We start from the raw sequence: 230686 nt of genomic DNA, 5'->3' as shown, positions 1-230686 counted from the left end.
GTTCGTGAATACGGTGTCAAAGCACTGGACGCCTGCAGCCCGGGCGGCCATGATCATGTGCTGTCTGGCCCCCATAAGTTCCACGCCCGTGCCGGTGATCACTGTCTGCAGATCCTTTGTGTAATCGCCGCCGGACAGGGCAATTCCGATCAGGCGGTCGGAAGCCTCGCAGATCTCCAGGGCATTCAGCACACCCCTGCAGGATTCCAGAGCGGCCATCAGAAGGGTGCTGCCCTCCGGCCGTCCAAATTCTCTCTCTGCCGCCAGCACATGCTCCTCCACTGCCCGGACGTCCTCTGCCCGCTCTGTCTTGGCAATCCGGATCGTGTCAGCCCCTCCGGCCACGCAGACGCGGATATCTTCCTTCCAGTGGGGAGTGTCCAGTCCATTAATGCGGACGACCCGCTCCACACCGCGGTAGTCGATCTCCTTCAGGGCGTGAAACAGGGAATACCTGGCCGCGTCCTTCTGGTTTTCCGCCACTGCGTCCTCCAGATCCAGCATAATGGAATCAGGGCCGTAAATGTACGGATCCTTGATAAGTCCCGGCTTCTGGCAGTTTAAAAACATCATGGAACGCCTCAGGCGTTTTTTATTCGGATGACTCATTACCGGATCACACCTCCCCATGGAAGATTTTCCGAAATACCGTTTGCCCGGTATACGGCGCACTCTACCCTGGCCTTGAGGGTACAGTCTAAGGCCCCCTTATCTACTACCGTCACGCGGGCGTTTGTCACCTCCAGCCGTTCCAGGGTTTCCAGAACCACCGCCCTGATCTGCTTTCCAAACTGATGAATCACGCTGCTCTCAATGGTCAGCTCAATTCCTTCCGTTCCCGGTTCTACTGTAATCTGCGCGTCGCTGGACTCCAGGGTTCCGGCAACTGCTGCTCTCTCAATTTTCATGGCATTTCCTCCTTTGCAGAGCCAATCTGTACAGTTTTCGCTGTATCTGATACTGCTATGGTATCACCGGCCTTCCCTAAGGGCAAATACATAAAGGCCTATGAAGCACATAGGGAAAATCCTATCCGCGCCCGCACAAAAGCAGCCGGAAAAAGGTTGTACTTCTCTGAAAGTTTCATTATAATAGGGGAGATTGATCTTAACGGGCGGGTATTTCCCGCATCTTTCACTTTCAGGAGATTTTATGAAAACAGACCATACAAGCGCGGAGAAAACACTCCGCTTTTATGAAGTTACCGTCGAGGATATGATGAATGCCAGAGAGCGGAGAGCCGCCGTCCAGGAAAGGCTCATCGGCCTGTACGGCCTCCCGGTAGTGAGCTTTACCCTGAACATACCGGGGCCTGTAAAGGTGTTTCGCGGGGTTCCCAGCTTTTTTGAGCGAGGTGTGCAGGCTGTGAAGCAGGCCCTCTCTGACGCCGGGATCTCCATCCTGTCACAGGAGAGCATAGAGGAACACACAGGACTTGAGCTGATCTTCTGCGCAGACGGGACACCGGAGGAGCTAAAGCGCATTACCTCGGCCGTGGAGGAGGCAGAGCCGGCCGGAAGGCTTTATGACATCGACATCATCCGGACAGACCGAAGCAAGGTTTCCAGGGAGGACATCGGACTTCCCGGGCGCCGCTGCCTCCTCTGCTCAGAGCCGGCCCAGGCCTGCGCCAGAAGCCGCCGCCACTCGCTAGAAGAGCTGACGGCCTGCGTCAGACGGCTCATTCTCGAGGACAGCTTTCTGAACTGCATTCTCCAGTCTGCCAGGATGGCCCTCATTGACGAGGTTTCAGCCACTCCCAAGCCAGGTCTTGTGGATCTCCGTGACAACGGCTCCCACAGGGACATGTGTTTTCAGACCTTTCTTGACAGCACAGAGGCCGTCGTCCCCTATATCCGGGAAATGGCTTCTGAGGGACTGCACTGTGAGGATCCCTCCCTCCTGTTTGGGCGCATCCGCAGAACAGGGCTGCAGGCAGAGAAAGCCATGTTCCGGGCTACAGGCGGAGTCAATACCCACAAGGGAATGATCTTCTCCATGGGACTTCTGGCGGCTGCAGCCGGATATCAGTACGGCAGGCAGCTCTCAGAGAGGATTTCCGGGCAGCTTCCTCCATCTGCTTCAGGAGAGTGGGACCTTTCTGTCCCGGACCTTCTCTCCCTGGCAGGAGAGCTCTGCAGAGAGGAGACAGAAAGAGACTTTGAGGCGCTGAATAAGAGGGCAGAAAGCAGAGGGGAAGACCGCCTTTGTCTCTCCCACGGGGAACGGCTCTATCTGAAATACGGCTGCCGGGGTATCCGGGGAGAGGCAGCTGACGGCTTTCCTTCTCTCAGTCAGATTGCCTGCCCCGCTCTTACAGGTGCGGCCGCATATGCAGAGCTTCTGCGTCCCTTTCCAAAGCCTTCCCTCTCCCTTTCGGACAGAGTCTCACAGCCGGACCGCGGCTCTCTTTCTGACAGCGGACTGGACGGGAAGTGGAATCTTGTAAGACTCCAGACCCTTCTTCACCTGATGGCCCGGGCAGAAGACACCAACGTGCTTCACCGGGGAGGCCCTGAGGCCGCCGCCTACGTTCGTGAGGAGGCTGCCGCCCTCCTGTCCGGCGGCGGTGTGTTTGCAGAGGACGGGCTTTGCAGACTGGCACAGCTGAACCGTGATTTTATCTCCAGGAACATCAGCCCCGGAGGGTGTGCGGATCTGCTGGCCCTCGCCGTCTTCCTCCTTCGCCTTTCGGATCCCGGGGAGGACAGCTTCCAGGCTCTAAAAAGTGATCCGGCACAGTAAAACAGCTATAAACGAAACGGAAAGGAGACTCTTTTATGGCATTTGACGGAATTGTCATCGCATCTTTGGTGCATGAGTTTAACCGCACCATTGCCGGCGGAAAGATCGCCAAGATTGCCCAGCCGGAAAAGGACGAACTTTTATTTACCATAAAAAATAACAGAGAAAACTACAGACTGCTTCTGTCTGTCAACGCAAGCCTTCCTCTGGCATACCTGACGGACGGGAATAAGAACAGCCCTCTCACAGCCCCGAATTTCTGCATGCTTTTGAGAAAGCACATCGGAAACGGGCGTATTGTCTCTGTGACCCAGCCGGGACTTGAGAGGGTCATTGAATTTGAAATTGAACATCTGGACGAGATGGGAGATCTCTGCCGCAAGAGGCTCATGGTAGAGCTGATGGGAAAACACAGCAACATCATTTTCTGCACCATGGACGGGGTCATTATCGACAGCATTAAGCATATCTCTGCCCAGGTAAGCTCCGTGCGGGAGGTTCTGCCGGGCAGAGAATATTTTATTCCCCAGACCACCGACAAGCTCAATCCCCTGGCCGTGGACGAGGAGGAGATCCGGGCCGCCCTCTCAGAGTTTGCCGGTCCTGTGGGAAAGGCCGTTTACTGCCGCCTGACAGGAATCAGCCCTGTAATGGCAGAGGAATTCTGTCATCTGGCAAGCATTGACTCCTCCGTCCCCGCCGCTGACCTGTCTGAGGCAGAGCAGATCCATCTGAGCCATACCATTGCGCTTGCCATGGATTCGGTGAGGGAGGGACAGTTCTCCCCCTGCATTCTCTTTAAGGGAGACGAGCCTTCCGAATTCTCTGCCCTGCCCTTTACAGCTCTGGCGCCGGGATTTTCCCTCAGAGAGTATCCTTCCATGAGCCAGGTGCTTGAAACCTACTACGCTTCCAGGAGCACCATCACCAGAATCCGCCAGAAATCCTCTGATCTCAGGCGCATCGTCCAGACCGCCCTGGAGCGAAACTACAAAAAGTACGATCTTCAGCAAAAGCAGCTGAAGGATACGGAAAAGCGGGATAAATTCCGCATTTACGGGGAACTCTTAAACACCTACGGCTATGAGCTGTCCGGCGGGGAAAAGGAGCTGTCCTGTCTCAACTACTACACAAATGAGACCATAAGGATCCCTCTGGATGAGACGAAAACGGCTCAGGAGAACGCCAGAAAATATTTTGAGAAGTACAATAAGCAGAAGCGCACCTTTGAGGCCCTGACGGAGCTCATACAGGAGACGAAGCGGGAGATCGACCATCTGGAATCCATCAGCGCCTCCCTGGACATCGCTCTGAAGGAGGAGGATCTGACGCAGATCAAGATGGAGCTGACCGAATACGGCTTCATTAAAAAACACGGCCCCAACATGAAAAAGCAGAAAATCACAAGCCGTCCCTTCCACTACCTCTCCTCCGACGGCTTCCACATCTATGTGGGAAAGAACAATTACCAGAATGAAGAGCTGACCTTTAAGTTCGCCACGGGAAACGACTGGTGGTTCCACGCAAAGGGGATCCCCGGTTCCCATGTCATCGTAAAGAGCGAGGGCAGAGAGCTCCCTGACCGGGTATTTGAGGAGGCCGGGGCTCTGGCAGCCTTCTACTCCAAGGGACGGGAAAATGAGAAAGTGGAGATCGACTACATTCAGAAAAAAAATATCAAAAAGGTGGCCGGAGCCGCCCCAGGCTTTGTCATCTACCACACCAACTATTCCCTGATCGCCGAGCCGAGCAACCATTTCACAGAGCTTTAATCAATGGGAAAGCCGGGCGCGGCTGTAAAGCAGGTGCTTTCCTGTCAGGCAAAAAACAGAGCAGACGAAGTTCCTTCCCGAAACCTCGTCTGCTCTTTTGCTGTTTATGGCTCTGTTTCTTCCCTTCTGCCACAGGGCTTCCTCTGCTTCCACAGGAAACGAACCAAATAGAGGGCGAGAAGCAGAATCCAGGAAATTCCCTCTGCATAGGCAATCACCATATTTCCCCAGACGGAAACGCACAGGTAAGAGATGAGAATTCTCGAAGCCAGGGCTGCTATGCCTGCAATACTTGAATACAGTACATCCCCGCAGCCTTCCAGAAATCCCCGGAAAGCCATGGCAAAGCCGTAGACAGTGTAGAAGCCTGCAATACTCCTGAAAAAGGACGCCCCGATGGCCGTGGACTCCTCTGTCACACCGAACAGGGCAATCAGAGGCCCTCCCGCAGAAAGGATCAGAAAAGTCAGGCAGATGGACACGCAGAGCATCATGACGGAGCCTGCAAAAAGCACCTTCTTTGCGCGGGCTCTGTTTCCGGCCCCCATATTCTGGGCTGTCACAGTGGAAATACCGGAGCCGAGATTGATGATGGGAAGCAGAAGGATGGAATCTACCCGGTAGGCAGTTGTGATGGCAGCCACCGTCTGGGTGCCGAAGCTGTTCATAAAATTCTGCAGCAGCAGGTTTCCGCAGGAGTTGACACTGGACTGGATTGCCGGCGGCAGTCCCAGCTGGAATCCCTGCACAAGAATCTTTTTATCCACCAGCTTCTCTTCCCTGGAAAAGCGCAGAATCTCATATTTCCTGCCGGCATAGCACACAATGAACACAGTCATCAGAGCCTGTGAGATAACCGTGGCAGCGGCAGCTCCCGGCGCTCCCATCCTGAGTCCTCCCACAAAGGCCAGATCTAAGATCACATTGGCCGCCGCTGACACCAGCACAGACAAAAACGGTGCCCGGCTGTCGCCAAGGCCTCTCAGGACGGCAGAATACACGTTGTAGATGGTGATAAAAGGAATTCCCGTGAGAATAATCCGAAGATACCCCTCTGAAATATCGAAAATATCCTCCGGCGTGTGGAGCAGCCGGAGAATCCCGTCTGAGAGCCAAAGCCCTGCGGCGGCAGTCAGAAGAAAGAGAACCCCCAGGACAATGGAGAAGGTGGAGAGAATCCTCCTCAGGGACTCCCGCTCCCCTCTCCCGTACTTCTGGGCCGCCAGAATGGAAAGTCCCAGCGTCAGTCCGGTGATCACCATAACAAACAGATTTGTGATGGTTCCCGTGGCTCCCACTGCGGCCAGCGCCAGCTCCCCCTCAATATTTCCCACAATGAAGGCATCCGCCCAGTTGTAGAGCTGCTGCAGCACTCCGCTCAAAATCAGCGGAAGACTGAAGCCTGCCAGCGTAAACACAATATTTCCCTTCGTCAGATCTCGTTCCATCTGCTTCCTCCCAAATGTAAGCGGCGCCCTTCCTGCGGCTGTCGTTTCTTTCTTATGCTGTTTCTTCCTTATGCTGTATCTTTCTCATGCCGTTCCTTTTCTTTGCGCCGCGGCTGTATATGGAATTTTAGCACAGAGGGACGGAAACGGTCAAGCAGTCAGCAGTCCCTGCAGGAGGGGAGCCCCGGGGCCCGCAAAAAATCGGTACAGAGGGGCATGATTTTTTTACAGAATGTGGTATGATGAAAGAAAAAGAAAAACAGAAACGCAATCATATTGAACGCAGAAAGAGGCTTCCCCTCCGAACGTCTTGCCTAGTAAATGACTTCCTATCCGTCGTCAGGCTGGCAGTCTCATACAAAAGTGAAATACTGAAATTTGAAGGAGAAAATTATGAGAAAAATTCCGTTAAAATATGTGTGTATCATCTCCTGGATTTCCTGGGCGCTGGGAATTATACTGATTCTTTTGGGCTGCTGGCTGAAACTGCTTTGGCTGGTTATCGCTGCCATCTTTGAATTACTGGCTGCCATTGTTTTTATCGCCGTTTTCAACCGCTGTCCCCATTGCGGCTGCTTTTTAGGACACTCCGGCGGCTGCTCATTCTGCCCCCATTGCGGCGGGCCGCTGAGAGGGCAGCATTGAGATGAGAAGGCAGCATTGAGATATAAATAGATTAATATCCGAAAATGCCGGCAGGCAGGACAGCTTACCCAGCCATAAGCCCTATCAGAAAAGCTGCCGCCGTAAGCGCCGCCAGAAATATCACATTCCACTTGGTAAATACCTTCAGAAACTCTCCCTTCTGCTGCGCAAATTCTCTCGTATAAAACTTGTATGTAATCAGACTTGCCAGGGAAGCAATCAGCGTCCCGAGCCCTCCCAGATTCACTGCAGTGAGCAGAGGCACAATCTGCTCCGTAAACCCGGAGAGCAAAATAGCCGCAGGCACGTTGCTGATAATCTGGCTGGCCAGAATGCCTGTGAGGAGCTCCCTGCCCTGGATCATGGACATCAGAAGGGAGCTCACCTGGTCAATGCGCTTTACGTTTCCGATGAATACGAAGAAGCAGAGAAAGGTCAGAAGGAGCATATAGTCGATCTCCTTCAAAATTTTCCGGTCGCACAGGTACACGGCCGCGGCCACGACACCAAGAACCGGCAGGTAGGGAAGCACCCGAAAGACTACAAGGAAGCAGAGAATCAGAAGTCCCAGATACAGCCCCAGCCGGCGAAAGAAGATCTTTACCGGAAGATTCAGGGCCCCCATGCTCACCTCCACCCGGATTCTCTCCTTCTTTTCAAAAAAGAGAACGGCGCAGAGCAGGGCTGCCGCCAGAACCGTGTAGGGGAGCACCGCCCCCAGAAACTCGCTCATGGAGATGCCGGAGATGGAGTACAGGTACAGATTCTGCGGGTTTCCCACCGGCGTGGCCATGCTTCCCAGATTGGCCGCGATGGTTTCCAGTACCGTGATCTTTAACAGGTTTTTCTCCTTTCCCGTCATCCGGAACACCAGAATGGTGAAGGGTACGAAGGTGATAAGCGCCACATCGTTTGTGATGATCATGCTGGAAAAGAAGCACAGAAACACCAGCACAGAGGAAAGCCTCCTCACGTTCCCTGCCCCGGCCAGGAGCTTCTGGCCAAGGAGGGTGAAGACTCCGATGGACTGGAAGCCTCCCACCACCGCCATCAGACAGAACAGGAGAGCCAGAGTCCTGTAGTCCGGGTAGGACAGGTACACCGCGTCCGGCGGTACGAAGGCCATGGATGCCAGGGCCAGGACAGCCGCGCAGCAGAGAACCGTTTCTTTTTTGAAAAATTCAAGACACGCTTTCATATATTTTCCTCATTTTCTGAATTTCCCTTGTTTAAGTTTAGTTATTTTTTTGGGGGCCTTATTTTTTGAAATATCTGATTCAGGCAAAGTTCAGCCTGGATTCAGCCAGTTTTACGCCGAAAAGGACTGCCGAAGCTTCACTCCGGACAGTCCTCCTAATGTTTGTATCGAATTGTAATGTCTTATCTCAGCTCTGTCTTTCCGCCCATGTACGGTCTTAAAACCTCCGGGATTCTCACAGAACCGTCAGCCTGCAGATTGTTCTCCAGGAATGCAATCAGCATACGCGGCGGAGCCACTACCGTATTATTCAGAGTGTGGGCAAAGTATTTGCCGTTCTCTCCGTTTACACGGATCTTTAACCTGCGCGCCTGAGCGTCTCCCAGGTTGGAGCAGCTTCCCACCTCAAAGTATTTCTTCTGTCTTGGGGACCATGCCTCCACATCCACGGATTTCACCTTCAGATCAGCCAGATCGCCGGAGCAGCACTCCAGTGTCCGCACTGGAATATCCAGAGAGCGGAACAGATCGACAGTATTCTGCCACAGCCTGTCAAACCACATCTTGCTGTCCTCCGGCTTGCAGACAACGATCATCTCCTGCTTTTCAAACTGATGGATTCTGTATACGCCTCTCTCCTCGATTCCGTGAGCGCCCTTCTCCTTTCTGAAGCATGGGGAATAGCTTGTCAGCGTCTTTGGAAGCTCTTCCTCCTTCAGAACCGTGTCGATAAACTTTCCGATCATGGAGTGCTCGCTGGTTCCGATCAGGTAGAGATCCTCTCCCTCGATCTTATACATCATGGCATCCATCTCTGCAAAGCTCATAACGCCTGTCACCACATTGCTGCGGATCATGAAAGGCGGAACGCAGTAGGTGAAGCCTCTGTCGATCATGAAATCCCTTGCGTAGGAGATCACGGCAGAGTGGAGTCTTGCAATATCCCCCATCAGGTAGTAAAAGCCGTTTCCGGCAACCTTTCTGGCGCTGTCCAGATCGATTCCGTTAAAGCGCTCCATAATCTCTGTATGGTATGGAATCTCAAAATCCGGCACAACCGGCTCGCCGTACTTCTGAACCTCCACATTCTCGCTGTCATCCTTTCCGATCGGAACAGACGGATCGATAATGTTCGGGATCGTCATCATGATCTTTGTGATTCTCTCGGAGAGCTCCTTCTCCTTCTCCTCAAGCTCAGCCAGACGTGCCGCGTCCTCGCCCACCTTCTTTTTGAGCTCCTCGGCCTCCTCTTTCTTTCCCTGAGCCATCATGGCTCCGATCTGTTTTGCAATCTTGTTCTTTCCTGCGCGCAGATCGTCTGCCTCCTTCTTGGCAGCGCGGTTTTCCGCATCCAGGGCAATCACCTCGTCCACTAACGGCAGCTTGCTGTCCTGAAATTTATTCCTGATGTTCTGCTTTACAATCTCAGGATTTTCTCTGACAAATCTTAAATCTAACATATTTTCCTCCTGCGGCGGTTCTGAGAAGCCGCCTCTGTTTTCATAGAACTGTCCTCGATTATACTACAGTTTTCTTTTTATGAAAAGACTATTTTCCCCTTTTCCCTGCTTTTTGACAGCGGTTCAGCCTCCCGCCGGGCAGCTACCCTTTCGTCCGCTGCCCTGCCATGCGCAGTAGGGACGGCAGACACTCCTCAATACACAGGCCCTCTTTCTCGGGAATCTGAAGCTCCTCTGACCGCTCCACACACTTTCGTGTAAAGGAGGCGGCCTTCTTCACACATTCCGTAAGAGGGAAACCTCTGACCATCAGGGCAGCTGTCACGGCGGAGAACACATCCCCGGTTCCATGCCTGCGGCTCTCCACATACTTGGAGCTTAAGAATACCGGCTCCCGGCCTTTCTCGAGAACCACGTTCAGAATGGAATGCCCCTTCTCAACGCCGGTCAGCACCACGGCTCCGGGCCCCATAAACAGGAGTTTGTAAGCCAGGTCGGAGAGCTCCCGTCTGCTCCACCCCTTCTCCCTCCAGGGAGTTTCTGTGAGAATGCAGGCTTCCGTCAGATTCGGCGTAATCACATCTGCATACTGGATAAGTTCCCGCATCTCCTCACAGAGTTCCGGCGTACAGGTGCAATAAAGGCTCCCATTGTCCCCCAGCACCGGATCCACAAGAAGCTTCGTTCCCTCCTGTTTAAAGTGGCTGATAAAATCTGCCACAATCTGCACCTGCCTGACAGAGCCCAAAAATCCTGTGGCAATGCTGTCGAAGGCAAAGCCCTGCTTCTTCCACTCATCCATATACGGCACCATCCGCTCTGTATAATCATCAAAATAACAGCTCTGATATCCGGTGTGATTGGACAAAATGGAAGTGACCACCGGGCAGCACTGGATTCCCAGAGCGCTGATCACAGGAATAGCCGCTGTAAGGGAACAGCGGCCATATCCTGCCATAGAATTAATCATTGCAATTTTTTTCTGTCCTGTCTCGTTCATCTCGTACTCCTTATGAAAGCCTTAAGAGAAGGCCTGAGGTTCTGAGCACCGGGCGGGCAGCCATATAGATGAAAACAGAAGCCACAGCGGAAACAACCGCATTGATGGATGTGGAGGCCACATTCCAGACGAGAGCCAGCTCTGCGGCCGGCTTTCCGATAATCAGCAGCTTATAGTAATAGCCAAACAGCGGATCCGCAATCACATTAAAAATCAGGCCTGCCGCTGATGCCAGAATAACGTATTTCAATATATGCCTGCGATCGGTGCTGGCAGTTATTTTTCCTATCCGGTGCGCCACAAAGCCTGTGATGAGGCCGATGCAGAGCTTCAGGATAAAGGTCTTCGGCGCATACACCACGTAGACCGGGTCAAAGAGATCTCCAATGGTCATGCCGATAGCTCCTCCCAGCCCTCCGTAGAATCCGCCGATGAGAAGCGCTCCCAGCACGCAGACCGCATTTCCCAGATGGATGGATGTGGCGTCGCCTCCCGGAAGCGTCAGACGAATCTGGCCAAAGGTGAACACCACATAGGAGAGGGCTGCCATGAGCCCCGTCATCGCAATTTTGTAGGCTGTGTCATTTTTTCTGTTCATAATTTCTGTCCCTCCTGTCAGCCGGCTCCCCGGCTGTTCCCGTTTCCGGAACAGCTGCCGGGCTCCGGCATTCCTTTCACTGATAATCTGTATCTTATCACAGGTCTGTACCTATTCAAACATGCAGTTTTCAGTTTTTATAAGAGGTCAGTTTTTGCAGAAATTCGGTCAGCCGGAACGCTCCCTCATGATGGTCAGAAGCTTTTTAATCATGGCTCTCCACACAGATCAGGATCCCCTTCCGGAAGAAGAGAGTTCCCTCCTCTTCTGCCAGCTCATTGCTGATGCACAGGCTTGTGCCGATCCGGATATCCCGGTCGGAGAGAGGATACTTAAAGCCCTTAAGGGTGATTCCCTCCACCGACTCAGTCAGAGGGAGAAAGGAAATATATTTGCCGTAAATCCTGTCCCTGAAAAACGGTGTGCAGCCGGGGCCTGCCAGATAGATTCTGTTCCTTTCGTCGTAGATTTCCGCTCTGATTCCATCCACAAAGGTCTGGAAAAGAAGCTGAATATTTCCCAGGGCGTGATCCATCCTCCCGCCCAGGGCGCCCAGAATGTCTATCCTGGTAAATCCCTTCCGCTTTGCCATCCAGAGAGCCAGCTCCGTATCCGTTTCGTCCTTTTCCGGCCGGTGAATCTCAAGCTCCACCTCCGGCTGCTGCCGGTAGCTCTCAAACAGACGGCGATCCACGGTGTCCAGATCCCCTACAATCTCATCCGGCGTAATGCCCAGAGCCGAGGCTCTCTCGAGGCCTGCGTCCACCGCGATCACACAGCCGTATCTGCGTGCAGCGATAAACTGTCTGGCAAACGCCAGATCCATGCTGCCTCCGGTGAGGATGAGACATGTTTCATCCAAGGCGCTGTCTTTTGCCTGAGCCCCGCTTTCCCTTTCCGGAAAGTCCTGCATCCCAGACTCCGGCGCTGCCAGGCTTTTCTTCTTAGTATTCTCTGAATCTGCCACGCGTATTCCTTCTCTCTTCCCGCTGTCCTTCACTCGTTCGATGTCTTTCACTCTTCCTCTGTCTTTCATTCTCCTGCTCTTTTTGCAGCCGCTTGGGCACAGCTTACCAAATCTTTCGGATCAGTCGTACTCCCTGAAAATTTCCAGAAATGCCCTGGTGTTTGCAGCCGCATCTCCCTTAAAAACTGCGGAGCCTGCCACAATCACATTGGCGCCCGCCTCAATCACCTGGCGCACATTGTCAAGGCCCACGCCGCCGTCCACCTGAATATCCAGGTCAAGTCCCCTCTCATCGCTCATTCTGCGGAGCTCTCTCACCTTTTCCAGAGTATAGGGGATGAATTTCTGACCTCCGAATCCCGGGTTTACCGACATAATAAGCGCCATGTCGATCTCTCCCAGAATGCAGGAGAGGGTGGACACAGGGGTAGCCGGGTTCAGAGCCACAGCGGCCTTCAGGCCCAGCTCCTTAATCTGGTTCACTGTCCGATCCAGGTGACAGCAGGCCTCCTGGTGCACACAGATCAGATCGGCCCCCGCCTTTTTCATATCCTCCACATAGCGGCCCGGCTCCTCCACCATCATGTGGACGTCGAACACTCTCTCTGTCAGCGGGCGAAGTCTCTGGATCACAGGCATTCCGAAGGAAATGCTGGGCACAAAGGCCCCATCCATCACATCCAGATGAATATACTGGGCTCCGGCCTCATCTACAGTCTGAATCTGCTCCCCCAGATGTGAAAAATCCGCTCCCAAAATTGACGGTGCTAATCGTATCATAGTCTAATATCTCCTTTTATCCTTCAGCTCCTTATACAAAAGCAGGTAATTGTCATAGCGGCTGCGGCTGATCCGTCCGGCCTTCACTGCCTCCTTCACTCCGCACACCCGCTCTCCCACGTGGACGCAGCCCAGAAAACGGCAGCCATCCTCCTCTGCGGCAAATTCCGGGAAATATTCCTTCAGCTCCTCCGGCTTTATGTCCTCAATATACATGGAGCTGAACCCCGGCGTGTCCATCATGTACGTGTTTTCCTCCACGAAAAACAGCTCGCAGTGACGGGTAGTGTGTTTTCCCCTCTTGATCTTTTCGCTGACCACGCCTGTCTCCATGCAGGCATCAGGCTGAATGAAATTCGTCAGGGAGGATTTTCCCACCCCCGACGGCCCTGCCAGAACCGTTGTCTTGTGGCGGATCAGCTCATGGATCTCCTTCAGCCCGGCCTCTTCGTAGGTGCTGATAAAGTGGATCTCATACCCGGCCGGGCCATAAATAGCCCGCAGTTTCTCCATCTCCTCCTCCGAGGAGAGATCAATTTTATTAAAGCAGATAACAGCCGGTATCTGCTGGCGCTCCATCATCACAAGAAAGCGGTCCAGCAGATTGAGGTTTGGCATAGGCTCCGTGATCGCAAAGACCACAAGCGCCTGATCCACATTGGAGACTGCGGGGCGGATCAGGGAATTTTTCCGTTCCAGGACTGAGACAATATTTCCCGTTGCCTCCCTGTCATCGAGAATCTCAAACTCCACATTATCTCCGACTAGCGGCTTGATCTTCCTGTTTCGGAACACACCCTTTGCCTTGCATTCATAGACTCTCCCCTGTCCGTCATGGACATAGTAAAAGCCGGCAATTCCCTTGATTATCTTTCCTGTCATCCCTATGCGTCTACCTCCATAAATTCCAGAGGATAAGTCTTCAGCACTCTGTCGTTTGTCACATCGCGGATCTGAAGCTCTCCTGTGAGAACTCCGTCCTCTCCTGTAAGCTGATAATGTACCGGAAGCGTGACGTCTCCCTTCATCTCCCTGGCGTCCATAACTGTCGTCGTTCTCTTCTGTCCATTTACCGTCTGCACCATAACAATCTCAACCGTGATTGTGGTGGAAGCGCCTCCCGGGCCGAAATTGTCCTTAAGGGGATAATCGTCATTGACAATGGCCACATACTTTGTCCCCTTGCCTATACTTACAACATAGCTGACTGCGCTTCCCTCAGGCACCTCCTCATCCTTCAGCGGAATCTGGCTGATGATCTTTCCCCTGGAAACCGTATCACTCTTCTGTGTGAGAATCTGCTCCTTTGGCGCTACTGTAAGGCCTGCCGCTTCCAGAAGCTGTGCCGCCTCCTCCTCTGTTTTTCCGGTCAGATCAGGCACCGGCACCATAGTAACAGCAGGGCCTGAGCTTACATACAGACGGATCTCGCTTCCGGGAGAGGCACTCGTCGGCTCGTACCGGATCACCTGATCCTTTATGATGGTGTCGCTGTTTTCAGACTGAAGCGATACCTTAAGGCCTTTGGCTTCAAGAAGGTTTTTGGCATTTGTTCCATCCAGAGCCTCAAGTCCCAGGGCAGTCAGATCGATCTGTGACGCATCTGTCTCTTCCTCTGTGGAGGACTCCATTCCGCCCTCACCTACGACAACTCTGATTGTGGACTGCTTATCCACCACAGTGCCCTCTTCTGTCTTCTGCTCCACCACGAGCCCTTTCTTCTCCTCTTCCGACGCAGTATAGCTGTAGCTCAGCTTCAGATGGTTCTCCTTCGCCTTCTCCTCCGCCTCATCCTCTGTCATTCCAACGAAGTCCGGAACCCTTGTTTCCGTGTCCTTAAGCCCTGAATCGCTTTCGCCGGACTCCACCGCCGGAAGCGTCAGCTCTGTGTGGGAACCGGAATTAAAAATCCCACCAAGCTTTGCAAAGATCACAACCAGCACTGCCACGATGATGATGGCCACTGCCACGCCGACCGTGGTGAGCAGTTTTTCAATCTGGGGGTTTACATCTGCGCTTTTTCCTCCTCTGCCGCCCTTTTTGCCTCCCAAAGTCCGGCTGGAGCCGGAACCGCCGTAGCCTGAGCTGCGGCCCCTGTCATAGCCGTAGTCCTCCTCATAGTCATAGTCCAGGCTCCGTCCGTCCTCCGCGGCATCCTGGCGTCCGTAGCCGCCGGAGCGCCCCCGCTCGTAATCTCTGTCATACTCCTTATCATAGCCGCTGTGTTTCAGTTCTCGGCCGCTTTCCGGCTCCTTCCTTCTGTCATAGCCGTGCTCCCTGTCGCCTCTTCTCTCATGCTGCCCGCCGGAACCCGGCACATCCCGGAGACTGTTGCTCTGGCCGCTCATGACAATGGGGCCGGTACTGCGCCTGGGCGCGCTCTTAATCTGGCTCAGCTCATCCCCGGAGATCACCATCGTAGGCGAGGAGGTATCCACCTCCGGCTCCTGAGCCACGAAGTCGTCATCCGGATCCACAAGGGCATGGCGCAGATCGGAGATCAGCTCATAGACATCTGCATACCGCTTTTCCGGCTTCTTCTGAGTGCATTTCATGATAATGCGCTCCAGGCTTACCGGTACCTCGGGATTCAGCCTGGAAGGCGGGGTGATGGGCTGTTCCAGATGGGCCAGCGCTATGCTCACCGTATTGTCTCCGTCGAAGGGAACGGTTCCCGTCACCATCTCATACATGGTAATTCCAAGAGAGTAAATATCCGTTCTGGAATCGCTGAAGCCTCCTCTCGCCTGCTCCGGCGAGATATAGTGCACAGAGCCCACAGCCGTCGCCCCGATGGTCTGGGTGGTGACAGCCCTGGCAATGCCGAAATCTGCCACCTTTACCTTCCCGTCCCTGGAGATAATCATATTCTGAGGCTTGATGTCCCGGTGGACAATATGCTGATCGTGGGCGGCTGCAATTCCCTGAGCCACCTGGAGCGCAATCCCGATGGCCTCCTTGGAGCCGAGCCTTCCCTTTTTCGTAATATAGCTTTTTAAGGTGATCCCCTCAATCAGCTCCATGACAATGTAATGGATGCTTCCCTCGTCCACAACGTCATAGACACTCACAATATTTGGATGGGAGAGTCCTGCCGCCGCCTGGGCTTCCATCTTGAACTTCTTCACAAAGCCTGCGTCGGAACTGAATTCTTCTTTTAAAACCTTGATGGCCACCAGCCTGTTGAGCTTGTGGCACTTCGCCCGGTAGACCTCTGACATTCCGCCGGATCCAATCTGTTCAAGAATCTCATATCGATCCTGAAGGTACATTCCCGGTCTAAGCATCATAATCCGTCCACCTCACTTATCTGGGGATCGATCAGGACCACTGCAATGTTGTCCTTTCCCCCGTTCTGATTGGCTAACGCAATAAGCGCTCTGGCCTTGCTCTCAAGAGGGCCGGGAAGGAGCACCAGACGGAAAATGGCAGAATTGTCCACCATGTTGGAAAGCCCGTCAGAGCACAGGAGAATATAATCTCCCGCCTTCAGGCTCACCTCAAAAAAGTCCACATCCACATGGTCTGCAATTCCCACTGCCCTCGTGATAATGTTTTTCTGTTCTCTGTACGCGGCGCTTCCCCGGTTCATCTGCCCCAGGGAAACCATCTCCTCCACATAGGAGTGATCCCGTGTTACCTGGCGGATCCCCTCTCTCTCAATCAGGTAGAGACGGCTGTCTCCCACGTTGGCCACATAGAGGGTAGCCCCCTCTATGGTAGCTGCCACCAGAGTAGTTCCCATTCCGCTTAAGCTCTGGTCTGCCGCAGCTGCCTCATAGATTTTCCGGTTGGCCTCGGCAATGCCGTTATTTAAAGCCGCCACCGCCGTCTGGTCGCCGCAGTTTCCTATGTAATCCGTCAGGCTGTCAATGAGAAGCCTGGATGCGCGGTCGCCGGCCCTGTGGCCGCCCATGCCGTCTGCAACGATAAACAAATTTGAAAGAGGTCCAATCGGTTCCGTTGTGGCAAAGCGCGAATCCTGATTCACTGACCGCACCCGCCCGATGTCCGTCAAAGCGCAGGCTTTCATCTTCCTTACGTCCTTTCCTTCTCAATATAACTTTTGCGAAGCTGCCCGCAGGCCCCGTCAATGTCGCGGCCCATCTCTCGGCGCACGGTCACATTGATGCCCCGCCTTTCCAGATAATTCTTAAAGTCCTCTATGGCCTTCCGGTCAGACTGCTTATAATCTCTCTCCTTGATCGGGTTTACCGGAATCAGGTTTACGTGGCCGTGCTGGTCTTTTATTAGCTCTGCCAGAGCCCTGGCCTCTTCCAGGTTGTCGTTGACACCCTTTACAAGGCTGTACTCGAAGGTCAGTCTTCTGCCGGTCTTCTCAAAATAGTAATGACAGGCATCCAGCACATCCCGGAGGGCATAGCTCTTTGCCACAGGCATCAGGGTCTTTCGCACCTCGTCGTTCGGCGCGTGAAGAGACAGGGCCAGAGTCACCTGCAGCCCCTCCTCGGCAAACTGGCGGATGCGCGGCACAATGCCGCAGGTGGAAACCGTCACATTTCTCTGGCTGATATTCAGACCATTCTCATCAGTCAGAAGATGGATGAAGCGAATCAGATTGTCGTAATTGTCCATAGGCTCTCCTGAGCCCATCACTACCACATTGGAAACCCGCTCTCCCGTATCCCTCTGTATCCTGTAGATCTGTTCCAGCATCTCGGAAGGCTTCAGATTTCTCTCCAGGCCGTCAAGGGTTGACGCACAGAAGCGGCAGCCCATCCGGCAGCCCACCTGAGAGGAAATACAGACAGAGTTCCCATGCTTATAGCGCATCAGCACGCTCTCGATCACGTTTCCGTCAGAGAGCTCAAACAGGTATTTTCTGGTTCCGTCCACAGCCGAGATACGCACATCCACCGGCGTCAGTGAGGCGTAAAAGCACTGCCTTCCAAGCGTCTCCCTCAGTCCCTTGGAGAGGTTCGTCATCTCGTCAAAGGAGGCTGCCAGCTTGACATGCATCCACTGGTAGAGCTGCTTTGCCCGAAAGGGCTTCTCTCCCATCTCCTTCAGATACGCTTCCAGCTCCGGAAGCGTCATGGACTTGATATCTGTCTCTGAAACCGTTCTGCCTTCGGACTCCTGTTTTTCGTTTTTTTGTCCTTCTGTCAGAAATCCTTCTGCTAAAATTTCCTTCCTGTTCTCACTCATCTTTTCTACCTGTCCTCTGTCCGTCTAAATGCGGCAGGCCTTAAGTCCTGCCGTTTACCTGCCCTCTTCCTTCCGCCTGAATACGGAGATAAAAAAGCCGTCTCCCGGGTAAAACCCAGGAAGAAGCTGCACATATCCCTCTTTTCTCGTATCGCGGCAGAGGGTTTTTGCCAGCTCCTCCCCGATCCGCTCCGTCAGATCCACCGGCTCAAAGGGCAGATTTTCCAGTATCCAGGCCGCATTTTCCTCATTTTCCGCCCGGTCAATGGTACAGGTGCTGTAGACCATCGTCCCCCCCGGCTTGACATAGCGCCAGACAACCGACAGGATCTCCCTCTGAAGCCCGGCCAGGGCAAGGGTCTGCTCCCTGGTCATATTGTAGCGGATGTCCGGCTTGCGGCCCATAATTCCAAGTCCGGAGCAGGGCAGATCCGCAATAAGCAGATCCGCTGTCTCCTCAGAATCTCTGTCAAATTCCAGGGCATCCTGAACCCTGGCCTCTATGTTGAAAAGTCCGGAGCGGCGGATATTATCCTCCACCAACGCAATCTTTGACTCACTCAGGTCCCGGACCTCCACCATCCCTGTACCGTTCAAAAGCTCCGCGATATGAAGGCTTTTCCCTCCCGGAGCTCCGCAGACGTCAATGACATGGCTGCCCTCCTTAACCCCTGCCGCGTCCCCGGCCAGGGAGGAGCTGAGATCCTGCACCTGCAGAAAGCCGTCTGCAAAGGCGTCCAGCCCTTCCAGATAATCCACATTTTTTAAGAATACCACCTGATCTGAGTAGCCGCTCTCAATGACCTCCACCCCCTGTTCCCTCAAAGATTCCAAAATTTCCTCCCTGGGGGCCTGGTTCAGATTCATCCTCACTGTGAGAGGTCTCTCTCTCAGGAAGCTCTCCGCCATCACCTGAACAGCCTTCCTGCCGTATTCCGGCTCCCACTGGCCGAGAATCCACTGGGGCAGACAGTATCTGACGCTGTCGTCAGGCCAGCTTATCTCCTCTTTCTTCCGGGCAATATTCCTGAGAACTCCGTTTACAAAGCCCTTAAGACCTGAGAAGCCTCTTTTTACTGTCAGCTTCACCGCCTCATTGCAGGCCGCCGAATCCGGAACCCGGTCCATGTAGCAGATCTGGTACACCCCCATCCTGAGGATCGTGCGCACGGTCGGTTTCATCTTACGCAGAGGGGTGCTTGAAAATGACTCAATGATAAAGTCTATCTGCATCAGCCGCTCCAGCGTCCCGTCTACCACTCTCTTGATAAAGGAGCGCTCCTGCTTTTCCAGATACTGATATTTTTTCAGGGCATTCAGGAGAACCACGTGGCTGTACTGTTTCTTTTCCAGCACCTCCATGAGAATGTCGGCGGCAATCTCTCTTGCATCCGGCATTCTCTGCGGGCTCCCGGCCTTCTTCCCTTCTCTCTGCTTTCCGTTTTCCGGCTTTCTGCTTCCCGGTCTAGTCATTATTTCTTCTTCCTCCAAACAGTATGATAAGGCGCAGAAGCTGGAGAATCGAACCTGCCGCTGCCGCAACATAGGTCAGGGCAGCCGCTCCCAGAACGCGTCTTGTCCCGTCCACCTCATTTCCGGAAAGAATCCCTGTGGAGTCCAGCAGCCTGACTGCCCTGGAGGATGCGTTGAACTCAACCGGAAGGGTGACAAGCTGAAACAGAACTGCCAGCGAAAACAGGATAATTCCCAGCTGGACGATGGGGGAACCAAAGCCTCCGATAAGGATTCCAATCAAAATCAGCGGCCAGGAAATCTGTGAGCCGAAATTGGCAATCGGCACCAGCGCGCTTCTGAAATTTAAGGGGGCGTAGCCGACTGCATGCTGAATGGCATGACCGCACTCATGGGCTGCGACTCCGATAGCTGCCACTGAGGTGGAGCTGTAGACGTCATCTGACAGATTCACCGTTTTGGTCCGGGGATCATAGTGATCCGACAGGCTTCCCGGCACGCGGCGGACTGTCACATCGTAAATCCCCTGGCTGTTTAAAAGCCTCTGGGCCGCCTCCGCTCCCGTCATCCCTGTCATGGAGCGCACCTTCGAATACCTGGCAAAGGTGCTTTTGACCTTGGCCGAAGCCGCCAGCGAGAGGATTACGCCAATTAAAACCAGTATCATTGTCGGATCAAAAAACGGGTAATACCCATAACCATAGTACATAGATGAAAGACTCCTTTTCTCAACTAAATCATTTACTGCCGCCTGCGGCCCTGCTTTCCCAGCTTTCTACTCATTTTCCCCTATGGCTCAAAATTTATCCCTGACAGAGGATCTCCCCTTCTTCTAAGGAAAATCCCCGAAGGAAGGACGCCGCGTCCATGCGCTTCTTGCCCTCGAGCTGAAGCTCCTTTACTGCCAGAGCGCCATCTCCCGTCCTGACGAGAAAACGCTCCTTTTCCACCTTTATAATCTCTCCGGGAACTCCCTCAAATGTCCCTTCCAGCACATCAGCGGCCCACAGCTTCATGGTTTTTCCCTTGTAGCCTGTATAAGCGCTGGGCCACGGATTCAGCCCGCGGATCAGGCGCTCAATCTTTGCCGCGCTCTGCGTCCAGTCAATATTGCCCAGGGACTTGTCAAGCATGCCTGCGTAGGTCGCCCCCTCCTCAGGCTGCTTCGTGCGGACAGCCGTTCCGTTTTCCAGGGCTTCGAGAGTTTTTAAGATCAGCGGCCCTCCTGCCCTGGAGAGCTTTTCAAACAGGCTTCCTCCCGTCTCATCCTCCGCCAGGGGAATCACTGTCCGGTCCAGCATATCGCCTGTGTCAAGGCCTACATCCATCATCATGGTGGTAATGCCGCTCTCCTTTTCGCCGTCAATCACCGCCCACTGAATCGGGGCCGCTCCTCTGTATTTGGGGAGCAGAGATGCGTGGATATTGACACAGCCATATTTCGGAAGCTCCAGGATCTCCTTTGGCAGAATCTGCCCGAAGGCAGCCACCACGATGGCGTCCGGGTTTATCTCTCTGAGCGTCTTTAAAAATTCTTCGTCTTTCTTTATCCTCGCCGGCTGGTAGACCGGAATCCCGTAGGAGAGAGCCTTCTCCTTCACGGGAGTCATCAGGACTGCCTTTCCTCTGCCCTTTGGCTTGTCGGGCTGTGTCACCACAGCCGCCACCTCATGCCCCGCCTCTACCAGTGCCGTAAGGGGGGGAACTGCAAAGTCCGGCGTTCCCATATATACAAGTTTCATAAGCTTACCAACTCCTTAGCCTTCTGTCAGGTTCAGTCCGGGATTTTCCCCGTCCTGCCTCTGCTTTATTCTTCCTCGAAATCTGCATTTACATCCTCAAGCTCTCCCTCTACCTTGTCCACATAGAGGACTCCATAGAGGTGATCGCATTCGTGGCAGATGGCTCTTGCAAGCAGTCCCTCTCCCTCCAGCACAAACTCCTCCATCTTTTCATTGAGAGCCTTCACCTTCACATAGTCAGGCCTTGTGACGGTGCCGGATTTTCCCGGAACACTCAGACAGCCCTCAGGCCCTGTCTGGCTTCCTGACGTCTCGAGGATCTCCGGGTTAATCAGCACATACTGATTTCCGTCCTCCACATCAATGACCACAATCTGCTTTCTGACGCCGACCTGCACAGCCGCAAGCCCCACGCCGTTTGCCTCGTACATGGTGTCAAACATATCCTCGATAAGCTCTGCCGTATGGGGGGTCATCTCCTTTACCGGCTTGCACTCTTTTCTGAGGATTTCATCGCCAATGGTTCTGATTTCTCTGATTGCCATATCTAAACTCTCTCCTTTTTCTGCTTTATCTTATCTGAATCTTGTCTGGAACATAGATCCTACCATACATCATACTGCACGGACACGGAGCTGAACCGGGGATTTGATTTCTGCAGGGAATCGATACATTCCCGTATCCCGCCGATTTCGCCGTACACAGGCTCAGACGGCCTCTGTCCGCAAACGTCCATCCCGTCATATCCTCCGGATATGCATCTCTCCGAGGGATGCGCACTCGCCGCAGGAGTGTTCAGGCTCCCTTCGGGCGCCGGCGGCTCGGCGCAGATATAATGCCGCTCTGCGGCCATTATATCATAACTTTGACTCTTAATATATAAAATTTTTCTGTATATATCATTAACTTTGTAAACCGGCGCGTTGACCGGGCCGATCAGCTGGAACGGCACCCGGCGGCGGGAGAGAATCTCTTCGGCCCTGCTTAGAGCTGCCTCTGTGAAGGCTTCAAGGAGCGCCTCGTCCCTGGCTGCAAAGAGAACTGCCGACATCCGGCAGACAGGCGGATAATTCATCATTCTCCTGTAGGCAATCTCCCTGCGGTAGAAGGCCTCGTAATCCTGTCTGGCCGCCGCCTCAATACTGTAGTGGTCCGGACTGTAGGTCTGGATTACCACATTTCCTCCCCGCTCTCCCCGTCCGGCCCTCCCGGCCGCCTGCACCAGAAGCTGAAAGGTGCGCTCGGCGCAGCGGTAGTCCGGCGTGTTCAGGGACAGATCCGCCGCCATGATTCCCACCAGGGTCACATTCCTGAAATCGTGGCCCTTCACAATCATCTGGGTTCCGATCAGAATATCTGCCTCTCCGCCGGCAAAGGCCGAGAGAATCTCTTCATGGCCTCCCTTTTTTGACGTGGTATCTGCATCCATTCTGAGTACCTTTGCCCCCGGAAACAGTCTCTTTGTCATCTCCTCCAGCTTCTGAGTTCCCGTTCCAAAGCCGGCGATATAGGGAGAGCCGCAGGACGGGCATTTCTCAGGCATGGGAACGGAGTAGCCGCAGTAGTGGCAGCAGAGTCTTCCGTTATTGTGAAGGGTCAGCGACACATCGCAGTGAGGACATTTGACGGCCTCCCCGCAGGAGCGGCAGGACACAAAGTTTGAGTAGCCTCTCCGGTTCATAAAAAGCATCATCTGTTCCCCGCGGCCAAGCCTGTCCTCCATCAGCTCTGTCAGCCGCCTGCTGAACATGGTCTTGTTCCCTGCTTTCAGCTCCTCCCGCAGATCCACCGTCTCCACCTGCGGCAGGCGGCTGTTTTCTGCCGCCCGCCTGGTAAGCCTTAAAAGCCCGTACTCTCCCTGAAGAGCCCTCGTAAAGGATTCCACAGAAGGGGTTGCGGAGCCTAACACCACATCTGCTCCGCAAAGGCGGGCGCGCAGTCCGGCCACCTCCCTGGCATGGTAGCGGGGCATGGTTTCACTCTTATAGGCCCCCTCGTGCTCCTCGTCAATGATAATCAGTCCCAGGTTGGAAAAGGGGGTGAAGAGAGCCGAGCGGGGGCCGATCATAATGTCCACCTCTCCCTTCATGGCCCTCTCCCACTGATCATACCGCTCTCCCTGGGACAGTCTGGAATTGATAATGGAGATCCTGCTGCCGAACCTCCGGTAAAACCGCATAACCGTCTGGTAGGTCAGGGCAATCTCCGGTATGAGCACAATGGCCTGCCGCCCCATGGCAAGAACTCTCGACAGCATTTCCATATACACTTCCGTCTTGCCGCTTCCTGTAATTCCATAGAGCAGCCACGTTTTCTCCCGGCCCTCTGACGGTGCCTGACAGTCCCCGTGTCTTTCCCGGTAGGAACCCCAGAATTCCTCCACGGCTCTTTTCTGTTCTTCGTTTAAAGGCAGGATATTGGAGGAAGTCCCTTCTCCCTCTACGGGATTTCTGCTGATTTCCTCCCTCACCACCTCCACCACACCCTTCTCAATCAGAGGCTTCAGGGAGGACGCGGTTATATTTAACTGGTTTTCCAGCACCTGCGCCGGAATCTCCGGCTCCTCCAGAAAGGCCTCATAGAGGCGGATGCGGGCGCGGTAACTCTTTTTTCTGGCCTCGGAGAGGGCTCTTAAAAGCTCTTCCTCCGAAAGCAGGCAGCGAATGGTCCGCTTTTCTCTGGCCTTAATCTTCTGCTTTACCGGAAGCACGGTTTTCAGGGTCTGATTCATGGTGGCGCCGTAGAGGCGCTTCATCTCCCAGGCAAGCTCAATTAGCTGGGATTGGACTGACAATCGGTCAGCCGAAACCCCAGCTATCTCCTTCATCCGCGAAATATCAAATTCCGGTGTGTCCGTCACCTCCACCACAAACCCCCGGCGGATAGAATTTCCCTTTCCGAAAGGGATTTCCACCTGGACGCCGGCCCTGACAAGGGACTTAAGCTGCTCCGGGATGATGTACTGAAAGGTGCGGTCTACCTTTTCATGGGAAATATCGATGATAATGTTTGCGAAGGTGTGCTTCATATGCTCATCAGCCTTCCGTCTGCTGTCTGCCGCCGTCATTCTCCCCGTAAAAGAGAAGAGCCGTCTCTCCCAGTTTCATGCTGTTGGAGCCTTTAAAGAGAACGCAGTCCCCGGCAGATAGCTCCCTCTTTAAGAATTCTGTCATCTTCTCCCTGTCCGTAAAGGCTGCCGTTTGGAGAGAGGGCCTTCTCTCCCTGGCTCCCTCACCGATCTCCCCGGCCAGCTCTCCGAAGGTGACGAGAAGCTCCACCTTCTCCCCGGCCAGAAACTCTCCCACCTCCCGGTGGAACCTTCTCTCGTCGGGTCCAAGCTCCTTCATATCGGCCAGCACAGCCACCCTGCGCCTGGCCTGCCCGAAGGAGGACAGCACGCGAAGGGCCGCCTTCATGGAATCGGGGCTTGCGTTGTAGGTATCGTCGATGACCGTGATCCCCTGCTTTTCCCTGATCTGCTGGCGGTTTTTAAAGCCGGTAAACTCCCTGAGCTTTTCCGCCGCGGCCTCCAGGGGAACTCCGTTATAGTCCGCCACAGCCAGAGCTGCCAGGGCGTTCAGAACATTGTGCTCTCCCATAACAGAGAGGGTGACGGGAATGCGGCGCTCACCGTGAACCATGGTAAAAGACGGGCAGCCCCGCTCCAGCCTGATGTCCACTGCCCGGTAGTCGGCATTCTCTCCCGTTCCGAAATACACGGTTTTATGGCCCTCCCTGGCCCTGCTTATGCCCAGCAGATCATTGTCCCCATTCAGGAAAACAGGGCCGTCTGCCCTCATGCCGTCCTGGATCTTCAGTTTTTCCCTGAGGATGTTTTCCCGGGTGCCGAGGTTTTCAATATGGGTTACCCCCACGTTTGTAATCACAGCCATATCTACCGCGGCAATCTGGGCAATCACCGTCATCTCTCCCGGCTCGCTCATGCCAAGCTCCAGAACTCCGATCTCGTCTGTGTCTGAGATCTGGGAGAGGGTGAGAGGCACTCCCACCTGGCTGTTGTGATTGGCAGGGGTCTTAAACACGTGAAAACCCGCAGAGAGAGCCGCTGCCACCATCTCCCTGGTTGTTGTCTTGCCGACGCTTCCTGTGATTCCCACTAACGGAATCGTCAGGCGGCTCCTGATATAGGCTCCCAGCTCCTGTAGAGCCCTCCTTGTATCATCCACCTGGATAAAGGCTGCCCCGGGCCACCTTTTGGCTGCAGCCTTCACCTCCTCGGATTCCTCGCTGTGTTCTGAAGTAAATACGGCAGCCGCCCCCTGCTCAAGGGCCGCCATAATAAAGCGGTGGCCGTCCTGCTTCTCCCCGATCAGCGGAACGAACAGAGCCTTCTTTCCGGCTGTGCGGGAATCTATGCTTATGTAAGCAAGCTGTGCGTCTGCATCTCCGGAAAGCAGCCGTCCGTGGCTGGCCTTCACCGCATCTCTGACAAATATATTCTGCATCGCTTCTACCATCCTGTATCATAACCTGTAAAGACTCTGCCGGGTTTCCGGGCAGAGCCTCATAAATCCGCCTACAGTCCCAGCTTCTCAACCGTCTCCAGCACTACCTGCCTGTCTAAGAAGGGATAGCGGACACCCCGGATCTCCTGGTAGTCCTCGTGTCCCTTTCCGATAATGGCGATCATATCCCCGTCATGGGCATGGGAGATGGCAAATTCAATGGCCCTTCTCCTGTCCGGGATCTCGATATACGTTCCGCTTGTCATGGAAAGCCCTACCTTAATATCCGTCAGGATGTCATTCACATCCTCATATCTGGAATTGTCCTCTGTGATAATGCAGAAATCTGCCAGATTTCCGCCGATCTCTCCCATGGAATACCGCCTCTCCTTGGCCCGGTTTCCGCCGCATCCGAAGACGCAGACCAGGCGTTTCGGCTTATAATCCCGGAGGGTTTTAAGCAGGCTCTCCATGCTGACTGCGTTGTGGGCGTAGTCCACAATCACCGTCATCTTGGAGGACTTGTAGACGATCTCCATCCTGCCGTCAATCTTTAAATGTTCAAGCCCATGGGCCACCTTCGGCTTCGGAAGATCTAAGAAGCTGCACAGGGCAACGGATGCCAGGGCGTTGGCTGCATTAAAGCGTCCCGGCACGTTCACCTTGACCTCCATCTCATAATTTCCCATCACCTGGAACACAAGGCCCACAAAGTCGCTTCCCGACACATAGCGGATGCCGGAAGCCTCAAAGTCTGCCGGCCGCTCAAGGGAAAAGGTGTGGATTTTGGCCTGGGCTCCCCTTATGATCTCCTCAAAATGCTCGTCATCCTCATTGACAATGGCCGTCTTGCAGTTCTTTAAGAGCTGCTTCTTATAGTGAAGGTACTCCTCAAAATCTGCGTGCTCTCCCGGACCGATATGATCATTGGAGATATTTAAGAACAGGCCGTAGTCGAAGGTCAGGCCGTCCACCCGGTGCATCAGATAGCTCTGTGAGGAGACCTCCATCACCATGTATTCACAGCCGGCCTTCACCATCTCATCGAAATACTGCTCCAGCAGATAGGACTCAGGGGTGGTATTTTTTGTGGCATAGTGTTTGTCTCCGATCACTGCCCCGTTTGTGCCGATCAGACCCACCTTTTTTCCGCAGGCCTCCAGAATGGATTTAATCATGTAGGTAGTGGTAGTTTTTCCCTTTGTGCCCGTCACACCGATGGTGACCATCTTCCCTGCCGGATAGCCAAAGCGGGCGGCTGAGAGGAGAGCCAGGGCATTCCGTCCGTTCTCCACCCGAATAACCGTCACATCCTCCGGAATTTCAGAAACCTCCCTCTCAACCACCAGGATCTTTGTCCCTGCCTTCAGAACATCGGGGATGAAGTCGTGAGAATCCACATTGGTCCCCTTCATGCAGACAAAAACCGTATCCTTTCCGGCCTTCCTGGAATCGTAGACCACATCCTCTGCCGGCACATCCAGCTCTCCCTGAACCAGCTCATATTTCAGTTCCTTTAACCAGTCGCAAAACATCTTTTTTCCTCCCTTTTTATCATACGCGGGAATGCCTCATAAGGCGCACGTGTGAATGATATTCTATAAACCTAGTAGCCCTGCTCCAGGAGCTCCTCGAACTGCTCCATGCTCATCAGAACCTTCCGCGGCTTCGTGCCTTCATCCTCTCCCACTACTCCGGCCTCAGCCAGCTGATCCATGATGCGGGCCGCCCGGTTAAATCCGATCTTTAACATCCTCTGAAGCATTCCGATGGAAGCCTTGTCCTTCTCAATAATAAACCTGGCCGCCTGCTCAAAATAGGCATCTCTGTCATTTGCGCCGTCAGGCCCTGCCCCGGCTGCCGGAGCATTCATCTTCTTTTCCACCTCGGGATCGTACTCTGTAGTCATCCCCTGCTCTGCCAGAAACTCCACAACTCTGGAGACCTCCTGGTCAGATACAAAGGCGCCCTGGACACGCTGAGGCTTCTGGATTCCCTGAGGATAGAAGAGCATATCGCCCTTCCCCAGGAGCTTCTCGGCCCCGTTCATATCGATGATCGTCCTGGAATCCACGCCGGAGGACACAGAAAAGGCAATTCTTGACGGAATGTTTGCCTTGATCAGTCCGGTGATGACATTGACAGACGGTCTCTGGGTAGCGATTACCAGGTGGATTCCGGCTGCCCTTGCAAGCTGGGCCAGACGGCAGATGGCATCCTCCACCTCTCCCGGAGCCACCATCATCAGATCGGCAAGCTCATCCACGATAATGATAATCTGCGGCAGCTTTTTCGGCTTGTTTTCGTCCTCAATATCCTCAATGGATTTGATTTTTTCATTGTAGCCCTTCAGGTCACGGACATTGTACTTTGCAAATTTCTGGTAGCGCTCTGTCATCTCGGCCACTGCCCAGTTGAGGGCGCTGGAGGCCTTCTTCGGGTCTGTGACTACCGGAATCAGAAGGTGGGGGATTCCATTGTATACGCTTAACTCCACCACCTTCGGGTCGATCATGATCAGCTTCACATCCTCCGGATCCGCCTTATAGATCACGCTCATAATCAGCGTATTGATGCAGACGGACTTACCGGAGCCTGTGGCTCCCGCGATCAGGAGGTGAGGCATTTTTGCAATATCGGTCACAACTGTCTGCCCCGCAATGTCTTTTCCCACTGCAAAGGACAGCTTGGAGGACGCCCGCTTGAATTCCTCTGATTCCAGAAGATCTCTTAAAAGCACTGTTTCCGTTTCCTTGTTCGGAACCTCGATTCCCACTGCCGCCTTGCCCGGAATGGGAGCCTCGATTCGGATGTCCGCGGCAGCCAGGTTGAGCTTGATGTCGTCGGACAGGGACACGATCTTGCTGACCTTAACACCCTGTTCCGGGTGCAGCTCATATCTGGTGACAGCCGGCCCGCAGCTGATATTGGTAACTGTAACACCGACGCCGAAGTTTCTCAGGGTCTGCTGCAGCTTGATAGCGGTATCCTTATACACCTGCTCGGAGCGTCCCGCCAGGGGTTTTCCCTTCTTTAAGAGATCAAGCGGAGGAAAGACATACGGCTTTTTCTCCGGCTCTTTCTTTGGCGGCGCCGCAGCTTCCCTGCTCTTTCTGCGATCCATCTGCTCCCGGACACTCAGTTCTTCATCCGGGATGCGGCTGTATTCCGCCCGCTTCTTTTCGATGGTTTTTCGGATCTCCTCTGTGTCTGTCTCTATCACCTTGCCGGATGCCGTAACCACCGGCTCTGCTTCCTCCGGAATGAAAAAGGTAGTGCGCGGCTGTGGCGCGGCCCCGTCAGACTTCTCCTCTTCGTTCTCCCGGCTCAGATGATCCCGGACAGCGAAGAGCGCATCCCTTCCGGCCAGATCCCCGCTGTCAAAGTCTGTCTCCTCTTCTCTGCTGCTTTCCGGTTCTTCGTCTATCGGTTCGTAGCAGACATCCTCCCCGCCGGAATATAGGGTATCGTCCGCAATACTCATCTCAGCGAAGGTTCTGGTGTCTCTGTCTGCATAGATACTCTTTAAAAGCGCTTCCTCTCTGGCCGGAGTGTCCTGATAACGGGCATCCGGGTATGAAGTGACTGTATCATCCTGGAAATTCTCCGCCTCGTTTTCCTGCATCTCCTTAAATAATTCCCTGGCATGAGGAGAATCCTTTCTCCGACTCATCAGAGGCCTTGAACTGGCTTCCTTTCTCTCTCTCTCTCCGGACTCCTCATGGCCGGGGCGCGTTTTCTCTTCTGGTTCAAAGGACGGAATATCCTCTCTCTCTTCCCAGGCCTCCTGTCTTTCGCTGCCTTTTAGCGGCCTGAAGGCGTTTTCCTTCTCTTCCTCCTGTATGTAAGAGTCTGTCTCCCTGTCCGGCTTTCCGTTCTTCTCCGAGAAGGCCTCCACTCCGCCGAAAGCTGCCGGCCTGTCCGCCTGCTGCCCCGGCATGGTAATACTTCCCCGGAAAATATCGGCCGAATCTAAAGGTTCCCGTTCCTCCGGCTCCAGGATGTAATCCTCCGGCTCCTCTTCATAGCCTCGGCCGTATTCAGAGTCATATTCCTCTTCATATTCAGGGCTGTATCTGTCTGCCCGTCCTTCGTACTCCTCTTCCTGATCACCGCCGTAGTCCATATGCTCCGGATAGCCTGTGAGGGTAACGGCATCCAGGTCAATGCCCCGGGCCTTCTCCTCCCTCATGCGCCTGCGCTCTTCCCTGCGCTCCTCCCGTCTTTCCTCATAGAGCTCCAGACGGCGGTCCATATCATCTCTCGCATACCTGTAGGCACGCCCGCTTCCCTTTTTCACAGCTCCCACCAGGGATTTCTCCGTAATGCACACCACGCCGATGGCAAACAGAACCAGCAGAATAAGGTATGCGCCGATGGTTCCCACCGTAGACCCCAGCAGCAGAACAAGGGCGCCTCCCACAAGGCCGCCGCACTTTCCTGAAACTGCATCCTGCTTAAAATAGTCGAGAAGTCCCAGCTCTTTTGCGTAGCCTCCGCCAAAGATCATCTGGGCCAGACCGCAGAGGGCAACTAAGGTCAGCACGGAGGCCGCCAGCTTGATCGCGGCTCTCCTGTTTCCCCTGTTGGAAGCATAAAAACAGCTTCCCACGCACAGAAGGACGGGGAACACATACCCCAGCTTTCCGAATATTCCCAACATGGCCTCCCGGCAGAAATCGCCCACCACGCCGCAAAGGTGAAAATTGCTCAAAAACAGAAGCACCGATACCGCAAATACAGCGATAATCGCCACTTCTGTCACAATAAAACTGTTTTCCTCCGGTTCCTGCTGCGCTCCCTTTCGGCGGCTTGTCCCCCTGGCTCCTGAGTCTGTTTTGGAGGAAGAGCCTCTGGCTCCGCTCCCTCCTGTTTTCTTTCCTGTCTTTCTATCTGTTTTTGCAGAGCTTTCCCGGCCGGACGATCCCGCCCGCCCTCTGCTGTTTTTCGCTCTCGATCTTGGACTTTCTGATGTCTCCTGTCGTTTCCTGCTCGTACCTGCCACTTATCTAAGCCTCCAGATTCTATTTCTTTATCATTTCCCTCTGCTCCAGACTGCAGCATTTTCGGGAAACCGAGCCAATTTGCTGCGGCTCTCTTCTGTGAATGCTCACACGCTTAAATAAGTATACATAAATTTAGGCGAAAATGCAACGCATTAAAATTTTTTCTTTTTTTCAATTAATTCATTCAATTTTGTCAATGCTTCATGGATTCCTCCAACCTCATCGATCAGTCCTTCCTTCACTGCCTCCTCGCCCACCAGGACTGTTCCCAGATCCTTGGTCAGCATCTTCGTGTTCAGCATCAGCCCTTTCAGCTGGTCATAGGCAATCCTTGCATGCTCTGACACAAAGCTCAGAATCCGATCCTGTATCATCTCAAAATAGTCATAGGTCTGAACTGCTCCGATGACCATACCCGTCATCCGAACCGGATGGATCATCATGGTTCCCGTAGGCACAATAAAGGAATAGTCGGAAGCCACAGCCAGGGGCACTCCGATGGAATGGCTGTCCCCGATGACCAGGGACACCGTAGGCCGGCTGAGAGATGCGATCATCTCCGCCAGAGCCAGGCCGCAGCTCACATCCCCTCCCACCGTGTTGATCAGGATCAGCATCCCGTCCACCTGATCGTCATCCTCAATCTCCGCAAGCTTTGGCAGAATATGCTCGTACTTCGTAGTCTTCGTATTGCTGGACAGATTCTCATGTCCCTCGATCTCCCCTATCACAGAGAGCAGGTGAATTCTGTTCTTTCTCCTGTTGTCGCTTAAGAGCACCTGTCCCGTTTCCTGTATCCGCTCCTCCTCTGTTTTCAGCTGTTCGTCCAGGCTGCTCCTCTCCTCTGAATCTGAAACGGACGAATCCTGCGCCCGCATCCTCTCTCTGCCCTCTTTTCTGCTCGGCAGGCAGATAGTTTCCCTCTCGTTTAAGTAGTCCATTTCCATCCCTCCATTTTTGTTTTCTTCAGCTGAATGGAGCTGGCCTGTTTTTCAATTACAGCATCCTTTTTCCTCTCAGCCTTCTAAGCTGAAGCGAGACTTCTGCTGCCTCAGCTTTTCCGGATTATTCTTCCCCGCAGAATTTTTTTTATTCCCAGATGACGTCAGGTATACTGCAGCTTTTCTTATGGGAGGCATAGGAATTTTCATATTCGATCTTTTCAGAAGATTCCGATATAATAGGAAGAAACAGCTTTAAAGAAGGGAGATAACCATGGCAGAATACCAGATCAGCGAAATCCGCCAGACAGACAGCCGTGCTCTGGCTCAGTTCGACTCTCTGCTGCGAAAAGAGGGGATTCGGAGAGATAAAAATCTTGACTACATTGCCGGGCTCTATGATGAGGACTATCACCTGGCAGCCGCAGGAGCCTGCTTCGGCAGCACACTGCGCTGCATGGCGGTGGATTCCGCCTTTCAGGGAGAGGGGCTGTTAAACCAGCTTGTCACCCACCTTGTGGATTTTCAGTACAGAAGGGGGAACATCCGCCTTTTTTTATACACAAAGTACAGCAAAGCCGCCTTTTTTGAGAGCCTTGGCTTTTACGAAATTGCACGGGCCAGAGGGGAGGCCGTGTTTATGGAAAACCGGCGCAGCGGCTTTAAGGGCTATCTGGAGAATCTGGTCAGGGAGACAAAGGAAGCCCTCGCGGATCTTCCGGCACAGACGCAGGCTTTTCAGAAACCTGGAGAGCAGCTGCCCGCCGGAGCCGTTGTCCTGAATGCCAACCCCTTTACGCTGGGGCATCAGTATCTGCTTAAGCAGGCCAGCTCCTCCTGCGGCGTCCTGCATGTGTTTGTAGTGTCAGAGGATGTGTCCCTCTTCCCCTTTTCTGTCCGGTACCGGCTGGTAAAGGAGGGATGCTCCCGCCTGGGCAATGTGATCTTTCATTCCACAGGCAGCTATCTGATCTCAAACGCCACCTTTCCCTCCTATTTTCTGCAGGACGAGGAGAGTGCCATACGTTCCCACGCCAGGCTTGACGCAGAGCTGTTTTCCTCTATCGCCGATGCTCTCTCCATTTCTGTCCGCTTCGTAGGAGATGAACCCCTCAGCCATGTAACCGGAATCTACAACGAGGTTCTTCTGGAAGAATCACGGTGTCAGGAAAAGGCGGGAAAAGGCTGCCGCCTTGTGATCCTGCCCCGCCTGGAAAGCGAAGGGGCTCCTGTGAGCGCATCCCAGGTCAGGAGCCTGATCAAGGAAGGCCGGTTTCAAGAGCTTCAGAGCCTTGTGCCGGAAACCACTCTGCGCTACCTGCTCTCCCCTGAGGCAGCCCCCGTCATCCAGGCTATTCAGAGCGCTGCACAGGTCAGGCATTATTAAGAAACCGTCTGCTGTAACTGAAGAAGCCGGAGCTAAAAAAGCTCCGGCTTCTCTCTTTTCTGCATATTCTCTTTCAGCTTTGCGTCTTTTGCCGCTCTGCTGCCTGTCTTCTCTCTCAGCTTCTTTTCCTTTAGTCTCCAAGCACGTTGACAATCTTTGCAGGCGTGCGGTAATTCCAGTTGGAGATCTTGATTCCGCTGCTCGGGTTGGATGCATGGACTACCTGTCCATTGCCGATATAAAGAGCTACATGGTTGATCGTTCCGCTGCTGTCAGTGTAGAAGATCAGATCGCCCGGTCTCTTTTCCGAGGAAGAGATCGCTCTTCCGCAGCTTGCCTGTGAACCGGAGTGGTGCGGCAGGCTGACACCGAAGTGTGACATAACCGCCATGGTAAATCCGGAACAGTCGGCGCCGTTTGTAAGGCTGGTGCCTCCCCATACATATGGATTTCCCAGGAACTGAGTTGCATAGTTGGCAATCTGTGTTCTCTTTGAGGAAGTAGTGCCTGAACTGGAACCTCCCTTGCTTCCCGAGCTGCCTGTGCCGGAGCTTCCCTTGCCTCCGGAGCTTCCCGAGCTCTCCTCCATAGGAGTGAACTCAATGGCTTCGTTTAATGCATAGCGCACATCCACATATTCGGTCGCCACGTAGGCGGAGGTTGTATCCAGCTCGATTTCCACCCAGCCGTCCTGCTGGCTTAATACATTATACCTCTCACTGTTGGAAATCTGGGTCCAGATGGGGGCGTCCGTCGTCGGCTCTGTTCTGGCATTCAGTCTGTCTGTGGAGACAATGGCCATCAGTTTGGCCTCCTGCAGGGCCTCATCCTTGGCAGCCTGTCCTGTGAGAATGTACTCGGAGCTTACATATCCTGTTACCGGGCCGGATTTAATCTTGTACCATTTTCCGTCCTCCGTGGTCTCCAGGATTTCACCGGCGGATTTGCTTGTCATCTTACCGATGATCTTTCCGTCCTCCTTCGGCTCCTGTCTGATATTCAGATAATTGTTCACATTGGAAATACCAATGTTGTCATACATATTCAGAACCATGGTGCGCAGATCCAGCTTTCTCGCCTCATTGAGGGCATACCGCTGCTGCACATACTCGGAGGAAATATAGCCGGCCGGAATCTTGATCCACCCGTCCTGCTCCTCCTCTATGGTGTAGCGCTCATTTCTCAGCACCTGTTCCAGCACCTGAGCATCCTGATTCGGCTCGCTTCTCACGTTCAGCTTATCTGCCGTGATCACGGCCATCTCGTCTACCAGATCAAAGGCCGCTGTCTTCGCCTCCTCCCCGGTCAGCACATATTCAGAGCTGATGTACCCGGTCAGCCCGCCGGAAGTAACCTGATACCATCCTTCTGTGGAATCATCCAGAATCTCGCAGGCGCTTCCGTCCAGCAGTTTTCCGATAATGTCCGCATTCTGATCCGGGCTCTCCCGCATATTCAGATAGCCGGTTACCTGGACAATTCCCAGATTTTCGTAGGACTCTACGACGGAGGCCTTCTGCTCGTCAATTTTCTTCTGCTCCTCGTCCTCCTCCATCAGCTCGCCCTCTAAAGCTGCGGCCTCTGTTTCATCCGTCCCCGCGCTCTCGAAGACTCCCTCAATGTTCGAACTGTCAGCCGAGCGTCTCGTCCCCAGCTCAATCCTTCCTCCTTTTGCAATCTTGCCTGCCAGCACAATGAGCAGGATCACAATCACACATCCCGCTGCAATCAGAAAGTATTTAAACGGATCTTTTCCGTTTCTTTTCCTCCTGGCTTTCTTCAGCCTGGCAGCGTAGTCATCCGGTTTGTTAATTCCCATTCTTATCGCTCCATTTACTGTAGTCTTGACTATCGAGCCATCTCGCGGCCAATCCTGCGCGAAAGGCCAGAAGCGCTGCTTCTGTTTTTTAATATGTTACGAAATTATTACAATCTCAAAACATCTACAGGGAATTATATCATATCTTGTCGATAAAAGCGACTGTAAAAAAATAAATTTATTATAAACGCCGCTGTCTTTCCGGCATCTTACCGCAAAACAGACGGCACAGGCTCAGTCTCCCCACGGAATCAGTCTCCCAGCATATTCACAATGCGGTACGGAGTTCTGTAATTCCAGGTGGAAATCTTGATTCCGCTCCTCCTGCTGGCTGCGTGGACAATCTGGCCGTTTCCGATGTACATGGCCACGTGGTTGACAGTTCCTCCGCTGTTTGCATAAAAAATCAGGTCTCCGGGCCTCATCTGGGAAGACTTGATGGGCGTGCCCTGTCTTGCCTGCTCCCTTGAGGTTCTCGGAAGCGTAATTCCCGCCACATGGCTGTAGACATACTTTACGAAGCCAGAGCAGTCGGCTCCCGTATGGGGATCGTTTCCGCCCCACACATAGCGGTTTCCCACAAACTGCAGCCCGTAGTTTACCATCTTGTTTCTCAGGGACTGGTTTCCGTCCAGAGGGCTGAACTTGACTGCCTCCGGCAGCGCATAGCGCACATCCACATAGTCAGTGGAAACATAGGCTGTGGAGGTATCCAGCTCGATTCCCACCCAGCCGTCTAACTGCTCTGTGACAGGATATCTCTCGTTGTTGGAAATCTGCGTCCAGATTTTAGAATCCTGAGACGGCTGTTCCCTGACATTCAGGCGGTCTGTGGAGACGATGGCCATCAGCTCCGCCACCTTTAAAGCCTCATCCTTCGCCGCCTGGCCTGTGAGAATGTAGTCGGCGCTCACATAGCCCGTGACGGGGCCGGATTTGATCTTATGCCATTTTCCGTCCTCTGTGGTTTCCAGGATTTCACCGGCTGATTTGCTGGTCATCTTGCCGATGATCTCGCCGTCCTCGCTGGGCTCCTTGCGGATGTTCAGATAGCTGTCCACGCTGGAAATTCCCAGGTGATCATAGAGGTTTAAAACCATGGATTTCATATCCAGCTTTCTGGCCTCATTGAGATCATAGGCAACTGTCGCATAGTCGGCAGAGATATATCCGTTTGAGATCTTAATCCATCCGTCCTCCTGACTTTCCACCAGATACCGCTCATTTTCAAGGGCCTGTCCCACCACATCGGACTCTGTGCTGGGCTCTTTCCTGATATTCAGCGAGTCTGCGGTAATTGTAGCCCGGAGCGCAACCTCCTCCATGGCTTTCTTCTTTGCCTCTTCTCCGGTCAGCACATACTCCGAGCTGATATATCCCTCAATCCCGCCGGAGGAAATATGATACCAGCCCTCTGTGGAATCATCCAGGATCTCGCAGGCTCCGCCGTCCTGGAGCTTGCCGATTACATCGGCGTCTGTGCTGGCCGTCTCTCTGACATTCAGGTAACCGGTTACCTGAACCATACCCAGGTTCTGGTAGGATGCAATCACTGCCTCTTTCAGTGCCTGCTCCTCCACTTTTTTTATCTCCTCCTGCGAGAGAGTCTCCTCTGCAGCATTTCCCCCTGGGTTTACCACCTGACCCTCTCTCTTTCCCAGAAGGCGGCTTCCTGCAAACAGAATTCCCGCCAGGATCACGACAGCCGCAATCCCGATGAGGGCATACTCCCGATACAGTCCCCTGCGTTTTTTATTTTTCTTACTGATGCTGCGGTCCATGCTCTGAAGGATGCCGGCGCTGCTCTCTGAGGACTGACCGCCCAAATCCTCCTCTGCAGGACGTTTGAAAATACGGCGCTCCGGCCGGCCGCCGTTAGGGGCCGTCTCCTCTTCTCCCTCCAGATCCAGATCCTCCAGAACCAGAGTGTCCAGATCCAGCTCGTCTGTGCTGCTTTCCTGCTCATGGATGTCTGCTGCACTGCCGCCGCCTGCTGCATCCCCCAGCTTTCCTGACTCCTCCGGCTTTCCTGACTCCTCCTGGATTGTTTCCTCTAAATTTTCCAAATCCTGTTTATCATTCATTTATATTCTCCGTTCCTGTCTCAAATTGGTCCACGGTTTTTCTTTTCCCTGCACTCACAGGGCAGATTGCTGCGTATGATTATATCATTAATCCGGCCTGTTGCCAACAAAAAAGAGGAGGATTTTTCCCTCCTGCATCCCGGCAGTGATTCTTTTTCCTCAAAAGATTCGGAGCGGACAAAGACAGGTCCGGGAACGTCAAAACAAGGGCGGCCGGAAACCCCCGCATCTTTTCCTCTGCGTGGTTTCCGGCCGCCGCTGCCTGTAAGACCTGCCTTTTGCGCTTTAATCCTTCGAATGTCTTTCATCTGCTGCAGTTTTTCTGCGCCTTCCCATTCCCTATCTGGCCAGCATCATCCTGTCATTTGCGAACTCGCCGCCGCTGGCCTGCTCAAACTTCCTCAACAGGTCCTCTACCTTTAAATGTTTCTTTTCTTCTCCCGCCACATTGTAGATAATCTTTCCCTCATGCATCATAATCAGGCGGTTTCCGATGTGGATGGCATCCTTCATATTGTGGGTTACCATCATGGCAGTCAGCTTCTGACCTGCCACCATCTGCTCTGTCAGCTCCAGCACCTTGGCCGCCGTCTTGGGATCCAGGGCCGCTGTGTGCTCATCCAGAAGAAGGAGCTTTGGCCTCTGAAGCGTAGCCATAAGAAGGGTGAGAGCCTGCCTCTGTCCGCCGGAAAGAAGTCCCACCTTGCTTGTCATCCGGTCCTCAAGTCCCAGACCGAGCTGAGCCAGAAGCTCTCGGTAGAGCTCCTTCTCACGGCTCCTGATCCCCCAGCCAAGGCCTCTCTTCTGCCCTCTGCGGTAGGCCAGAGCCAGATTTTCCTGAATTTCCATGTTGGCCGCCGTCCCTCTCATGGGATCCTGAAACACGCGGCCGATATATTTGGCCCGCCGAAACTCCGGCTCCCTGGAAATATTCACCCCGTCAATCACGATCTTTCCGCAGTCAATGGGATAGACGCCGGCAATCATATTGAGCATAGTAGATTTTCCGGCTCCGTTGCCGCCGATGATTGTACAGAAATCTCCCTCGTCCAGATGGAGATCTATGCCGTTCAAGGCCTTTTTTTCATTGATTGTCCCTTTGTTGAAGGTCTTTCTCACCTTTGTGATGGTCAGCACTCTTCCTCTCCTCCTTCCGTGTAGGCCATTTTCTGCCTGTATCTGGCCATCAGGACGGGGATCGCCAGAGCGACCACCACGATAATGGCTGTGAGGGCTTTCATATTGTCCGAGTCAAAGCCGAGTCTCAGAACGACAGCCCTGATAATCTGGTAGATAACAGAGCCTGCCACCACGGCGATCAGCTTCCAGTAGAACGGCACCAGCCTTCCGAGAAGCACCTCTCCGATAATAATGGCCGCCAGGCCGATGACAATGGCTCCTGTTCCCATCTGGATATCCGCATATCCCTGTCCTTGGCAGACAAGGCCGCCTGAAAGGCCCACCAGGCCATTGCTCACCGTCAGGGCCAGCAGCTTGTAGCGGTTTGTGTTGCCCCCCAGAGCCCGCACCATATCCTCGTTGTTTCCGGTTGCCCTCATGGCGCTTCCCAGCTCTGTACCGAAAAACCAGTAGAGGAACACAATGACTAATACCGTCACTACCAGTCCTGCCAGAATCATGGACTGGCTCTGGCTGATCCCCAGAGTCTCCTTCAGCCAGGAGAACGGCGTTTCTGCCTTTCCCAGGTTCATGTTGCTCTTTCCCATGACCTTCAGGTTTACCGACCAGAGAGAAATCTGAGTGAGGATTCCCGCCAGAATCGCCGGTATCTCAAACACCGTATGCAGAATTCCCGTCACCGCTCCGGCAATCATTCCGGCAATCAGGCAGATAACGAGGGCCGCCACCGGATTCATCCCCTTATCTACCACCATGGCTGCGCAGACGCTCCCTCCCAGAGCGAAGCTGCCGTCTACGGTTAAATCCGCAATGTCCATCAGGCGGAAGGTAATATAAATTCCAAGAACCATGATTCCCCACAGAATGCCCTGTCCCACCGCTCCCTGAAGGGATGAGAGAATACCTGCCATACTACTCTTCCTCCAGCACAGACATATCGATTCCAAGCTCTGCAGCCGTGTCCTCGTTAATCTTCAGCTCACAGTCTGCATTGTCCATGTATTCAATCGGCATGGAAGCAATGTCTGCCCCGTTTGCAAGGATGTCAACTGCCTGCTCGCCTGCCATATAGCCCAGCTCATAGTAATCCACTCCGTAGGTGACAAGGCCGCCCTCATCCACCTGACCGCTCTCTCCGCAGATCGTCGGGATCTTGTTCTCATTGGCAATCATGGCTACCGTCGCATATCCGGAAGCAATAGTATTATCCGTTGGCGTGTAGATAGCATCCACATTTCCTATCATGGACTCCACCACAGTCTGGATCTCATTGGTGCTGGAAACTGTGTAATCCTTGTACTGGATTCCCGCCTCCTCTAAAGCCTCCTTTGCCATCTCTGCCTGAATCTCGGAGTTGGCCTCTGCGCTGCTGTAGAGGATTCCCACTGTCCTGGCATCGGGCAGGAGCTTCTGGAGCAGATCGATCTGGGCCTTTACGGGAGTCAGATCGGAGGTTCCTGTCACGTTGCAGTTTGGCTTTTCGTTGGATTCCACAAGACCCGACTCTGCCGGATCTGTCACTGCGCTGACCACAATCGGGATCTCGTCCGTCATTCCTGCCACAGCCTGTGCCGCAGGAGTCGCAATGGCAAAGATCAGATCGTTTCCGCTGTCCACCAGCATCTGCGCAATCGTCTGGCAGGCAGACTGATCTCCGGAAGCATTCTGCTGATCGAGCTGCACGTTGAGCCCTGAATCCTCAATGGCTGCTACAAAGCCTTCGTTTACTTTGTCAAGGGCCGTATGCTGGGTGAGCTGAAGCACGCCAATCTTGAACTCCTCACCTGAATCAGAGGCTCCTTCCCCTGCCTTGCCCTCAGACGACGCCTCCTGCTTCGTCTCCGGGGCGGCGCTGCCGCTCTCTGTGCCTGAACCTGTATTTCCCGAGCAGCCCGCCATAGAAAGAGCCATCACTCCCGCCATGGCCGCCGCAAGCATTTTTCCTGTTTTTCTCATAACATCTCCTCCATTCCAACTGGCATTCCCAGTTTCTTTTCTCCAGAATTCTTTTTTCGTTTTCAGGTTTACCGCAATCTTACTACACATTTTCCGCCGCGTCAATTTTATTTCTTTAATATCCCACGAAATCAACGCGTTAAAGCACAAAATCAGCATTTTGCATAATTTCAGGTGCCTGTTTTTGTGTAAAATAACAACAGGTTTTATGTACCTGCCCCACCGCCTCAGATTTTGCCCGCCCCTCTGCAGCCGTCCGGGATCTCATATCCTGAAAATCCCCGGTACAAACCATAAAAAATCCCGAAAAGTTCAGACGAAGTTCTTACACCTGATAAGTCTGCCGGGTCAGCTCTGGCAAAAAAGGGAAGAAAGCTTTTGGCAGCTGCTGTTGCTGTGAAGCCAAAAACTTTCTTCCCTCTCCCTGTCTATTCTTTTGCGATGGGAAGCCGCACAATAAAGCTGGTGCCTCTCTTTCCCTCCTCCTGACTGGAGACAACCTTAACAGTACCGTGATAAAAATTCACAATGTGTTTTACAATGGAAAGGCCGAGACCCGTGCCGCCCTGCTTGCGGCTTCTTCCCTTGTCCACCCGGTAGAAACGCTCAAAAATCCGCCCAAGGCTCTCCTTCGGAATTCCCACTCCGTTGTCTGAAACGATCAGAACCATATCCTTCCGCTCTTTTTTCAGGGAAAGCCACACCCTTCCCCCGTCCAGATTGTATTTGACCGCATTGCTGAGCAGGTTTGTAAACAGTTCTTCCATCTGCCTTGCATCGGCACAGATCAGGAAGTCATCTGCATCTGTCTCCACCTGAATCCGCCTCTCTTTGGCCATCCCCTCCACAGAGGAAGCTGCCTCCCTGGCAATTTCCAGGGTACGGATATCTTTAAGCTCCGCCTGCGCTCCCCCCGACTCCAGGCGGGAAATCATGAGAATATCGTCAATCAGACGAGTCATGCGGACTGCCTCTTTCTTGATCCTGCTAAGGAAATCCTTCCGCATTTCCGCATTGTCAGCCATGGGAGTGTCCAGAAGCTCCACATACCCGCGGATGGAGGTGATCGGCGTTTTCAGCTCATGGGACGCATTGCTGAAAAACTCCTGGCGAATCTGCTTTTCCTGTTCCAGGCGGTTGAGATACTCCCGAACATTTGTCGACATACGGGTCGTTGTGTCCGCGATCACATTGATCTCCGGGTATTCGCATTTTTCAAAATGAAAATCCGTGTAATCTCCGTTCACCTTTATCATCTCTCTGGATATTTCCAGAAGGGGCTTGGTGATGGACTGGGAAAACCGATCCGCCTCCAGCACAGAGCCTATGAGGGCAACCGTAAAGCTCAGAAGAATAGCCGGAAGAAGCATGATCGTATACTCCCTCATTCCCGTATAGGGAACTGCCAGTCTGAGAATACAGTCTGAGTAAGAGGACTGAATAGCTACATAGAGCATTTCCTGTCCCAGGGTTTTGGAGCGGCGTCTTGCGTCTCCCACCCCATCCTGCAGGGCTTCCTGAATCTCCTCCCTCTGCATGTGGTTGTCCAGCTCTGATGCATCCCTTACCCCAGTGTCAGCCTCGACCACGCCATCGGGCCGGATGATCGTCAGACGGCTGTTGTTCAGACTGGCGGCCCTCGTAAATTTCTCTGCCTGAGCCTTCAGATCTCCCTCATACTCCAGGGCGCTGTCCATGGTTTCCAGAGTGAATTCCATATCTTCCCTGCTGTTTTTCAGGATTACGCTGCTCGTCACTATGTAGAGAATCACGCTGTTCAGTGCCAGAGCCATTATGAGAAGCTGAATAAATTTTCTGAATATCGCCGTTTTCATTCTGTCTTTCCCCCGATTTTCCCGCACTTCTGCAGTCTGCCGTCAGCTGATCCGGTACCCAACGCCCCGGACCGTCTTTATACTGTGTCCTGCCTCCCCCAGCTTCTGCCTGAGAGTCTTAATATGCATGTCGAGCGTTCTCGTCTCTCCGTCATAATCATAGCCCCAGATTCGATCGAGGAGCTCCTCCCTTGTCACAACTCTGCTGGTATTTTCCATCAGATAGCAGAGAAGCTCGTATTCCTTCAGGGTGAGCTCCACCTCCTGGCCGCGCATCCTGACCTCCCGCTTCTCCAGATCGATGGAAATATCTCCCACAGACAGGTTTTTTTCCTCCTGCTTGTCGTCGCTGAAACGTTTCAGCAGGTTCCTGATACGCGCAGAAAACTCCAGAATTCCAAAGGGCTTTGTCATATAGTCGTCTGCTCCCCCGTCCAGTCCTGCCACCACATCCAGCTCGCTGTCCTTGGCCGTCAGCATCATAACGGGAATTTTCTTTGTCTCTGCAGCAGCCTTGAGTTTTCCCACTGCAGCCATCCCGTCCATTCCCGGCAGCATCCAGTCAAAGACAAAGAGGGAGGGGAGATCCCCCTGGGCCTCCTTCACCGCTTCCAGAGCCTCCTCAGCTGTTTCGAATGAGCGCGTCTGGTATCCAAAGCTCTCCAGCGCCACGCAGATCAGGTTTCTGATATTTTCGTCGTCTTCTGTCACATAAATCAGGTGCTTCATTTTACTGTATCTCCTCTTTCACATAGCCTGCAATATTTCTGGCATGATCGGCAATTCTCTCGTAGTTGCTGATAGCATCGAGGAAGATCACTCCGCTCTCGGTGCTGCATTCCCGGTTGGAAAGACGCTCCATGTGAAGCTCCTTTAACTCTTCCTCAAGGCTGTCCACCGCCTCCTCATACCGTGCGGCCTGGCGTACTTTTGAAAGTTCCTTGTGTTCTCTGGATTCCACAGCCGTCTCGACAGACTGCAGGGCTGCTCCGGAAATCTTCTTTAAATCCTCCTCCCCGCTCTCTGAGAAGGGACTGCCTGTTCTGATGACTGTCTGGGCCAGCTCTGCCAGATTTTCCGCGTGATCGCCGATACGCTCAATATCTCCGATTGTGTAGAACAGATTCTTTACCAGCAGGTGCTGGCTGTCGTTCAGGGAAAGATTGTTGATCTTAACCAGGTAGTCTGTGAGAACCGTATCCAGGTGGTTCAGCTTTTTCTCATTTTCAAAAACCTCGTTGCAGAAGGCCTCGTTCCTGTCTGTCAGGGCTGCCGTGGCAATCTTAAGGTTAGCGATGGCAACCTTTCCCATATTGATAACTTCCTTCTCAGCCGTGTCAATGGCAAAAGACGGAGACTCTAACAGTCTGTCGTCCAGATGGCGCAGAATATCTGTCTCCACATCGTCCTCGGTCCGCTCACTCTTCTTTTCCTTGACAATGGCGCAGGCGGTCTTTACGAGAAGCCCTGCAAACGGGAACAGGATAATCGTGTTGGACACATTGAAAATGGTGTGAAAAATCGAGATCCCCACACTGTCCGCACTGGAAGCCGCAAAGGACGGGTTCAGGAGGAACACAATAAACATGATCGTTCCAAAGAGGATCGTTCCGAATACATTAAACAGCAGATGAATCACTGCCGCCCTTTTTGCCGTACGGCTGGCTCCCACTGAGGAGAGCAGAGCCGTGACACAGGTTCCGATATTCTGGCCCAGGGTAATAAATACGGCTGACTGCCAGTTTACCATCCCGTTCAGCGCCAGAGTCTGAAGGATTCCCACAGATGCGGAGCTGCTCTGGATAATAGCGGTTACCACAAGACCCACGAGAACCCCCAGGAGAGGATTCTGTCCAAGGGTCTGGAAGGCCTGAGAAAAAACAGGCGCATCCCTGTAGGGCTCAATGGATGAGGACATGAAGGAAAGGCCGATAAACAGAAGGGCAAACCCTATCAGGATCTCACCGCCCTCCTTCTTTTTGTGGCTTTTCGTGAACATCACAAGGAAAGCTCCGATGAAAAATAAAAACGGAGCAAAAAATTCCGGTTTCAGCACCTCCCCCCACTCGCTCATGGATACAATCCAGCTGGTGATCGTGGTGCCGATATTGGCACCCATAATAATTCCAGTGGCCTGGAGCAGATTGATGAGCCCTGCATTTACAAATCCCACTACCATAACCGTAGTGGCAGAGCTGCTCTGGATAATGGCGGTCACGATTGCTCCGGCAAGCACTCCAAGCAGCCGGTTATTTGTGAGGACTCCCAGCATGTGCTGCATACGGCTGCCGGCAGTTCTCTGAAGGCCGTCGGCCATGGTTGCCATTCCGTAGAGGAACATCCCAAGGCCTCCGGCAAATTGAAACAGCATCCCCAAATCTGATATGGACATGATTTTTCTCCCCTATTGTAAAACTTTTATTGTAAAATCTATTGTAAAAAGTATGTTCTAACTATATCAGTTCTATGTAAAGTCCGCTCACAGCTTAATGTAAAATTTCTGTAAAAACGCGTCTGGCGTTCCTGTAAAACACCGCCTCGATCTCAGAAGCCGCAAATCCCTGGCGGTGCATCTCATCTGCAATTTTCCAAAAGGCCGCCGGCGAATCCACTTCCAGTTCTCCCGTGATGCCGTCAAAATCTGATCCAAGGCCGATGCACTCAATTCCTCCCACATTCCTGATATATTTCATCTGTGACACCATATCCCTCACAAAGCTCTGCCCGTCCCCTTTTTGCATAGACTGGCTGGCACTTAAAAAGGCCGGACAGAAATTGATTCCCATAACCCCTCCCCGGTCAGCCAGGAGACGTATCATCTCATCTGTCAGATTCCTCACATTGCCAGCCGCCCCCCTGGCATTGGAGTGGCTGGCGATAAAAGGTCTTTTCGTGTGCTCTGCCACCTCAAAAAAGCCCGCATCTCCCAGGTGCGACACATCGATAATCATTCCCAGTCTCTCCATCTCCTCCAGAAAAGCGATGCCCTTTTTAGTCAGCCCCTTTTCTGTCTCCGGCTCCATGATTCCTCTCTCAAAGTCAATCCTGTTGGGCCAGGCCAGATCGTTGGGGTAATTCCAGGTCAGAGTCATCATCCTGGCTCCCCTTTCGTAAAATTCCCGTAAAATCTCTGTCTCTCCCCGGCACACTGCTCCCTCCTCTATAGTCAGAAGGGCGGACATCTTCCCCTGATTCTCGTTTTTTAAAAGATCCTCAGCCGACAGGACCGGAGAAATCACATCCCTGTTTTTTTCCATCTCCCTCCAGAACAGATCACAAACGGCCATACTGTATCTGTAGGGATCCGGCTGGGTTTTCAGATTCGTAAAAATCGCAAAGCACTGAATAAGCGCTTCCCCAGCCCTCATCCTCTCCAAATCCAGATGGCCGCTGTTTTTTCTCAGTGATTCCCCTGTATTTTCCGCCCCAAGATCGTAGAGACGTGTAAGGGTATCACAGTGCATATCAATATATTTCATACGTCCTTCCTCCTGTTCACACTATACACTGATTGTAGCATGAACAGCCGGGAACGGCAACCAGAGACAGGCTGCAAGATCGCCTTTTCTGGTCTGACGGACTTTTCAGCCAAGGGCTCAGCCGATCTCCAGGTAGGCGCGGAGCGCAGGAAGCCTCTTTTTTGCCGTCTCGATCCCTTCTCTGTGAAGGGCCCGCAGCTTTCCGAGATTCTGCTCAAGCCTGGAGACGCGCACCGGCTGCTCCGGCCGGATCACAAAGATTCTCCCAGTTTCCTCCAGCCGGTCAATTTCCTCCTGCATCCGGTTATAGCGCTCCGGTACCTCATAGAGGGAATCCAGAAGTTTTGGCAGAGGCGCAAAATAGCGCTCATAGGCGCGGACAGTCATCCGGCTCAGGGGCTTTTTTCTGTATCCTTTGTTTCTCGTAAGCACGAGAACCACTTTCTCATACCCCAGGTCCATGGCCCTCTGATAGGCGATGGGAAGGGAAATTCCGCCGTCCAGATACTTTCTGTGGTTCACTGTCACCATCCGCGACAGAAGCGGCATGCTGGCGGAAGCCTGCACTGCCTTTATCATCTCCCCGCAACGGCTTTTCTCGAAAAACTCCGGTTTTCCCGTCCTGCATCTGGTGGCAACCGCCTCGAATTTCTGAGGCGAGGCAAAAAATGCCTGGTAATCAAAGGGAATCAGCTGATTAGACAGCTCCCCAAAGACAAAATCAAAGTTAAAGACCAGCCTGTTTTTGAGCAGGCTTCTCATCCCCATGTACCGCTTATCGTGGAGAAACTCCTCATTAATCCGAAGCATCCTTCCCTTCTGTCCGGTAATGTAGTTCATGCCGGCCATTGTCCCGGCAGATACTCCGTTTACATAGGACATCACAATCTTTTCTTCTGTCAGTACGTCCAGGACCCCGGCGGTGAACATGCTGCGCAGGGATCCTCCCTCCAGTACCAGTGCTCCTTCTGTCATTGTCATCTTCCTCTAAGCTCTCCAGTCTTTCATTTCCTCCCATCTGCCCGCCCGGCTCCCAGCAGGCTCTCACCGCCATACTATGAGGCAGGAAGGCATATGGTTCATGGTTTTACATAAGAGGTGCAGCCAGCCTCAGAGCCTTTCCCGCAAACCTCTTGATAAAAGGGTAATTATGGCAGTCAGCCACTGTAATTTCCCTGCATTTTTCCAGAGTACGTTTAAAATCCGTCTCCACCTCAGCCACTACCGGATGCTTGTAGAAGTAGGAAGCACACTCAAAATGAAGGTAAAGGCTTCTGAAGTCCAGATTGATAGTTCCCACCACAGCTTTCTCATCATCGGAGGTGAAAACTTTCGCATGTACAAAACCAGGCGTGTACTCATAGATTCTCACCCCGGCTCTCAGAAGCTCCTCATAATAGGAGCGGGCCAGCAGGTAGGCCGACTTCTTATCTGGTATATGAGGCATAATAATCACGGTTTCCACGCCTCTCTTGGCCGAATACTGCAGGGCATTGATCATCTGGTCATCCAGAATCAGATACGGCGTCATAATGTGCACATACCTCTTGGCATGCCCCAGTATATCCAGGTACACCTGCTCTCCCACATTCTCTTTGTCAAGAGGGCTGTCGCCATAGGGGATGACGAAGCCGGAACGGTCGAGATTCGGCAAAAATTCGTACTCAGGCTTCCTCAGGTAACGATCATAATCTTCTTTCTCCCACTCCGTCACATTCCACATCTGCAGAAACATCATCGTAAATCCTGTCACCGCCTCGCCCTTCAGCATGACGGCCGTATCCTTCCAGTGACCAAACCGCTCCTTCCTGTTGATGTATTCGTCAGCCAGGTTTACGCCTCCCGTAAAAGCCGTATGGCCGTCAATCACACAGATTTTCCGGTGATCCCTGTTGTTCTGATGGGTGGACAGAGCCGGACGGATAGGAGAAAACATCTTGCACTTGATTCCTTTCTCCCGAAGCGTCTTGGGGTAGGCATAGGGAAGCAGCATCAGGCAGCACATGCCGTCGTACATAACCCGGACTTCCACTCCCTCCTTCACCTTCTCCTCCAGGATTTCCAGAAGACTGTTCCACATCTCTCCCCGCTCCACAATAAAATATTCCATAAAGATAAAGTGCTCAGCCTGTTTCAGCTCCCGCTTCATCTCCTCGAACATGTCCTCTCCGAGAGGAAAATACTTGGCAGCCGTGTCGGCATATACGGGAACGCCGGCATACCGGTTCATATACTTCACCAGATTTCCCTGGCTGGAGCTTATCTCATTAAAGCGCAGTGCCGTGGCCTCATCCTGTTTCAGATAGGGAGCTGTCTCGGCTGCCGTCACCTGGAGCCTGAGCCCTATCAGTTTGGTACCCACCTGCAGCTTCACAAACAGATAAAACAGAACTCCGAACACAGGAAACACCAGGATAGGCACTACCCATGACAGCTTGATGGTACTGCTCTCATCTGCGCTGATGATATAGATCAGAACCACTGCGCTCAGAATCACCGAAGCTCCATAGAAATAGAGCGTATAATCTTCCAGCCACGAAATTCCCAAAAGCAGGACAGCCACCTGAATCAGCAGGAACAGAACCACAAAGGTCGTTCTTCCAAACACGATTCTCAGCAGTTTTTTTCTCTTTTTCATCTCTCTTTTCTCCTGTATATCCGCCTTTCCCCTCAGGCCCTTCCTGTGCGGAAATTCAAAGGAACGGGGCGCGCCTTCAAGCCGCTCCCCGTTCTCTCTGCCTTACTTCTCATATCCTCAGCTGAGATTTTCTCCCTGCTCCCCTCCTAGTCCTCAAGAGCCTGGCGAATATCCTCAATAATATCGTCTGCATTTTCAATGCCTACACTGAAGCGGATCATAGCCGGATCCACTCCCGCCTCCACAAGCTGCTCGTCTGTAAGCTGGCGGTGTGTATGGCTGGCCGGATGCAGGACGCAGGTGCGCGCATCAGCCACATGTGTCACAATCGCTGCCAGCTTTAATTTATCCATGAAGACAGATGCTGCCTCTCTTCCTCCCTTTAACCCGAAGGAGATTACGCCGCACGTTCCGCCTGGCATATATTTTTTCGCCAGCTCGTAATACTTGTCTCCTTCAAGCCCCGGATAATTGACCCAGGCCACGTCCTCTCTGGATTTTAAGTATTCAGCCACCTTTAAGGCATTTTCACAGTGGCGCGGCATTCTCAGGTGAAGCGTCTCCAGGCCGATATTCAGCAGGAAGGCATTCATCGGAGCCTGAATGGAACCCAGGTCCCTCATCACCTGTGCGGTAGCCTTTGTAATATATGCGCCCTTTCCGAATTTCTCCGTATAGATAATTCCATGGTAGGAGGCATCCGGGGTGGTAAGGCCCGGGAACTTGTCCTTGTGAGCCTCCCAGTCGAAATTTCCGCTGTCCACGATACAGCCGCCCACGGTCATGGCGTGGCCGTCCATATATTTCGTGGTAGAGTGTGTGACAATATCGGCTCCCCACTCAAAGGGACGGCAGTTGATCGGCGTGGGAAAGGTGTTGTCAATGATCAGCGGAACGCCGTGGCTGTGAGCCGCCTTGGCGAACTTCTCAATGTCCAGCACCACCAGGGCCGGATTGGCGATGGACTCGCCGAAAACGCATTTGGTATTGGGGCGGAAGGCTGCATCCAGCTCCTCCTCAGAGGCATCCGGATCCACCAGTGTTACATCGATGCCCATTTTTTTCATGGTGACAGTAAAGAGGTTTGAAGTGCCCCCGTAAACGGTAGCTGCGCAGATAAAATGGTCCCCTGCCGAGCAGATATTGAATACAGAGTAGAAGTTTGCCGCCTGTCCGGAAGAAGTCAGCATGGCTGCCACGCCGCCCTCCATCTCACAGATCTTGTTTGCCACTGTATCATTCGTCGGGTTGGCAAGCCTGGTGTAAAAGTATCCGTTCTCTTCCAGATCGAAAAGACGTCCCATCTGTTCGCTGGTGGAATACTTAAATGTCGTGCTCTGGTAAATCGGAAGGATTCTTGCCTCTCCGTTCTCCGGCTGCCATCCTCCCTGAATACACGTTGTCTCGATTGAACGCTTTTTGCTCATACTTATGTCTTCCTCCTCTGTCCGGCCCTGAGGCCTTTCTACTTCCTAGCGCAGTCTGAACCCTCACTGCCCGTAGTACCTTATCTTTCTTCCCTTCTGCCCACGGACATCATACTCCGTCTGCGGCGCAGAAGCGGCCGAAATGAATGTTCAAACTTGTTTTAGTCTATCACAAAATGCAGTTGGCGGCAAGAGGGGATTCAAAGGAGATGCCCCGGAGCTTTTACTGCTTTCCCTGCCGCTTCAGCTTATTGTAGAGATCAAAAATCAGAGAACCCGTATTTTCATACTCAGCCGGGTATTCCTCCGGCCCGATCTCCACCCTGCAGGACTGATAGCCGTTGATAATTCTCGTATCGTTCTTTCTGTTTTCTCTGGTCCCAGAGCCGTAATTCAGATGCTGGTGTCCGTGAAACATATATTTTGGGTGGAACTCGTCCAGGATCTCGTGAAAACATTCAAAGCCCCGGTGAGGGAAATCCTCTCCGTCCCCCAGCCCCCTGGCAGGGGCATGGGTCAGGAATACGTCGATCCCGTGGTATTTCTGAATCTGACGCTTCAGCTTCTGGACTCTCTTTTTCTGCTCCTCCTCCGTGTACATGTAAATGCCGTCCGGCTTGTACCGCAGGCTTCCCCCCAGCCCGGCAATGCGAAGCCCCTTATAGTTGAACACCCGCTCCTCCACGCAGATGCAGCCCTCCGGCGGATGTGCGCGGAACCGGTCGTCATGGTTTCCCATAATGTAGACCACAGGGGCATGTCCCATTGTCACAAGAAATTCCAGGTAGGAGGCGCTCAGATCTCCGCAGGAGAGGATCAGGTCCACATCCCGCAGCCTGGAACTGTCATAGTGATCATAAAGCGCCCTGGACTCCTCATCCGCGATAATCAGAACCCTCATTATTTTCGCTCCTTCCTTCTGCCTCCCGGCTGTCCGTCGCATCATTTCCGTCTGTCTCCTCCGGCTCCTCCACCTCTACTCCGAGAGCCTCCAGAAATGCTCTTGCATCATCCTTGAATTCGTCCACTGAAGGGATCCGCCCGACTACATTTTCATTGAGCCAGTCCATCTTGACGATCTGAAAAGCGCTCAGTGGACCGCTTCCCTCTCCTTTCAGCTTTCCCTTTCTGGTGCGTATCTCCCCGTCAAAAGGCGACAGATTCCCCTGCACAATCTCCTTCTCAAACAGATCAATCATTTTTTTCGTCCCGTAGGGGATTCTGGATGAGAGAAGGACGCTCACCACGCCGGCAGACATTCCAAGGAAATAGTTGACAGCCCTGCCGCTGCCTGTGATCTCCTTTGAGTTAAAATTCCCGTCCATCACAGAGTCCACAAGCAGGGAGTAATACCTTCCCCAGTCGATAAACGGCATGGCCAGATTTTCAAATACTTCCTTTTTCCGGTTGTACCGCAAAAGGCCGAACATGCGGCTCTCCTCTGCGGGCAGCTTGAGATCCGGGCCGGATACAATCGAAAATCTGCCCTTTCGGATCTCCCTCTTCCACCCGGTTTTCTTAAGGTTTGACCATTTCAGGTAAACCTTTGCATCAGGCCGGATCATCTGGGCTCCGATAGCAAAGGCATTGATATTCGCCACGGCGCCGTAAACGGGATAGTCTGCCACATAAGCGATCCGGCTGTCCTCAGCCATGGATGCGGCGATCATGCCAAGGATAAACTTGGCCTCATACATTCTCGCATAATAGCTTCTGATGGAGCGGTAGGAAGCGTTGACCGAACAGTTCAGGATCTTAACCTCCGGATGGTTGACCGCAGCCTCCAGAGCCTGGCTGCGCATCTGCGCAGAGGTGGTGAAGATCATGTCGTTTTTCTGGAGCACCGCCTTTGCCAGCGCATCTTTGACCGCCTCTTCGCTGCCGCAGTTGTTAAACACTGAAACGGATATTCGGTTTCCGTACTTTGCCTTCAGAGCCTGCCAGCCCAGCTCATGCCCATAGGCCCAGGCTGAAGTTTCCGGCTCCTTGTCATTGATAAAGGCGACGCGGAACTCTTTCTTCTGCTCTGCGCCGGGGAGCAGATAGCCGAAGAGGCCTCCCCTGTCCCTTTCGCGCTTTCCGTCCCGTTCCACCACCTCCTCATCTTCGATAAGGGCCACCTTTTTTTCCTTCTTTGCAAGCTCCAGCTCCTGCCATACCCTCTCAATCCTGGCCCGGATCTCCCCGTCGCTCTCCTCCAGAAGTCCGCCGTAGCCAAAAATCTGCAGATAGGTTATGAATGCATCGCTCTCCTCGCTCAGTTCCTCTTTTCCCGCCTTTTTCTGATAACAGCTGCAGAACCGGGCAAAGGCAGCGCGAAGCTCCCTCACATGGGCCTCCTTCCAGTTGCTCACCAGATCCTCGTCGAACCAGTCTGCCAGTCTCCGGTAGGACTCCGGCTCTGAAAAGAGAAGATCAAAAATTCCTGTCACGCGGTTAAATTCCGCATACTGATAAAAGGCTTCCGTCTCCTTCTTTCCGTCCCTCCTAGGCAGAATGCGGATAATCTCGGCTGCAATTCCCGCGGCCCCCACATACTTCATGACGCTGGCCCGCTTATTTCCCTCCCGGACATAGAAATGGTTCATATACTCGTAGACTTTAATGGGGTCGCGGATTCCCTCTGAAAGCTGAGCCATATAGAGCTGCTCCCATTTGCTGGAAAACTCTGTCTTTTCCGACAGTATCGGCATAAAATTACATGCAAAGCTCTCCGAGCGGGCTGCCGTCTTTGTGCCCGTCACCCGGGAAAGGGGAATCTCAAACACGCCTATGGGTATTCTTCCCGCTGTCTTCGTGTGGGCGAGCATCTCGTCCAGAGCCGGCAGGTAGGGATACCTTCCCTTTCCGGCTGCCTCCCGAAATGCCTTAAGCCCCGCACGTCTGGCTTTCTTGTATTCCTCTGCTGATGAATGGTTCATTTATTTCTCCCTCCCCCTACTTTTCATCCTCTCTCTGCTCCCGGGTCTTCGGCTCTTTAACATCGCCGCCGTCCGGCACAGGCAAGTCAAGCTTTCCAGGAACAAGCCCCAGCAGTCCCCTGAGTACCCAGGCATTGTACCAGGCACAGAGGGGCAGGGCAATGAGAGGAGGAAGGAAGGCTATCTGCGGAAAATAGACAAAGCAGAGAACTATGATCAGAAATACGCATCCATCACCGATGAGCATCATCACCGTCTTCGGAAGATTTTTAAATCCGGCTATCACTGCGTTTTTAAACGTCGCGGCGAGAGGGTTGTAGAACCTCGCCTGGAGTGGAAACAGATACAAAAACAGCACAACATAGACAAACAGCAGGTAAATATAAAGCGCCCAGCCTGCAAAGAACAGAATTCCGCTCCCAAGCGGCGTGCCGGAGATCTGCCGGAGAAACCATCCGTCATACCAGAGCAGGAATCCGACCGCCCCCATAATCAGGGTCATGACAGCTCCCTGAGCTAGATTCTGTCTGAAGCTGTGAAAAAAATTTTTTATTGTACTGCTGTTGTCGTTTTCCATCATCTTAAAGCACACATAGTGCATGGCGCACAGGGATGCCCCTGCTGTGATAACCGGAATGCAGCAGACAAAGGTCAGAAGCGTCAGAAGAATCAGGTCGCCCACCCTTCCGACCGTCTGCCAGAATCCATTGTCTGTGTCAAAAATACGCTCTATCATCGTTTTTCCCTCATTTTCTTTTCTCTAATCCCTGCAGCTGTCTTTTGCTTTCCCTCATTCAGGCATGTACAGCCGCTGCGGTGCGTTTTTATATGTCTTCTTCCTCAATATTTTCCGCCTTCTCCTTCACATACTCGTGCACCATAAGTCCCAGCCTCAGCAGCATGGCGTCCTCAAAATTTCTGATATTCAGTCCCAGCAGTTTCTGCAGCTTGTCCAGCCGGTAAACCAGAGTATTTCTGTGAATATAGAGATGTCTGGCCGTTTCTGCAATGTTTAAGGAGTCGTCAAAGAACTGGCGGATCGTCATCAGAGCTTCCTCGTCCAGCTCGTCGGGCCCTGCACAGGCAAATACCTCGTCCAGAAACTTCCTGCACAGAGGCATAGGGAGGCTGTAAATCAGCCTCCCCATCCCCAGCCGGTCGTAGGCCACCACATGGCTTTCCCTGCTGAAGATACGCCCGATTCTCATTGCCAGACAGGCCTCTCTGTAGGATTCGGAAAGTCCGCTCAGCTTTTTGGTAGGAGTCCCAAAGGAGAGACAGGCATCCTGCATCCCCTCCGTATTGATCACGTCGACGATATTGCGCCCTATCTCCTCCAGCCCCTCTGTGCTCTCTCCCTCCCGCATCGTTCTTACGTAGACATACTTTCTGTGGGCTGTCTTAAACAGAAAGCCGCCTGCCGTTTCCCCGTAGAGGGGGCGAAGAATCTGAAGAATCACGTCCGAATCCCCGCCGTCCTCTCTGGTTTCTATCAAAAATACCGTTCTTGACACTCTGCCGTCCAGCCGAAACCGTTTTGCCTGATCGTCCACATCGACCGGGAGAAGGTGTCCGAGAACCACACGCTTTATAAAGTTTTCCCTGTCAAATCTGTCTTTCTGGAAGCGGATTAGCCCTGAAATCTGGAGAGCAGCCAGGCGCAGACAGGTGAGAACATCTCCGCTTCCCCGTCCAGCCAGAACAAATTCTGTCTTTCCTCTGTCAGCAACCTTTACCAAGCAGAGCTCTCCAAAACTCTGAAAATCTGCGCCTGAGGCGGCAAACTGTTCCGCCCGTTCAGTATCCTCCCGGCCGGGAGGGCAGGTGAACGCCGTCATCCCACCTCCCGGCCGCAGCAGCATCAGCTCTATCCCTGTTATTTTCTTTATTTCTTCCAGTGTCGTTTGAAATGTGCTGTTTGAATTCAACCTCTTCCTCCTGCCTGTGCCTCTGTTTTTTATCCTGCCTGCTTCTTTTAATCCAGAAGGCTTTCCCTGCATCCGCCTCCCCTGTTTGTCTCTGCATCACCGCAGCTAAACCCGCTGTCAATGCTGTGGGCAATCAGTCTGGCTCTCAGCCTTCTCTTTCTGCATATCGAATCCCCTCCGCAGTCATTCACATCTTCCGGGAGTACAAACCGGATTCCCTTCACCTGAATATCACAGCATTTTTTCCCGTTCTGTGCCGGGATAGTAAAAATTTTCATTCCGCGCTCGCACTCTTCTCCGTTCATGCCGATTTCGGTGAGAATGGCTGCCAGCGCGGTCCTCTTTCCGGGGCATACGTTTCTGACAGTTGCATTCAGCTCTACGATTCTTCCAAGTCCTTCCTGGCAGATTCTCCCCACATCTACTACCTCCACGTCCTGACATCCGTCGATTGTGAAATCCACTGCCTCAGGAAAGTGATCGGGCCTTACCTCCCCGCAGCACTCCACGTGAACACATGGATTCGGGAATGACACTTCATTTCCCTCTGCATCGCAGTATCTGATGCAGTGGTTGACGAATTTCCGGCCTCCTTCCTGGGACACGTCTCTGATATAGAACTCCAGAACCGCCCCCTCACATTTGCGGCAGCCCAGACTGTCAATCTTCCACTGGAGTGTGGTCGTGTTGATCATGGTGGCCGTTCCCTTGGTCGGTGTCAGAATGCTCGTAATGGCAAAGTCGCTGTTTACTTCCTCGTTAATTACAATCTTTGTGGCCCCGTGCCTGCAGCCATTTTTCATAAGGCGCTCAAATGCTGTCTGGGCTTCACCCAGCTCCCGAATCTCGATGATATGGGAATCGGACGGCCCTGAAGCCCACGAGCGGAGTGCTTCCCGGTTTACCCCGTCAGGGGCGGCAATTCCGATACAGTAAACAGTAACTCCCGCCTGTCTGGCCTCAGCAGCTGCGCTGTCAGTCTGACTCCTGAACGGCGTCTGCCCGTCTGTAATCAGGAAAAGCATTTTTTCACCAGGCGTTTTCATATCCAGCAGCTTCACAGCTGCCCGGATCGCCTCTGCCTGGTTGGATTTTCCGCCGGCAGTCAGTCCCTCTGCCGCCCTTGCCGCCTGCTCCACAACAGGAGAAAGCATAGAGTTCACGGTTGCAGTATCAGAGAAGCTCACAAGCCCCACTCTCTTTTCTCCTGCATATCCCTCCGGCTGTGCAGACTCTCTCTCCAGAGTCTCAATAAAGGCCTTGATCCCCTTTTTCGCAGCCTCAAGAGCCGACCCTTCCATTTTCGCGGAACGGTCGATTGCAAATACAATGTCATGAGATTCCTTGCCGATACAGGGACAGGCTGCCAGTGACAGGGTTACCTTAACGGTTCCGCCGCACTCAATTCTTTCCTCACTCACCCTCTTATTTGCATTTATAATTCCCATAAAAATATCCTCCTCATTCATCAAGCTGGTTCGTCCAGCTTTACCTTATACTATGAGAAAAGGGACAAAGAGGTGAATTTTTATGGCAGACGCAAAACCGCAAAAGAGGACACCGCCTCCCCGGCGGCATCCTCCCCCTGCGCTTGCAAGGCGCACGCCTGCGCGCGCCTCTTTCCTGCGCTGTTAATTAAAAATTGCGTTCTCTGTTTCAATGTCAAAGGCATGCAGTTTCTCTGTATCCATATACAGGTTAACGCTGTCGCCCGGTTTTACACGGACAGAAGGATTTACTCTTGCCGTCCAGGTTGCACTGTCCATATCGAAGTACAGGAAGGTTTCAGCTCCCAGCATCTCGTATACGCGGATGGTTGCATGGAGGCAGGCATCCTTGTTTGCACGCTCAATGTCTGTCTCGTCGTGCAGATCCTCCGGACGGATTCCCAGAGTAATCTTCTTGCCGATGTAACCCTTCTCCTTTAAGACAGCCGCTCTCTTTGCGTCCAGGGTAATGCTCTGTCCGCAGAACTCCAGCACTACACTGCCGCCGTTCTCCTTTACATCTGCATCCACCATATTCATCTTCCTGAGCCCTGCGGTTAAGAGACTCCGGAACGATCGGGCTGTGGCACAGCACCGGACCTGCGCCGAGCCTTACCGCTCCGGCATCCTTTTCTGTATATCCAAAGGGATAATCCGTACAGTAGGTAACATCCACCACAATGGCCAGATCCGGCTTCACCCTTCCCGCAGTAAAGTAGGCGCCGTTTTTCGTCGTCTCCTCTCCCGCTGTGGCAACGCAGTAGAGCCCGTTTTTAGCGCCTGCTGCCTTAGCCCGCTTGAATGCTTCCATGATGATGAATACGCCCAGGCGGTCATCCAGCGCACGGCCTGCAAATCTGCCCCCAGAGAGCTTTTCAAAGCCAGCGTCAAAGGTAACGGTATCGCCGGGCCTTACAAGCTCCAGAGCCTCTTTTTTAGAACCGGCTCCTATGTCGATGGCCAGGTCTGTCACCTCCAGCTTTTCCTTTCTGCACAGCTCCCTCGCTCCGTTTACAACGCCTTTCACAATGCCTTTCTCTGTGTGAATCTGGACTCTGTGTCCCGGATAAGTCTGTGGAATCACTCCTCCCCTGTCAATCGCATATAAGTACCCGTTCTCATCCGCTGTCGTGATCACAAGGCCGATTTCATCCAGATGGGCTGTCACGAGAATTCTTTTCTCGGCCTGCGGGTTGAGCACTGCGATCGTGTCGTCGAGAATGTCTGTGATCACCTCGTCTGCACAGCCCTCCATCTCCCGCTTTACCGCCTGGCTTCCCAGACTGATGGCGCCTGAAACAGTCACGGCATCCAGAAGTTCTTTTAAAAATGCTTCGTTTTCCATTACTCCTCCTCCTGATTTCTGTCATCAGCAGATATCTCTTTTGTCTGCCGGCATTTTCCTGATCTGCTCTCCCGTTTCCTTTCATTGTCACAGCCGGACAGCAGATTCTGCCTATCTGATCTTATCTGACCCTTTCGGGAATGTCAATAGACAGCCCAGCATTTCCCCGGATTTCTGCCTGCAAAAGAGACAGGCGAAACGGAAGCTGAAACAGCTCTTACTGCGCCTTACTGTGCCTCTGAACCTTTGCTTTTCGCCTGATATCCTTCTCCCCATATCCACATAGCATCCAGAATCGGTTTCAGGCTGCGGCCCAGCTCAGTCAGGCTGTACTCCACCCGCGGCGGAACTTCTGCATAGACGCGGCGGCTCACCAGCCCTTTTTCCTCCATATCCCTCAGCTGTGCAGTCAGCACTTTCTGGGATACGCTGCCAATGGATCTTTTCAATTCCCCGAACCGCTTTGTTCCGGGCATTAAATCCCGCAGAATGAGAACCTTCCATTTATCTCCGATTAACATGAGCGTCGTTTCTACCGGACAGGCCGGCAGTTCCTTTGCTGCCTGCATTTTACCACTTCCCTTCAATAGTTTCCTTTTGGCAACTACAGCGCAAAAAAACGCTTACAGCACAAATGAAATTATAGAGCTATTATAATCTTCCAGATAAAAAATAGCAATCCTTAAAACACACGCTTCCGCCTGAACAGCGAAGCCGTTTTTGAGGACAGCACGGCCGCCAAAAGATGTACATTCAGGTTCCCTCAAAGCCGCCTTTCCCCAAAAGTGATTTTCTGGCTTTCCGCATCCACGACCGCATCCACTCCAAAGGGGATGATGCAGCGGGGAAGGGCGTGGCCTGCATTGACATTGTACACCACCGGAAGAAGCGGATTGTCTATACATTCAGCCAGAATCCGCTTATACGCTTCATAATATGTCTCGTCCATGGGTTTTCCGACTATCACTCCGCTCACTGCCCCGAACACTCCGGTATCCTTTGATGCAGTGACTGCTCTCTGATACTTCTCCGGCGCCATCTTTTCCTCGCTTGTCTCCAGAAACAGAATTTTTCCCTTCCACTCACTGGCTGCCGGAAACAGACCGTACCGTGTGCAGAGCTTTGGCGAATCTGCATACCTCCCCCCGTCGAACATGTCAAATATGGTATCGAGACATCCGCCGAGAATTTTTCCTGAAAAAACAGCGTTTCCCTGCAGCAGCTCAAATCCTCTGTCGGGATGCTGTTTTAATCGGACTCCCATCTGCTCCTCCCCAAAATCTGTTCTGCTCTCATACCACACCCTGCTGGGACTGATCTCTTTGATTCCTCCCGTTTCAATCAGCTCTTCAAAGTACTGTCTGGTATAGGGGAGCATCTCGGGCTCCAGCTCACAGACATCCGTGAGAAAAGACTGGCCGTAAAAGGTTTTAAGCCCCATTTTGTTCAGCATAAAGTGATTCATAGTGGAATCTGAAAAACCGAGAAAGATCTTATCCCCGACTGCCCTCTTCAGCTCATCATGCTCAAACAGATAAGGGAGGAGCCTGTAGGTGTCATCGCCCCCTATGGCGCACAGAATCATATCGATCGCCGGATCGCGAAACGCCGCAAGCAGATCCTCGGCCCGCTTTTCCGGATGTTCCCTGATATAATCAATTCCTTTTTTTGCATGTTCCATAAACCGGACTTCCAGCCCGTATTGTTCCAGCCGCCTGATTCCAAGCCTCAGCTCATGTCTGACAAAAGCCTCCCCTAGCATTCCGCTGGACAGGCTGACAATTCCAACTGTTTTCACCATCCCGCTCGCCTCCCTGTGCTCCATTTTTCAGGAAATTATATCATCCCTGTCCGAAAACCGCAAATAATTTCCCCTTCCGTCTGTCCCGGAGTTTTAATTTATGGTATAATAGCCGCAGAGCGGTTATTATACCTGCGCCGAGCCGCTGGCGCCCGAAGGGAGCCAAAACACTCCTGCGGCGAGTGCGCATCCCTCGGAGAGATACATATCCGGAGGATATGGTATAATGGCGAGGAAGGCGCATGCCATGCTTGCATGAGCATGCATTTGACGAGCAGCTCCATCGAGACGCTAGTCGAGATGGTATAATAGCCGCAGAGCGGGCATTATACCTGCGCCGAGCCGCTGGCGGCAAATTTCCTGCCTCTGTCCATACAGACACGGCAGACCAGATAAGGAGGAAACCATGACACCGTCAAATGTCTATTTTACCACATTCAGAACCACATTCCACGAAAACCTGCTCCAGAAGCTGGAGCGCCTTGTAAAAAAGGCCGGCATGCTGGATCAGATCGATTTCAGCAACAAGTACGCTGCCATTAAAATCCATTTCGGTGAGCCGGGAAATCTGGCCTATCTTCGCCCGAACTATTCCAGAGTTCTCGTCGATCTGATTAAGAAAAATGGCGGCAAGCCCTTCCTGACAGACTGCAATACCCTCTATGTGGGCGGCCGCAAGAATGCGCTGGATCATCTGGATTCTGCCTATATGAACGGCTACAATCCATTTGCCATCGGCTGCCACGTCCTGATCGCAGACGGACTCAAGGGAACTGATGACATTCTCGTTCCAGTTGACGGGGAGTATGTAAAAGAAGCCAAGATCGGCCGCGCCATTATGGATGCCGATATCTTCATCTCTCTGAACCATTTTAAAGGCCATGAGTCAACAGGGTTCGGAGGAGCTCTCAAAAATATCGGAATGGGCTGCGGCTCCCGGGCCGGAAAAATGGAGATGCACAACGCCACAAGTCCCTTCATCCTTCAGGATCAGTGTATTGGCTGCCATGCCTGCGAGAGGGACTGCGCCCACGGCGCCATCTCCTTCCCGGAAAAGAAGGCTTTCATCGACGAGAGCAAGTGCGTTGGCTGCGGCCGCTGCATCGGCGTCTGTCCGGTAGACGCAGTAGCAAACCACTGTGATGAGTCCAATGATATTCTGAACAAAAAAATCGCCGAGTACACGCTGGCCGTGCTCAAGGGACGCCCCCACTTCCACGTCAGCCTTGTAGTGGACGTATCTCCATACTGCGACTGCCACGCAGAAAATGACGTGCCCATCGTGCCGAATGTGGGCATGTTCGCATCCTTCGATCCGGTTGCCCTGGATATGGCCTGTGCAGATGCAGTCAACAGGCAGCCGGTTATGGCGGGAAGCGTGCTGAGCGAGAGGGAACACTGCCACCACGATCACTTTACAGACGTGCACCCTGAAACCAACTGGATGGTGGCATTAGAGCATGCCGAAAAGCTCGGAATCGGTACGAGAGAGTACAATCTCATTACTATCTGATAACGGTCCGGCAAAAACAGCGGAGTGCCGCGGACATAAAACAGAGACAAAGACGGAGAAAATCAATCTTTCTCTGCAGCACACGGAATGGCCGGTTCCGGCTATTCCGTGTGCCCGGCATTCCCCGCCGGCATTCTCACCTGCTTCCAGGCTCTGTATATCTCATTCTTAAAGGCCCTCTCCTCCCGGATAGCCGGAAGATTTAACAGGCACTTCTTTTTTCTCTCCCTTTTATCTTCCTCTGCCCTGCTTTTGCAGTCCCCGGTGTTTTCTTCTGTTTCCATTCCTTCCCTTCTTAAATATCCGGTTTTCAAATCCCCGGCTGAAAGGCAGAATGTTTCCCGGCTGTCCTCAAACAGCTCCGGGCGCATCAGGTAGACAGCCGCCGTCACGTCCCAGTTGTAAAATCCCTGTATCCCGTAGTCTTCCTCATTATACTGAAACCAGTAATCCGTCTTTTTTCTGATGTATTCTGCCGCGCCCTCTGTCTCCAGAAACAGATTGTCCCGGTAATCCTCTTTTGTAAACAATACTTTCAGACAGTTATTCCCGGTTATGACAGACACCCGCTTCCCTTCCGTCAGAACGAGAAAGGCAGCCTGGGGGTCGCAGGAAAAGTTCAGCTCATCCATCTTCTTTTTCTCAAACAGAAGAGGCTCTGTGATCCCTCCCATCAGCACAATCTCTCCCGCCTTTTCAAAAAATCCGGGATCCCGCTTCCACGCTCCCATCAGATTTGTAAGGGAGCCGGTTGCAAGAACTGATACCTCCCCCGGATAGCGGTTCACCGTCTCGGCCAGGAAATCGGCAGCCTCACTGCCGCTGCAGCCGGCTGTCTCTGCCCCCCTCCTGACCGGAATTCCGGTCAGACCAGTCTCTCTCACCACGGTTCCTATTGTGTCCCATACCACATCCATCCTGCTGTTTCCGTAGGAAGCTGTAATTCCAAGCAGCTCTGCCTCCGGACATCCCAGCAGATAGAGAAGAGCCAGGCCGTCGTCCACATCACATCCTTCAACTCCCATGGTACAGTCACAGTCAAATACAATACGCTTCTTCAATTTCTATCCCTGCCCTGCTTCCTTTTTTTAAACCGAGCCGCTCAAACTCCCGGCTCATCATCTGACTGCGGATCTCCCCCTGAGGCGTGTCAAGGAGAATTTCCGCCGTCTCTCCCATAAAAATAATCTCGCGAATAAGGAAATCCCCCTGCCCTGTCAGCTTAATTGAGAAGGGCCGGACCATTGCCTCGCACTCCCCTTCCCTGCCGGAAGCAGACAAAGGGGCCTTTAAAAAGCCGCAGTCAAAGATTCCTCCCTGCGCAGTTCCCCTCAGATAATTTGCCCGTCCGAAGTATTCTGCCGCTTCCCAGGACGCCGGGCGCCAGAAAAGCTCTTCAGGGGTACCACACTGAAGGACACTCCCTTCTTTCATCAGCACGATTCTGTCTGACATCTGGAGAGCCTCCCTGCTGTCATGGGTAACGAGGATGGTCGTAATTTTCCTTTCCCGGTGGATCCTTCTTACCAGGCTTCCCATCTCGGCTCTCAGCCTCTCGTCCAGACCGGAAAAGGGTTCGTCCAGGAGTAGAACGGACGGCTCCGCTGCCAGCGCCCGCGCCAGAGCTACCCGCTGCATCTGCCCGCCGGAAAGTTCCCTGATCTTTCTCCTCCCATACCCGGTAAGCTGCACCTCATCTAACAGCCTCTCAGCCTCCTTCTTCCGCTGTTCTCTCGAAAGGCCGCGAAGCTCCATGGGAAAGGCGATGTTTTTCTCCACCGTCATGTGTGGAAACAGTCTTAAATCCTGAAATACAATTACCGTTCCCCGCTTTTCAGGGGAGACAGTGAGAAGGGATCTTCCGTCCAGCCGTATTTCCCCTGACGCGGCCTCTATAAGACCGGCGATGCTCTTTAAAAGCGTACTTTTCCCGCAGCCGGACTCGCCCAGCAGAGAAACAAAGGCGCCCCGCTCCGCCCTCAGGCTGAGTCCGCGGAGAATTTCCTCTCCCTGAAGGCTGACCCTGAGCTGTTCCACCGACAGCCCGCTGTCTTCTCTATTCATAAAAACCTCCCTCCATGTCTCCTGCCATCCGTCTGGCAATCCGCTCAAACAGCCCGAACACGAGAAGCGTCACTGCCAGAAACAGCGCGCTGTAGATGGCGGCCATATTCCGGTCCCCGCTCTGCAGATAGGGGACCATGACAACTGAAAAAGTCCTGACCTGACCGCCTCCAATCAGCAGTGTGAGGAAATACTGGCTGAAGGAAACAATGTAAGCCATGCCGGCTGCAGACAGGATCACCGGGGCCATAACCGGCAGAGAGATCCGCCGGAATGCCTGCCAGGGCGATGCCCCGAGAGTCCGCGCCTGCTCTTCCAGGGAACGCCCTGCGGCCTTTGTCCCCTCTGCAATCAGACGCACTGCATAGGGCAGGGAACAGATCAGATGGGAGATGGCCACCCCTGCAGCAGTATTGTTCAGTCCCATTCGGATGAACAGGAGCTGAACACCCATGGCGAACACCGTAGACGGTACCATAAACGGCAGAACTGTCAGAAAGCTCACCAGAGCCTTGCCGCGAAAGCTGTAAAATACAAGGGCTCTGGCCGTCATAGTCCCTATGACAGCTGACAGAAAGGCCACTGATGCCGACAGGAGGACACTGGAGAGCATGAGACGCCCCAGCTCTCCTCCGCGTCCAAAGACCTCCCTCACAGACCGAAGAGAAAATACCTGGGGAACCAGGTCAGGCCAGGCCCACCGCTCTGCAAAAATCCAGACAGGAAGCGTCAGAGCCGGAATCAGTATCACTGCCATTAGAACTGCAGTCAGGCTGTTCGTGACAATTCCCGGCCTCTTTTTCATCTGTGTTTTATCCATCTGCATTTTATTTATCTGGGCTTTATCCATCTGCTCCTCCCCCCTCTCCCGCCTGAAGTCCTTCTCTGTTCCCCCGAGAGCTTCAGCCTTCGCATCTGCCCGTTCATCAGTGCATAATACAGAGCTGCGCTCAGCAGTGAGATAACGATAATAATCCCGTTCAGCGCCATGGCATAGGGGCGGTTTCTCAGATCCGGGTGAAGATACTGCTGATAGGCCAGTACAGGCAGAGCCCTGGGCTTTGTGGCGCCAAGCAGCATAGGCAGCTCATAGGCCCCCAGAGCGAACACAAAGATAATCAGAAATCCGCTCATGATCGTATTCCTGCACAGCGGAAGGGTAATTTTGAAAAAGGCAGTCCGGGGCGCCGCTCCCAGGTTGACGGCAGCCTCTCCAAGACTCCTGTTGATATTTGCCATCAGTGAGATAACAAAATAGATCATAAACGGGAGCTCCTTCCACAGATAGCCCAGAATAATGCCTGCTCCGTTCTGATCATAGATCAGGGCGGGAAACTGCTGCTGGTTTTCTATCCACCCGAAACTGTATAAGATGCGGGCTGCAATGCCGTTTTTCGACAGAAGGCTTATGAGAAACAGCGCCGTCACTGCATGGGGGACAATGATGGGAAGCTCTATCACCCTCATGGAAAGTCCCCTGGTTTTCCCTCCCATCACACAGAGCCCGCAGAAAAATACGCCTCCTGCAGTTGCAAGAAGCGCAGAAAGCCCGGCAGTTTTCAGGCTGAAGAGGACAGACTCCATCAGATCCGGCCTCAGAAAGATCTCCCGGTAATACCGAAGTGTCGGCTCCGTCAACCCAAAAGCTGGAATCACCCCAAAACTCTGGGTGATTCCAGCTATCAGGCCTGCCACAAACAGTATGGCAAGCAGGATCTGCGGAGCCAGCAATAAATATGGTGCCAGCTTGTTTTTCATTACTTTCCTACTACTTCCTCCATCCAGATTTCCTCAATAATGGGAACCAGCTGCGCCGGCATTTCCGGAAGCCGCCTTGACAAGAGCTCATCCTGGGGAATGATCCCCTCTCCCAGCTCTGCCCCGTCAAAGGCTGCCCTCTGCTCCTCTGACAGCTTTTCGTAATCCAGAACCGGAATCACCCTCAGCGTTTCATAGCGATCCGCCTGTATTTCAGGAGAAAGCATCTCGTTAATGGCGACCATGGCCCCGGCCTTATTGCCGGAATTGGCGGCAATGGCCATAAAGTTTGTGTTTCCGATGGTTCCCCCGTCAAACAGAAAGCTCTTTGTCGTCTCTGTGTAGGTGCCGTCCTCAATTTTCAGCGCTGTGCTGTAGGCGTCATAGGTCATGCTCAGGACAACCTCCCCATCGGCAAACATGTTGTCGAGGGTGGTAGAGGAGTCGGGGAAGGTCTGACCCTGATTCCACAGCCAGGGATTCAGCTCCCTCAAATATTCCATCGCCGGCCTGACAGCCTCCCGCACCGTTTCCTTATCTGCCTCCATGGTTAGAAAAGGTTCATAGCCGCAGATTTCATAGATGATGTTTCTGACGAACACGCTGCCCGTAAAGTCGGGAAGGGCCGGATACGTCACCATGCCGGGATATTTCTGGACAAATTCTTTAAACTCCCTGGCATTCCCCGGCAAATCAGGGGTTACCGCCGTGTCGGCAATCAGCACCATCTGCGCTTTCCCGTAGGGGGCTTCATATCCTTCCACAGGGTAAGCAAAATCAAGAGTCACATCCTTGGATGTTTCGTCCACATATTCGCAGAAATTAGGCAGTCTGTCCGTAAAGGGGCCGTACAGCAGATTGTTTTCCCTTGCTGACTGGAAGTTTTCTCCGTTAATCCAGATCATGTCAATGCTTCCGTTTTCCCCGCCTGCCTGGATTTCTCCGGCAAGCTGGCTCAGCACCTGATCAATGTCCATGGGGACACGCTCCATGGTGATGTCGTATTTCTCCTTCATCACAGGGGCAAAGGAATGGTCCAGCCAGTCGTTGAGTTTTTCATCTCCGCCCCATCCATAAAAGGTGACGGTTGTGCCTCTGGCAGCCTCCTTCATTTCTTCAAAGCTCATGTCCTCAAGAGCCGGAAGGCTCTCTTCCCCCGACGCTTTTACTGATGCCTCTGTGCCTGCTTTGCCGCTGTCTGCAAGCTCTGTTTTCCCTGTCCCTGAACAGCCTGTAAGCGCCAGAAGTCCCAGAACAGCAGTCAGAATCCATCCTGCAGCAGTCTTTTTCATTTCCGTTGTTTTTTTCATTTCCGCTGTCTCATCTTATTCTGTCACAAAGGCTGCCTGTACATCGGCATCCTTCGCGCCATTTTCGATAATAAACAGATTATTTGTGTCAAAACCTGCATCCTTCATGACAGAGACAGCTGTCTTGGCGCAGTTATTTCCGCTGTAGCAGAGCAGATAAACTGGTTTTTCCTTGTTCATCTCATTTACTGCCAGCTCATACATCTCTGTCTGAGCCTTGGAATCCTCGATCTCCTTTAATCCAACCTGAAGGGAGCCCTCCAGATGTCCTTTTGCATAGGTATCATCATCGCGGACGTCGAGAATCTGAATATCAGAATTTCCCACAGCCTCCACTGCTTCCTTTCCTGTCACATACTGCCAGTCGATACTTTCCTCTGTGCGGTTTGTGGTAAGCGCGTCCTTCTCCTTAGCCAGAGCCTTAGCGCCTCCCTCTACCGTATAGATCAGAGAAGCGTCAATTCCTGCATCCTCCAGAACTCCTGTGGCTTTCTGAGCGCCCCTCTGTCCGCTGTTGCAGATAATATAAATCTCTTTTCCGTCAGACAGATTCTCCTTAGCGTAGGCAGTCATATTCTCGGCAAGGGATTCATCCTCCAGCGGGAAAATCGGGCACCATTCGGAGCCTGCCACTCTGCCTTCTACATAATTTCCCCATTCCCTGACATCAAGAACATGGGTTTCTCCTGTCTTTGCAGCCTCCACTGCATCAGCCGGAGCGACAAACTGGTATTCGCTGCCCTCTGCTGTCTTTTCCTCTCCTGCCGCCTCTGACTGTGCTTCGCTCTCCGGTGCCTTTAAAGCTGTCTGGGCCGCAGTTTCCGCCGCGGAAACTGCCTGCGTACTCTGGGCATCCTTAGAGCCGCAGCCTGTGGCCAGCATTGCTGCCGCTGCAGATACTAATAAAACCGCTGTTAATTTCTTTCTCATGATACAGTTCCTCCTGAATTTTATCCTCATTGATTATACGGGCTATCCGTTTCACCTTCAAGTCCGTCCCTATTGAAATATCTGATATAGCTATAGACCGTTTCAATAGGTATTTCTTTTTACTCCGCAATAAAGAACTCCTGAGGCTCCTGCTCCGGCGCATCCTCCGGAAGGCCCTTCTCCTTTACAGGGCTTTCAGGTCTTTTATGCCACTCGTACCAGCCTCCATCGTACATATGGATATCCTCCCAGCCCATTGCATAGGCATAAAAATACGTCTCACTTGCACGCCAGCCTGTTCCGCAGTGGAATACCACCGTCTTATCCGGCGTAATTCCCCAGCGCTCCCATCTGTCTTCCATCATCTCGTAATTAAACATCGTATTGTCCACGTTGCGGAAGTCTTCCATGCTGTACGGATCAGAACCGGCATAGCCAAACCTGGAGCCTGCAATATCGCCTGCCTCTCCGATATAGGTGTAGCCGCTTATATTTCCCAGATATTCCTCCCAGCTTCTGATAGAAGCGATCACTGAATTTTCATCATTCACCACCTGAAGCTCCTCCTCATAATCGAAGATGATGTCAGGGTTAGCCGGAACCTCTGTGCCGAAATCTGCCTGTTCCGGCTGATGTGCCTCAGTATCCCAGGCCCGGCCTTCCAGGGCCCAGAGCGTCTTTCCACCGTTTAACAGGCGCACATCCTCCACTCCTGCGTATTTCATAAGCAGTCCGGCTCTTGCAGCAGCTGTCGTCGCTGCCGTTGTTCCGTAGAGCACGACTGTGGTATCTTTTGTGATTCCCAGTCCCTCGAGGATGTTCTGAAGATCCTCGTCAGAGGGGCGGTTCCAGAACTTGAGCTGCTCCTCCATGGGAATTACCTCATAATCGGCAAGAGCTCTCGGGCCGGGAATATGATTGATCTCATCTGCATTCACATTAATTGCTCCCGGGATATGGCCCTTGTCATACTCTCCCTCCTCACTGGCCAGCGATACCTCTACAATCTGGAAGTCTCCTCCGTCAAAGGTTTCCGGCGTTTTTCCGTCTGCCAGATCCTGCACCCACTGAGGATGTACGTACATCTCATAATGCTCCAGGCTCTCTGTTTCGCCTCCGGCCTCCACATAAGCCTCATATCCGCCCTCCAGGACAGACAGATTCTCAAAACCGATTTCCCTGTACTTTTGGACAGTCTCCTCAGATACAGCAGAATTGCTGTACAGAACCGTCTCTTTTGCCGGATCCAGTCCGCGGCGCTCCAGCTCCCTGTCCATAGTTGTCCCTATAGCGGAATCCTTCTCCAGATCAATGGAAAGCCATGATTCAGGGAAGTCCACAGCACCCCTAATATGTCCTCCGGGCCCTTCTTCTGTCGTCCAGCCGATATACTGCTCCTCTGAACGGATGTCAATAATCTGAGCCTCCGTATCTGCCAGTTCCTCAGCTGTAACCGTTCCTGTCTCTGCCTGGGCCTCTTCTTCTCCCAAAGCCCTTTGTGTCTCCTCCTGGGCCTCTTTCGTCTCCTGCGCCTGTGTCTGGGAATCCGGCGCCGGAGCAGAGCATGCTGCCGTCACAAGTGCCGAAGCTGCTGCTGCCATCAATACTCTCCACTTTCTCATCGTTTCCTAACTCCTTTCATTTTTCGTTTTGTTCCTTTTTTCAAAAGTGTTATCTATGAGTAATTTTAACAGGTATCCCGTTAAAAGTCCCGTCGCGTACAAAAGAAGGGTATCTGTCCATCCTGTCCTCAGATAATTCTCATAGCTTCCCGCCATATATTCGCCGAGGCTGAGTCCTCCCAGAAACTGCCTGTTAAACCCGTAATAGAGCAGAAAGGAAAGGGGCTTAAGCAGAAAAGTCCCTCCCAGAACGGTCAGCAGGTACCGGACAATGTGGAATCTTTTTCCGTGCCATAGGATGCCCACTGCCGCCGCTTCCGCCATCTGAAATAAAAGTACATAGGGAATCACGCCGCTTCCCATACCGATGTTGTTGAGCACAGCGCTGGCTGCCGCTGCGTAGCATGCACCTCCCACCGGCCCAAGCCCCATACTCACTAAAACCACCGCAACATTATTGGCATAGATCAGCTTTCCCACAGATGCCACCATCGGCAAAATCGCTGTAACTGCCGTAATCACTGACGCAGCCGCCACAAACACGGCCGCCCGCATAAAGCGGATTCTGTCTCTCTGTTTTGTTGTATTCTTTTCCATGTCCTTACCTCGCTGCCTGTACCAGACGCTCAATCTGTTCCAGAAAGCCATCGTCCAGATACGCCTCCAGTTTTTTTGCCGTAGTTTCATTTACAATGGCCTTTCCCGGCTGTCTGTACTGTACCCAGGCCATTGCGCACCAGGAAATGCCGCGAAGGCAGGTCACCGGAATGTACACCCTCGTCCTCTCCCGGATTCCCTCTGTGTCGAACCGCCCGTTTACCCGGCGGATATACCCGGATACAAAGTCTTCCATCTCACGGCTTTCCAGGATCACATCCGTCTTCCAGAAGGTGGTGGTAGGCGCCAGAAAATGTCCCAGATCCTGGGCCGGATCGCCGTACAGAGGCTTTTCCCAGTCAATCAGATACGTCTCTTCTCCGTCTTCCCCCACAAGGAAGTTTGTCGAATTCAGCTCTGTGTTAATACAGCACCGGACAGGCGGTTCTCCCAAAGCGTCAGCACTCTTCCATCCCAAATCCAGGAGCCTTCTTATCTTCTTCTTTTTATCCTCCGGGGCCAGCGAAGATTCCATGAAAATCCGGGCCATCTCCTCACATTCGTCAAGAATGGCCCTGAGAGGCTGTTTCGGTGCAATCAGCCCATGGTCAGCCGGGATGGCTGTGCTGTGAACATCTGCCAGGCATTCAGCTGCCTGCAGCAGATGTCTTCTGTAATCCAGCGCTTTGCCCGGAAGATATTCCATCACCATCACTCCGTTTGAGAGAACACTCCGGCTTGCGTCTGCATAGAGAGGCTTTGGCGTACGCCCCGAGGAGCTTAAAAGCTCAAGAGCATGGGCCTCATATTCTATCTGGCGCTCCAGATGCATCTGGCTTCCAAAGTTAATGCGGAATACCAGACGTTTTCCCGTAACCGGATGGATAAACCAATAGTTTTTATTGTACTCTCCCTGAGCTAAAGGCCTGTACCGCTCCGTCACCTCCCCAGGAAGTCCCAGAGCGTTCCGATAGTTCGCCCTCTTTACATAGGCAGACAGCTGAGGAGCCAGTGCCTCCTGCAAAGGCCACAGAGGTTCCCCGCAAGGCGGCCTGTACTGTTCCTCTGCCCCAGTTTCCTTTGGTTTCTTTTCTTTTTCCTGTTCTTCTTTCGTCTCTTCCACTGTCGTTTCTTCTAATCTCTTCATCATCTGATTCTTCTGCTGTTCTCTTGTTGTTTTCCTGCTGTTCTCTTGCTGTTTTTTCGCTGTTCTTCTGCTGTCTTTGGTTGTTTTTTTCTGCTGCCCCCGTTTTTTTCTTACCTCACATCCCGGTACAGCCTGGCTATTTCCTCTATGGGCACCTGCTCCCGGTACATTTTTCGCAGACGGTTCATGCTCCACATCACGCGCAGTTTCGGAATCGTTCCCTTGGGAAATCTTCTGTCAGAGGTGTAAATTCGTTTTCCTGCCATCCCCAGGCGGACTCCCTTTTCCTTTAAGGTCAGAGAAAACTGATAGTCTTCCATAATCGGGATCTCCGGGAACATTCCCACCTCAAAAAACAGATCTCTGTCTACAAATATTCCCTGATCCCCAAACATCACCTTTCTGTCCTTTACCCGGTGGTTGGAGATCACGCGGCAGGTAAACATGAAAAAATTCCTGGAATGAAAGGCAATGCCGAAGCATCCTGCCCGGTAATCCCTCATCACCCGCCGTATCTCCTCCAACGGCTTTTCAGGAAGCTCGCTGTCGCAGTGAAGGAAAAACAAAATATCGCCGCTGCTCTTTTTCGCCCCCTCATTCATCTGGGCGGCCCGCCCTTTTTTGGAGCAAAGCACAGTAAATTCCGGCCAGATCATCTCTGCAGTACCGTCTGTGCTCCCACCGTCTACAAAAAGGATTTCACAGCTGTTCCTATACGGCCACAGCTCCTTCTGCAGGCTCTCTATGGTCTTTCTCTCATTGTAAACAGGAACGATAACAGAAATTTTGCTGATCTTTGCAAGATAACGCCCTGTCACACTTTTTTTCAGCCTTTCCTCCCTGCGCATTCTCTCCCTGAAGCCCCGCAAATCATCAGGAGTATCCAAATCGTGCAGCGTTTCCGTGAACCCGGCGCTCAGCCCTGCGCTCCTTAATTCTCTCAGTGTTTCCTCAAGCACCCTGCCGTGGCCGTACTCTCCAAGCCCAAACGCCTCCCTGTGAGGTTTTTTCATCCCCACCAGATAATATCCCCCATCGGCCGTCCTGCCGAATACAAGATCCTTTTCCTGAAGAGTCCAGAATGCCTTTCTTATACAGCTCTCCCCGATCTCCGGCACATCTGTGCCAATCAGTACAGCCGCCTGTGCTCCTCTCTCAAACACATCCTCAAAGGCGTGAAGCATCCTCTCCCCCAGAGTTTTTCCGCGCTGTACAAGATACTCCTTCTTCTTACCCATCAGTTTCTGAAGCCTCAGGACCTCCCCATCCTCCGGCGCATAGCTCACAAAGATTTCAGCATTTCCAGACTCGCACACCCTGACAATATCTCTGAGAAAGCAGGAGTGGAGCATGGCACACTGTTCCGGTGTCAGATGAGGCATCATCCGGGTCTTCGTCTTTCCCCGCACTGGGATTCTCGTGAAAATAATAATTGCCTGTCTCATGCCTGTTCTCTTTTCTGCCTGTCCATATAGATATTGCGGGCCAGCACAATCAGAGCTGACAGGGCAAACAGAATGAACAGCCCTGTGACAAACAGCTTTGCCCCTCCGGTCAGCATTCCCCCTACATAGGAATAGACAAGAGTCGCCGGAAGCTGCCCGATTCCGGTGGCAATAAAAAACGCTCCGAAAGACATGGAGGTAAGCCCCGCTGCATAGCTCACAATGTCAAAGGACATAAAAGGCAGCAGGCGGCAGATGAGAACGGTATTTTTTCCATATTTCTCAAAAAAAGTGTCAATCTGCCTGAGGCCTGTCCGGCTTGTCAGCCTTTCAGCCGCGTCTCTGCCAAGTACCCTGGCAATGACAAAGCAGACGGCCGCTCCCGCCATGGCACTCGTCCAGGAGAGAATAGCTCCCCGCCACCATCCGAAGAGACTGGCATTTGCAAAGGTCAGCAGAAAGGCCGGAAGAGGCGCTGCCACAGACTGAAAAACCATCAGCAGAAAGGATATAAGCGCCGCATATCCCCCGTAGGATGCAACAAACTCCCTGACTGCTGTAAAATCCCCGCTGGCAAACATAAAGAGCACCTCATTCACCCCCTGCTTCACAGAAGGGATCAGAGCCCAGGCTCCAATTATGGCCGCAATTACGGCCAGCAGCAAAATTCGTTTTATCCAGTTGCGTCTCTTTTTCATCACACGTCCTCTTTCCAGTACTTAAATTTCATCCTGTTTGCCAGAGAATGGGCGGTATCTGCCCTCTCTCCGGTTCCGAGTATTTTTACCAGGATATGTTCTGTGTCCCCGTATCCCTTTCTGATCAGGCTTCCCGCGCAGGAGGCACAGTAGACAGCCAGGTGTTTCCCCTCTCCCAGTTTCCCTGCCATCCTGTCTGAAAGTTCCCTTTCGCGGCCGGATGCGCCGCCTCCCAGGCCGCAGCACTGCCCCTGCCCGCAGGAGGCCGGAGGCTTGTCCAGGAAATGGGAAATCTGCCCCAGAAGCTCCCTGTCAGCTCTGTCCGGGCACGGCAGAAAGACAGAAAGTTCTTCCTCTATCTGCCGTCCGAGGCCCAGCTCTCTCAGCTTTTCATAGATCCCTGTCACCTTCACATGGAGACGGCCCTTTAAAAAGTGGAAGCAGTTGGGACAGAGCGTGACGATTTCCTGAATCTTGCTGTCCCTGAACCTGGTATCCAGTTCCCGCAGAATCCGTTCCTCCTCTGCCACAAGCCCCAGCTCCGCCAGAGGCTTTCCGCAGCAGTCAAATACCGTTCCCATTCCGGCCTCCCTTCTGAGAAGTCCTGCGAGATATTTCGTAGTCTGTGGATAGAAGGACGGGAAATTGCATCCGGGGAACAGTACGCTTCCCTCCGTCTGATTCCTGTAATTCTTAAAGAGATACCTCTTTTTTTCAAACAGCAGAAGCCCGGTACCCTTCTCCCTCAGCTTTCCTCCCTGCTGTTCTACCCGCTCTCTGCGCATATCCAGGACAATCTTTCTCCCGTCAATTCCCAGGGGACAGATCTCCGAGCATTTTCCACACAGAAAGCAGCTGTAGGCAAGCTCTCTCAGCCTCTCTGTATCTCCGATATCTATGTTGTATTTTCTCAAAAATTCGCACCTGTCCCTGCACAGATGGCAGTGGATGCAGGCGTCTGCGCCTGTTGTTTCCTGCTGCTTCATGGGCCCTATCTCCTGTCCTATCCTGCTGTCTCTTCCCGACTCTCTCCGTCCACATATCGTTTTTTCAGATAAAAGCCTGCCACAGCTGCGAAAGCCGCCAGTCCGGCCGCTATCCCCAGGCAGAGCGCCCTGTTTTTTCCATCTGCCAGTCCGGCTACTCCCACTGTGTACATTGCCGTTCCGGGAAGCATGAACAGAAAGGACCCGACCGTATAGGGCACAAAGCCCATATCTGTGACTCCATAGGCAAAATTCTGAAGATTGTATGGAAAAACCGGGATCAGCCGCGTGATCATCAGGACAAACATCTGATTTCGTCCATTTTCGTCAAACAGCCACTTTTTCAGATACCTGTTCTTCACAGCCAGAGGCCGGATACTGTCCCTCAGGAAAAAACGTCCCGCCAGAAAGGCAGCGCAGGCCCCTGCCGTGGCGGCTGTTACACAGAGGGCAGTTCCCAGAACCGGGCCGAACAGAAAACCTGCCAGAACCGCAAAGGTAACTCCCGGCAGAGCCAGAAACAGACTGCCGAAAACTGTGAACAGAAGATAGAGCCCTGACGCCAGAAGCAGGTTCTCTTCCACCGCTTTTTCAAGAATCGCTGCCGCCTTCTGGCTCTGAATCAGCTCTGCCCCTCCTGACAGCCGCCCTATAATCAGAGCCGCCCCTATGCAGACAGCAAAAATCCATATCTTTTTTCTGTTCATTGCATTTAAACCTCTAATTTTCATGCCATTTGCAGGATGAGTCCTGCTGCCTTTTCGTTCTGTCTGTCACGGTTTCTCTGCTTTCTTTATTCCTGTCTGCTGCATCGTGTTTTATTCTCGCTTTCTTATATGTACAGATGCACTGTTTTCTTCCGCATCACTATATAACTATATTTCGGATTCCGTCCAAAAGCAAATTCATAACTTCTATAAAAAATGTTCTTTATAAACTTTTTCTATAAATCAGAATATCTGATTTTCATAGAAGGACTGCAGAACTTTTACGGGCTATTTTCCGCAAAAAAGCAGAGGCTCTGCAGCCCGGGAAAACACGTTCTCCCTCTGCAGAGTCTCTGCTGTCTTTTCAGATTTATAACTCTGATTTTCCTGTTATATTATAACAAACTTTATCTTTGCTTATCTTTTGTTATCTCAGGTATCTCCTATTTTTCCCCTTTTACTCTGTATACCTCTTTCACAGTCTTTAAAAACCTCTTTGCAGAGCGGGAGAGCTGACAATTCCTGTTATAGACCACATTAATGTCCCGCCCGGCCCTCTCGCTGGGGATGGGGAAGGCTAAAATTTTTCCGCTTTCCGTCTCCTCTCTCACGGCCAGGCTTGAAATCACGGAAATTCCCAGTCCCTGAATGACTGATTTTTTAATTGTCTCCTGGTTTCCTATGCTGGCTACAACATTCAGTTCCTCCGGCATAATTCCCAGAGAACGGAACTGTTTTTCCGCCTCCTTTCTGGTGCCGGAGCCCTCCTCTCTCAGAATCATATGTTCCTTCCTGATCCAGGAGATATCCTTTGAAGTGTTTTTTATACTCCTGTATTTTTCTGTATTGGGCGTGATAATCACCATCTCGTCCCCGTAAAAAGGAAGATACTTGCAGTGCTTCTTTTCCAGCACAGTTCCCGTAAAGCCTATATCAGCCCTGCGCTCCGCAATCTGCTCTACCACCTGGCTGCTGTCCATCTCCGTAATCTTCAGCTGCTCTCCAGGGTATTTCATGTTAAATCTGGCTAAAAGAGGCGGCAGAAGGTACTGAGCCGGAACCGTAGAAGCAGCGATGGCAACACACTGCTTTTCCTCTCCTCTCCACTGACCAAACTCCTCCTCTATTTTCTTCTCCAGATCAACCATCTGCTTTGCATGAAAAAATAATCTCTGCCCCTCTTCTGTCAGTCCCACTTCCTTCGTATTTCTCACAAACAGCCTCACATCCAGCTCCTTTTCCAGTGACAGGACATGGGCGCTGACGGTGGGCTGAGTAAGGTACAGGCGCCTGGCAGCCTTTGAAAAACTGCCGGACTGCGCAACCTCTACAAATGCTTCCAACTGTTTTAAATTCATCCGTATGTATCCTTTCGCTTTCTCCCCTGCCAGCCATCTCGTAACAATACGGACTTCTGCAGCTATCCAGACGCTGTTTTCAGATGCCCGGCCGCACAAAGCCTTCCATTATTGCTTCTCCGTTTTGCATCTGCCCACGGCTGGTTCACTGCGCTTTTCTCCACGATACTATAAAGACAACCGGATCAGTTTATCGCTCTTTGGTTCAACTGTCCCTATTACAGAAACTGCTGTGTCCATTCCTGCTTTTTCCAGATTCTGAAGGAGCGTTCCCAGATCTTCTCTGGCCACGCTGAACAGAAGACCTCCTGACGTCTGAGGATCGTACAGCAAGTCCAGATAGTACTCCTCCACGGAGCCAGCATCCACCTTCTGCCCAGAGTATCCCCTGTTTTTGTAGGTCCCGGCAGGAACCAGCCCCATCTTAGCATAGTCAATGGCATCTTCAAAATAGGCGATGTCCCGGACTTTCAGCTCGAAGGTCACCTCACTGGCAGAGGCCATCTCTGCGCAGTGTCCTAGAAGGCCAAATCCCGTAATATCCGTACATGCAGAGATTCGGCAGCCATCTGCAGCCCGTTTGGCCTTCTTATTCAGTGAAGCCATAACCGTCTGCGCCTCTCTTACAGCAGAAGCGGAAGCAATATCTGCCTTGATCGCCGTGTTGATAATGCCGCTTCCGATCTGCTTTGTCAGCACCAGTACGTCTCCCGGCCTGCAGCCGTAGTTCTTGAAAATTTTATCCGGATGTACAAAGCCGGACACACACAGGCCGTATTTAGGCTCATCATCCTGTACAGAATGACCTCCCACCAGAACAGCCCCCGCTTCCTTCACCTTGTCCGCGCCTCCGGCAAGGATCTCTCCCAGGATTGCCGGGTCCAGACAGTTTGGAAAGCCTACAATATTCAGCGCTACAGCAGGCTCACCTCCCATGGCCCATACATCGCTCAGGGAATTTGCCGCTGCGATCTGACCGAACATGTAGGGATCGTCCACAATAGGAGTGAAAAAGTCCACGGTCTGTATCATTGCAATTTCATCAGTTATCTTATAAATAGCCGCATCATCGGATGTCTCAATTCCAACCAGCAGGTTATCATCATGAAATTTCGGCAGCTTGCCCAGAACCTGGGCAAGGGTCTCAGGACCTATCTTTGCCGCTCATCCCGATGTCTTGCTGAGTGCAGTAAGTTTTACCTCTGTTTTCATACGACTTCTCCTTTCTTTTCAATATTGGCTGCGAAAGGAGACGCCCGTCTGTCCCTTCGCTTCCTGCGCAAAAAAAGATAGAATACGACTTCTATCGATCGTATTCTATCATTCTTATCGGAAAATTAAAAGATAAAATTTTATAAACCCTTTATATTCTTACAAAAGCTGGCTGATTGGGCCTGCGGCAGATATTTTCTCTCCTGCTCTGCTGTCCCCGAAAACAAGAAAGAATCCTGCAAAGCAGGATTCTCCGCCTGCGGCGGGTCGCGAAAGCGGCATTTTTCCTTTCCGCCGCAGTGCGTTCCCGCGGAGCGTTTTTATTTAACAGGGAACGAAGTTCCCTGTTAAATAAAAAATCAAGGGGCACTCACAAGCGAAACCCCTTGACTTTAACACATTCTCAATTAGTCCTCAACCTTGATGATCTCTTTCTTGTTGTAAGAACCGCAAGCCTTGCAAACTCTGTGAGGCATCATTAAAGCGCCGCACTTGCTGCACTTTACTAAGTTTGGAGCACTCATCTTCCAGTTAGCTCTGCGGCTGTCTCTTCTTGCTTTGGAAGATTTATTCTTTGGACAGATAGACATGGTTTACACCTCCTTAAATTGTTTGTAGATATCCTGGATAACTGCCATCCGTGGATCGAGCGACGTTCTGTCGCAGGTACAAGTCCCATAGTTGAGATTCGTTCCACATCTATTGCAAATCCCCTTACAATCTTCTCTGCAAAGGACTTTCATAGGCAAACCAATCAGGATCTCGCTGAGAACTAACTGGTCTACATCCAGATTATAACCGTTTAAATAAGGTTGTTCATCCAAATCTCCTGCCTGCCCGGCCTCCGGTTTATCCGTCTCCAGTTCCCTGTCAAGCGTGAGCTCACAGACATAGGCCACCGGTTCAAGACATCTGGAACAGGGAATCTCTACTGTCACTTCTGTGCTGCCCTCCAGAAAATACTTTCTGGCCCCTGTGTTTGTAACAGTCAGATCAAATGGACTTTTAGACACAATTCTGTATGTCTCTCTGCCCATACTGACCTCCGTCAGTCCTATCTCAGCGTTATAAACCTTTTTCTTGCCTTCGCAGGTAAAAAGTTCAGATAAATTAATCAGCATATTAATCTCCTAATACGCACTATGCTATTATACATAGACGTCTGTTTTTTGTCAATGGTTATTTTGTATATTATTCCATTTTTTATCCACAAACCCCAGGAGAAAACAGATTTTGAGCAGAGCAGAAAACTCCCTCCCTGTCAGATTTTTACACCTGTCTCCCGGCTTACTGCTTCATCCAACAGACTTTTCTGTACGCAGCACAGCATGAGCAACCAGTGAAGTCTGCTCATGCTGTGCAATTTCTCTATGTTCCGCTCCGTCTGCGCAGGTTTATTTTACGAGAGCCATTGTCTCTCTGGCGATAGCCAGCTCCTCGTTTGTCGGAACCACAAATACTCTCACCTTGGAATCCGGTGTGGAGATTTCTCTCTCAACGCCTCTGCAGTTATTGAGCTCCTCGTCAATGGTTACGCCCAGGTAGGACAGGTTCTTGCAGACATTCTTTCTGCAGTTTGCGTCGTTCTCGCCGATACCTGCTGTGAAAGCGATAGCGTCCACGCCGTTCATAGCTGCCGCATAAGCGCCGATGTACTTGATTACGCGGTAAGCGAAGATGTCGAGCGCTGCCTGAGCCTTGTCGTCGCCTTTCTCAGCTGCCTGCTCAAGGTCGCGTCCGTCGCTGGATAAGCAGGAAATTCCGAGAAGTCCGGACTTCTTGTTGAGGATTGTCATCATCTCGTCGATGGTCTTGTTCTCTTTCTTGGCCACGAACTCGATGATAGCCGGGTCAATGTCTCCGGAACGTGTACCCATTACAAGTCCCTCGAGAGGAGTAAGTCCCATGCTGGTATCAACGGATTCGCCGTTCTTTACAGCAGAAAGGCTTGCGCCGTTTCCTAAATGGCATACGATAATCTTGCAGTCATTGTATGGCTTTCCGATCAGCTCAGCAGTTCTCTTGGATACGAAGCTGTGGCTTGTTCCATGGAAGCCGTATCTTCTTACCTTATACTTCTCATAGTACTCGTATGGAAGGCCGTACAGGTAAGCTGTCTTTGGCATGGTCTGGTGGAAGGCTGTATCGAATACACCTACCATCGGCACATTCGGCATAAGCTCCTGGCATGCGCGGATACCGATAAGGTTTGCCGGGTTGTGAAGAGGTGCCAGATCGCTGCACTCCTCAATGCCCTTGATAGTTTCTTCTGTCAGAAGTGTAGAGGTTGTGAATTTTTCGCCGCCGTGTACGATGCGGTGTCCGACAGCTCCAACTTCATCCAGGCTCTTGATCACTCCTGTCTTTTCATTTGTCAGAGCCTCGATCACATATTTGATTGCCTCTGTGTGGGTCGGCATAGCCTTCTCCGTCTTTTCCTTCTCACCGTCAGCAGGCTGATATGTGAGGATTCCGTCGATTCCGATTCTCTCACAGAGTCCCTTTGCAAGGACATCCTCTGTGGCAGCATTGATTAACTGATACTTTAAGGAAGAGCTTCCGCAGTTGATAACTAAAATATTCATCGTTTATAATCCCTTTCCCATCAGGACGCCCCGGCATCCGGCCGTACGCCTGTTCTCCTTTCAGGCACAGACGGATTCGGGGCTGTCCTCTATAAGTTATATGAAACTATTACATGTGCAACTTTTGATTTCCGATTTTCTGATAGAACCCGCCTGCAGGATTATGACATCTGAGCCTGTACAGCAGTAAGAGCTACTACGCCGACGATATCTTCTGCAGAGCAGCCGCGGGATAAGTCGTTAACCGGTCTTGAGATACCCTGAAGCATCGGGCCGTAAGCCTCTGCCTTGGCAAGTCTCTGAACCAGCTTGTAGCCGATGTTTCCACAGTCCAGATTCGGGAAAATAAGAACATTTGCATGGCCTGCAACGGTGCTTCCCTTTGCCTTGGATTTTGCAACCTCCGGTACCAGAGCTGCATCTAACTGAAGCTCTCCATCCAGATCAAGCTGCGGGTACTTCTCATGAGCGATCTCAACTGCCTTCACTACCTTGTCAACGAGGGCATGCTTTGCGCTTCCCTTTGTGGAGTGGGACAGCATGGCAATAACCGGCTTCTCGCCAACCAGAGCGCGGAAGCTCTTTGCACTGGAGTCAGCGATGGCTGCCAGCTCCTCAGAGTTCGGATCCTGATTCAGTCCGCAGTCAGCAAATAAGAAGGTTCCGTTTGCTCCATACTCGCAGTTCGGAACATCCATGATAAAGAAGCCGGATACAAGCTCTGTGCCAGGAGCTGTCTTTAAGATCTGAAGGGCAGGTCTTAAGGTGTCTGCTGTCGCATGGCATGCACCTGCAACCAGACCGTCTGCATCCTTTTCCTTAACCATCATAACACCGTATGTGATGTAGTCTGTTCTTAAGATCTCCTCAGCCTTCTCTTTTGTCATTCCTTTGTGCTTTCTCAGCTCAAAAAGAGTCTCTGCATAGTGGTCAAACTTTGGATCTGTATCAGGATCAACTACCTTTAATCCGGTTAAATCAACTTCCAGCCATCCGGCACCGTCCATGATCTTCTCTTCCTTACCAACCATGATGAGGTCTGCAGTACCCTCCTCAAGCACCTTTGCAGCGGCAATCAGAGTTCTTTTATCTTTGCTCTCAGGTAAAACAATCGTCTGTTTATCCTGTTTTGCCTTTGCTTTCATTAAATCAATAAATGCCATGGTTATTAAACCCCTTTCATAAAGATAAATGTATTTTCTGTTTTACATTATATAACATGTGTTTATTGTATACAAGAGATAAATGTCGATTTTTCATTAATTATTTTTTTAACAGGTTTGTCTCTTTTTTAACTCTTTACGAACCGCCCTTTCCTATATATAATGTACCATATCCTTCGGCGAAATTCAGAGCCCGGCTTTCCTTTTAAACAGATTCTGTCCCTCCGGCCTGCCGCAGCCCGTGGTACAGAAGTCAGTGCTTTTTCATCGAATCGGCTTGGACGGCGGCAGCCAAGTTTCACAGAAAGGCAGAATTCATCATGCATGTAACAGGACTTATCACAGAATACAATCCCTTTCACAACGGCCACCTTTTCCATATCAGGCGCGCAAGAGAGGTGGCCGGCGCAGATTTCCTCATAGTGCTCATGAGCGGCAGCTTTGTCCAGAGAGGGGCACCTGCCATTTTTGACAAATACAGCCGCGCCAGAGCTGCTCTTCTGTGCGGCGCCGATGTGGTTGCGGAGATGCCTGTCACCTTTTCCACCGCGTCGGCGAGGGAATTTGCCTCCTATGGGATTGCCCTTTTCACCGCTCTGGGCGCCGTAGATTCCATCTGCTTCGGAAGTGAGTGCGGTGAAATCGGCCCGCTTTTTCAGACAGCCAGACTTCTGGTACAGGAACCTGAAGGTTTCAAGGAGGCCCTTGGCAATGCCCTCCGCCAGGGAAAAACCTACCCGGAGGCCAGAGCCGCGGCCCTCTCCTCCTTCCTTCCCGGCAGCGACCTCCTGTCCACTCCCAACAACATCCTGGGAATTGAGTACTGCCAGGCTGTACTGCGGCAGAACAGTCCCCTGTCCTGCCTTACCATCAGGAGAGAAGGAAGCGGCTATCACGACAGCTCCATCTCGGGAACACTGGGCTCCGCCCTGGCCGTGCGAAGCGCCCTGGAAGAACAGGTCCCGGCCCCGCACCTTGCCAGCCTGGTTCCCCCCTGCACCATGGAATCCATCAAAAAAGATGTGCCGGTCTTTCTGAATGACTTTTCCTCTCTATTAAATTACCGCCTTCTGACAGAAAAACAGCCGGAGCAGTATGCAGAGCTGAAGCCGGAGCTGGCATCCAGAATCCGAAAGCTGTCCCCCTCTCCCGTTTCTTTTGACGAGAGAATTAAGGAGCTGAAAAGCCGTCAGTTTACCTATACCGGCATCAGCCGGGCCCTTCTCCACCTTGTCCTGGGTGTGCGAGCAGATGCCGCAGAGGACTTAAAGGCCGCAGGCTACGCCCCCTACGCCAGAATCCTGGGCTTCAGAAAAAGCGCGGCCCCTGTTCTGAAAAAAATCAAGGCAAATTCCGCCATCCCCGTGATCACCAAGCTGGCCGGTGCAGAAAAAAAACTGGACCCCAGAGCCGCATCCATGCTAGCTCTTGAGATCCAGTCCTCTCATCTCTATCAGTCCGTGCGCCTTGAAAAGGCCGCATGGGGCCGTGCAGGCGGCAAAACAGCTGTCTTTCAGAATGAGTATACCCAGCCTGTGGCAGTAATCAGCTGAGAGAATACAGCGCCTGACCTTTTTCTGGCTGTCCAGCGCTCAGGGCAGCCTCATACCTGCTGATTTTGCTGCTGCCTTGAAAAGCGGCCTATATGGCCCCGTCCTCTCTCAGAAGCCGCTGCAGCGTCGGCTCTGCGTGGAGCCCCTGAATCAGTTCCTCAAGTCCCTTCTGTTTTTTCTTTTTTCCCTGGCGCACTGCCCGGATCATAATATTCTTCGGCGTGTGTTCCATATCGATAAACTCTAAAATCTGCGTCCGGTATCCGGCCTCCTCTAAAAGTCCCGCACGAATTCCGTCTGTGAGGAGGGCCGACATTCTCTCCTTCAGAAGTCCATACTGAAGCACAGGAGCCAGAAAATCATTTTTCACCTGCTTATTCAGCTCATGCTGGCAGCAGGGTACAGAGAGAATGACTCTGGCCCCCCAGCGGACAGCCTTGGCCAGGGCGTAGTCCGTGGCCGTATCGCAGGCGTGGAGGGTCACAACCATGTCCACCTGGTCGGTTCCCTCATAATCTGCAATATTGCCGTGCTCGAAGGTGAGATTCTCAAACCCGAATTTCTGCGCCAGGCGGCTGCAGAGGGCAATTACATCCTTCTTCAAATCCAGGCCCACAATGCGCACCGGATACCCCTTTATCTCCTTCAGATAATAGTACATGGCAAAGGTGAGATAAGATTTTCCGCAGCCAAAATCAATGATTCTCGTTTCTCTGGAGGGATCAAGCCCCGGCAGAATATCCTCCACAAATTCCAGGAATCGGTTGATCTGTCGGAATTTGTCGTATCTGGCTTTTACCACCGCTCCCTCCTTTGTCATCACTCCCAGATCCACGAGGAAGGGAACCGGTGTTCCCTCCGGGAGCACATAGTTCTTTTTCCGGTTGTGGAGGGACAGGCGGCTGATGTCCTCCCGGCTCAGCCCGTCTGCGCAGATTCTCGCCGCTTTCTTCTGGCCTGCTGCCCTCTCCTTTCCGTTTTTCTTTATCTTTACAGTCACTGTCCCCTTTTTGCTCACCAGCACGGTCCCGCTGCCTAGCTTTGACTGGATCTCCCCGTTTCTGTAGAGGGTCAGGAGCTGCTCTTTTACATATCCGGCCGCCTCTTCTGCGCCCATATTCTTATGAAAGGCCTGCTTTTCGGTAAATTCCTCTGCCTGGAACTTCAGCTCTCCCTGCAAAAGCAGAGGACGGAGAACGAGCTTTAAAAACCCGTCCTTCGTCCTGGGATTGCTGAGTATAATCCGTTCCAGACTTTCATTGAGGAAAAACAAAAGAGCCTCGTCCAGCTTGTTTTCATTTTCCATCTTTGCCTCCGTTTCTCTGCAGGAAGGCGGCACAGACTGCAGAAGCCCTGCTTTCTTTTCCCGCCTGCAAAAGCTGCCCTTTTCTCCCTCTTAGTTTTTAAAGCTGTGAACAGGGGCAGGAATTCTTCCCGTCCTTTTTACAAAGTCATCACACTTAAAACGGTTGACAGGCATAACCGGCGCATAGCCTAACAGGCCTCCGAATTCTACCGTATCCCCCACGCCTTTCCCGATTACAGGAATAAGTCGGACGGCTGTGGTCTTCTGATTAATCATACCGATAGCCGCCTCATCTGCAATGACTCCTGCAATGGTAGCCGCGGAGGTATCCCCAGGAACTGCAATCATGTCAAGGCCCACGGAGCAGACGCAGGTCATCGCCTCCAGCTTCTCAATCGTCAGAGCCCCTAAGGTAACCGCATCGATCATTCCCTGATCCTCGCTGACCGGAATGAAGGCTCCGCTTAAGCCGCCTACGTAGGAGGAGGCCATAATTCCGCCCTTCTTCACCTGATCATTTAACATGGCCAGAGCCGCTGTCGTTCCCGGAGCTCCTACCCGCTCTAAGCCGATCTCCTCAAGGATCTCAGCCACACTGTCGCCTACGGCCGGTGTCGGAGCCAGGGACAGATCAATGATGCCGAACGGCACCCCAAGGCGCTTTGCCGCCTCCTGGGCCACCAGCTGGCCGACCCGGGTAATCTTAAAGGCTGTCTTTTTAATGGTCTCACACAGAACCTCAAAATTCTCCCCTCTCACCTTCTCAAGGGCAGTCTTGACAACGCCCGGGCCGCTGACTCCCACGTTGATGACAGCATCTGCCTCTGTGACTCCGTGGAAGGCTCCCGCCATAAACGGATTGTCATCCGGCGCATTGCAGAATACCACCAGCTTTGCACAGCCTAAGGAGTCCCTGTCTGCTGTAGCCTTTGCCGTTTCCAGTACCACCTCGCCCATCAGGCGGACTGCATCCATATTCAGACCGCATTTCGTGGAACCTACATTCACTGAGCTGCATACACGCTCCGTAGCTGCAAGGGCCTGGGGAATCGAGCGGATCAGAAGCTCCTCCGCCGTTGTCATGCCCTTGGATACCAGGGCAGAGTAGCCGCCGATAAAGTTGACGCCCACTTTCTGGGCAGCCCGGTCTAAGGTCTTTGCAATACTCACAAAGTCCTCTGTGGTTCTGCAGGCACCTGCTCCCACCAGAGAAATCGGAGTCACTGAGATTCGCTTGTTGACAATGGGAACGCCAAATTCTCTTCCAATCGCATCTCCTGTGGAGACAAGGTCCTTCGCATAGGAAGTAATCTTTCTGTAGATTTTTTCATTAATCTCATCCACTGTGCTTCCGCAGCAGTCCAGAAGGCTGATTCCCATGGTGATCGTGCGGACATCCAGCTTTTCGTGGTCAATCATGTTGTTGGTTTCATTGACCTCCAGCATGTTAATCATCATTGTATTTCTCATAGTTTTCTGTCGCCTCCCTAAATTCGATGCATGCTGGTGAAGATCTCTTCTCTCTGACAGCGGATGGAGGCTCCGATTCTCTGGCCCAGCTCATCCATCTCTCTTGCAATTTCGTCAAAGGACTTGGGGGACTTGGCAATGTCCACAATCATCATCATGTCGAAGATTTCCTTGACGATAGTCTGGGTAATATCGAGAATATTGATGTTGCTCTCTGCCAGGTAGGTACAGATATTTGCTGCCATACCCACATCATTTTTTCCTACTACGCTGATAATAATTCTGCTCATGTTGGTTCTCCTTTTTTTCTCTGATTCTTTACAGCCCTTGCTTTAAGCCTTCCGGTACACAGCACATGCTCCGGACCTCTTTCCCCGCCTCGTTTTTTAAACGGGAAGGCTTTTGTCCTGTCCGCCTTTTTGCTAAACCGTGACGATCTCTGACACTGCATCGCGCCTTGCCACTGTAATAGGAAAGTCGCTGGAATGGTAGGGCGTATCGCTCTCCGTAATCTCCAGCTTCACGGTTTCATAGGCCAGCTCCTCATAATTATTTTCCTTGCTCAGATGGCCGAGAAAAATATGCTTTAAATTGTCGTGAAGGATACAGCTTAAAAGCCTCCCTGCATTGTCGTTGGACAGATGGCCGTAGTCTCCCAGAATTCTTTTTTTCAGATAATAGGGATAGGGGCCCGCCTCCAGCATTTTTATGTCGTGGTTGGACTCCAGAAGGATCGCATCCAGTCCCTGCAGATGGTCAATAGTATACTGGGAGTAATTGCCCATGTCTGTGGCAACCGCCACAGACTTTCTTCCCTCCTGAACCCGGTAGGCCACCGGATTGGCCGCATCGTGGCTGATCTTAAATGGCTTGATGTCCAGATCCCCGATACGAAAATCCACATCGTGGACAACCGGACGAAGGAGCTCTTCCGGGTAATCGCCCAGGCTTTTCATCCCCTTTATCTCCTCCAGGGTTTCCCTGGTGCTGTAGACGGGAACTCCGTATTTTCTTGCCAGGACGCCAAGTCCTTTTACGTGGTCTGAGTGCTCATGGGTGATCAGGACTCCGTCAAGCTCGCTCCCCTTTATACCAATCTCATTTAACCCCTGTTCAATCCTCCTGTTGCTGATCCCCGCATCGACCAACAGGTGCGTGTGGTCGCTCCCTATGTAAATACAGTTGCCGCTGCTCCCGCTGGCTATACTCACCATTCTCATGCTTCTGCTTCCTCTTTCAATATGGTTTCTATCTGTCTTTTCACGTCGGCTACGGTCTTGTTGTTGTCAATCACCCGGTCCGCCATGGCCCGAAACTCGGACTCCGACTTCTGGCTCCTCATAATGTCCAGACATTTTTCTCTGCTGTATCCGCGGCTCTTCATCAGGCGGCTGATACGGTTTTCCTCTGAGGTAAAGATATACCACACCTGGTCAAACAGTCCGTTGTGCTCCTCGTCAAACAGGGCCGCCTCCACAATCACCAGCTCCTTTCGGGAGCACCGGATGCCCTCCTCGATCGCCTGCCAGACCGTAGGATGCACAATGGAATTTACCGTCCCAAGGGCTTCCCCGTCGCCAAACAGCCGCTTTGCCAGAGCCTTTCTGTCAATGCTTCCATCCTCTGAAAGGAAATCCGTTCCAAGGGCCTCCACAATCCGGCGGTAGGCCGGCATTCCCGGCTCCATCACCTGATGGGCGATCTCATCCGCAATCAGAAGCTCTGCCCCGAAATCTCTCTCAAGGATTCCCAGAACCTCACTTTTTCCTGAACCGACTCCGCCTGTAATCCCTATTACCTTCATCTCTTCCTCTTCCCGTCTGCCTCCGCCTGCGGGAGACAGACGCTTTTTTATCGTTCTTTATTTTGATCTTTATTTATTTTGATCGTTCTCTATTTCGTCTCAAACCAGGAATTTCCCGTTTTCATATCTATTTCCAGGGCCACTCTCAGATCCGCCGCATGCTTCATCTCCTCGGAAAGAATCGTCTGCACCCTTTTAAGCTCCTCCTTTTTTGCCTCGATCAGAAGCTCGTCGTGAACCTGAAGCACAATTTTCGATTTCAGGCCCTCTCTCCTGAGTCTGTTGTCCACCCGGTTCATGGCTATCTTGATAATATCGGCAGCCGTTCCCTGAATGGGGGAGTTCATGGCCACCCGCTCGCCGAAGGAGCGCTGCATAAAGTTTTTGGAGGAAAGCTCGGGAACCGGACGCCTGCGTTTGAACATGGTCGTCACATAGCCCTTCTCCTTTCCCTCCTCCACCAGGCGGTCCAGGAATTTCTTCACATCCGGATAGGTTTCAAAATACCGGTTTATATATTCCAGCGCTTCCTTTCTCGTAATGCTCAGATCCTCGCTGAGGCCAAAGGCGCTGATTCCGTAGACAATCCCGAAGTTGACAGCCTTGGCGTTTCTTCTCTGGAGAGGCGTCACCTCCTCAAGGGGCACATGGAATACCTCTGAAGCCGTAATGGCATGGATATCCTCAGCCTTCCTGTATGCCTCAATCAGCCTCTCATCTCCTGACATGTGGGCAAGCACCCGCAGCTCAATCTGGGAATAGTCAGCGTCCACAAACACGCTTCCCTCCTCCGGCACAAAGACGCGGCGGATCTCTCTTCCAAGCTCCATCCGCACCGGAATATTCTGGAGATTCGGCTCTGTGCTGCTTAACCGCCCGGTGGCAGTGATCGTCTGGTTGAAGGTTCCGTGAATCCGCCCGTCCTCCCTGATATAGCCGGCCAGTCCGTCCGCGTAGGTGGATTTGAGCTTGGTCAGCTGGCGGTAGTCCAGGATTTTCTGCACCACAGGATACTCCGGTGCCAGCTTTTCCAGCACGTCGGCGGCTGTGGAATAGCCGGTCTTTGTCTTTTTCCCGTAGGGCAGCTCCATCTTGCCGAACAAAATTTCTCCCAGCTGTTTCGGAGAGTTAATGTTAAAGTGCTCCCCTGTTTCCCCGTAAATCTCCTGTTCCAGCCTCTCAATCTGGACTCTCAGCTTCTCCCCGTAGTCGTGAAGCTCCTCCCGCTTCACACAGATTCCCGCCTGCTCCATGTGAAACAGGCTGAAAATCAACGGCATCTCAATGGTATAGAAGAGCTCCTTCATATCCAGCTCTTCCAGCTTTTTCATCAGCCTCTCCCTGGATTTCCAGGCGGTATAGGCCATATGGCAGATGCACTGCTCCGCCGGGTTTAACGCGGTCCGGATGGAAACCTTCCCCGCTGTTTGTTCCTCTCTGACAGGCTCTGTTTTTTCCTGCTTCTTTCCTTCCGTTAAAGATTCCTCTGACGAATCCATAAAGGAAAACAGGCTCATCTGTCCAGATTCCTCATCTCCCGGGCTGCTCTCTGTCTCGTCAAAGGGGGTTGCCCCCTCCGTCTGTTCAAAGTCTGCAAACCCGGCTGCCCGAAGACCCTTTTTCTCAGCCTCGGCGGTCGTTTCACCGTCCCCCTCTTCCTCAGGTCTCTCTAAAAGAGCCTGTGCAAAGCTCTTCTTTCCCATCAGATCCGCCCGGGACGGAACGGTCAGCTCCAGAAAATCTCTGGCCAGATCGTCGTAATCGTAGGTATCCTTCAGAGGGTTGATCAGGTAGCCTGCCACCCCTGCGTCAAACAGGAGCTGGCCGCAGCCTTCTTCCTCTTTCCCTTCCGGACTCTTCCCGTCAGGTCTGTCACACTCTGTCTGCGCTGCAGGGAGAAAGCCAAGCTGGCTCTTCAGATCGAGAAAGCTCATTCTGACTCCCGAGGCGATCAGTTCATTCAGCTGTCCGGCCAGGTACTCTCCCGTCACATCCCCGCCTGTCTCGAGGCAGTAAATATCTGTCTCCCCAAATGCCAGTCCCAGCGCCTGCACGCTCTGCCCTTCCACAATCAGCTGCGCGCCTGCGTCCTTTGCCTTTCTGGCCTTTGCAAAAACAGCCTCCGCGGCCTCGCGGCCGGTCACAGCCCGAAACTGTTTTTCCACCTGATTTTCCGTTCTGGCGTTTGCGTCGAACCGGAGCAGCAGGGATTTGAATTCCAGCTGGCTCATCAGCTCATAGGCCTGGGGCGTGTACAGCTCCCCGATTTTCGCCTCTTCCATGGAAAACTCCACAGGACAGTCTGTGCAGATGGTAGCCAGCTCTTTGCTCATCTGCGCCATGTCATAGTGCTCCCTGAGAGCCTTCTGGGCTCTCGGCGGCTTAATTTCATCCAGGTGGGCATAGGCATTCTCAATACTGCCGTATGTGGTGATAAGGGCTGTGGCTGTCTTCTCGCCGATGGAGGGGACTCCCGGGATGTTGTCGGACGCATCTCCCATCAGTGCCTTCACATCAATAAACTCCTTCGGAGTCACCTGATACTGTTCCTTCACATCTGCCGGATAAAAATCCTTAATCTCCGTACCGCCTCTGTTCGTTCTCGGCATCCTGATTTTCACATGCTCGTCCGCCAGCTGAAGCAGATCCCGATCTCCTGAAACGATGGAAACCTCGGCTCCCTCTGCCGCACACCTTCCCGCGATGGTTCCCAGCACATCATCTGCCTCATAGCCCGGCACAGAAAGGATCGGGATTCCCATGGCCGAGAGCACCTCCTTGATCACGGGAACCTGCTCTCTCAGCTCCTCCGGCATGGGCTTTCTCGTCCCCTTATAAGCCTCATACATCTTGTGGCGGAAGGTCGGCTCCTTCAAATCAAAGGCCACTGCCAGGCAGTCGGCCTTCTCATCCTCAATTACCCGGAACATAATGTTCAGGAAACCGTACACCGCATTCGTATGGAGCCCTCTGGAATTTGTCAGCTCCGGCACACCGTAAAAGGCCCTGTTCAAAATGCTGTGTCCATCTATCAAAACTACTTTTTCCATGCTTTTCTCTCCCTGATTGAATTTAAGCCTTTCTGTCCCTGATTAAAAGAACCAGATCCGAAACTGCAGAAGCACCATTACCGCCATGGCCATGACACTCAGCGTATTGACCGCATACCTGAAAACGCGGAACATCCACATATGACTGACCTTCATATAGGAATCCTCTATTTTCCGTTCCAGATCTCCCGCAATATCGTAGGTTCCCGAGCCATTGTCAAGCTGCTTAAGGCCCACATCTACCATAAAGTATATTTCCAGCTCCTCCCGGCAGTTGGGGCATTCATCAATATGGTTTAAAAACGCCTCCAACTCATCGCCGGACAGTTCGTCCCTGATATACGGCGTCACCAGACGCTCTGCCTCCTGACAGGTCATATGCCTCCTCCTTTTTCTGCCCTTTTTTACAAATCTGCCGCTTTCCGCTCTGAAAAGCCCTGCAGCCCATAAAAATCTTTTCTTATCATACAATAAGAAGCCCTCTTTTTCAAGGGAACCTTTTTCAGTTTGACAAATATGGGCTGCACCTCTTTCCCGAATTCTGTTTTTCATGGCCTATGTCTCCTTTTTTATCTGATACTCTTTAGCATGAGCACAGAGGAGGGAAAACATTCCACATGCCAGATTCTGCAGTACATTCCTTAAACAAATATTATAAAGCATTGGATTTTCTGGGATATAAGACGTACACTCTGTCAAATCAAACGGCAGTACCGTATAAAAAGAAAAACAGATGGGCGCATAGGTTAAAAAGGGGAACGCAGACAGGTGAAAATAGAAAGAGCGCCTGCCTTCTCAAAAAGAAGACAAACGCTCCTGCCCCTGCCAAGGAGTGCCGGCTGTGGGACTTGAACCCACACGGTGTTGCCACCAAAGGATTTTGAGTCCTCCTCGTCTGCCATTCCGACAAGCCGGCCCGCTCGTAGACATCATCATTTTAGCAAAAAATGTAATTCATTGCAACCGTTTTTTTAATTTTTGCATTAATTTGTATATTTTTATGCTCGTCTTCTCTACTCCATCAGACAGAAAGCAGCCCGGAAGCAAATAGCCATTCCTTCCGGGCTGCGCCGCTCTGATATAGAACAGAATTTAGATTTTTCCTCCCTAATGGTGGAACAGACGGATGCCTGTAAAGGCCATCACCATGCCGTACTTATTGCAGGTATCAATCACATTGTCATCCCGCACAGAGCCGCCCGGCTGGGCAATGTACTTTACGCCGCTCTTGTAAGCTCTCTCAATATTGTCGCCGAAGGGGAAGAAGGCATCGGAGCCCAGGGTCACGCCCTGCATTTTGTCAAGCCATGCACGCTTCTCCTCTCTGGTGAATACCGGAGGCTTTTCCTTAAAGATCTTCTGCCATGCCCCCTCAGCCAGCACATCCATATATTCCTCTCCGATATAGACATCAATGGCATTGTCCCTGTCGGCCCTCTTGATTCCATCTACAAACGAGAGGTTCAGAACCTGGGGAGCCTGACGGAGGAACCAGTTGTCTGCCTTCTGGCCTGCCAGACGGGTACAGTGTACCCTGGACTGCTGCCCTGCCCCGATTCCGATAGCCTGTCCGTCCTTCACATAGCAGACGGAATTGGACTGGGTGTATTTCAGGGTGATCATTGCCACCATCATATCGATTCTGGCACTGTCGGGAAGGTCCTTGTTCTCTGTCACAATGTTTGAGAACATCTCTTTATTGATGTCCAGCTCATTTCTGCCCTGCTCGAAGGTGATGCCGAACACCTGCTTTCTCTCAATCTGCTCCGGCTCATATTCCGGATCGATCTCGATTACATTATAATTTCCGTTTTTCTTGGACTTTAAGATCTCAAGCGCCTCCTCCGTGTAGCCAGGAGCGATAACGCCGTCAGATACCTCACGCTTAATCAGTCTTGCCGTGTCCCCATCGCAGACATCTGACAGGGAGATAAAGTCGCCGAAGGAGGACATACGGTCAGCTCCTCTGGCTCTTGCATAAGCGCAGGCAAGAGGGGAAAGCTCTCCCATATCGTCCACCCAGTAAATCTTTCTCAGGGTCTCATCCATGGGAAGGCCCACTGCCGCTCCTGCTGGGGATACATGTTTGAAGGATGTGGCTGCCGGAAGCCCTGTAGCCTTCTTTAACTCTCTGACCAGCTGCCAGCCGTTAAAGGCATCCAGGAAATTGATATAGCCCGGTCTGCCGCTGAGCACTCTGATAGGAAGCTCGCCGCCGTTCTCCATAAAGATTCTGGATGGCTTCTGGTTCGGATTGCAGCCATACTTTAACTCTAATTCGTTCATATTGTCCGCCTCTTTTCTCTATTCGTTTGCATTTCCGTTCTTATTGATAATTCTGCTTCTCTTCTCGCCTGTGGCAATGTCGATGTAGCGGACAAACAGGGATACCTTGTTGTCCTCATTTAAGCTCTCCCAGAGCATATCGGCAAAGGCGTCCATATCATCCGGGATCTCCACAGGCTTTGGCTCTCCCTCAAAGCTCGGGAGCGGATTTCCGTCGTGCATGTAGGTGTGGATAAACCTTCCCTCTCCCGGAAGAGGATTCTCATAGGCAAAGGTATACCGCAGGCAGGAGTCCGGACATCCATTGTCACTCTTTAAAATAGACATGGCAAAATTGTAGTGTCCGTTCTCAATGTGCATGATTCCAGATATACGGGGAGTGTAATTCGGCCCATCCGGCTCAAACTCCCGGCTCCTTAAGGACTGCTCAAAGGTGAGCTGGCGATCCATTCCCTCATAGATGGTGTCTGTCTGATCCCCGTTTGTGACAATGGTCTTGTTGCCCAGCACACGCACGGGAGCATAAATGATCAGGCTCGGATCCGTCAGCTTGGACGGATCGAATGCCTGGGTGCGGATTCCCTCCCCGTCCTCCACGAACACGCGGTTTCTGCTGTTTTCACTTCTTCCCATAATAAAATAGGCGGCCACTGCCTTTGTGCCGTCAGCGCTTCTTCCAATCACGATTCCCCGTCCCGGATAAGCATTATTTTTGAGTTCTTCAGAAAGTGAGATCTTGTTCACCTTTTCATCCTCCCTTTGCGGTAATTTCTAAAGTTTCTGTCCTTATTATATACCATCCCACTTTTTATTGCCAGTTATAAAATCTGAAGTGTTTTTAGAAGCCTTGCTTATAAAAAGTTAAGAATTATTAATAGAAAATATCTGACATTTCATGACAAAATATTGTATAATGACCGCAGAGAGGTCATTATACCTGCGCCGAGCCGCCGGCGACCAAAGGGAGCCAAAACACCGCTGCGGCGAGTGCACATCCCTCGGAGAGATGCATATCCAAAGGATATGCTGTAATGACCGCCAAAAAGAACCTTGCAGAAATGCGAAACAGGCAGCTTTCCGCCGCCAAAAAGGAGGAACCACTATGCGAAGAAAACATCTTTTCCTTGCAGCCCTTCTGCTCGCTGTTGCAGTCACCGGCTGCAAAAAAAAGGAGACTATTGATCTCTCCAGCCTGCACACCACGGAAGCGGCAGAAATTCAGGAAAATGAAACTGATACACCAACAGAGGGAGGCACCCTTGATCTGACCACCGACAAGGACACAAAGGAGTCTGAATCTTCCGGAAGCAAATATTCTGTCACCACTTCCATGGAAACCTATTCGGAGGGAGGCGTGTCTATCCAGTATCCCGCCCTCTCGAATCTGTCTGACAGCGAACTGGAAAAGAAAATTAACGAAATGCTCCGCACAAACGCCATTGCTGTGGCAAAGGCCAAGGGCCTTCCAAAGGAAGGCAGCACCCTGGATGTAAAGGCTACCGTGGAATCTTCTAACTTAAAGCGCCTTGTGGTGTCCTACAAGGGAACTCTTAAATCCTCAGAGGGCACGGAGCGGATCTTCTATACCAATACTGTGGATCTGGAAAACGGTTCCAGCCTGCAGCTGTCCGACTATGCAGACGCCTATACCATCGCAGGCTATCTGGCCTCCGGGGAATACAGCTTTGCCGAGGCGCCTCAGGGGGATGAGGCCGCCGTCAGGGCCTACATAAACGGAGAGGGAAGAGATACCGACTACTATTATAAAAAGCTCTCATCTGCGGATTTTTCAGACAGCGATGCATATCCTGAATACTGGAGCTTCGAGCGCCAGGGCGTTATCTTTGTGGCCGTACCTGTCAGCCAGGAGCTGGGCAGTTATGCCTTGATTAAGTACAGCCCGGACAACAAATAGGAGGGCAGCTCAGAAAATTCTTCCGGCCATGCATTATAAGCGAATATTATAAAAAGGAGATATCATCCATGGAAAATGTTACAATTTTTGATCACCCTCTGATCCAGCACAAGATTTCCATATTAAGAAACAAAGACACAGGAACGAACGAGTTCCGCTCTCTCATTGAGGAGATTGCCATGCTCATGGGCTACGAGGCTCTCCGGGATCTGCCTCTCGAGGATGTGGAGGTGGAGACACCGATTGAGAAATGCATGACTCCCATGCTGGCCGGCAAGAAGCTGGCCATTGTCCCCATTCTTAGGGCCGGCCTTGGAATGGTAAACGGCATTCTGGCCCTCGTTCCCTCCGCCAAGGTGGGACACATCGGCCTTTACCGCGATGAGGTTACCCACGAGCCTCACGAGTACTACTGTAAGCTTCCAGACCCCATTGACCAGAGAATCATCGTGGTTACCGATCCGATGCTGGCCACGGGAGGCTCTGCGGTGGAGGCTGTGGATTTTATCAAGCAGCACGGCGGAAAGAGCATTAAATTTATGGCCATTATCGCCGCCCCTGAGGGCTTAAAGCGCCTGCACGAAGCCCATCCTGATGTTCAGATCTATGTGGGCCATGTGGATCGCTGCCTGAATGAAAATGCCTACATCTGTCCGGGACTGGGAGATGCAGGCGACCGGATTTTCGGAACAAAATAGAGAAACAGCAAAACAGACAGAAACCAGAAAGAACGGCAGGGGAACGCACCTCTGCCGTTCTTTCTGGTTTCTGTCTGCTTTACTTTCTGCCTGCTTTGCTTTTTGTCTCTTTGCTTACTGCTCCCTCTTTTCTGCCACTTCTCCCTGTCTCTTGTAGATGGATCTGGCATTTACGCAGCCGCGCACGCTGGAGAGCGGGTAAATATTGGACTCTCTGCCGATTACCGTGCCGGGATTTAACACAGAGCCGCAGCCCACCTCTACCTGATCGCCTAACATGGCTCCGACTTTTTTTCTTCCCGTCTCAATCTCTCCGTCCTCAGCATGGATTTTCACCAGAAGCTTATCGGATTTCACATTGGAGGTAATGGAACCGGCGCCCATGTGGGATTTGTAGCCCAGGATGGAGTCTCCCACATAGTTGTAGTGGGGAACCTGCACCTTGTCAAAGAGGATGACATTTTTTAACTCTGTGGAATTTCCCACCACAGCTCCCTCTCCCACCAGAGCGCTTCCCCGCACAAAGGCGCAGTGGCGGATCTCAGCTCCCCTGCATACGATCAGAGGGCCGTTTAAAAAGGCGGTAGGGGCAACCTTGGCCTCTTTATGAATCCAGATATTCTCTCCCCTCTTCTCGAACTCCTCCTCCGGAAGCGTGTTCCCAAGTTCTTTTAAGAATTCTTCCAGCCCTGCCAGAGCCTCCCAGGGATATGTAAAACCTGAAAGGTACCGGGCTGCCATTGTATGGGTCAGATCGTAAAGGTTCTGTATTGTCATCTCAGTTTTTTTCATTGATGGTTCCTCCTGTCTTTGCACTCTTTTTTCTGCTATTTTTCACATTTTTTCCGGCTTTCTCCGCACTGGCGGCTCCCTTTCCAGGGAGCTTTTCAGCACCTTTGTAGCTTGCTGCCGCCAGCTCGAACTGGCGCCTTAAGCCTGCCTGGTTGGCCGTGTGGACTGCCCCATAGGTGCGGCCGGCCACAAAGCGCTCCAGCTTTTCCATGTACTCCTTTTCTGTGATGCTTCCCTCCGCAACATAGGTCAGCCCCTTCTCCCAGCTGGCTGTCAGCTCCGGGTTCAGAAGCTGGCGGATGGAAGCATTGACCACCTCATAGATCAGCTCTCCAAGGAGGGTAGGCGTAATCACCTGTGTTTTCGGATTCAGAGACAGATAGCTGATGCTCATGAGCTTTTTCAGGATCTCCGCCCTGGTGGCGCTGGTTCCGATTCCGCTTCCCTTGATCTGCGCCCTCAGCTCCTCATCCTCAATAAGCTGGCCTGCATTCTCCATGGCCAGAATCATGGAACCGGAGGTATACCGCTTGGGCGGCGAGGTTTCCCCCTCCTTTATGGCCAGCCCGGAAAGGTCCAGAGTCATGCCCTTTTTCAGCTTTTCCAGCATAGCTGCAAAGGCTTCATCTCCGATCACCGTCTCCTCCTGACGGCTGTCGCCTGCTGACTGCTCCCCGCCGCTTTCTCCTGCTGCACCGGCCGTATCTTTTGTGCCCTCTGCATTCTCATTCTTTTTTCTGATGCCGGAAACGTCCGCCACATTCAGATACCCCGGTTCCTTCAGGAGCTTGAAGTTTGCAAAAAAATGCTCCGTTTTCGCGGCAATCTCCAGGCTGTACTTCCGGTACACGGCAGGCGGATAAAAGATGCTCAGAAATCTCCTCACAATCAGCTCATAGACCTTCGCGTTCAGAGACGGCAGATTTCTCACCGCCCCTGTCTGTCCAGTGGGGATAATCGCGTAGTGATCTGTAATCTGTTTGTCATTGACATACCTGGTCTTTGCGATGGTCTTCCAGGCCGTCCCCTGGAGCACCTCAGCCGCAAAGGAGGCACAGGGCGAAAATCCCTTCAGCCCGGAAAGATTCTTCCCGATCTCCTTCGCCACCGCTGTGGAGAGGACTCTGGCGTCTGTTCTCGGATACGTCACCAGCTTCCTCTCATACAGCTCCTGCACAATTTTCAGTGTCTGGTCAGGGCTTATCTTGAACATTTTCGAGCAGTCGTTCTGCAGCTCCGCCAGGTTATAGAGAAGGGGAGGATTCTTAGTCTCCTTCTTCTTTTCCACGGAGAAAACTGTTCCCGTCACAGGCCCCTCTGCAGACAGCCAGGCGATCAGCTCCTCTGCCTTCTCCCTCTCCTTAAAACCGTTTTCCCTGTAGAGAAACGGTGACTGAAAGTACCGTGAGCCCTGGACAGCCCGCCACTCCGCGCTGATCTTCATGGACTCCCGGGTGAAGGTTCCGATCACGCGGTAAAAGGGAGTTTTCACGAAATTTCGAATCTCTCTCTCCCTTCGGACGACCATCCCCAGCACACAGGTCATCACCCGGCCCACAGAGACAACGGTCCACTTGCTTCGCAGGAAGCTGGAGATAGATGGCCCGTATTTCAGCGTCAGGGCTCTGGAAAAATTAATTCCCATCAGGTAATCTTCCTTGGCCCTGAGGTAGGCAGAAGCCGCCAGATTATCGTATTCCTTCAATTCTTTGGCCTCTCGGATTCCTCTCAGGATCTCCTCCTCTGTCTGTGAATCAATCCAGACACGTTTTTCCTTCTTGCCGTGGACGCCCGCCATCTGAGCCACCAGGCGGTAAATATACTCTCCCTCCCGCCCGGAGTCGGTGCAGACATAGATGGTGTCGATGTCGCTCCGATTTAACAGGGTACTGACAGTCTGAAACTGCTTCTTTACCCCGTCGATGACCTGGTACTTAAACTCTGCCGGCAGAAACGGCAGAGTTTTAAGGCTCCACCTCTTGTATTTTATGTCGTACTCCTCCGGGTAGCTCATGGTTACCAGATGGCCGACACACCAGGTCACAACTGCCGTTTCCGATTCGATATATCCGTCTGATCTCCGCCCGGAAATTTTCAGGGCATTGGCAAATTCCTGGGCAACGCTCGGTTTTTCTGCTATGTATAAAGCCTTCGCCATTTCCGTCTTCCTTTCTCTTCCCGCCCTGCATTTCGTTCTGTTCATCCCTTAACGGCGCGGACCTTATTTTTCGTTCAAACAGGCAGGGAATCCCAACACGCCTCCCGCCTTGGGCTCTCCCTGCCTGTCTCCTGCCGCAGCATTCCGGACCTCTTCTTTTCTGAGGCAGACCGGACGCAGCTGCCTTCCCTATTTCACATAAAACTTATAGATCGTCTCTGTCCGTTTCTCCTGGCCCGCTCTGATAACCGGCGACGGGAACTGAGGTTTGTGAATCGCATCCGGGTAGTACTGAGTTTCAAAGCAGTAGCCATGCCGTCTGCCGTACACAGCCCCCTCCTTCCCCGGAAGGCTGGAATCCAGATAGTTTGCCGTGTAGAACTGGACTCCCGGCAGATCCGTCCAGGTTTCCATGGCCCGGCCGCTGGCCTCATCCCAGGCCTTCGCAGCCAGGGAAAGTCCCTCTGCCTCTCTCCTGATCACCCAGTTGTGGTCAAAGCCGCTTCCAAAAACGAGCTGCTCATAATCATTCTCAATATCCCGCCCGATGGCTTTCATCTCTGTAAAATCCATAGGCGTTCCCTTTACCGGAAGAATGGTTCCGAACGGAATGGATACCTGGTCGGCGGGAGTGAAGCTGTCCGCAAAGATACGGACCTTCTGTCCCATGGCCTCCCCCGTATTGTGGCCTGCCAGATTGAAGTAAGCATGGTTCGTCATATTCATGATCGTATCAGCATCGGAAACTCCGCAGTAGCGGATATGGAGCTCGTCATTTCCTGTCAGGATATATGTAACGGAAACCCGGAAATTTCCCGGAAAGCCCTGATCTCCGTCCGGGCTGTTCAGCGTAAAGCAGATGGAGATGTCCTCCCCGTCCTCGGTCACTCTGGCATCCCAGATTCGGTTCCTGTAATAATCATTGCCGCTGTGGAGATTGTTGGGCCCGTTATTGACCGTCAGCTCGTAGGTCTGCCCATTCAGCTCAAACTGGCCTCCCCCTATCCTGTTTGCATTTCTTCCCACGATTTCGCCGAGATGGGCCTCGCTCTTCAGATAACAGTCCACTGAGTCATACCCCAGCACGACGTCGGCAAAATTCCCATCCCTGTCCAGAACCAGCATAGAGTGCCAGATTGCCCCCAGATCGAGGAACCCGGCTGTCACCCCGTTCCTGTTTTTCAGCGTGTAGCGATACACGGTTTTTCCGTCCGGCATAGAGCCGAAGGATTCTTTGATATATGGCATAATACCTCCTCCTGAACCTGTGGTTCCTATTGACTGCAGCAGTCCAGTCTCCTGCCTCACGGCAGCAGACTGAACTGTCACTGCCAGCTCAACTTTATTTTGCCTGAATGTAACCCTGGGCAGTCAGCAGCTCTGCACAGAGTACTGCTCCGCCGGCAGCGCCGCGCAGCGTATTGTGTGAGAGGCCCACAAATTTATAGTCGTACACCGTATCCTCTCTCAGGCGCCCGATGGAGACTCCCATTCCCCTCTCAAAATCCACATCCAGCTTCACCTGAGGACGGTTATCCTCCTCCAGATACTGGATGAACTGCTTCGGAGCGCTGGGAAGCTCAAGCTCCTGGGGAAGCCCGCTGAAGGCTCTCAGCTTCTCAATCAGCTGCTCCTTCGTAGGTTTCTTCCTGAATTTTACGAATACGGCCGCCGTATGTCCGTCGAGTACCGGAACACGGATGCACTGGCAGGTGATCACCGGCTCGCTGGCCTTTACAATCACTCCGTCTTTCAGCTCGCCCAGAATGCGCAGAGGCTCCTGCTCGCTCTTTTCCTCCTCGCCTCCAATGTAGGGAATAATGTTCTCCACCATCTCCGGCCAGTCCTTAAAGGTCTTTCCGGCGCCTGAGATAGCCTGATACGTGGTGGCCACCACCTCGTATGGTTCAAACTCTCTCCATGCAGCCAGAACCGGAGCATAGCTCTGGATGGAACAGTTCGGCTTTACTGCGATAAACCCTCTCTTTGTTCCGAGGCGCTTTTTCTGGAATTCGATCACCTGAAAATGCTCCGGGTTTACCTCCGGGATCACCATAGGCACGTCCGGCGTCCAGCGGTGAGCACTGTTGTTGGAAACGACAGGAGTCTCTGTCTTTGCATAAGCTTCCTCAATGGCGCGGATCTCCTCCTTTGTCATGTCCACAGCGCTGAACACAAAATCCACGCCGGCTGCAACCTTCTCCACCTCATTGACATTCATCACCACCAGTTTTTTTACATTCTCCGGCATGGGAGTCTGCATTTTCCAGCGGTCGCCTACGGCTTCCTCATATGTCTTTCCTGCCGATCTGGGGCTTGCAGCCACCGTCACCACCTCATACCAGGGATGCTCTGCCAGCAGGGAAATAAATCTCTGTCCAACCATTCCCGTTGCACCCAGAACGCCTACTCTCAATTTCTTTTTCATTTCCATAACCGTTTTCTCCTCACTCCCGGAACAAAGTCCGTTCAAAATTCGTACTTCCATATCCTACAACAGATCTTATGAAAAATCAAGTTTTATCCGTTCGTAAAATACATTTGTCTTTGTGGGGCGGACATTTGCTTCTATTTTTCTGTTCCGTATTCCGGGAAAATAGGAATCAGCTTCTGCTCAGCCACAGACACAAGACCCAGATCGGACATTTTTACATCCGGAATTACAGGAAGAGCCAGAGTGACAATCCGAAGCAGAGGATTTTCCATATCCGTAAGTCCCAGGCTCCTCTCCACTTCCTTCATGGCAGCTGCCTCCCTGGAAAGCTCCTGAGCCTCCAGCCTGGTCATAAGTCCTGCCACCTCCAGCCTCAGTGTATGAAGGACCTTTCCGTCCTTCACAGCCGTCATTCCGCCGCCGCATGCGATCAGCTCTCTGGCAGCCGCCAGGGCATCCTCAGGCCTGAAGTAAACAATAGTCAGGTTGTGGGAGTCGTGGGAAACCGTGGATGCCACCGCTCCCTCGCGAAGTCCGAAATTGCGCACAACACCCACTGCCCTGGTTCCCTTTCCGTGCCTGTTAATAACGGCCACAAAGGCTTCATTTTCTCCCAGGACTACCATTCCGTCCTTTACCTCATGCTCCTCCTGTACACATCTGGTAATGCTCAGAGTCTTTCCTGCATATTCCATAACGCTCACAAGAATTTTTCCGTTTTCACAGGGACATTTCAGGCAGAAATCGTCAAGATCCACTTCCCCTGCCTTCATGGAATTCTGCTTTTCTATCTCAAAGCTCTTCTCCTCAACAGGCGCGATCAGTCTGCCGTCCTCTGCCACCAGCTTTCCTCCGAAGAATACGGCCTTGGCCCACATACCCTCCAGATCGTCGAGAAGCACCATATCGGCCGTAAAGCCGGGGGCTACGGCGCCCAGATGGCGGATTCCTGTTTCCCGGGCCGTATTGATGGTTGCACTCTTGATCGCCAGAACCGGATCCATGCCGCAGCTGATGGCTTTTCTGACCACTGCGTTCATATGGCCTACGTGGAGGAGATCATCACTCTCTCTGTCATCGCTGCAGAGGGTCAGTGTGTCAAAGAACCGCTGATCCTTGATTCCGTCCCAGATAGCCTCCACATTTCTCGTGATGGAGCTTTCCCTGGCATCCACATACATGCCGTTTCTGAGCTTCTTTCTGGCCTCCGGCCCGGTTGTAGTTTCATGGCAGGTCCACGGTCCTCCGATCAGATAAGCGGAGAGCTGTCTTCCTGTCACAGACGGGGCATGTCCCTGCAGATACAGTCCGTTTTTCTCAGCGGCCTCAATAATATCCATCATCCGGTCATCCCCGTACATCACTCCGTAAAAGTCCATGACCTCTGCCAGTCCCACCGCTCTCTCGAGACCGGCCAGAGCGTCGATATCCTCTGCAAAAAATTCAGCCCCGGCATTCTCACAGCCCGGCACTGCCGGCACACAGCTTGGGATGTCCACAAGCTGGCGCATGGGAAGATCTCTTCCCGCATCGTGCATGTAGACAACGCCCTCCCTTCCATAGACATTAGCTATCTCATGGGGATCGTGAATAATCGTCGTGGTTCCGTGGGGGATCACCGCCTTGGCAAAGTTGCGGGGCGTCATCATGGAACTCTCAATATGCATGTGAGAGTCGATCAGTCCCGGAATCAGATAACGCCCCTGCCCGTCATACACAGAGGCAGCCTTGTAAGGTCCTGAAAGCTCCTCATCCTCCACATGGGCGATAAATCCATCCTTTACATAGACAACTGCCGGATAAATCTCCCCTGTGAACACATTGACAAGGCGGCAGTTGCAGATCGCCAGATCTGCCTCCTCCATTCCCAGTGCAGTCCTCAGAAGCGCTTTTTTGTCCTTTGGTTCCAGTCGAATCATAGTTCCTCTCCTTTTCTCTTTATTGCCTTCCAGAAGTCTCCATTCAGGCAGTCTGGAAATTTACTGTGTCAAAATGATATAAAATATTCTAACGGTCTGTCTTTTCAGTGTCAAGAAAAGTGTCTGAACCTTTATCAAAAATTCTCTGACAGAGGGTTCTGTATCTGACAGAAAACAGCCAGCAGACCTCCCGGCCTGCTGGCTGTCCTGAATTCTTTCAAACTTTTGCTGTCTAAGCAGTTTCGTTTTGAATCATCAGTGCACAATAGCGTCGATTTCCTCTGCGGAAAGGCCTGCCGCCTCTGTTACCTCGATCTCGCCGGACTGAATCTTTCCAAGGATCTCCTGCACATTGTCCACGTTCTCCTGTCCAATGCTGTTTGTCAGATTATCATTGAATACGATGCCCACTGCGTCCTCAGCCAGTCCGTATGTCACATTCTCGCCAAACGGAACGCTGGACGGATCCTCTGCATATGCCTTGCAGATATTGAAGAGAGCATTGTCCAGTCTCTTCAGGCTGGAAGTGATAACTGCAGACTGAAGGTTGCTTCCCTCGAGAGCCTTGTACTGGTCGCTGTCCACACCGATTGCCATTACGCCGTCCTTCTCGGCAGCAGCCTCGATGACACCGTTTCCTGCACCGCCTGCTACCTGGAAAATAATGTCTGCGCCCTCGGAAATCTGTGCATTTGCCAGATCCTTTGCCTTTGCTGTATCCATGTAGTCACCTACATAGGCAGTCAGAATATTGATGTCTGGATCTACATACTTGGCACCCTCTGCGTATCCTACCAGGAAATTGCTGACTGTGGTGCTCTCAACGCCGCCTACAAAGCCAATGGTTTTGTCTGTGTTGGCTGCATTCTCACTGCTTGTATAGTAGGCTGCCACAGCGCCTGCCAGGAAACCGGACTGATTGGAGTCAAAGAGGACGCCCAGTGTGTTTGTCAGCTCTCCGCTTGAAAAGTCCAGATCCTGATCAAACAGGATAAATTTTGTGTCCGGATACTCTAACGGGATGGTCTCAAAGTTCTCCTTATTCTGGAAGCCTGTTCCCACGATGATGTCTGCTCCTGAGTCAGCGGCGTCATAGAAAGCTGCCTGCCACTTTGTAGTGTCATCTCCCATCTCCACTACATTGACCTCGTACTTGTCGCCTAACTCCTCCTGGACTCTCACAGAACCCTCATAGGCAGACTGCTGGAAGGAGAGGTCCGTCTTTCTGCCGATGCAGAGCGTCAGCTTAATCTTCTCTCCGTCCTGTCCCTCTGCAGCCTTGGAGCTGCTGTCTGCATTACTGCCGCCTCCGCATGCGGTCAGGGAAGCTGCCATGGCCGCTGTCAGAGTAACTGCTGCTGCTTTTTTCAGTAACTTTTTCATAATTTCCTCCTTTTTGGTTAGCTGGTTGTTCATCTATCATAATCCCTGCACCCGGCAGGTTTCTGATCCGCTCATGCTGTCCTCCCTGGGATATGCCTGCCAAAGGCAGAGCCCCGGGAAACAGTCCGGACTGCTACAGAGAGCTGTCCGCCTTCTTCTTCACCTTGTAGTAGAAGCTGAAGGCTACATAGAAAATGATGATGGATGCATATGGGATGATGGTAATCAGATATGGATCCACATTGTTGTTCTGCAGATAGATCGAAATGCCGCTTCCGAACCCGTAAAGGATCGAACTGACCATCCCCATCAGGGCATTTCCCGCTGCCATAGCGTTTGTGGCCAGAGCCACGTAGCCTCGTCCTGCCACCATATTTGCCGTAAAGCGGTTGACATAGCCCATGGAAAGGTACATTCCTCCCAGGGATGCCAGGATTCCGCTGATAAACATAGCCTGATAGCGCACACGCTCCACGTTAATTCCAACTGAGCGGGCAGCCTCGGCTGACTCGCCTACAGCCCGGATCCGGATTCCGAAGGCTGTCCTCTTTAACATGATAAACATGATGACAGCGATAATAAATGCCAGATAGGTCAGACAGTTATGTCCTGACAAGATCTGTCCCAGCCCCGGAATGTCCTTAAGCACAGGAATATCCACTGCCGGAAACGCTGCTGAGGGCAGAGAATTGCTGGCATTTTTATCTCCTGTCAGAGAGTAAAGACAGAAGACAGAACCGCCGGTAGCTGCCAGGTTGAGGGCTACACCCGTGATAACCTGATTTGCCTTCAGATGCTGGATAAAGTAGGCCAGCAGCATTGTGTACAGAGTTCCTGACGCAAGGCCGGCCACAGCTCCCACAAACAGGCTACCCGTAAATCCGCTTCCCAGCACGCCGCAGAGCGCGGAAATGGTCATGGTTCCCTCCAGTCCCAGGTTTAACAGGCCGGAGCGGCTGGCGATCAGCGCAGCCATGGTAGCCAGCAGAACCGGAGTCGTACAGCGAAGAACCGTAAACCAGAAATCAAGATTCGCCAAAAATTCCATGTCTTCTCCTCCTTAGTTTGCCCCTGCGGCCTCTGTGTCAACCGCCTGGTTCTGCAGTGCCTCTCTCTCTTCCTTGCGCTTCTTCATCCGGTACATGAACCGCTCGGATGCAATCAGCATGATGATAATTCCCTGAATGATCGACACAATCTCAGAGTCCACATCACCGCCTCTTGACATAACAAGAGCGCCGCTTCGGATATAGGAAATAAAGAAGGCAGACACCGGAATCATAAGAGGCCTGGTTCCTGCAAGCAGGTTGATCAGGATTCCATCCCATACATAAGTCTGAGCTGTAATCCACTGAAAGTGCGTGTACATTCCAATCATCTGAACTCCGCCTCCAAGTCCGGCCAGCATTCCGCCGATCAGCTGGGAGCCGAGAATGATTCCGCCGATTTTCAGTCCCGAATATCTGGCAAAGCTCGCATTGGAGCCTGTGATCTGAAGCTCTCTTCCGAATTTGGACTTGTCCATGAGCAGCCACATCAATACAACCACAGCAATCATAATAAAGATGCCGTAGTGGGTGCTGGTTCCCTTAATCAGCTTTCCGAGGGTTGCCGTTTTCTGGAAGCTGACAGAAAAGGAACCGTTTGTCTCATCCAGGAAGAAGGCACGGATCAGCCAGTATCCAAAATTAAAGAAAATGTAGTTCATCATAAGAGAAATAACAAGCTCGTTGGCGCCTGTCTTTTTCTTAATAATAACCGGAATAATTCCAATAACGCCTCCCACCAGAGTCGCTGCAGTCAGAATGACTAGCTGATGTACTCCGGCCGGCATCGGACAGGCGATTGCCAGCATAGCCGCCACAACTCCTGAAAAATAGAAGGAGCTGTCAGCTGCCATGGAAAACAGACCGCTTTTGTGCATGACATTGATGGCAAGACCGCAGAATACGAGGGGAATCATGGTCTCCACTGCATTAAAGAAATTTCTCTTCGTGGAAAACGGTCCCAGCAGGAACTTATTCAGAGCGGTCAGCGGATCGTCGGCCACTGCAACTATGATGAGCGCCGCAATAACCAGGGCAATCAGGATAGAGGTGAGCACCCGGATGACGCCGTACCAGTCAAACTTTTTCTTTTTGTTCATCTCTTACGCCTCCTGTAATTTTTCCGCAGAGTCTTCCTTTAAGCCCAGCATGTAAAGTCCCAGTTCCTCCTCTGTGGTACCCGGGACATCGTGAATCACGCCTGCCACCTTTCCCTGGTGGAATACAATGATGCGGTCGCTCAGAGCGCGCAGCTCCGTCAAATCTGCACTCACGAGAATCAGAGATTTCTTTTCATCCCGCATTTCCAGAATCTTTTTATGGATAAACTCCATAGCCCCCACGTCCACGCCTCTGGTAGGCTGGTTCAAAACAATCACATCCGCCCCGGCAGTAAATTCTCTGGCTACAATGGCCTTCTGAACATTTCCTCCGGAAAGGCTCTTAATGCTGATATCCAGGTTCATGGTCTTGATGTTAAAGTCCCGCACACAGCTCTGACAGTAGTCCTCAATGGCCTTTGGCTTTAAAAGACCGCCCTTGCCGGACAGCTTCTTTAAGCTGGTGGCAATCAGGTTGTCGCGCACGCTCATCTCCGGCGCACAGCCATTTAAGTTTCTGTCCTCCGGTACATGGGCAATTCCCAGTTTCCGGCTGTCAGCAATCGACAGTTTCGTAAGCTCCTGCCCTCTGTAAGTGATAGAGCCGCTCTCTGCCTCCATATTTCCGGTAAGGATTTCCATCGCCTCTTTCTGTCCGTTTCCCTCGATGCCGGCGATTCCCAAAACCTCCCCGGCCTTCAGGGAAAAGCTGAGATTGTCCAGCTTCTTTGTGCCGAATTTGTCGGTATAGCTCAGATTCTTCACGGTGAGAATCTTCTCCCCGAACTCCTGAGGCGTTTTTTCATACTCGATTCTGACATCTCTTCCCACCATCAGCCTGGAGATCTCTTCCAGTGTGATATCAGCCAGCTGGTAGGTACCGATGGAACGGCCGTCTTTCAGGACAGTCAGCCTGTCGCAGAGATATTTCACCTCATTCAGCTTGTGAGAGATGAATATGATCGTATATCCCTCTTTTTTCAGATTCAGAAGCTGCTCAAACAGCTCCTCCGTCTCCTGGGGAGCCAGAACGGCTGTCGGCTCGTCCAGAATAATAATCTTCGCACCCCGGTACATGGTTTTTAAAATTTCCAGCTTCTGCTTCATTCCAATGGAAATATCCCGTACTCTCTTTGTGGCATCCACATGGAGATTATATTTCTGAGAGATTGCCTCCGTCTCCTCAATAGCTTTTTTCTGATCCACAAACAGGCCTTTTTTCTTCTCAATTCCAAGAACCAGATTCTCAGCCACTGTCAGGGATGGCACGAGCATCATGTGCTGATGCACCATACCGATCCCATTCTCGATCGCTTCCTTGCTGGAATGGAAATGGACCTCTTTGCCGTGCAGGAAAACCTTCCCGCTGGTAATCTCCTCAATTCCGAACAGCATCTTCATGAGCGTGGATTTTCCAGCGCCGTTTTCTCCGACCAGGGCATGAATCTCCCCTTTATTTACACTGAAATTAATGTTGTAATTTGCCAGAACACCGCCCGGGTAAATTTTTGTCAGGTTCTCCACCCGTAAAATTTCCTCTGCCATGATTCCTCCCTTTATCCTGCTAAACCCTATGCCAGCTCCAGAGCAACCTCCATCATATTGGTGAAGCTGGTCTGTCGCTCCTCAGCTGTCGTAGCCTCACCGGTCACTGCAGAGTCGGAAACAGTCAGAATGCAGATGGCATTCACGCCTGCCGCTGCCGCATTGCTGTAGAGAGCCGCAGCCTCCATCTCAACGGCCAGCACTCCCATCTGAGCCCAGCTCATTCCCGTCTGCGGAAGATCAGGGTTGTAGAACATGTCGGAGCTTAAAATATTTCCCACGTGTACTTTTAATCCCTTTTCCCTTGCAGCTTTTACGGCCTTTTCCAGAAGTTCAAAGCTGCATATACAGGAATAGTCACCCGGAAGGCGGAACTGCTTTACATAGTTGGATGTCGTGCAGGCTCCCATTCCGATTACGATGTCGCGGATTTTCACATTCTCCTGAAGAGCGCCTGCTGTTCCGACGCGAATCAGGTTTTTGCATCCGTAGAAGTGGATCAGCTCATAGGAATAAATCCCTATAGACGGGCAGCCCATGCCTGTTCCCATTACGGAAACACGTTTTCCCTTATAAAAACCGGTGTATCCAAACATATTTCTGACCCCATTGAACTGTTTTACATCCGTGAGAAAATTTTCTGCAATATACTTTGCTCGGAGCGGATCACCCGGAAGCAGAATGGTCTCTGCGATCTCTCCTGCCTGTGCTCCGATATGGGGGGTTGGTACTCTGTTCTCTTCCATCTTCATTCCTCCTGAAATATAAATAATCAAAATATGATATATTCAAAAACTGTAGTCTGACAGCTCTCTGCATGCAAGTTACAGTTTTTTTTCCAACTATCTGCCTTGCTGCTTAAAATGCTCTTATGCTTCATCTGCCCCGGGCGTATCGTGAAGCCACCGGTTCAGGTAAAACTGTTTTTTCTCCGCGTAATCTGTATTTTTGATTTGCAGCTGCGGGGTTGTGAGGATCTCCTCAACAGCTCCTGCTACCACTCTCGCCGTGTTAAAATAGGCGTTCTCCTCATTGACTATCTCAAACTCGGAGCTGTGGATCCGGCCCTTCATGCCTGAAAATCCAAACTGGACAGAGGGTATCAGATAGCCCAGATCTCCAATATCGCCGGATGCCCCGGAAATCACATGCTTTACAATCTGATCCTCCCGGCAGAGGGAAAGCATCTGGCGGTGAATCACCTCTGTCAGCCAGGGGGACTGCGAAAACGGCATATAGCCGGTTCTGTCTTCCACCTCAGCCGTAAGCCCGAGGGCCTGGGCACAGTGGATGACACAGTCATCGAATTTTTTATTGGCCTCCAGGAGAGCCTCCAGGGTATTGGCCCTGATATAGCTTTCCATCACCACCTCCTCAGGGATGGTGTTCACGCTTCCGCCGCAGGCCGTAATAACCGGATGGATCTGGATCCCTGCCTCTGCCGGGAACTGATCCTTCATATAGGCGATCGCATCCATGGCCAGGCTGGCCCCGTGCAGGGCATTCCTTCCCAGATGAGGTGCCGCTCCGGAATGGGCGTTCTTGCCATGAAATAACGCCTTTTTCACTGTAAAACCGGCCAGCGTGGAGTCAATATCAAACAGGCGGTTGCCGCTGTCCCCGTTAATATGCATGGAAATGACGCAGTCCACATCGTCAAACACGCCCTCAGCAATCATGTTCTGCTTACCGGAAAGATAGCGGATTTTTCCTTCTTTTTTCAAACGTTCCCGGCTCTCAAAGTCGATAAATTCCTCTGCCGGAGTGGCAATAAAGCTGACCCTGCCCCCGGAGGCCTCCACAATCCCTCTGTCCTTTAAAAGCTTCATCACATAAGCCATAACCGCTGTCTGAATGCTGTGTCCGCAGGAGTGAAAGGCAAAGGATCCTTCCTTCCCCTGAACAGACAGAGCATCCATATCCGCCGCCAGGGCAATGTGATACTTTCTGCCTGTCCCGACCGTGGCCCTGATGCCGGTGACGCTGAGCCCGCTCTCATACGAAATCCCATTTTCACTCAAAAAAGAAGTGAGAATCTGATTTGATTTCACTTCCTTAAATCCCAGCTCCGGGCATGCAAAAAGCGCATGCCCCAGCTTTACCAGGCCATCTCTGTCTTTTTCTGTTAAAATAATGCTTCCGGCATTCTGTTTTTCCATTCTCTGCTCCTGTCTGAATCACTTGTCTGTGTATGGCAGTTGTAATGCTGCCGGTTCTCTGACCGTATAAATTCTATCTGTTTTCTGAACCGAGCGTGCTCCTGCGGCACTTCTTTCCCTGATCGGACAAAATCATCTGCGTTTTTCTATCATTTTTCGCAGTTATATATTTTTTAATGTAACATGTATACAGAAGAAAGTCAAATATCTTCGCATTTTCTGCTCTTCTTTTAGAGACGGACCTTGTTTCCCTTTCCATCCCTGCGTCCCTGCTTCAGACGGTTCAGATGCACCTGCTTTTCTTTATAGGTAATGACACTTTCTGTATTCGCTCCCAGAAGATAAACCTGCTCCAGAGCCTCGCCGCGGCCCAGCTTGATTCCGCGCACGCCTCTGGCATTTTTCTTCTGAACTGAGATTTCATCCATGGCAAAGCGCAGGAATACGCCATTGTCCGTCTGCAGAACCACCTCGGAAGCCTCATCTGCCGGCTGGACGCTTACCAGGCTGTCTCCCTCCTGGAGCTTTGTGGCAGCAACCATCCGGTTGTTTGTCTCAAATTCCTCTCCCGGAACACGCTTTAACATCGCATCTCTTGTGGCAAAGAGGAAGAGCTTTCCCTGCAGGGATGATGCGTTGGTGACAAACACCGTCTGTTCCTTTGTGCCGTCAAATTTACACAGATTGTCAATCGGTGTACCCTTATCCCTGAGCTTTCCGAGAGGAATATCTGTCACCTTCACCTGATGAAGCACACCTGCATCTGTAAACAGACAGATTCGATCCGTATTTAAGCAGCAGATGACATGGGGATTTTCATTTTCTATGGTTTCTCTGTTTCTGTCATAGGTGGAACGGTCTACAATGCGGCTGTAGCCAAAACGATCCATGACAAAGACCACTTCTCTGACTTCCACAGCGCTCTCGTCATATACGGCTTCCTTGCCGTCCTCGATGAGCGTGCGCCTTGGGCAGGCAAATTCCCTCTTAATGGCGGCCAGATCCTCCTTTATCACCTGGTCCATGGTCCCCTTGTCAGACAGGATCTTCTCGTACTCCTTGATTTTTCTGAGTGTCTCTCTGTGTTCTTTTTCAAGAGCCAGGATTTCAAGGCCAATGAGCTTATAGAGACGCATTTCCAGAATTGCTGAAGCCTGTTTCTCCGTAAAGCGGAGCTTTCCCGCATCCTCTTCCAGCTCCGGTGTCTTAAACCGGATCGCCGAGGTATCTCCGTTTATCAGGCAGGCCCTGGCATCCTTCAGATTCCTGGAGCCCCTCAGCACTGCAATAATCAGGTCAATCACATCGCAGGCCCTAATCAGCCCCTCCTGGATCTCCTTCTTCTCCAGCTCCTTCTCCAGCAGGACGCGATACTTCCGCGTATTGTTCTCATACTGGAAGTCCAGATAATTTTTAAGGATTCCTCTCAGATTCAGGGTTTCCGGCCTGCCCTTTACGATGGCCAGCATGTTTACTCCATAGGTATCCTCAAGCTTTGTCTTTTTATAGAGGATGTTTCGAATCTTTTCCACATCCGCATCCTTGCGAAGCTCCAGCACAATGCGGATTCCCTCTTTGTTCGACTGATTGGAAATATCCACCACATCTGTCAGCTTCTTTGACTCCACAAGCTCTGCTATATCCATCAGACACTTATTGATCCCCGCGCCGATCATCGTATAGGGGATCTCCGTGATCACCAGCTTGTCCTTATCTGCCTTCCTCTTTCCCAGCTCCACTTCCATTTTAGCCCGGAGCTTGATTTTTCCGGAACCGGTTTCGTAGATCGAGGCCAGATCCTTTTTGTTTGCAATGATCCCTCCTGTGGGAAAATCCGGCCCGTGAAGATGGCCGAGAAGTTCCTCCGTCCTCAGTTCCGGATTGTCAATAAAGGCCTGAACCGTGTCCACCACCTCACCGAGATTGTGGGGCGGGATGCTGGTGCTCATGCCGACGGCAATTCCCTCTGCCCCGTTTATCAGAAGATTCGGGACGCGCACCGGCAGCACCTCCGGCTCCTTCTCTGTCTCATCGTAATTTGGAACGAAATTTACCGTCTTATCCAGATCCTTTAAATAGACTTCCTCTGCAAATTTTTCAAGGCGGGCCTCTGTGTACCTCATGGCAGCCGCCCCGTCTCCCTCGATGGAGCCGAAGTTTCCATGGCCGTTTACTAGCGGCATTCCCTTTTTAAACACCTGTGACATGACAACCAGCGTTTCATAGATGGAACTGTCACCGTGGGGATGATACTTACCCATCGTATCGCCGACGATACGCGCCGACTTTCGATGAGGCTTGTCGTGTCCCAGATGAAGCTCGCTCATATCATACAACACACGCCTCTGAACTGGTTTGAGTCCGTCCCTGGCATCTGGAATTGCCCTGGCCGTGATAACGCTCATGGAATAGTTCATGTAGCTTTTCTGCATTTCCTCCGAATATTCGGTCTTTATGATTTTTTCAGCCATTTTTCTCTCTCCTGCCTGCTGTGCCTGTTTCTTTCCTGCTGCGCCTGTTTTTCTGCAGGCGGTGCCTGGTTATATCCGGTAATCAGCGTACCGTGACGGGTTCTCCCCATGACTGCCCTCAGCCGTGAAAGGACAGGGGGTAACCGCCTCCTGCCCTGCGTCAGGGCGCAGCCGTCAGGCGTCTATCTCTGCTTCCTCTGCATGATCATAGATAAACTGGCGCCTTGGCGGCACATCGCTTCCCATCAGCATCTCCGTAATCTCCGAGGCCATCCTGGCGTCCTCGATCTCCACCTGCTTCAGGACTCGGTTTTCCGGGTTCAGCGTCGTCTCCCAGAGCTGTTCTGCATCCATCTCTCCCAGACCTTTATAGCGCTGGAGGGTGAAGCCTCCTGCATGAGTCTTTTTATATTTTTCCAGAGCCTTTTCATCATAGAGATACTGCTCCTCCCCTTTCTTTGGGATCACCTTGAACAGAGGGGGCATGGCAATGTACACATGACCCTCTGTGATAAGATCCGGCATAAAGCGGTACAGAAAGGTCAGAAGCAGCGTATCAATATGGCTTCCGTCCACATCCGCATCTGTCATGAGAATAATCTTGTTATATCTCAGCTTTGAAATATCGAAATCATTTCCATAGCCCTCAGAAAATCCGCATCCGAACGCATTGATCATCGTCTTAATCTCTGCATTGGCCAGAACCTTGTCCATGGACGCCTTTTCCACATTCAGAATTTTTCCGCGGATCGGAAGGATCGCCTGATACTGGCGGTTTCTGCCCATCTTTGCAGAACCTCCGGCGGAATCTCCCTCTACAATAAAAATCTCACATTTTTCTGCATCCCGGCTCTCACAGTTGGACAGCTTTCCGTTGCTGTCAAAGGAGAAGCGGGATTTCGTCAGCATGTTCGTCTTTGCCTTCTCTTCCGCCTTTCTGATTTTGGCAGATTTCTCCGCGCAGCCGATCACGGCCTTCAGGGTTTCCAGATTTCGGTCGAAGAAGCGCTGAAGCTCCTCTCCTGTCAGTGTGAATACAGCTTTGGTGGCATCTGCGCTGGCCAGCTTTGTCTTCGTCTGTCCCTCAAAGATCGGATCCGGATGCTTGATGGCAATCACAGCCGTCATACCGTTTCGAGTGTCGGCGCCTGTAAAATTGGAATCTTTCTCCTTTAAAATTCCCAGCTCTCTGGCATAACTGTTAATCAGCATCGTAAACTTTGTCTTAAAGCCAGCCAGATGGGTTCCGCCCTCCTGCGTGAAAATATTATTGCAGAAGCCGAGAATATTCTCCTCAAAGGTATCCACAAACTGAATGGCAGCCTCCACCTCTATGCCCTCCATGGACCCCTTAAAATAGATGGGCTCATGAACCGGCGTTTTTCCGGCATTGATCTCCTTTACATAGGCGATAATTCCGTCTGGCTCAGAGTAGACGATTTTCTCCTCCTCCCCTGCCCTCCTGTTTTCATAATATATCGTAAGGGCCGGATTCAGGTACGCTGTCTCGTGGAGACGGCTTTTCAGCCATTCAGCCTTAAACTTTGTCTTCTCAAAAATCGTGTCATCCGGCAGGAAATTAATGCAGGTGCCTGTCTCTTTTGTATTTCCGATCACCGGAAGGAGTCCATCCACCAGCTCCACTACTGGAATTCCCCGCTCATATGCATCGTGATGAATCTGCCCGTTTTTATAAATCTTGATATCTAAGTGTTCCGAGAGGGCATTGACAACGGAGGAGCCGACACCGTGCAGGCCTCCGCTTGTCTTATAGGCGCTGTTGTCGAATTTTCCGCCTGCATGGAGGGTGGAAAGAACCACTCGCTCCGCAGAGACTCCCTTCTTGTGCATCTCCACCGGGATACCTCGCCCATTGTCCCGCACGGTGCAGGAGCCATCCGCCTCCAGCGTCACCCAGATCGATGTACACTCGCCTGCCAGATGCTCGTCCACCGAATTATCGACAATCTCATATATCAGGTGGTTCAGCCCCTTGGTTCCCACTCCTCCAATATACATGCCGGGGCGCTTGCGAACCGCCTCCAGCCCTTCCAGTACGGTAATGCTGTCCGCGTCATACTGTGCTTTGCCCATGATGTCCCTCCATATCTATGTATCTAATCTTTTATCTGATCTTTTATCTGTTCTTCTGTTTAATCTTCTATTTTTCTGTTTGTTCTCTATCTCATCTTTTCAATCGTGCTGATGCCAGTGCATTTCTCCTCTGCTTTCCATCTGTCCGCGTTCTCTGGTGCTCTCTGGCATCCTCTGCTGCCCGGATATCCGGCTACCGGCCTCTGCCGCGGCCATTTCTCTCTGATGCAGCCGTCTCTTTCTCCCGGCTGTCTTTTCCCCCGCTCCAGATTTAGCCGGCACGAAACGCTCCGGGCAGAGAACCGCAGTTTCTGGACAATAGTTCCCATTATGGCATAAATTCTCTTTTTTTTCAAGAATATTATAACATAATCGAACATATGTTTGCAATATTTTTTTGCCAGTACTTTTTCAACTCTCTATTTTTCATGCTCTTCATTATTCTTATCCGCCTTTGGCTGTTTCTGCGCTTTATCCCTCTCTTCCCTGAAAAATCTGCAGTTATAAAGGTAGGCCTCTGAATCAGGCTTCACCCGTCCGGCCAGCTCGTTGCATGCCTCTGCCTTGTCTGTCTCTCCAAGCCGGTAAAAACATACCGTCAGCTGCAGGGCCGGTATATAATCATAGCACTCCCCGCTCACAAACCCGCCGCTCTTTTCATCCTTTTCTGTATTCAGGGCTGCACTGTACCAGAAAGCGGCTGTCCTGTACTCTTCTCTTCTGAAAAACCAGTCACCAACATCACAGCAGATTTCAGCCCTTGGACGATCGTAGAAAAACGAGAAAAGCAACGCTTTCAGCGCCTCCTCCTCGTTTCCCTCCAACCGCCAGCACAGAGAAAGAAAACGGCAGGCTTCAATCTTATTTTCCACCCATCCGTCTGTCCTGTCTAAAAAAGAAGAAAGGACTGCCCTGGCCTCCTGCAGGCACTGAGGATCCTGTGCCGCAAAATAGTAGAGCTCTCGGCCGTAATAGAACAGGTCTCTCGGCGTAAACGGAGCCTGCTCTGCCTTCATTTTTCTGTAAATATCCAGGTTTCTGCGGGAATGGCCCTCTCCTGTCCTTTTTTTCCTGTGCTCAATCTCTATCTCTGAGTAAACCACTTTTCCTGCAGGTGCTATGGCCTCGTGAACCCTGCCCTGCCAGCGAAAACCACAGCCATTTCTCAAGAGGCGTTCCCTGTAATACGAAAATGTGGGCCTGCCGTCAGAGCCAAACCCCATTACGTATTTCATCATCACAACAGCTGTATCAGATGAAATGGTATCTTTCAGCTTTATAAGTTTTTCCTGCTGCTCTTCTGTCACTATATCATCTGCGTCCAGCCACATACAGTAATCCATGGTGGCATGAGCAAATGACTCGTTGCGCGCTGCGGAAAAATCATCTGTCCACTTAAAATCATACACCTGGTCTGTATACTCCGACGCAATCTCTTTTGTCCTGTCTGTGGAGCCTGTATCGACAATAATGATCTCATCGGCAAAGCTCACCGCGCTGTCAAGACATCTCCCCAGAACTTCCTCCTCGTTTTTTACAATCATACACAGACTGATTGTCGCCATGATCCACCGCCTTTTTTCTCACTACTCTTATTTATGCTGCAGGCCGGAGAGTGTCACTGATTTCGAGGTATTTTCCCATTTTTTTCTATTTTTTTTATTTTTTTGAAATTTGTACTTGCTTTTTTATTTTACCTGTGCTAATATAACTAGCGTCGCTGGCAAACGCCAGCTGATAAATTACTGTCGAGGCGTGGCTCAGTTTGGTAGAGCGCTGCGTTCGGGACGCAGAGGTCGCGTGTTCGAATCACGTCGCCTCGATTCCGGCCTGTTGGTCAAGCGGTCAAGACGACGCCCTCTCACGGCGTAAACCCGGGTTCGATTCCCGGACAGGTCACTGGCTTCTGCAATATGCAGAAGCCTTTTTTTGTCTGAACTTCTGACCTTTCTTCGCCGCTGACTCTTTTGTAATACTTCCCCTGTTTCAGCTCTCCCTTTTCAGTCCTCATTTTTTGTCTTTAAATCTATATATAATTTATACACTGCGCAGGCTCTGACTTCTGCTTCCGCAGCAAATCTTCCCTTCCCCGATAAACTGTTTAATATTCAAAAACTATTCTGTCAATATTTTATTTTGATGCAGTTATCCCAGGAAAACTCCCGGCTGTATCAGGGGTTTCGGCAGAATTATATTAATTGATTTAAAAATAGAAAAAATTATTTTCAAAATATGGTTGACAATTTCACCCAGAGCGATTATAATACAAAACGTATCGAGGCGTGGCTCAGTTTGGTAGAGCGCTGCGTTCGGGACGCAGAGGTCGCGTGTTCGAATCACGTCGCCTCGATTTACGGCCTGTTGGTCAAGCGGTCAAGACGACGCCCTCTCACGGCGTAAACCCGGGTTCGATTCCCGGACAGGTCATTGATATTTTAGTATATAAAATATTGCAGTTGCTTCCGTGGCTCAGTTGGTAGAGCAACGCATTCGTAATGCGTGGGTCGCCGGTTCGAGTCCGGCCGGGAGCTTAAGAGAAAGTAAGCCGGAAATCCTTTAAAATCAAGGGTTTCCGGCTTTTTCAGTATTGCTTTTTCGATGTTCTGTGTAATAGCGATTATGAACCCTACCAAGACAATAAATACAGGCCGCACCCACAGACAAATGGGGATAATAAGGCAGAGAAGGACAGTGAAGAATAACCTTCCTTCCCTCTCTGCTGCTTCCCGGCAAACAGGGGATTAAATTTTCCGGCCGCCGAGCTGTCTCATCAGCATGCAGGCACGCCAGAACCTGCATAAGCGAAAAAAGCCCGGAATGTCTGCAGCCAGAACAATAAACCCATCAGAATCCGATCGCAAAAGCGGACATCTCAGAACTTTACACATTCTGCTGATGTCCGCTTCTGTTTCTATTCTCGAACTGTTTTTATCTATTCAGGCCCGCCCTCAGACCTTTTGCTACTTCATGAGCTTCTGGATCGTCCTGCAAAGTTCCTCCACAGTTTCCTCTGCGTTTCCCGCTTCGATCTCATCCACTACACACGTTTTAATATGATTTGATAAGAGCACTCTGCTGAATCCATTCAGAGCTGCCTGGACAGCGGAGACCTGTGTCAGAATATCCACACAGTAGCGCTCGTCCTCCACCATTGCCTTAATGCCGCGGACCTGTCCCTCGATTCTGTTTAAACGCGTCATCAGATCCTTCTGCTCCGTCAGATTTCTGTGTTTATGTCTCTCCTCTCCTTTGCAGCACTCTCCCATTTTGTTCTCTCCTCTCCGGTAATTATATACTGTTCTGTATCATAATAACCGTTTTTTGCTAACTTTGCAAGCCGGAGATAACGAGCGGGTTGGCCAGCGGAAAGCGGCAGGCAGGATTCCTTTCCTGCTCCAGCTCTTTTTACGGCCTGTCTTCCACTGTCTCCTGTGAACAGCCGCACTCTTTTTCCTCTTCCTGACAGGAGCTGTCCTCGTCCATGCTTTCTTTCGTTTCCGGCTCTGCCTGCTTAAGAGGCATCTGGGCTCCACATCGGCTGCAGAAGGCTGCTCCTTTTTCCACTTTCGCCCCGCACTCTGCACAGATTCTTGTCCCCTCCAGGGATGAAATCTCATCCTCCAGTTCGGAAATCCTGAGAAGGCCGGATCGGATCGTCTCAAAATCCTGGGCATACTCTTCTTCAGCAGAAGCCTCATGTCTGTCATAGTAAGCCATTCCAAGATTTATATATGCCTTATTCACCTTTTCTTTTTCGCTTGACAGCTTATTCTTCAGCTGAAGAATCTCTGTCAAATCTCTGACTTTCGTGGCCGCTTCCTTGCCCTTTCCGCTGAGAGCCTTTCCAAGTTCGTCAAAAAATGCCATTTTAAGTCCTCCTTTACAGGCAATTTCTATTCAAGTTTATTCTATCCTGTAAAAGACGGAAAGTCAATCTCTGACGGATTCTCTTTCTGCTGTTCAAATATTTGTGCCACAAACTGGGGAATCTTTCCTTTTACGAAATCAAAGTACAGTACCTCCGTCCCTTCCCGGAAAAAGTGGCTGTTTTCCTGGTTTTCCGGCGCCAGATAAATCTCGATTCCAAACCTTGTATCACTCTCCCACAAATCTGAGTTTCCGTAGCTCCCGGAAGCTTTCAGGATCTCTCCCATCCGTTCCTTGGATGTGATCTCAAGATAAGTTTCTTCTCCTGTCCTGTGCAGTGACATACCTTCCTCTACATAAGTCACTGCTCCTGCGTTCTCACTGTACTGCTCATCCGTGTACTCTCTGTCTCTGACCACAATCCGCTCAACCCGATCCGGTGTCAGACGATCTGCCATCTCCACCCCGACTTCCCTTAAGACAGCCACGGTTTTTTCAAACTCAGGATAAACAGGATAGTAGGCAAAATCGTTAAACCAGGTATAATCTCCATTCTTCTCCCGGATTTCATCAATTATTTCCTGCATCTCTAAGGTCTTGAACTGGATAAAACCAAGAGGCACTTCCTCTGTCTGTTCATCCAGCGTCAGACCGTAAAACTCTTCCTGATATACAGTCAGCAGTTCTGCAATCTTCTCTCTTTCGGCCTCAACATGGCTGTAAATCCCAAATACCTCAAAATTTGCTCCTGCTATCTCATCTGCCTTCAGCTGCATGACAGGATAACTCTCCTCTTTAAAATCACGGCTTGCATAGATGAGTTCTGCCTCCTCCCAAACCTTGGACAAATCCATGTAATAATTTCTGGTCGCTGTTCTCCCATTTTTTAAGTGGTACTGAATAACCACTCTTCCCATCACCCGCTCCGGCTCACCTTCTGCACCGTTAACAGTCAGTTCGGGAGTTTGGACCGGCTTTTTGCTGTTCTTTATTTCAGAGATTCCCCCTTGTGCAATCCCGAGGATCGCTTTTACAGTTTCCGGATCGGAGATGGTCATCTGCGCCAGAACCTCCCTCTCTTCCGGGTAGCTGCTGTAGGTAGAAATTTCTCCGTTCCTGCGTTCTGTAATGGTCACAGTTGCCCTGTCCTTTCGGAGCCCGCTGTAAAGATTGTGGCATTCAAATCCCACAGATTCTATCTCTGACGCGTCTGGAAGGTAGGTGTCGAATCCGGCCAGATCAAACCGGAACAGACAGAATACAAAGACAGAGAGCACAGCTCCGGCTGCCGCTGACCGTTTTCCGGCCAGCGCCCTGCGAAAATCAAAGTGGTAGATCACCTCAATGACACAGTCTGATATAATGATTCCGCAGATAAGACCGAAGATCCCCCATGCCTTTGCGCCTCCCACCTCGCAGAAAAACAGGCTGGCACCGAGAGCTGAAGAGAGCATCAGCGCCATCTTTATAACCGGCCGGCTGGCCTTAAAGACCATCGCCCGTCCAGCCGTCTCAGACGGACGTTTTTTGTAGAGAAACAGACTGACTCCTCCAATCACCAGCCCGGCTGCCAGGGCTGCAGCTGCCCGGATGCCGATTCGTTCCCCCGAGGATGCAATCTGGAAAAGAAGCGGAGAGGCAAACTCCGGCGCAATATTCTCCATCACCCCTTCCAGATAGTAGAAGGATTGGAAATAATAACCGCAGTACGCCCGAATCAGCAGGAGTATGGCAGGTCCCCAAAAGAAAAACACAAGTGTTCCCAAAACGGATACTGCCAGGTGGCCGGTCAGCATCGCTGCTGCCACAGCTGTACTGTATGAGAGGATATAAAATGCCATCCCCTGTCCAAAGCTTGCCAGGATCCTCCCCCAGTCAAGGGTATAGGGCATAATCTTCACCTGCACGAGAACTGCCGCTGTCAGCAGTCCTGCCAGATAGGGAACTGCCGCGTACAGGATTCCTGACACGTAGGAAACAGTGAAGATCATCTCCCTTCTTACCGGAATACTGTGGTAGAAATCCGTCTTTTTTCTCGAAAACAGATAAGAAAATCCTGCCAGTCCGCAGATCACCGCTCCTGCTGTCAGAAGCAGAATCAGGAGCGGCCCTGCCGGATCGATCTGATGGTAAAAAATTTCTGCCGCCTCGGCCTGGGCCATTTTTCTGCTTGCCTCAACCGTCAGCATTCCCTCCGACATCTCTGCCATGGAGGAGATTCTGTCTGTGTCGAGAGTATAGCCTGTCAGGACTGCCGAAGCCACGGGAAAGGCAAAAAAGGCAGTCAGAATGGAAAGTGCTATCAGCCAGAGGCTCTGCTTTGCCCGCTCCCTGAGAAGTTTAAAAAACAAGTTTTTTGATGTCATAGCCAGCCACCTCCGTTTCACTGATAAATATTTCTTCCAGAGAAAGAGGAAGCATCTCGAAAAAGATCGGATGGTACATCTCCATGACTGCCTCGGCATCCTCCCGTTTTCCCCGCACAGTCAGTGTCAGAAGTCTCCCCCTCTTTTCTGTCCGGATAAGCTCCAGACCATGGATTTCTTCCGGTTCCACATCTTCGGCAAATACACACTGAATCTTATGTATGTTCAGTTTCATATCATCCAAATCCCTGGAGAGCAGTATCCCTCCCCTGTGAAGCAGCCCAACATGGTCACAGATGTCCTCCAATTCACGCAGACTGTGGGATGCAATGAGCGGGGTCAGCTTTCTGGTTTCCATGTCATTTGCAAAAAGACGCTTGACCGCCTGGCGCATGACCGGATCCAGTCCGTCAAAGGTTTCATCACAAAAAATATAATCTGTGCCGGAACAGAGCCCCAGAAGGACAGAAAGCTGCTTTTTCATTCCTTTTGAGAAGGTGGAAATTTTTCTTCTGTCGTTCAGCCCGAAGTCCTTTAGGAGTCCCAAAAACCTTTTTCTCTCAAATTTCGGGTAAACTGTCTCATAAAATTCCATCATATCCTTAGGAGCCGCATTTCCAAAAAAGTATGGTTCATCAGAGATATAAAAAATACGGCTTTTCACTCCCGAATTCTCAAATATCTCTTCGTCATCGAGGGTAATACTCCCTCCGTCAGGCTTCAGGATCCCTGCTGCCATACGCAGAAAGGTGCTCTTTCCAGCCCCGTTCGTTCCTATCAGTCCGAACACCGTTCCCTCTTTTATTCGCGCATTTATGTGATCGACTGCTGTCACTTGATCAAACTGTTTCGTCAGATTTACCGCCTCAATCAAACTCTTTTCCTCCTCCCTCTTCTCTGTCCGCCCTGCTCAATGTTCCGTAGAGTTCAATCACCCTGTCCTGGAATTCCAGCATGGTAATTCCGGCTGCTCTGGCATCCTGTATCAGAGCTTCCAGCTTCTGGTATACCTCCCTCTTCTTCTGTTCCAGTATCCTGTGATTTTCTGCCACAAAGCTCCCTCTTCCCTTGACAGAGTAAATATACCCCTGGCGTTCCAGCTCAGCGTAGGCTCTCTGTATGGTATTGGGATTTATAGCCAGCTCCATGGCCAGACTCCTGACAGAAGGAAGCTGGCTGTCCTGGGGAAGAATTCCCCGAACCATCAGATCTGCCATTTTTTCCACCACCTGCTCATAGATAGGACGGCGATCTTTATAGTCAATCAGAATCATTCGCACTCCTTTCCAGGTCAGCCCAATGATTTCATAGAGCTGCACAGCCTCGTATCAACTGTATTAATTGTGTTAATACAGTCAGAATATACCATGAACCATTCTGAAATACAATCCTGTACAGAGAAGTGTAAGAAATTCGTAAGATACCATCTGAAATGAAGGAGAAATGAGAAACAGAATCCTGCGGCCTGCACACATGCAAGACATATCCGTGCCGCTTATATCCCTGTGTCCGGCATTCCTGTTCCCACAGAAGACTGCCGGACACAGAGCCCAAAAACAGAACTATTTTTTCCCTTCCGCCCTTTTTCCGGGCGCAGAGAGTTTTTCACTGTCCCCTCTCCCGAACTCGGTCATATAAGGCCTGAATCTCAGCGGAAGATGAGTTATCTGGCACTTGTAATTTTCCCGCTGGGCGATCGATATCGATTGGTGGAAGGCTCTCCAGAGACTTTCAAACTCTGCTTCATCCGTTTCCAGAGACAGATGTTCCCTCCAGCGTCCGGGAATCCCTGTCACCAGCAGAAAGCTCCGGCCTGGCTCGTGCAGAGCTGCCTTGTCCCTCTTTTCATCGTAAATCATCCACCGCTCCTCCGGCATCCGGTCTGAGAAGTGATCTGCCAAAATACCTGTCACGTCATTTTTCGGGCCAATGACCGAGACAAGGAGATCCTGCCTCATTTGAGAAAACCGCAGAAAGCCAGTCAGAAGGTGGGCTTCATTTGCCACCTGGCGATTCATGGAAAATACAGACTCTACATCCGGGTCGTTTAGCATATCGGCAATTCTTCTGCCCACTTTAAAGCCTTTGACCAGAAAGCGGTAAATTTTATCCGCCTTCCCCCTCTCACAGCTCATGGCCGCCCGATAAATCCAGGTGTAAGCCTCGTGGGAAATTTTTTTCCTGACCGCTTCCGCCACCTTCTCTGCCTTCCAGGATGCCTCCTGCACCTCCCTGTACTCGGCAAAAAGCCAGAGAGTTTCCTCATTCTCCTCCTCCTGTGTTTCAAGCCTCACATTTTCATGTCCCCCACGGCTCATCCACGCATCGTAGATTCCGCACAGAATACTGTAAAAATCATCCCTGCACACAAATACTATCATATGATTTTCTCCTGCATTTTAAGTGTGATCCCTCTCCTCGATCCTGCTTTTCACCTGGGGCGCCTCACAATTTGAGCCTCCTCTGCCTACATCTCGCCTGTGAGCAGAGCCGTCTGTTCCTGCGGCGTCAAAGAAGGCTGCCTTTCCAGGTGAAAATCATCAAACATGGAGAGCTGACGATACATTCCCCGGTGCTCCAGCTCCCAGGTTCTGAGCTTTTCCTCCCCAATCATGCATCCTGTAATATAGTCCTCATCCATCCTGACAGGATACATCATGCGCCCGGAACACGTGATAAAATAAACAGCCCTCTTCATGACCACTCCCAGCTTTTTCAGATCTTCAAAGCGCAGGACAGAAGATTTTCTGGCTGCCACGATCCTCATAGCAGACTTCACTCCGATTCCCGGAACACGAAGGAGCTCTCCGTAGGGAGCCCTGTTAATCTCAACTGGAAAACAGCCCAGATTCCGCACAGCCCAGTCACACTTCGGGTCTAAGAGGACATTAAAATTAGGCCTGTCTTCGGAGAGCAGCTCTGATGCCTGAAATCCATAGTAGCGCATCAGCCAGTCCGCCTGATAAAGCCTGTGCTCTCTCAGAAGCGGAGGACCTCCCGGAAGGGAGGGAAGGGCGCTGTCGTCATTCACAGGGACAAAGGCCGAGTAAAACACTCTCTTCAGTCCAAAATTCCGGTACAGAGCCTCTGCCACCGTCACCATGTGAAAATCATTTTCCGGTGTGGCGCCCACAATAATCTGCGTACTCTGTCCGGCAGGAACGAAGCTTCTCTTTCCGGGCGAAGTCCGTCCAAGTCCGTAATTTCCGTAAACAGAGCGGCCGGGAATGAGGCGGGGCCTTTCCTGTTTTCTCACTGTGCTCTGCCCCTGAGGCAGCCTGCTTTTTTCTGCAGAAGCCTGATTATCCGTATTCTTCTGCACTCTCTTGTCATATCCCGGAAGCAGCGCTTCACCCTTAAAAGAGGAAATGCCCTTCTTCTCCAAGAGTCCTTCCTGCTCCAGCTGCCTTACAATCCCCTTCTGGATCTGTCTCATGGGAATCAGAATTTTTTCTCTGGTCTTTCCCGGCGCCAGCTTTCTGAGTCCCTCGGCTGTGGGAAGCTCCAGGTTCACACTCATACGATCCGCAAAGAAACCTGCCGCCTCGATCAGCTCCGGCGAGGCCCCAGGGATTGCCTTTACATGGATGTATCCATTAAAATGGTGCTCCAGACGAAGACTTCTCAGCACACTCAGAATCTGTTCCATCGTGTGATCAGGCGAGTTCAGAATGCCGGAGCTTAAAAAGAGCCCTTCAATATAATTTCTCCGGTAAAACTCTATGGTCAGTCTGCACACCTCCTCCGGGGTAAAGGCTGTCCGCAGAGTATCATTGGAGCGCCTGTTAATACAATATTTACAGTCATAGATGCACTGATTTGTAAACAGGATCTTCAGCAGGGAGATACACCTTCCGTCTGCCGAAAAGCTGTGACAGATTCCCGCCTCGCTGGCGCTTCCCAGCGATCCTTTCTGTCCCCCTCGCCTGACTCCGCTGGATGTACAGGCCACGTCATACTTGGCAGCATCTGACAATATCCGAAGTTTTTCCTGTATATCGAGATTTTCCTGAATGAGCATGTTCCATCTACCTCCAACCGTCCGCTCCTGTTTTTTCCACGCAGACTGCTCTTCTTCCCTTATCCCGCTGCCCGAAGCAGGAACATATGTTCTTTTTGTATTATACCATGCCTCTTCCATATTGGCAAGCATTTTTAGAACATATGTTCTTTTTTCTAAAAGACCTGCTGAAATGGAATTCCTTCCATCCTCACAAACATACCTGCTGACCAATAAAAGGGCAGGAGCCTGCGCCTGAAGCAATCTGCTTTTTCAGGCTGAAGACTCCTGCCCTTTTCCTTTCAGCACTTTCTCATTTTCTCCCGCCACAGATGGTTAATCTGAAGCTGAACCAGCTTTCTGGCCTGCGCCTCATCCCTGCGCCTTACGAGAATACTTTCCCGCCCTTTCGGCCTTTTTTTCTTTCTGTATCTGATCTTCTCCTGTTCCAGGGCCTCCCGCACAGCTGAAAACTCACCGGAAGGAAAACCTGAGTAGACTTCTCTGCTGCACATACTCTCTTCAAATAAACGAATCATCTCTCCACTCTCCTCTCCTGAAACCGGAATCCATCTTTCCGCGCCGTCTGACAAATATAGGGCACTGTATCTGCCTGTCAAGATACACCGGAACAGCCAGATGCAGGCAGCCGATTCCGTCTGCCCCAGTGCGTATCCGCCAGACCTTTTTGCTTCAGAGAAAGTCTGACAGAACTTTCCCTGTAAAAAAGAATCCTGCTTCGCAGGATTCTCCGCCTGCGGCGGGTCGCGAAAGCGACATTTTCCTCGTATTATATAGTAGTAGTGTTTATAGACCCTCTCCAAGGTCTGTATGCTATACTGTTTGGAGATACTGTGGATTGGTTTCATTTTCCTACCACTTGATGGTTACGGAAAGGCTCCAACCACAGTCTCTTTGTATCGTTGTTAATCAGTTAGATACCGCATGACGGTTGATTTAGAACGAGGTTACAAGCGCAGAGAGCTCTGTGGTCCTAAACAGTATCTAAATCTATTACTAAGGAGTGTTCTTATGATCTACGTTGGAATTGATGTCGCTAAGGATAAGCATGACTGCTTTATCACCAATTCAGATGGCAAAGTCCTTTTTCCGGTTTTTACCATTCAGAATAACCGGGATGGATTTGATGTTCTTTTTTCCAGGATTCAATCCTCTTCTTCAGATGTGTCCAATATAAAAGTAGGACTGGAGGCCACTGGACACTACTCTTACAACCTGCTCGGTTATCTTATTGACAAAGGTCTCCACACCTTCGTTATCAATCCGCTCCACACAAATCTTTACAGAAAAAGTCTCAGCCTTAGAAAGACGAAAACAGATAAGGTTGATGCCCGAACCATTGCTTTGATGCTCATGTCTGACGTGAACCTGAAGTCCTACTCAGATACATCATACCATAACGAGGAGTTAAAGTCACTCACCCGTTATCGTTTTCGTAAGGTTCAGGAACGCGCTCAGCTTAGACAGTCTGTTTCCAGGCTTGTTACCATTCTCTTTCCAGAATTGGAAAAACTTGTTCCTTCGCTTCATATCGCTTCTATCTACGCCCTTCTTTCCGAGTTTCCTTCTGCCGGAACGATTGCCTCCTGCCATTTGACACACCTGACGAAGCGGTTGGAAAACGCTTCAAAAGGCCGTTACAGCCGGGAGAAAGCGATTGAAATACGGAATGCTGCCAGAGCCTCCATCGGTTCCAACATGCCTGCCAAATCTCTGGAATTAAAGCACACACTCCGGCTAATTGGTGAACTGGATTCCGAAATCTCAGAAATTGAATCCGAAATCAAACGGATCATGGATGAAATCCATTCTCCCATCCTGACCATTCCAGGAATAGGCTACCGCATGGGCGCCATGATCCTGGCAGAGATTGGAGATTTCTCCCGCTTTGATTCGCCGGATAAGATCCTGGCATATGCCGGAGCTTCTCCATCTACCTATCAATCCGGGCAGATGGAATCCTCTTATTCCCACATGGAGAAACGGGGATCGCGCTATTTACGTTTTGCTCTGATCAATGCCACCAAATACGTCTGCCAATGGGATGAAACTTTCGGTGCATACCTTCAGAAGAAGATTTCTGAAGGGAAACACTACAACGTCGCCATCACCCACGCCGCAAAGAAACTTGTACGGTTAATTTACGCAATGGAAAAATCCGGCAAACCTTACATAAAAACGGCATAACTTTTTCTGCCCTATAACACTCTTTTAGAGCACCGATATCCGATGCTCTGTTTGTCGTGCGATTTTCAAGGTACAACGATCTATGAAATGCGTTCCCGCAATTCATTCAAAAGTCTTCATTTTAGACTTGACTTTTAATAGTTAGTCTTTCCAACCCAGTGCGATCCTCGCGGAGCGTTTTTATATCACAGGGAACGAAGTTTCCTGTTATATAAAAAAACACCTCTTATCTACCTGTTTTTATTATACCAGATGGATAAAAGGTGTTTCTTGCTTTTCTCTTACCATTTCATAAAAGATCAGAAACCTGTATTTTCTTTTTTCTTATTAATTTCTTTCTGAAATCAGCTTCTGTACCCGTCAGGGTTCATGGACTGCCATCTCCAGGAGTCAGCACACATCTCTTCGATGCCGCGCTCTGCTACCCAGCCCAGCTCCTCCTTTGCCTTTGTCGCATCGGCATAGCAGGTTGCGATATCGCCAGGTCTTCTGGGCTTGATCTCATACTTGATTTCCTTGCCGCAGGCCTTTTCATAGGCCTTAACCACATCGAGAACGCTGTAGCCCTTACCGGTTCCCAGATTGTAGATGCAGACGCCCGCCTTCTCCTCAATTTTCTTTAAGGCCTTCACATGGCCCACCGCCAGATCTACCACATGGATGTAATCGCGCACACCTGTTCCGTCGTGTGTCGGATAGTCATTTCCGAATACCCCAAGGCACGGTAACTTTCCGACTGCCACCTGAGCTATGTACGGTACCAGATTATTGGGGATACCCTTTGGATCCTCACCGATCATTCCGCTCTCGTGGGCTCCAATCGGGTTAAAATAGCGCAGCAGAACTACATTCCACTCCGGATCTGCCACATGGAAGTCTGTCAGAATCTGCTCTAACATACTCTTTGTCTGTCCGTAAGGATTCGTAATCGTTCCCTTTGGACATTCCTCTGTAATCGGTACAAACGCCGGATCTCCGTAAACCGTCGCCGAAGAGCTGAATACAATGTTTTTCACTCCATGCTTTCTCATCACATCACAGAGAACCAGGGTTCCTGTAATATTGTTGTAGTAATACTCCAAAGGCTTCGCAACAGACTCGCCTACTGCCTTAAGGCCTGCGAAATGGATGACGGAGTCAATCGTTTCGCTCTCAAAAATCTTCTCCAGAGCTTCCCTGTCCAGAATGTCTGCCTGGTAAAATTTCACCGGCTTGCCGGAAATCTTCTCCACGCGCTTTACTGCCTCCTCGCTGGAATTACAGAGATTGTCTACCACAACCACCTCATATCCTGCCTTTAAAAGCTCAAGGCAGGTATGACTTCCAATATAACCAGCTCCGCCTGTAACTAAAATAGCCATAATAAGTTCCTCCTATGCTTACAGCTTTGACCTCGGCCGGGCCTTTGTCTGCCCCTGTGCCGCTTTCTTGCAGGCTGACAGCCCACATGGATTCAGCCTCCTCAGTCCTCTTCGTCTATTATATCTTTTACCAGGCTGTAATACAATGTAAATAACAAATAATTTTGTTCAAATTTACACAGTGTCAGACCTTATACTTCTTACCTCCTGTTTAATACACTCCGTTTTTATTCTGTCCGGCATGTTCATCTCGCATTTTGTCCCTGCAAAGAGCAGGCAGACAGCCAGGGAGAAAATCGACAGGGCAATCCTGTACAGGAACATCTCCCGCGGTGCCCTTCCGCCCTTCGAATCCTCCTTAAATTGTCCGTGAGAAAAAAGCAGCTGGCTCCCGGTGTTGTTCCGGCAGCCAGCTGCTTTTGCCTCATCCGTCAGAGAGCCCTTTTCTCAGCGTTCCTTCGCGGTCTGCCTGCTCTCATGGGAGTATCCTGGTTTCTGTGTCCTTCTCTCTGTCTGGCCCTGTGCTGAGCCTCTGTCTTCTTTTACCTCTCTTTTCTGCTGCTATCTTCTGATATGAAATGCTTCAAATCCCGGATAGCACGCGCCCGCTCCCAGCTCCTCCTCAATTCTTAAAAGCTGGTTGTACTTGGCCACCCGCTCGCTTCTGCTGGGTGCTCCCGTCTTAATCTGGCAGGTGTTCAGAGCGACAGCCAGATCGGCGATTGTGGTATCCTCTGTTTCTCCTGAGCGGTGTGATGAAATAGCTGTATATCCCGCTCTGTGGGCCATCTTAATTGCCTCCAGCGTCTCTGATACAGAGCCTATCTGATTCAGCTTAATCAGAATGGAATTTCCGCATCCGAGAGAAATTCCCCTTCTCAGACGCTCTGTATTTGTCACAAACAGATCATCGCCCACAAGCTGAATCTTTCCGCCCAGCTCCTTTGTCATCATCTGCCAGCCTTCCCAGTCCTCCTCGTCAAGGCCGTCCTCAATGGAGTAAATGGGATATTTTTCTGCCAGTCTCTTCCAGTGATCTACAAGCTCGGCGGATGTGAACTTTCTGCCGCATTTCGGGAGTATATACTCTCCCTTGCGCTCTCCCTTCCACTCGCTGGAGGCTGCATCCATGGCCAGCACAAAATCCTTTCCCGGTTCATATCCGGCTCTTCTCACTGCTTCAAGAATATACTCGATGGCCTCCTCGTCGCTTGCCAGATCCGGAGCGAAGCCGCCCTCATCTCCCACGGAGGTTGCCAGGCCTTTCTCCTTTAAGAGAGCCTGAAGGGCATGAAATACTTCTGTGCACCAGCGCAGTCCCTCTCTGAAGCTGGATGCCCCTGCCGGCATGATCATGAACTCCTGTACATCCACTGTGTTTGCCGCATGGGCTCCTCCATTTAATATATTCATCATCGGAACCGGAAGTCTGTTTCCGTTTACGCCTCCGAGAAAGCGGTACAGGGGAATGCCCTGGGAAGTAGCCGCCGCTCTTGCGCAGGCGATGGATACTGCCAGGATGGCATTGGCGCCAAGCCTTGACTTGTCTTTTGTGCCGTCTGCCTCGATCATGGCCCTGTCAATCCCATAAATATCGGAAGCGTCCATACCGCAGAGAATCTCATTGATCTCTGTATTAATATTTTCCACTGCCTTTAAAACGCCCTTTCCTCCGAAGCGGCTTTTATCCTTGTCGCGCAGTTCCAGGGCCTCAAACTCTCCTGTCGATGCTCCGCTGGGCGCAGCTCCTCTGGCGCTTGTGCCGTCTGCCAGAAATACCTCAGCCTCCACGGTAGGATTTCCTCTGGAATCAATAATTTCCCGGCCGATTACCTTCTCAATCTCCAAATAATCCATAGCTTTCACGTCCTTTCCCGCAGCCTTCTGCCGCGTCCTTATCAGTGTCCCGCAACTGTCCCTGTTTCATTCCTTTTAAACAGATTTCTTTACTGTTTATGTCCTGCAGCTGCCATTATCTCTCGTTTTTTCTCTGAACAGACCCTGCCTTTTCCGCCCGCCTGCTCCTCTCCATGGCACGGCAGAGGCAGGAAAGCGGCCTGCCCTTAGAGCAGTCCCACCAGATCAAGGCTTGGCTTGAGGGTTTCCTCTCCCGGCTGCCATTTAGCGGGGCAGACTTCATCGCCATGCTCATACACAAACTGGGAGGCCTGGAGCCTTCTGAGCAGTTCCTCTGCATTTCTGCCTACATTTCCGGCAATAACCTCATAGGCCACGATTTTTCCCTCGGGATTTACAATAAAGCTGCCTCTCTCTGCCACCCCTTCCTCTTCAATCATCACATCAAAGGCTCTGGCAAGCGCCCCCGTGGGATCTGCCAGCATGGGATACTGAATCTTCTGGATTGTCTGGGAAGCGTCATGCCATGCTTTGTGAACATAATGGGTGTCACAGGACACACTGTAGATTTCGCAGTTCAGCTTCTGAAATTCCTCGTATTTGTCGGCCAGATCCCCCAGCTCTGTGGGGCAGACAAAAGTAAAATCTGCCGGGTAGAAAAAGAATATGCTCCACCTTCCCAGCACATCCGCTTTCGTCACCTCCCTGAAGGCTCCGCCCCCATAGGACTGCACTCTGAATTCGCTGATTTCCCTTCCGATTAACGACATAGAAAAGCCCTCCTTTTTATCAGATTGTCTGTTAGCTTCATTATATCCATATTTTATTGGTTAGTCATTACTAACTATTTATTATCTTACCACCTTTCCTGACGATTGTCAACAGCGTTCTCCCAGGCGCCAAGCCCGTTTTTATCAGCATTTTTACCTAAATTTTACTTTTTATTTCCTGAATTTATGGTAAAATGAACGTACAGAAAGTTTCTGGCAGAATAATGAAAAGGAGGAGCCTATGAGGAAAAAACTTTTATTTGTTCTTGGCACTGCCATGACCATCAGTCTCTGCATGCCAGTTCTCTCCCAGGCCGATGAATGGCATCAGGATTCCACCGGATGGTGGTATGAGATCGACGACGACGATGACGACGATGATTATGACGACTATGCAAAAGACGGATGGAAGCTGATCGACCAGAAGTGGTATTATTTCGACGCGGCCGGATACATGAAAACAGGTTGGATTCATCTTGATGATGACTGGTACTACCTGAATTCAGACGGTTCCCTTCTTACAAACGCCTATACGCCGGACGGCTACTGGGTGAACCACGACGGAGAGTGGGACGACGACGATAGGTACGATGACGACAGATATGATGATGACGACAGGTACGACGACGACAGATATGACGATGACGACGACAGGTACGACGATGACAGATATGACGACGATGACGATGATGACAGATACGATGATTAACTTCTGCCGCCGTTACCGCAGCTGAGGGAGGCCTAAAACGCCTCCCTCAGCTTTTCAATCGCCTTTTTTTCTATCCTGCTTACATAGGATCGCGATATTCCCAGCACAGCTGCAATCTCCCTCTGCGTGTGCTCCTTTGTGCCAAAGAGCCCGTACCGCATGCAGACTACCTTTTTCTCCATGTCCTTCAGGCATTTTGCATAAGCCTCATAGAGTTCTCTCACATCCTGCTCCATGATTATGGTATCGAGAACCTGCGTCTCCTCTGCCTCCAGCACATCCATCAGGCTCACCGTTTCTCCGTCCTTGTCTACGCCTATGGAATCGTAGAGCGACACATCCCTGGCCCTCTTTTTCCCCGCCCGGAACAGCATCAGAATCTCATTTTCGACACATTTGGCCGCATAAGTTGCAAGCCTGGAGCCTTTTTCTGCCTTAAAGGTATTTACCGCTTTAATAAGTCCAATGGTTCCAACTGAGAGAAGATCCTCCGTTTCATAGTCTGTATACTGGTATTTCTTTATTACGTGGGCCACAAGCCTCAGGTTTCTTTCTATCAGAACGGCTTTTGCTTCCTCATCGCCCTCCCTGCAACGCTTCAGGTATTCCCGCTCTTCTTCTGCTGTCAGTGGTTTTGGAAAAGTTTTCAAAAAAAGCCGCCTCTAGGTCACGTTAATCTATCTTATGCACCGGCGGCTTTTCAAGTGCTTTTCCTCCCCCTGGCGGAGCATGGCTTTTTATAATGAGATTTCTCTGTCCCTGTATGCAGGGCAATCCCTTTTGGCTTTCCCCTTTTTGTCAGCTTAACCCAATGTCAGCTTAACTCAAACATTCCCGTATAGAGCTGGTAATACTCTCCCTTCTGGCGAAGCAGATCCTCGTGGTCTCCCCGCTCGATAATCTGCCCCTGTTCCAGCACCATGATGGCATTAGAGTTTCGGACAGTGGAAAGCCTGTGGGCAATCACAAACACGGTTCTTCCCTCCATCAGCCGATCCATTCCCTTTTCGATCAGACTCTCAGTTCTCGTGTCGATGGAGCTGGTTGCCTCGTCGAGAATCAGGACAGGCGGATCTGCCACAGCGGCCCTGGCAATGGCCAAGAGCTGTCTCTGCCCCTGAGACAGATTGCCTCCGTCTGCGGTAACCATCGTGTCATATCCCTTGGGGAGCCTCCTGATAAAGGAGTCTGCATTGGCCAGCTTTGCCGCCTCCACAACCTCCTCGTCAGTGGCATCCAGCCTTCCGTACCGGATGTTGTCGGCAATGGTTCCTGTAAACAGATGCGTATCCTGTAGAACAATTCCGAGAGAACGCCGCAGATCATCCTTTTTGATTCTCCTGACGTCGATTCCGTCATAGGTAAGGCTGCCTCTGTCAATGTCGTAAAACCGGTTGATCAGGTTTGTGATCGTAGTCTTTCCGGCTCCTGTGGAGCCGACAAAGGCAATCTTCTGCCCCGGCTTTGCATAAAGGCTTATCTGCTTTAGAATCGGGTGCCCCGGCTCATACCCAAAGTCCACATGGTCGAACCGCACATCTCCCCGGAGGGGAATAAGCCTCTCCCCTCCATCCTCTGTCTTCTCCTTCCAGGCCCAGAGTCCTGTGCGCGTTTCTGACTCCTCCATGCTGCCGTCCGGGTTATCCTTCCTGTTTACCAGGGTTACGGTTCCCTCATCTGTTTCCGGCTCCTCGTCCATTGTCTCGAAAATCCGCTCCGCTCCTGCCAGGGCGGCCAGCATGAAGTTAGACTGCAGGGTAAACTGGTTCAGGGGCATGGCTGTCTGGCGCACAAAGACCAGGTAGCTGCTCAGACTTCCCACATCCGTCCAGCCCCGCAGGACCATATAGCCTCCCACCATGGCTACAATGGCAAAATTCACATAGGAAATGCTGACAATGACAGGAACCATGCTTCCGGAATAGGTGAGGGCGTTCGTGGCCGCCTCCTGAAGATTCCTGTTTTTTCTTCGGAACTCCTCGATGCTGGCCTCCTCGTGGTTGAACACCTTCACCACCTTCTGCCCTGCTGTCCGCTCCTCCACAAAGCCGTTTAAATCTCCCAGATACTTCTGCTGGAAGTTAAAATAATACTTGCTCTTCTTTCCGCTGTATCTGATATAGGAGAACATCAGAATGTAGCAGACAAACACAATCAGGGACAGCCTCCAGTTCAGCACAAAAATCAGGGTCAGAGTTCCCACAATCTGGATAAAGCTCTGGATGATCATGGCAAAGCTGTTGTTCAGGGCGTCTGAGATAGTGTCCACATCATTGGTAAAACGGCTCATGATATCCCCGTGCGTTCTGGTGTCAAAGTATTTCAGTGGGAGCTTCTGCACGTGGCCGAACAGATCCCGGCGGATCTCAAAGATAATCTTCTGGGCCGCCACCACCATGGTCTGGGTATAGCCGTAGGCCGCCAGGACTCCGCAAAGGTACACTGCCGCCGTGAACATCACAGCCTTTACAAGGCCGTCTAAGTCGCCGGGCACTATGTAATTATTTACAATCGGCTTAAGCATATAGGTTCCAATAAGGCCCGCCGAGGCACTGATCGACACGAGCACAGCCACCAGAAGCAGAAGGAACTTATGATTTCCCATATAGCCCAGGAGCTTTAAAAAGGTCTTTTTCAGGTTTTTCGGTCTCTTTCCGTTAAACTGTCTCGCCATCTTTCTCTGCTCCTTTCTGCTGGGAATAGTAGAGCTCCTGATAGATCGGATCCTTCTCCAAAAGCTCCCTGTGGGTTCCCACTGCGTGGATTTTTCCATCCTCCAGAATCACAATCTGATCCGCATCCATGACGGAAGTGATCCTCTGTGCGATGATAATCTTTGTCATATCGGAAAGCTTTGCAAGCTCTGCCCGTATTTTTGCGTCTGTGGCCGTGTCCACGGCGCTGGTGGAGTCGTCAAAAATCAATACCTTCGGATGCTTTAAAAGCGTCCTGGCGATACAGAGTCTCTGCTTCTGGCCGCCGGAGACATTGACGCCGCCCTGTCCCAGGTCCGTATCATACCCCTCCGGGAACCGGCCGATGAACTCATCCACACAGGCTGCATGGCAGGCCCACTCGATCTCCTTCTCATCAGCGCCCTCATTTCCCCACAGCAGGTTTTCCCGGATACTCCCTGAAAACAGAACATTTTTCTGGAGCACAATGCCCACAGCGTCCCTCAGGTGCTTCAGGGAAAAGCGCTTCACATCCTTCCTGTCAATCAGAAGCTGCCCTGAGGTAATGTCATAGAGCCGGGGGATCAGCTGCACCAGGGTGCTCTTTGCAGAACCGGTTCCTCCGATAATTCCCACGGTTTCTCCGGCCCGTATGTGAAGGTTTATGTCGGAAAGCACATATTCCTTCGCATCCTCCCTGTACTTGAAGTACACATGCTCAAAGTCAATGGAGCCGTGCTCCACCGTTTCCACTGTGTCCTCCCCGTCCACCAGATCCAGAGGCTCGTCAAAGACCTCGCCGATTCGTCTGGCGCTGGCAAGGGAGCGGGTGAGCATCAGGAACACATTGGAGATCATCATCAGGGAATTGATGATCTGCTGCACATAGGTCAGAAATCCTGTCAGCTCTCCCACCTGCATGCCGCCTATCTGCACCATCCTCCCTCCAAACCAGAGGATCATGACGACCGCTCCGTACATGACAAGCTGGAAAGCCGGAAGGTTCAGCACTGCATAGTGGAAGGTTTTCTGGCTGGTTTTCTTTAAATCGCTGTTTACCTGCGCAAATTTTTCCTCCTCGTACTCGCCGCGGACAAAGGCCTTCACAACGCGGATGGCATTCAGGTTTTCCTGCACAATGGCATTCACCCGGTCGACAGCCCTCTGAAGCCTCCCGTACATGGGGGCCACATGACTCACGATAGAGTAGAGGATAAAGGCAAGGATCGGAATGCAGACAGCAAATACTAAAACCAGCTTCCGGTTCAGGTAAAAGGTCATACCAAGCCCCATGAGCAGCATCACAGGGCTTCGCACCAGAGGTCTCAGGCCTCCGCTTACCGCATTCTGCATCACAGTGACATCTGTCGTCATACGCGTAATCAGGGAAGAGGTTTCGAAGTGATCCAGGTTGCCGAAGGAATACTCCTGCACCTTGATATATTCCGCTTCCCTGAGAGCGGCTCCGAAGCCGTTGGCGGCTCTTGCGGAAAATCTGGCATAGATAAGGCCCGTAATCAGGGCCAGCAGAGCGCAGCCCATCATAATCATGCCCCGCTCTACAATGTAGTCCATATCGTGGTTTGCCACCCCCACGTCAATCATGTCAGCCATCAGCATGGGGATCGTAAGCTCAAAACTGGCCTCTATCACCACAAACAGCACAGCCAGAATAAACTGCTTCCTGTATGGCTTCATGTATCTGAAAATTCGCTCTAAATCCTTCACCGCTTCCTCCTTTAAAGGGCATCCTTCCCGCTGAGATTCTTGTAAATCCGCTTCAAATACTCTGTCAGCTCCCTCTTCTCCTTCTCAGAAAAGCCGGCCAGCATCTCTTCCTCCACCTCCTGGCAGCGGGTCTCCCACAGCTTATACTGTCTGAGCCCTGTCTCTGTCAGGGAAAGGCTTCCCGCTCTCCGGTTGTTCTCCGCCACCGTTCTTCTGATCAGGCCGCCCTTCTCCAAGGTATCGAGAATACGGCTGACAGTGGCCGGCTCAATATCGCAGTACTCCGCCACATCCTTCTGCATACAGCCCTCATGACTGACCAGGTAGCCGAGAATCTTAGGCTGACCAGGCGCCAGCTTAATCTGTGCCATAAACGGGCGAAGACGCTTCCTCTGTGCGTGAAAAACCCTGTACAGAAGCATTTCCAGATACAGCTTCATTTTCTCTCCTCCTTCCCCAAAAGCTGGTGCCCTTTTGTCTATTCATCCTGACACCCAGTCTTTTTTGTTCAGCGCAATCATTGTATAATGCAACTGTTAGGATGCTAATTATAACACATTCATTGTATCTCTCCTGCTGAAAATGTCAATAGGCCGGGAATTTTATTCCTGCAAAGTCATAAAATTCCCGGCCTTCCGGTATTGTTCCTTCGTACATCTTTTGGGGCACTTATCTTTTGAGGCACTGTCCTTTACCGCCTGTCGTACAACGCTTCCACGATTCCATTCTCGTTTTGCGTTTCTGTCAGCCTGAGCTTCCTCTCTCCCTGAAATGGCCCGAACAGGCGGATTCCCTCTTCGAGCAGCCTCCTACTCATTCCTGATAGCCGCAAGGGGACTTAGTTTCATTGCCCTCTGTGCAGGGAAAAATCCGGCTATCATTCCGATCAGAACAGCAAAGCCCACAGCCGCCAGAGCAAGCCAGGGCGGAATCATGGAAAGACGGCTGCTCATGCCCGCCGTCAGGCTGGGTGCCAGAAAGCGGTTGACAAGGGCCGACACGCCGTAGCTCAGTATCAGTCCGATCACCCCTCCCATGAATCCTATGAAGCCAGCTTCAATTAAAAACATGCTTCGGATATTTCCCATAGCACATCCCAGTACCTTCAGCACGCCGATCTCTTTTGTCCTCTCGTAGATGGACATCATCATGGTGTTGGCGATGCCGATGGCTGCGACGAACAGGGACACTGCCCCGATTCCGCCCAGGACAGCCTGAACCATACTGGACTGTTTCTGTGAGGATTCCAGCCAGTCCATACGGCTGCTGGCCTCATAGCCCATGGTGATAAGCTGCTGCTGGACTTCCTTTACATTGTCCATATCGTCTACATTGACAACCGCCTGCTCGTAGATAAAGTAGGGATATGGCTTTCCCTTTTTGTTGGTAGGCTGGCCTGGTATGGGATCCTTTTTAAATACCTGCTTTAGCTGAGCCTTCAGCTTTTCCAGATCCACATATACGCTGTAGCTGTACTCATTGTAGTCCTCCGGTCCTCCCTCCACCAAAGCGGCGGTATTCAGCATATATTTTTTAGGCGGCTGTACATTTTCACCGTCTGCCCCTGTCCCGCCGGACTGGGATTGGTAGTAGGCGTTCATGTCAAAAATCACAAACATGGGGCGGTTCATGAAATCCACATCCGGCTCTTCCCCCGTATCCCAATACCCCTTCCCTGTCTTGGAATTGCTGAAGTTTCGAGCCACCATATTTCCCACCACCATCTCAAGTCCCTCTGCGTTGGGGGAGGGGCGGCTGCCCTTTCCCAGCGGAATATCCTTCATAAAGTCCAGAGGAACTCCTGTCATGGTCACATATCCTTCATAGGCCCCCTGCTTCATCAGGACACTCATAGTAAGCATCGGATAGACAGAGGTCACATGGGGAATTTCTGCAAAGCTCTTTATGGTCTCATCTGTCATGAATTTGTCCTCTGACACATCCTCGCCGTTCATGTTCTGATAATTATAGATTTCAATGGCTGTCAGGCTGCCCGATGAACGGATATTCTCCATGGTGAAATTATTCAGTCCGATTCCCAGAGAAACCATTACTACGATGGAGGCAGTGCCGATGACTACTCCGAGAACAGTCAGAAAGGTTCTGAGCTTTCGCCGGCGCAGATTATTGACGCTCATGATGAGCAGATCAAGAAATCTCATCGTCTATATCCTCTTCCTCCTCTTTCAGTGCCTTCTTCTTTTTTCTGTGGCGGTAAACGCCGGCTCCCGTACCGGCCCCGGCCAGTGCAAGGACTGCAAGAGCCGGAATCTTGAATTTGTCAAAGAGAGATGGCTCTTCCTCCATCATCATCTCATCCATTCCGTCCATGGTGCCCATGTCCGCCGTCTCCTCCACCGGCTCCGTGACGAGGAGGCTCATCTCCTTTTCCACCTCCGTCACCGCTCCGTTTTCATCCTCATAGGAGATAATGATCTTTATCTTTCCATCGTCCATCGTTGGAGACGCGCCTGTGATCATGGTATCCACGTTTCCCGTCTTTCCCGGTTCAATGTTTCCTACATAGGCGTCTGTTTTCTGGATGGAGTCTCCCTCAAAAGTAGCTGTCACATTGTAGAGAAGTACCTTTCCCGTATTGTTAATGCCAAACATGACATTCGTTTCCGAGCCTACGGTGATGCTCTCCGGCATCACGTCGATGGTACTGGTGCTGAGTCTCGCCTTCTGCTTCACAGGGAGGGAGATAGAAACAGATTCCTCTGCATTCTTGAACTCAGGGCTGTCGTACTTTTCCTTGATGGTCATGGTGTAGGACTTCTGCTCCGCTGTCGGAGATGAATTAAACAAAAGCTCCAGATCCACGGTCTGTCCGGGCGCCAGACTGTTTACCACCAGGGAGGAGGAACCGCTTTCTGTGGTGAATACCGGATTTTTTTCTGTGTCCTCCGAACTGAAAGTAAAAAGGATATTGCTTGCCTGCACATCGGACGACGCATTTTTCATCCTGATTTTCAGCACAAACGGGGTTCCCGCATAGACCTCAGCCGGCTCTGTAGAAAAGCTGTCTACAATGATCCTGGCCTTCGTCCTCTCATTTTCGCCTGCATCGGCCTCCAGATCGTCGTCATCTTCTCCCTTGACACGGACATAGAATACCTTCTCCACCGGCTCCTCAAAGTCTCCGTCTTCTGTCTCCCTGTATGTAATCTTGTAGGTAATCGGATAAAAGCCGGACTTGGCATCCTCTCTGACAGCCATGCTGTACGGTACGGACACCGTCTGGTTTACCTCCAGATCTCCCATTTTCCTGTCATAATTTCCGTCATTGATATCAAAGGGGAATTTCTCCACCGCCGCGTCAAGCTGCATATAAACGCGTACATCGTACATTTTTCTGTGTCCGCTGTTTCTTAAGTTTACCCCAAAATTCAGCACCTCGCCGTAAGCTCCAAATGGTGTGGACTGATTTTCTCCGATGGTAATATCATAGTCCATCTCCTCCGTTTCCTCCTCCGTTCCGTCAGAAGCCGATACCCAGAGATTGACGCCTACGGTTTTTTCGTGATCCCGGCTGCTGTTCAAATCAAAAAAGGCCTGATAGTAGCCTGCCGGAAGATCCCTTCTGAGCTGAAAGGTCATAGACACTGTTTTAGAGGAATTTTTACGGATGGTTCCCACCTTTTTATCCTCAAAGGTTGAGGAGTCCGCCTCAAACGGAAACTGGGTGTTGTAATTGCGGATCGTGTTTTCGTCCTCCTCCGTATCATCCTCCTCCTCTTCAAACACATTATTCAGAATATCGTCATATCGCTGCCCGCCGACCAGGGTGATAGTGGTATCCTCCATGTCGTAATCCTGATCATTCACAATTTTCATGCGGATTGTAATCTTATCTCCGGCCTTTCCTCTGGGGACCTTGCTGACTTCAATTCGGCCGTCGTTGAAATTTGTCATGTCCATCATGCCTGCATACACCTGCCCCGGCAGTCCCGCAAGCACCATGCACACGGCCAAAAGCAGCGTAAAGGTCTGTCCAAGCTTTTTTATCCTCATGTTCTGTCCTCCCTGTTTTTTTTCTCTTCCCCTGTGCTGTCCGGCTGCTTCTCCTGTTTTTCTCCAGCCTCCAGGTTTTCCTCCCCGTCATCCGGCGGCCCTGTCTTTTCTTCATCCGGCCGGGTTTCCCCTACAGCCTCCTGTGAGCTGTGATCCATCGTTTCTATCTTCACGATCTTTCCGTCAATAATATGAAAAATCCTGTCCGCATAGGTGGCCAGGTGATCGTCATGGGTAACCATGACAAGTGTCTGGTTCTGCTCCCGGACAATTTTCTGCATCAGCTTTAAAACTTCCATCGTTGTTTTGGAATCCAGGTTTCCTGTGGGCTCATCGGCAAAGATAATCTTCGGCTTTACCGCCAGAGCCCTGGCAATTCCCACTCTCTGCTGCTGCCCGCCCGACATCTGATTCGGCATATGATCGGATACGTGTGACAGCCCCACCAGCTTCAGATACTTCTGTGCCTTGCGGATCCTCTCCTTTTTTCCGATTCCGCGGAAGGCCAGAGGCAGAGCCACATTCTCGATGGCGTTCATGGTGCCTAAAAGGTTATAGGACTGAAAAATGAAGCCCACCCGCTCCCGCCGGAAGGCTACCAGCTGATCCTCCTTCATCTTCTCGATATGCTTTCCTGCTATCACAATCTCGCCCTTTGTAGGCTTCTCAAGCCCTGCCAGCATATTTAAAAGTGTGGACTTTCCCGAACCGGACGGCCCCACAATGGCACAGAACTCTCCCTTGTACATCGTAAAATCCACCCCGTTCAGGGCATGGACCTTCGTTTCGCCCACCCGGTAGATCTTATACAGCCTTCTTACCTGAATGACAGGACTTCTCGTTTCCTTCTCTGAAGGCCTGACTGCCTCTCTCTCTTCTTCCATATCCTGTCCCCCCTTTGACGGCTTTATCCTGCTCCCGCCAGGCATTTTTCATCACGGCCGGACAGATCTCGCCTGTTCTTTTCTCCTCCATTATACCCAATAACCGTACAAAGGCCTACCTTATTTTTCTTAAATTCTCTTAAAAATTTCTTACACGGTCTGGTAATTGTGTCTGCAATCCGCTATAATTAGTTCAAATCTATGTTAACACAAAGGAGAGCCAAATGAGACATTTGTTAAATCCTCTGGATTTTTCCGTTGAAGAGATCGGCCAGCTTCTCGATCTGGCAAATGATATAGAGAAAAATCCACAGAAATATGCCCACGTCTGTGACGGCAAAAAATTAGCGACCCTGTTTTACGAGCCAAGCACCAGAACACGCCTGAGCTTTGAATCCGCCATGCTTCGCCTGGGAGGCAGCGTGCTGGGATTCTCCTCCGCCGACTCCAGCTCTGCGGCGAAGGGTGAGAGCGTTTCCGATACAATCCGCGTTATCTCCTGCTATGCAGACATCTGCGCCATGCGCCATCCGAAGGAGGGGGCACCTATGGTAGCTTCCGCTCACTCCCGCATCCCTGTCATCAACGCAGGAGACGGGGGACATCAGCACCCTACACAGACTCTTACCGATCTTCTGACTATCCGTTCCTTAAAGGGACGCCTGGATCACCTGACTGTAGGGCTGTGCGGGGATCTGAAATTCGGCCGCACAGTTCACTCTCTGATCAACGCCCTGGTGCGGTACTCAGATATCCGCTTTGTCCTCATCTCTCCGCCGGAGCTTCGCATTCCCGACTACATCAGGGAGGATGTGCTGGAGGCGAAGGGAATTGAATTTAAAGAGGTGGAAAATCTCGATGACGCCATGCCGGATCTTGACATCCTCTACATGACCCGCGTGCAGAAGGAGCGTTTCTTCAACGAGGAGGACTACATCCGCATGAAGGACTGCTATATTCTGGACAGACAGAAGATGAAGCTGGCAAAGGATGACATGTACGTTCTCCATCCGCTTCCGAGAGTAAACGAGATTTCCGTGGAGGTGGATGACGATCCGAGGGCTGCTTATTTCAAACAGGTGCAGTACGGCGTCTATGTGAGAATGGCGCTTATTATGACTTTACTGGGGGTGGAAAGACCATGTTAAATATCAGCGGACTGAGCGAGGGCATTGTCCTTGACCATATCGAAGCCGGAAAAAGTATGGATATTTACTTTAAACTGGGGCTGGACAAGCTGGACTGCCAGATTGCCATTATCAAGAATGCCAAAAGCTCCAAGATGGGAAAGAAGGATATTATCAAGATAGACGGCGGACTGGATGTGGTGGATCTGGACGTGCTCGGCTACATTGACCACAACATTACCGTAAACATCATCCGTGACAGCCGGATTGTGGAAAAGAGGAGCCTGGACCTGCCGAGGAAGATCACCAATGTGATCCAGTGCAGAAATCCGCGCTGCATTACCTCCATTGAGCAGGAGCTTCCCCACGTCTTCTACCTGGCTGACGAGAAAAAGGAGATTTACCGCTGCCTGTACTGTGAAGAAAAATATGAAAAGAAATAAAAAAGCAGCCCCTGTGTCCGGAGAGGAGGTCCTCCTCTCCCAGGCCCGGAGGGCTGTTTTTCATTTCTCTTTTCACCGGAAGAAACAGGCGTTCTGCCTTTCCTGGCTCACTTCTCTTTACAAACCGGATTTTCTCCAAAGCAAAAAGCTGCACAGAATTCTCCATGCAGCTTTTCTGTCTCCGAGCAAAACGATAAGCCGGGTTATGTCGTTGAATGGCCATCTATCCACTTCTGCCGTCGCCGGCAGACTCTAGCGACCTACCCGAAAGCAGACGGGCCGCCTTATGCTTTCTGTTCGGTCTTGCTTCGGATGGGGTTTACATGTGCCCCGCCTGTTGCCAGCCGGGCGGTAGTCTCTTACACTGCCTTTCCACCCTTACGCGGCTGCATCTTCTGCCCCGCGCGGTTTATTTCTGTTGCACTGTCCCTGGAGTCGCCTCCGCCAGACGTTATCTGGCATCCTGCCCTGTGAAGCCCGGACTTTCCTCACCTGCGGCCTTTCGGCACCTGCAGCTGCGGCCATTTGTCTTACTCGGAAAACTTATATAGTCTATCACATTTTTTTCTGTTTGTCCATTCCCGCAAGGAGGAATCTTGCGTTTTTGGCAGCTGCCGGACGGCAGAGCCCCCTATATCCGAAAGCAGCTTCCGCCGATAAACTCCCGGATCATGGAATTGTGCGGTATCAGCTCGCTGCCCACTCCCAGAAAATAGTCCAGGAACTTGAGGAGCCGCTTGGCTTCTGCATACTCCGGCGAGTCAGACGGGATTCCAAACAGAAGAGGCTCTGCGTACTGCTTAAGGACGGCCAGCTCATAGAGCAGGGCAGAGTTAAACATCACATCTGCGCTCTCCTGGAAGGGGAAAATGTTTTTCTCCTCCCCGCGCCTTACTGAATCCCACATGCGTATGGTTTCCTGGGCGGATGCTCCCCTGGTTCTGGCATCCCGGATCATGCGGCGCAGAAGTCTTCCGTCTGTGGTGGGAATCCTGTTGTGCTCGTCGATATTGAGCTGAGTCAGGGCGCTGATATAGATCCGGAATTTCTTCTCCTTCGGAAGGGAATAGGACAGCCTGTCGTTCAGGCAGTGGATTCCCTCAATCACGAGAATATCCTCCGCTCCCAGCTTCAGGAAATCTCCCCTGTATTCTCTCTCCCCACTGATAAAATTGTAGCGGGGCAGTTCTACCATCTCGCCGGCGAGAAGGGCAGTCATATCCTCGTTAAACTGTCTGACATCCAGACATTCCAGAGCCTCATAGTCGTAGTTCCCGTTTTCATCCCTCGGGCTGTTTACGCGGTTGACAAAGTAATTATCCACAGAGATCGGGTGAGGTCTGAGCCCCAGCGCCTGAAGCTGGATGGAAAGCCGGCGGGAAAAGGTAGTCTTTCCTGAAGATGAGGGGCCTGCAATCATCACCAGCTTCCGATCCGGCCTTGCGGCCACGGCCTCTGCGATATCACCGATCTTTTTTTCCTGAAAGGCCTCCTGCATCAGAATCAGCTCATTCATCCGCCCTGCCGTTATCGCCTCATTTAATGAACCCACATCGGAGATGCCCAGCCGTTCTCCCCATTCCTCCGACTCTCTCTGTACGTCAAAGAGCTTCTTTCTGGGCACCAGCGCGCTGATATGCTCCGGTGCGCTTCTGCCCGGAAGCAGAAGGACAAAGCCGCTCTCGTAGAGAGCCAGATCGTAATATTTGATAAAGCCTGTATGCTCCACCATGTACCCGTAGAAATAGTCCTGGAAATTCCCGATGGAGTACACGTTTACTCTGGAAGCCCTCCTGAATCGAAACAGCTTTTCCTTGTCATACATTCTGTGACGGTGAAACTGTTCCACCGCCTCTGATGTGTTGACGCTCTGCTTGATGATGGGCAGACACATGGACTGCAGCTCTCCCATTCTGGCCTTCACGTTTTTAAGAAGAGAACTATCCAGGTCAAACTCTCCCTCCGGCTCTACATAGAGACCCTGCCCTACGGAAAAGCAGACCGTTATCTTTTTTACTTTATCCCCTCCCACAGTGTCATAGAAGGCCTTCAGCATCAGAAATACAGCGCTTCTCTGGTAAGTCTGCCAACCTTCCCTGTCTGCTGCCGTGATCAGAGAAATTTCGCAATCCCCCTTCAGTTTTTTGCTGAGTTCCCGAAGTCTCCCATTCGCCCTCACAAGCAGAATATCGTGGCTCACCTTTTCTCTGAAGTCCGCCGCTATCGCGCTGTACGGCATTCCCTCCGGATACTCTCTCCTCTCCCCCTCCACTGTCACAAAAGCCATGTCACTTCCTCCTTTGCCGTCCTTGCACTTCTGCCAAAAACCTAAATCACGCAGTTTGGAAGTCCCTGGGCAGACTTCACCGCCTCAAGCCCTGGGATCTCACGCTCCAGGAATTCTTTTATAAAATCCATGAAAATCTGTTCCACGCCAAAGTGTCCCGCGTCTATGACAATCAGTCCCTCCGCAGCCGCGTCTATGCCTGTGTGGTGGCTGATGTCTCCGGTTATATAAACCTGAGCCCCGCAGGCAAGAGCCTGTTTAAGCGTCCCGCCTCCGGCTCCCGGACAGACCGCCGCCTTCTGAATCTTCTGCCCTGTTTTATCCCCGCCGTACACTGACACGCAGGGAAGTCCAAAGGCTCTCTTCACATGTTCTGCCGCCTCGCGGACCGTCATCTCTCTGGGCAGCATCCCGAAAGCGCCGATCCCGTAGGGGACTTTCTCCTCTGTTTCCCCCATGGGCTCCAGTACCTCTGTCTCCCCAAGTTGGAGGCGCTCTGCAGCCAGCTCTGCCATACAGCCGGGAGCGGCGTCGAAGTTCGTGTGCATGGCATAATACGAAATATCACCCTGAATCAGCTTTAAAATTCTCCTGCCGATGAAATCATCGTCATTGATCTTTTTAAGGGGACTGAAAATCAGGGGGTGGTGGGTCAAAAGCATATCGGCTCCAAGACGCAGAGCCTCCTCCACCACAGCGTCATCTGCATCCACTGCCACAAGCACCCGCTTTACCTCCTTATCCCTGCGTCCCACTAAAAGTCCCGGGTTATCCCAGTCACAGGCCATACTCTCAGGTGCCAGCCTGTTCAGTATCTCAATGATCTCTCTGCACTTCATTCTGCGCCTCCTCTATCAGATTCAGTTTTTCTGTCAGCTCCTCTGCCCTCTTTCCTGCACTCACTGTGTCCTGCCCCTTAAGGGATTCCAGAATCCTGCACACTGTATTTTTCTCCCGCTCCAGAAACTCCTCAAGAACCGGATGGCCGGACTCAAGCAGGCATTTCCCGTAAATATAATCGATCTCCTTTTCATATATCTGGGGCACCGGCTGCTCCGGGGCTTTTTCCTGAGCCGCGCCGGATCTTCCATCCCCCCCGGGCCCTGCCACATCCATGATGTTGTAGAACTTTCCCTCCTCCTTCACCATCTCCTCCCTCCGGATGGAAAAACCGTGTTCCAGAAGGTAGTGCCTCACATGGGCCAGATCCGACTGGGGCGAGAGGACCCACTGGGAAACGCTGTCCCAGACGTGTCTGCCCTCCTCCAGTATATGTATCTCCAGCTCTCCTCCCATTCCGGCAATCACCACCGTGTCCGCCTCCCCTGGCGCGAGTTTCTTCAGCCCGTCAGAAAGCCGGGTCTGTATTCTGCCGGAAAGTCCGGCCTCCCTGATATGTTCTTCCGCTCTCAGAAGGGGTCCCTTTCTCACATCCATAGCCAGCGCAGAGGGAACGCGTCCCGTCTGCACGAGATAAATGGGAACGTACCCGTGATCCGTCCCGATATCTGCCAGGCGGTTTCCGGGTTCCACAAAGGACGCGATCATTTCCAGTCTGTCCGATAATTTCATGTCTTCTCACTCCGTGTCTGATTTTTGCAGGCCTGTCTCCCGGCTCTGCCCGTAAAGTCTGTATTTTTCTCTGCCTGCGGATGCACCTGTCATGCTTTTTGGCATCTTCCATGCCGGTTCTCCTTCCGGCAGGCTGCAGCCTGGGTCTTAATCCAGATAGTCCTTGAGCTTCCTGCTCCTGCTGGGATGTCTCAGCTTACGCAGCGCCTTTGCCTCAATCTGGCGGATCCGCTCCCTGGTCACGTTGAACTCGCGCCCAACCTCTTCCAGCGTTCTCGGTCTCCCGTCATCCAGGCCAAAGCGCAGCCTTAAAACCTTCTGTTCCCTGTCTGTCAAAGTGTCCAGCACCTCCATAAGCTGTTCATGGAGAAGGGTATAGGTGGCAGCGTCTACCGGCACCTGCACATGGTCATCCTGGATGAAATCTCCCAGATGGCTGTCCTCCTCCTCCCCGATAGGCGTTTCCAGGGAAACAGGATCCTGGGAAATCTTCATAATCTCCCGCACCCGCTCCACAGGCATATCCAGCTTCTCCGCCAGCTCCTCCGCAGACGGCTCCCGTCCCAGCTCCTGAAGAAGCTGTCTGGAAGTACGGATCAGCCGGTTGATGGTTTCCACCATGTGTACCGGAATCCGGATCGTCCTGGCCTGATCGGCGATGGAGCGGGTAATGGCCTGTCTGATCCACCAGGTAGCGTAGGTGCTGAATTTGAAGCCCTTGGAGTAGTCGTACTTCTCCACTGCCTTGATAAGCCCCAGATTTCCCTCCTGTATGAGATCGAGAAACTGCATTCCTCTTCCCACATACCGCTTGGCAATACTGACCACCAGACGCAGGTTTGCCTCCGCCAGCCTCTTTTTGGCCGACTCGTCCCCCATCTCCATCCGTTTTGCAAGGTCAATCTCCTCCTCTGGCGTGAGCAGCGGAACCTTCCCGATCTCCTTTAAGTACATGCGCACCGGATCCTCGATGCTCACGCCCTCAGGCATGGACAATTCCAGGTTGTCCACATCGATGTCCTCTTCCTCCGTCATCTCCTCCTCCAGGAAGAGATCCGGCTCAATATCCAGATCCTCCTCCGGCGTAAGCACATCCACCTTGTTGTTTTCCAGAAAATCGTCGATCTGGTCAAGCTGGTCGGGATTCAGTATTTCGCCATGGAAAAAATCTATGATTTCTTTCTGCTCCAGCACATTTTTTTTCTTTTTCGCCAGTTCCAGAAGTTTTTCCAGCTTCTCTTCAAAAGTCAGTGTCTTTTCTTCCATAAATCTCTATCCCTCCATAGCCATACTTTCCTTTGCCTTCCCGCATCCGCCGGCGAATGAAACCGTAACCTATTTTCTCCTTATTCCAATGAAATATGCAGATTGGCAAGCTCTGCCTGCTCCTTTATAATCCGCTGAAGCTCGTTCAGGTCCGAAGCATTCCTGCTCTGGTAATCCAGACTGCTCTTCTTCACCTTGAGAACTGTATCTGCAAAGGCCTTCTTCTGCTCCTCATTGCTCAGGGAGTCATTAAGGCTTGCGTTAAAAAGAGCAGCCACCTCCCTGTAATTCCCCTCGTCGTCGATAAAGTGATTTAAAATCGCTGCAGGATTCACCTCTCCTTTTTCGTGTCCCTCGAACACCATCTCTGCTGCTCTCCGGTAAAGAGGCTTTACAAAATCCTCCGGACCGATAATCCCGCGTATTTTCTCAAACAGCCTGGGTTCCTCGATCAGCCAGGTCAAGAGCAGCCGCTCCGACTGGCGGATGCCCTCCTCCCTGTCCCTTTTCTTCTGAATTTCCCTGGGCTTCTGAGCGTAGGTTTCCCCCACTCCCTCCCTATCGGCTCTCGTCCCGGGCAAAGCCGAACCGTATCGGCTTCCCAGGCTGTTTACCAGCCGTTTCAGGTCCTCATAGCTGATAAAATACTCCCTGGACACAGCCTGGATATAGTTGTCTCTCTCCAGAGCCTCGGAAAACTCCAGAAGCTTTCTGGCCGTCTCATTGTAGAAAGCCGTCTTCTGCTCCGGATCCTCCATACTGTATTTTTGCCGGATCGTGTCGATCTCAAACAGGAAGCTGTTCCTGGCCTCACTGATCCGCTGGCGGAAGGCGTCCGCTCCCAGGCTTTTAATAAATTCATCGGGATCCTTGCAGGGCTTCATATTCAGCACCTTCACCGACATGCCCACCGCTTTCAGAATCGGAATCGCCCGAAGCGCCGCCTTTACTCCCGCGCCGTCGCTGTCATAGGTCAGGATGACCTGATCCGTATAGCGCTTAAGCAAAGCTGCATGCTGGGCTGTGAAAGCAGTTCCAAGAGAAGCCACCGCGTTTGTGAAGCCTGCCTGGTGCATGGCGATCACATCCATATAGCCCTCGCACAGCAGCATATACTTCTCTCTGGAAAGCCTTGCAAAGTTCAGCCCGTACAGATTCCGGCTCTTGTCAAAGAGCTTCGTCTCCGGAGAGTTCAGATACTTCGGCTCCCCGTCTCCCATCACGCGGCCGCCAAAACCGATAACCCGGTTGTTCACATCCATAATGGGAAACATGACCCGGTTCCAGAACTTGTCTCTGGATCCTCTCTCCTCTATGGTGACAAGCCCCGTTTCCTTCAAAAGACTGTCGTCATAGCCCTTTGATTTCAGGAAGCGGTACAGATCGTCGCTTGTCTTGTTGGCAAATCCCAGGCCAAAGTGGCGGATCGTCTGATCCGTGAGCTCTCTCCCGGTCAGATACCGGTATCCCGCCTCCCCCTGGGGCTGCTTTAGCTGATAATAAAAATAGTTGGCAGCCAGTTTATTGATCTCAAGAAGCGCCGCCCGCAGATCTGCCTGAGCCCTGGCCTCCCTGGAGTATTCCACCTTCGGCAGCTTCACGCCGCTTCTCTCTGCCAAAAGCTCCACCGCCTCCCGGAACGAGTAATTTTCGTACTCCATCACAAAGGTGAACACATTCCCGCTCACTCCGCAGCCAAAGCAGTGATACATCTGCTTGGACTGTGACACGGAAAAGGACGGCGATTTCTCGTGATGAAACGGGCAGAGCCCGAAATAATTGCTTCCCTTTTTCTGAAGCTTCACATAACCGGAAATAATATCCACGATGTCGCTTCTCGTTCTGACTTCCTCTATTACTTCCTCAGGATAATACATGAAAACCTCCTGTTTCTTCTGGTACTTTTCCGGCAGGCTCCCGCCTACACTTTAAAAGATTTCGGTACAAACAGCTCCTTGAACCGCTCAATGGCATACACGTCCGTCATACCGGCTATGTAGTCACAGACGGTTCGTTCCAGCGTTTCCTTTCTTTTTTCCATCCCCTCCAGGTATTCTGCCGGCAGCTCCTCCGGTCTTCTCATATAGTAGTCGTAGAGACAGACGATGAGCTGCTGCGCTCTCCCCTCCTCTGCCTTGGCCGCTGTCCCCCGGTATACATTCTCAAACATCCACCGCCGCAGGCCGTGCATGGCAGCCTCCATCCCGGCAGACATGGAAATCCTGGGCCTGTCCAGGCTCTGACCGATCAGGTCGTGGATCATGGTATCCAGCCGCTCCCTCACGCTGTGTCCCAAAATATCCGTATACTCCCGGGGCAGATCCTCCTCCACAAAAATTCCGGCCCGGATAGCATCGTCTATGTCATGGTTAATATAAGCTATCTTGTCAGAAAGACGGACAATGTGCCCCTCCAGTGTAGCCGGATTGCCGGAGGTACGGTGGTTCAGTATCCCGTCCCTGACCTCCCAGGTCAGGTTCAGTCCCTTTCCCTTCTTTTCCAGCACCTCCACCACCCTCAGTCCCTGACTGGCATGGGTGAAGCCTCCGGAAACCAGTCCGTTTAAAACCGCCTCCCCGGAATGCCCGAAGGGCGTGTGTCCCAGATCGTGGCCAAGGGCTATGGCCTCTGTCAGAGACTCATTGAGCCGCAGCGCCCTGGCTATGGTCCGGGCAATCTGGGATACCTCCAGCGTATGAGTAAGCCTGGTTCTGTAGTGATCCCCCTCCGGATCCAGAAATACCTGGGTCTTGTGCTTCATCCGGCGGAATGCCTTGCTGTGGAGGATCCGATCCCGATCCCTCTGATACTCAGGCCTTATGTCGCAGAGAGGCTCCTGCCTCTCTCTGCCCTTCGTATCCCTGCTTAAAGATGCATAGGGGCTTAAATATTCTCTTTCCCACTGTTCGGTCGTTTCTCTGATGTTCATGCAATCACATCCTTCGTTCCTCTCAGGCTGGCCGGCTGCCAGCTTTCAGCGGCCGGAAAACAGCAGACAGGTTCGTCCGGCAGCTCTGGTTCCAGCCAGCGTGACAATAATTTCCAAACTTTCCCGATTATCATGTCATTATATCATATTTTCACCTGTTTTAACAGTGTTTATTTCTGAAAATTTTAACAATTATTGATGAAATTTGTCACACTTCGCATGATACACATATGATCTCTATTACCAATCAGAGTGGGAAACTGTCCTCCAGGCAGAGGATCCCAAAGCCCAGCCGCTCATTAGGATAGACATTTTCCCCGGGAAGAGGCTTCGCCCCCCGGATCAGGTAGGCCTTTATTTTTTCGCCGTAGAGGAAGGGATCGTTGTTCTCCACAATTCCCCACTGCATCAGGAGGGCGGCGCTGCCGCTGGCAAAAGGGGCGGCGAAGGAGGTTCCCGTCACCGCCTCATAGCCCCCTCCGGCCCGCGGAGCGAGGATTCCCACGCCAGGAGCGGCCAGATCCGGTTTAACCCGGGTGTCCAGCCTGGTAAATCCCCTTCCCGAAAAATCGGCGAAGGAAGGATAGGAATCATCGTAAGCACTTACAGAGATCACCCGGAACGCGGTAGAAGGAATCGTCAGAGTTGTGTTGGGCTCCGGTTTCAGGAACCGGGTAGAGCGGTTCAGCACTCCCCCTCCCGGAAGCCAGAGATCATACTGTCCCACCGCCACCTTCCTGGGCGTCAGGCGGATTTTCCAGATTCCACTCTGCACATAGTCTCTGTCCGGAATAAAATCCAGATAAATCTCCTGTGCCTGGCTGTACGGGCTGGGCTTTCCGTAGTAGAGCAGCACAGTCGTTTCTCCAAACCGGATCCGCTGAGGCCCCAGCTTATCGCTGATCACTCCGGTTGTGAGACCTCCGGGACTTATAATTGCAATCTCCACAATATCCGAGTACAGCTTCCACAGCTGGACGCCGAATCCCGTTTCGTAGTCGGCCACAGACAACTCAATCTCCGTGTCCTTTCCCATGGAAAAACGGCCGGAGGTATGTCCCCTGCTGCTGCCCTCATTTCCCGTCCCTGTCACAATGACTGTTTTCCAATAGTTAGAAATATCATCAATGTAGGTTTCCAGCAGGCTGGTGCCGTCATGGGAGCCATAGGAGTTTCCAAAGCTCAGATTGACTGCTACCGGTTCCCCGTAGGAAAGGCCCCTTCTCACCACATAATCCAGAGCCTTCATAAGCTCCGTGGTTCGCGGAAAGGAATTTTCCCTTGGCGTTCCAAGACGCACTACCAGGAGATCACTCTCATAGGCCACTCCCCGGTTTCTGCCTCCGCTCTCTCTGCCGTTCCCGGCTGCAATCCCTGCCACAGCCGTCCCGTGGCCGCTCAGATCCCTGGACGGCACAACCTCCTCAGCCCCGCTTCTGCTCCCCCGGCTCAGAGCCTCATTGATCTCCTCTCTCGTGAACACGCGGTCCAGGCTCTGATCCCACATTTCCAGGATCCTTGTGGTACCGTCCTGGTTTCTGAAATCCTCATGGTAATAGTCAATGCCGGAATCAATTATCGCCACAATCGTCCCCTTCCCTGTCAGCCCCCTGGCACCTGTCTGCACCGGGTTAATGCAGGAAGCGGCTCTGGCCTGCACCACGGCAAAGTTCAGACTTTTCGGTTTTTCTATGTACTCAATCTCAGAAAAGGAGGCCAGAGCATCGATCAGAGGCTCCGGCACAACCAGAATGGCGTACTCGTTGGAAAGTTCCTCGACCTCAGTCCCCGGCAGGGCCTCCGCCACCTTCTCAAGGCTTCCATTGTACTTTACAATCAGCTCCCATTTGTTATCCACCGGGTTAAAACCCACACCCAGCTGTCCGGATCTCTCCCTCTCGTTTTCCGTGGCATCCAATGCCAGGTTCAGAATATTCTCGATTTTCTGATCATTCATAGACACACGCTTCCCATACTATTACATCTATATTTATGAGGAAACGTCCGGAAAAATGACTCTTTTTATTCATAAAAGGAAATGAGGCGCCTGGCAGAGCTCATGGCCCGGGTCATGGCGTGCCCTTTCCCTGCGGCTTTTCTGCCTTCCCCGTCCGCCTTCCATGGCCTGCCAGACGTATGAACAGCCCCTGAGGCAGCTCAAACACAAACACAATGCCCAGCACAATGGCAGCTGCTGATTTCATGGCTGAGTAGCCGGTCTGGACTGCCATGAAAAGCTCCTCCATGACAATGTGGTACACAGTCCAGTAAACGCCTGCTCCCGGCACTAAGGGAAAAATTCCTGCTATCAGAAAAATGGTGGCAGGACACCTCTCCAGCACTGCTGCCGTTCTGGACAGAAAGATCACCACTGCCGTAGCCGCAAAGCAGGGACCGGAGCCTGGAAGGATGAGCTCTGTGAGGGAATATACCAGCCACCCTGCCCCTCCGATGAGCCCGCAGTAGGGATAGTACTCTCTGGGGACCCCAAAAAGCAGAGAAAAGCTGACTGTTCCCACAACGGCAGACAGAATTTCCTTTCCCATCAGAAGCAGCCGGGAGCCTGCCGTCTGAAATTCAGCCACCTGGCCGGAGCTTCCTGCCAGATCCGTCACCCTGAGAAGGTCCCCCCACGGCCCCGGAGCCATGCTCACTGCGGAGAAACCGATTCCCACCCCGATGGCGATGCAGAAAAAGACCAGAAGAGCGTCCAGCATCCGAACAGATCCAGATATGTAATCCCCATCTGCTATATCCCGGATGGCGTTGGTAAACGCCACCCCCGGCACCAGAGGCATAATTGAGCCAATCATCATATAGTTCAGATTCTCCCCGGCCCCTGCCAGGTAAAAAATACTGCACACCAGTGTGACCAGAGCTCCGCCTCCGATGTTTCCCACTATTTTCGACAGATGGGGCGCGCCCAGCCACAGCACATAGAGGTAGAGAAGGAGCCCAGCCAGAAGAGCTGCCAGACTGTCCCTTGCAGTTCCCCCAAACAGGAGGCAGAAGGCTGCGCTTCCCACTCCCGAAGCAGCCACCTGCATCCACCTCTTCTTGCCGGGCATCCTCCGTATGTTCTCCAGGATCTGTCTGGCCTCCTCGATAGAATGTTTTCCCTCCACAATCTCCCTCGACAGCTGGTTGACTGCAGCCACCTTGTCCAGATGTGTGCCGCTCACCGGTATGTGCTGTACCTTAGCGAAAAAGCTCTCTCTGGCGTTTCCTGCAGTCAGGAAAATTCCATTGCTCAGCACAAAGGCATTTTCCGAGCTGACGCCGTAATGGGCGCAAATTCTGTCAATGGTTTCCTCGACACGGTAAATCTCCGCTCCATTTTCGAGCAGGATGTGTCCGGCCAACAGGGCGGTGTCGAGAATCTCCTCATCCTCCTGTTTTCCCACACTCATTTCCTCCCTTCCCCTCTGAGCGTTTTTTAATCTGTGGCATCCAGCCAGAAAAAAGAGGACGCATGGCATTCCTCCTTTCCATGCGTCCCCGGCTGTTTCCCTATTTTAAGAACCCGTTTACGATCTGAGCCTCTGCCTCTGCCTCCGTCAGGCCCAGAGTCATCAGCTTGATCAGCTGCTCCCCCGCTATCTTGCCGATAGCCGCCTCGTGGATTAAGGCCGCATCAATATTGTTGGCCGTCAGCTCAGGAACAGCCTGAATCCTGGCCTCGTCCATGATAATCGCATCGCACTCCGTGTGTCCGCTGCACCTGCTGTTGCCTGTGATATTGGAAATATAGAGCTGGTGAGAGTGATCCCTGGCAACCGAACGTGAAATCACGTTGGCGCTGGAGTCTTCTCCGTTTAAGTCTACGTGGAAGCGGCTCTCTGCATCCTGATTTCCGTGGGTCATCAGTCTCTCCTTGATCACAATTCTGGCCTCCCTGCCGAGAACTGCCTTTGTCTCTCTCTTCGTGGAGTCCACGCCCTTAATCTGGACGGTTTCCATCTCCATATAGCTGCCCTCGTCCATAGTCACCTCTGTGACAGGGTTCATGATACGTTTTCCGTTTCCGTCGCCGCTTCCATAGTGCTTCTCCACATAGCGGATCTTCGCACCCTTTCCGATAAAAAAGCGGTGGATTCCGTCATGGCGGGAGGAGGCGTCTCCTCCGTTGTGAATCCCACAGCCGGCCACGATCGTCACGTCGGCGCCGTCTCCGATATAGAAATCATTGTACACAGTCTCTGTCAGGCCGCTCTGGCTTAAAACGACAGGGATATGTACGCTCTCGTTCTTCGTACCGGGCTTAATATAAATGTCAATCCCTGACTTGTCCTCTTTTGTCACAATGTCGATGTTGGCCGTCGTATTTCTCTCAGCCGTCTGGCCGTTTGCGCGGATATTGTAGGCTCCGGCAGGGATACCGTGAAGATCCGCCACTTCCTCCAACAGAGTCTTCTGAATCTCGTCCATTACTGCTCCCTCCTGTAAAAATCACATGCCTCCACTGCTGACGCGGTTCCTAAAATCTCCGGAAGGATTTCTTCCTTCTTTCCCTGCTTCGTGATGCGTCCGTCCGCAATCACCACGATCCGGTCTGCAATATTTAAGATTCTCTCCTGATGGGAAATAATGATGATAGAACCCTTTGTCCTCTCCCTCATACGCTCAAATACCTGGATCAGGTTCTGGAAGCTCCAGAGGTCAATTCCTGCCTCCGGCTCGTCAAATACAGAAAGCCTGGACGCTCTCGCAAGAACCGTGGCAATCTCAATCCTCTTTAGCTCACCGCCGGAGAGACTGCCGTTTACCTCACGGTTGATATAATCCCTGGCGCACAGTCCCACCTCTGAGAGATAGCGGCAGGCGTCAGCCACTGACATCCTGTCATCGTGGGCCGCCAGGCGGATTAAGTCAAGGACCTGAATCCCCTTAAAGCGCACCGGCTGCTGAAAGGCAAAGCTGATACCCATATTTGCCCTGTCCGTAATGCTCTTGTCCGTAATATCCTGCCCGTCGAACAGAATGGAGCCCTCCGTCGGCGTCTTGATTCCGGCAATAATCTTTGCAAGGGTGGATTTTCCGCCTCCGTTGGGACCGGTAATTACCACAAACTCATTGTCCTCTATGGTTAAATCCAGGTTGTGTATGATTTCTCTCTGCTCCTTCTCCTCCTGGACTTCAAACGAAATGTTTCTAAGTTCCAGCATAGTGGCCCTCCTTTGTATCGTATTCTGGCTGAACGGGCCCTCGCCGGGCCGCATTTTCCACAATGGGTATTATATACTAAATTGCCCTGTTTTACTATACTTGTTCTCCAGTTCTATCAAATTTTGTGCGGACCGGCCTTTCATCCGGCGCAGCGCGATCCTCGCGGAGCGTTTTTATATAACAGAGAACGAAGTTTCCTGTTACATAAAGAAAAAAGCTCTGAGCACCTCAGAGCTTTCATCATGCAGAAGAAGAGACTCGAACTCTCACGGTATCGCTACCACACGGACCTGAACCGTGCGCGTCTGCCAATTCCGCCACTTCTGCGTATGCGGGAGATGGGACTTGAACCCACACGATCATACAACCACTAGATCCTTAGTCTAGCCTGTCTGCCAATTCCAGCACTCCCGCATGTCTTTTATTTTGTCTTGTTGTTTCCAACGAAAGGTATTATAGCACAGGGGAATGGGTAATGCAAGCACTTTTTTCAAAAATTTACAATTTTAGTTTCAGTTCAGCCATGCGAAGATTTGAACAGGAAAATGCGTTGAAAGCGTGCTACAGCCGGCGTATGATCCACTGAGCCTTATCAAAGTCCCCTGTCTTCACTCTGATCCGGTATTCCTTCGGCTGACCGCTGCCTGCTCCGGCGCTTCCCATGCAGGACCGAATCGTTCCCCGGCCCGGGAAGGCCCATCGCGCCAGCCTGTCGTTTACATCCCAGTCATACCGGATCCCTGCCTGCTCCAGCGCAGCGCGGATCTGGTTAAACTGAGCCATATCGCTTCCCTGATATAGGATCTCCGTCTTTCCGAACATGTTTCATCCGCCCCTTTCCCAGACTCTGTTTTTGTAAAGGAAAAAAGCTCTGATTACCTCAGAGCTTCCATCGTGCAGAAGAAGAGACTCGAACTCTCACGGTATCGCTACCACACGGACCTGAACCGTGCGCGTCTGCCAATTCCGCCACTTCTGCGTATGCGGGAGATGGGACTTGAACCCACACGATCATACAACCACTAGATCCTTAGTCTAGCCTGTCTGCCAATTCCAGCACTCCCGCATGTCTTTTTCAGTTGTTTTGTCGCTTTCCTTTCGACGTTTTGTAGTATATCATAACAGACGGGGTTTGGCAAGCTTTTTTTGCAATTTTTTTTATTTTTTTAATTATTATGATTTTCCTTGATTTTCTGCCGATATGCGGAGTTCCCCGCGAAGTCCCTCCTCGCCGGGTCTTTCTGCTTCCCGTTCTCCCCAGAACAGCAGGATCTCTCCTGCAGAACAAAAATGCCTGAAAACAGAAGGCAGATCTCTGCCCTGCTGTCCTCAGGCACTCCATGATTCCAATTCAGGAATTGTAAAAATCCAAGTCAGGCAAACTGAAAATTAAGCCAGTTTGGACTTAGCCAGCTCTGCTAACTTTGCAAAGCCCTCTGCATCGCTGATAGCCATGTCAGATAATACCTTACGGTTCATCTCAACGCCAGCCAGCTTTAAGCCGTACATGAACTTGCTGTAGGATAAGCCGTTAATGCGTGCAGCAGCGTTGATACGTGCGATCCAGAGCTGTCTGAACTGTCTCTTTCTCTCCTTGCGGCCTGCGTAGGAGCTCTTTAATGCTCTCATTACAGACTGCTTTGCGATTCTATACTGTTTGGAACGAGCGCCTCTGTAGCCTTTAGCCAGTTTTAACACTCTGTTATGTTTTTTCTTAGCGTTTAATCCGCCTTTGATTCTTGCCATCGGTTATTTCCTCCTTCTTAAACTCTCAATCTTATAAGTATGGTAAAATCTTCTTCATTACTTTTGCGTTTGTAGCGTCAGTAACGATGTCTTTTCTAAGATTTCTTTTTCTCTTAGTAGATTTCTTAGTTAAGATATGGGATTTGTAAGCCTTGTTTCTTACTAACTTTCCTGTTCCTGTTGTTTTAAAACGCTTAGCAGCAGCTCTGCTTGTTTTCATTTTAGGCATGGTTATTTTCCTCCTTAGATAATGGTCTATTTTTAACGTTTTGCAGTTAAAAACATCACAATGCTTCTTCCCTCAACCTTGGAAGGCTTGTCGACAACGGCAATGTCGGACAGCTTCTCAGCAAAATCGTCGAGGATGTACTTGGTTTTTGACATATGAGCCATCTCACGGCCTCTGAAACGAAGGGTAATCTTGACTTTATTGCCTTTCTCGATAAACTTTCTGGCAGCGCTCACCTTTGTGTTCAGATCGTTGTCATCAATATTAGGTGACAGGCGCACTTCCTTCACCTCGATAACCTTCTGTTTCTTTTTAGCTTCTTTTTCCTTGCGAGCCTGCTCGTATCTGAACTTGCCGTAATCAATGATCTTGCATACCGGCGGCTTTGCGGTAGGAGCAATCTTTACCAGATCAAGCTCTGCCTCTCTCGCCAGCTTGTAAGCATCCTTTGCGGACATGATGCCGAGCTGCTCTCCATGTTCTCCAATCAAACGAACCTCTCTGTCCCTAATCTGTTCGTTAATCATTAAATCGCTAATGGCCGTACACCTCCATACTGTGATGATGAATGAATCAATAAGAAAGAATCCTGCTTCGCAGGATTCCCCGCCTGCGGCAGGCCGCAAAAGCGGCATTTTCCTCTCTGCCGCAGCGCGATCCTTGCGGAGCGTTTTTATATAACAGGGAACGAGGTTTCCTGTTATATAAAATAAGCGGGCAGTCAGACTACCCGCTCACAGACTATAGAAAACTCCAATAAAGGATTATTTGCTATCTCATATGAACCACTGGTCACTTCCCTGTGCCAGGGTGAGGCGGATACCTGCTTTCCTGATGTTGTTTCTCACAACTTTTGCTATTATACTATGGCCGTTCCGTTCTGTCAATAGGTTTTCTGTGTTTGCTGCATATTTTTTCCTGTTCCGGATCCGCACTCCCAATTCTTTCATTTTTCACGCATCCGGCCCATGGACGGCTCTCGCAAGCTTCCGGCCATGCAGGGGGTTTTTCCCTTGATATACAGACAAACGGGGGAGCTCAAATCTGCTCCCCCGCCCATTTTAGCGTGCCTTAAAGCTGGAACATTCCGTCTGGTATGCCTCTGTGGCATTGCCCCCTGTAATTCCGATGTGCTCTGCCACACAGAACTTATCCTTATTGTAAATGCAGTTTTCTGCCTCGCAGGCCACCTGCAGCTGGCTCTCCGGCGTTTTGAACAGGTTTGTAAAGACTCCACCCTTCTTTTCATCGAAGCTTGCACAGCAGGTATCGCACTTCTCCATTGCGGTCTTTCCCTCTACGGTGATGGAGCCGCGGCAGCAGCAGTTCTCTGCGTTGTGAATACATCCTGTTACGTTACAGTCAAGTCTGGTCATCACATATTCCTCCTTTATCCTGGCGATTTTATTTTGAAATACGCCGTTATCTGTTTCCGCCCGGCCCATGCCAGGGCTTTTGCGGATTCAGGATTATTATGTGACAATCCGGCAGAATTATCCCGTTCTTTCAGCAGTTTTTAGTTTTTCTTTTCTTCCATCTTTCTCATCTCTTTGGATGCGATTTCTTTCTGGATTTTTTCGATAAAGCTTTCTAAGGAAGAAGCTCCCTCATCGCCTGCAAAGCGGCTTCTCACAGATACGGTTCCCTCTTCCTCCTCCTTCTGGCCGACAACCAGCATGTAAGGAATCTTGTTTGTCTGAGCCTCGCGGATCTTGTAGCCGATCTTCTCCGAGCGGGTGTCAACCTCTGCGCGGATTCCAGCCTCGCTTAAGGACTCATAAACCTTGGCCGCATAGTCTGCATACTTATCGGAAATCGGAAGCACCTTAACCTGTACAGGAGCCAGCCAGGTCGGGAATGCCCCTGCAAAATGCTCAATTAAAATTCCGATGAAGCGCTCAATGGAGCCGAACACAACACGGTGGATCATGATCGGTCTGTGCTTCTCGCCGTCTGCCCCTGTGTACTCCAGCTCAAATCGCTGCGGAAGCTGGAAATCCAGCTGGATGGTTCCGCACTGCCAGGTTCTTCCGATGCAGTCCTCCAGGTGGAAGTCGATCTTCGGGCCGTAGAATGCGCCGTCCCCCTCATTTACCACGTAGGGCAGTCCCAGCTCATCGAGGGCGCTTCTGAGTCCCTCTGTTGCAAGCTCCCAGTCCTCATCGCTTCCCATGCTGTCCTCCGGTCTCGTGGAGAGCTCTACATGGTACTTGAAGCCAAACAGAGTGTAAACCTCGTTGATGAGCGTGGCAACACCCTTGATTTCGTCCTTGATCTGCTCAGGAGTCATGAAAATGTGGGCATCGTCCTGTGTGAAGCAGCGAACGCGCATTAAGCCGTGGAGCTGTCCGGATTTCTCATGGCGGTGAACCAGTCCCAGCTCTCCCATGCGCAGAGGCAGATCCCGGTAGGATCTGGGCTCGGATGCATATACGAGAACGCCTCCCGGACAGTTCATCGGCTTGATGGCATAATCCTCCTCGTCGATCACCGTTGTGTACATATTGTTCTTGTAGTGATCCCAGTGGCCGGATGTCTCCCAGAGACTTCTGTTTAAGATAATAGGAGTGGAAATTTCCACGTATCCTGCCTTTTTGTGAATCTCTCTCCAGTAATCAAGCAGAGTATTTTTAAGCTGCATTCCCTTGGGAAGGAAGAATGGGAAGCCAGGGCCTGCATCATGCATCATAAATAATCCCAGCTCTTTTCCCAGCTTTCTGTGGTCACGCTTCTTGGCCTCCTCCATCATGGTGATGTAGGCCTCCAGCTCCTCCTTCTTAGAGAAGGCTGTAGCGTAGATACGGGTCAGCATCTTGTTTTTCTCGCTTCCGCGCCAGTATGCGCCTGCCAGGTTCAGCAGCTTATATGCCTTCCCCACATCCTTTGTGCTCATAAGGTGCGGTCCTGCGCACAGATCTACAAACTCTCCCTGGCGGTAGAAGCTGATCTCTGCTCCCTCAGGCAGATCCTCAATCAGTTCTACCTTATAAGGCTCCTCCTTCTCCTTCATAAAGGCGATAGCCTCCTCCCTAGGAAGGGTGAAGCGCTCGATAGGAAGATTTTCCTTCACAATCTTTTTCATCTCGGCCTCAATCTTTCCCATATCCTCTACCGTCATGGGGCTGGCCGGATCCACATCGTAGTAAAATCCGTCTGCAATCGAAGGCCCGATGGCCAGCTTCGTATCCGGATATAATCTCTTGACAGCCTGAGCCATCACGTGGCTGGCTGTGTGGCGCAGAGCGGCAAGTCCCTTCTCATCTCTGGCTGTCAGGATATTGAGCTGGCAGTCCTTATCGATCACCGTTCTTAAGTCCACAACCTCTCCATCCATCTCTCCTGCACAGGCAGCTCTCGCAAGCCCCTCGCTCAGATCCTTTGCAATGTCCAGGACAGACATTGCAGATGCGTACTCCTTCACAGAGCCGTCTTTTAATGTAATCTTCATCTCTGTATCTCCTTTTGCCATTTCTTGTTTTTTCCCTGTCTGCCGTGCCTAAGAAGCCGGCATGCAGGCACAGAAGCATAAGAAAGAATCCTGCTTTGCAGGATTCTCCGCCTGAGGCGGGTCGCGAAAGCGACATTTTCCTTTCCGCCGCAGTGCGATCTCCGCGGAGCGTTTTTATTTAACAGGGAACGAAGTTTCCTGTTAAATAAAAAACCCCCTGCCATGCGCTGCGCGCACGGCAAGGGACGATATACTCGCGGTTCCACCCTCCTTGCATAAAGCAGTTCTGCCTTATGCCTCTCGTTTGTGATGATAACGGAATCACCGTTCCCGATTAAGGGACACTCAAAGATGGTTTTCAGACAAACTCCCTGTAAAGCGCTTCCACCATATGCGCCTCTCTCTGGACAGCTCCCTTGCCCTACTCTTCTTCTCAACGTGTTTCTCTGTAAAATGCTTCTGTTTCTTTCTTGATTATATCATCGGTTTGTGTTTTGTCAAGTGCAGAGAACAGATTTTCTTTTCTCTGCTTTTTTAACTCTACTTAACCTCTACGCTCCATCCCTCCGGGCCTTCCAGCTTGCCTAACTGGATGCCTGTAATGGTATCGTAGATTTTCTGGGTCAGAGGGCCAATCTTGCCTCCCGTTATCACCATCTTCTCATTCTCATAGCGGAGCTCTCCCACCGGTGATACAACTGCCGCTGTTCCGGTTCCAAAGCATTCCTCCATGGCTCCTGTCCTGGCTGCCTCCACAATCTCCTCCACGGAAATTCTGCGCTCCTCCACCGGAACGCCCCACTTCTCGCACAGCTCGATGGCGGATCTCCTGGTGATTCCCGGAAGAATGCTTCCGTTTAACTTGGGCGTTACCACTGTGCCGTTAATCTTAAAGAAGATATTCATGGCGCCGACTTCCTCGATATACTTTCTCTCTATGCCGTCCAGCCAGAGAACCTGGGCATAGCCCTCGTCGTGGGCCTTCACCTGAGCTGCCAGGGATGCCACATAGTTTCCTCCCGTCTTAGCCTCTCCGATTCCGCCCTTCACGGCTCTCACATACTCGTCCTCAATCCAGATCTTCACCGGATCCAGGCCGCTCTCATAGTAGGCGCCCACCGGAGAGAGAATAATCAAGAATTTATAGGTATCTGACGGCCGCACTCCGAGGAACGGATCCGTTGCAAACATAAACGGTCTGATGTAGAGAGAGGTTCCCGGCTTTGTGGGAATCCAGTCACGGTCGATCTTGACTACCTCCTTTAACCCCTCCAGAAACAGCTCCCTCGGAATCTCCGGCATACAGAGACGCTTATTGCTGTTGCAGGCCCTCTCCCAGTTCTTGTCAGGGCGGAATAAAAGCGTCCTTCCGTCCTCGCTCTTGTATGCTTTCAGTCCCTCGAACATCTCCTGTCCGTAATGGAATACCATACAGGATGGATCCAGAGAGAGCGGCTGGTAGGGCACAACCCTGGGATCTACCCATCCCTGTCCCTCAATATAGTCGCATACAAACATGTGATCAGTAAAAATGGTCCCAAATTTTAATGGATCATCTGCTGCCGGCTTCTGCTTCGGCGCGGTCGTTTTCTCAATTCTTATATTGTACATGGGCCCTCGCTTCCTTTCTCTAACCGCAGATTCACAAATCTGCGTTCCGTCTGATTGTGTTATAAACATTATCGGCTAAGGCACTTAAATTGTCAATAATATACTGTCTTTTTTCGCAAATCGAATAACAGTATAACCGGCGGTTATACTGTTTTAGCTCGCTCCCGCCTTGTCAGCTCTGTCCATACAAGAAGAAGCATGGTTCCGAAGCACGCAGCCCCGCCGATAAAGTTCGAGATCGGCTCTGCCAGAAACACGCCGTTCGTCCCCATCCCGAACACAGACGGCAGCAGCAGCGTAAGCGGCACTACAATCACTACCTTGCGGAAAATAGAGAAGAAAATGGCCTGCCTTGACATTCCGAGCGCCACAAAAACAGCCTGCCCCGCAAACTGCAGAGACATCATGAAAAACCCGAAGAAATACAGACGAAGCGCCGGAACTCCCGCCTCGATAAGGGCCTGATCCTGGTTGAAAATCCTGATGAAGAACTCCGGAAATCCGTGGAGAAATGCCCATGCCAGCGTGGTATAGGCTATGGAGAACAGGGAGGTGAACACGATCGCCTTTTTCACCCGTCCATACTCCTTAGCCCCATAGTTAAAGCCCATAACCGGCTGGGCGCTGTTTGTGACGCCCTGCACCGGCATGGACGCCACCTCCCGCAGGGAGTTGATGACTGTCATAACGCCCACATAGAGATCCCCTCCGAATGTCTGAAGCGTCGCATTGCACACGATCTGCACGGTACAGTTGGTGATTGCCATGGTAAAACCGCTCATTCCCAGTCCCACAATGGCCCGGATTCTCTTCCACTGCGGACGCAGGCAGGACAGCCGGAGGCGCAGTATGGTTCTTTTTCCTGTCAGGAAACGCACAATCCAGACAGCGGAAAAAAACTGGGAGATAATCGTCGCCAGGGCAGCCCCCCGGACTCCCATGCCAAGGCCGAAAATGAAAATCGGATCCAGGATGATGTTGGCCACCGCCCCCAGAAGGACGGTGCACATCCCCACCTTCCCAAATCCCTGGGAATTAATGAAGCTGTTCATTCCAAGCCCTACCATGACAAATATGCTTCCCAGAAGATAGATGGTGATGTAGGCGTCGGCAAAGGGATATGTAGAATCGCTGGCCCCAAAGGCATAGAGAAGGGGCTTCTTAAAGAGCAGACCAAGCATAGTGAGAAAAACCCCGAAAACCACCAGCATGGTAAAGGAATTCCCCATAATCTTCTCTGCCTCTTCCAGGTTTCCCCTCCCCCTCTCAATGGAACACAGAGGGGCACCTCCCATTCCGAACAGATTGGCAAAGGCGATTACCATGGTGATCATGGGCAGGGACAGCCCGATTCCGGTCAGGGAGAGGGTGGCATGTTCCGGTATCCTTCCTATATAAATCCTGTCCACAATATTGTAGAGGACATTGATCAGCTGGGCCAGTGTCATGGGAACTGCCAGACCTAAAATATTTTTTACAACGCTCCCCTTTGAAAAATCGTTTTCCGCCGTCCGCTCCATCTTTTCTTCTCCTTATGACTGTCTTTCCTGATTGTTTTCCAATCGCAGTATGGTTACGCTCAAAACAAGCGAAAACCCTTGTAAATAAAGGAAAAATCCAATACTTACAAGGGTTTTTCATGGATGGACCAGACGGGAGTTGAACCCGTGTCCAAGAACCAATTCCCTGTTCTTCTACTATCATAGTCCGTTCTTTTTCATTCCCTCCATCCTGCGGAAACGAACATCCTCAGAACTTCAGTAGCACCTGATACGCCTGGCGGTCCGGCGCCCTCCCGCCATCGTTTCTCACATAGTCGATGCCAGATTCTTAAGGTGTGAGTGCCCTAAGGCTGACAACTGCTGCAATTAAGCAGCAAGTGCTAATTTTCTATCGTTAGCGTTTAATTTTAATTTTGCCATTTAACGCATCGCATGCGGATAGCTTCACCAGCTGCATAGCCCCTGTCGAAACCGGTACTGGCCCTTACAAATTGTCCTATAGATTTTATCACCGATTCTCCCAACTGTCAACCGATTTGAATGTCCAAATATCGGTATATTTCCTCTTTTTTCTGCACAATTCAAACGTTTTCAGGAAAGAGAACTGCTGAAAGCACTGTGCCAAAGTGACCGGGAGCTGGCCGCCTGTCTGCTGAAGCCTGCCCCGGCACCGGCGTTATGACATTAACCCTGGCTTAATACTGTTTTGCCTTAAAGCCTCTTTCTATCTCACGTCTGGCATCTTTCTTGGCAAGATCCTCCCGTTTATCATAGAGTTTTTTACCCCTGGCAAGTCCTATCTCTACCTTTACAAGACTTCCCTTCAGGTAGACCTGGAGGGGCACAAGGGTAAAGCCCTTCTCCTTGATCTCTGATACAAGACGGTCGATCTCCTTTCTGTGCATCAGAAGCTTTCTCTGCCTGAGGGGATCTCTGTTGAAAATATTCCCCTTTTCATAGGGACTGATATGCATGCCGTACACATAGACCTGGCCGTTTTCAATCCGCACAAAGGCCTCCTTAATGCTGCATTTTCCCATGCGGATGGATTTTACCTCTGTGCCGTAAAGCTCAATTCCCGTCTCATATTTGTCATCAATAAAGTAATCGTGAAAGGCCTTTTTATTATTGGCCACCAGCTTAAAATTATTTGTTCCCATGTGTTCCTCCTCATGTTTTATTCCGAAAGCCGGTCCGTTCTTTCCGAACGCTCCCGTTTTCTAAAACTGCCTTGCCGGAATAAAGTCGATGGTTTTTGCAAACCGGTCGCAGCCTGTCACCTGCACCCGGATGACCTCACCTAATTTATACGTCTTTCCCGTCATCTCCCCTGTCAGCTCGTACCGCTCTTCGCTGAACACATAGTAATCGTCCCTGAGCTCATTGATATGGACGAGTCCCTCCACTGTGTTCGGAAGCTCCACGTAGAAGCCCCAGTTCGTGACGCCGGAAATGACGCCCTCAAATTCCTGTCCGATAAACTGTTCCATGTACTGAACCTTTTTCAGCTTATCGGTCTCCCTCTCTGCCTCATCGGCTCTTCTCTCCAGAGCTGAGGTCTGCACTGCCACCTGCGGCAGAATCCTCTCATAGTGGGAAACTCGTTTCCCTGTCAGACCGCCGTGAAGAGATTCTTTGATGATCCGATGAATCTGCAGATCCGGGTATCTCCTGATAGGAGATGTAAAGTGCGTATAATAGCGGGCTGAAAGCCCGAAATGTCCTGTATTTGCTGTAGTATATTTTGCCTGCTTCATGGAGCGGAGCGTCAGCCGGCTGATCAGAGCCTCCTCGGGCGTTCCCTCCACCTTATCCAGGAGCTTTTGCAGCTCCTTCGGGTGAACCTCGCCGCCTGGCATCCGGAGAGTGTAGCCAAAGTTGTTGATGAAGGTTCCAAGGCGCTTCATCCTGTCCTCATCCGGCTTCTCGTGGGTCCGGTAGAGGAAGGGCACCTCCTGCCAGAAATAATCCTCCGCCACTGTCTCGTTGGCCAGAAGCATGAAGTCCTCGATGATCCGGGTGGCGGCATTGCGCTCGTAGGGCTTTATCTCAATGGGCCTTCCCTTCTCATCCAGCACAATTTTGCTCTCCGGGAAATCAAAGTCAATGGAACCTCTGGCATGACGCTTTTTCCGCAGAATGTCGGCAAGCTCCTTCATCAGGAGGAACATGTCGGCAAGCTCTGCATATCTGGCCGTCACCTCCGGATCGTGTTCCGTGACAATGGCATTGACTGCCGTGTAGGTCATTCTCCGGTCAGACCGGATCACGGTTTCCGCAATCTCGTGGCCCACCACGTTTCCCTGGCTGTCGATGTCCATCAGACAGCTTAACGTCAGCCGATCCTCCCCCTCGTTTAAGGAGCAGATCCCGTTTGAAAGCCTGTGGGGAAGCATGGGGATCACCCGATCCACCAGGTAAACGCTGGTGGATCGCCTCAGGGCCTCCGCGTCCAGAGCCGTGTATTCCCTCACATAGTGGCTCACATCAGCGATGTGGACGCCCAGCCGGTATCCATCGCCGGCCCGCTCAATGCTGATGGCATCGTCCAGGTCCTTGGCCTCCTCGCCGTCTATGGTGACGGTCAGAAGGCCTCTCAGATCCTTTCGTCCCCCTATGTCGCTGCTGTCTGCCTTTTCCGGGATACTTTTTATCTCCTCCATCACCGCCCTGGGAAATTCCTCGGGAAGGCCATATGCCCGGACAACAGACAGAATGTCCACCCCCGGATCATTGATATGTCCCAGGATCTCCGTGATGACTCCCTCAGGCTTCCTTCCCTTTTTCTCCCCGAAGTCCTTAATTTTCACCATAACCTTGTGGCCGCTTACTGCCCCCTGGTCGCATCCCTGGGGAATAAAAATATCTTTTGCTATTTTCTGATTGTCCGGGATCACGAAACCGTATCCCCTGCTCTTTTCGTAGGTTCCGATCAGAGTTTCATTGGCATGCTCCAGGATTTTCACCACAGTGCCTTCTGCCCGGCGCCCTTTTTCTTCTGCGTCGATGACAATCTGAACCCAGTCCCCGTGAAGGGCTCCGTTTGTTCTGTCTGCAGGGATGAAGATATCCTCCTCCTGCCCCTCAGCTGTGACAAAGCCAAAGCCCCTCGGATGGCCGGAGAAGATCCCTGTCAGGGCAAAAGCCTCCGCCTTTCCGAATTTTCCTTTTTTGGAAATGCTGATCTTTCCCTCAGACAGCAGAGCGTTCAGCACTGCTTTCAGCTCCTCCCGCTGCTCCTTGGGGACGTTCAGCAGGATGGCCAGCTCCTTAAGCTTCATCGGAACGTACGCCGTCTCATTCATCAGGGACACCAGCATGGCTTTTCGCTGTTCAAACAGCTCTCCCTCACCTGCTTTTACCTGCTCGGCCTCCGGGCTCTCCTCTGCTGCCTCCAGAATGCTGTCGGCTCTGCTCCTGCCCCTGTTCTTTTGCAGCTTTTCTGATTGAAAGCTGCGCTTTGATTTTTTATGTTTTTTATTCTCTTTTTTCACGCCTGTTCTCCAGTCAGCTTTTTCAAATTTTACTCTTTTTTGATTTTTTCACCGGCGAAACCGCCTCTTAATTGGTCCGCCGGAGGACACGCTTATTATTCCCACTTTTCCTGAAATAAGACGCGCCGCCCCGTGTGCATGTGAATCCTCTCACGTCTTCGCGGAAAGCCTGCAGAAATTTCCGCAAAGATAACAAAGAATCCTGCCTCGCAGGATTCTCCGCCTGCGGCGGGGCTGCAAAGCAGCCGTATTCCTCTCTGCCGCAGTGCGATCCCCGCGGAGCGTTTTTATATAACAGGGAACAAAGTTTCCTGTTATATAAAAAAGACACCCCTGCTGCCAAGAGTGTCTTTCTGAATCAATTAGAGTATCTTAATTAAAGTATCTTAAGGTTCAGCACAAGCGCCAGAATCAGCCAGAGAATCGCACCATACTTTGTGAGCTTCTCGAGCTTACCCTCCATGGAACGGCTCTTGTTTCTCCCCCAGTAGCTGTCAGCCATACCGTTAATGGTGCCGGACAGGCCCGCTGACTTTCCCTCCTGAAGTAATACTACAATTGTCAAAAATACACATATAGCAACAAATACAAAGGTAAGAATCCCTCGTAACATCTTTTGCACCTCCTATAGTCAAACAAGAGTATAGTATCACACTTTACATGGAAAAACAAGCTGTTTTTCACTAATTTCTGCCATCTTCCCTGCTTTTGCTATTTCCCGCTGCTTGGAAAATAGGGGAGGAGCGCGCCTGCCACACTGGAAATCGGCATGGTCTGAAGCCAGATATGACCAGGTCCTGTGACGATGGTATTAAACAGTCCCTCGCCGCCAAACAGCATGTTTTTCACTCCCGGCACTGACTGAATTTCCATCTGACATCCTGCCGTCATAGCCGCCAGGTATCCTGTGTCTATCACCATCTGCTGGCCGGCTTCCAGATCATACTCCATAATGTGGCCGTCGAATTCAGCGAACACGATGCCTCTTCCCGAGAGTTTCTGCATAATAAAGCCTTCACCGCCGAACAGACCTGACCCCAGCTTCTTGTGAAAGTAGACAGACAGATCCACCCCTGCCTCAGAAGCCAGAAACGCGCTTTTCTGAAAAATATACTCCTGCCCGGGCCCGACTTCGAAGGCTCTGATAGAACCCGGAAAGCTGGATGCAAACGCGATCATCCCCGGACCGCCCTTGGCCGTATAGGTATTCCGGAACATGGACTCCCCCGAAAACAGCCGCCCGAAGGCCTTCCCGATTCCGCCGGCGTTCGTCTCCATCTGCATGTTGGGGCTCATCCAGGCCATCGCCCCCTTCTCTGTGATCATAGCTTCGCCTTTTTCCAGCTCGCATACTACTGCCGGCAGCGTCTCTCCGTGAATCTCATATTTCATATCCTGTTCCTCCCTCCGCATATAGATGTATTGTATCACGGATATTTTCTGTATTGTTTTCTTTTTTCTTAACATATTCTGAAATATTTTCCTGAAGGAGACCGCGCCTGCCGCAGCTGAATGGCAGAAAAAAGAAGGATCCTGCAGAGTTTTCTCCCTCTGCGGAATCCTTCTTTTTCGTTCTATCAGCTTCTCAGCTCAATTCCCAGCCCCTGAAGTCCGTTTAAAATTTTCTGCATGGCAGAAGCCACTTCCTTCTCCTCCAATGTGTGATCCTTGGAGCGGAAGGTGATGGAGTAGGCCACAGACTTGTAGCCTGCCGTGATCTGGCTGCCCTCGTAAACGTCGAAGAGCTTGTAGCTTTCCAGGATCTTTCCGCCTCTCTGCTCGATGATCTCCTCGATCTGTCCTGCCAGCACCTCTTTTTTCATTACCATGCTGATGTCTCTTGTAACAGACGGATACTTGGCGATTCCCTCGTACTTGTGGTCAAAGGTTGCAAGAGGAATCAGATTCGGCATATCCAGGACTGCCACATAGGCCCTCTCGCCGATCTTATAATTGTCTGCCACATCCGGATGAATCTCTCCCATGTAGCCGATTACCGTGTCACCGTAGGAGATCTCCGCCTGACGTCCCGGATGGAGGAAGCTCTTTCCTGCCTCAGGGTTGTAGCGGGGCTTCTTATTTAAACCGATCTTTTCCAGGAATTCTTCCACAACACCCTTCATGGTGAAAAAGTCTCCCTCCCCGTACATGCCCAGAGTAAACTGCTGGCGCTCGTCCGGAAGCATGGGAAGCCCTGTCTGCTCAAGGTACTCTTTGCTTACGCTGTCCTCTGCCGGCAGGTAGATGGTGGCAAGCTCATAGAGCTTTACATCCTTATTCCGGCGGTTGTAGTTGGTGGACAGGGAGGTCAGCATACCATTTAACGGAGTGGTTCTCATGATGCTGAAGTCCTCGCCCAGAGGATTCGAGATGGTGACAACCCTGCGGAGCGTGCTGTCCTCCGGAATCAGAAGCCTGTCAAATACCTTCGGGCTCTCAAAGGAGTAGGTCATGCTCTGGGAGAAGCCGCAGAACTCGGCAATCCTTCTGGCAACCTCCTCCACTCTCAGCTTGAAGGACAGCTTTCCTGCTGTGGCCTCGCCGGTGGGAAGGGCTGTCGGAATCACGTCGTAGCCATAGAAGCGGGCCACCTCCTCGGCCACATCTGCCATCCTGTGGACATCCTGGCGCCAGCTTGGAACTACAATCTCCTCTGTGGCTGCATCGTACTCCAGCTCCACGCTCTTTAAGTAGGAAATCATATCCGCCCTGTCGATATTTGTTCCCAGAAGGCGGTTAATCTTCTCCGGCTCGAAAGGAACGCGGTTTCCCTCTCTCTTTACCGGATAAACGTCGATCATGCCGCCGACTACCTCTCCGGCTCCCAGCTCCTCAATTAACTGGCAGGCGCGGTTGATGGCCAGCTCTGCCGTGTTCGGATCAAGGCCCTTCTCGAATTTTCCGGAAGCATCTGTCCTTAAGCCCACTCTCTTGGCGGAAAGGCGGATATTCGTTCCGTCAAAGCATGCGGCCTCGAATACCATGGTCTTCACGTTATCTGTAATCTTGGAATTTTCTCCTCCCATGATTCCGGCAATTCCGACAGCCTTCTCTCCGTCGTTGATCATGAGAATCTGGCTGTCCAGCTTTCTCTCCTGGCCGTCCAGGGTCTCAAATACTTCCCCGTCCTGCGCACACTTTACAACGATCTGCTGACCGGCGATCTGATCGTAGTCGTAAGCGTGCATCGGCTGTCCGTACTCTTCCATCACATAGTTGGTAATGTCTACGATATTGTTGATGGGGCGGATGCCGCTGGCTGCCAGGCGGCGGCGCATCCAGTCAGGGGACGGCCCCAGCTTAATGTTTTTCACCATTCTGGCACAGTAGCGGGGGCAGAGCTCTGTGTTCTCCACGCTCACCTTCAGGAAGTCGTGAATGTCTTCGCCGTTTCCTGTCTTTCTGATCTCCGGCTCGCAGAAGGTCTTTCCGAAGGTAGCCGCTGCCTCTCTGGCAATACCGATGACGCTGTAGCAGTCCACGCGGTTTGATGTGATCTCATACTCGAATACCACGTCGCGAAGGCCCAGGGCCTCGATGGCGTCGCTTCCCACCTCTGTGTCCTCCGGGAAAATATAGATTCCCTGTTCAGGAGCTTCCGGGTACATCTCACGGCTGGAGCCAAGCTCTTCGATGGAGCACATCATTCCGTTTGATTCCACTCCACGCAGCTTGCCCTTTTTGATCCTGATTCCGCCTTCCGGACGGCCTCCATCGTGATCGCCGGCCACCCTTCCGCCGTCGAGAACAACCGGAACCTTCTGGCCCACCTTTACATTCGGAGCGCCCGTCACGATCTGGGTGGAAGTCCCGCCCAGATCCACCTGACATACAACCAGCTTGTCAGCGTCCGGATGGCGCTCAATCTCTGTGATCTGGCCTACAACAATCTTGTCCAGGTTTTTATCCAGGCACTCATATCCCTCTACCTTCGTTCCTGTCAGTGTCATGGCGTCTGTGTATTCCTGCGCTGTGACATCGAGATCCGGAACATATGCTTTTATCCATGATAATGCTGTGTTCATTTTGATTCTCCTTGCAATCTAATCCATGATTTTCGTCAGTGCTTGATTCAGAACTTCGTATCCTGTCTCTGTTCCCGGGTTTCCTAAAACTGCTTTAAGAAACGCACGTCATTCTCGTACAGGAGACGCATATCGTCGATCTCATATTTTAACAGGGCAATTCTCTCAAGGCCCACGCCGAAGGCGAAGCCGGAATACTCCTCCGGATCAATGCCGCACATCTCAAGTACATGGGGGTGCACCATGCCGCATCCCAGAATCTCAATCCAGCCGGATCCCTTGCAGAAACGGCAGCCCTTTCCGCCGCACTTGAAGCAGCTTACATCCACCTCAGCGCTGGGCTCTGTGAACGGGAAGTGGTGGGGGCGGAATTTTACCTTTGTCTCTTCCCCGAACAGCTCTCTGGCGAACTCGGCCAGGGTTCCCTTAAGGTCTGCAAATGTAATGTTCTTGTCAATGACAAGTCCCTCGATCTGGTGGAAGGACGGGGAGTGGGTTGCATCCACCTCGTCGGAGCGGAACACACGTCCCGGAGCGATGATGCGGATAGGGGGCTTCTTCGTTTCCATAACGCGCACCTGAACCGGGGAGGTCTGGCTCCTCAGCACCACAGAGTCATTGATATAGAAGGTATCCTGCTCATCCCTTGCCGGATGCCCCTTGGGGATGTTTAACTTCTCAAAGTTGTACTTGTCGTACTCCACCTCCGGACCTTCCACAACCTCATAGCCCATGCCGATGAAAATGCGCTCCACTTCTTCAAGGGCAATGGTGTTGGGATGGCTGTGTCCTACATTATTTTTCTTCGCCGGAAGGGTTACATCGATAACTTCCTTCTTCATCTGCTCCTCGCGGGCAATGCGGGCCAGCTTTTTCTTTGTCTCCTCTAACTTCTCCTCAATTAAAGCCCTGGCGTCATTTACCATCTGTCCAACCTTCGGGCGCTCTTCCGGAGCTACATCCTTCATGCTTTTTAACACGCTTGTCAGTTCGCCCTTTTTTCCGAGGTATGCAACGCGGATGTCATTTAACTTTTCCAGCGCGTCGGAAGCTTCGATCTTCGCAAGGGCTTCTGCTTTGATCTTCTCTAACTGTTCTCTCATAATTTCTCCTTCTGAAATAGACTTAAATTTTGCTTTTAACCGTGGCTGATTGATGAGCGACAGAAAAGTTTTGTTTTACCTGAAATTCCCGGGATTTCTTAAAAATAAAACAAAAAAACCGCCCCTTCAGACACGAAGGGACGGTTCAGACCGCGGTACCACCCTGATTCCTGCATCCGTGAAAACGGCGCCGGTTTCTGCCGGCCTCCGGCTTTTCACAGCCCAGGCTCTTATCTTATACGTAACGTGTACGGGACGTCGCCGCCTAATGGATGCTGCAAAAGAACAGCTCTCGTTCAGCCGCGCGGCTCCGGTGGGAATTTCGACACCCTATCTGAACCGAAGAGGCTCTCAGCCGGCGGCCTCCTCTCTCTGGACGGAAAATAAGGGTCTACTTGCACCTTCACTGCCTTTTTATATACTGGTTTATATTCTAAGCACTGCTCTCCTGTTTGTCAAGTGCAGAAATGAACTTTTCAAGTCTTTCGCCCCTCTGTCAGAGCAGCCAGCTGCTCCAGTATTCCGGCTGTGCCTGACAGGGAAATGCTTCCCACCTTCTCGCAGATTCGCTCCAGGTATTCCATCTCCTTGAGGCGATAGAGAATCTGGTTTTCCTCCATGAGCCTTGCCGTGTTCAGAAGGCTTCTGGTAGAAGCCACCTCCTCGCGGCGGGTAATCACATTGGCCTGGGCCTGCTTCTCTGCCACCAGAACGGTATTCATGATGGCGCGGATCTCTCCCGGCAGGATGATGTCCTTGATTCCCACTGCCCCGATTTCCACCGGATACTGTGACTGGATCTCCTTCATCTTCTCTTCCAGCTTTCTGCCAATCTCCTCCTTCTGATTCAGGAGTTCATCGAGGGTTAGCTTTCCCACATACTCCCGTGCAGCCAGCTGCCCTGCGCTGTATATCTGCTCCGCGATATTTTTCGTCTTTTTCACCAGCTCTGCCGGGTCAGAGACACGGTACTGGCAGAGAATATTGAGCCTTACTCCCACCTTGTCCGCTGTCAGAATCTCCTGCCCGGAAATTTCCAGGCGCTGCATTTTCAGGTCCACCAGGACACAGGAGACCTTTATGCCGTAATTCCAATAGTACCAGATGCCGCAGGGAAGCGTTCTCTCATACTTTCCGTCAAAGTAGAGAAGCCCTGCCTCCCCCTCTCCGACGGTAATTTTTCTGTACATGGCCGCCGGAACCTGTTCAATCAGGTAGACCGGAAGCTCCCCCTCTATCTCCGGCTTAGTCACATCCACAATGCGGACCTCGTTCTTCTCATAGACATTCCAGAAATAGTACTCTCCCGCCGGGAGCACCTGGGAGAAATTTCCGTTTACGCTGTGAAAGCCTATGCTCCCGTCCGGAATTTGAACGTAGAGAATACGCTCTGCAAATTCCTTATCCTTTAAAAGAATCTCCATGGGAATCCCCTGATCGGCAAACCTGCCTTTCATGGCTGCCTTTTTCACCGCATACGTCTTCCAGAATGGGAAACGGTAGGTACCGGGAGACAGAAATCTGACGAATCTCCCATTATCTATTAAAAATCCACAGGACTGATCTGCGATAACTGTTTTCATGTTTTGCCCTCCTGTCTTTTTCTGCTTCTTTTCCATCTCCCTGCAGGGGCCTTCCGTTCAGAAGCCTTCCGGCAGAACCGGGCCCTGGAATCCGGAAGAAATCGGATTTTTTCCGGTTCCCCGTTTTCCGGTCTCCTTTTCTGCCCTCCCTCTCCGGTATCCCGGAAGGCGCAGGCTGCAGTGAGACGGGAAAGCTTCAAGTTCCGTTCTCTTCCCCGCCGGTCAGAGGACAGACCCGCTTTCCTTCAGATACCCTTTAGGGCGGCATCCTCTCCCGCAAACACAGAGCTCTGCCTGACAGCAGAAAATCGGTCGACTGCTATACCACTTAGCTACAGATCCTCTCGGTATCCGGCGGGATTCGAACCCGCGAAAAATCGATATATATGAAGGTTTCTGTTCCCCGGAATGCAGGCTTTCTATTTTCCTGCACCGCCCAGGCGGGAGGCATAAAATCCATCCCAAACCTGCTGCCTGAAAGGGCTTTCCTGCCGGAAGGCCCGGGGGAATCAACCCTTGACCACACCAACGGTGTGAAGTTTTTTCACCGGCTCCACCAGATCACTCTGGTTTTTCATTACCTCGTCAATGTCTTTGTAGGCAAAGCGGCTCTCCTCCGCCACATCGGATTTATTGCGCTTGCCGAGAATGACCTGCTTTTCTCTCAGGTCCTTTATAACCTCCTCGCAGGAAAAGGCGCTCATAGCTCCTTTTCTGGAATATCTGCGCCCGGCTCCGTGGGAGGAGGAGCAGAAGGATTCCGGGTTTCCTTTGCCGCGCACAATGTAGCTGCAGGAGCCCATGGCTCCGGGAATCACCGCAAGCTCTCCCTCCCTGGCCCTTGTTGCGCCTTTTCTGTGTACCCAGACATTCTCTCCATAGTGGTTCTCAAGAGCCGCATAATTGTGATGGCAGTTGATCTCCTCTGTAAAGGCCAAATGGAGATCCGTATACTTTCCGATCCACTTTTCCAGAATAGCCTTGACGGCAAGCATCATCTTCGCCCGGTTCTCCATGGCAAAATCCATGGAAAGCTGCATCCAGTTCAGATACTGCCTTCCCTCCCTGCTGTCCAGAGGCAGGAAGGCAAGCCGGTATTCATCGGGAACCTGGCTGTACCATCTGGCATTCAGCTCCCTGGCCTTCTGGTGAAAATAGTCGCAGACGGCCTTTCCGAAATGGCGGCTTCCGGAGTGAATCATGACGCTTAGATACCCCTCCTCATCCTCCTGAAGCTCAATGAAATGATTTCCGCCTCCCAGAGTTCCTATCTGGAAATATCCCGCGTCCAGCTGGCCTAAAAGCTCCCCGTCCTCCTCGTACTTGTCAAACTCCTCAAAGGCCCTGTCAAGGGTGTAAGAGGGCATCTGTATCTTGTGGTGGGCAGAGCCTGTCGGGATATTTCTCAGAATATCTCCGACTATCCCCTGGAGCAGGTTCCCGTTTCCAGTCAATATACCGCGAAGCTCCTCTGCCTTTACATTCGTCCCCGTCCATGCCATTCCGCAGCCGATGTCCACGCCTACTGCATTGGGTATCAGCACGTTTTTCGCCGCTATCACTCCTCCGATGGGCATCCCCTTTCCTGTGTGGGTATCCGGCATCAGACACACCCATTTATGAAGAAACGGAAGCTCAGCCAGGTGATATGCCTGGAGAAGGCAGCTCTCCTCAATATCTTCTTTTTTCTCAAGCCAGACTCTGACCGGCCATTTTCTCGACTCATCTGATAATGTAAACATCGCTCTGAACACTTCCTCTCTGTCTGATTCTGATTATTTTCACGGGACGTTATCTGCGCCCGACTGTCTGTTTCGGCCTGCGTTTTTCCCTCTGGTCTGTATTTTTCTTCTGTCTGACCTTTACATGTCCTATTCTAGTAAATTTTTCCTGTCCTATCATTTAAAAAAAGTTGCGACCTTGATATAATTAAGCCAGGTAAGACACAAAACGCACCGGCCGTCCGGCTTGAGGGGAGGAAGGCATATGGCCCAGTTTCAGGAGCTAATCAAAAATTTCGACCGCATCCGCGACTATATGCGGCAGTTTTATGTATACGGCTTTAAGGTTAGAGGGGAATATACAGAAAAAAGTGCCCGAACCTACGATAATGAGCGGCGCAGAATTGAAAGCTGGCTGAAGGGATACGTGACTTTTGACTATACGGCAAAGGGAAAGCAGATTTCCATCAGCGCAGACAGCCGATCCATTGCCTCCAATCCTCTCTATGCGGCCTGGAAGGCAAAGAGCTTTACAGACAATGACCTGTTGCTCCATTTTTTCATACTCTATTATCTGGCCCCCGAAGGCGGGCAGGAAACGGGTGAAAACGCGGATTTTCCTCTCTTATCCTGCAGCGAGCTGGCTGACCGGATTGCAGCTGACTTTGGCCTGACCTTCGACGCCCAGACAGTGCGGCTCAAATTAAAAGAATACGAGCTTCTCGGACTGCTCATCTCTGAAAAAAGGCAGAAGTCTCTCTGCTACCGCCTTGCACCTGCATCGGTTCTGGACCGGCCGGAGTTTACTCCCCTCTTCGAGCGGCTGATTGCCGCCATCTCTTTCTTTTCAGAGGCGGCGCCCTTTGGATTTGTGGGAAATACGATTCTGGATCGGGAAAACAGGGCCAACACCTGTTTCCAGTTCAAACACCATTTCATGGTTCACACCCTGGAGGACGGAATCCTCTACCCCATCCTTCAGGCAATCCGAAAGGGGAGTACCCTGGAATTTGAAAACCACAGCAGGCGCAGCAGCCATGTCAGCTGCATAACGGGAATTCCTCTGCAGATCTTTGCAAGCACCAGGACAGGAAGGCGCTATGTCTGCCTGTATTCTGCAAAAGAGCGGAGATTTATGACGCTGCGGCTGGACTGCATTGCCCGGGTTCAGGAAGAGCCTGAGGCTGTAAATGACTGCAGGGAGGCTCCCCGACAGGAGACCTTCCGCCAGGGCGGGCCCCGGGGGCAGACCGCCGGGGAGCTTATGGAACTTCTGGAGAAAAACAAGCCCTTCTGCTTTGGCGTGTCCTTTGGGTCAAAAGCCGTCCGTCTGGAGGAGATCTGTCTGCGCCTTCATGTGGATGAGCAGACGGAGCCTCATATCCTGGAACGGCTCTACCGGGAAGGAAAGGGCGGAGAGGTACTCCGCATCCGCAAAAATGAATATCTCTACAGCGGAACTTTTTTTGACGTAAATGAGATGCTGTCCTGGGTTAAAACCTTCACCGGGCGGATCATGGATATCCAGTGCGGCAATGAGGCTGCCGCCGTCAAGGTCATTTCCGACTGGAAAAGTATGTACCGGATGTATGCAGGAGAACGAAGCTGCGGCGGCTTCACAGCCGGCGAAAAGAAATGAGAGGTGGTTTCAGATGAGCGGTGATACATCATTTTCTCTGTTTGACAAACTGTACAGCTGCTATTATCTGGCTGTAAGAAGGATTCTGGAGGAGGCAGCCCTGTCGCCTGTCGACAGCAGGCGGATGGAGGAGATCTGCCGTGCCTGCGCTTTTGATGAGAGCGCCCTCTCCATTGTTCCTGAGCTTACCAGGCCGGACGGAGCGTGGAGCACCCTCCTGTCCGCAAAAAGGGGCGGACTTTTTTCTTCCAGCCTTGGCAGCGCTTCCCTGAAGCCTCCCCTCTCCCGCCTGCAGAAGGCATGGCTTAAAGCCATCTGCTCCGATCCCAGATTCCTCCTGTTTTTCAGTGAAGAGGAACGGGACAGGCTCTCAGCTGCCCTTGAGGAGGATGGCCAGGTGACGGAGCTCTACAGGCAGGAGGAGTTCTATTACTACGACCAGTTCCGGGATGGGGATGACTATGAAAGCGTCATGTACCGGCGCCATTTCGCCACGATTCTGGAGGGGATACTGAACAGGCAGATGCTTCGGCTCTCCTACAGTGGAAAACGGCAGCTCTTAGACCCTATGAAGGTGTTTCCCGTAAGCCTCCAGTACTCTGCAAAGGACGATAAATTCCGCCTTCTCTGTATCCGCCGGAGAAGCGGACGCCCCGGGCTCGGATATACCCTGAATGTGAGCAAAATTCTGTCCTGCGAGCTGTGCAGAGAAACTCCTCCTGCAGGCGGCATTCAGGCTGCATCTGCACTGCCCTTCTCTGCGGCCTCCGGTTCCGGGAGTCCTTTTGTCCGGAAGGCAGAGGAGCCTGCCGTTATCGAGATCGACGGCAGACGCAACTCATTAGAACGGTGCATGCTGAAATTCGCAGACTATGAAAAGCGCACGGAATATGACGAGAAACGGGGCGTCTATATCTGCTCGATCTGCTATGACATTCAGGATGAAACAGAGCTGATTATTGATCTGCTGAGCTTCGGTCCCGTGATCCGGGTCGTAAGCCCCGAAAGGATTGTGCGGCAGATACGGGAGAGGGTGATGAGACAGCATGAATGGCTGTTTGGGGCGGTGGAGTGACGGGGGAAGGGAGAACTGGTCTCCTCTTTTGAAATTTAAGACAGCTTCACCGGGCCTGCAGCCACTATCTCAACGGGGGACAAAGGTTTTCTGCCCAATCTGTCTTTATGAAAGGGTTACTGATACATTTTTGTCAGATTCAGGTATCCATTCATAATATGTGTCTCGATTGCCTCTACAATCTTACTTAAGTCTTTTTTTTCAAATCCCTCTATGATAGCCTGATGTTCTGTGATGGAGTCCTCCATCCTGTGTTTCTGAGATGAGTTCTGAATGCTGATTAAATTTATGCGCTTAATAATCCGGTTATAATTCTCCTCCATAATCGAATTATCATATTTCGTCATAGGATACTGGTGAAACGCCATATTTTCCCTTGTAAAACCATAATTATCCTGCTTCAGCATGCACTCTTTCTGTTTTTCCAGCAGGCTTCTCAGATATTCTATATCTTCATTTTTCATGTTCAAATAAATTTTACCTGCAAAAAAACATTCAATGGAGCATCTGGCCTCATATACCTGCCGTGCATCATCGATGCCTAATGTTTTAACCATAATCCCCTGCTTTGGTATCACTCTCAGAAGGCCGTCATATTCCAGGTGCTGGCAGGCTGCATTCACAGGGGAGCGCCCGATTCCCAGCGCCTCCGACAGCGATGCGATGCTTACGATATCTTCCGAAGAAATTTCCCCATGAAAAATCATGTTCTGAATCTGGTCATAGGCTATCTCCGTCTGGGAAACTTTTCTCTTTTTCTCTATCGATCGAACCAATCTTCTATCTCCTTTAGCCGTAAATTGATAATCATGTCTGTTATTAGGATAATATATTTAATTTACAAATACAATCCCCTTTTTGGACACTATATCGCCTTGTAAATTTTGGATAATAGCAGTAAAATGATAATAACATTTTTGTAACATGTTACTAAAATGTTAACTCGGGTTTGCAAACCCAAACCGCAGATTTTCAAGTCCTGACAGGTAATGGAAGGACGCGCGAAAGGAGGAGGCAGATGAATTGGAAGTATTTAAAACGAGACTGCTGGCTGGAAATTGATCTGGACACAATACGCAGCAATTTTGCTGCTCTGCGTTCCATGGCAGGGCCTGGCATCAAAATCATGCCCGCAGTAAAGGCAAATGCTTACGGACATGGAATCGTAGAATCCTGCCGGGCCCTGGAACAGGCAGGGGCAGATTATCTTGGTGTTGGAAATATCGATGAAGCAATTCTGCTGCGGGAGAATGGAATTCAGACCCCCATCCTTATCTTTGCGGGAAACCTGGTTGAAGAGGTGGCGGATTTATATATCCGCTACAGCTTAATTCCAACGATCTTCTCAGTAAAAGCGGCCCAGGCCATCTCCCGTCTCTCTAAGGCAGAGCATCCCGTATTCCTTGGAATTGAAACCGGCCGGGGAAGGCTTGGCGTGAATGCAGAAGAATTTCCTGATTTCGTGAGGCAGACGGCAGCCTTGCCAGGTATTAAAATTGAGGGAATTTACAGTCATATGGCAGCAGCCGACTGGCCTGATAAACCTCACGAGTATGCTGACTGGCAATACCGCCGTTTTCTGGATGGAACCCGCGTACTGAAAGAGCTGGGACTGTCTGTTCCTTTCATGCAGCTTGCCAACACCCCCGGAAGCATCGCCTATCCGAACCTAAGGCTCTCCGGCATCTGCCCGGGGCGTGCTGTCTGGGGATATTCCCCGCTGGAGAAAAGAGATGGTCATCCGGCGCTCTCTTTCCCCATGAAAGCGTGGAAAAGCAGGCTTCTCATGGTAAAAGATGTCATAGGCGGGAAATTTGGGCCAGGCTACCAGGCTGTCCGGCTGGATGTTCCAAAGCATATTGGGGTTATGGCAGGAGGCATCAGTGATGGGATAAGCCCAAACTTTGCCAATGGAGGTTCTGTATTGCTCCGCGGAAAACGCGTTCCGGTGGCCAGCAGCATTTGCTTGGAGCATACCATCCTGGATTTGACAGACTGCCCGGAAGCTGCAGAGGGGGACGAGGTCGTCCTCTTCGGAAAACAGGGAGATGCAGAAATTACAATGGAAGAGCTTCGAGCCGCTTTTGGCCGGGATCTGATGGAGTTCTGGACGGGAATTACTCCACATGTCAGCCGGATATACGTATACGGTAAACCATGGGTACTGGCTCATTTTTTGACCGCCGTTTCCGGCGGCCATGCTTACAGATTGGTTGTTTTTGACTTGCTCCGGCAGATCTCCGGCAACTGGTCTGACCATGGAAGCAGTTCCTCAATGAAGCTGTAATCCGTATCATCCTGATGGTCTTTCACAACTGTCAGGACATAATCCAGATAGCGGAACGGATTCAGGTTATTGGCTTTCGCTGTTTCCGTTATACTGTAGATGATCCCGCTGGCTTTCGCACCATCGATACTGTCGATCAGCTTCCACGCGTGTTTGTGCACACAGAAGCTGCGGAGTGCTCCTTCTGTTACGTTGTTGTCAAGTGGAACTTCCCCATCATTCAGGAATACTTTCAGTGTCTCTTCCTGATTGATACAGTAGTTGATCCCTTCCAGTGTTTTCCCTTTGGGAAGATGATTGGAAGATGGAATCTCTTTTACCCACGCAAAGAAAGCCTCCACCAGAGGTTTGACGGTGATCTGACGCTGTTTCTTTCGGTTATCCGGTTCCAGGGCAGCCAACTGATTGTCCTGATGATAGATGGCCCCGATCCGCTTCACAGCTTCATACGCAACGGTATCTTTCGCAGCTTTTTGTGCTGCTTTCGGAAGGGCTTTTAAAGCGTCCGAAAAATAGCGCCTTGCATGTGTCCAGCACCCGGCAAATGTGATATCCGGATTTTCCCGGTCCAGCTTCCTGTAAGCGGAATAGCCGTCACAGACAACTACACCTGTAAAGCCATTCAGGAATTCTCGTGGGTGGTCTGCTTTTCGGGTCCGCTGATATTCATACAGGACGATGGGCGTATCTTTGTAGATCTTCCCAGTGCGGTAGATCCACATATAACTCCTGCTGTTTGCGGGGCGCCCATCCTTCGATACCATAACCGGAGTTTCGTCGGCCTGCAGCACATGGAAACGGTACAGTTCTTTATGGAGATAATCATAAAGGATTCCCAGATACCGGTCCGCACACTGGATCATCTAGTTCGCCATCACCTGCTTGGAAATGTGGATGTCGTTCCGCAGGAATTCCTGACTGATCCGGTACAGAGGAAGTCCGTTTACATACTTGGCATTCATGATACTTGCCGCCAGAGAAGGAGTCAGGATGCTGTTCCGCAGCAGATCTCTCGGACGGTCTGCCTTAACGATCGTCTGATTGTCCCTGCCGGCATAGACAGCTACATGATGCTCTTCGACTGTGTACACAGCCGGCTGAACACGGACTCTTTTATAAACTTCATCCGGAAGCCTCTTCCAGCCATCCGGACCGAAGAGTTCCTGTAGTTTTTCATCCGAAAGAGTATGAGGGATCACTTCAATTGGAAGATCCTTTAAATCTTCCTCACGTTTCCCTTTCCTTTTCCGGCGGCTGACCTGGATCACATCCTCTTCAGCCGGCTCAACGACATAGAGTGTTTCTGTCAGGGCTTCCGCTTCGTTAAAGATGAGTTCCAGTTCTAACTGGCCTGCTATGACATCCAGTTTTTCAGAAGAACGCCCATAGCGTTTATTGTTGGCGTCTGCGATCTGCTCGATCAAACGCTCCTTGTTTGCGTTCAGCTGGCTCAGCTGCTCTGCATGGACAGGATCACTGCTACGAGCGTTTCTTTGCTGAAGCTATTCAGTTCTTCTGGTGAGTAGATCGTAAGCGCTCAATAAAATAATGGCTATCTTCCCATAAAGTATTCCGCTATAGTTGAAGTAAAATACTCCAACTTCAACTTTTCGATTTGATCCGACATCTCTGCTGTATCATGTCAGACCATGGCATCAGCTCTTCTATCCCTTCGGGCTCATTTTTGTAGTCCGGCATATAGAGCAGTACGGTCTCCAGATATGCGTAGATATTCAGATCGTTGAGTTTTGCAGTTTCTACTAAACTGTAAATGATAGAGCTGGCACGGGCGCCTTTTACGGTATCGTGGAACAGGAAATTTTTCCGGCCTACTGCATAGGGGCGGGCGATATTTTCTGCGATATTGTTCGATATGGAGCACCGCCCATCCAACAGGTAGTTCTCCATATATGGCTTCTGGTTTTTCGCATAGGTCACCGCTTTGGCCAGACGGCTTCTGCCAGCTGGCTTCACTGTTTCAAGCCATGACCAGTAAGCCTCCCAGATGGCAGACTCTGTCTCAAGGCGCTTAGCTTTCCGGGTGTCGGCATCCAGATCCGCATACTCCTTTTCCAGTTCGAATAACTGGTTACAGTAGTTTAAACCGATTTCTGCAGGGGTCTTATCGGAAGACTTCCTGGATTTTCCGGGAAGCGCTTCATTCCAGTACCGCCTCATATGGGCAAGGCAGCCACAGCGGATGACACCCTTCAGCTTATTGCAGCCACTGAAGCCATCGCAGATAAGGTAACCGGAGAATCCTTTTAGAAATTCCTCCGCATGATATCCTCCGCAGCTGGGCTGGTAATCATACAGGCGGATCGGCGGCAGCCCATCGTTCCCGGAGCCATACAGCCACATATAGGACTTGGACTGTGCCGTTTTCCCTTCTTCCCTCAGTACCTGGCAGGGTGTTTCATCTGCATGGATGATGTCCCTCTCCAGCAGGTGCTGGTGAAGCTGTTCATACACCGGCTCCATATAATCTATGCCGCATTTGATGACCCAGTTAGCCAGTGTCGCTCTGGGGAGCTTTACTCCCAGCTGTTTCCAGTTCGCCTCCTGGCGGTAAAGAGGGATGCTGTTCCCATATTTCTGATACATTACGTAAGCAACCGTGGACGGAGATGCCAGGCTGTGCTTCAGCAGCGGGCTTGGTGTTTCAGCCCCAACGATAACAGAAGCGCCGTCTTTCTTACATTCCGGACAGCCAAGCACTTCCTGGACATACTGGATCCGTTCCACTTTTGCAGGGATGATCCGCAGTTCTCCCCGCACGACCTTTTTCCCGATAACCTCCATCGGAGCATTGCAGTAGGGGCAGTTCCTGTCCTCATCCGGCACGGTGCAGGGAACTTCCACTACAGGAAGCCCTGCAAGGATCTCTTCCCTGGTGGCCTTTGGTTTCTTTGCCTTACGTTTATAACCACCAACAGCCTCCTCAAGAGCTGGTTCCGGGACAGAAGGATCTGCAGTGGCTTCTGCTTCATTGAACAGATCCATCTGTCCTGGAAATGCCTCTTTTTTTGTTTTTTCGCTGGAAGATGCGAACAGCTTTTTCTTCAGATATTCGACTGTCTCATTGAGATTTGCGATCGTCTGGTTCAGCTGTGCGGTCTGCTCCTCATGACTTTTGGTCATCTGCTCGATTGTATGACGCTGGCTGTCCACCAGCTGACGAAGGGATTCAATGGTCTCTTTCTGAAGCTGTATGAGCGCTTCCATCTCTGACTGCGGCATAGGGAACCACCTTTCTTTTTGCTGGTTCCTATTATACCGGAAATCCAGCAGAAAAGCGAATTTTCCGCCGTACTGCCGTCGTCATTTTGACGAAAGGAACATGTGGAAAACACATAGCATCGGCGGGATATTCCCTATGAAAAACGTTGGGTTTTCCACACGCGAACAGTAACCCGGGAAAAATGGAAAGCGTTATCCCCCTAATCTCCCGGCGGTTCCATTGTTATGTGGATAACCCATCAGCAGCGTTTTTTCCGCCCTATAAGGGAAGAAAAAATTTCTCCCTTTTGCACAAAGGTCAGAAGTCCTTTTTCCGGGCAGGCCGGATTGCCTTAGGCTGATCGATGGAAAGCCCCCCTAAAAGCCAGCGGTATTCCTGCCGGCTAAGATTTCTTACTTCGGAAGAATCCCGGGGCCACTGGAACCGCCCATCATCTAAACGTTTATAATAGAGGCAGAAGCCATCTTTTTCAAAATGGAGCGCTTTGATCCGGTCACAGCGTCTGCCGCAGGGCAAGAAGAGTATTGCGGATCACATCCGCCCCGGCCTGTTCATGGATCTCGATACGGATGCCCTGCATTTCCAGACAGATCGAGGGCGTATGGAAAGCTACGGTATCTGAATGCTGTTCCCTTTCCCAGAGTGGGATCTGGACAACTTCCTGTTTCTGTGCGGCAGCATCCACTGCTTCCGGAACCTCGCAGGCTTTTTTGCGTAAAGCCCGGACGTGGTAGTAAAATGTGCTGACAGGGATCCCGTTTTCTATGCACCATTGGCGGTCGGTAAGCCCGCTGGATCTGCACTGGGTGATCAGATTTAACCAATGTTCATCATTTAAAGTTGTACTCATTTGATTCATCTCCTCCAACGTGAGATTTTGGAGTAATCAGGTACAACAAAAGCGACTCAAGATGTGAGATTAAAGCATAGCTTTTGCAACTCCGAGAACCGGATAGGAAGTGAATTACTCCAAGTATCTGAAGTATCTCACAAAAGTTGGAGTTTGACTATCCGGTTGGTTATAAAGCGCTTACCGATCATCTACAGTATAACGGAAACAGCGAAAGCCAATAACCTGAATCCGTTCCGCTATCTGGATTATGTCCTGACAGTTGTGAAAGACCATCAGGATGATACGGATTACAGCTTCATTGAGGAACTGCTTTCATGGTCAGACCAGTTGCCGGAGATCTGCCGGAGCAAGTCAAAAACAACCAATCTGTAAACATGGCCGCCGGAAACGGCGGTCAAAAAATGAGCCAGTACCCATGGTTTACCGTATACTGCCGCAAAGAAACTTGTACGGTTGATATTCGCAATGGAAAAATCAGGGCAGGCATACGTACCGGCAGCTTAACTTATTCTGTAAATATCTCCTTTTAGAGTGCCTGAAATGACACTCTGTTTGTCATGCAGTTTTCAAGGTACACTTTTATCTGAAATGCATTTCTGCAATTCATTCAAAAAAATTTCATCTTAAACTTGACTTTTAATAGTTAGTCTTTTGTTTCCATTATACCATGGGAATACAATATTCGGAAACTTTGTCAACGGGTCCTTAATTATACGTCATCTTAGAAGGTAGTGTCAAGGATTACCATCTGGATTTGTCCGCTTTGTTTTCTCATCATAAAAAATGATCTCCTACAATTGATATAATAAGTATACCATACAGAAAGCCATTTCTTCTTAGTTTGTCAACATGTCCTTTTCTTCACAGCCTCTTTGATACTCTTTATTTAGTATTAACCTATTTTCTCATACGTAATTCCATAGGTCGAGATATCCATTATCTACCGTTCACCAAATAATTACACCTTATTCTTTATAGGCTTTACTATTTGAACTACCTTATCAAAAAATACTGCAGATACCACTATTACAATAATTAATAGTATACAGGTTCCTGTCATATCAGGAATTAGTTTCATCAAATTTATATTTTCCGGGCCTAAAATGTATAGGTGATGTACCAAATATATTTGATAAGAATATTTATTAATGAAATTAATGACTTTACTATTTGCTATACCTTTTTTATTTCCAATGTAATAAAGCATATAAAACAGTCCAAATCCCATTAACGAATGGATATATAAAACCGCCGTATCCCATATAGGGAATGTAATAGAACCGAAAAATTGAATATATATTCTTAGTATAGTCAGAAGTACGGATAGTATAATGGTTACAATTGCTATTTTGTTCAAATTATGCTTGTGTTTTTCTTTATTATAATAGAGATACCTTCTGCTCAAAAAATACGCTGTATAATAGCATACTACTCTGTTCACTTCATACTGAAAAATACCATAATACTGTAACATACATAAGAGCCCTGTAAATATCACTAATCCTAAAAACATTTTCTTATCCGATAGTTTTTGAAAATATTCTTCATAAAAATTTTGTAAATACGGCGTAAATAAATACAAGAATAATATGTAGTTTACATACCAAAGATGTCCCAGACCGGGAAAGCGGGAAGCAGTTAGAAACAACCCTAAAATTCCCTCTACTGTAACGTATTCTGGGGCATATAATTTATAGATACATATAGCAAAAACTGAGTAAGTCCAGTATGGAACCAACAACTTGATCCATTGTTTCTTTATCCATTCCGCTGGCTTTTCAATCGTTTTTTGCCCATATAGAATTCCAGAAATAATAAGAAAAATCTCTACCCCAACATTAAGATACCAAGCCAAGAAATTTCCATAATATTGTAAAATATGGCAGCTCACAATCATAATAACTGACATTGTTCTAGCAAAAACAATTCCTCTATCTATGCGCACCATCTTTCTTTTAGATGCCCTTTCTAATTTTTACTTTCTAGTATTCATATTTTATTTTTTTCTTTTTATTTAAATCTCTTCCAATATATCTGCTATCCTTTTGCTTGCAAACCCATCACCATAAGGATTACATGCCTTACTCATTCTCTCATATTCTTTCTTATCTTCTAAAAGCTGTTTAAAGGCTTTATATATTGTATCTTCATCAGTACCTACTAGCTTTAAAGTACCAGCTTGAATTCCCTCTGGACGTTCTGTTGTCTCTCTCATTACCAGAACCGGTTTTCCCAGTGAAGGCGCCTCCTCCTGTATCCCGCCAGAATCTGTCAATATTAAATAAGAACGTGCCAAAAAATTATGAAAATCCAAGACATCCAAAGGTTCTATAATACGTATTCTTTCATCACCGCCCAAAATAGAATTAGCCGCCTTTCTTACTGCTGGATTCATATGAATTGGATAGATCGCCTTTATATCTTCATGCTCATCACATACTCTCCTAATAGCACGAAACATATGCTGCATTGGCTCTCCTAAGTTTTCCCGTCTATGGGCTGTGATCATAATCAACCTACTTCCTTCCGCCCATTTAAGATGAGCATTTTCAAACTCTGGACATACAGTTATTTTAAGGGCATCTATGGCAGTATTTCCCGTTACATAGACTGTCTCTGGTCTTTTTCCTTCTCTAAGTAAATTACTCTTGGCCATTTCTGTTGGTGCAAAATGATAAGAGGCAATTATTCCTACGGCTTGACGGTTAAATTCTTCAGGAAATGGAGAATACAGATTATATGTACGAAGCCCAGCCTCCACATGCCCTACTGGTATCTGCATATAAAAACAAGCCAATGCTGTCACAAAGGTTGTAGATGTATCTCCATGAACCAGTACAACATCCGGCTTTTCCGCTTCAAGTACCTTCTTTATTCTGCTCAAAATTTCTCCAGTTATATCAAACAGGGTCTGACTTTTCTTCATAATTGCCAAATCATAATCAGGAACAATTTCAAAGGTCTTTAACACCTGATCAAGCATTTGTCTGTGTTGTCCTGTCACACATACCCTTATTAAAAAATTATTTCTCATTTTCAATTCACGGACGAGAGGACACATTTTTATCGCCTCTGGGCGTGTCCCAAAAACAACTAAAACTTTTTTCATTTACTTTCTCCTATTCTGTCCATTTTCATCAATCTTCAAAAAATAGCAGAGATCTCTTTATTATATTTTTAATTTTTTAATTATTGCCATCCCTCTATCATTTCCAAATACATCTCTCTAAGCCCAGTTTCCGGCCTCCACCCCAATTCCTCCAGTTTCGAAACATCTAACATTAACTTATGAGCAGGAGGAAATTTTTTCACATTTTCCTTACCTACTCCTACATAAACTTTTATCTTTCCTTCTGATATCTCTGATGCCACCATTTCAGCCATTTCCCGTATTGAACAATAGGTTTCCTTATTTGCCGCATTATAAACTTCCCCTGTCTTTCCTTTTAGAAGTACTGTGAGGATCGCTCTAACCGCATCCTCTGTATCCAGATACATTCTTTTACTTCTCCCATCTGTCATGATTTCGATATCTTTTCCATCTCTAACGCATCTAGCAAATTGGGCAAATACACGCGTATCATCCGCTTTGACTCCCCGTCCAAATGTCTGCGCAAGCCTAATAATTTTGACTGGGATGTGAAATTCACTTGCATATGAAACACATAGATTTTCACACATTCTTTTACTCTCTGGATAGCTACTTCTAAGCTCGAGCGGATTTAAATATTGAACTTGTTCCTCTGTAAGAAGTTTTTCCTCTTCTGTGAATCCATAGACCTCCATAGTAGACAAATAAACTACTCCTTTTACGCTCTTTTTTTTTGCAAATTCAAGAATATTAGCAGTTCCTTTCAAGTTGGTTTTTATAACCTGTACTGGATGTTCGATCATCATACTGCTTGCTGTAATACTTGCACCATGAATAATATAATCTATATCATCGGTTATCTCAGGCAAACAGCAAATATCTCCTTGGATAATCTGTATGTTCTCCTTACCTATTCTATTTCCCAACTTAGATAGCAAATCTTCCCGATTGCGTACAAGCAATATCAGTTTTACTCCCATCTGATACTGGGCATTTTCTTTTAACAAATATTCTGTCAAAACAGAACCAATAAGCCCCGACGCTCCTGTTACTAAAAGTTTTGCGTTTTTAAGCTCCTTTGGAATAATTTCTGTGTCCATCTCTTTTTCATAGCTTAAATTCATAACTTTTTCCTCTTTTCATTTGTTTCTGATAAACTCATTATTCCGAGTAACCATAAATCTGTTCATTTTCTTTTGCATCCAAAAGCGCACGCATAGTATAAAAATCATCTGGAGTTGTAATCTTTATATTTTCATATGGCCCATCTACAAGATGCAGAGAGTGATTGTAATATTGCATCATAGTACACGAATCAATAAAATCTGTTTTTCCCTCTGATAATGCTCTTTTATGTAACTCCATAATCTCTCTAAGCCAAAAACTTTGTGGGGCTTTTGCAACTCTAGAATTTCTTCTATCAGGTACATGATCGATCCGTCCATCTTCTTTGACAACTAAAATAGTTTCTTTTACAATACTCGTTGTTATAGCGGAACCATATTTTTCTACACTTTCAATGTTTTTTCTTATTACTTCTTCATTAATCAGTGGCCTTACTCCATCATGAATCAGTACAATGCTTTTATCATTTTCTGCTATCTCCTCTGCTGCACATAGTCCCTTGAAAATAGAAAGCTGTCCCGTTTCTCCTCCTGGAACTATTTTCTTCACCTTGTCCAATCGATATTGGTAAACCAGTTTATTCAAATATGGTATCCATGGCTGAACACAGGCTATTACAATTGCATCAATCAGAGAGCTGTTTTCAAAAATTTCCAAGGTATGAATAATAATTGGTTTATCATGGAGTTTTAGAAACTGTTTTGGTATCTCTCTACTGTGCATTCTGCTTCCTACTCCTCCAGCAAATATAACTGCTATATTCATTCTCACTTTTTCCTCTTATCAATATACTTTATAATGTTGGATAACTCTGCAGAGTCCTCTATAAATATGCTAAATGGCTACTATCTTAATTTTTTTAGAATATCTATTATGTTTCTTCTCTTCATGCAAATAATAGCTAAGGCACAAATCAAAACCAAATATCTTATAATAAAATAGTCATAGATTAAAGGCGATAAAACTGCACAACCAATTAATACAGCAGATACACCTGAAATGAAACGGATATCATAGACTTTGTTCTTCTCTATTTTTTTCATGTTTAAATAATGAAAAACAGTATAAAGTAAATAGCAAAATAATGTTGTATATGCTGCTGCATGGTAACCAAACAGTTTTATAAACACTACATTTAAAACCACATTTAATCCCGCAGCCATAATACTAGCAATCATTATCATATTTACTTTTTTATAGAACAACTCTACATTTCCAAACAAGGTATATAACCCCGAAAAATAGGTAGCTGCTATAATTGGAGGAATCAAATATGTTCCCTCATGGTAAGAGGAAGGAGCCACAATCCACATAATTTCTGGAGCAGTAAGCATAATCAAGGAGCAGAATACTGCATATAAAACACAAATCCATTTTGTAAGTGAATATATACTTTGATAATCCTGACTTCCCATTTTTTCATATGTCCATGGCGTCAAAACTGCATTAATTGAATTCCAGATAATGCTCACCACAGCAGCTGCTGTTGCTGAAATACCATAGATCCCTGCACTCGCTTCGTTTACCATTTTAGCAATCATTATTCTGTCAGCAGCTGAAAGAATATACTGTGAAGCATAGTGTGGCACAAGAGGAATACTTAATTTAAATGCATACCATACATACGACAAGCGGATTCTTAATCGTGTCTTTACATATGTATAAAGATAAAATACAAACCAAATCACCAAACTGGGAATATAGGAAGCCCAAAGTTTTATACTTGCTTTATCTCCATCCGCATAGAGCAGAAAAAAAATCCCGAAAGCAGGTGACAGGACAGCAAGAATGGCAGAAATAATAGCAGGTTTTATATACTTAAATTCATATCTTTGTCTTGAAACCCAGAAGTTATTAGCCGGTTTTACCATAAAAATGATAAACATTAAATATATTAAAGAAACATTCAGACCAATCTGGAGCCCTTTTCGTACAAGAAACATCAAAACGCAAAATATACCTACTGTTACCAGATTTGATAAAAATAAAATTGATGATATAAAGGAATCTCTGTCGTTTTTAAATTCAAACATTCCATTATTAAAAATTCCATACTGTAGTGACAGCATAGTAAAAACCCCTAAAATTGCCTCCCAAGAGTAATATACAGATGTAATTCCATATTCCTCTGCAGTTAAAAGCCTTGTATAAATAGGCGTTGTAATAAATCTGATACCTTCATTCAAGAAACTAACCATCATAAATACTAATGAAGCTTTAGCGGCATCATTTAACCCCATCCATCTGGTTTTTAATTGTCTTAGCATAAACAATTTCAATATCCTTTTCTATGTTCACTAAAAATATAATTTTGCTCTGCTTTTTTTCCAATTATCTTGTATCAATGGAAGAACAGTTACAGCATACAGAATCCAAAAATTACTATAATAAATAGAGTTATCCATAATTCCCTTGGTTAAAATATAAGTTTGTACTAAAAAAGAAAATCTTAAAACCGTTTTTCTTTCTCCATCTTTTTCAGAAACAAGTGCCTTCCCACTTGCAAAAAAGATACTAAGTAGAATGCTTATTATACACAAAGCCCCAAATATTCCAACTTCACAGAAGAGTTGTAGATAAATATTATGTACATTTGAAACTATATCTATAATTTTTCTTCCTTCTTCAGCAAATCCTCCCCAACCAATTCCAAATAGAATATGTTCTTTAAACAGTTCTACTGCTGTCACATACAGCCCTAACCTTCCATTCATTATGTCTTCACCTGACAGTAATTCTGAAAACGTCATTAGATAACGATTTGTACCTTTGTAATCCACTAACACTCCTTGAATTACCAAACACATTATAAGGCCCAATACTACAGAAATAAAAATGCTCATTAAAACAGCAGCTTTTTTCTGACGATTTATACAGATAAAAACAAACAGCACTACAGATGCAAAAAAAGCAAGTAACTCTCCTCTTCTTCCCAGAAAAACCAGAGAGCTAAATAGAAATAAAAAAAGTATGACTCGTAATTTTTTCTTCTTATACTCAGAAATAATAAAAAATAAGCTTAATACGATGCAATCTGCAGTTACCCCTATCTCATACCCAAGACTTGGCGCATACCCTTCACGAATTAAATGTTGGTTATATGCTAAATGTTCTGGTTTCATTAGGGGTTCTACTATTGAGAAGTACACAGAAGGTACAATTTTATATATCCAGATCAGACATCCCGATATAACTGCTGGAAGTATAAATATACTATAGTTTTTATTCAGATTATTTTCGGATTCAGTGAACAAAAGCAAAAACAATACAGATACCAGCATAGCTATTAAATAATAGCTTCCTCTGCTTATGTACTCAGTTCCTCTTATATTCAGTATAACTAGAATTGAAAAGCATAGAACTCCAGCAAGAATTCCATTTATTCTGGCCATTTTTCTGTTTAGCAGAAGAACGAAAATAGCACTAGTCCATAATAGCATGTTAAATACTACCGGTATGCCCAGTGGTTCATAAAAAATGAATAAAGCATGTGAGGCAATAAATAGCTTTAAGGCAATATTTTCGTAATTATGGTTCTTTTCCATTTCTTTTTTCCTTAGATTGACATTGTTCTTTTATTAAGTTATAAATTTGTTCTGAAGCGCACCCTGTTTCATAACTTTTCAACATTGTATGATGTTTTTCATTTCTCCTTTTTTGACTTTCTTCATTAAACTTTATAATTTCCTGCTCCAGTTCTTCGTTGTTTCTGCAGACTGGATAGGGCCATTCATCTATATCTAAATAGAAATCCCTTTCTTTTTTATATTTACTTAGATCTGGTGTATAAAGGAATCCTGGTTTATCTGTAAACGAAAAATCCCAGACAGACGATGAATAATCGGTAATCAGAACATCCACTGTATAAAGTAATTCCTGCATATCGGGATACTTACTGACATTTCTACAATTTTCTTCTAACTCAAAATTATGTTCTGAAAAATAATGACTTCTAAATAAAAATATCCAATCCTCTCCAAATTTTTTTTTCAAAACACTTAAAAGTCTTTGTACATCAAGCATCTCAATTTCATCAGAAAAATTATCTTCGCCAGCATTTCCTCTATAGGTAGGTGCATATAAGACCAGCCGTTTTTTTGTTAAAATATTCAACTTTTTTCGTACTTGAACTTTTATCTTGTCGTTCACAGAAAAAAACAGATCATTTCGTGGCATGCCGCAGGAAACAAACTGGCAATTATAAAGAAGAAGAGCCTTTTTCATAATTTCAGAAAAAATCTCAGAGCTTGAGATAAAAAACGTAGTTTGTTTTGCTGATATCTCAATCCTTTTCCTAGATGAGCCATTTATATCCTCTTCGACATCTATCCCTCCTTTTTTATAAGCCCCACCTCCATGCCATGTGTTAATTTGGATTTGTTTCCGTCTAACAGGCAATACAGGAGTTATTCCATTATTCGTAATAATAATTTTGGAGGTCAATATGTAATAAATATATTTTAATGAGTTATGGGCTGTTAAAATTGGATTGCCTTTTATCTCTTCCACGTCTGTTTGATTCATTTCCCATATACACAAAAACTCTCCGTTGCTTTTTTCAATGAGCTTTTCATAAATATATTTCGGATTACAAGAATAACTCTTACCTTCATAGCTTGAAAAAAAAATCTGATTTTGTTTTACTGGAAAAATATAAAAAATTTTCAGCAAATTTCTAAATAACATTAATTTTAATTTCTCTTTTGTTTTTCGCATATCACTCTAAAAAATCCTTTACCGCGATTACCTTTTTCATCATTTTGGGACCCAATACTTTTTTTATTTTAGAGTTTATCTTTCCTGAAGATGGAAGCCATGAACCTGCAAAATGATGAATTGTGTATGTATTTTTAGTAACCGTCAATTCCAATGTCCGATTATTCTTCGGGCAAAAATAATCAGTAGGATAAAATGTGTAATCCATAATTCTCTGTTTCTTATTGTTTAAAAGAAGCCCTTTTTTCTGTGAAAAATTGGATATAAGTTCTACATTTGTCGTCATATCTGTATGATGCTCCCCATCTACAAAGTGCTTATCTTTATACAGACTAAGCAGCTCACCAATGAATTTGTTTTCCTTTTCACAAGCCATGATTCCTGTAGGAACTTTATCGGGAAGTTCAAATCCTGAAAATCCTGGTTCAGTTAAAAGATCATCTAAAGGTTTAATTACTTCCACGTCTGTATCCATATAGATTCCTCCTGATTCATATAAGACTTTTAATCTTACATAATCTGTAATAAAAGCCCATTTTTTCTCTTCATATGCCTCTTTGGTATATGGAACACTATTTACATCAAAGTTTTCTTCGCTCCATTTAATAATCTGGTAATCTGGACAGTATCTTTTCCAAGACTCAATATATCTTTTTGATTCTTCTGGAAGTTCATTTCCCCCAAACCAGCAATAATGAATAATCTTAGGTATCATAAATTTTTCCTCTCTAATTTAATTTTTTTTTGATGCTAGTTAGTAAGTTATCTCAAAATCCTTTTAAAAAAGGCGAATCTAAGTTGCTCTGGCATAAGGCAAACTATAAATTGAATAAGAATTGTACTAAGATAATCCCAATCTGAAATAAAACCTGTTTTTCGGATCTTTTTTCTTCCATTGCAATAATGCTTGAAGTATTCCCAACCGCCTCTTCTCCTAATCATTGCAAGCCCGGTTCTAACATAGACTAAATCAACCGGTATATTAATTCCGTAAGCTCCTTTTCTCAACATATCACACCAGAGCAGATCATCTTCCATGTAAAGAGCATCTTTATAATTACCCGCATTTAACACCGCTTTCTTTTTATACATTACTGTCATGTGATTAAAGGCGCTTCTTTTCCTCTGATATTTACATATCTCTTTGTAACTAAGAGGAACTTTTCTCTCTGCAAGTACATTTTCTTTTACGCCTTCAAACTCTTTAATATATCCCCCCACAATGTCTAAATGACTATTCTTTTTAAATTCTTCTAATTGCAACTCAAAGCGCGTTGGAGCGCAAATATCGTCTGTATCCATTCTAGCTATCAAATCATAGTTACATGCTTTCACTCCTTCAGCCAAGGCCAGCCCAAGTCCTCTATTCTTCTTTAATGGTACTCGTTTTATTAGATCAGGATATTTTTTTTCATAAAATTGTATAGCTTCATAAACATCTTTTGAAATCGGGCCGTCTTCTACAATTACTATCTCATTTGGCAATATTGTTTGATTCAAAATACTTTCCATACACTCTTGAAAATATTCCACTTTTTCTTTTATATACAGTGACATTAAAACACTGAATTTATGGTCCATCGCAACTCCTTATCTAGTTACAGCAACTACTGTTTTTATTAAAATCAACATTTCTTTAACCACCGAGAACCTTCTAACTCCATCCAGATTCCCTTTCATCTTCTCCGGCAGCACTCTCTCCACGTACACCTCGTCCACGCTCAGCCCTTCCTTCACCCCTTCGGCAATCATTTCATCTTCATCCTTAAACATTACGCTTGCCTCCGATGTCACCCCCGCAGGCAGCAGGAGCGTGGCGTACATTTCCCTGGTGTACTGTTTGACGTACTTCACCACCTCAGGCCTTGTCCCTACGAAGCTCATTTCTCCCTTCCAGATATTGATGAGCTGTGGCAGCTCGTCCAGCCGGCATCCGCGAAGCCGTTTCCCCACTCTCGTGATTCTCTCGTCTCCACTTGTGGTTACCAGGCTTCCGATTTTATCTGCATCCTGAACCATGGTACGGAATTTATATATTTTAAATACTCTGCCGTACTGGGTCACTCTCTCCTGTCTGTAAAACACAGGCCCTTTGGAATCCAGTTTGATCATAAGGGCCAGTGCGGCAAATACGGGGGAAAGTGCCGCCAGCATAACAGAAGACATGGCAAAATCAAATGTCCTCTTAACTGCGATGCTCCCCCGCCTCCTGTTGAGCGCCTCATAGTAGGGCTTCACTTCCTCGTTTCTCATAAATTCCGGAAGTTCCCCCCATTCCCTCCACAGTGTCTTTCTCACTTTTTTCTTCATCGCTCCTCCAGAATATCCTTCAGCGCGCTGATCACATAATCCACCTGCTCATCGGTCAGGCATGTATGTAGCGGCAGAGTAACCTCATTTTCGTACATCCGGTATGCATTAGGAAAATCCTTTATATCAAATCCCAGATTTTTATAGGCCGTATGCATAGGAAGCGGTTTATAATGTACATTCGCCGCAACTCCACGCTCTGCCAGCTTCTCGATTACCTGATTTCTGTATGATACATCCTTTCCGGTAAGTCTCAGAAGGTAAAGATGGCGACTGGAACTGCTGTCCCCGTCATCATGTTTCAGACTCTCCACTGGAAGTCCAGCCAGTCCAGCCTCATATCGTTCGATGATCTCTCTTCTTCTCTTTAACAGCTCAGGATAGCGTTTAAACTGCACCAGTCCGATAGCCGCCATAATGTCCGTCATATTACATTTGTAATAGGTTCCCACAATGTCATATTCCCATGCTCCAAGTTTCGTCTTTGCTAGAGCATCCTTATTCTGTCCATGCAGGGAAAGAAGCTGATACTGTCCATATATCCAGTCGCTGTCTATCCCCGGGATTTCATTCCAGGTGACAGCTCCCCCCTCCGCTGTAGTCAGATTTTTTACAGCATGGAAAGAAAAGCTGGTAAAATCTGCGATCTGCCCGCACATTTTACCTTTCCTGGACGCTCCAAAAGCGTGAGCAGCGTCAGCCAATACAGCAACCCTTCCGATAGCCTTCTGAAGTTCATTTTCAGCATGGAACAGCTCGCGTTTTCTTTCCACAATCTCAAATATCCTGTCATAATCGCAGACTACTCCCGCCAAATCCACCGGAATAACAGCCTTCGTTCTTTCTGTAATTGCCTGCTCCAGCTTATCGTAGTCCATCTCGAAGGAATCAGGAGCCGTATCTACCAGAACCAGTTTCGCTCCCACATGGCAGACAACGCTGGCGCTTGCTGTGTAGGTATATGCACTGGTAATCACCTCGTCTCCTTCTCCGATTCCAAGGAGCAGAAGAGTCAGCTCCATACAGGCAGTCGCTGAATTCAGACAGACAGCACGTTTCGTTCCTGTAAAAGCTGCAATCTCCTGTTCAAACTTCTTTGTTCTGGGACCAGTGGTAATCCAGCCAGATCGCATGGCCTCAGCCACCTCACTGATTTCTTCTTCCGTAATATCCGGCGGCGAAAATGGAACCTTCATCATACCTCTCTCCTCCTCTTTCACGCAAAAAAATAAGAGCCCCTTCCACGAGACTCCCTCATTTCCCATACGGCCTATTCAGCCGTCAGCTTCTATATGATTTATCCTCTTTCAACATCTTTCCTCAGCCGAATTCCCATCATTGCCCTCCACTCTTTCCCGGCAACCTTCAGTTCCACCACAGCGAACCTTTTCCTGAGATTCAGCTTTACAATTTTATCTAAAAAAAACTGAAGGGGTCCGTCTGCTTTCCGGATCCCTCCGTCCTCATCTAAGTCAAGCGTCGTTAGTCCGGCGACGCACGTTTCTTTTTCATTTCTGCGCAGGATATTGAGGAAATTCTCTTCCTCCTTTTCAATGGGAATAAAACATCCCTCATTGTCGCCTAAAAGCCTGGTATACTCCGGCAGTCTCTTCAGCTCATAAAAAAGCCGTTCCGGCTGCTCTGTCTCTAAAAACACGTAGGATGGAAACATAGTCTCCGTAACCGCCGTCCATCTGCCTCCAAGCCGTTTTAAAAGCTCCCGCTTCATCGAAAAACAGGAGCCGTACAGTGCATGGGAAACATTCCTTCTCACAATCCCGGCAAGCTCCTCTTCTTTTCCAGTCGTTGTCTGGATCACATACCACATGTCAGTCTCCTGTTCTATTTTTCTTGTTCTCTTTCAACGCTTTATCTGCACTCAAAAAGCCGGCAGAAATCGTCAAAAGCATAGACGTAAAATACAATTTTGGGTATAGCTTCGCCATACCCGCAATCAAAAATATCCCGGATCTCTCCCTTTTATAACCTCACTTCTTCCTTGCATATGCCCCATTAGCTTTACGAAGGTTCCGCGATTTTTTCCGTAAATTTCGCTCCTGAACAGAGCCGATACCGGCCTTTTTTGTCCAGGCGCAAAACTCTTTTTATGCCTGTAAATTATAACACCATTTGAAAATACGGTCAATATCTGCAAAAAGGAACATCTGGCAGGAAATGTTAAAGATTTTCTTATGATTTTCTTGCGGCTGGAGCCCCTCTTGTTTCTTTTCTTTCCTCTGCTGCTTTTTATCTTCTTCTCAGTTCACGGAAACACACTTTTTTCACATTTTCACCACAGTTTCTTCACACCTGATTGGTATGATACAGTCAGCAAGACAGAAAACACTGCTTGCTACTTAATTCTTTTTCATATCCCGGCAGGCTGGACGCCTGCCGGGCTCCCCCTTTTTTCTTTCCATTTTTCCTACCTTTCCCTTTTTTTTGCAGTTTAACGGCCAGCCCCGCATAATTTTCCATCTCAAATCTTGATTTTGCCTGACAGAGTGCTATAATAAAATTGTTTTATGAAACGGGGACATAGCTCAGCTGGGAGAGCGTTGCGTTCGCAACGCAAAGGCCGCGGGTTCGAATCCCGTTGTCTCCACTTTTTAAGGATCGGGATTTAAATGATTCCAATACCGGCTTATCGCATTCATGAAGAGGGCTTCTGAACGATCTGTTCAAAGGCCCTCTCTCATATTATTTCATTATTTCAATGCTTTTTGTCATCTGTCTCTGCTGTCCCTTTCTCAGTCTCCGGAAACGTATCCGCCCCATCTCATCACTCATGCAGCTCCAGCGGCAGTCCGTCTGGATCCTTGAAGAATGTCATCCTCTTCCCGGTAAATTCATCCACCCTTACAGGCTCCGTTTCGATTCCCATATCGTTTAATTCCCTCACTGTCTCCTCTATATCTTCCACAGCGAATGCCAGATGCCTGAGCCCGCAGGCTTCCGGATAGGACAGACGCTTGGGCGCTCCCGCTATTCCAAACAGCTCCAGCTCGCAGCCGTCCATCTGCAGATCCAGTTTGTAGTCACCCCGGTCTGCCCTGTAATTCTCACGGATCACCTCAAAGCCCAGCTTGTCCACGTAAAACTCTCTGGATTTCCTGTAATCCGATACAATAATTGCCGCATGATGTATTTTTTTCAGGTTCATCTCTTCCTCTCCTCTCTCATCCTCTATCATATTTCTGGTCTTCAGATGCCTGCAGCCGTCTTCGCCGAAATCACAGGCTCTCAACTATTATACCATCTCGACTAACGTCTCGATGAAACTGCTCGTCAAATGCATACTCATGCAAGCATGGCATGCGCTTTCCTCGCTATTATACCATCTCCTTCGGATATGCTATTCTTTCCTCCTCTTCCTCCTGTATTTTTCATTTTTCCTGACGTCTTATAAAAATCCGCAGCATTTCATCCTCAATTCCATTAATTTTCCATTAAGTTCCCTCCGTATCCTTGATTTTCTCCCTGTAAATGATACAATAGTTTCTACATATATAAAGGAGGACTTTATGAAAACCAGAAATGTTTCATCAATCATTGTCAGGATTCTCATATCAGCAGTGCTTATCTTTCTGCTGTTTTATTCCATGCTTCCGGCAATTAACCCAAAGGATAAGAATTTCTTTATCTTCCTTATCCTCTGCATTCTGATCGTTCTTGTGGTCAACTTTCTTTCCTATATGAAGGATTTTCTTCAGACCCTCGGCTCCGGCCGCGGAGTGGAGATGGTCAGGGATGAGACCACCGGCCAGTTTGTGTTCCGCAAAAACAGCGGAAAAAAAAGCCGCGTCAATATGGGAAGGCCTCTGAAGTACGGCTTTATTGCCATCGGCATCATCATCATTTTTATGACTGTCGCTTCCCTTTTAGGCATCCAGTTTTTCAATGCCACAAGGTACCGCGACCTGATTACCATTGAAAATGGTGACTTCGCCGAGGATGTGGCTGAGTTGAACATGTCCCAGATTCCGGTGGTGGACAAGGATACTGCCTCCCGTCTGGGAAGCAGAAAGCTGGGTGAGATGACGGAGTTAGTCTCCCAGTTTGAGATTCAGAACGATTACACCCAGATCAATTATAATGGCGCTCCCTACCGCGTGACGCCTCTCCGGTATGCAGATCCCATCAAATGGCTGTTTAACCACCAGGAGGGACTGCCGGCCTACCTGACCGTTGACATGGTGACCCAGGAGACCAACCTGGTGTGGCTGGACAGCGGCATGAAATATTCCCCAAGTGAATATTTCTTCCGCAATATCTACCGCTACATCCGCTTCAACTATCCGACGAAGATATTCGAGACCGTTTCCTTCGAGATTGACGACAGCGGAACCCCCTACTGGATCGCGCCGACCATCTCCTACCGCATCGGCTGGTGGGACGGCAAGGATATTAACGGTGCTGTCATGGTCAATGCTGTTACAGGCGAGAGCGTCTGGTACCCGAAGGAGGAGGTTCCCCAGTGGGTCGATCAGCTCTACTATGCGGATCTTCTGATCGCACAGCTGGATGACAATGGAAAATTCCAGCACGGCTATCTGAATTCCATTTTCGGACAGAAGGATGTGCGCCGCACTACCTATGGCTACAACTATATGGCAATCAACGACGATGTCTATCTCTATACAGGCATGAGCTCTGTTACCGCCGACGAGTCCAATATCGGCTTCGTCCTCGTCAACTGCCGCACGAAGGAAACGAAATTTTACACCGTGCCCGGAGCCACAGAAACCTCGGCCATGGCCTCAGCCCAGGGACAGGTTCAGCATCTGAACTACACGGCTACCTTCCCTCTGCTCTTAAATGTTTCCGACCGGCCTACCTACTTTATCTCCCTGAAGGACAACGCAGGGCTTGTGAAGATGTACGCCTTCGTAGATGTCGAACAGTACCAGATCGTAGGCACCGGGCAGACTATCGATGAAGCCAAGAGCAATTACAGAAAGGCGCTGAATCTTGAGGATGTGGAGCTTCCCGAGGAAACGGAGAGCACAGAGATCTCCGGAACCGTAGCCGCCGTGGCAGACGCTGTTGTTTCCGGAAGCACCTGCTACTACTTCACCCTTGAGGGCGACTCCCATGTGTACACTGCATTTATCGATGTAAACGAAAGACTTCCGTTTATGCAGCCCGGCACACAGCTGGAATTTTCCTATTCCGAGGATGGAAATGTCCGCAGTGTAACGGAAATCCGAAGCATCACCACCCCTTCCGTCCCTGAGGCACCGGCAGCTGCCCCGGAAGGTTCCGGGACAGCTGCCGGCTCTGCAGTCCAGCCCTCTGAAGGTGCTATGTCATAAAGCTGCAAGCTGCTGAGTTTTATGACATCAGCCTCTGCAAAAACTTCCGCCTGAGACAGAACAGTCTCTTCCCAGGCGGGAGTTCTTTTTTCCTTCTTCTTGCCATTCCGCCTCTCTCTTTTCCTCCTTCCCCCTTCCCCTATCCTCTGCCCCGCAGCCTTTATCCATTACTATTTGAATTTTTTTGCCGGTTCCGCTATAATACAATGAGAATTTTACCAGGTCTGCATCCTGCCTGTCCGCATAATTCGGACACAGCTCAGACTGGCTTTACGTTTTAATCTGGAGGAATCATATGAAAGCAGAAGACATGATTATGAAACTTGGAATTGTACATATATTGGATTCCAGTGTGGGAGTCCCTGTCCTCTCCGACTGTCCCATTGATCTGTCGGGGGATCTCTCAGATTTTTTGAAGGCTCATATCGAAAAATTTACGGAGAGCGACGATGTGAAGCACTGCCGCTTCGGAGAGGGCTCTGAGGTCAAAAAGCTGCTTGAACAGTGTACGCCGGAAAACTTTGTGGAGACAAGCAAACGTCTGGCAGAGCTTCTCTATGACATTATGAATGCCAATATCGACATTCCTCCGGCGGATCTGGCTGTGGTGGTGTTTTCTGCTTCCGGCAGCGACTATCTGGCCTTCCTGAAGATGAATTATAAAACCTCCTACACTCACCTGACCAGTGAAAAGGAGGGAAAGAACAGCAACAGCATTATCCTTCAGCGGGCTCTCCTGCCGGGACAGGGCCAGAAGCTCTCTGAGGCCTTTGCCGTAAACCTGGGGACAGGCGAGCTTCTCGTAACGGAAAAAAAATATGAGGTCAACGGGGAAAAACGCCTGTATTTTTCTGAACTGTATCTGGAATGCCACGCCCCCCTGTCCCAGAAATCCAAGCTGGATCTCGTAACGAAGGCTGTGGATCAGGTAAACCGGAAATACTACGGCGACGACGATGCCGAACGGAAAATGGAAATTAAAAACGTGATCTACAAGGAGCTGGAGGAGGAGGGCGCACTCAAGGTAGAGTCCCTCCGGGAGAAGGTATTTCCGGACAGCCCGGAAATGCAGGAGGCCTTCGATGAAAAGATGGAGAAGTACAATCTGTCCTACGAAACCGTACAGCCCAAAAACGAGCAGACTGTCAAAAAGTTCAAAAGCCAGCGCCTGACCACCGATACGGGCATCGAGATCACGATTCCCATGGAGGAATACCAGAATCCGGACCGTGTGGAGTTTATCACAAACCCGGACGGAACCATCTCTGTGCTGATCAAGAATATCGGCCATCTGGTGTCCCGGTAGCCCTTTCTCCTTCTGCCCCGAATTTCCAAAATACAGCAGGCCCTGAGCGATCCTTTCCGGATTCCTCAGAGCCTGCTTTTCTAAATCATGGTCCTGTATCCTGATTTCCACCTGGACAGAAGCTCCCCTGACGCCTGCCTGCGGCTTTTTTCATCCTGGTTGAACATCTCCTCCACCCGGCGGACTCCCTCCGATTTTCCGGCCCTTGAGACCGTCTCGTCGAAGGCCTCCTTCCACTCGTCCTTTTTTTCCTCCAGAAGGACGCCGCCGAACCGTTCCTTTACCTTGAGCTTTGGATCCATCAGAGTCAGATAATACATCCTTCTCACCGTGTCCTGGTCTTTTCTGTAAATCCAGGACATCTCATAGGCCTGCATGGCCTTGTCAAACCAGAACAGCCCTGCGTAGCAGGCTCCGATGTTGTTCCAGACACGCCCCAGAAACTCGTCATCTGCCGCCGTATTTCTCCGATCGTCCAGGAGCTTTTCATAGCAGCTCAGTGCCGTCCCATACTGGCGCAGGCTGTAATAGTAGTCAGCCGTTACCTTTGCAAACTCAAACGGCCCCATGCCCCGGTAGGTGGCAATCTTCTGCCGGAAGGCCGTAATTTCCTTTGTGTCATAGTAGCGGCACTCCTCCAGGATCATGAAGATCAGCTCATCCCTATCCTCCCCGTTTCGCAGACCGTTCTGAATTTTTACGGAGAGAACCGTCATCTGGAGCTCCTTCTCGATGAACTCCGTCAGGCTGTCATCCAGCAAATGATCCATGGCCAGAAGCGGATAATTGTAAATGACATAGCAGAGCTCCTGGGAAGACCAGATATGGATGCCCAGCGCCTCAATGTAAAGAGGATTTTTTACCTCCTCCTGTCTGCACAGTATCAAACTCATAGTATAACCTCTTGTCTTACCATCGCTTTCGTGGCGGGGAACAGCTCTCCAAAGCCCTTATCCTTCGCCATAATGATCATTGTATTCTCATCGGAAAAACCGATTGTCACCTGAATCCTGTTTGTCTTGTTCTCCCGCTTTGGAAAATCGGTAAGCTCTACAGAGACTGTCCGTCTTTTCCTCTGTTCCAGGGAGGAAATGGTAAATTCCAGGCTGTCCTCTCCGTCCGCGATCAGCTCCACGGTGCTTCTGGCCTCATACCAGTTGTCCCCTGCGGCAGCCAAAACCAGGTTGATATCCCTGCCGCGGCTCACCACCCGCATAGATACCGTGTACCTGAGTCTCCCCTCGCAGACGCAGATAAAGGGATAAGCTGTCTTCTCCTTCAGATAATCCGAAGCCCTGTAGGCCGCTCCCTTAGAAAACAGGCCGAATTCCGCAAATACACGCCTTCTTTTGCAGACCTTCTTCATGAAGCTGTCTGCCCAGTCGGTAGTGGCAAAGCCGCTGCCCGTCAGGATAATGGCTGAGAACAGTCTTTTATCGAGAATCCGGTCTGCACAGGCGGCCAGGAACTGATCCTCTGAGGCTGCCCCCTCGGGCCTCGCCAGGTACTCCATGGTAATCTCCTCCTGAAGCATCTCGCTGTCAGCCGTCACAATCATCTGTCTGGAGCCTCTCTGGGTCTTCAGCTCATAATATCTGGCGCAGCCCTCGGAGAGCTCGAACATTCCCACCTGATTGCTCCACACATCCCTCTTCTGGCTCATCACATAGTAGACGAAGCTCTCCGTATGGCTGATAATGTGGACACGGTTTCTCGGGATCTCCAAATAATCGGCGCAGTAGAGAAGGCTGTCCATCAGCTTTACCTCCGTCTTTCTGAGGGTGATGACAAGCTGGCTTATCTGTTCCTCCTCCATGGCCTTCCTGGGGATTTCCACGATTTCCTTTAAAAACCGTTTGAGAAGCTCCAGACCGGAAAATTCCTGCCCGCCCATCTCCGTCTTTTCATCCTTCATGAGCCTGGTCAGCAGTCTGTCTGCAGAAGGGTCTCCCGCCATGGCCCGGACCGAGGCTTCCTCGCCTACATACCACTCATCCGTCTGCCTGTTCTTGCAGACAGCCGTCCTGACAGTCCAGGTCCGCTCAGGCTCCGCAGCCGTTATGGATGCGTATGCATCGCACAGGTCAATTCCAAGTACAAGTCCGTCCATCTAAAAGTTCCTTTCTCCGTTCTCCTATATCACGCCAAACAGCTCTGCCACAGAGGCATCTCTCACCAGATAGCGCTCCATCTGCTCTCTGAGCGTGTTCTCATTCTTTACATCATAGCTTAAGCTCATCTCATTAAGAAGGGCAAACCTGGTATCCTGCATCTTTACCGGAGGCTCTCTCCGCTCGATGGTGCCGCAGACAGCAGGCTCTTTGTCGTCTCTGTTTCTGTAAATCTGGTATTCCAGAACCTCTCCCTCGAACACTACCTTTTCACGGATATAAATTCCCTTGTATACCTCCTTAAGCTCCTCACAGGAGAAATCCTGCTCCTCGGGCAGCACCCTCACCTTAAGCACAGGAGCAGAATCCTTTTCCCCATGGTACTCAATGATCTCCTTGTCCAGAAGCCTCAGAGGAACAGGGGCAAAGCGGGAAAGCTCCTTAAAATAGGCAAACTCCATCCCCGATTCCAGAAGCACAGCCGTCACACTCTGGCACAGCTCCCTCTGCTCCTTTGTCAGAGCAGGCAGCGCCGAATAATACTTCGTCAGCGCCAGCAGATAAATATCCGGGATCTTCTCCCTGTCTGAGCTGTTGTAGATCGCGCCTTCCAGATAGGCAAATACCTTGTCCTGGGCCGGCTTCTCTTCTATGAAATACTCAATGCACTTTACCGTGAAATAGGCCCTGACAATCAGTTCCTTCGTCTTTTTCCTGGAGGCATAGAGATCGAACACCCGGTCCATCTTCTCCGTGCAGCCGGTAAACAGCATCTGGCACAGGAGTCTCTCCTCCATGTCAGCCGTGTCCACCTGCTCGCGGATTCCGGCAAGCAGAATGTTAAACATCTGATCCACTGTCCCGTTAAAATATTCGCACAGGTAATCCAGAATCGTGCTCTCCGCCTGTCCTGCAAGGAACACCTGGAAGGAAAGGCTCAAAAGCCTCTGATCCTCCCTGAGCAGGGAATCCAGGAGCATCTTGATGACCAGCTCCCTGAGCTCCTTAGTTCCCATCTCCTCGCTCCCATAGCGGCAGACCATGTCATAGGCCTCTGTATAATAGCCCTGGGAGATCAGGGCCTTCATCACCCGGGCCCTCTCTGTGCCGCTCATGGAATCCTTGTCCACAGACAGCAGGAAGGAAATCGCGGGCTCTCTGTTTCCCAGCTCTCCCGGCAGAGCGCACCGGACATAGTACCGCGTCAGAACAGACAGAATCTTTTTCCTGTATATTGGATGAAGCGCCGGCTCTGAGAGCGCCCTCAAAAGCACCTGGGCCTCCGACTCTCCCATCCCGCCTGCCTCTCTCTTTCCCCGTTCCTCTGCCTGTTTCCCGTCCCCGTCCTCTTTTTCCTTCTCCCTCTCAGCGCTCTCCATCACCTTCTGACAGGCGTTCAAGAGCAGGATCGGGTGCTCCGGATACACTTCAAAGCATCTTCTGATCAGCTCCTCTTCCTCCATGGCCGCCTCTGCCGCATAAGGCGTACTCATAAAGCGGTTTCCGGCCCCGTCCTGGAACATCAGGATATCCCGGTCAGAAAACAGCGGCACATAGGCAGTTCCTCTGTCCAGGGGGTAGGCATCCTCTGTGGTCAGCTCCTCATGGCGCACCACCACATACCGGATTGCCTCATCCTTCACCGTCACCTTTCTGGATTTCAGCACAGAGGGGAGCACTCCTGCCAGCTGCCGATCCACCACATCCAGATAGATCATCCGCCGGTAAATGTAAGCCAGGTTCTCGTTTATCTTTCCCTCAAAAAGCTGAGAGAGGGCAAATTTCTCTATGGTTCTCTCATAGAGGCGGAACACAGAATCCTCCTGGCCGGAAAATTCCAGAATATTCCGGTAGAGCTTTGCCCTGCCCTCAGCATCCAGTTCATTTCCGTATGAGAAATAGAGAAGCATCTCCCTCGGCAGAAGTCTTCCATAGTCCTCAGGCATGGAGTAGAGGTAGTACTCGTAAAGTCTTGTGAGAGTGAGTCCCTCCTCCACCCCCTTCTCATACCACTCAAAATACCTGCCGTCTCTCTTGTTGCCGCGTATGAGCATGGAGCAGACAGACGCCAGAATCTGCGGATGGGCAAAATGGCTGTACAGTGCCGTCAGTATTTTAAGGCCGAAGGGTCTGTACTCCTTCTCCCTGTCCAGGAGTCTGGCAGCCGACAGAGCCAGCTCCTCTGTCAGCAGCCCTCTCTTCGCCCCAAAGTAGATCACATGGGACTCGAAGGCTTCCATCTCCTTCAGGAAGCCCGGTTCCCCGGACAGGATCCGGCAGGCCTCCAGAAACAGAAACGGGCTCGCCGCCCCCTCCCGAAACTGCCTGCGCAGATCGGCGTAGACCGTAGCCGGATTTTCCGCAAGCCCCGGATCGAGCCTGAGCATCATCATATAGAAATAGAAATTTCCCTGCTCTCCTGCAAAATAGCGGCGCAGAAGGCGCAGGAAGGACTCCCTCTGGTTTTCATCACCGGAGACCGTCACCTGCAGGTACTGGAACAGGCAGTAATTCATCACCTTCTCATCCCGCTCTGCGAGAGCCTGCTCCCTCACCGCGTCGAGAAGGGCTGCCGCCCGATCCTTCCTTCCGGAAAGCAGCAGACACTCTGCCTCCAGAAGCCGGATGAACACATCCTCGTAGGAGATCTTCATCTGATCCAGCAGACGGCTCATGGATGAGAGCAGCCTCTTTCTGGAAGTCCCCCTCTCATCCTGGTGCTCCGCCCTTTTTTTCCCCTGTCTGCGCCCGGTCTGGGAAAGGGCTCCGGCCTCAGAAGCTCCCTCTGTGCTCTCGCTGTCAGCCTCCAGAACAGACTGGCCCTCATACTGAAGCCGAAGCTCCAGGTAGCGCTTTAAATCCTCCCGGAAGGCAAGACTTCTTCTGGCCTTCTCCGAACCTGCCGTCACCTCAATGTCAATCCTGTGCCTCTCACCGGCGGCCGTCACAAAGATGGCCCCGTAGTTGTTTCCGCCGTGGAGGTTTTCTGACAGGATCAGATAGGGGAGCCTGCATACTCCGTCCTTAAAATCCTCCTGGGTGGCATTTCTCTTCAGCAGATGGATAAAATCTCCGTCAGCCTCCGCCTCCAGGCTGATATATCCCCAGCCCCTGGCCCGGACGGCAATCTCCCCCGGAACGTGCCCGGACAGATTATCATATTTTTTTATATCCTCGTCGAAGGAAATCCCGAAGGGCTCCTTCACCCCGAGTCCTGTCAGGAATTCCTCCATAAAGCTCTGTCTGCTGCCGTGCCCTTTAAGCCCCTCATAGACGGCCCTCACATGGGGATCCTGCATAAAGGGAGCCTCCAGAAAATCAGGGTACTCCAGAAGGCGCAGCGCCGTATCTCCATCCTTCCTGGCCACAGCCGCAAAGTCCTCCGGTGTCCTCAGACTGCTCAGCACGCTGCCGGAGGCCGCCAGATCCACGTAAAATACGTAAGGAATCTCCACCTCACCGCAGTTTGTAACCAGGTTGAACATCCCGTCGATCTCATCTCCGGCCTTCATGAAGGTGGTATCCACCTCATAGGTAATGTGATTTCTCACTCCCCCAAACGAATTGCTGTCTGCCGGAATCCTGACTCTGTCGCTGGTAGAATACACCAGTCCCTTGATGCTGCCCCCGCCCTCACTTCCGATGAACAGCTCCCGTTTTACAGTGGTATTTGTTCTGATTGTCTCTTCTATCGCATCCGGAGTCCAGACCATCTGCGGACGAGCCGCGTCCACGATGCCCATAGCCAGCCGGTTAATTCGTTCTTTCATATAATCACCTGCAGTATTAATAGCCCAAAAAGCCTGATTTCTATTTTAGCATATTTTCCCTTCAATTACACTACATAAAATCGACTTTTTGATAACCGCTTGATTTCAGAAAATAAACTTGCTATGATAGGAACATACAAAAAAAGGACAGAGGCCGGCAGCTCTCGCCTGAGAACCGGCCACAAGGAAGGGATAGTATCATGACAAACAGTGAAAAAGCTCTGAAGCTCCACGAAGAGTGGAACGGAAAAATCGAAACCGTTTCCAAGGCGGCTGTAAAAAGCAGGGAGGATCTGGCTCTCGCCTATACCCCGGGCGTAGCTGAGCCGTGCAAGGTCATCGCCGAAAACCCGGAGGCCGCCTACAAATACACCATCAAGTCAAACACCGTGGCAGTCGTGTCTGACGGAAGCGCTGTGCTGGGACTGGGAAATATCGGCCCTCTCGCAGCCATGCCGGTCATGGAGGGAAAGGCCGTCCTCTTTAAGGAGTTCGGCGGCGTCAACGCCTTCCCCATCTGCCTGGACACCCAGGATACCGAGGAGATCATTGAGACGGTTGTGCGCATTGCCCCGGCCTTCGGCGGCATCAACCTGGAGGACATCTCCGCTCCCCGCTGCTTTGAGATTGAGGAGCGCTTAAAGGAACGCCTCTCCATCCCTGTCTTCCACGACGATCAGCACGGCACGGCCATCGTGGTCCTGGCAGGCATCATCAATGCCCTGAAGGTGACAGGAAAGGCAAAGGAGAACTGCCGCGTTGTGGTAAACGGAGCCGGCAGCGCCGGAATCGCCATCACAAAGCTCCTTCTCACCTACGGCTTTGTCCATGTTACCCTCTGCGACAAAAATGGTATCATCTGCGATGGCATGGAAGGCCTCAACTGGATGCAGGAAAAGATGGCAAAGGTCACCAATCTGGAGAAGCAGACCGGCAGCCTTGCCGATGCCTTAAAGGGCGCTGATATTTTTGTAGGTGTGTCCGCTCCCGGCATCGTGACTCCTGAGATGGTTTCCTCCATGAACCATGACTCCATTCTTTTTGCCATGGCAAATCCGGTCCCGGAGATTATGCCGGACCTGGCAAAGGAGGCCGGAGCCAGAGTGGTTGGAACAGGCCGCTCCGATTTTCCGAACCAGGTCAACAACGTCCTGATCTTCCCCGGAATCTTCAAGGGTGCCCTGGAAGGACGGGCGTCCGCTATCACAGAGGAGATGAAACTGGCAGCTGCAAATGCAATCGCCTCCCTCGTTCCGGACGAGGAGTTAAGCGATGTGAATATTCTGCCGGCTGCCTTTGATCCGAGGGTGGCAGACGTTGTGAGCAGAGCCGTAAAGGAGCATATCCGATAGCCCTGACGAAAATCAGTTTTCTTAAAAGGAGTTTTTGCCATGTTAGCTGAACCAATGACGTTATACAAGCTGATGAACCTCTACATGCTCAAGCAGGTAAATTTTCCTCTGACAAACGCCCAGCTCTCCAACTTTTTTCTGGACCGGGACTACACCACCTACTTCACCCTGCAGCAGGCCTTAAACGAGCTTCTGGAAGCCGGCCTCATCCGTCAGGAGACCCTGCGCAACAGTACCCGGTACGAAATCACGAAAGAGGGCGAAGATACGCTGGAATTTTTCGGAAAAACCATATCCCCCGCCATTGTGGAGGACATGGATCAATACCTGAAGGAAAACAGGTTCCGCATGCGCAATGAGGTGGGGCTGGTGTCCGATTTTTACAAATCCACCCACCAGGACTACACGGTTCACTGCGAGGTGCGGGAAGGCAAAAATGTCCTTGTAAGTCTCGATGTCTCCGTCCCCGACAAGGACCAGGCCGAGATGATGTGCAGCCACTGGAAGGACAAAAGCCAGGAAATCTATTCCTTTATCATGAAATCGCTGATGACAGATAAGCCGGTAAACCCATAACACGATACTGCTTCCCGGCTTTCTGAAACTTCTGCAAAAGAAAGGAGTTTCCCATGTTCAGACAGGCCAAAAAGGCCTCCTCTCTGCGATTTTCAGACCTGCTCCGGGGCGATCTGAGGGGGGCCAAAGTTCAGTTTAAAAAGAAATACAGAAAGATGAAGCGGAAGTATTACCTCTTCATCTTTCTCCCAGCAGTGCTCCTCGCCGTCGGCTACCGGGCGGCAGAAGAATACGCAGGGCTGAAGCGTCTCCAGGCCAGAAAGCTGGGCGCCAAGGCCGCTTCCGGCAAGGTTCAGGAGAAAGCGGAGACTTTCACGCCTGAAACCATTTCCCCGCAGCCCCTGTCGGAAAAGGGCCAAAAAGAATAAGCGAAGGAAGAGGTGCGGCCCTATGCCTGCCTGGGATCTGAAAAACGGACATCTCTCCGGTTAATCTTGCGGAGAATGTCCGTTTTTGCATCTTTTTCTTATACCGGCTCTGGTGAACCGGCGTCATTTGTTCTGACCGTTCTTATGATTCTATCCGATGGCTTTACCTTCTTTTCTCTTACCGGCTCTCCTGCCGGTCCGCCGCTTCCCTGCCGGCTGCAGTTTTTTCAATGAAGTCCCAGATCTCCTCTCTCCCCTGCTTCGTCTCAGCAGAAAACGGGATCAGCAGATCCTCCGGCCCCATGCCAAGGCCGGTGCGCACCATTTTTACATGCTTGGGCACCTGGCTTCTCTTCAGCTTGTCTAACTTTGTGGCAATAATCACCGGGCGGTAGCCCTGGTTCTGGATCCAGCTGTACATCAGCCTGTCATTCTCCGACGGCTCGTGGCGGATGTCAATGAGAAGGAACACGCATTTTAACATGGGGGATTTGTGCAGATAATTTTCAATCATCTTTCCCCACTTGGCCTTCACCTCCTCATTGGCCCTGGCATAGCCGTATCCCGGCAGATCCACGTAATAGAGGGCGTCATTAATATGGTAAAAATTGATGGTCTGCGTCTTTCCCGGCTGCGCTGAGGTTCTGGCATAGGATTTCCGGTTCATCAGCGCGTTGATCAGGGAGGATTTTCCCACATTGGACTTTCCTGCGAAGGCGAACTCCGGCTGGGTGTTCGCCGGGAGCCTGCTGGTCACTCCGCAGACCGTCTCCAAATCTACTTTTTTGATAATCATACTCGTTTCCGCCTCCTCACCTGTAATCCTAATCTGCAAAAGCCTCTTTCAGCACCTCGTCCATGGATTTTACAAAGACAATCTCCATTCCCTTCGTAATTTCCTTAGAGAGTTCCTCCACATCCGGCCGGTTCTTTGCGGGTACAAGCACCTTCTCCATATGGGCCATTCTGGCTGCCAGGAGCTTTTCCTTCAGCCCGCCGATGGGGAGCACCCTGCCCCTGAGCGTCACCTCTCCTGTCATGGCCGTCTTTGCGGATACCAGGCGGTTTGTGACTGCAGACATCATGGCCGTCGCCATGGTGATTCCGGCAGAAGGGCCGTCCTTGGGCACAGCTCCCTCAGGGATGTGGATGTGGATATCATGCTTTTCAAAGTAGCTGTTCTTGATACCGTAATTCTCAGCCACGGATCGCACATAGCTCAGGGCAGTCTGGGCGGATTCCTTCATCACATCTCCCATCTGGCCCGTGAGCTGGAGAGCTCCCTTGCCCGGCATCACATTGACCTCTATTTCCAGGGTGTCTCCTCCCACGCTGGTCCAGGCAAGTCCTCTCACAATTCCTACCTGATCCTCGTCGTTGGCGTCCTCATACTGGATCTTCTCGCGGCCCAGGTATTTTTCCAGGTTCTTCTCTGTGACGCGGATAACCTTAGCCGTCTTTTTGCCGGCTGCCTCCTCCGGTGTCCCCTTCACAGCTTTTTTCGCTCTGCGGGACTTTTCGGCCTTTTCCTCCTCAAGAGGCTCGATCAGGGTCACGGCCGCTTCCCTTGCCGCCTGCTTCTCAGCCTTCTCCCGGGCTTTCTGGTTCATCTTGTCTTCCAGGATCTCCCTTGCCGCCTTCCGGCAGATGTCTCCGATGCGCCGTTCCAGATTGCGGACCCCTGCCTCCCTGGTGTAATTGTGGATAATCTTTTCCAGGGCTGAGCCTGAGATGGACAGCTCCTCCTTTGTGAGACCGTGGCGCTCCATCTGCTTTCGGATCAGATAATTTTTTCCGATGTGGAATTTCTCATTCTCCGTGTAGCTGTTTACCTCGATAAGCTCCATTCGATCGAGAAGAGGGCCGGGGATCGTCTGGGTGGTATTTGCAGTGGCAATGAAGAGCACCTCCGAGAGATCGATGGGGATCTCCACGTAGTGATCCCGGAACTTCACATTCTGCTCACTGTCCAGAACCTCCAGAAGAGCCGAGGCGGTATCTCCCTTGTAATCGCTGCTCACCTTGTCGATCTCATCGAGAAGCATCAGAGGGTTCTTCACCCCTGCCTGCTTGAGCCCCTCCACGATACGTCCCGGCATGGCTCCCACGTAGGTTTTTCTGTGACCGCGAATCTCCGCCTCATCGTGGACGCCTCCCAGGCTGATTCTGACATACTTCTTTCCCAGTGCCCTGGCCACAGACCGGGCAATAGAGGTCTTTCCCGTTCCAGGCGGGCCCACCAGACAGAGGATTGGGCTGGTCCCCTTCTTTGTGAGGATTCTGACTGCCAGATACTCCAGCACCCTCTCCTTCACCTTCTCGAGTCCGTAGTGATCCTCGTTCAGGATCTCCTCCGCATGGCGCAGATCCGTGTTGTCCCTGGTCACCTTGTCCCAGGGAAGCTCCAGCACGGTTTCCAGGTAGGTTCTCAGAACATTGGCGTCCTGGCTTCCTCCCGGCATCCCCTTGAAACGCTCGATTTCCTTTGCGATCCGTTTCTTTACTTCCTTTCCGGCGCGGATGGTGCCAAGCTTCTCCTTCAGCTCGTCTGCATCCGATACCGGGTTATCCTCCCCCAGCTCCTCCCGGATTACCCGGAGCTGTTCCCGCAGAATATAGTCCCTCTGATTCTTGTCAATGGCAGCCTTCACCTTGCCCTGGAATTCCTTCTTTACCCGGAACACCTCAATCTCCGTCATGAGGATGCTCACCACCTGCTCATACTGGGCGCTCAGGTAAACCTGGTCAAGCACCTGCTGCTTGGCCGTAAATTCCCACGGAAACTGAACCGCAATCTGATTTAACAGCTCCGGAAGCTCTGTGATGGCAAGAAGGTTCGGAAGTACCTCCCTGGCTGCATTCTGGTTGATTCTCCCATACTCCTCCAGCTTCTCCTTCACAATCCGCAGCATGGCCTCAGACTCCACCGGGCCGATTCCCTCGTCATCCGTTTCCCGGATCTCCGCCTCTCCCTCCAGGTAGGAGCCGTCCTCATTCAGCTCCAGAAGCTCAGCGCGGATTTCTCCCTCCGCCATAACACGGATCACGCCGCCCGGCAGCTTGACTAACTGCTTTACCATGGCGATGGTTCCCATGTGGTACAGATCGGCAATTCCGGGATTCATCTCCTCGGTCCTTCTCTGTGTCACCAGAAGCACCTTCTGATCCCCTACCATGGCCTTCTCCACGGCTGCAATGGACTTTTTCCTGCTTATATCAAAGCTAATAATCATCTGCGGCAGCACAGTCAGCCCGCGAAGCGCCACCACAGGTATGGTCAGTTGTCTGTTTTCCATTCAATTCTCCTAGTATTCTATCCGGTTTCTGCAAAAGCACATTCCATGCTTTCCAGAAAACGGACCATTTTTCAGACAGGCATTTTTCCTAAGCCAAAAAGGGATCTGTAATGACCTACAGATCCCCTCTGCCCGTCAGGGCCCGGCGGGATGCGGCCCTCAGCAGGAGCAGGGAAAAGCTCCCTCCTTCCGTGAAGTCCGGGGGCCTTTCCTCTGCGCCAGCCTAGGCGATCTCGCCTGTCTTATCCTTCTTTAAGCGTCCGGCAAATGACTTGCGGGGTACCGTATTCTCTCTGTATACAATCTCCGGCCCGCATTTGCCTTCCACCACATCCTTCGTAATCGTGCAGATGCCGATGCTGCTGTCAGACGGAATTTCGTACATAATGTCCATCATTACTGATTCCATGATGGCTCTGAGTCCTCTGGCCCCCGTCTTTCTCTCCACTGCCATATGGGCGATGGAATACAGAGCATCGTCTGTAAATTCCAGCTTCACGCCGTCCAGGTCAAACAGGGCCTGGTACTGCTTTACAATCGCATTTTTCGGCCTGGAGAGAATCTCCACCAGCGCCTCCTCATTCAGCGATTTCAGCGCGACAGTCACCGGAACACGTCCGATAAATTCCGGGATCAGTCCAAACTTTGTCAGATCCTCCGGCATCACCTGGGCTAACATCTCGTCAATATCGGAATTCTGTCTGTCAGCGATCTCCACCTCGAAGCCGATGGAACCGGCTCCCAGACGGTTCTCCACAATCTTCTCGAGACCGTCAAAGGCACCGCCGCAGATGAACAGAATGTTGGTCGTGTCAATCTGCAGAAGCTCCTGCTGCGGGTGCTTTCTGCCTCCCTGAGGCGGAACGCTGGCAACGGTTCCCTCCAGGATCTTTAAGAGCGCCTGCTGAACACCCTCACCGGAAACGTCCCTGGTGATGGATACATTCTCGGATTTCTTCGTGATCTTGTCGATCTCGTCAATATAGATGATTCCATACTCAGCCTTGCTGATGTCGTAGTCAGCCGCCTGGATAATCTTGAGGAGAATATTCTCCACATCCTCGCCCACATATCCGGCCTCAGTCAGCGTTGTAGCGTCAGCAACGGCAAACGGCACATTTAAGATTTTGGCCAGGGTATTGGCCAGATACGTTTTTCCTGAGCCTGTCGGGCCCAGCATCAGGATATTGCTCTTCTGAAGGTCCACATCCTGGGAGCCCTGGGAAGTGATTCTCTTATAGTGGTTATACACGGCCACAGAGAGCACCTTTTTGGCCTCCTCCTGCCCCACCACGTACTCATCCAGAAATTCCTTGATCTCCTTTGGCTTTAACAGATTGATTCCGCTGAAGTCAAGTCCTCCCCTGTTGTCTGCGTCTCCAAGCTCCTCCTCCAGAATCTCTGCACACAGCTCAATACAGTCGTCACAGATATACACGCCGTTGGAACCGGCGATCATCTTTCTGACCTGCTCCTGTGTCTTTCCGCAGAAAGAGCATCTGATATTGTCGTCTTGTCTGCCTGGCATTCGCCCACCTCTACTCTCTCTCTTCATAATCAGCGGCCTGCAATGACACGGTCAATCAGTCCATACTTCAGCGCTTCCTCAGCTGTCATATAGTTGTCGCGATCCGTATCCCTCTCGATGACCTCATACGGCTGGCCTGTATTGGCTGCCAGAATCTCATTTAACTTTTTCTTCGTTCTGAGAATGTTCTCAGCGACAATCTGAATCTCTGTCGCCTGTCCTCTGGCTCCGCCGGACGGCTGGTGAATCATAACCTCCGCATTTGGAAGAGCCAGTCTCTTTCCCTTTGCCCCTCCTGCCAGAAGGAAGGCGCCCATGCTGGCTGCCATGCCGACGCAGATAGTGGAAACATCACACTTAATGTAGTTCATCGTATCGTAGATAGCCATTCCAGCCGTCACAGAACCGCCCGGGCTGTTGATGTAGAGGTGAATATCCTTATTGGGATCCTCAGACTCCAGGAACAGAAGCTGCGCCACAATCAGACTTGCGGACACGTCTGTTACCTCCTCGCCCAGAAATACGATACGCTCCTTGAGCAGTCTGGAAAAAATGTCATAGGAACGCTCGCCGCGGCTGGTGGATTCAATGACGTAAGGTACTAAACTCATATAATGCCTCCTATTCTAATAAAAAGGTATGCGCCCCGCCGCGCATATGCACGGAGAGGCCATGAATTTTCCTGAAAAACAAAAAGCATAGGGGCGCCGGAAACTTCCGATATCCGGCAGACGGCGGCCCTGCTTTCAGAAAGCCCTGGCCGCCGTCCTCCTACCGTTATTTTGCAGCACTCCCTGTCAGTGTCATCTGCCCTGTGGAATTGTTCATCCTCCCGCCGGAGTCCGGCAAAGCCTGCGCCCTGCCGCTCTCCCGCGCTTGGAATCCCTGCTGATTTTCTTTTGCTTAAGCCCTCAGCTCGTCACCGAGCTGGGACATCCTTCTGAGCCTGCCGGCTTATACTAACTTAGCCTCAGCTACCAGAAGCTCAACTGCCTTCTTGACAGCCAGATCCTTCTTCATCTGCTCAAGCTCGCGCTCACCTAAAAGGCCCTTTAACTTGTCAGCCTCCATCTTGTAAGCCTCTGCCATCTTCGCGATCTCGGCGTCGATATCCTCCTCTGGCACCTCAATCTTCTCAGCCTCGGCAACCTTCTCCAGAACCAGGCCTGTCCTGATCTGTCTTACTGCCTGCGGCTTCATCTGATCCATGATGTTCTCTCTTGTCATGCCTGTGAACTGCATGTACTGGTTGATATCCAGTCCCTGGCTCTGAAGCCTTCTTGCATAGTCGTCAAACATGCTGCGAAGACGTGTCTTGATCATAGCCTCCGGAATATCCATCTGAGCATTGTCTGTAACCTTGTCGATTACCTTATTCTCATTCTCAGCCTCTGCTGTCTTCTCTTTTCTCTCAGTCAGAGTCTTCTTTAAGTTCTCTTTGTACTCAGCCAGTGTCTCGAAATCAGAAACCTCGCTTGCAAACTCATCGTTTAACTCAGGAAGCTCCTTTACCTTGATCTCCTTCACTGTAACCTCAAATTTTGCTGGCTTTCCTGCCAGATCCTTTGCGTGGTACTCAGTTGGGAATGTTACCTCAATCTCCTTTGTCTCGCCGATGTTCATGCCGACCATCTGCTCCTCAAATGTATCGATGAAGGAGTGGGAACCAATGGTGAGAGGGTAATCCTTGCCCTCGCCGCCTGCAAAGGCCTTTCCGTCTACGTATCCCTTGAAGTCGATTACAGTCTGATCTCCGTCAGCAACCGGTCTGTCTGTAACAGCAACCAGTCTGGAGTTTCTGTCCTGAACGCTCTTTAATTCCTTCTCAACGTCCTCGTCTGTGACAGTGGCATCAGTCTTCTCAACCTCTACTCCCTTGTACTCTCCTAATGTCACCTCTGGCTTTAATGCAACAGTGGCTGTGTAAATAAATGGCTTGCCCTTCTCAATCTGAACTACCTCGATCTCAGGAGAGGAAACGATCTCCTCCTCGCATGCCTCAAGCTCTCTCGGGTAGGACATGTCGATCACTGCATTTGCTGCATCCTCATAGAAGATGCCTGCGCCGTACATTTTCTCAATCATGGCCTGCGGAGCCTTTCCGCGTCTGAAGCCAGGAATGTTAAATCTCGTTTTATTGTGATTGTAAGCTGCCTTCATCGCCTTCTCGAACTCTTCAGCGGACACCTCGATTGTAAGTTTTGCCATGTTTTTTTCTAATTTTTCTACCTGTAAACTCATTGTAAGGGTTCCTCCTTTAATATATGTGAACCGCCGTATCATCTGGGCGTTACACTTCAAGATAGCATTATAGCATATGTATTGCGTAAACGCCAGTAGAAAATCACGTTTTTCAGGAGTTTTTTCATCTGTTTTCAGGAATTTTCCGGCGTTTTTCCGCAGTCTGGCACCTGTCCGGCAGGAAAAAGGAAAAAGCGGGGGCTCTGCCCCGCTTTCGTTAGAGCATATCCGGATTCTGATCGTACTGGATAGCTGCCTTCACCTCTGCCGCATGCTCCCTGCTTGTGAGAAGCCCGAGGAGCTCAAGCCCCAGATCAAGGGCATAGCCAAGCCCCCTTGCCGTCGTAATCATTCCGTCTGTCACCACTCCCCGGGTGGTATGGACTGCGCCTCCCAGCGCGCCCTCAAAGCCTGGATAGCAGGTAGCCGTCTTCCCTTTTAAGAGTCCGAGGCTTCCCAGCACGCTGGGCGCTGCACAGATGGCTGCCAGCCTCTTGCCCTCTCCCGCTGCTTTCACCAGGGCGCTGCACAGCTTCTCGCAGCTTCCCAGATGCTTCGTTCCAGGCATTCCTCCCGGAAGAAAGTACACATCCGGCCTGTCCAGATCCACCTCATCGAGGACGGCGTCCGCCGTAATGTGAAAGCCGTGGGAGCCTGTCACCTCTCTCCTGTCAGAAATCGATACGAGCGTCACATCCACGCCGCCCCGGATCAGCACATCTACTGCCGCCAGGCACTCCACCTCCTCAAGTCCGTCTGCAAGAAATGCGTATACCTCTGCCATTTTGATTCCTCCTGATTCTCTGTGTTTTTATTTTTTTCCGTTTCCAGTGTATCTCTGTTTCCCGGTTTCCATTGTATCAGAGAGCTGGCTGTCTTTCCAGCTCCCCGGTTTCTTCTCCTATGCCCGGTCTGTCCCGGCCGCTTTGATTCTATTCCTGGTTTTCATAGCCTCCCCAGCCTTCATTTTCCGTTTCGCCGGATGAATCCGTGTTTCTCTCCCCGAAGCCCCTGAGAGGAAATCCGCTCACGCTGTTTCTGAGCTCTGCATAGACCTCAGCCTCCGCCGCACTCACATAGGGCGCCACAAAAAAGAGTCCGATTCCGCAGGCCAGGATTCCCAGCAGATACCAGCCCAGGAAGGAGAGGTCGAACAGGAAGAGCTGGAACTTGCTTCCTCTCATCATATCCTTCGTCAGTGCAAACACATCCCTCATGTCAGCGTCCGGATTTTCTGAGAGAATATAGGGGATCATCCGGTATTCAAAGGATTTGACAATTCCCGGGATAATCAGCAGAAGGGTCCACAAAAACAGGAACAGATCCCGAAAGAACATGATTTTTACGATATTTCCATAGCTGCCCGATGAGAAGGCATACAGAATCCTGCTGACTCCCACGGAGAAGCCTTCCGCCCTGCTCTCCATGAAAAACCGGTATACGCCCACTTCCATGGGGTTCAGCACAAAGATCCTGACTAACAGCCCCACCAGACCGGAGATAGCCACAAAGCTGAGCAAAAGCCCTGCTGCCATATCCCATATCCCGTAAAACGCGCCTCCCTCCATGATTCCCTCTATCAGGCTGTCGATATCCACCCGGAACACTTCTCCCAGTCCCGATGCCAGGCTGAATATCAGAAGCAGCAGGAACGCCGGCCAGTAGTAAAGCCCGATCTGTCTCCATCCGCGTCTTTTCACTTCTCCAATCGACCACATATACCCATTCCTCCTTTTTTCCGAATCCGTCTGACCAGCCCTTGAATTTCCAAAATTTTCGGGCCGGTAAGGGATCCTGCCTGTATTAATATCAATATACATATCCTTTGGATATGATATTCTCTCCAAGGTATGTGCAGATATAATGCCCGCTCTGCGGTCATTATGCCATATCCTCCGGATATGACAGCCTCCGGCGGAATTTAGCGCCCGGCTTTCAGCAGTGCATGCTGAAACCGGTATGCGCAGGTATAATAACCGCTCTGCGGTCATTATATCACAGGCACAGCCTGTGATCGTCATTCGCCGCTCGCCTTGCGTGAGCAAGCTCCCACAGGCTCGCTTGCGCTCATTATATCATAAATCCACAAGAAATTCCCTTAATATTTTCTAACAGTTTCTGAAGTTTTCCAAATCGGCATCCTCTGCCCTTTATGATTCTTTCAATTCCGGCTTCCTGACCTCGCTGTTTTTTATTTTTCCATGCCTATACCCCTTAATCCCGGTCTTTATGTGCCTGTCCGGCCTTTTCGCCCGGCTGATTGTCCATATTGCTGCCGTTTTATTCTGCTTTTATTTTTGCTTTTTTCATGTATAATATGTTTACAGAGAATTGTCTGCTGTGTTTTTATCTATTTTATGACTCATGAATCGGGGAGTGAATATCCATGGAAATTGAACGCAAATATCTCATTGACCGGTCTCTTATGCCGACAGACTGTCTGTCCCGGCCGTTTCATCAGATCGAACAGGCTTATCTGTCCACGGACCCTGTTGTCCGTGTCCGCAGGGAAGATGACAGCTTTTACCTCACCTACAAATCCCGCGGAAAAATGATTCGGGAAGAGTACAACCTGCCTCTGACCGCCGAATCCTACGCTCACCTTCTGTCGAAGGCAGACGGGATCGTGCTGACGAAGAAACGGTACCTGATCCCTCTCGGCCAGGCAGAGGCAGAAGCAGGGCTTACCATTGAGCTGGACGTATTTGAGGGGGCCTATGAGGGACTGATTCTGGCGGAGGTGGAATTTTCCTCCGAGGAGGCGGCCCTCTCCTTTGTACCGCCTTCCTGGTTTGGGCGCGAGGTTACCTTTACAGGAGAGTACCAGAACAGTGTCCTGGCCATGAAGACAGACAGATGAAACGAAAAATCCTGAATCCCAAAGCCTGAGTGCAGAATTTCAGGAGGGGAACGCCAGGCGGGAAGAGCTGGTGAAGCCATCAAAAAATTGAAAGGGCTGTCGGTTAATACCGATTTTTAACCCCTGACATGCAGGGAAGAGACAATCCCGGAGAATTCGGACTTTTTTAGGACCGAATTCTCTGCCGGATTGCCTCTTCCTTTTTCTTCCTCTCATTCTAGGGCGCAGAATCCCCTTATTCGGATTTTTTGAAGCGCTCCATCCGTTAAGCGGCTTTCTGCTCCTTTTTTCCTTCGTATTTCTCGATTTCATGCTGCAGGAATCAGTGGTATTTCTGGATATTCGCATTGGATTCCTCCCGCAGCTCTTCCCACCGTTCATTGTTCTTCATGACTTTATTGCGGTCTGGATTCTTTTCCGCATTGTATCTGTAAAGACATCTGGATTTATGCTCACAGCAGCTGCAGTCCGCATCAGGTTCTGTTAGCTTTCGTTTCCTGTTTTCTTCAATGACCTTCCGGACTCTGGCCATTCCTTCAATCAAAAACATATGGGCATCCCCGGTATCACATAGTTAAAAATATTGGTGTCATTTAATCAATTTTGCCGATAAAGCGGTAGAAGATTTCTACCTCCTGTTCCCGGCTTCCGTCCTCACCTTTGACCGCTTCATGGACAACGATTTTTTCAATCAGCGTATTCAAAAGTTCGGCGGTCAGTTCTGTTGGATTGACGCACTCTTTCATCAAGGCAATCCATTTTTCTGCGTCTGCGGCGTTCTGGCTTTCAGTGGCGATAGCGGATTGAAGCTGTTCAATCTTTGTGTCCAGTTCAGCCTGTTCGCTCTGGTACTTCCCGGACAGCATAGAGAAGTTGTATTCTGTGATACGCCCCGCCGCCCAGTCCTCATACATCCGGGCAAACAGGGTATCGACTTCGGCTTTCCGCTTCTCCGCTTTGTTCAACTCTGCGGCTTGCTTCTTTCTTGCGGCGGCCTGTCCCTTGTCATTGGCGTTTAACAGCCGCTTCAAGAGCCGTTCTTCATCATGCTGTACCAGCCCCGACCAGTATTGCAGACGGGAGAGGACATAGGCGTAAAGCACATCATAGCGGATATAATGCATGGAGCATTGGCGTGTGCCCTGTCCGTACTTGCTACAATGATAATGGCCGTAAGGCTTGCTGTTCTGCCTGTTCTCCCCATAGGACAACGACCAGCCGCAATCCGAACATTTTACCAATCCGGAAAAAATCTGTGTTGTACCGTCCTTGCATTTTCTGCGGCGGTTTGCTATCTGCTCCTGTACCTGCCGGAAAACCTGTTCGCTGATAATCGGCTCCTGCGTGTTCTCCACCCGCACCCATTCACTTTGGGGCTTGCGTATCCTCCGCTTGTTCTTAAAGGAAATGTTTGTTTCCCGGTAGTGGATGGTATGGCCGATATAGGTTTCGTCTTTCATAATGCTCTTGACCTGCGCTATCGTCCATGCGTAGCTTTTTTCCTCTGGCGCACCCGCATAGATGTTTGCGAAAGTCCCGTCACGCTGGAAGTTGATAAATCCCGGCGTGGGAACCTTTTCCGCAATCAGTATTCTTGTGATACTGGCCGCCCCTCTGCCATGAATGGCGAGGTCAAAAATCTTCTCCACTATCCAGCGGGTTTCCTCGTCGATTATCAGCTTGTTTTTGATTTCCGGGTGTTTCCTGTACCCGATGGGAGCATAAGCGCCGATACGCTGTCCTGTGGCAAACTTTGCTTTGAAAGCGGCCTTTACCTTGCGGCTTGTATCTTTCGCAAACCATTCATTGAACAGGTTTTTGAACGGGACAAAATCGGAAAGCCCTTTCTCTGTGTCCTCATTCTCCGCAACGGCGATGTAGCGCACCCGTTTTTCCGGGAACAGAAATTCCAGATAGTAGTCCATCATCACATGTTCCCGCCCGAAACGGGAAAGGTCTTTCGTGACAATGCAGTTTACTTTTCCGGCTTCCACATCGTCCATCATGCGCTGAAAATCCGGGCGTTCAAAGTTCGTCCCCGACCAGCCATCGTCCACATACTCACCGACTACATGAAGTCCCTGTTCCTTTGCGTACTGTTGCAGGATTGTCCGCTGTGTTTCAATGCTTACGCTGTCACCATAGTTTTCATCGTCCCGGCTCAATCTCATATAAAGCGCCGTGTTGTAAATCGTAGTATTGTAAGGTTGTTTCACCGTTAAAAATCCTCCTTCTTAAAGAAACAACCCACGCTTACAATACTTTTGCTCTATGGCAATTATATCATAAGCGTGGGCGTGTTATCAATGATGGGCTATCAGGTTGAAGCGGCTTTTTCTGCGGTATGCCGCACCACATCTACAATCAGATCACCGAGGGGCTTCCCGCCTGCGGCGAAGTGTTCGGAGATTTTTATACGGTTGTTCCCACATACAAAATACTGCGTGCCGTTCTCTGCTTGTATGACCTGCCCTGTCCGGGGCGTAAAAATATCGCTTTCGCTTTTTGCCATCCAGTGTCCTCCATATTCAGTTTTCAAGGTACAATGCCGCACAGGGGCGGCGAAAATTTCTGCTTATATCTATCACCTTTCCTTTACTGTGTGCCGCTGTTGCCGTTTCACCTGCGCCAGCACTTCCGGCGGGATACGGTCAACGAAATTGCGGAGATTGTGTAATTCGCTTTCCAGCGTTGCCCGTTCCATGCGGTCTTTCATCTTGCCTTGCTCACTGGCCTTTGCCCTTGCTTCCAGCTTTTTGTTTTCTTCCAGCAGGTCATTGATTGTGACCTTGTACTTTTTCAACTGCCCGGAGAAGTTCTCCATCTGCGGGAACCACTTTTTCAGCATGAAGAGGGCTTCCTCTTTTTTCTTTCCGGCGTTCAGCGGGTTAATGCCGTCAAGGGCGGCTTCAATGGCTCTGGCCTGTTTGGAGAGGGAAACCGCCTGTTTGAAAAGCCGGGTGGGGATATGCTTCCGGCCTGTCTTGCTGGCACTCTCCCCACGCTCCAAGTCGGGATATTTCACCACCATATAGGCGTGAAAATCGTCCTGCCACTTCGTCAGGTTTGCCCGGTTGCCGATAATCTCCTTTGCACACAGGCGGTTGTCCTTTGTCAGCGGAACAAAGGTCAAATGCAGGTGGGGCGTTTTCTCGTCCATGTGTACCACCGCCGACACGATATTTTCCCGTCCTACCCGGCCAATGAGGAAATCTGCCGCCCTTTGGAAGAACGCCTGTATCTCCTTTGGAGATTTCCCCTTGAAAAACTCCGGGCTGGCGGTTATCAGCGTATCGACAAACCGTGTGCTGTCCTTGCGGGTTCGGCATCCGGCCTGCTCGATACGGCTCTGAATGAAGTGGTAATAGCGTCCCTCCGGCTTGACGATATGGAAATTGTATTTGCTCCGGCTTGTGTCAATGTCGGGGTTACTGGCGTATTGTTCTTTCTGCCTTTCGTGATGGGCTTCCAGCGGCCTTGCCGGGTTGCCCTTGTGCTTCTCAAACCGCAAAATTGCGTGTTGTGCCATTCTGCTCCTTTCCCCATTCCTTTCCTATCCTGGGTTTTCCACAGGGAAAATCCTGCCAGAATTATCTCTGATACGATAGGAATGGAATGGATATAAATAAATCATTTTAATCTTTGTATTTCTATATACCGTCCGGTTTTCGTACTTTAGGGGGGCGGTTTCCGTACTTCAAGGGTACGGTTTTCAGTCCTCCGGCGTACCAGAACGGGATTTCTTGAAGTCGGTGTTTGGAACCGCTTCATAGGATTTTGGAAAAATGCGGTTGGGTTTTCCACAGCCCTGCTTCTGGATCTCCACCAGTCCGGCGTATTGCAGTTCCCGCAGGGTGTTCACCGCTTTCTGCCGCCCACAGTGGAGCAGGTCAACCACTTCGCAGATAGGGTAATACAGGAAAATCCGTCCGCAGTCATCCGCCCACCCATTCTTGCGGGATAACTCTGTCCGGCGCAGGATAAAGGTGTACAGAACCTTTGCCTCGTTAGACAGGGGCTTGAATGTGGGGGCTTCAAAGAGAAAATTCGGGAGCCGGGTGAAGCTGAACGCCTTTTCCGGCTGATGAATGTAAATCGTGTTTGTCATATCGTGTTTTGTGGACGGTTAGAAGCCCGTTTTCCGGGGCGGGCGATACTTTATACCACCTGCCCCGGTTTGGGGCTTGCGGAGCCTAATAAATCAAGGCTTTTTTCGCTCCTAACTGTCCACAGCAGACCTCCTTTTCCGTTCACTTTCTGTTTTCTGCCGCCTGTGAACTCTGGCGGCACAGCCGGGGCAGTATTTTGCCCGGTTGGATTTGGGGACGAACACACCGCCGCAGACCACACAGCGTTTCAAGTCCTTATCCCGGAAAATCTCCGCTTCCAGCGTCCCGTCCAGCGGCAAGACCGCCCAGCGGAACCACTTACAGCAGACCGAGAAAGAAACTGTCTGCGGGCAGGTGCAGGTGTCCCCATCATCAAGGACAATGCAGTTGCCGTCCTCACAGCAACAGCACTCCTGGCGTATCAGGCTGGCCGCCTGTTTCCTTTGCGCCGGTGTCATGCGGTAAAGGGAACCGTCCGGCCTGCGTTCCAGCGGCGGCAAGTCTTTATAGGGGTTATCTCTCATGCGTTCCCTCCATTTTGCTTTCCGTTGCCGTTCTCCCCGAAAAGGTTTCTTGCCCCATGCCTGCGGCGTGTTCCCAACAGGGGCCCCCGCAAAGTCGTCAGACTTTGTGGGGAGAGGAGCCGCAGCGGAGCGAGTGAGCTTTCGCCCTCTGGCGGAAGCGAATGATACGCAGCTTGCGGCGACGAGGCACGCTCCCCGCAACTTCGGGACAACTTGTCCCGAAGTGACCTCTGGACAAAGTGTCCAGAAGCTGGCTCCTTGCAGTGCTTCCCCAGCCGGGGTATTCCTTTTTGGACGGTCATTCTGTTTTCAAGGTGCTGTCCATCGATGAACTACCCTAAGTCTACACCTAAATGACCGCCCGTCCCGTATATCCGAAAGGTAGGAAATCGGCTTAAAAAACAGGCTATTTCCGTGCTCTCGGAATTATGGTAAAATAAACATAAAAATTGGCTTTCAAGCCATAGGAGGACAATAATCTATGAAAATCGGAATTTTATGTGCGGGTGACGAAGAACTCGCCCCATTTTTGCCCTTGATAAGCAACTGTAAGATAACGGAAAAAGCTATGCTGAAATTCCATGCTGGACAGATTGATAGTGTAGAAGTTGTCGCCCTGTTTTCCGGCGTGTGCAAAGTAAATGCCGCCATAGCCGCTCAGCTTTTGATAGATGTATTTTGCGTGGATATAATTATCAATTCAGGGACAGCGGGCGGTATGGAGCCAGAACTTGAAATATTCGATACAGTTATCTCCACAGAAGTTTGTTACCACGATGTAGCGCCAGACATTTTAACGGAATTTCATCCGTGGATGAATTCTGTGTTTTTTGTGGCAGACCCAAAGCTGATAGATATGTCAAAGTCTGCTGTTGACAAGCTTTCAACTTCTGGAAAGGTAGTTTGGGGCCGTATGGTAACGGGAGAATCGTTTATAACCGATGAGAGCCGGCAAAAAATAAACGATGAATTTGCTCCCTTGACGGTTGACATGGAAACTGCCAGTATCGCTCATGTCTGCTATGCAAATGACATACCGTTTATCGCCATTCGGTGTGTGACCGATACTGAAAAACACAGCGGAGTTGATAATTTTGACGGAAACTGTGCAAAAGCATCAAGTATTGCCAAAGATATTACGGTTGCTTTATTAAGAGAAATCAAAAAGTCGTGGTAAGATTGGATGATATTTTAGAACAGAGGACAGAGGGGGGGAGAGTATGGCCCTAACTATTCAAGAACGACTAAAAGACCTGCGTGTGGAGCGTGGCTTGACGCTGGAACAGCTTGCGGAACAGACGCACCTCTCCAAATCTGCGCTTGGCAGCTATGAAGCGGACGAGTATAAGGACATCAGCCACTATGCCCTTATTGAGTTAGCAAAGTTTTACGAAGTGACTGTTGATTATCTGCTGGGCCGTTCCCAAACAAAAAATCACCCAAACGCCGATCTTGCAGACCTGCGTTTGAGCGACGATATGATTGAACTATTGAAAAGCGGGCGGGTGGACAATTCCCTCTTGTGTGAACTGGCGACCCACCCGGATTTTCCCCGGCTCATGGCCGACCTTGAAATCTATGTGAACGGCGTAGCGGGAAAGCAGGTGCAGAGCGCAAACGCCATTGTGGACGCTGTGAGTGCAACGATTATGAAACAACACAATCCCGGCTTGACTGACCCACAGCTGCGACAGCTTATCGCCGCCCATATTGACGATGACAGCTTTTGCCGCTATGTGATACAGCAGGACATAAACAAGATAGCCTTCGACCTGCGGGAAGCCCACAAGGACGATTTTTTCAGCGTCCCGGAGGACAATCCTCTGGAAGATTTTTTGCAGACCGCAGAGGAAACCACCAGAGAGGACAGCGACCCGGAGCAGGCGGCTATGGCATTTATCTGTAAGCGGCTCAAGCTGAACTATGGGAAACTGTCAGAGGAAGAAAAGAAGTGGTTGAAAAAGATTGCACAGAAATCGGATTTGCTGAAAAATCCAAAGCCGCAGCGGGGACGCAAGTAAGAGAATAATAAATCAGATTATATGGAGGTATTGGTTATGAAAAAGTGGTTACTGATAATTTCAGCGACTGTTATTTGCGTTGCTGCCGCTTTTTTATATTTCTTTAGTTTAACTCCCAAAGGAGATACCATTACCAGCAGAGAAAGCATATTGAACACCGCAATTTCAAAAGGGAATGAATGGACTATCGCAAAAGAACTGGAACTTGGCGGTTATATCGTGAGTGGAGCATACAGTACAGATAATAAATCTACACTTGCTATCTTTGAACCAACAGGAAATGGAGACTACAAATTTAGTACATCAACAAACCGAAATAGTGATGAGATTATTGTCGGTGGCGTTGCAATAAACGGAGAATGGTATGATTTAATTTGGTTTAATGGTGCTAAAACAGAGTATGCTGAAATCACTTATACAATAAATGGACAAGTGCAAGATACATTGAGATACAACACAGATGATATGGATATTATCTCAATTAAAAACCCAGAAAAAGAGTATTCCATTCATGTGGCTTACTATGACAATGATGGAAATAAATACGAATAAATTGTTTTTCATCGAGAAAATAGCAAAGCCAGCCGAGCCAGTCAACGGTCAAGATGAACGGCGCATTTCATGCGCCGCCGTTGACAGTCCCGCCCGTCTTTGCTAAAGGGTAATCAAGGCGGGAAAGCCCTAAAATGGCTTCACACCTATTTCAATAATTGGAGGAGATAAAAATGAGATCAGAAAAGGAAGTTTATGATATTGTTTTGAATTTTGCAAAAACAGACAAACGCATTCGCATGGTTACTTTGGAAGGATCTAGAACAAATACAAATATTCCGCCTGATGATTTTCAGGATTTTGATATTACTTTTTTTGTTACGGATATGGACAGCTTCACAAGTGATGATAAATGGCTAGATATATTTGGTGAAAGGTTGATTCTGCAAAAGCCGGAAGATATGGAATTATTTCCAGCTGTAGAAAAGGGATTTTCATATTTAATGCTGTTTACTGATGATGTTAAGATAGATTTAACTTTGCTGCCGCTGGAACTGATAGACGAGTATTTTACATGGGATAAACTGGTAAAGTTACTGTTGGATAAAGACAACCGTATCGTAAAGCCGCCAATACCAACGGATATAGACTACCACTTGCAGAAGCCTACTCAAAGAATGTTTGACGATTGCTGTAATGAATTTTGGAATACTACAACATATGTAGTAAAGGGCTTATGCCGCAAAGAAATTCTTTTTGCTATTGACCATATGAATGATATAGTACGAAAAGAATTGCTTCGCATGATTTCCTGGCTGATTGGTATCAAACAGGGATTTCATTTCAGTTTGGGAAAAAACTATAAATTTATGAAGCAATATGTCCCAGAGGAATTGTGGGAACGACTTATGTCTACTTATAATATGGATTCCTATCCCCATATGTGGGAATCCTTTGAACAATGTATGGCATTGTTCCGGGAGGTTTCGTCAGAAGTGGCATGCCAGTTGGATTACCAGTATCCACTATATGATGAAAAAATCAGTAATTATGTGATTCGGCAAAAGAAAAAATATGGCATTGAAGATGATAACAAATAAAATTTTTTCAATCGAAAAAATTTATTTTGATTATTCAATTTTGAAAAACTGAATACCTCAAAATCAGAAAGAGCGCGGCCAAGCACTTTGAGGGATTGGCCGCCTTGTCCACCCATCCAGCGGGGCGGCGGGCGGCGGTCAAGGCCGGGTGTAACCCCGTTCATTTCAGCCTTGACGGTTGCCCGCTGTCCTGCTACTTTTCCGGGAGTGTGGCCACAACTTCGGGACACTTTGTCCACAAGTCGGAGCGTAGGACGAGGGACGGGGGCTTTCATATACGCCCTGTCTGCTGATGAAACCAGACCTGCGCTTGCGGCTCCACGCCACGCAAGCACAGCCCTGTTTTCTTGCCGCTTCAAATCTTGCCGCTTCAAATGCCCTTGCCCTCCCCGGCGGCAACGGCATTTTCACGACAACGCCGACAGAGCGTATAACACACTACACTTTGCTTCGCAAAGTCGTGTGCCAAATGGGGGCGTTGCCCCCTTTGGAAACCCCCACAAGAAAAGGCGATATGCTACCCCTCCACGGGGCGCATACCGCCTTTTCTTGTTATCCAGCCCTCCGGCTGTATTGGTTGAGCAAAAGTCAGCGTGGGATTGGTGTGGTATCTTTATCTAAGTGAACCCCCAGGAGCGTATTTAGAGCCCTTTCCAAAAAAGAAACGGCCCGCATGGTGCAGACCGCTTTCGTTATTCTGTAAAATCGTCCTTATCAAGAAAATCAAAATTGTCCTCGGTGTCCTCTAACCGCTTCGGAGGAAACCTCATCTCGTATTATTTTTTCGCCAGCGCACGAACTTCCTGGTGCTTATCTTTCATTCGGTTTTTCTGCCAGGAAATCTGTTCCTTTGATAATCTCCATGGAAGATTCAGTAAGCGATTTATCCTTATTTGCTCCGCTTGCTTCTCCGGCGGCAAAGAAGCACAGGATTTACAGATATGAGCCGTATGGCCTCTACCTGAAAATTTTTCATTGGCGTTGTATTCTCCGCAGACTTTACAATAATGACCGTGTTTTTTTATAGGTCCACTTTCTACTCACAGAGAGCGTATAGACTACGGATCGCTTCCATAATGATGTTCCATTCCAGCTCTGCCGCATAGGAAAACTTCCTACGGTAAGATTCCCAAAGTTTCTGCATAACAGGACTGCTTTCCACTTCGTCCAAAACATCTTTTGCATCTGTAAGACGCCTTTCTGTTCCACGCTTATGGGCAGTTGCCAACAGTGCATCATGGAGCGTCTGCTGGTTCAATGTGTTCCCATGAAGCTGCTCCAGAATGTAAATATCATAGAAATTTCTCATGCGGGTGTTGGTGGTGGTTCTGGTGATAATCGTTTCCAGTTTTTCGGCCAGAACTGTTTCCAGATTGTACGCCCAAATATCAATGGAGCGTTCTTCCAGCATCAGTTTGAAAGAGTAGCGGACCTCTCCGGGGGTAATGACATCTCCCGTAGAAATGTCGATCTTCAAAGGAGTTACCACACCGTCAAAGGTTGCAGTCATGTTCACTCGAATCCCCGGATACTCCGCCTCATCCATAATCTCTGAAATACTTTTCAGCTGAAATTTGACACCATCATCAATCGGAACACTCACAATAGCAGAAATCAGGTTTTCTATGTCCTCCACATTGACATTGGTGCCTTTTACAGTGGCATCCAAATCCATCGTGGAGCGGGCATCCAGACCAACCATGGCCGCTACCAGCATACCGCCTTTCAAAATGAATTTGTCACGATATTCAGAAAGGGAGATACGATCCAGAAAACGTTCCATCATATAGTTTCGCATTAAAAGCTGTGCATCCGCAGATTTTTTCCTGGAAAGATTACGAATCAAATCTTTTAGCTGCCTCGCTGTTTTTATCATAGAAGCACCTCCAAATACTGCCGTAAAATTTTTTCTACCCGGAACATACCGGCATACCTCATCAAATTCCGCAGGTCTTTGTCCTTTCTTCTGGCATACATCTTTAACGCACCTTGAAAAATCTGCGTCTCCATATTGTTCCGGCTGCGGAGCAGATCGCAGATGGTACGCTCCATGTCATAGACAGGAACCGTATGTCCAAAAGGTGTCTGAGCCGTTATCAGACCCACCTCATGCAACTCTGCTTTAATAGTAAACACCTGCACACCTTCAGCTTTCAGTTTAGTAGGGTTGTAGCCCGTCTTAACGGTAACGGTATATTCCATTGGTTCACGATCTGTCAAATCATGAAAAAATAAAGCCGTTTCATGGGAAAACACTGCCTGTCCAACCCGTAGATGAAGTAAATACATAGCGTCTACCCATGCATCCCTGGAAAGATAAATCCCATGTGCAACCCGCTCCAATTCCCGTGAGCGCACATAATCATAAAAAACAGGCTTGGAAATACCAGCAGATACTACTTGAGCTGTTCGCAGCATCCCGTCCTGTGTTTCCAGCAGATGATCCAGCTGTTCAAATTGTCCCACCGTACCACTTCCTTTCATACTAATATTATAAGCAATATTAGTTCAAAAGTAAAGTGATGTAAATTCGGCATAATTTTACTGATAGCTTAATGTTCAACAGTTTGGGAAATATGAAGTGGCAGCTCCGCCCCAATCGTTAGCCATCTTTTTCTCTGTTTAACGGATAAATTTCAGTGGCCGGTGTGATTCATACGAATCACACCGGCCACTGTGTAGGGGCATCTATTTCCCGACAGCCCCTTTCTGCATTCAGGGTCTCTCATCCAGATCCTGAAGTGATTTCTCATG

192 protein-coding genes, 11 tRNA genes, 2 other RNA genes, 3 pseudogenes and 2 other annotated features (2 of these 210 only partly in view) are annotated in these 230686 nt (G+C 50.6%); of the genes and pseudogenes, 32 read left to right on the top strand and 176 right to left on the bottom strand.

Features of this window, described 5'->3' with window-relative positions; genetic code table 11:
* Together LK436_RS10245 and citD are read right to left on the bottom strand one after the other, a co-directional pair.
* A protein-coding gene (locus tag LK436_RS10245) for an aldolase/citrate lyase family protein (RefSeq protein WP_008398106.1) crosses the window boundary here: on the bottom strand, nt 1-609 show its 5' portion. It extends 294 nt beyond the left edge of the window; only the first 609 of its 903 coding nucleotides appear in the window; its start codon is at nt 607-609; its stop codon lies off the left edge, out of view.
* The gene (gene citD, locus LK436_RS10240; RefSeq protein WP_008398105.1) at nt 609-908 is read right to left on the bottom strand and encodes a citrate lyase acyl carrier protein; all 300 of its coding nucleotides are present in this window, start codon (nt 906-908) and stop codon (nt 609-611) included. Before citD ends, LK436_RS10245 begins: the two co-directional genes overlap by 1 nt.
* 244 nt (nt 909-1152) lie before the next feature.
* Between citD and citX the strand changes: the two genes are divergently transcribed.
* A complete protein-coding gene (citX, locus tag LK436_RS10235) occupies nt 1153-2745 on the top strand; it encodes a citrate lyase holo-[acyl-carrier protein] synthase (protein WP_008398103.1) in 1593 nt (530 codons plus the stop codon).
* Nucleotides 2746-2780: 35 nt separating this feature from the next.
* Nucleotides 2781-4517 carry an Rqc2 family fibronectin-binding protein gene (locus LK436_RS10230; protein ID WP_008398102.1) on the top strand — a complete coding sequence of 579 codons (1737 nt, stop codon included), beginning with the start codon at nt 2781-2783 and terminating at the stop codon, nt 4515-4517.
* Between the two features lie 104 nt (nt 4518-4621).
* On the opposite strand, the gene LK436_RS10225 is transcribed toward LK436_RS10230, so the two are convergent.
* A complete protein-coding gene (locus tag LK436_RS10225) occupies nt 4622-5965 on the bottom strand; it encodes an MATE family efflux transporter (protein ID WP_008398100.1) in 1344 nt (447 codons plus the stop codon).
* A 393-nt stretch (nt 5966-6358) separates the two neighbouring features.
* On the opposite strand from LK436_RS10225, the gene LK436_RS10220 reads away from it, so the two are divergent.
* Nucleotides 6359-6610 (top strand): hypothetical protein, encoded by a 252-nt coding sequence (locus LK436_RS10220; protein WP_015574233.1) that lies wholly within the window; start codon nt 6359-6361, stop codon nt 6608-6610.
* A gap of 64 nt (nt 6611-6674) precedes the next feature.
* Here LK436_RS10220 and LK436_RS10215 read toward each other — a convergent pair whose 3' ends face one another.
* The 19 genes from LK436_RS10215 to LK436_RS10125 all read right to left on the bottom strand — a co-directional run bounded on the left by LK436_RS10215 (nt 6675) and on the right by LK436_RS10125 (nt 31410).
* Nucleotides 6675-7808 carry an SLC13 family permease gene (locus LK436_RS10215; RefSeq protein ID WP_008398097.1) on the bottom strand — a complete coding sequence of 378 codons (1134 nt, stop codon included), beginning with the start codon at nt 7806-7808 and terminating at the stop codon, nt 6675-6677.
* A gap of 182 nt (nt 7809-7990) precedes the next feature.
* Complete coding sequence (gene serS, locus LK436_RS10210) at nt 7991-9268, bottom strand: serine--tRNA ligase (RefSeq protein WP_008398096.1); 1278 nt, start codon at nt 9266-9268, stop codon at nt 7991-7993.
* 142 nt (nt 9269-9410) lie between these two features.
* Nucleotides 9411-10268, bottom strand: coding sequence for a pyridoxamine kinase (locus tag LK436_RS10205; protein WP_008398095.1), 858 nt, complete (start codon nt 10266-10268; stop codon nt 9411-9413).
* Nucleotides 10269-10278: 10 nt separating this feature from the next.
* Nucleotides 10279-10866 carry an ECF transporter S component gene (locus LK436_RS10200; protein WP_008398094.1) on the bottom strand — a complete coding sequence of 196 codons (588 nt, stop codon included), beginning with the start codon at nt 10864-10866 and terminating at the stop codon, nt 10279-10281.
* Between the two features lie 205 nt (nt 10867-11071).
* Nucleotides 11072-11902, bottom strand: a complete 831-nt coding sequence (locus LK436_RS10195) for a thiamine diphosphokinase (RefSeq protein WP_008398093.1) — start codon at nt 11900-11902, stop codon at nt 11072-11074.
* Between the two features lie 51 nt (nt 11903-11953).
* Nucleotides 11954-12613: a ribulose-phosphate 3-epimerase gene (rpe, locus tag LK436_RS10190; protein ID WP_008398092.1), complete on the bottom strand. Its 660-nt coding sequence runs from the start codon at nt 12611-12613 to the stop codon at nt 11954-11956.
* A 3-nt stretch (nt 12614-12616) separates the two neighbouring features.
* Nucleotides 12617-13495, bottom strand: a complete 879-nt coding sequence (gene rsgA / locus LK436_RS10185; RefSeq protein WP_008398091.1) for a ribosome small subunit-dependent GTPase A — start codon at nt 13493-13495, stop codon at nt 12617-12619.
* Nucleotides 13496-13497: 2 nt separating this feature from the next.
* Nucleotides 13498-15903, bottom strand: a complete 2406-nt coding sequence (locus LK436_RS10180; protein WP_008398090.1) for a protein kinase domain-containing protein — start codon at nt 15901-15903, stop codon at nt 13498-13500.
* Complete coding sequence (locus tag LK436_RS10175) at nt 15900-16646, bottom strand: Stp1/IreP family PP2C-type Ser/Thr phosphatase (protein ID WP_008398089.1); 747 nt, start codon at nt 16644-16646, stop codon at nt 15900-15902. The genes LK436_RS10180 and LK436_RS10175 overlap by 4 nt, the downstream gene beginning before the upstream one ends.
* Nucleotides 16647-16651: 5 nt before the next feature.
* The gene (gene rlmN / locus LK436_RS10170) at nt 16652-17782 is read right to left on the bottom strand and encodes a 23S rRNA (adenine(2503)-C(2))-methyltransferase RlmN (protein ID WP_008398088.1); all 1131 of its coding nucleotides are present in this window, start codon (nt 17780-17782) and stop codon (nt 16652-16654) included.
* A 54-nt stretch (nt 17783-17836) separates the two neighbouring features.
* Nucleotides 17837-19255, bottom strand: coding sequence for a 16S rRNA (cytosine(967)-C(5))-methyltransferase RsmB (gene rsmB, locus LK436_RS10165; protein WP_008398087.1), 1419 nt, complete (start codon nt 19253-19255; stop codon nt 17837-17839).
* Nucleotides 19248-19964, bottom strand: coding sequence for a zinc metallopeptidase (locus LK436_RS10160; protein WP_008398086.1), 717 nt, complete (start codon nt 19962-19964; stop codon nt 19248-19250). The genes rsmB and LK436_RS10160 overlap by 8 nt, the downstream gene beginning before the upstream one ends.
* Nucleotides 19965-20058: 94 nt before the next feature.
* Nucleotides 20059-20997 carry a methionyl-tRNA formyltransferase gene (gene fmt, locus LK436_RS10155; protein ID WP_008398085.1) on the bottom strand — a complete coding sequence of 313 codons (939 nt, stop codon included), beginning with the start codon at nt 20995-20997 and terminating at the stop codon, nt 20059-20061.
* Nucleotides 20998-21062: 65 nt separating this feature from the next.
* On the bottom strand, nt 21063-21542 hold the full coding sequence (gene def, locus LK436_RS10150; RefSeq protein WP_008398084.1) for a peptide deformylase: 480 nt from the start codon (nt 21540-21542) through the stop codon (nt 21063-21065).
* A 59-nt stretch (nt 21543-21601) separates the two neighbouring features.
* Nucleotides 21602-24064, bottom strand: coding sequence for a replication restart helicase PriA (gene priA / locus LK436_RS10145; protein WP_008398083.1), 2463 nt, complete (start codon nt 24062-24064; stop codon nt 21602-21604).
* Entirely contained in the window at nt 24033-25463 is a 1431-nt protein-coding gene (locus LK436_RS10140; RefSeq protein WP_015574242.1) for a UDP-N-acetylmuramoyl-tripeptide--D-alanyl-D-alanine ligase, read from the bottom strand. The genes priA and LK436_RS10140 overlap by 32 nt, the downstream gene beginning before the upstream one ends.
* A gap of 71 nt (nt 25464-25534) precedes the next feature.
* Nucleotides 25535-26998 carry a UDP-N-acetylmuramoyl-L-alanyl-D-glutamate--2,6-diaminopimelate ligase gene (locus tag LK436_RS10135; RefSeq protein ID WP_008398081.1) on the bottom strand — a complete coding sequence of 488 codons (1464 nt, stop codon included), beginning with the start codon at nt 26996-26998 and terminating at the stop codon, nt 25535-25537.
* A gap of 71 nt (nt 26999-27069) precedes the next feature.
* The gene (locus LK436_RS10130; protein ID WP_008398080.1) at nt 27070-30228 is read right to left on the bottom strand and encodes an FtsK/SpoIIIE family DNA translocase; all 3159 of its coding nucleotides are present in this window, start codon (nt 30226-30228) and stop codon (nt 27070-27072) included.
* Between the two features lie 393 nt (nt 30229-30621).
* Nucleotides 30622-31410, bottom strand: a complete 789-nt coding sequence (locus LK436_RS10125) for an ATP-dependent Clp protease proteolytic subunit (protein WP_147594675.1) — start codon at nt 31408-31410, stop codon at nt 30622-30624.
* 274 nt (nt 31411-31684) lie between these two features.
* On the opposite strand from LK436_RS10125, the gene citC reads away from it, so the two are divergent.
* The gene (citC, locus tag LK436_RS10120; protein WP_008398076.1) at nt 31685-32797 is read left to right on the top strand and encodes a [citrate (pro-3S)-lyase] ligase; all 1113 of its coding nucleotides are present in this window, start codon (nt 31685-31687) and stop codon (nt 32795-32797) included.
* A gap of 130 nt (nt 32798-32927) precedes the next feature.
* Here the strand turns inward: citC and LK436_RS10115 are convergent, their stop codons facing one another.
* From LK436_RS10115 to LK436_RS10015, 21 genes and pseudogenes are all read right to left on the bottom strand, one after another.
* The gene (locus LK436_RS10115; protein WP_008398075.1) at nt 32928-34616 is read right to left on the bottom strand and encodes an SH3 domain-containing protein; all 1689 of its coding nucleotides are present in this window, start codon (nt 34614-34616) and stop codon (nt 32928-32930) included.
* A 251-nt stretch (nt 34617-34867) separates the two neighbouring features.
* Nucleotides 34868-36700, bottom strand: coding sequence for a C40 family peptidase (locus tag LK436_RS10110; RefSeq protein WP_008398074.1), 1833 nt, complete (start codon nt 36698-36700; stop codon nt 34868-34870).
* A gap of 339 nt (nt 36701-37039) precedes the next feature.
* The gene (locus LK436_RS10105) at nt 37040-37837 is read right to left on the bottom strand and encodes an ABC transporter ATP-binding protein (RefSeq protein ID WP_008398072.1); all 798 of its coding nucleotides are present in this window, start codon (nt 37835-37837) and stop codon (nt 37040-37042) included.
* The gene (locus LK436_RS10100; RefSeq protein ID WP_008398071.1) at nt 37831-38751 is read right to left on the bottom strand and encodes an ABC transporter permease; all 921 of its coding nucleotides are present in this window, start codon (nt 38749-38751) and stop codon (nt 37831-37833) included. Before LK436_RS10100 ends, LK436_RS10105 begins: the two co-directional genes overlap by 7 nt.
* 1 nt (nt 38752) lies before the next feature.
* A complete protein-coding gene (locus LK436_RS10095; protein WP_015574248.1) occupies nt 38753-39796 on the bottom strand; it encodes an ABC transporter substrate-binding protein in 1044 nt (347 codons plus the stop codon).
* A gap of 428 nt (nt 39797-40224) precedes the next feature.
* Nucleotides 40225-41631 carry a sensor histidine kinase gene (locus LK436_RS10090; protein ID WP_008398067.1) on the bottom strand — a complete coding sequence of 469 codons (1407 nt, stop codon included), beginning with the start codon at nt 41629-41631 and terminating at the stop codon, nt 40225-40227.
* 42 nt (nt 41632-41673) lie between these two features.
* Nucleotides 41674-42360 (bottom strand): response regulator transcription factor, encoded by a 687-nt coding sequence (locus LK436_RS10085; RefSeq protein WP_008398066.1) that lies wholly within the window; start codon nt 42358-42360, stop codon nt 41674-41676.
* A gap of 1 nt (nt 42361) precedes the next feature.
* Entirely contained in the window at nt 42362-44023 is a 1662-nt protein-coding gene (locus tag LK436_RS10080; protein ID WP_008398064.1) for a Na/Pi cotransporter family protein, read from the bottom strand.
* Between the two features lie 94 nt (nt 44024-44117).
* Nucleotides 44118-45110 carry a dipeptidase gene (locus tag LK436_RS10075; protein WP_008398063.1) on the bottom strand — a complete coding sequence of 331 codons (993 nt, stop codon included), beginning with the start codon at nt 45108-45110 and terminating at the stop codon, nt 44118-44120.
* Nucleotides 45111-45227: 117 nt separating this feature from the next.
* Nucleotides 45228-46085, bottom strand: coding sequence for a patatin-like phospholipase family protein (locus LK436_RS10070; protein ID WP_198006648.1), 858 nt, complete (start codon nt 46083-46085; stop codon nt 45228-45230).
* A gap of 112 nt (nt 46086-46197) precedes the next feature.
* Complete coding sequence (gene cls, locus LK436_RS10065; RefSeq protein ID WP_008398060.1) at nt 46198-47748, bottom strand: cardiolipin synthase; 1551 nt, start codon at nt 47746-47748, stop codon at nt 46198-46200.
* Nucleotides 47749-47894: 146 nt separating this feature from the next.
* Entirely contained in the window at nt 47895-49175 is a 1281-nt protein-coding gene (locus LK436_RS10060; RefSeq protein WP_008398059.1) for an O-acetylhomoserine aminocarboxypropyltransferase/cysteine synthase family protein, read from the bottom strand.
* Between the two features lie 223 nt (nt 49176-49398).
* Nucleotides 49399-50076, bottom strand: coding sequence for a metallophosphoesterase family protein (locus tag LK436_RS10055; protein WP_008398057.1), 678 nt, complete (start codon nt 50074-50076; stop codon nt 49399-49401).
* The gene (locus tag LK436_RS10050; protein ID WP_008398056.1) at nt 50051-52096 is read right to left on the bottom strand and encodes a BMP family ABC transporter substrate-binding protein; all 2046 of its coding nucleotides are present in this window, start codon (nt 52094-52096) and stop codon (nt 50051-50053) included. Before LK436_RS10050 ends, LK436_RS10055 begins: the two co-directional genes overlap by 26 nt.
* Nucleotides 52097-52112: 16 nt before the next feature.
* Complete coding sequence (locus LK436_RS10045; protein ID WP_008398054.1) at nt 52113-52832, bottom strand: YesL family protein; 720 nt, start codon at nt 52830-52832, stop codon at nt 52113-52115.
* 88 nt (nt 52833-52920) lie between these two features.
* The gene (locus LK436_RS10040) at nt 52921-54024 is read right to left on the bottom strand and encodes a PucR family transcriptional regulator (protein ID WP_044931445.1); all 1104 of its coding nucleotides are present in this window, start codon (nt 54022-54024) and stop codon (nt 52921-52923) included.
* A 47-nt stretch (nt 54025-54071) separates the two neighbouring features.
* Nucleotides 54072-55472 (bottom strand): vWA domain-containing protein, encoded by a 1401-nt coding sequence (locus tag LK436_RS10035; RefSeq protein WP_044931365.1) that lies wholly within the window; start codon nt 55470-55472, stop codon nt 54072-54074.
* A gap of 183 nt (nt 55473-55655) precedes the next feature.
* The gene (locus LK436_RS10030; protein WP_227910030.1) at nt 55656-56045 is read right to left on the bottom strand and encodes a TOBE domain-containing protein; all 390 of its coding nucleotides are present in this window, start codon (nt 56043-56045) and stop codon (nt 55656-55658) included.
* Between the two features lie 34 nt (nt 56046-56079).
* Nucleotides 56080-56766 (bottom strand): annotated as a pseudogene (locus tag LK436_RS10025) (M42 family peptidase); the annotation flags it as partial.
* Nucleotides 56767-57083: 317 nt separating this feature from the next.
* On the bottom strand, nt 57084-57425 hold the full coding sequence (locus LK436_RS10020; protein ID WP_008398048.1) for a winged helix-turn-helix transcriptional regulator: 342 nt from the start codon (nt 57423-57425) through the stop codon (nt 57084-57086).
* A 194-nt stretch (nt 57426-57619) separates the two neighbouring features.
* On the bottom strand, nt 57620-58657 hold the full coding sequence (locus LK436_RS10015; protein ID WP_044931362.1) for a S66 family peptidase: 1038 nt from the start codon (nt 58655-58657) through the stop codon (nt 57620-57622).
* Between the two features lie 406 nt (nt 58658-59063).
* On the opposite strand from LK436_RS10015, the gene LK436_RS10010 reads away from it, so the two are divergent.
* On the top strand, nt 59064-60170 hold the full coding sequence (locus LK436_RS10010; RefSeq protein ID WP_008398040.1) for a DUF362 domain-containing protein: 1107 nt from the start codon (nt 59064-59066) through the stop codon (nt 60168-60170).
* Between the two features lie 101 nt (nt 60171-60271).
* On the opposite strand, the gene LK436_RS10005 is transcribed toward LK436_RS10010, so the two are convergent.
* The 19 genes from LK436_RS10005 to pta all read right to left on the bottom strand — a co-directional run bounded on the left by LK436_RS10005 (nt 60272) and on the right by pta (nt 79752).
* Nucleotides 60272-61231, bottom strand: a complete 960-nt coding sequence (locus LK436_RS10005; RefSeq protein WP_227910028.1) for a nucleoside hydrolase — start codon at nt 61229-61231, stop codon at nt 60272-60274.
* Entirely contained in the window at nt 61209-62234 is a 1026-nt protein-coding gene (locus LK436_RS10000; RefSeq protein WP_008398035.1) for an ABC transporter ATP-binding protein, read from the bottom strand. The genes LK436_RS10005 and LK436_RS10000 overlap by 23 nt, the downstream gene beginning before the upstream one ends.
* Entirely contained in the window at nt 62227-63084 is an 858-nt protein-coding gene (locus LK436_RS09995) for an ABC transporter permease (protein ID WP_008398034.1), read from the bottom strand. Before LK436_RS09995 ends, LK436_RS10000 begins: the two co-directional genes overlap by 8 nt.
* Nucleotides 63066-63992 (bottom strand): ABC transporter permease, encoded by a 927-nt coding sequence (locus LK436_RS09990; RefSeq protein ID WP_008398032.1) that lies wholly within the window; start codon nt 63990-63992, stop codon nt 63066-63068. Before LK436_RS09990 ends, LK436_RS09995 begins: the two co-directional genes overlap by 19 nt.
* Nucleotides 63992-65302, bottom strand: coding sequence for an ABC transporter substrate-binding protein (locus LK436_RS09985; protein WP_008398030.1), 1311 nt, complete (start codon nt 65300-65302; stop codon nt 63992-63994). The genes LK436_RS09990 and LK436_RS09985 overlap by 1 nt, the downstream gene beginning before the upstream one ends.
* 15 nt (nt 65303-65317) lie before the next feature.
* Nucleotides 65318-66232 (bottom strand): rhodanese-like domain-containing protein, encoded by a 915-nt coding sequence (locus LK436_RS09980; RefSeq protein ID WP_044931358.1) that lies wholly within the window; start codon nt 66230-66232, stop codon nt 65318-65320.
* A gap of 119 nt (nt 66233-66351) precedes the next feature.
* The gene (locus LK436_RS09975; RefSeq protein ID WP_008398027.1) at nt 66352-67854 is read right to left on the bottom strand and encodes a sulfurtransferase; all 1503 of its coding nucleotides are present in this window, start codon (nt 67852-67854) and stop codon (nt 66352-66354) included.
* Nucleotides 67855-67860: 6 nt separating this feature from the next.
* Nucleotides 67861-68451 carry a hypothetical protein gene (locus LK436_RS09970; RefSeq protein WP_008398026.1) on the bottom strand — a complete coding sequence of 197 codons (591 nt, stop codon included), beginning with the start codon at nt 68449-68451 and terminating at the stop codon, nt 67861-67863.
* A 4-nt stretch (nt 68452-68455) separates the two neighbouring features.
* Nucleotides 68456-69601, bottom strand: coding sequence for an aminoglycoside phosphotransferase family protein (locus tag LK436_RS09965; protein WP_008398024.1), 1146 nt, complete (start codon nt 69599-69601; stop codon nt 68456-68458).
* A gap of 107 nt (nt 69602-69708) precedes the next feature.
* On the bottom strand, nt 69709-71043 hold the full coding sequence (locus tag LK436_RS09960; RefSeq protein WP_008398023.1) for a TIGR04283 family arsenosugar biosynthesis glycosyltransferase: 1335 nt from the start codon (nt 71041-71043) through the stop codon (nt 69709-69711).
* Nucleotides 71040-71741, bottom strand: a complete 702-nt coding sequence (locus LK436_RS09955; protein WP_008398021.1) for a TVP38/TMEM64 family protein — start codon at nt 71739-71741, stop codon at nt 71040-71042. Before LK436_RS09955 ends, LK436_RS09960 begins: the two co-directional genes overlap by 4 nt.
* Entirely contained in the window at nt 71741-72727 is a 987-nt protein-coding gene (locus LK436_RS09950) for a (Fe-S)-binding protein (protein WP_008398020.1), read from the bottom strand. The genes LK436_RS09955 and LK436_RS09950 overlap by 1 nt, the downstream gene beginning before the upstream one ends.
* Before the next feature lie 17 nt (nt 72728-72744).
* Nucleotides 72745-73434: a TVP38/TMEM64 family protein gene (locus tag LK436_RS09945; RefSeq protein WP_044931355.1), complete on the bottom strand. Its 690-nt coding sequence runs from the start codon at nt 73432-73434 to the stop codon at nt 72745-72747.
* Nucleotides 73435-73877: 443 nt separating this feature from the next.
* Nucleotides 73878-74792, bottom strand: coding sequence for a selenium metabolism-associated LysR family transcriptional regulator (locus tag LK436_RS09940; protein ID WP_044931433.1), 915 nt, complete (start codon nt 74790-74792; stop codon nt 73878-73880).
* A 168-nt stretch (nt 74793-74960) separates the two neighbouring features.
* Nucleotides 74961-76004 (bottom strand): selenide, water dikinase SelD, encoded by a 1044-nt coding sequence (selD, locus tag LK436_RS09935; RefSeq protein ID WP_083794767.1) that lies wholly within the window; start codon nt 76002-76004, stop codon nt 74961-74963.
* 407 nt (nt 76005-76411) lie between these two features.
* The gene (gene rpmF / locus LK436_RS09930) at nt 76412-76594 is read right to left on the bottom strand and encodes a 50S ribosomal protein L32 (protein WP_008398008.1); all 183 of its coding nucleotides are present in this window, start codon (nt 76592-76594) and stop codon (nt 76412-76414) included.
* A gap of 3 nt (nt 76595-76597) precedes the next feature.
* Nucleotides 76598-77125 carry a YceD family protein gene (locus LK436_RS09925; protein ID WP_008398007.1) on the bottom strand — a complete coding sequence of 176 codons (528 nt, stop codon included), beginning with the start codon at nt 77123-77125 and terminating at the stop codon, nt 76598-76600.
* A 273-nt stretch (nt 77126-77398) separates the two neighbouring features.
* Nucleotides 77399-78589, bottom strand: coding sequence for an acetate kinase (locus LK436_RS09920; RefSeq protein WP_008398005.1), 1191 nt, complete (start codon nt 78587-78589; stop codon nt 77399-77401).
* A gap of 161 nt (nt 78590-78750) precedes the next feature.
* Complete coding sequence (gene pta, locus LK436_RS09915; protein ID WP_008398001.1) at nt 78751-79752, bottom strand: phosphate acetyltransferase; 1002 nt, start codon at nt 79750-79752, stop codon at nt 78751-78753.
* 320 nt (nt 79753-80072) lie between these two features.
* Between pta and LK436_RS09910 the strand changes: the two genes are divergently transcribed.
* Nucleotides 80073-81305, top strand: coding sequence for a nucleotidyltransferase family protein (locus tag LK436_RS09910; RefSeq protein WP_008397999.1), 1233 nt, complete (start codon nt 80073-80075; stop codon nt 81303-81305).
* 88 nt (nt 81306-81393) lie between these two features.
* Here the strand turns inward: LK436_RS09910 and LK436_RS09905 are convergent, their stop codons facing one another.
* The 10 genes from LK436_RS09905 to LK436_RS09860 form a co-directional block, all read right to left on the bottom strand.
* The gene (locus LK436_RS09905) at nt 81394-82611 is read right to left on the bottom strand and encodes a class I SAM-dependent methyltransferase (protein ID WP_008397998.1); all 1218 of its coding nucleotides are present in this window, start codon (nt 82609-82611) and stop codon (nt 81394-81396) included.
* A 90-nt stretch (nt 82612-82701) separates the two neighbouring features.
* Entirely contained in the window at nt 82702-84066 is a 1365-nt protein-coding gene (locus LK436_RS09900) for a PFL family protein (protein WP_044931427.1), read from the bottom strand.
* Between the two features lie 32 nt (nt 84067-84098).
* Entirely contained in the window at nt 84099-84371 is a 273-nt protein-coding gene (locus tag LK436_RS09895; protein ID WP_008397996.1) for an ACT domain-containing protein, read from the bottom strand.
* Between the two features lie 132 nt (nt 84372-84503).
* On the bottom strand, nt 84504-85301 hold the full coding sequence (locus LK436_RS09890) for an MBL fold metallo-hydrolase (RefSeq protein ID WP_008397993.1): 798 nt from the start codon (nt 85299-85301) through the stop codon (nt 84504-84506).
* Complete coding sequence (gene coaE, locus LK436_RS09885; RefSeq protein ID WP_008397992.1) at nt 85298-85885, bottom strand: dephospho-CoA kinase; 588 nt, start codon at nt 85883-85885, stop codon at nt 85298-85300. The genes LK436_RS09890 and coaE overlap by 4 nt, the downstream gene beginning before the upstream one ends.
* An 89-nt stretch (nt 85886-85974) precedes the next feature.
* Entirely contained in the window at nt 85975-88935 is a 2961-nt protein-coding gene (gene polA, locus LK436_RS09880; RefSeq protein WP_008397991.1) for a DNA polymerase I, read from the bottom strand.
* Between the two features lie 42 nt (nt 88936-88977).
* The gene (locus LK436_RS09875) at nt 88978-89313 is read right to left on the bottom strand and encodes a zf-HC2 domain-containing protein (protein WP_021966456.1); all 336 of its coding nucleotides are present in this window, start codon (nt 89311-89313) and stop codon (nt 88978-88980) included.
* A gap of 455 nt (nt 89314-89768) precedes the next feature.
* Nucleotides 89769-89851: transfer RNA gene (locus LK436_RS09870), tRNA-Leu, on the bottom strand.
* Nucleotides 89852-90042: 191 nt separating this feature from the next.
* On the bottom strand, nt 90043-91221 hold the full coding sequence (locus LK436_RS09865; protein ID WP_008397986.1) for a phosphoribosylaminoimidazolecarboxamide formyltransferase: 1179 nt from the start codon (nt 91219-91221) through the stop codon (nt 90043-90045).
* An 18-nt stretch (nt 91222-91239) separates the two neighbouring features.
* Nucleotides 91240-91965, bottom strand: coding sequence for an IMP cyclohydrolase (locus LK436_RS09860; RefSeq protein ID WP_008397985.1), 726 nt, complete (start codon nt 91963-91965; stop codon nt 91240-91242).
* Between the two features lie 358 nt (nt 91966-92323).
* On the opposite strand from LK436_RS09860, the gene LK436_RS09855 reads away from it, so the two are divergent.
* Together LK436_RS09855 and upp are read left to right on the top strand one after the other, a co-directional pair.
* The gene (locus LK436_RS09855) at nt 92324-93136 is read left to right on the top strand and encodes a hypothetical protein (RefSeq protein ID WP_015574285.1); all 813 of its coding nucleotides are present in this window, start codon (nt 92324-92326) and stop codon (nt 93134-93136) included.
* Between the two features lie 68 nt (nt 93137-93204).
* Nucleotides 93205-93834 (top strand): uracil phosphoribosyltransferase, encoded by a 630-nt coding sequence (upp, locus tag LK436_RS09850; protein WP_008397982.1) that lies wholly within the window; start codon nt 93205-93207, stop codon nt 93832-93834.
* A 114-nt stretch (nt 93835-93948) separates the two neighbouring features.
* On the opposite strand, the gene LK436_RS09845 is transcribed toward upp, so the two are convergent.
* The 14 genes from LK436_RS09845 to LK436_RS09780 all read right to left on the bottom strand — a co-directional run bounded on the left by LK436_RS09845 (nt 93949) and on the right by LK436_RS09780 (nt 114500).
* A complete protein-coding gene (locus tag LK436_RS09845) occupies nt 93949-94626 on the bottom strand; it encodes a hypothetical protein (RefSeq protein WP_015574286.1) in 678 nt (225 codons plus the stop codon).
* Entirely contained in the window at nt 94613-96784 is a 2172-nt protein-coding gene (locus tag LK436_RS09840; protein ID WP_044931349.1) for a DNA topoisomerase, read from the bottom strand. Before LK436_RS09840 ends, LK436_RS09845 begins: the two co-directional genes overlap by 14 nt.
* Before the next feature lie 189 nt (nt 96785-96973).
* The gene (locus LK436_RS09835; protein ID WP_044931346.1) at nt 96974-98032 is read right to left on the bottom strand and encodes an aldose epimerase family protein; all 1059 of its coding nucleotides are present in this window, start codon (nt 98030-98032) and stop codon (nt 96974-96976) included.
* 94 nt (nt 98033-98126) lie between these two features.
* The gene (gene asd, locus LK436_RS09830; protein WP_147594681.1) at nt 98127-99212 is read right to left on the bottom strand and encodes an aspartate-semialdehyde dehydrogenase; all 1086 of its coding nucleotides are present in this window, start codon (nt 99210-99212) and stop codon (nt 98127-98129) included.
* A 140-nt stretch (nt 99213-99352) separates the two neighbouring features.
* Nucleotides 99353-101137, bottom strand: coding sequence for an adenine deaminase (gene ade / locus LK436_RS09825; RefSeq protein WP_008397971.1), 1785 nt, complete (start codon nt 101135-101137; stop codon nt 99353-99355).
* Nucleotides 101138-101392: 255 nt separating this feature from the next.
* Nucleotides 101393-102520 (bottom strand): BMP family lipoprotein, encoded by a 1128-nt coding sequence (locus LK436_RS09820; protein ID WP_156796977.1) that lies wholly within the window; start codon nt 102518-102520, stop codon nt 101393-101395.
* 133 nt (nt 102521-102653) lie between these two features.
* Nucleotides 102654-103568: an ABC transporter permease gene (locus tag LK436_RS09815; RefSeq protein WP_008397967.1), complete on the bottom strand. Its 915-nt coding sequence runs from the start codon at nt 103566-103568 to the stop codon at nt 102654-102656.
* A gap of 12 nt (nt 103569-103580) precedes the next feature.
* Nucleotides 103581-104666, bottom strand: coding sequence for an ABC transporter permease (locus tag LK436_RS09810; RefSeq protein ID WP_008397965.1), 1086 nt, complete (start codon nt 104664-104666; stop codon nt 103581-103583).
* A 3-nt stretch (nt 104667-104669) separates the two neighbouring features.
* On the bottom strand, nt 104670-106211 hold the full coding sequence (locus tag LK436_RS09805) for an ABC transporter ATP-binding protein (protein WP_008397964.1): 1542 nt from the start codon (nt 106209-106211) through the stop codon (nt 104670-104672).
* Nucleotides 106212-106237: 26 nt separating this feature from the next.
* Nucleotides 106238-106963, bottom strand: coding sequence for a purine-nucleoside phosphorylase (gene deoD / locus LK436_RS09800; RefSeq protein ID WP_008397962.1), 726 nt, complete (start codon nt 106961-106963; stop codon nt 106238-106240).
* Nucleotides 106964-107080: 117 nt separating this feature from the next.
* Nucleotides 107081-108370, bottom strand: a complete 1290-nt coding sequence (locus tag LK436_RS09795; RefSeq protein ID WP_147594677.1) for an amidohydrolase — start codon at nt 108368-108370, stop codon at nt 107081-107083.
* Between the two features lie 230 nt (nt 108371-108600).
* A complete protein-coding gene (locus LK436_RS09790) occupies nt 108601-110841 on the bottom strand; it encodes a DNA gyrase/topoisomerase IV subunit A (protein WP_008397956.1) in 2241 nt (746 codons plus the stop codon).
* 174 nt (nt 110842-111015) lie between these two features.
* The gene (locus LK436_RS09785; protein ID WP_008397952.1) at nt 111016-112935 is read right to left on the bottom strand and encodes a DNA gyrase/topoisomerase IV subunit B; all 1920 of its coding nucleotides are present in this window, start codon (nt 112933-112935) and stop codon (nt 111016-111018) included.
* 419 nt (nt 112936-113354) lie between these two features.
* Nucleotides 113355-114500: a glycosyltransferase family 2 protein gene (locus LK436_RS09780; protein WP_008397948.1), complete on the bottom strand. Its 1146-nt coding sequence runs from the start codon at nt 114498-114500 to the stop codon at nt 113355-113357.
* A 184-nt stretch (nt 114501-114684) separates the two neighbouring features.
* Between LK436_RS09780 and LK436_RS09775 the strand changes: the two genes are divergently transcribed.
* The 5 genes from LK436_RS09775 to LK436_RS09755 all read left to right on the top strand — a co-directional run bounded on the left by LK436_RS09775 (nt 114685) and on the right by LK436_RS09755 (nt 115466).
* A tRNA-Pro gene (locus LK436_RS09775) sits at nt 114685-114758 on the top strand.
* 4 nt (nt 114759-114762) lie between these two features.
* Nucleotides 114763-114834: transfer RNA gene (locus tag LK436_RS09770), tRNA-Glu, on the top strand.
* 377 nt (nt 114835-115211) lie between these two features.
* Nucleotides 115212-115285: transfer RNA gene (locus LK436_RS09765), tRNA-Pro, on the top strand.
* Between the two features lie 5 nt (nt 115286-115290).
* Nucleotides 115291-115362: transfer RNA gene (locus LK436_RS09760), tRNA-Glu, on the top strand.
* 31 nt (nt 115363-115393) lie between these two features.
* A tRNA-Thr gene (locus LK436_RS09755) sits at nt 115394-115466 on the top strand.
* Between the two features lie 429 nt (nt 115467-115895).
* On the opposite strand, the gene LK436_RS09750 is transcribed toward LK436_RS09755, so the two are convergent.
* The 8 genes from LK436_RS09750 to LK436_RS09715 form a co-directional block, all read right to left on the bottom strand.
* The gene (locus tag LK436_RS09750; protein WP_008397943.1) at nt 115896-116201 is read right to left on the bottom strand and encodes a metal-sensing transcriptional repressor; all 306 of its coding nucleotides are present in this window, start codon (nt 116199-116201) and stop codon (nt 115896-115898) included.
* Between the two features lie 139 nt (nt 116202-116340).
* Nucleotides 116341-116802, bottom strand: a complete 462-nt coding sequence (locus LK436_RS09745; RefSeq protein WP_008397942.1) for a zinc ribbon domain-containing protein — start codon at nt 116800-116802, stop codon at nt 116341-116343.
* Between the two features lie 41 nt (nt 116803-116843).
* Entirely contained in the window at nt 116844-119168 is a 2325-nt protein-coding gene (locus LK436_RS09740; protein ID WP_008397941.1) for a DUF6449 domain-containing protein, read from the bottom strand.
* Nucleotides 119143-120042, bottom strand: coding sequence for an ABC transporter ATP-binding protein (locus LK436_RS09735; RefSeq protein WP_008397940.1), 900 nt, complete (start codon nt 120040-120042; stop codon nt 119143-119145). The genes LK436_RS09740 and LK436_RS09735 overlap by 26 nt, the downstream gene beginning before the upstream one ends.
* Nucleotides 120035-120442: a GntR family transcriptional regulator gene (locus tag LK436_RS09730; protein ID WP_021966440.1), complete on the bottom strand. Its 408-nt coding sequence runs from the start codon at nt 120440-120442 to the stop codon at nt 120035-120037. Before LK436_RS09730 ends, LK436_RS09735 begins: the two co-directional genes overlap by 8 nt.
* Nucleotides 120443-120730: 288 nt before the next feature.
* Nucleotides 120731-121549, bottom strand: coding sequence for a TIGR03915 family putative DNA repair protein (locus LK436_RS09725; RefSeq protein WP_008397937.1), 819 nt, complete (start codon nt 121547-121549; stop codon nt 120731-120733).
* A gap of 86 nt (nt 121550-121635) precedes the next feature.
* Nucleotides 121636-123189 carry a putative DNA modification/repair radical SAM protein gene (locus LK436_RS09720; protein ID WP_044931421.1) on the bottom strand — a complete coding sequence of 518 codons (1554 nt, stop codon included), beginning with the start codon at nt 123187-123189 and terminating at the stop codon, nt 121636-121638.
* A 281-nt stretch (nt 123190-123470) separates the two neighbouring features.
* Nucleotides 123471-123707: a hypothetical protein gene (locus LK436_RS09715; protein ID WP_015574300.1), complete on the bottom strand. Its 237-nt coding sequence runs from the start codon at nt 123705-123707 to the stop codon at nt 123471-123473.
* A gap of 493 nt (nt 123708-124200) precedes the next feature.
* Here LK436_RS09715 and LK436_RS09710 point away from each other — a divergent pair, with 493 nt between their 5' ends.
* Nucleotides 124201-125376 carry an IS110 family transposase gene (locus LK436_RS09710; protein WP_044930339.1) on the top strand — a complete coding sequence of 392 codons (1176 nt, stop codon included), beginning with the start codon at nt 124201-124203 and terminating at the stop codon, nt 125374-125376.
* Nucleotides 125377-125720: 344 nt separating this feature from the next.
* Here the strand turns inward: LK436_RS09710 and galE are convergent, their stop codons facing one another.
* From galE to ahpC, 3 genes are all read right to left on the bottom strand, one after another.
* Complete coding sequence (gene galE / locus LK436_RS09705; RefSeq protein ID WP_008397934.1) at nt 125721-126737, bottom strand: UDP-glucose 4-epimerase GalE; 1017 nt, start codon at nt 126735-126737, stop codon at nt 125721-125723.
* A 561-nt stretch (nt 126738-127298) separates the two neighbouring features.
* Nucleotides 127299-128594, bottom strand: coding sequence for a phosphopyruvate hydratase (eno, locus tag LK436_RS09700; protein ID WP_008397931.1), 1296 nt, complete (start codon nt 128592-128594; stop codon nt 127299-127301).
* A 206-nt stretch (nt 128595-128800) separates the two neighbouring features.
* Nucleotides 128801-129364 (bottom strand): alkyl hydroperoxide reductase subunit C, encoded by a 564-nt coding sequence (gene ahpC / locus LK436_RS09695; RefSeq protein WP_008397929.1) that lies wholly within the window; start codon nt 129362-129364, stop codon nt 128801-128803.
* Nucleotides 129365-129605: 241 nt separating this feature from the next.
* Here ahpC and LK436_RS09690 point away from each other — a divergent pair, with 241 nt between their 5' ends.
* Nucleotides 129606-130073, top strand: a complete 468-nt coding sequence (locus LK436_RS09690) for a hypothetical protein (RefSeq protein ID WP_008397926.1) — start codon at nt 129606-129608, stop codon at nt 130071-130073.
* Between the two features lie 32 nt (nt 130074-130105).
* Here LK436_RS09690 and sigK read toward each other — a convergent pair whose 3' ends face one another.
* From sigK to LK436_RS09655, 7 genes are all read right to left on the bottom strand, one after another.
* Entirely contained in the window at nt 130106-130723 is a 618-nt protein-coding gene (gene sigK / locus LK436_RS09685) for an RNA polymerase sporulation sigma factor SigK (RefSeq protein WP_008397925.1), read from the bottom strand.
* A 164-nt stretch (nt 130724-130887) separates the two neighbouring features.
* Nucleotides 130888-132747 (bottom strand): ABC transporter ATP-binding protein, encoded by a 1860-nt coding sequence (locus LK436_RS09680; RefSeq protein ID WP_008397923.1) that lies wholly within the window; start codon nt 132745-132747, stop codon nt 130888-130890.
* Nucleotides 132731-134446: an ABC transporter ATP-binding protein gene (locus tag LK436_RS09675; RefSeq protein ID WP_008397921.1), complete on the bottom strand. Its 1716-nt coding sequence runs from the start codon at nt 134444-134446 to the stop codon at nt 132731-132733. The genes LK436_RS09680 and LK436_RS09675 overlap by 17 nt, the downstream gene beginning before the upstream one ends.
* 41 nt (nt 134447-134487) lie before the next feature.
* Nucleotides 134488-134916 (bottom strand): MarR family winged helix-turn-helix transcriptional regulator, encoded by a 429-nt coding sequence (locus LK436_RS09670; protein ID WP_008397920.1) that lies wholly within the window; start codon nt 134914-134916, stop codon nt 134488-134490.
* 369 nt (nt 134917-135285) lie between these two features.
* The gene (locus tag LK436_RS09665) at nt 135286-136638 is read right to left on the bottom strand and encodes an ABC transporter permease (protein ID WP_008397918.1); all 1353 of its coding nucleotides are present in this window, start codon (nt 136636-136638) and stop codon (nt 135286-135288) included.
* Nucleotides 136625-138490 carry a COG1361 S-layer family protein gene (locus tag LK436_RS09660; protein WP_008397917.1) on the bottom strand — a complete coding sequence of 622 codons (1866 nt, stop codon included), beginning with the start codon at nt 138488-138490 and terminating at the stop codon, nt 136625-136627. The genes LK436_RS09665 and LK436_RS09660 overlap by 14 nt, the downstream gene beginning before the upstream one ends.
* A complete protein-coding gene (locus tag LK436_RS09655) occupies nt 138487-139374 on the bottom strand; it encodes an ABC transporter ATP-binding protein (RefSeq protein WP_015574304.1) in 888 nt (295 codons plus the stop codon). The genes LK436_RS09660 and LK436_RS09655 overlap by 4 nt, the downstream gene beginning before the upstream one ends.
* Before the next feature lie 224 nt (nt 139375-139598).
* Between LK436_RS09655 and pyrB the strand changes: the two genes are divergently transcribed.
* On the top strand, nt 139599-140522 hold the full coding sequence (gene pyrB, locus LK436_RS09650) for an aspartate carbamoyltransferase (RefSeq protein WP_008397915.1): 924 nt from the start codon (nt 139599-139601) through the stop codon (nt 140520-140522).
* Nucleotides 140516-140944, top strand: coding sequence for an aspartate carbamoyltransferase regulatory subunit (locus LK436_RS09645; protein WP_008397914.1), 429 nt, complete (start codon nt 140516-140518; stop codon nt 140942-140944). The genes pyrB and LK436_RS09645 overlap by 7 nt, the downstream gene beginning before the upstream one ends.
* Nucleotides 140945-141122: 178 nt before the next feature.
* Here the strand turns inward: LK436_RS09645 and rnpB are convergent.
* The 33 genes from rnpB to LK436_RS09475 form a co-directional block, all read right to left on the bottom strand.
* An RNA gene (gene rnpB, locus LK436_RS09640) (RNase P RNA component class A) lies at nt 141123-141481 on the bottom strand.
* Between the two features lie 94 nt (nt 141482-141575).
* Entirely contained in the window at nt 141576-143231 is a 1656-nt protein-coding gene (locus LK436_RS09635) for a nucleoside kinase (protein ID WP_008397913.1), read from the bottom strand.
* 41 nt (nt 143232-143272) lie between these two features.
* Nucleotides 143273-144070, bottom strand: a complete 798-nt coding sequence (locus LK436_RS09630) for a Nif3-like dinuclear metal center hexameric protein (RefSeq protein WP_008397912.1) — start codon at nt 144068-144070, stop codon at nt 143273-143275.
* Entirely contained in the window at nt 144048-144803 is a 756-nt protein-coding gene (locus tag LK436_RS09625; protein ID WP_008397911.1) for a tRNA (adenine(22)-N(1))-methyltransferase, read from the bottom strand. Before LK436_RS09625 ends, LK436_RS09630 begins: the two co-directional genes overlap by 23 nt.
* A gap of 147 nt (nt 144804-144950) precedes the next feature.
* On the bottom strand, nt 144951-146069 hold the full coding sequence (gene rpoD / locus LK436_RS09620; RefSeq protein WP_008397910.1) for an RNA polymerase sigma factor RpoD: 1119 nt from the start codon (nt 146067-146069) through the stop codon (nt 144951-144953).
* A gap of 80 nt (nt 146070-146149) precedes the next feature.
* On the bottom strand, nt 146150-147946 hold the full coding sequence (gene dnaG, locus LK436_RS09615) for a DNA primase (RefSeq protein ID WP_008397908.1): 1797 nt from the start codon (nt 147944-147946) through the stop codon (nt 146150-146152).
* 44 nt (nt 147947-147990) lie between these two features.
* Entirely contained in the window at nt 147991-148998 is a 1008-nt protein-coding gene (locus tag LK436_RS09610; RefSeq protein WP_008397907.1) for a deoxyguanosinetriphosphate triphosphohydrolase, read from the bottom strand.
* A 247-nt stretch (nt 148999-149245) separates the two neighbouring features.
* Nucleotides 149246-150955, bottom strand: coding sequence for a S8 family peptidase (locus LK436_RS09605; RefSeq protein ID WP_008397903.1), 1710 nt, complete (start codon nt 150953-150955; stop codon nt 149246-149248).
* 112 nt (nt 150956-151067) lie between these two features.
* Complete coding sequence (locus tag LK436_RS18540; protein ID WP_416207810.1) at nt 151068-152408, bottom strand: threonine/serine ThrE exporter family protein; 1341 nt, start codon at nt 152406-152408, stop codon at nt 151068-151070.
* 100 nt (nt 152409-152508) lie between these two features.
* Nucleotides 152509-153426 carry a SufB/SufD family protein gene (locus tag LK436_RS09590; protein ID WP_008397901.1) on the bottom strand — a complete coding sequence of 306 codons (918 nt, stop codon included), beginning with the start codon at nt 153424-153426 and terminating at the stop codon, nt 152509-152511.
* Nucleotides 153426-154163: an ABC transporter ATP-binding protein gene (locus LK436_RS09585; RefSeq protein WP_015574312.1), complete on the bottom strand. Its 738-nt coding sequence runs from the start codon at nt 154161-154163 to the stop codon at nt 153426-153428. The genes LK436_RS09590 and LK436_RS09585 overlap by 1 nt, the downstream gene beginning before the upstream one ends.
* Nucleotides 154164-154407: 244 nt before the next feature.
* Nucleotides 154408-154491 (bottom strand) — tRNA-Leu (locus tag LK436_RS09580).
* Between the two features lie 3 nt (nt 154492-154494).
* Nucleotides 154495-154578 (bottom strand) — tRNA-Leu (locus LK436_RS09575).
* Between the two features lie 147 nt (nt 154579-154725).
* Nucleotides 154726-154986 carry a hypothetical protein gene (locus tag LK436_RS09570; RefSeq protein ID WP_008397899.1) on the bottom strand — a complete coding sequence of 87 codons (261 nt, stop codon included), beginning with the start codon at nt 154984-154986 and terminating at the stop codon, nt 154726-154728.
* 73 nt (nt 154987-155059) lie between these two features.
* Nucleotides 155060-155143 (bottom strand) — tRNA-Leu (locus LK436_RS09565).
* A 3-nt stretch (nt 155144-155146) separates the two neighbouring features.
* A tRNA-Leu gene (locus tag LK436_RS09560) sits at nt 155147-155230 on the bottom strand.
* A 323-nt stretch (nt 155231-155553) separates the two neighbouring features.
* Nucleotides 155554-155910: a 50S ribosomal protein L20 gene (gene rplT, locus LK436_RS09555; protein WP_008397897.1), complete on the bottom strand. Its 357-nt coding sequence runs from the start codon at nt 155908-155910 to the stop codon at nt 155554-155556.
* A 31-nt stretch (nt 155911-155941) separates the two neighbouring features.
* A complete protein-coding gene (gene rpmI / locus LK436_RS09550) occupies nt 155942-156139 on the bottom strand; it encodes a 50S ribosomal protein L35 (RefSeq protein ID WP_008397895.1) in 198 nt (65 codons plus the stop codon).
* Nucleotides 156140-156171: 32 nt separating this feature from the next.
* On the bottom strand, nt 156172-156666 hold the full coding sequence (gene infC / locus LK436_RS09545) for a translation initiation factor IF-3 (RefSeq protein WP_015544384.1): 495 nt from the start codon (nt 156664-156666) through the stop codon (nt 156172-156174).
* A gap of 249 nt (nt 156667-156915) precedes the next feature.
* Nucleotides 156916-157089, bottom strand: coding sequence for a hypothetical protein (locus tag LK436_RS09540; RefSeq protein ID WP_008397892.1), 174 nt, complete (start codon nt 157087-157089; stop codon nt 156916-156918).
* Nucleotides 157090-157200: 111 nt separating this feature from the next.
* The gene (locus LK436_RS09535) at nt 157201-157515 is read right to left on the bottom strand and encodes a DUF1540 domain-containing protein (protein WP_044931413.1); all 315 of its coding nucleotides are present in this window, start codon (nt 157513-157515) and stop codon (nt 157201-157203) included.
* A 140-nt stretch (nt 157516-157655) separates the two neighbouring features.
* Nucleotides 157656-159587: a threonine--tRNA ligase gene (gene thrS / locus LK436_RS09530; RefSeq protein ID WP_198006647.1), complete on the bottom strand. Its 1932-nt coding sequence runs from the start codon at nt 159585-159587 to the stop codon at nt 157656-157658.
* 238 nt (nt 159588-159825) lie between these two features.
* Nucleotides 159826-160033: a binding site (T-box leader), on the bottom strand.
* A 94-nt stretch (nt 160034-160127) separates the two neighbouring features.
* Nucleotides 160128-161198 (bottom strand): branched-chain amino acid aminotransferase, encoded by a 1071-nt coding sequence (locus LK436_RS09525; protein ID WP_015574317.1) that lies wholly within the window; start codon nt 161196-161198, stop codon nt 160128-160130.
* A gap of 143 nt (nt 161199-161341) precedes the next feature.
* A complete protein-coding gene (locus LK436_RS09520) occupies nt 161342-162718 on the bottom strand; it encodes an MATE family efflux transporter (protein WP_008397884.1) in 1377 nt (458 codons plus the stop codon).
* 121 nt (nt 162719-162839) lie between these two features.
* Nucleotides 162840-163184: a transfer-messenger RNA gene (ssrA, locus tag LK436_RS09515) on the bottom strand.
* 211 nt (nt 163185-163395) lie between these two features.
* Complete coding sequence (smpB, locus tag LK436_RS09510) at nt 163396-163860, bottom strand: SsrA-binding protein SmpB (protein ID WP_008397883.1); 465 nt, start codon at nt 163858-163860, stop codon at nt 163396-163398.
* Between the two features lie 60 nt (nt 163861-163920).
* A complete protein-coding gene (gene rnr / locus LK436_RS09505; RefSeq protein WP_044931412.1) occupies nt 163921-166020 on the bottom strand; it encodes a ribonuclease R in 2100 nt (699 codons plus the stop codon).
* A gap of 550 nt (nt 166021-166570) precedes the next feature.
* Nucleotides 166571-166807: a preprotein translocase subunit SecG gene (gene secG, locus LK436_RS09500; RefSeq protein ID WP_008397878.1), complete on the bottom strand. Its 237-nt coding sequence runs from the start codon at nt 166805-166807 to the stop codon at nt 166571-166573.
* A 98-nt stretch (nt 166808-166905) separates the two neighbouring features.
* A complete protein-coding gene (locus tag LK436_RS09495) occupies nt 166906-167586 on the bottom strand; it encodes a TIGR00266 family protein (RefSeq protein ID WP_021966076.1) in 681 nt (226 codons plus the stop codon).
* A gap of 185 nt (nt 167587-167771) precedes the next feature.
* A complete protein-coding gene (gene pheT / locus LK436_RS09490) occupies nt 167772-170219 on the bottom strand; it encodes a phenylalanine--tRNA ligase subunit beta (RefSeq protein ID WP_008397874.1) in 2448 nt (815 codons plus the stop codon).
* 83 nt (nt 170220-170302) lie between these two features.
* Entirely contained in the window at nt 170303-171322 is a 1020-nt protein-coding gene (gene pheS, locus LK436_RS09485; RefSeq protein WP_008397872.1) for a phenylalanine--tRNA ligase subunit alpha, read from the bottom strand.
* 133 nt (nt 171323-171455) lie between these two features.
* Nucleotides 171456-171738 (bottom strand) — a binding site (T-box leader).
* Between the two features lie 60 nt (nt 171739-171798).
* Nucleotides 171799-172905 carry a slipin family protein gene (locus LK436_RS09480; RefSeq protein WP_347476064.1) on the bottom strand — a complete coding sequence of 369 codons (1107 nt, stop codon included), beginning with the start codon at nt 172903-172905 and terminating at the stop codon, nt 171799-171801.
* 509 nt (nt 172906-173414) lie between these two features.
* The gene (locus tag LK436_RS09475; protein ID WP_008397870.1) at nt 173415-174647 is read right to left on the bottom strand and encodes an RtcB family protein; all 1233 of its coding nucleotides are present in this window, start codon (nt 174645-174647) and stop codon (nt 173415-173417) included.
* Nucleotides 174648-174891: 244 nt separating this feature from the next.
* On the opposite strand from LK436_RS09475, the gene LK436_RS09470 reads away from it, so the two are divergent.
* Together LK436_RS09470 and LK436_RS09465 are read left to right on the top strand one after the other, a co-directional pair.
* Nucleotides 174892-176265: a WYL domain-containing protein gene (locus LK436_RS09470; protein ID WP_008397868.1), complete on the top strand. Its 1374-nt coding sequence runs from the start codon at nt 174892-174894 to the stop codon at nt 176263-176265.
* 13 nt (nt 176266-176278) lie between these two features.
* Nucleotides 176279-177340 (top strand): WYL domain-containing protein, encoded by a 1062-nt coding sequence (locus tag LK436_RS09465; protein WP_044931410.1) that lies wholly within the window; start codon nt 176279-176281, stop codon nt 177338-177340.
* A gap of 116 nt (nt 177341-177456) precedes the next feature.
* Here LK436_RS09465 and LK436_RS09460 read toward each other — a convergent pair whose 3' ends face one another.
* Complete coding sequence (locus tag LK436_RS09460) at nt 177457-178116, bottom strand: GntR family transcriptional regulator (RefSeq protein WP_008397865.1); 660 nt, start codon at nt 178114-178116, stop codon at nt 177457-177459.
* Between the two features lie 242 nt (nt 178117-178358).
* Between LK436_RS09460 and alr the strand changes: the two genes are divergently transcribed.
* A complete protein-coding gene (gene alr, locus LK436_RS09455; RefSeq protein ID WP_008397864.1) occupies nt 178359-179627 on the top strand; it encodes an alanine racemase in 1269 nt (422 codons plus the stop codon).
* On the opposite strand, the gene LK436_RS18365 is transcribed toward alr, so the two are convergent.
* The 5 genes and pseudogenes from LK436_RS18365 to tnpA all read right to left on the bottom strand — a co-directional run bounded on the left by LK436_RS18365 (nt 179543) and on the right by tnpA (nt 183718).
* Nucleotides 179543-179719: a transposase domain-containing protein gene (locus LK436_RS18365; RefSeq protein WP_242648912.1), complete on the bottom strand. Its 177-nt coding sequence runs from the start codon at nt 179717-179719 to the stop codon at nt 179543-179545. The genes alr and LK436_RS18365 overlap by 85 nt on opposite strands.
* Nucleotides 179717-181051 (bottom strand): annotated as a pseudogene (gene tnpC / locus LK436_RS09450) (IS66 family transposase); the annotation flags it as partial. The gene LK436_RS18365 and the pseudogene tnpC (LK436_RS09450), both read right to left, overlap by 3 nt.
* 178 nt (nt 181052-181229) lie before the next feature.
* Nucleotides 181230-182867: an IS66 family transposase gene (gene tnpC / locus LK436_RS09445; protein ID WP_227910026.1), complete on the bottom strand. Its 1638-nt coding sequence runs from the start codon at nt 182865-182867 to the stop codon at nt 181230-181232.
* 298 nt (nt 182868-183165) lie between these two features.
* Nucleotides 183166-183384, bottom strand: coding sequence for an IS66 family insertion sequence element accessory protein TnpB (tnpB, locus tag LK436_RS18535; protein WP_083794761.1), 219 nt, complete (start codon nt 183382-183384; stop codon nt 183166-183168).
* The gene (gene tnpA / locus LK436_RS09435) at nt 183362-183718 is read right to left on the bottom strand and encodes an IS66 family insertion sequence element accessory protein TnpA (RefSeq protein ID WP_227910025.1); all 357 of its coding nucleotides are present in this window, start codon (nt 183716-183718) and stop codon (nt 183362-183364) included. Before tnpA ends, tnpB begins: the two co-directional genes overlap by 23 nt.
* A 165-nt stretch (nt 183719-183883) precedes the next feature.
* Between tnpA and LK436_RS09430 the strand changes: the two genes are divergently transcribed.
* The gene (locus LK436_RS09430; protein ID WP_227910023.1) at nt 183884-184093 is read left to right on the top strand and encodes a transposase domain-containing protein; all 210 of its coding nucleotides are present in this window, start codon (nt 183884-183886) and stop codon (nt 184091-184093) included.
* 586 nt (nt 184094-184679) lie between these two features.
* On the opposite strand, the gene LK436_RS09425 is transcribed toward LK436_RS09430, so the two are convergent.
* The 12 genes from LK436_RS09425 to LK436_RS09370 all read right to left on the bottom strand — a co-directional run bounded on the left by LK436_RS09425 (nt 184680) and on the right by LK436_RS09370 (nt 196791).
* Entirely contained in the window at nt 184680-185669 is a 990-nt protein-coding gene (locus tag LK436_RS09425; RefSeq protein WP_008397846.1) for an acyltransferase family protein, read from the bottom strand.
* A 66-nt stretch (nt 185670-185735) separates the two neighbouring features.
* Nucleotides 185736-186830: a non-hydrolyzing UDP-N-acetylglucosamine 2-epimerase gene (gene wecB / locus LK436_RS09420; protein ID WP_008397845.1), complete on the bottom strand. Its 1095-nt coding sequence runs from the start codon at nt 186828-186830 to the stop codon at nt 185736-185738.
* Between the two features lie 80 nt (nt 186831-186910).
* On the bottom strand, nt 186911-187936 hold the full coding sequence (locus LK436_RS09415) for an NAD-dependent epimerase/dehydratase family protein (RefSeq protein WP_008397844.1): 1026 nt from the start codon (nt 187934-187936) through the stop codon (nt 186911-186913).
* Between the two features lie 37 nt (nt 187937-187973).
* Nucleotides 187974-188702, bottom strand: coding sequence for an IspD/TarI family cytidylyltransferase (locus LK436_RS09410; protein WP_008397843.1), 729 nt, complete (start codon nt 188700-188702; stop codon nt 187974-187976).
* An 80-nt stretch (nt 188703-188782) separates the two neighbouring features.
* On the bottom strand, nt 188783-190204 hold the full coding sequence (locus LK436_RS09405) for a lipopolysaccharide biosynthesis protein (protein ID WP_008397842.1): 1422 nt from the start codon (nt 190202-190204) through the stop codon (nt 188783-188785).
* A gap of 30 nt (nt 190205-190234) precedes the next feature.
* Entirely contained in the window at nt 190235-191482 is a 1248-nt protein-coding gene (locus LK436_RS09400) for an O-antigen ligase family protein (RefSeq protein ID WP_008397841.1), read from the bottom strand.
* Nucleotides 191466-192653 carry a CDP-glycerol glycerophosphotransferase family protein gene (locus LK436_RS09395; RefSeq protein ID WP_008397840.1) on the bottom strand — a complete coding sequence of 396 codons (1188 nt, stop codon included), beginning with the start codon at nt 192651-192653 and terminating at the stop codon, nt 191466-191468. Before LK436_RS09395 ends, LK436_RS09400 begins: the two co-directional genes overlap by 17 nt.
* Before the next feature lies 1 nt (nt 192654).
* Nucleotides 192655-193368 (bottom strand): glycosyltransferase family 32 protein, encoded by a 714-nt coding sequence (locus LK436_RS09390; RefSeq protein ID WP_008397839.1) that lies wholly within the window; start codon nt 193366-193368, stop codon nt 192655-192657.
* 47 nt (nt 193369-193415) lie between these two features.
* Complete coding sequence (locus tag LK436_RS09385) at nt 193416-194234, bottom strand: glycosyltransferase (protein ID WP_008397838.1); 819 nt, start codon at nt 194232-194234, stop codon at nt 193416-193418.
* A 9-nt stretch (nt 194235-194243) separates the two neighbouring features.
* Nucleotides 194244-194963, bottom strand: coding sequence for a sugar transferase (locus tag LK436_RS09380; RefSeq protein ID WP_008397837.1), 720 nt, complete (start codon nt 194961-194963; stop codon nt 194244-194246).
* On the bottom strand, nt 194960-196159 hold the full coding sequence (locus LK436_RS09375) for a DegT/DnrJ/EryC1/StrS family aminotransferase (RefSeq protein ID WP_198006649.1): 1200 nt from the start codon (nt 196157-196159) through the stop codon (nt 194960-194962). The genes LK436_RS09380 and LK436_RS09375 overlap by 4 nt, the downstream gene beginning before the upstream one ends.
* Nucleotides 196160-196260: 101 nt before the next feature.
* Nucleotides 196261-196791 (bottom strand): transcription termination/antitermination NusG family protein, encoded by a 531-nt coding sequence (locus tag LK436_RS09370; RefSeq protein ID WP_008397835.1) that lies wholly within the window; start codon nt 196789-196791, stop codon nt 196261-196263.
* 704 nt (nt 196792-197495) lie between these two features.
* Here LK436_RS09370 and LK436_RS09365 point away from each other — a divergent pair.
* Nucleotides 197496-197568 (top strand) — tRNA-Ala (locus tag LK436_RS09365).
* Nucleotides 197569-197745: 177 nt separating this feature from the next.
* Here LK436_RS09365 and LK436_RS09360 read toward each other — a convergent pair.
* Nucleotides 197746-198126 (bottom strand): VOC family protein, encoded by a 381-nt coding sequence (locus tag LK436_RS09360; protein WP_021966536.1) that lies wholly within the window; start codon nt 198124-198126, stop codon nt 197746-197748.
* Nucleotides 198127-198487: 361 nt separating this feature from the next.
* On the opposite strand from LK436_RS09360, the gene LK436_RS09355 reads away from it, so the two are divergent.
* Both LK436_RS09355 and LK436_RS09350 read left to right on the top strand, forming a co-directional pair.
* The gene (locus tag LK436_RS09355; RefSeq protein WP_227910022.1) at nt 198488-200278 is read left to right on the top strand and encodes a CvpA family protein; all 1791 of its coding nucleotides are present in this window, start codon (nt 198488-198490) and stop codon (nt 200276-200278) included.
* 295 nt (nt 200279-200573) lie between these two features.
* Nucleotides 200574-201584, top strand: a complete 1011-nt coding sequence (locus tag LK436_RS09350; RefSeq protein WP_008397824.1) for a nucleoid-associated protein — start codon at nt 200574-200576, stop codon at nt 201582-201584.
* 80 nt (nt 201585-201664) lie between these two features.
* Here the strand turns inward: LK436_RS09350 and LK436_RS09345 are convergent, their stop codons facing one another.
* Genes LK436_RS09345 through LK436_RS09335 form a run of 3 tightly spaced genes read right to left on the bottom strand, consistent with a single transcriptional unit; the run spans nt 201665 to nt 207465 of the window.
* Nucleotides 201665-202477: a hypothetical protein gene (locus tag LK436_RS09345; protein ID WP_008397823.1), complete on the bottom strand. Its 813-nt coding sequence runs from the start codon at nt 202475-202477 to the stop codon at nt 201665-201667.
* Entirely contained in the window at nt 202474-203694 is a 1221-nt protein-coding gene (locus tag LK436_RS09340) for a DUF5716 family protein (RefSeq protein ID WP_008397822.1), read from the bottom strand. Before LK436_RS09340 ends, LK436_RS09345 begins: the two co-directional genes overlap by 4 nt.
* Nucleotides 203695-203718: 24 nt before the next feature.
* Nucleotides 203719-207465 carry a DUF5717 family protein gene (locus LK436_RS09335; RefSeq protein ID WP_008397821.1) on the bottom strand — a complete coding sequence of 1249 codons (3747 nt, stop codon included), beginning with the start codon at nt 207463-207465 and terminating at the stop codon, nt 203719-203721.
* 200 nt (nt 207466-207665) lie between these two features.
* Between LK436_RS09335 and LK436_RS09330 the strand changes: the two genes are divergently transcribed.
* The 3 genes from LK436_RS09330 to LK436_RS09320 are packed head-to-tail and all read left to right on the top strand — an operon-like array spanning nt 207666 to nt 209761.
* Complete coding sequence (locus LK436_RS09330; RefSeq protein ID WP_008397820.1) at nt 207666-208817, top strand: NAD(P)-dependent malic enzyme; 1152 nt, start codon at nt 207666-207668, stop codon at nt 208815-208817.
* Between the two features lie 39 nt (nt 208818-208856).
* Complete coding sequence (locus LK436_RS09325) at nt 208857-209393, top strand: DUF4364 family protein (protein WP_008397819.1); 537 nt, start codon at nt 208857-208859, stop codon at nt 209391-209393.
* Nucleotides 209394-209446: 53 nt separating this feature from the next.
* Nucleotides 209447-209761 (top strand): hypothetical protein, encoded by a 315-nt coding sequence (locus tag LK436_RS09320; RefSeq protein WP_008397817.1) that lies wholly within the window; start codon nt 209447-209449, stop codon nt 209759-209761.
* Nucleotides 209762-209939: 178 nt separating this feature from the next.
* Here LK436_RS09320 and yihA read toward each other — a convergent pair whose 3' ends face one another.
* The 7 genes from yihA to LK436_RS09285 all read right to left on the bottom strand — a co-directional run bounded on the left by yihA (nt 209940) and on the right by LK436_RS09285 (nt 218544).
* A complete protein-coding gene (gene yihA / locus LK436_RS09315) occupies nt 209940-210557 on the bottom strand; it encodes a ribosome biogenesis GTP-binding protein YihA/YsxC (protein WP_044931309.1) in 618 nt (205 codons plus the stop codon).
* A 28-nt stretch (nt 210558-210585) separates the two neighbouring features.
* Nucleotides 210586-213057: an endopeptidase La gene (lon, locus tag LK436_RS09310; protein WP_008397812.1), complete on the bottom strand. Its 2472-nt coding sequence runs from the start codon at nt 213055-213057 to the stop codon at nt 210586-210588.
* A 223-nt stretch (nt 213058-213280) separates the two neighbouring features.
* On the bottom strand, nt 213281-214585 hold the full coding sequence (clpX, locus tag LK436_RS09305; RefSeq protein WP_015574845.1) for an ATP-dependent Clp protease ATP-binding subunit ClpX: 1305 nt from the start codon (nt 214583-214585) through the stop codon (nt 213281-213283).
* A 29-nt stretch (nt 214586-214614) separates the two neighbouring features.
* Entirely contained in the window at nt 214615-215196 is a 582-nt protein-coding gene (gene clpP, locus LK436_RS09300; protein WP_008397808.1) for an ATP-dependent Clp endopeptidase proteolytic subunit ClpP, read from the bottom strand.
* Nucleotides 215197-215539: 343 nt separating this feature from the next.
* Nucleotides 215540-216826 carry a trigger factor gene (gene tig, locus LK436_RS09295; RefSeq protein ID WP_015574844.1) on the bottom strand — a complete coding sequence of 429 codons (1287 nt, stop codon included), beginning with the start codon at nt 216824-216826 and terminating at the stop codon, nt 215540-215542.
* A gap of 217 nt (nt 216827-217043) precedes the next feature.
* On the bottom strand, nt 217044-217610 hold the full coding sequence (locus tag LK436_RS09290; protein ID WP_008397805.1) for a DJ-1 family glyoxalase III: 567 nt from the start codon (nt 217608-217610) through the stop codon (nt 217044-217046).
* 148 nt (nt 217611-217758) lie between these two features.
* Nucleotides 217759-218544 carry a DUF975 family protein gene (locus LK436_RS09285; RefSeq protein WP_227910020.1) on the bottom strand — a complete coding sequence of 262 codons (786 nt, stop codon included), beginning with the start codon at nt 218542-218544 and terminating at the stop codon, nt 217759-217761.
* Between the two features lie 668 nt (nt 218545-219212).
* Here LK436_RS09285 and LK436_RS09280 point away from each other — a divergent pair.
* Nucleotides 219213-219686 carry a CYTH domain-containing protein gene (locus tag LK436_RS09280; RefSeq protein WP_008397801.1) on the top strand — a complete coding sequence of 158 codons (474 nt, stop codon included), beginning with the start codon at nt 219213-219215 and terminating at the stop codon, nt 219684-219686.
* 322 nt (nt 219687-220008) lie between these two features.
* Here the strand turns inward: LK436_RS09280 and LK436_RS09275 are convergent, their stop codons facing one another.
* The 6 genes from LK436_RS09275 to LK436_RS09250 all read right to left on the bottom strand — a co-directional run bounded on the left by LK436_RS09275 (nt 220009) and on the right by LK436_RS09250 (nt 224319).
* Nucleotides 220009-220236: a hypothetical protein gene (locus LK436_RS09275; RefSeq protein WP_008397798.1), complete on the bottom strand. Its 228-nt coding sequence runs from the start codon at nt 220234-220236 to the stop codon at nt 220009-220011.
* Between the two features lie 43 nt (nt 220237-220279).
* Entirely contained in the window at nt 220280-221857 is a 1578-nt protein-coding gene (locus LK436_RS09270; protein ID WP_079700475.1) for a recombinase family protein, read from the bottom strand.
* A 146-nt stretch (nt 221858-222003) separates the two neighbouring features.
* The gene (locus LK436_RS09265) at nt 222004-222198 is read right to left on the bottom strand and encodes a hypothetical protein (RefSeq protein ID WP_002334813.1); all 195 of its coding nucleotides are present in this window, start codon (nt 222196-222198) and stop codon (nt 222004-222006) included.
* A 72-nt stretch (nt 222199-222270) separates the two neighbouring features.
* Nucleotides 222271-223215 (bottom strand): MobV family relaxase, encoded by a 945-nt coding sequence (gene mobV / locus LK436_RS09260; protein WP_008395975.1) that lies wholly within the window; start codon nt 223213-223215, stop codon nt 222271-222273.
* A 183-nt stretch (nt 223216-223398) separates the two neighbouring features.
* Entirely contained in the window at nt 223399-223794 is a 396-nt protein-coding gene (locus tag LK436_RS09255; RefSeq protein ID WP_008395976.1) for a replication initiator protein A, read from the bottom strand.
* A 111-nt stretch (nt 223795-223905) separates the two neighbouring features.
* The gene (locus LK436_RS09250; protein ID WP_044930679.1) at nt 223906-224319 is read right to left on the bottom strand and encodes a cysteine-rich VLP domain-containing protein; all 414 of its coding nucleotides are present in this window, start codon (nt 224317-224319) and stop codon (nt 223906-223908) included.
* 481 nt (nt 224320-224800) lie between these two features.
* Here LK436_RS09250 and mtnN point away from each other — a divergent pair, with 481 nt between their 5' ends.
* The 4 genes from mtnN (at nt 224801) to LK436_RS09230 (ending at nt 227932) form a co-directional block, all read left to right on the top strand.
* Nucleotides 224801-225496, top strand: coding sequence for a 5'-methylthioadenosine/S-adenosylhomocysteine nucleosidase (gene mtnN, locus LK436_RS09245; RefSeq protein WP_008395978.1), 696 nt, complete (start codon nt 224801-224803; stop codon nt 225494-225496).
* A gap of 43 nt (nt 225497-225539) precedes the next feature.
* Complete coding sequence (locus tag LK436_RS09240) at nt 225540-226340, top strand: helix-turn-helix domain-containing protein (RefSeq protein WP_008395979.1); 801 nt, start codon at nt 225540-225542, stop codon at nt 226338-226340.
* Nucleotides 226341-226376: 36 nt separating this feature from the next.
* A complete protein-coding gene (locus tag LK436_RS09235) occupies nt 226377-226892 on the top strand; it encodes a hypothetical protein (protein WP_015573183.1) in 516 nt (171 codons plus the stop codon).
* A gap of 173 nt (nt 226893-227065) precedes the next feature.
* Nucleotides 227066-227932 carry an aminoglycoside 6-adenylyltransferase AadE gene (locus tag LK436_RS09230; RefSeq protein WP_001255868.1) on the top strand — a complete coding sequence of 289 codons (867 nt, stop codon included), beginning with the start codon at nt 227066-227068 and terminating at the stop codon, nt 227930-227932.
* Nucleotides 227933-228711: 779 nt separating this feature from the next.
* Here the strand turns inward: LK436_RS09230 and LK436_RS18440 are convergent.
* The 4 genes and pseudogenes from LK436_RS18440 to LK436_RS09215 all read right to left on the bottom strand — a co-directional run.
* Nucleotides 228712-228957: pseudogene (locus tag LK436_RS18440) on the bottom strand (hypothetical protein); the annotation flags it as partial.
* An 11-nt stretch (nt 228958-228968) separates the two neighbouring features.
* On the bottom strand, nt 228969-229808 hold the full coding sequence (locus LK436_RS09225; protein ID WP_008398845.1) for a nucleotidyl transferase AbiEii/AbiGii toxin family protein: 840 nt from the start codon (nt 229806-229808) through the stop codon (nt 228969-228971).
* Complete coding sequence (locus tag LK436_RS09220; RefSeq protein ID WP_008398844.1) at nt 229805-230416, bottom strand: type IV toxin-antitoxin system AbiEi family antitoxin domain-containing protein; 612 nt, start codon at nt 230414-230416, stop codon at nt 229805-229807. Before LK436_RS09220 ends, LK436_RS09225 begins: the two co-directional genes overlap by 4 nt.
* A gap of 231 nt (nt 230417-230647) precedes the next feature.
* Nucleotides 230648-230686 carry the 3' end of a nucleotidyltransferase family protein gene (locus LK436_RS09215; protein WP_008398842.1) on the bottom strand. 603 nt of this gene lie beyond the right edge of the window, so 39 of the gene's 642 nt are visible here — the last part of the coding sequence; its start codon lies beyond the right edge, outside the window; its stop codon occupies nt 230648-230650.

The organism is Clostridium sp. M62/1 (assembly GCF_020736365.1).
In the GTDB taxonomy this organism is placed as follows: Bacteria; Bacillota; Clostridia; order Lachnospirales; family Lachnospiraceae; genus Otoolea; species Otoolea saccharolyticum_A.
This window is presented reverse-complemented; position numbering and strand designations above follow the sequence as displayed.

Excerpts from the sequence above, each read along its gene's own strand:
- citD (WP_008398105.1), bottom strand. The coding sequence starts at position 908 with ATGAAAATTGAGAGAGCAGCAGTTGCCGGAACCCTGGAGTCCAGCGAC.
- citX (WP_008398103.1), top strand. The coding sequence starts at position 1,153 with ATGAAAACAGACCATACAAGCGCGGAGAAAACACTCCGCTTTTATGAA.
- LK436_RS10230 (WP_008398102.1), top strand. The coding sequence starts at position 2,781 with ATGGCATTTGACGGAATTGTCATCGCATCTTTGGTGCATGAGTTTAAC.
- LK436_RS10225 (WP_008398100.1), bottom strand. The coding sequence starts at position 5,965 with ATGGAACGAGATCTGACGAAGGGAAATATTGTGTTTACGCTGGCAGGC.
- LK436_RS10220 (WP_015574233.1), top strand. The coding sequence starts at position 6,359 with ATGAGAAAAATTCCGTTAAAATATGTGTGTATCATCTCCTGGATTTCC.
- LK436_RS10215 (WP_008398097.1), bottom strand. The coding sequence starts at position 7,808 with ATGAAAGCGTGTCTTGAATTTTTCAAAAAAGAAACGGTTCTCTGCTGC.
- serS (WP_008398096.1), bottom strand. The coding sequence starts at position 9,268 with ATGTTAGATTTAAGATTTGTCAGAGAAAATCCTGAGATTGTAAAGCAG.
- LK436_RS10205 (WP_008398095.1), bottom strand. The coding sequence starts at position 10,268 with ATGAACGAGACAGGACAGAAAAAAATTGCAATGATTAATTCTATGGCA.
- LK436_RS10200 (WP_008398094.1), bottom strand. The coding sequence starts at position 10,866 with ATGAACAGAAAAAATGACACAGCCTACAAAATTGCGATGACGGGGCTC.
- LK436_RS10195 (WP_008398093.1), bottom strand. The coding sequence starts at position 11,902 with ATGAAAGACAGAGGAAGAGTGAAAGACATCGAACGAGTGAAGGACAGC.
- rpe (WP_008398092.1), bottom strand. The coding sequence starts at position 12,613 with ATGATACGATTAGCACCGTCAATTTTGGGAGCGGATTTTTCACATCTG.
- rsgA (WP_008398091.1), bottom strand. The coding sequence starts at position 13,495 with ATGACAGGAAAGATAATCAAGGGAATTGCCGGCTTTTACTATGTCCAT.
- LK436_RS10180 (WP_008398090.1), bottom strand. The coding sequence starts at position 15,903 with ATGATGCTTAGACCGGGAATGTACCTTCAGGATCGATATGAGATTCTT.
- LK436_RS10175 (WP_008398089.1), bottom strand. The coding sequence starts at position 16,646 with ATGAAAGCCTGCGCTTTGACGGACATCGGGCGGGTGCGGTCAGTGAAT.
- rlmN (WP_008398088.1), bottom strand. The coding sequence starts at position 17,782 with ATGAGTGAGAACAGGAAGGAAATTTTAGCAGAAGGATTTCTGACAGAA.
- rsmB (WP_008398087.1), bottom strand. The coding sequence starts at position 19,255 with ATGACTAGACCGGGAAGCAGAAAGCCGGAAAACGGAAAGCAGAGAGAA.
- LK436_RS10160 (WP_008398086.1), bottom strand. The coding sequence starts at position 19,964 with ATGTACTATGGTTATGGGTATTACCCGTTTTTTGATCCGACAATGATA.
- fmt (WP_008398085.1), bottom strand. The coding sequence starts at position 20,997 with ATGAAACTTGTATATATGGGAACGCCGGACTTTGCAGTTCCCCCCCTT.
- def (WP_008398084.1), bottom strand. The coding sequence starts at position 21,542 with ATGGCAATCAGAGAAATCAGAACCATTGGCGATGAAATCCTCAGAAAA.
- priA (WP_008398083.1), bottom strand. The coding sequence starts at position 24,064 with ATGACGGCGGCAGACAGCAGACGGAAGGCTGATGAGCATATGAAGCAC.
- LK436_RS10140 (WP_015574242.1), bottom strand. The coding sequence starts at position 25,463 with ATGCAGAATATATTTGTCAGAGATGCGGTGAAGGCCAGCCACGGACGG.
- LK436_RS10135 (WP_008398081.1), bottom strand. The coding sequence starts at position 26,998 with ATGTTTTGCGACTGGTTAAAGGAACTGAAATATGAGCTGGTTCAGGGA.
- LK436_RS10125 (WP_147594675.1), bottom strand. The coding sequence starts at position 31,410 with ATGGACTACTTAAACGAGAGGGAAACTATCTGCCTGCCGAGCAGAAAA.
- citC (WP_008398076.1), top strand. The coding sequence starts at position 31,685 with ATGGCAGAATACCAGATCAGCGAAATCCGCCAGACAGACAGCCGTGCT.
- LK436_RS10115 (WP_008398075.1), bottom strand. The coding sequence starts at position 34,616 with ATGGGAATTAACAAACCGGATGACTACGCTGCCAGGCTGAAGAAAGCC.
- LK436_RS10110 (WP_008398074.1), bottom strand. The coding sequence starts at position 36,700 with ATGAATGATAAACAGGATTTGGAAAATTTAGAGGAAACAATCCAGGAG.
- LK436_RS10100 (WP_008398071.1), bottom strand. The coding sequence starts at position 38,751 with ATGGCAGGTATTCTCTCATCCCTTCAGGGAGCGGTGGGACAGGGCATT.
- LK436_RS10095 (WP_015574248.1), bottom strand. The coding sequence starts at position 39,796 with ATGAGAAAAACAGGAAAAATGCTTGCGGCGGCCATGGCGGGAGTGATG.
- LK436_RS10090 (WP_008398067.1), bottom strand. The coding sequence starts at position 41,631 with ATGAAAACGGCGATATTCAGAAAATTTATTCAGCTTCTCATAATGGCT.
- LK436_RS10085 (WP_008398066.1), bottom strand. The coding sequence starts at position 42,360 with ATGAAGCACCTGATTTATGTGACAGAAGACGACGAAAATATCAGAAAC.
- LK436_RS10080 (WP_008398064.1), bottom strand. The coding sequence starts at position 44,023 with ATGTCCATATCAGATTTGGGGATGCTGTTTCAATTTGCCGGAGGCCTT.
- LK436_RS10075 (WP_008398063.1), bottom strand. The coding sequence starts at position 45,110 with ATGAAATATATTGATATGCACTGTGATACCCTTACACGTCTCTACGAT.
- LK436_RS10070 (WP_198006648.1), bottom strand. The coding sequence starts at position 46,085 with ATGACAGAAGGAGCACTGGTACTGGAGGGAGGATCCCTGCGCAGCATG.
- cls (WP_008398060.1), bottom strand. The coding sequence starts at position 47,748 with ATGAAAAAGAGAAAAAAACTGCTGAGAATCGTGTTTGGAAGAACGACC.
- LK436_RS10060 (WP_008398059.1), bottom strand. The coding sequence starts at position 49,175 with ATGAGCAAAAAGCGTTCAATCGAGACAACGTGTATTCAGGGAGGATGG.
- LK436_RS10055 (WP_008398057.1), bottom strand. The coding sequence starts at position 50,076 with ATGAGGGTTCTGATTATCGCGGATGAGGAGTCCAGGGCGCTTTATGAT.
- LK436_RS10050 (WP_008398056.1), bottom strand. The coding sequence starts at position 52,096 with ATGAACCATTCATCAGCAGAGGAATACAAGAAAGCCAGACGTGCGGGG.
- LK436_RS10045 (WP_008398054.1), bottom strand. The coding sequence starts at position 52,832 with ATGATAGAGCGTATTTTTGACACAGACAATGGATTCTGGCAGACGGTC.
- LK436_RS10035 (WP_044931365.1), bottom strand. The coding sequence starts at position 55,472 with ATGGGAATTATAAATGCAAATAAGAGGGTGAGTGAGGAAAGAATTGAG.
- LK436_RS10030 (WP_227910030.1), bottom strand. The coding sequence starts at position 56,045 with ATGGTGGATGCAGATGTAAAGGAGAACGGCGGCAGTGTAGTGCTGGAG.
- LK436_RS10020 (WP_008398048.1), bottom strand. The coding sequence starts at position 57,425 with ATGCAGGCAGCAAAGGAACTGCCGGCCTGTCCGGTAGAAACGACGCTC.
- LK436_RS10015 (WP_044931362.1), bottom strand. The coding sequence starts at position 58,657 with ATGGTGAAAACAGTTGGAATTGTCAGCCTGTCCAGCGGAATGCTAGGG.
- LK436_RS10010 (WP_008398040.1), top strand. The coding sequence starts at position 59,064 with ATGACACCGTCAAATGTCTATTTTACCACATTCAGAACCACATTCCAC.
- LK436_RS10000 (WP_008398035.1), bottom strand. The coding sequence starts at position 62,234 with ATGAATAGAGAAGACAGCGGGCTGTCGGTGGAACAGCTCAGGGTCAGC.
- LK436_RS09995 (WP_008398034.1), bottom strand. The coding sequence starts at position 63,084 with ATGGATAAAGCCCAGATAAATAAAATGCAGATGGATAAAACACAGATG.
- LK436_RS09990 (WP_008398032.1), bottom strand. The coding sequence starts at position 63,992 with ATGAAAAACAAGCTGGCACCATATTTATTGCTGGCTCCGCAGATCCTG.
- LK436_RS09985 (WP_008398030.1), bottom strand. The coding sequence starts at position 65,302 with ATGAAAAAAACAACGGAAATGAAAAAGACTGCTGCAGGATGGATTCTG.
- LK436_RS09980 (WP_044931358.1), bottom strand. The coding sequence starts at position 66,232 with ATGAGAAAGAAATTAACAGCGGTTTTATTAGTATCTGCAGCGGCAGCA.
- LK436_RS09975 (WP_008398027.1), bottom strand. The coding sequence starts at position 67,854 with ATGAGAAAGTGGAGAGTATTGATGGCAGCAGCAGCTTCGGCACTTGTG.
- LK436_RS09970 (WP_008398026.1), bottom strand. The coding sequence starts at position 68,451 with ATGGAAAAGAATACAACAAAACAGAGAGACAGAATCCGCTTTATGCGG.
- LK436_RS09965 (WP_008398024.1), bottom strand. The coding sequence starts at position 69,601 with ATGATGAAGAGATTAGAAGAAACGACAGTGGAAGAGACGAAAGAAGAA.
- LK436_RS09960 (WP_008398023.1), bottom strand. The coding sequence starts at position 71,043 with ATGAGACAGGCAATTATTATTTTCACGAGAATCCCAGTGCGGGGAAAG.
- LK436_RS09955 (WP_008398021.1), bottom strand. The coding sequence starts at position 71,741 with ATGAAAAAGAGACGCAACTGGATAAAACGAATTTTGCTGCTGGCCGTA.
- LK436_RS09950 (WP_008398020.1), bottom strand. The coding sequence starts at position 72,727 with ATGAAGCAGCAGGAAACAACAGGCGCAGACGCCTGCATCCACTGCCAT.
- LK436_RS09945 (WP_044931355.1), bottom strand. The coding sequence starts at position 73,434 with ATGAACAGAAAAAAGATATGGATTTTTGCTGTCTGCATAGGGGCGGCT.
- LK436_RS09940 (WP_044931433.1), bottom strand. The coding sequence starts at position 74,792 with ATGAATTTAAAACAGTTGGAAGCATTTGTAGAGGTTGCGCAGTCCGGC.
- rpmF (WP_008398008.1), bottom strand. The coding sequence starts at position 76,594 with ATGTCTATCTGTCCAAAGAATAAATCTTCCAAAGCAAGAAGAGACAGC.
- LK436_RS09925 (WP_008398007.1), bottom strand. The coding sequence starts at position 77,125 with ATGCTGATTAATTTATCTGAACTTTTTACCTGCGAAGGCAAGAAAAAG.
- LK436_RS09920 (WP_008398005.1), bottom strand. The coding sequence starts at position 78,589 with ATGAATATTTTAGTTATCAACTGCGGAAGCTCTTCCTTAAAGTATCAG.
- pta (WP_008398001.1), bottom strand. The coding sequence starts at position 79,752 with ATGGCATTTATTGATTTAATGAAAGCAAAGGCAAAACAGGATAAACAG.
- LK436_RS09910 (WP_008397999.1), top strand. The coding sequence starts at position 80,073 with ATGCATGTAACAGGACTTATCACAGAATACAATCCCTTTCACAACGGC.
- LK436_RS09905 (WP_008397998.1), bottom strand. The coding sequence starts at position 82,611 with ATGGAAAATGAAAACAAGCTGGACGAGGCTCTTTTGTTTTTCCTCAAT.
- LK436_RS09900 (WP_044931427.1), bottom strand. The coding sequence starts at position 84,066 with ATGATTAACATGCTGGAGGTCAATGAAACCAACAACATGATTGACCAC.
- LK436_RS09895 (WP_008397996.1), bottom strand. The coding sequence starts at position 84,371 with ATGAGCAGAATTATTATCAGCGTAGTAGGAAAAAATGATGTGGGTATG.
- LK436_RS09890 (WP_008397993.1), bottom strand. The coding sequence starts at position 85,301 with ATGAGAATGGTGAGTATAGCCAGCGGGAGCAGCGGCAACTGTATTTAC.
- coaE (WP_008397992.1), bottom strand. The coding sequence starts at position 85,885 with ATGAAGGTAATAGGGATTACAGGCGGAGTCGGTTCAGGAAAAAGTGAG.
- polA (WP_008397991.1), bottom strand. The coding sequence starts at position 88,935 with ATGGAAAAAGTAGTTTTGATAGATGGACACAGCATTTTGAACAGGGCC.
- LK436_RS09875 (WP_021966456.1), bottom strand. The coding sequence starts at position 89,313 with ATGACCTGTCAGGAGGCAGAGCGTCTGGTGACGCCGTATATCAGGGAC.
- LK436_RS09865 (WP_008397986.1), bottom strand. The coding sequence starts at position 91,221 with ATGAACGAATTAGAGTTAAAGTATGGCTGCAATCCGAACCAGAAGCCA.
- LK436_RS09855 (WP_015574285.1), top strand. The coding sequence starts at position 92,324 with ATGCGAAGAAAACATCTTTTCCTTGCAGCCCTTCTGCTCGCTGTTGCA.
- upp (WP_008397982.1), top strand. The coding sequence starts at position 93,205 with ATGGAAAATGTTACAATTTTTGATCACCCTCTGATCCAGCACAAGATT.
- LK436_RS09845 (WP_015574286.1), bottom strand. The coding sequence starts at position 94,626 with ATGAAAAAAACTGAGATGACAATACAGAACCTTTACGATCTGACCCAT.
- LK436_RS09840 (WP_044931349.1), bottom strand. The coding sequence starts at position 96,784 with ATGGCGAAGGCTTTATACATAGCAGAAAAACCGAGCGTTGCCCAGGAA.
- LK436_RS09835 (WP_044931346.1), bottom strand. The coding sequence starts at position 98,032 with ATGCCATATATCAAAGAATCCTTCGGCTCTATGCCGGACGGAAAAACC.
- asd (WP_147594681.1), bottom strand. The coding sequence starts at position 99,212 with ATGAAAAAGAAATTGAGAGTAGGCGTTCTGGGTGCAACGGGAATGGTT.
- ade (WP_008397971.1), bottom strand. The coding sequence starts at position 101,137 with ATGATTCGACTGGAACCAAAGGACAAAAAAGCGCTTCTGAGGACTGCA.
- LK436_RS09820 (WP_156796977.1), bottom strand. The coding sequence starts at position 102,520 with ATGAAAAAGTTACTGAAAAAAGCAGCAGCAGTTACTCTGACAGCGGCC.
- LK436_RS09815 (WP_008397967.1), bottom strand. The coding sequence starts at position 103,568 with ATGGAATTTTTGGCGAATCTTGATTTCTGGTTTACGGTTCTTCGCTGT.
- LK436_RS09810 (WP_008397965.1), bottom strand. The coding sequence starts at position 104,666 with ATGAACAAAAAGAAAAAGTTTGACTGGTACGGCGTCATCCGGGTGCTC.
- LK436_RS09805 (WP_008397964.1), bottom strand. The coding sequence starts at position 106,211 with ATGGCAGAGGAAATTTTACGGGTGGAGAACCTGACAAAAATTTACCCG.
- deoD (WP_008397962.1), bottom strand. The coding sequence starts at position 106,963 with ATGAAGATGGAAGAGAACAGAGTACCAACCCCCCATATCGGAGCACAG.
- LK436_RS09795 (WP_147594677.1), bottom strand. The coding sequence starts at position 108,370 with ATGGAAAAACAGAATGCCGGAAGCATTATTTTAACAGAAAAAGACAGA.
- LK436_RS09790 (WP_008397956.1), bottom strand. The coding sequence starts at position 110,841 with ATGGCTGAAAAAATCATAAAGACCGAATATTCGGAGGAAATGCAGAAA.
- LK436_RS09785 (WP_008397952.1), bottom strand. The coding sequence starts at position 112,935 with ATGGGCAAAGCACAGTATGACGCGGACAGCATTACCGTACTGGAAGGG.
- LK436_RS09780 (WP_008397948.1), bottom strand. The coding sequence starts at position 114,500 with ATGGCGACAATCAGTCTGTGTATGATTGTAAAAAACGAGGAGGAAGTT.
- LK436_RS09750 (WP_008397943.1), bottom strand. The coding sequence starts at position 116,201 with ATGGGAGAGTGCTGCAAAGGAGAGGAGAGACATAAACACAGAAATCTG.
- LK436_RS09745 (WP_008397942.1), bottom strand. The coding sequence starts at position 116,802 with ATGGCATTTTTTGACGAACTTGGAAAGGCTCTCAGCGGAAAGGGCAAG.
- LK436_RS09740 (WP_008397941.1), bottom strand. The coding sequence starts at position 119,168 with ATGACATCAAAAAACTTGTTTTTTAAACTTCTCAGGGAGCGGGCAAAG.
- LK436_RS09730 (WP_021966440.1), bottom strand. The coding sequence starts at position 120,442 with ATGATTCTGATTGACTATAAAGATCGCCGTCCTATCTATGAGCAGGTG.
- LK436_RS09725 (WP_008397937.1), bottom strand. The coding sequence starts at position 121,549 with ATGATAGTATTTGTGTGCAGGGATGATTTTTACAGTATTCTGTGCGGA.
- LK436_RS09720 (WP_044931421.1), bottom strand. The coding sequence starts at position 123,189 with ATGCTCATTCAGGAAAATCTCGATATACAGGAAAAACTTCGGATATTG.
- LK436_RS09715 (WP_015574300.1), bottom strand. The coding sequence starts at position 123,707 with ATGATTCGTTTATTTGAAGAGAGTATGTGCAGCAGAGAAGTCTACTCA.
- LK436_RS09710 (WP_044930339.1), top strand. The coding sequence starts at position 124,201 with ATGATCTACGTTGGAATTGATGTCGCTAAGGATAAGCATGACTGCTTT.
- galE (WP_008397934.1), bottom strand. The coding sequence starts at position 126,737 with ATGGCTATTTTAGTTACAGGCGGAGCTGGTTATATTGGAAGTCATACC.
- eno (WP_008397931.1), bottom strand. The coding sequence starts at position 128,594 with ATGGATTATTTGGAGATTGAGAAGGTAATCGGCCGGGAAATTATTGAT.
- ahpC (WP_008397929.1), bottom strand. The coding sequence starts at position 129,364 with ATGTCGTTAATCGGAAGGGAAATCAGCGAATTCAGAGTGCAGTCCTAT.
- LK436_RS09690 (WP_008397926.1), top strand. The coding sequence starts at position 129,606 with ATGAGGAAAAAACTTTTATTTGTTCTTGGCACTGCCATGACCATCAGT.
- LK436_RS09680 (WP_008397923.1), bottom strand. The coding sequence starts at position 132,747 with ATGGCGAGACAGTTTAACGGAAAGAGACCGAAAAACCTGAAAAAGACC.
- LK436_RS09675 (WP_008397921.1), bottom strand. The coding sequence starts at position 134,446 with ATGAAGCCATACAGGAAGCAGTTTATTCTGGCTGTGCTGTTTGTGGTG.
- LK436_RS09670 (WP_008397920.1), bottom strand. The coding sequence starts at position 134,916 with ATGAAGCTGTATCTGGAAATGCTTCTGTACAGGGTTTTTCACGCACAG.
- LK436_RS09665 (WP_008397918.1), bottom strand. The coding sequence starts at position 136,638 with ATGAGATTTCTTGATCTGCTCATCATGAGCGTCAATAATCTGCGCCGG.
- LK436_RS09660 (WP_008397917.1), bottom strand. The coding sequence starts at position 138,490 with ATGAGGATAAAAAAGCTTGGACAGACCTTTACGCTGCTTTTGGCCGTG.
- LK436_RS09655 (WP_015574304.1), bottom strand. The coding sequence starts at position 139,374 with ATGGAAGAAGAGAGAGAGGCAGTCAGGCCTTCAGAGAAGGAAACGAGA.
- pyrB (WP_008397915.1), top strand. The coding sequence starts at position 139,599 with ATGAGACATTTGTTAAATCCTCTGGATTTTTCCGTTGAAGAGATCGGC.
- LK436_RS09645 (WP_008397914.1), top strand. The coding sequence starts at position 140,516 with ATGTTAAATATCAGCGGACTGAGCGAGGGCATTGTCCTTGACCATATC.
- LK436_RS09635 (WP_008397913.1), bottom strand. The coding sequence starts at position 143,231 with ATGGCTTTTGTGACAGTGGAGGGGGAGAGGAGAGAGTATCCGGAGGGA.
- LK436_RS09630 (WP_008397912.1), bottom strand. The coding sequence starts at position 144,070 with ATGAAGTGCAGAGAGATCATTGAGATACTGAACAGGCTGGCACCTGAG.
- LK436_RS09625 (WP_008397911.1), bottom strand. The coding sequence starts at position 144,803 with ATGAAATTATCGGACAGACTGGAAATGATCGCGTCCTTTGTGGAACCC.
- rpoD (WP_008397910.1), bottom strand. The coding sequence starts at position 146,069 with ATGGAAGAAAAGACACTGACTTTTGAAGAGAAGCTGGAAAAACTTCTG.
- dnaG (WP_008397908.1), bottom strand. The coding sequence starts at position 147,946 with ATGTATTATCCTGAGGAAGTAATAGAGGAAGTCAGAACGAGAAGCGAC.
- LK436_RS09610 (WP_008397907.1), bottom strand. The coding sequence starts at position 148,998 with ATGAACATCAGAGAAACGACCGAACAGTGGGAAAGAGAATATTTAAGC.
- LK436_RS09605 (WP_008397903.1), bottom strand. The coding sequence starts at position 150,955 with ATGAATGATCAGAAAATCGAGAATATTCTGAACCTGGCATTGGATGCC.
- LK436_RS18540 (WP_416207810.1), bottom strand. The coding sequence starts at position 152,408 with ATGAGTGTGGGAAAACAGGAGGATGAGGAGATTCTCGACACCGCCCTG.
- LK436_RS09590 (WP_008397901.1), bottom strand. The coding sequence starts at position 153,426 with ATGGACGAGATTCAGAAGACTCTGTTGGAGGAAGTGGCGGATCTTCAC.
- LK436_RS09585 (WP_015574312.1), bottom strand. The coding sequence starts at position 154,163 with ATGCTGGAACTTAGAAACATTTCGTTTGAAGTCCAGGAGGAGAAGGAG.
- LK436_RS09570 (WP_008397899.1), bottom strand. The coding sequence starts at position 154,986 with ATGTTCGGAAAGACGGAGATCCTATATCAGGGAAGCGATATGGCTCAG.
- rplT (WP_008397897.1), bottom strand. The coding sequence starts at position 155,910 with ATGGCAAGAATCAAAGGCGGATTAAACGCTAAGAAAAAACATAACAGA.
- rpmI (WP_008397895.1), bottom strand. The coding sequence starts at position 156,139 with ATGCCTAAAATGAAAACAAGCAGAGCTGCTGCTAAGCGTTTTAAAACA.
- infC (WP_015544384.1), bottom strand. The coding sequence starts at position 156,666 with ATGATTAACGAACAGATTAGGGACAGAGAGGTTCGTTTGATTGGAGAA.
- LK436_RS09540 (WP_008397892.1), bottom strand. The coding sequence starts at position 157,089 with ATGAAAGAATTGGGAGTGCGGATCCGGAACAGGAAAAAATATGCAGCA.
- LK436_RS09535 (WP_044931413.1), bottom strand. The coding sequence starts at position 157,515 with ATGACCAGACTTGACTGTAACGTAACAGGATGTATTCACAACGCAGAG.
- thrS (WP_198006647.1), bottom strand. The coding sequence starts at position 159,587 with ATGAAGATTACATTAAAAGACGGCTCTGTGAAGGAGTACGCATCTGCA.
- LK436_RS09525 (WP_015574317.1), bottom strand. The coding sequence starts at position 161,198 with ATGTACAATATAAGAATTGAGAAAACGACCGCGCCGAAGCAGAAGCCG.
- LK436_RS09520 (WP_008397884.1), bottom strand. The coding sequence starts at position 162,718 with ATGGAGCGGACGGCGGAAAACGATTTTTCAAAGGGGAGCGTTGTAAAA.
- smpB (WP_008397883.1), bottom strand. The coding sequence starts at position 163,860 with ATGGGAACAAATAATTTTAAGCTGGTGGCCAATAATAAAAAGGCCTTT.
- rnr (WP_044931412.1), bottom strand. The coding sequence starts at position 166,020 with ATGCTGGTGTCCCTGATGAATGAGACGGCGTACGTTCCGATGAAGCTT.
- secG (WP_008397878.1), bottom strand. The coding sequence starts at position 166,807 with ATGTTACGAGGGATTCTTACCTTTGTATTTGTTGCTATATGTGTATTT.
- LK436_RS09495 (WP_021966076.1), bottom strand. The coding sequence starts at position 167,586 with ATGAAATATGAGATTCACGGAGAGACGCTGCCGGCAGTAGTATGCGAG.
- pheT (WP_008397874.1), bottom strand. The coding sequence starts at position 170,219 with ATGAACACAGCATTATCATGGATAAAAGCATATGTTCCGGATCTCGAT.
- pheS (WP_008397872.1), bottom strand. The coding sequence starts at position 171,322 with ATGAGAGAACAGTTAGAGAAGATCAAAGCAGAAGCCCTTGCGAAGATC.
- LK436_RS09480 (WP_347476064.1), bottom strand. The coding sequence starts at position 172,905 with ATGAAAACAGTTATCGCAGATCAGTCCTGTGGATTTTTAATAGATAAT.
- LK436_RS09475 (WP_008397870.1), bottom strand. The coding sequence starts at position 174,647 with ATGTTTACATTATCAGATGAGTCGAGAAAATGGCCGGTCAGAGTCTGG.
- LK436_RS09470 (WP_008397868.1), top strand. The coding sequence starts at position 174,892 with ATGGCCCAGTTTCAGGAGCTAATCAAAAATTTCGACCGCATCCGCGAC.
- LK436_RS09465 (WP_044931410.1), top strand. The coding sequence starts at position 176,279 with ATGAGCGGTGATACATCATTTTCTCTGTTTGACAAACTGTACAGCTGC.
- alr (WP_008397864.1), top strand. The coding sequence starts at position 178,359 with ATGAATTGGAAGTATTTAAAACGAGACTGCTGGCTGGAAATTGATCTG.
- tnpC (WP_227910026.1), bottom strand. The coding sequence starts at position 182,867 with ATGCCGCAGTCAGAGATGGAAGCGCTCATACAGCTTCAGAAAGAGACC.
- tnpA (WP_227910025.1), bottom strand. The coding sequence starts at position 183,718 with ATGAGTACAACTTTAAATGATGAACATTGGTTAAATCTGATCACCCAG.
- LK436_RS09425 (WP_008397846.1), bottom strand. The coding sequence starts at position 185,669 with ATGGTGCGCATAGATAGAGGAATTGTTTTTGCTAGAACAATGTCAGTT.
- wecB (WP_008397845.1), bottom strand. The coding sequence starts at position 186,830 with ATGAAAAAAGTTTTAGTTGTTTTTGGGACACGCCCAGAGGCGATAAAA.
- LK436_RS09415 (WP_008397844.1), bottom strand. The coding sequence starts at position 187,936 with ATGAATTTAAGCTATGAAAAAGAGATGGACACAGAAATTATTCCAAAG.
- LK436_RS09410 (WP_008397843.1), bottom strand. The coding sequence starts at position 188,702 with ATGAATATAGCAGTTATATTTGCTGGAGGAGTAGGAAGCAGAATGCAC.
- LK436_RS09405 (WP_008397842.1), bottom strand. The coding sequence starts at position 190,204 with ATGCTAAGACAATTAAAAACCAGATGGATGGGGTTAAATGATGCCGCT.
- LK436_RS09400 (WP_008397841.1), bottom strand. The coding sequence starts at position 191,482 with ATGGAAAAGAACCATAATTACGAAAATATTGCCTTAAAGCTATTTATT.
- LK436_RS09395 (WP_008397840.1), bottom strand. The coding sequence starts at position 192,653 with ATGCGAAAAACAAAAGAGAAATTAAAATTAATGTTATTTAGAAATTTG.
- LK436_RS09390 (WP_008397839.1), bottom strand. The coding sequence starts at position 193,368 with ATGATACCTAAGATTATTCATTATTGCTGGTTTGGGGGAAATGAACTT.
- LK436_RS09385 (WP_008397838.1), bottom strand. The coding sequence starts at position 194,234 with ATGGACCATAAATTCAGTGTTTTAATGTCACTGTATATAAAAGAAAAA.
- LK436_RS09380 (WP_008397837.1), bottom strand. The coding sequence starts at position 194,963 with ATGAAGAAAAAAGTGAGAAAGACACTGTGGAGGGAATGGGGGGAACTT.
- LK436_RS09375 (WP_198006649.1), bottom strand. The coding sequence starts at position 196,159 with ATGAAGGTTCCATTTTCGCCGCCGGATATTACGGAAGAAGAAATCAGT.
- LK436_RS09370 (WP_008397835.1), bottom strand. The coding sequence starts at position 196,791 with ATGTGGTATGTGATCCAGACAACGACTGGAAAAGAAGAGGAGCTTGCC.
- LK436_RS09360 (WP_021966536.1), bottom strand. The coding sequence starts at position 198,126 with ATGAACCTGAAAAAAATACATCATGCGGCAATTATTGTATCGGATTAC.
- LK436_RS09355 (WP_227910022.1), top strand. The coding sequence starts at position 198,488 with ATGAAAACCAGAAATGTTTCATCAATCATTGTCAGGATTCTCATATCA.
- LK436_RS09350 (WP_008397824.1), top strand. The coding sequence starts at position 200,574 with ATGAAAGCAGAAGACATGATTATGAAACTTGGAATTGTACATATATTG.
- LK436_RS09345 (WP_008397823.1), bottom strand. The coding sequence starts at position 202,477 with ATGAGTTTGATACTGTGCAGACAGGAGGAGGTAAAAAATCCTCTTTAC.
- LK436_RS09340 (WP_008397822.1), bottom strand. The coding sequence starts at position 203,694 with ATGGACGGACTTGTACTTGGAATTGACCTGTGCGATGCATACGCATCC.
- LK436_RS09335 (WP_008397821.1), bottom strand. The coding sequence starts at position 207,465 with ATGAAAGAACGAATTAACCGGCTGGCTATGGGCATCGTGGACGCGGCT.
- LK436_RS09330 (WP_008397820.1), top strand. The coding sequence starts at position 207,666 with ATGACAAACAGTGAAAAAGCTCTGAAGCTCCACGAAGAGTGGAACGGA.
- LK436_RS09325 (WP_008397819.1), top strand. The coding sequence starts at position 208,857 with ATGTTAGCTGAACCAATGACGTTATACAAGCTGATGAACCTCTACATG.
- LK436_RS09320 (WP_008397817.1), top strand. The coding sequence starts at position 209,447 with ATGTTCAGACAGGCCAAAAAGGCCTCCTCTCTGCGATTTTCAGACCTG.
- yihA (WP_044931309.1), bottom strand. The coding sequence starts at position 210,557 with ATGATTATCAAAAAAGTAGATTTGGAGACGGTCTGCGGAGTGACCAGC.
- lon (WP_008397812.1), bottom strand. The coding sequence starts at position 213,057 with ATGGAAAACAGACAACTGACCATACCTGTGGTGGCGCTTCGCGGGCTG.
- clpX (WP_015574845.1), bottom strand. The coding sequence starts at position 214,585 with ATGCCAGGCAGACAAGACGACAATATCAGATGCTCTTTCTGCGGAAAG.
- clpP (WP_008397808.1), bottom strand. The coding sequence starts at position 215,196 with ATGAGTTTAGTACCTTACGTCATTGAATCCACCAGCCGCGGCGAGCGT.
- tig (WP_015574844.1), bottom strand. The coding sequence starts at position 216,826 with ATGAGTTTACAGGTAGAAAAATTAGAAAAAAACATGGCAAAACTTACA.
- LK436_RS09290 (WP_008397805.1), bottom strand. The coding sequence starts at position 217,610 with ATGGCAGAGGTATACGCATTTCTTGCAGACGGACTTGAGGAGGTGGAG.
- LK436_RS09285 (WP_227910020.1), bottom strand. The coding sequence starts at position 218,544 with ATGTGGTCGATTGGAGAAGTGAAAAGACGCGGATGGAGACAGATCGGG.
- LK436_RS09280 (WP_008397801.1), top strand. The coding sequence starts at position 219,213 with ATGGAAATTGAACGCAAATATCTCATTGACCGGTCTCTTATGCCGACA.
- LK436_RS09275 (WP_008397798.1), bottom strand. The coding sequence starts at position 220,236 with ATGTTTTTGATTGAAGGAATGGCCAGAGTCCGGAAGGTCATTGAAGAA.
- LK436_RS09270 (WP_079700475.1), bottom strand. The coding sequence starts at position 221,857 with ATGAGATTGAGCCGGGACGATGAAAACTATGGTGACAGCGTAAGCATT.
- LK436_RS09265 (WP_002334813.1), bottom strand. The coding sequence starts at position 222,198 with ATGGCAAAAAGCGAAAGCGATATTTTTACGCCCCGGACAGGGCAGGTC.
- mobV (WP_008395975.1), bottom strand. The coding sequence starts at position 223,215 with ATGGCACAACACGCAATTTTGCGGTTTGAGAAGCACAAGGGCAACCCG.
- LK436_RS09255 (WP_008395976.1), bottom strand. The coding sequence starts at position 223,794 with ATGACAAACACGATTTACATTCATCAGCCGGAAAAGGCGTTCAGCTTC.
- LK436_RS09250 (WP_044930679.1), bottom strand. The coding sequence starts at position 224,319 with ATGAGAGATAACCCCTATAAAGACTTGCCGCCGCTGGAACGCAGGCCG.
- mtnN (WP_008395978.1), top strand. The coding sequence starts at position 224,801 with ATGAAAATCGGAATTTTATGTGCGGGTGACGAAGAACTCGCCCCATTT.
- LK436_RS09240 (WP_008395979.1), top strand. The coding sequence starts at position 225,540 with ATGGCCCTAACTATTCAAGAACGACTAAAAGACCTGCGTGTGGAGCGT.
- LK436_RS09235 (WP_015573183.1), top strand. The coding sequence starts at position 226,377 with ATGAAAAAGTGGTTACTGATAATTTCAGCGACTGTTATTTGCGTTGCT.
- LK436_RS09230 (WP_001255868.1), top strand. The coding sequence starts at position 227,066 with ATGAGATCAGAAAAGGAAGTTTATGATATTGTTTTGAATTTTGCAAAA.
- LK436_RS09225 (WP_008398845.1), bottom strand. The coding sequence starts at position 229,808 with ATGATAAAAACAGCGAGGCAGCTAAAAGATTTGATTCGTAATCTTTCC.
- LK436_RS09220 (WP_008398844.1), bottom strand. The coding sequence starts at position 230,416 with ATGAAAGGAAGTGGTACGGTGGGACAATTTGAACAGCTGGATCATCTG.